We start from the raw sequence: 230,686 nt of genomic DNA on the forward strand, positions 1-230,686 counted from the left end.
ACGCCTCCCTGATTTCCACCAACAACGACGAGATCTTTTCCCTTATTTCGGATTAACCTATTATGAAATGAAACAAGATTTACAATTCTCAGTAGACACCTCAAAGTTTAATGTAGCAACCGCCTTATGGAGTAATTCCAATAAAAAGGACCGCACTTTTTTCAAGAAATGGGTAGATGCGGTGAAAAAGTCTGGCGGTACTATTATTCTAACTCTTGAAAATGGTACTTCACCTTTAGGCTACTATTATAACGCAGATATATTATGTATTGTGGAATGGCAAAACGAAAATGCCTTCCAAACTTTTACGGAAAAACATCCTTTGTCCTTTTATCAATCCTTACGTAATGTTCATCAATTTGTGATTCAGTAAATTGCGCCCAATGCAGACACTATTAAATCAATTCGTCTATTTTGGTTTCTTTCAAAGCCTCTTATTGCTATTTATATACGGGTTTTCACCTAAGAATAGAAAACGCATCAATGGGTATATGGCCTTTTTTATAGGTGTTGTATCCTTCGGCCTAATTGGTAAAGTGCTGTATACAGCTGGAGTTGGAAATTACAATTTTCGTTTGATTTCTTTATCCGAACTTTCTGCTTTGCTTTTTGGTCCGACCATATTTTTGTTCACCCGTTCTATTGTTAAGCGAAAATCGTTCTCAAAGCAAGACTTGGTACATTATCTACCTGCCTTGGTTTATATAATTTTTGTTACGGTCTATTTTGTGATTCCAGACGATACGGTAATCGTTGAACGGGCCAAAACAGGTGAATTGATGCGGGTCATTTACGCTTGTCATGCTGTAGGTTTGGTAGTGAATATATTCTATTGGATGAAAGGTTGGCAATTGCTCAAAGCTTTTGGGGCAGATGCTCAGAATGAGCTGTCTTACGAACCACAATCGAATTTTCTGAAAAATTTCCTAGTCATCACAGGAATTTGTTTAGCAGTGTGGTTAGGGTTATTGTTAACGAGTTTTTTGGGATTCGATATGCTTGAGCGCAATGCGCGTCCGTACATTTGGTTGCTTTTGGTTTTGATTATATTGTTTATCACGTATTACGGAATGATAGCTCCACAAGTCTTACAGTTATTACCAATGGGCAAACCAGGAGTCAAGAAGTATACTCAGTCAAAATTGAGTGCCTCTGATTTAGACCGTTTGAAAGAGCAGTTGGAAAGTTTAATGCTAGAGAAAAAACCCTATTTAAATAGCAAATTACTTAAAGCGGAATTGGCGGAGATGTTAGGCGTTAATGACCCCGAATTAGCACGTTTACTGAATGAAAATATCGGAATGAACTTTTTTGAATATGTGAACTATTACCGAATTAAGGAATTTGTTGCGCTGGCGAAAACAGAAAAAGCGCAGCAGTTAACTTTTTTTGGTTTAGCTCAAGAAGCAGGTTTTCATTCCAAAACTACATTTAACAAATCATTTAAAAAGCTGATGGGAACTTCGCCTTCGGCCTATTTCAATAAAAATTTATAACATGAAACAAATTATTTTGATTACGACCATTTTTATGGTCATGACCGTGCATGCACAATTGAGACTACCGGCGCAGAGTCCATCATCTAGCATAAAGCAGACTATAGGACTCACGGAAGTAGAAATATTTTATTCCAGACCTAGTGTTCGAGAGCGCACTATTTTCGGAGATTTACTACCCTATAATGAATTTTGGCGCGTAGGTGCTAATGCTGCTACCAAGATTACTTTTTCCAGAGATGTTTTAATCGATGGTAAAGTTTTAAAAAAAGGCAGTTATTCCCTCTTGGCAGTACCTAACGAATCTATTTGGAAACTGAACTGGTATGTACATACTTCAACGGATTGGAATGACTATGTAGAAGCTGACCCCGTTATAGAGTTAAATGTACCTCTAAAGAAAAGGGAGTTAGTTCTTGAAAGCTTGGAGCTCCATTTTCAGGATGTCACTATGGAAAGTGCTACGTTATTATTAGAGTGGGAGAGAAGTCGGTTAGAAATTCCAATTCTAGTAGATGAAAAAGAACAAATCTCAAAGGATATTATTCAAACTTTGGCAGGTCCGGATATCTTTGATTACTACGCTGCAGCCCTGTATTTACATGAAAATCAAACGGAGTTGGTGAGGGCCTTGGAATATATTCAAAAAGTTACACAATCTCCAAAAGCGATGTTTTTTGTTGTGACGCGTGAAGCTTTGATTTTGCAGGATTTAGGCAAAAATGAAGAAGCCAAAAAAATCGCGAAACGTGCTCTGGCCCTTTCACAAAAGGCCAACAACAAAGATTTTATTCGAATAAATCAAAAAATCATCAATCAGTAAACGAAGAGTTTACTACCATTGGCGCCTCGGAATTTAACATTCGAGGCGCTTTCAATTCCAACTTGAATTTGTTATTTTCAGGCACGTTAAAAAGAACAGAAGATATAATAAAAACCAGCTTTTTCAGTTATTTGGTGTAATAGACCAAATCAAACCAAAACCCAACTTAACCTAAAACGTCCCGTGCGAAGATTTAAAATCTTAAGTGGAATATCTGTATTAGTCCTTACCTATATACTGGCTACTGCCTCAAGCTTTACAGAAGCTAAGTCCGAAGTTGTTGTACATACTGGTAGTCCTGAGGAAATACTAGCCGAAAAGAAGAAAGCCGAAATTTATAAAAAGCGCCAACAGGAATTGCGTGATGCGCTTCGTGCCTATTTCAATAAAGCAATCCAAGCTGGCGATATTGTCGGCGCTGGAGTGAGTATTGTACAAGGAGACTCCATTCTGATTTCTGACGGATTTGGAAAACGAAACGTTAATGCAAAAGCAAAGGTCGATGGGGAAACCGTATTTCGATTGGGTTCTTTGTCCAAAGGTTTTGCGAGTGTGTTAGCTGCAGACCTAAAAGCTGAAGGAAAAATATCTTGGAACGATAAAATCACGGACTATATTCCTGAATTCCAGTTTGGGGATCGTGCAAACACCGATAAAATCAAATTAGCTCACATCTTATCACATACTTCCGGAACGCCCTATCACAGTTTCACAAACCTGGTAGAAGCGGGATTATCAATGGAGGCTATCGCTACACGCTTTGATGAAGTAAAGCCAATTAGTAAACCAGGACACCAATATAGTTATCAAAACGCTATGTTTTCGTTGAGTCAGGAAGTAATGAGAAAAGCAACGGGAAAAGATACTAAAACCTTATTACAAGATCGTTTCTTTAGGCCTTTAGGTATGTCAACTGTTTCCATGAGTCATAAAGATTTGACCGAAACAGAAAATGTTGCAATTCCACATTCCAAAAGACGCAGTGGATGGAGAACCTTACCCCTTCGTGATCGCTATTACAATGCTGTTGCCGCTGGAGGCATTAATGCAAGTTCTTTAGATATGGCCAAATGGATGCGATTTTTACTAGGACATAACCCCGAAGTAATGAAAGAAGAGGCCTTACAGGAAGTTTTCAATCCTTTCATTGCTGTGAACAACCATAGAAAATACTATCAGCGATGGCCTGGTCATCTACAATCATCTTATGGATATGGATGGCGCATTCACCAATTTCAGGAGACCGAAGCTAGTGAAGAATACACCATCTGGCACCATGGTGGAAGCGTCAACAACTACAGAAATGAGATTGCGGTCTATCCTGAATCGGATTTAGGTATCTGCGTGCTATTGAATGGCAATTCTAAAATCGCAAGAACGGTGATACCGGATTTGCATGAGATCGTTAAGAAGACCTACAATCAATACCGGTAATTTTTCTACTACAAACTATTCCCTTGGTTTATTCTTTCAAATAGGGATTGTTGGTAATTTGTTTCCGCAGTAAAATCCCTCTATATTTAGACTCTTACTAGATATAAAAGCATACTTCATGGTTAAAATCGCTTATATCGGGGCTGGTAGTTTACAATTCGGACCTATTATCGTACAAGATATTTTGATGAGCACAACATTGTGTCAAAATGGTTTGGAAATTCATTTGATGGATATTGAAAAAAACCATTTAAAGCATGTGGTCAAACATGGGGAGTATGTGAATGAGAAGCTGAACCGCCAGGCCAAAATTATTGCAACTACAGATAGGGATGAAGCCATTAAAGGTGCTGATTTCGTCATTTGCGCCCTCGAGAAAGACCGTAATGTCTATTGGGCGCAAGATTTTCATATCCCAAGAAAATACGGATTTAAGCAAGTATATGGAGAGAATGGAGGAGTAGGTTCTCTTTTTCACGCCCTGCGCAATATCAAGGTTATTATGGATTTAGCAAGGGCAATGGAAACCCTATGTCCCAAAGCATTGCTTTTGAATTTCTCCAATCCTGAACATAAAATTTGTGAAGCAGTAACACGCTTAACTTCTATCAAAGCTGTAGGCCTATGTCACGGCGTTTTTATGGGCAGGGAGCAATTGTCAGAATTGTTGGATGTCCCATTAAATGACTTGCAAACCAAAGCCTGTGGTATCAATCACTTTACTTGGTTTCAAGAAATCGCACAAAAATCCACTGGAGAAGACCTGTACCCAAAATTACGAGAGGTGGAGAAAAAAGGGGACTGGTTAGCTAAATGGCATGAATTGGCCTTGGGTAGAATTCTGTTCCGTCGCTTTGGGCAATGGCCTTCACCGGCTTCAAATCACTACGGAGAATATATCCGTTGGGCGGAAGAGTTTGTGATTCCGCAATTGCAGTTTTTCTATGACCCTACAGAGGGGCATCCTTGGGAAAATAATCAAATTCCTGAGGGCGTGTATACTGTTGATCGTGTGGATTATGAACGGGAATGGATAAAGGATTGGAGCAAGAAGTTATTGCCGGTGGGAAGCACTGAGGAAATACAATTGGAAAATGAAGATGGAAGTTTTAAAAGTTCCGGTGAAATAGCGACACAAATTATGGAATCGGTTGTCAGTAATGAAAAGCAGTGGCTTGAAGCAGTGAATGTGCCGAACAAAGGTGCTATTCCGAATTTACCAGATGATTTGGTAGTGGAACTTCCGGCCTATTGTGATGCTGAAGGAATTCAACCGATATCGATGGAACCTATTCCAGAAGGCATTGCAGCGACAATTCGCTTGCATGCCAGTATTCACCAACTCTTGGTAGAAGCCTATAACGAACAATCCAAGGACAAACTATTGCAGGCCATTTTGATTGAACCTACGGTAAACTCCTATCGAAACGCTGTAGATATGTGCAATGAAATGCTGACCTTACAAAAAGAGGTGCTGCCTCTGCTTAACTAAATGCAAATAAACCAACCACTTCAAAAACTACAGGCCTATGGGACTTGAATTCCTAGATTGGGTCGTCATCATAGCTTATCTGATCTTATCAATAGGCATCGCTTTTTTTGTCGCGAAACATAAATCAAAGAACATTACCGACTTTTTCGTCGCTGGGCGCAATTTACCCTGGTGGCTTTTGGGCACTTCGATTGCGGCCACTTGGTTCGCTACTGATGCTCCGTTAGCCGTCACCGCACTAGTACGTAGTAAAGGTATTTATGGCAATTGGCTCTGGTGGTACTTAGGAACGGGCATTATGATGATGGTCTTTTTCTATGCGAAATATTGGCGGAGGGCCGAAATACTGACCGACGCCGAAATGATTGAATTACGGTATAGTGGTAAATCGGCTTCGGTACTTCGAGGCTTTACAGCTGCTTTCTTCGGCATTTTCAAAAACTGTATTTCCATGGGATGGGTGATTCTAGCCATGCTCAAATTTTCGAATATCATGTTAGGATGGAGCGCTGAATTTGCTCTCGGAATAACCTTAGCTTTTGCACTTGTACATACCTTAACTTCAGGAATCAAAGGCGTAGTAATCTTAGATATGTTACATTTTTCTGCTGGAACTATTAGTACCATGATACTTGCTATTTTAGTTATGGTTCAGATTGGTGGACCATCTGAACTAGCCAACCAAATTGCTGCTAGAGCTGATGCGCCAGCAGGTGTGTTGGATATGCTTCCAGATTTATCTCATATTGGTGCTACTGAAATGATAGCTTTTGTTTGTCTTATCGGAGTCCTATGGCTGGGGCAGGCACAGGGTGATGGGTATATTGTGCAACGTCTGTTTTCTGCAAAAAACGAAAAGCATGCGATTAAGGCTTCATTGTGGTTTGCAGTTGCGGGAGTAGTTATTTTAACCTGGCCATGGATTGTGGTCGGACTTGGTTCCATAGTTATTCTACCTATTTCTGAAGCAACCCCGGCCTTGTTGGCAGACCCTGAGTTGGCTTATCCGATGATGATTCATGAGGTATTGCCAATAGGTTTGAAGGGACTCTTAGTAGCGGCCTTTATGGCGGCCTTTATGAGCACAATCGATACTCATTTGTGCTGGGGAGGTTCGTATATGGTCAATGATATTTACAAACGTTTTATCAATACGAAAGGGACTGATAGCCACTATTTATTGATTTCTCGCGTGAGCATTGCGCTGTTATTAGTGCTATCAGCATTTGCCGCCTGGCAGATGGATAGCATCGCAGGAGCATGGATCTACATCATTGAAATAATTTCTGGTATCGCGATCATAGTAATGCTTCGTTGGTTTTGGTGGCGTATCAATGCATGGTCAGAAATTGCAAGTATGCTATCAGCTTTGTTCTTGGCTAATGGTTTTCTATGGATTAAATGGATTCATAACTTCGGATGGGTCAATGATACCGTTTTGGCACAAGTGAATAGTTGGTACCAGGATGATGTTGCATTAATACGCGCAACAATAATTCTATTGCTGTGTACTGCCATAAGTCTGATAGTAACCTTCGCTACAAAACCCGTGGATAATGAAAAACTGGTTTCGTTTTATAAAAAAGTCCGCCCGAAAGGTTGGTGGGGACCCATAGCAGCCCAAGTTCCTGAATATGTTGATACGAGTAGTTTGCGAAATTCTTGGCTGGGCTTTGTTTTTGGGGTCATCTTTTTGAATAGCATTTTGTTTAGCGTAGGTCATTTAATATTAGGGAGTTACACTATTTCATTGATATTGATAGTTGTAGGTGTAATAACAGGTTGGTTGACGCTGAAATTAGTGGAAACAGCAAAAACACAAGAGGTCTCATGAACATCAATTATTTCTCGGATACAGAGACGATGAGTCAAAAGGCTGCGGAGAATGTACTTGAAGAAATTCGACAGAATCCGAAGTCATTGCTTTGTACTGCTACGGGAAGCTCACCAAAAAAACTCTACCAAAATTTAGCGCAACATGCTAAATTGTTCGAAAAGACACGTATCATTCCTTTAGATGAATGGATTGGTTTGTCTACTCCTGAAGGTTCTTGTCATGCCTATATCGAAGAATATGTTTTGAATCCACTACAAATTCCTGTAGCACATTATTTCGGATTTAATGCGGATGCATTACATCTAGAACAGGAATGTAATCGAATTCAAGAACTGTTGAAAAGAGAAGGTCCTATTGATATATGTATCCTAGGTCTGGGAAAGAATGGACATTTAGGTTTTAATGAGCCAGCTGAGGAATTACAAGCGCATTGCCATATCGCTAACTTGGCGGCACAATCGCAGGAACACAACATGATTGGGAGTAGCTCTTTAAAACCAACAAAAGGACTGACATTAGGAATGCAAGATATTCTAGCTGCAAAAAAAATAATACTGTTGGTTTCTGGTGAGGGTAAAGAACTAGCCAAAGAGCAATTGCTTTCAGGTACGATTACGACTGATTGTCCCGCGACATGGCTTTGGAAGCATGATAACACTGAATGCCTAATACTAAATTAAGGTTGGACGTTATCATTTTTCCAAAGGTCAGTTTATGAATTAGTCCGTATTAAGAACTCCTGGAAGCACATATTCCTCCATGATTTTGTCAACATTGGCGTGCGCTATCGGAGAACCATAAGCCGAAGCAGTAATGACCACAACAAACGGAATGTCTTTGAAAACAAAAATCTTGTTTCCACCATTTCCACTACAATAGGAGACTTCATATTCAGTGTTATCAATAGTATAGGTTTTGTTCCAAAATAAATAACCGTAATGTCCATTAGACTGTTTAACTTGTTTGGCCAAACTTTTTTCAACCCATTCTTTATTCAAAAGTCGTTTGCCATTCCAAACCCCTTTATTTTTATACAGTTGCCCGTATTTTGCGAAATCAACCGCCCTGAGCTGAATGCCACCAGCAGTATTGCCCACTTTTTGAGGGGTATATTGCCAGCGATAATTAGTAATACCTAAGGGTTTAATTATTTTTTTATCTGCGTAATCTACTAAGCCACCTGGGACGGATTTATGGATAATATCGCCTAAAACAACTATGCCAGCGGTAAAATATGAAAAGTCTTTCCCCATGGTTTTTTCCTTGTCCATGGGTAGGTCTAATGCAAATTTGACCCAATCATTTGTTGGATACATATTTTCTTCATTTCCCGGATTGCTGTAATCATCATCATTGCCAACAAAGCCAGAACTCATGCTTAACAAAGATTTGAGGGTTACCGCATCTTTTTCGGGACTGTAATTATCGAAGGTTTTTAAATCGTAAAAACCCTTTAGAATTGCCTCTTCACTTGAAATATGTTTTTCTTCTATCGCAACGCCTAGCATAGTGGAGGCAATGGTTTTACCCACAGATCGAGGATTATGCAAGCTATCACGGCCTGCTCCGTTAAAATATTCTTCCAATAGAAGTTGCCCTTCTTTTATAACCACGATACTATTGATATTTTCAAATCGTCCCTGCGCTATTTTTTTATTAAGTGCCTCTATTTTTTTGACATCGATTTTTTCATCTGAGATTTCCCAACCACTATTGGGGAGTACTTTCTGTAACGGCAGTAGACTTGGGTCCACAACAATTTTAGGTACTTCTACGTTGATATTTCCTTTGGCTAAGAGCTTCCCTATTTTTAAATCATTCCCTTGAACATAAGACCTAACCTCAATACTTAAGACATGTTCCCCTTCATCAAGTGCATCTTGCCCGCCGCCCAATTTGATAAATTTCATCCATAGAAACCATCCCCAATAGTCTAGTTGATTCGGGGCGACTAAACGAACGTTGTGCTGAAGTTGTTCTGTTTTAGAAGGTGCTAATCCAGCACCAGTGTTTAGATTCTCTACATAAACGGTTTTACCATCCACCAGAAACGAAAATTGAAAATTCCCTGCCGCTAATAATTCGGCTTCATTTAAACCGGGCGCGAGTGTTTGAAGGCTTTTTACGAGTGGCTCTTCTAGAGTAAATTGTACACTGAGATAGGGGTCCTCGTTTAGCGTAAAACTATCTGAAAAGCCCAGTTCATTGATGGTTTTCTTGGTAAAATCTTCTTTTGAAAAGCGTAAAGGATTTGCTTCCGCTATCGCAGAGTTTTTTGATGTTTGCGAATTACTGTTTTTACACGATGCTATGGCAAAGGTTAAAAGGACAACTAATTGAAATAATTTCATTTGAAAAGATTTGATTGATTTTGTGCAAGGTAGTATTCCTTTTTCGCGCAGAATTGTATAAAATTAACTTTTAGGAAATTCGTTTTAAGAATTTTGAGGGAGTGATACCATATGTTGATTTAAAACTATTTATAAAATGACTCTGGTCGTAAAACCCACAAGTATAGCAGATTTCAGTTAGGGAATGCTTCTTTGTGGTCATCAATAAAATAGCCTTGTTTAGTTTCAAGTGCCGTATGTATTGCCCAAAGGTTGTTCCGAAATATTTATGGAATTCCCTTGAAAGATGTACTGAGTGTATCCCAAGTATTTGACTTAATTCGGTTAGTGAATAATCCGTGTTGGTTTCTAAAAGAAGTGCATTTAAATTGCCGACCCACTTAGGTTTTTTTACAGCTGGAGTAATATTCTCTTGCTTTATGTTGTTCATAACTTCAATAAGCAATAGGTCAATACTTGTATGACTATGGGGGTCCGCTATTCGGCTTTCCAAAAAGATATTGTTCATCAGCTTTTTCAAGAGAGGATTTTTCAGCTGTAAGCTCCCTTCTAACTGAGTTGTAGACAAATCATGCTTTTCAAACCAACTTGAGTTCAATTCTACATGAAAACCTCGCGTGTACTCAGGTGCTTTTATATTTTGGTGGGCGTCTTGCCAATTATGAAATAGAAGTGTACCTGGTTCTAAGTAGTACTCTTCCTTTTTATTGGCCTCGTATAATTTACCTTGTAGTAGATACGTGAAATATGGATTCGCATGATAATGCCAATCTACGCGTTCATGTGTATATTCTGTATCTGTGATGAGGATATCTTCAAAATTGGACTTTTTATAATGCTGCCCGAAAAATTCCCCTTTCTTGAGTTCGTTCATGTTTTTGCTGCCTACTTAATTAGAGTTGCATTTTGAGAATAGGTTACACTGATTTGACTAAAAATGAAGAATGTTTTAATTTCCTGAAAAGGATGTTCCGAAAATGTGAAGGCTACCTTTTGCTTAAATTTAGGAATAGGACGATGAAAACAAGAACGACAAACCCTATTTTTTTCTTTTTTGACGCAAGTAGAGTTAACTTACAGAGGAAATAACAAAATAACACTAATGCTGAACAATTCTGAAAACAAAGTAGCTCTAATTACCGGGGCGGCATCAGGACTAGGCTTTGCAATAGCTCAAAAGTTGACCGAAAGCGGTGTAAAATTAGCTTTACTGGATATCGACAATGAACAACTTTCAAAAGTAAAATCTCTTTTGCATGGTGAAAATGAAGTTTATCCGGCCGATGTAACAGCAGAGCAGGAGGTCAAATCGGTTATTGAAGCCGTACAAAATAGATTCGGAACGATTCATATTTTAATCAATAGCGCCGGTATCGTAGGAAAAACCAATATTAAAAGTCATGATGCAGCAACGGAAAACATTAAAAAGGTCATGGACGTCAACTTTATGGGAAGCTTTTTGACCAGCAAATATTGTTTACCGCTCATGTTAGAACAAGACTACGGTCGCATTTTACATATTGCCTCCATCGCCGGCAAAGAAGGCAATGCGGGTATGCTTGCCTATTCAGCATCTAAAGCGGCTGTCATTGCCATGGCCAAAGTGCAAGGAAAGGAATATGCAGAAACGGGAATTACCATCAATGCATTAGCACCAGCTGTTATTAAAACAGCGATGGTAGAACAAATGCCAAATGAGCAAGTAAAATATATGACCGATAAAATTCCAAAGAAACGCTGTGGTACATTGGACGAATTTGCTAGTATGGCTGCTTTTATAGTTTCTGATGAAAACAGTTTCTCAACCGGATTTACCTTTGATTTATCGGGAGGAAGGGCAACATATTAAGAGAAATCCCCAATATGAATAAAAAGAAAATTGATATAGAAGAAATTACCATTGGGGTAGTGGGTCTGGGCTTGATGGGCTGCAGCATTAGTACATGTCTGTTGATGGCTGGCCATAGGGTAATTGCAGTTGCGCCAATCCCTGATGATTTAGTGCATGCTGAAGATAGGATAAAAGAACATTTGAGAAAATCAAAGGAAGAACACTTAATTGATGTAAAGCCATCGACCTATTTCAACGATTGTAGTATTACAGAAGATTATAGCCTGCTCAAAGACTGTTATTTGGTCATTGAATGTACCCTAGAGAATCTTGAGATTAAAAAATCGGTGTATCAAAAGATAGAAGCTGTAATTGATGATTCTTGTCTACTGGCTAGTAATACGTCAGCGATTCCTATTACCATTTTGCAAGAGCAAACGGCGCTTCCCAGTCGTTTTTTTGGATTGCATTGGGCAGAGCCTTCCCATATTTCACGCTTTTTGGAAATCATCTGTGGGGAGCAAAGTGATGTGCAATTAGGTGAATCACTATATGAATTGTCCCATCATTGGGGAAAAGAACCCACATTGGTACGGAAAGATATCAGGGGCTTTATTACCAACCGCTTGATGTATGCAATGTATCGGGAAGCCTTTAATTTAGTCGAAAACGGCTATGCCACTGTAGAAGACGTGGACAGGGCCTGTCGCAATAATGCTGGTCACTGGATGACTCTGGTAGGTGTTTTCCGTTGGATGGACCTTACCGGAGTACAAGCCTATCATACTGTAATGAAAGATTTGTTTCCGACACTTACGAATTCCACTGAAGTCCCAAAACTGATTGATGATATTGTCAAAGAAGGAGGGAAGGGCATTTCAAACGCCAAAGGATTTTACAACTACACCCCTGAAGAAGCTACATTATGGGAGGAAACTTTTATGGAGTTCAGTTATGAGATACGAAAATTGGCTGCTAAATACCCCGAAGATGTTGTGGAGAAAAAAATGAAGGCAAAATCAAAAGAGTAGTAGCACTATCTTGTTTCCAAAAAATTCTACTTATCGACCAATTTCATCTATCTCATTAATCGGCATATTTTTCTTCCAGGTTTTTTCAAAATATTTATAGAGTAGATAACAGGTTAAAACTCCAAATGGAAGCATTATGAGGCCCAACACGGTTTCATTTACCGTATCTATAGATCCTGGAGCGACAATTTCGGAAAGAATTCCTATGATAATACCAAAAAAAATGGTGCCGCCGTAATAAGAAATAATTCCTAAAATGGCATAGCCCCATTGACTTTTATCGTATTCCTCTGCCAATTTGTAAAAATACTTGCCTATCCAGTACAATAATAGTAATCCTAACATAGTTTTAGTCGGTTTGTTCAGTGCTGCTTTCTTCTTAAATGATTTCGAAGAAATACATACTAGACAACTCAAAATTGCTTAATAAATTGTTCGTTTTTGATAATTCGAAGGGATTTTTTCTTCTTTCCAATTATCGATATCCTTTGGTATAAACCGTACGATTGGTTGATGACAAGCCATCGAATAATCCTTCTCTGGTCGTCTCGATGATTAATGTGGCTTCCCAAGGAGTTCTGCTTGCTGGTTCTAACCATAGGGTTTGAGTGACTTTACTGGATAACCATTCGCCGGTTTTGGAATCTTGAAATGGATACAAGGAGTTAATGATCAGTCTGTTGTCCTTCCAATTACTTTTTGAAACTATGGGTTTCATGGTACGACCCATTTGTATGTTGTTTTCCGACTTTGAACCATCTAGAGCAAAACGATACCGGACCAATTGTTGAATTTCCCTGGGGATGAATACCACGCGTTCCAGTTCCAATTGATTGGGCGTATGTTGAATCGATATTTGATCGCCCCATCCACTTCCGAGTGTTGGTATTGGAGTTTCATCGGTCCGATTGATTACTGAAACACGATGTAGCACAGCAGTGGACCAAGCACCCGAAAAATCAGGATTTGCCATCGCCGCACTTCGTGGCCCAAGGGTTGTTCTATCTGTTCGTGTATACGTTTGAACAGCCTTACCGGAATTCATAGGTGGGGCTACATATGGATCTGCAGCATTGGCACTTGCACTCACTCTTGGATGTTTGATAAATGTCGCTTCATACTCCTTTACGATACTATCCATGATACCAATAACTCCAGGATAATAATCCTTTACATCGATTTCTTCCCTAGGATCAACTCGTAAATCAAATAAACGAACTAAGTTATCTGGCTCTGAATCTGGCATTTCGGTTTTGTAGACGTACCATAGTTTCCAATCACGCCATTTAACGGCCATGATTTGCCCAAAACGTTGCGTGAATATGGCACTTTCCCGGTTGGAATGGTTTTGTTTTCCTTCTAAAAATGGTAATTGATTGACTCCATCAATATTACGGTCCTTGGGCACGTTTTCCGGCGCACCTGCGGCATTGAGAATGGTTGTAAATAAATCCACTTCATGCACCATTTCATTTGAAACTTGTCCGGCTTTTATTCTATCGGGCCATCGTATCACGGCTGGAGTTCGAATACCCCCTTCCATGGCAGAATTGTAGTAGCCGCGCCAAGGGCCTGGTGAACCTCTCCACGGACGCCGCATCTCAGCGCCATTATCGGTACACCATATTACCAAGGTGTTGTCTTCGATACCCGAAGCTTTTAATTGGTCCAAAATCAATCCCACATTGTAATCGACATCGGCCATGGAATCACCCATATCTCCCGCACCTGTAGTACCTGCCTTATCAGGGTGGGGCAGTGCTGGAAAATGCAATTGGGTCATCGCATAATACAAAAAGAAAGGTGTTTCGTTCTCTGCATTGTTTTTAATAAACGCGACTCCTTTTTCAGCAGCTTGGCGGTCAAGGGTGCGCCTGGTTTCTGGGTTAAAGGGTTTTACTTTTTTAGATGGAGAACCTGTCGTTCCTTCCCAAATATATGGTGCAGGTTGTAAACTTGGGTCAAAGCCTTCCATCGTAGGAAACTGAGAGACATGTGTGGTACCCGGTATACCATACCACTCATCAAAACCCTGCTGGGTCGGCTCACGTTTACCATGCCAATTTTTGGCGCCCAAATCCCATTTGCCAAAAAGTGCTGTGTTATATCCTATGGATTTTAATCTTTCGGCAATGGTTTCTTCCCATAGTGTAGTTCCTGAATAATAGTCTTCGCCGGCTCGAACTGCATATCTTCCCGTCAGGATAGCAATACGGGAAGGCGTACATGAATATTCTACGTTAAAGTTGGTCAACCGTATACCTTCGGCACCTATTCTATCAATATTCGGTGTAGGCACGCCACGTGCACCACCGTAGGCGGCAACTTCACCAACCCCCAAGTTGTCTGGAAAAATTAAGATGACATTCGGTTTTTTTTGCGCAAAACTAAAACTTGTAGCAAGAAGAAAGAGTACCAAAGTAAAAGTCGGTTTAATTGTATGTAGTATTCTCATTAGTAAGAGGATGCATTTAAGATATCACAAGTAAGTTACTAAAAAGAGGGGTACAATTTTTTAATCAAGCGCGAAATGATTGTGGTCAATTTTCTACAAATCACGAATGAGGTTGACGAAAAACTGATCTATTGCGAAAATAACACCCATGACTATAACCACTAGCACGGTTCTTCTAAGAATTTGCCATTTATCTCGTACGCTACTTGATTCCAGAGAAGTAAATGATTTAAAGGCTTTAACCACTTTTTCTTTATTAAAATATAGGATATAAATCAGCATTAAAAAATAAATAAACGCATTCACTACGGCATCTTTTACGTCTAAAAAAATGATGTCAAAGACGATAATGTTTACTAGTATTGGGAATAGAATCGTTACGCCCAACAGTTTGGTTCTATTCCATAGTAGCAACCAAGCCCCGATAATTTGAGATAGTCCGACAAATAGAATGTATGAAAAAGAATATCCCATAAACGACCAAGCCAAATCATAAGCACTTGCTTGCTCAATAGTCGTTTTAGCAACCTCTAGCGGTAATTCACCTTTTCGGTAAAATTGCCCACCCATTATTTTTCCGATGCCATAAAAATTTAGAAAAACAAAAACATACCATCTGCAGACAATTTCAAATACCCTATTCCAATCGAATTTATTCATTATTGAAAAGTAAAATTTTCTGATTGGACGACAATTCTGTATATCAGGTTACACTTTTCAACTGCACTTTCTGTTCGGGTCAATTTATTTGTTTTCCTGAATTTTCTTCAGCATTTCCGTGGCATTGTTATTTTCAGGATTGAGCTTCAGGGATTTATTGTAATTTTCAACCGCCAAGTCCATTTGCCCCATTTTCATACAAGCCTCTGCATAACTGTCGTATACATTAAAACTATTGGGATAGAGCATCATGTTTACTTTCAAAATATCATGTGCTATCTTCATTTTATCATTGCCTAAAAATCGATATCCTAGCCCATTCAGATTATTTTCATTAACGGTAGGGTCTTTATCATCTTCCTTCAATAGTGCTTGATAGGCTTCTAGGGCTTGATTAAAATTACCTTCTACTAGTAATTCAATCGGCATTTTTATATCATCATCCATTCTAGCGAATGTTGAAAGTACAGTTCCATTATTGGCGTCACGGATTAAAAGGTCCATTTTACTTTCGGAATTTGGTTTAAACTGAAAGAGTCGTTCGCTATCCCTTCTAACATAAGTACTATCTGAAATTTGGACTATTTCGGTTGGTTCTTCGCCTAGTTCTTTGCCAAGGAGTTGATTATTTTCTTGATATACCTCTATCAATCTATTACCACCAATGCGGTACCTGCCACTAACTTCATCTGTAGCGGATATACCATCTTCTAATTTCTTATATACTGGCACATAATCATCCCATTTATAGGCAAGAGCCACAGAACGAATCAGTTCTGAGATAAAGGGTGGGTGATTGGAATTGGTTAAAACAATCACGCCATAACCTTTGTCCTTGTGTGCTAACATCTCGCTAGAAAAGCCCTCATTCCATCCGCCATGTTCAAAGTATATTTCATCTTTCTTTTTATTAATAAAAATTCCTAGTCCAATGAATTCTTCTATAAATGGGGTTAGCATTTCTGAGGTCATATCTTCGGATAGCCCTTTTACACTCTGACCTTTCAGCGTTTCTTGAATGTTGATGACAAACTTCGCAAGACCCTCAGCATTTGTCCATAAACCCGCCGGAGCCATTTCAGGATAAGTATGCCTTTTACCTTTGGTCATCGTTCCATCTGGTAGATAACCCGTTGCAGCAAAAGCTAATTGTTCACTTGTTAGCGGCTGATTATAGGTGCTGTTGTCCATTCCTAGGGGTTGTAACACTAGGTCGTTCATGAGCTCTGGGAAGGTTTTACCCTCCACATCTATCATCATTTGCTGTACGATATTATAGCCGCCGCCAGAGTATCGAAAACTTTCTTCAGGCACTTTATCTACTATACTAGGTCCGGAGTTAGCGGGAGGTGTTCCGTTTAAAACTTGAACCAGGGTTGGTACTGGTAAATCAGGACTATAGCCTAAAAACCCATGGACTGTTACTCCTGCCGTATGACTGAGAAGATTTTTTATGGTAACCTTCTTTTCTTCGGTAAATTCATTGTCCGGCAATTTCCAGGATTCCAAATAGGTATTAATGTCTTCTTCCAAAGCCACCTTTTTTTGTTCAACAAGCGTCAATGCTCCATAAGCAGTTACAGGCTTGCTAATTGAGGCAGCTTGAAAAAGTGTTTTTTCTGTAACAGGTAATTTACTCTCTCTATCCATTACACCATAAGCTTTCGTCCATTCAATTTTACCATTATGGATTATGGCGATACTCACACCAGGAACGCCATAATGTTCCATACGTTCTTCAATGGACCAGGTTGAATCGCCTTCGATGTATATCGGAGTTGTAAGACCTGTTTCTACCTTTTTAATCATATCGGCCGTGGCATCGACCTTAGGAGCTTCTGTACATGATTGAATAAGGATTATGACTAATAGCGTAAAAAGATAATTTTTCATTGTAGTGATTTTTTGATTGATGATTGCACTTATTCGCCAGCTGGCGCCTTTATAAAGATACGCAGACCATTGAATATAACCCACAGGTTCGTATTAAATGTGGTTTTGTAAAAATGATGAAAGTTATTATTAGACTTCTACTTCCTATAATCCAAGGCGGGTTTTCTGTCTCCTAGCAAAGCTTCATATTTAAAATCGGCACCTCTTCTTTCATTGAACTCGGCTTTAATGGCATCCAATAGTTTTGGGGATTTGTAAATGTCAATAGCAGTCAAGGCCATCGTCTTTGCTGCTACTAACATTCCTTTGGAACCTATAGATGTACCGCCGGCGGCTACCGCTTGCCAACTGTGAGGTGGAGTTCCCGGAACCCAGGTAGAAGCTCGTACTGCTGCCAAAGGTGCATTCCAACTCACATCGCCTGTGTCAGCGGAGGCTTTCCCATAGGTGAATTTCATATCCTGCACGATGTTTGCACTTTCAAGCGGTTTCATCACTTTCAAGGTCTTTTGGATCTCTTGTGCAAATTTTAGTTCTTCGGAATCATAATTCACGCCGCCCACTAGAGTCATGTTGCCGTGCATTAAGGTGGCTAGGGCTTCGTTGGGCAATCGGTCATAGGTGCCTCCGATAATCTCATAGCTCATAGTCGTTTCTGTACCAATGGCTGCACCTTCGGCTGCTTTGACGACTCGATTCCAAACTGCTTTGACTTCGTCTCTATTGGCATGACGGACAATATAATATACCTCCGCTTCCGCGGGAACAATATTTGGGGCATCGCCACCTTTGGTAATAGCATAATGTATGCGTGTAGATTCGGTGGTATGTTCTCTCAACATATTTACGAGGTCATTCATACCTTCAACGCCATCGAGTGCGGAACGGCCCAACTCCGGTGCTGCAGCAGCATGTGATGAATTTCCCTTAAATCGAAACTTTCCCGATATGGTTGCCAAGTTCGTACCGGGGTTGGAGGTATTGGAATCACCAGGATGCCAAGAAACAATCGCATCAATATCATCAAAGAGTCCGGCACGCACCATATATACTTTACCAGAACCTCCTTCTTCGGCCGGAGTGCCATAAAATCGAATCGTTCCTGATTTTCCATAACTTTTTAGCCAATCTTTTACTGCTATAGCTGCGGCCATAGACCCTGTTCCGAAGAGGTGGTGACCGCAAGCTTGACCTGGAGCTCCTGCAACTCTTGCCTTTTGATTAGGCTCTGCCGATTGTGACATTCCCGGTAAGGCATCATATTCTCCTAATATTCCAAGTACAGGACTTCCAGAACCATAAGTAGCGGTAAAGGCCGTTGGTATTCCGGCTACTCCTTTCTCAATAGTAAAGCCTTCTTTTTTCAATTCGTTTTGCAAAATGGCAGCACTTTTTTCTTCTAGGTATCCCAATTCAGGATTCTCCCAAAGCTCTTGGGCGATAGCGGAATATTGCCCGGTTTTGGCATCGATGCCACTGATTACTTTTTGCTTGTCTTTTTGGGCAAAGAACAGCCCAGTGTTCAACGCTAACAATAGCGTAAATAGCAGTTGCTTTTTCATATTTGATATATGGGTTGGTTATTTATACGTATTAATACATGGTATTTCCATTGGCAGATTCTTTGGGAATGAGTTGCATGGCATCCCAGTGCTCTACTATTTTTCCGTTTTCATCAAATCTGAAAAAGTCCATCGTTACGTATTCTTCGTCCCCAGGCCATTTTTGATGGGTGTGGAGTGCTACCAAGTTATCTTCTGCAATAGCTCGAACGAATTCAATGCTTTTATCTTGATATTCCTTTGACATTCTTTCGAAGTACGCTATGAATGGTTCAGGTCCATCACCAACTAACGGATTATGTTGAATGTACTCAGCACCAACATAAAGCTCTACGGCTTTTCGAGGATTACCGTCATATGCCATTTTGTAGAACTCGATGGCGTTCTTTTTATTCTCTTCTAAATTCTGACTCATTTTTCTTCTAATTTTCCAATATATATTTTTCTTTAAGGATAGCCATATGATGCCTTTCATGACCAATAATCGATTTAAGAAAGTCCTCGAGGGTAATCTCATGAGTTCTTGCCATGCCTTTGATGTTTAGCTGTTTATCGGACAATGTATCGATGAAACTTATGGATGCTTTTCTGACATTCGAAAAGTCGGCAATTAATTGTTCCGTACTCAAGGCATTAAACTTGGCATTTCTTACTAATGAATTCTGATCATAACCCCATAGTTCAACAGTTTCCTTCCTGCTAAGACGAAAAGCCCGAAACATCTTTATCTTTTCATGGTCCGTTATATGACCAATGACTTCTTTGATAGTCCATTTATTTGGAGCATAACGGTAGTTTCCTTTTTTCTCATCAATTGAATGCAGCAGGGTAAAGGTCGAAGAAGAAGCAGAAAAAAGGGCGTCTAAACTAGCGTCATTAGCCAAACTGTAATAGTAAGGAAATCCGTCCTCAGGTTTGTATTCCATAATTCTTAAATCTTATCCTGTTTGATATCAACCATAATTAGCCTAACTAATGCTCGACTGAACCAAAGGTTTGAATCCCCCATAAACCATACGCGCGGCGTCAAAGACCATTCTAGAGGGATTGGTCAAGGGAGCAATTAAATCGGTCATTCTTGGGTCGTTGACAACACGTTCATTTGCCAAGTCCCGCATCTCCTTGGAATCAAACACCACCCAACCAAATACAACGACTTCGTCTTCTTTTGCATCTACGACTTCACTGAAAGAACGTGTACCTTCCAATTTTAAATCCTCACCCACATATTCGAAGTAGGCGAGAGCACCATGTTCCTTCCAAATTTCCGCTACGGTTTCAGCCACTTTTCTATATTCGTCAAGGTTATTTTTAGGAATGGGAAGAACGAATCCGTCTATGTAGTCTGCCATATTTTTAAATTTAAATGAAACTGATTTTCTGCAATTAATTACTAAAAAATTGGATACAATACCATGCTGTTTTTATTGATTAATCACCCACTGGGATTACCGCAATTAAATCAACTTCCAGTTGGGCGGTGGCTTCGTATAATCTACTTACCTGTACCCAAGTAGCTGCTGGATAATCGCCTTTATAAAACTCTTTTCTCGCCTCATTGTATTTTTTCATTGCTTCTATGTCCGTCGTATAGAGGGTTTCTTTCACCACGTCTTTCGCGCTTGCTCCAAATGAATTCAAACATTCTTCCAAAGTGTTATATAATCTGGTTATGCCATCAGGACTTAAATCGTCTGAGGGTACACCTGAGATATAGATGGTATTGCCAGCCTTAACAACTTGTGCATATCCCGCATTCTTATTCTGTTTATCGGGATTGTCCCAGTGCCATTTTTCTTTGGCAATTACAATCTTTTCAGATTCGCTTTTCATTTCCCGTTTTGAGTCGGTATCGTTTTTACAACTATGATTTGCCAATAACATCAAAAAAAGACAAAAAAATAGCAGGTTTTTTTTCATAGTAGCGATATTGTTCTGAAGTGCACCTTGACAATTGTACTTCGTAACAAGTTACTATATTTTTCGTATCTTAGAAATATGGACTTACCAAAAGAATTTTTTGATATCACTATTGCAATCGGTCTTGTTGCTATAGGTTTGGCTATAGTCGCTTACCTAACTAGAAATAGTAGGAATTTCAGAAGCAGTAGAAACAGAAAAGCAAGGAAACAGCATCATTTTTAAGCGGCTAAATCTACAGACGAAAACCAGCAGGGAAATAGCTTTTCATTATTTGTATGGCACGTAATTCGACCATTCCCAAGGCGTAAATTTATCTGCAATACTATACTCCAAAAGTTCTTTATAGATACTTTCACCATTGTCGGAATTGGTCATGATTAAGATTCCTTTACCTGTTTCTGGGAATAGAATTGAATAATGTTGAAATCCGTCTCCGTGCCCACCTTTGGAAACTGCTTTTCCGTATGGTGTTTTCAAATAGACCCATCCCAACCCATAACTTAGATTGATGGCATCGTATTTATTCGTGGTTAATTTAGCATCGGGACCGAAATTCTTTACCGATTTAATTCGAATCTGCGGACTAAAGATTTCGTCATAAGATTCTTTGGTAAGAAGTTTTTGGTTGAGAACCCCCGTTAAAAATTTAATATAATCACTGGCCGTGGTTTCCAAAGTACTTCCACCTCTGGGTTCATTATCGGTATCTTTGTGATAGGTTTTCCCGGCCTTGGTATGTCCGAAAGCAAAATCATTTTGAAACCTTGATTGCCATTCGTATGAGGAGTTCTTCATTTGCAGGGGTTTAAAAATAATTTCCTGAGCAAGTTCTTCCAATCCTTTTCCAGTTATCTTTTCGAGAACCACTTGTAGATAAACAAACCCTTCACCGCTGTAGCTATATTTTGTTCCTGGAATATCATGGACTTTCAATTTTTTGTCCGGTTCAATAAATCTCCAGTTGGCAAACCCAGAAGTATGAGCCAAACACATTCTTGCCGTTATCTTATGGTATAGACTATCTTGTTTTAGGTCTGAATAATCATCATGCCAGCGTGTTTGTGGGGCGTACTCATACATTTTTTTTGGTAAGTACGATTCGAGAGGCGTATCCAAATCAATGATGTTATCCTCCACCAATTTCATGACCAGTATGCTGAATACCGCTTTACTAAGTGAAGCCCCATAAATATTTGTTGAATCGGTGAAAACCAATTTTTTCGTAAAATCTTTATAACCGCTGATATTTTGATATACAGGTTGATTAGAATTGAATACAGCAACTGCCATTCCTTGTACATTGGCGGCCTTTGTTAATTGTTTGATTTTTTCAGTCAACGAATCCTTTGAAACCATACTGCCGTCTAGTCGCTCTATGGTTTGTACTTCATTCGCAGAACAACTAAAAATCAATAAGAAGACAACTAAAAGACTGGCTTGCGAAGCCCTATTTGACTTCGCGCTTAAAAAAGGTATGGCCAATGGGTAATAGCATTTATCTTTTTGAATCACATAAACGATATTGAAGATTACGATGGCGACGCAAATAGGTACCGTCAGAATGAAAATAAAGAAGCCCCATTTCTCAATGGTCACCAAGCATATAAAAGATGCAATGGCAAGGAGCAAGGCTGTAATTTGAAAGTTAATTACTTTAACACCATGCTTATTATAAATGGGATTATCATCTCTTTTATGAATCCAAAGAAAAAGGGGAATCAGTACATTGCAAGGAGGTAGAAAAAGTCCTAAAATAGGGGTTGCATGTAGCAGGAGTAGCCATTTTTTCTTGATGGTTTCTTCCTTCGGGTTATTTAGGGGGAGTAATTGGTCAACCTCAATATCCAAGGCAACTGCTAGTAATTTTATAGTGTTTAGGTGTGGGTTGGCAACTTCTTCATTTTCTATCCGCTGTATGGTACGAACAGTGACGTTGGTTTCATGGGATAGCTTTTCTTGTGAAAAGCCTTTCAGTTTTCTATGATAAATTAGTCTTTCGGCAAGTGATTGATTGTCCACGGATTTCGTTTTTTATGTTTGAAACAAATGTATCCAATACCGCCTTCTTTTTACACGACATTTAGATGTCATGTTACTGTCATTGTCAATAAATCAAGTGTTTACAGTCAATAAAAGAGCTCTAGAGCCACTCCCACGTGGATATAGTTTTGGGCATAGGTTTTTGTTCAGACTATGCTACTATGTATGGCATTAGCAAGATGCCGTCGCCAGCTAGGGTCTAAGTTGCTGGTGAAACTAGTTTTCAACAGCAGAATAATTCTTTGAATTTTCTTCAATGGTTTTCTTAAGACTAGTAAGATTTGTTTCTTCTTGCGTTTTGAGAGCACTTGACATCAGAGCCATCATAGATTTTGAGACCATCCCATTTCCGATGGCCTTAGTACTTGAACTAATTTTTGTTTTTCCATCAACGGACTTCATGGCGAGTGTATAATCCATATCCATAAAGTCTGATGTAAATGTCATCGATACAGATTCGTCAGGTACGATTTCGGTAATAGTTTCTCGAATGGTCATCTCCTGCCCATCAGTAATAAAATATACATCTGATACCGCACCTACGGTATTGGGTGTACCACTTACATGTTCAAATTTTTGAAATCCTTCTAACCACTGCGATAGTTTTTCTTCATCTTGGCTAACCGCCCAAGATTCAGCTAATGGCTTGTCGACTAGTATTTCGCATTCATAAGACTGTTCTGATTTGATGACCCCTAAAAGGAAAAACCCGATAACCAAAATGGCTACAATGCCAAGGATGTATTTTAAAATTTTCATAAGTATAATCTTATAGGTTGTTGATCTTGCTGTTTCGATTCAAATGTAGGGGCTACTGTATTAAAATAACCACCTGCTAGATTCAATGGATTGAATAGCAACAAGTTACTAAATTTATCGAATAGTTGTGAGTAGCAAACTATGGATAGCTGTTTTTTGGTCACACGTCAAGTACTGGCGTAAGCGGGGGACTCTCTTTTTTTAATCAGAATTGATTGTAGCTTCGTTTTTTAATATTGCTTCGATTTCAGCTTGCAGTTCTTTCTCGGCATTAACGATATCCATAATGGTCATCATCAACATTTCTTTCTTTATACTATCCGTATTTTCGATGTTTTGAAGTAAAAAATCCATTTGTCTTTCTAGTCTCATATTCAGATTTTCTTTTCTTTCCTGAATATCAGCTAAAGCTGATAGTTTCTCGTAGGCCACCAGTTCAATCTTGGAATTGGCAATAGCATTCCACGAATTGGTTTTTATACTTGGTCCATGAACTCCATTAGATTTTGTAATGATATTGTAGATTGAAACTTCTTCATCGTTCAAATACCTTTGTATGCTATCAACAGATGTCAGTTGCTTTGGGATTACTCGCGCTATATCTGCAAGGCTTTCTTCCAATTCCTTTTCGATGGATGAAAATATTTGATTCAGATACGCCCTATCTTTTCTATCCTGATTCCAATTATTGATAAATAAGGCAATCAAAATTCCAATGATTACCGATATAATTTCCCTAATAAATTGCTTCATTCCTTAGTTTGTGTTGGGTTTTAGTCTGCTTCCAAGATAGTATATATTTTTCATGCTGACCAATGGCGCTAGTTGCTCTTGTCCACCTTTTTTATTGGAAACTAGCAGTGGCGAGGACTTGTTTTACTCCTCTAATTGTTTCAGTTTATCGATTGCATGCTGATTTTCAGGATTTAATTCCAATGACCTCTTGAAGTTAGCAATAGCATTTTCAAAATCCTGGTTGTAAAAATATGCCAGGGCTAAACTATCATATAGATTTGCAGATTTAGGGTAGAGATGTACAGCCAATAAAAAGACATTTATACCTTGCTCCATCTTTCCGGCATTAAAAGCTAGTCGAAGGCCAAGTCTGTTTAGCATAGCTTCTTCAAGCTCGAGTGTTGGATGTTTCGTTACTGTTTTTTCGTATAAGGAGATTAAATCTCGATGACCCTGATGTAGAGCCAAATCCTTGAAGTCTTTATAGTCAAACGCTGGCCTAAGTGCCTTTTTCATTTTTTTCGAAATCAGGTTTTCGGAAATATTGTTTCTATCGGGGCTGTTTTCAATGAATTGCTTTGCGCCCTCCTCATTTTTCAAAGTAGCATTTAAGAATTGTAAGGTGTATTCAGAAAGTAGCTTATAGGATGCCATAATTTCAGCATCACTTTTATCTTGTCTTTTATCCCTGTATGAAAATAAAACACCAACAGTACCAAAATGAGAATGTGTTAGGTCGTGAAATTTGTAACTGTAGGCATTAGTATAATTTAAAGAATCATACAGCTGGAATTTGTAATTTAACTCAGCAGGTATTTTATCATTCGTAAGTACTTCTTCAGGAATATCTTTTTGAGCAAAATGGATATAGGGAATATTCAACCAGTCTAAGTCAAAGTAAGGTGATTTCTCTAGTACTGTATAATTATATCTTTCAGTGCCATCTAAGCTTACTAGGGCACTTATGTTTTTGTTTTTCATAACCGTTATGGCATTGGAAAGTCCGCCAAAACTAAAGCCCATTAGCGCTATTCTATCGTAGTCTATGTATTGGTATTTATAAATCTCTTTTAAAAGAAATTCTACATCTCTAGATTGAGTTTCCATATCCTTTGTAGTTCCTCCTTCGAACCACCTTGTCTCTGTTCCTCTTGAAGGGCTTGATATCACTACAAAACCATTACTTGCCAAAAATTCGAATAAGGCAAAATTTTCAATTGATGAGGCTTGATAACTTGGTGCGTAGACTACGACTGGAAATTTCCCTTCTAAAAAATCGGCATCGGACAAAGCATTTACCTTTTCAGACAAATGGGCTCTGTTTTGCGGTGTATCACCTAAGTCAGGAAACCAATCTAACAATAACTCGTTTGGTAAGTTTTTCGATTCTTCTTCCTCCTTTAAAATTTCTAAATAGTCCAATACAGCTAATGGCGCAGGAGTACTGTTTTCAAGTTCAGCGGGATACCAAATACTAATAGGAATTGGCCTATGTACGAGTTTGTTATTAAAATCATTTTCAATTCGATAGCGTCTTGTGCTATCGATTGTAGTATAATGTTTAAAACCAACACTATACCCTCCGTTTTTTAGGTTTATTTCTTTTAATGAGGTCTGGCCATTTACTGAATATATTTGAAGAAATAGTAAAACTAGTAAAGTTCTTATTCGCATTATTTTAGATGTATGTGTTCAAATGTAAAGATTCATTGATTCAATACGCAACGTCTTTAATTTAAAGACGTTGAATGTTTTGAAAACGTTGCCTGAGTTTTAAGTTTTATTCGATTTTCAGTTTGTTGCTAATACAGCACCTAGTATCGAATTACCCTATTTCTTGAATCCATGTAACGGATATTAATGGCTTACTGTATCCGCCACTAGTTGCAAACTAGCTGTAGCGGGAGATTCGACCGGTGTCCATCAAAAGCAAGGATAACTTTTTTTCCATACGCTGTGCGAACGAATCGTCTAGAAAACTTTCGTATTTCATAATTCTGTGCTGTATTTCAGTACCGCCTTTGAACACTTCTACACGGCACATATACTTCTTATCTTCGAATGTGTCGTAAGCCTCAACTTTTATAAGCCCTAGGCCATACTTGCGAAATCGGTATTGCAGTAGTTTTTTTAGTAATATTTCTTGTCGGATCAGGTTCATTTGCTGTATGTTCTAATAAGGTATTTTATAACGTATCCAACCACATTCAGGTAGGTCATATTGGCTCACATCGATAATCGTTTCAACACCCTTTTGCGGATACTTGTATTTTAGGCTTGTAATACCTTCGTTCGTTTCTAAGAAGAACAGGTTGATTCTACGGGGTTTATGAAGTTTCCTTCGCCAACATTCGCGCTCTAGTTCTGGCTCTCCAATATCTAGGAGTAGTTTTTTGATGGCGTACCTGTCGTTGTTTCTATAAATGATCTTCATTTGGAAATATTCCTAAAAAATGGAAATATTCCAAATATAGGAATCCGTTTTGATATATTTTAAACTTTAACAATTTTCAGTAAATTGTCTCTATAGAAAGTGACATGTGTTATAGTACAAGAACAACAAAAAAAATAGGGGAGCTTGAAGATTATTATGAAGTTGAGCGCCTTTTAGGGGAAACTATAGATAGCGAAACCGAGCTTATTCATAATCATGCCAACGGTTGGGCCCACCCGAATATGTGGATTCTACCACAACAAAGAAAAGGCTTTGTGATACCCTCCAAATGGGGTATTATGCCCGCTACATCATTAGGTGCTGAGTTTAAAGACTATTTCGCAAAAAATAGAGGCGCCTTTGGTGGATTAAACCTGCGTTGCGAGGATATTTTTAAGAACTATATGTACGAGGATAACATCTATACAAAAAGATGTGTCATTCCAGTGGATGGATTTTTTGAACCGCATACGACAGCGGTAAAAGTTAAGGGAAAACCCTTCAAGGTTCCGTTTTATTTTAAAAGAGCTGATGATAAACCGATGAGCTTAGCGGGCATCTACAATGTGACCAATGACAAGATGGTGACCTTTAGCATCTTCACCAATAAAGCAACGCCCTTGTTTGAAGATATACACAACCAACCTAGTAACAAGCATGGTGATTTCCGAAGACCGGTAGTACTGCAAGAGGGAGATGTCGAATATTGGTTGGAAGACGGACTCGATAAAGAAGAAATCGTCGATATTATGGACAATGGCTTAGAGGATGCTTATTTCGACACTTGGCCCATTAGTAAAGACCTTCATAAACGAAATGGGGAAGGGGATAGACCTGATATTATCGATAAGGTGGAATACGAAGAAATTGAAATTAGGTACTAGACTCAGAAAAGTCTTCTTTAGCGACTAAATTCATCTGAAATTAAGATAGCGTAAAAATCACCTTGGAACTCCCGATGGTAATCGGGAGTTTGCCAAAGTGAGGGGGAACTAAGCCTGGGCCTCGTTGGTAAAATTTGGGTTTCTGATTGGTTCAATTTCATCTTTGAAAGCCCTAGCTTTCTTCGATTGAACATAGGTCACCAAAAGGATAACAATACAAACAACAGCAGAAGCTCCGTTTCCACTATTGACTGCCAAGTGCGCAAAGCAACCCAAAATAAAGTTCATGAAAAAACCTGCATAAACCCATTCTACTAAGAATTGATCTCTATTGAAAACAATTAGAATCAATCCGATGATTTGCGCTACACCTAATAGATGAATGAGATAAACAGGATAACCTAGTGATTGAAAAGTGGCAACCACAGTATCATAGTTGATAATTGAGTTTACAACTGAGCCAATAATGGCTGTGGCAAAAATAAAAAGACAAATACGGAAAATTAGTTTGTTAGATTTCATAATTGTAAGGGTTAAGTTGCAGCTAAACTACAACCGGTTTTGGATATTATGGAGCGTGCCTAGACCGATGACCGTTTTCTATAGGTGAATGAAAAGGAATTGCGGTTGAAGATTTTATGATAATGCACGCTGTAGGACTAACCTACTGTAAACTGGAAGTTTCGGGTGGGTAGCACGTGGCTTATAGTTTTGGGTCACCGGTCACAGAAAAGTGCTAGCGGGGGTGTGAGTTGAATGAGCACTAAAGTATAGAGGTTAAACAAAAAAGACAGCCTTAGCAGGGGCTGTCTTTTTATTGAATTAAGTACTTATCTAAAGTACCATGTGCGAATGTTAAAGATATTACGAATTATCTTGAACTGATGCTTTAGGAGCGTTCTTTTTTATCGAAGCTATTCCTTTCGACATTGCCGAAGTACTAGAATACATTTCACTACTGCCAATTACTTGACCGTTTGTAGCTTTTAAACTAAAATAAGGTGAACCATCCTTCGCCTTTTTTCTTTCGAACATTTTATCATCCTTGGAATTCTTTCTTACAGATTCGATTCCGTTCTCGCAGGCAGATTTTGTTGCATAACCTTGACTACTTAAGATAACTTGATGATTACCAGCTTTAAGATTAAACCTAAACTTTCCGGCTTTATCTTTATTAATTTCGAATTTACCCATATTGATTTATGTTTTATAGTTTTCTACTTAACTCATAATCAATAAACTTATTTCATTTAAGGTCATAAAAATACAGACCTAACGGGTGTTTTGCTCGCACAAGCCGGGTTTTCGCTACCGCCAGTTTGCTACTGGTGGCCAGCATGAGTGAGAACTGATAGTGTTTTAATTAAAAGAGGTGGCTTACTGTTGTGTTAGCTTCTTGCGGCTTACTGTTGCCGCCACTAGATGCAAACTAACGGTAGCAGGGGAAGCATCACTTAAATTTGTGGAGTAGTTTATCTTCGGTATCAAGGGTGCCATGCGCATCTGCGTCTGTCAGACAGCCATCCATTGCACTCACTCTTGTTATTTGCCTTCCCTGTCGAAATACCAATTTGAGACCATGCTCATCTTCCCAACCGCATCTACAATTAATTTCTAAGTAAATATCCTGGTCTCTGTGGGGTCTTCTCGAAAGATTTATACCACCATGCCGCATGGGTTTCACGTGCTTCCAAATTTCGTTTTGGTCTTTCATATCGATAAAAACTTGGTCTGAAGGGCGTAGTACAATCTGATTCAGAAAGTCCATACAGTTTTTATGTACGAGATGCGAAATGGACGCTCTATCTTCTATTGATTTTTGCAAGAAGGCTTTCACAGCTTGGTCTGCTTCTTCAATAAATTTCGGGTCTTCTTCAGGAAGAAACTCCCCATAATTTATTTGCATTTTTTTATGGTCAAAAAACGGAATTTCAATGGGTACACTTCCCCACCAACCGGCAATTTGCCCCTTTTGTTTTAATTCGCCGAGTATGTCGCTTTTTATGGTTCTCATTTTTTAGCTTTTTGGCAAGCCCGAAGCTTCTGGGGTAGATAGCAACAAGTTACTGTATTTCTTTAAAGGGTTGGTAGCTTACTGTTGCTTACTTACTGTTGCCGTCCCTAGTTGCAAAGCGGTAGCGTAGGGTTATTTTTTCAGCCCTTCTATAATTGCACTTTTAATTTCTTTATAATGATAGGTTACGAAATACGCCCCGCTAGTAACCAAGTAAATTTTGTTTTCGTCCCTCAACCACATAATTCCGCCTTTACTCACGCAGACCTGAATTCTATTATGTTGTAAACTATCTAGTGTGCTCATAAAATCAGTTGCACAACTTTCACTTTCAAATTCCCACTCCCGAAATTCAATTTGCCATTTACCCTCCCATTTTGAAGTAATTAAATCAGAGCACTTGACCTTTGTAATCAGGTCAAAATCCAATTCTGATAACCTTTCAAGCTTTTCGTAATCAGCACATTTTTCAAATTGTGTAACAAAATCTTGGTTGGGCTTATTGCTAGTAGTGTAAGAATCTGTTTTAGGTTGAAACTCTAATTCCAAATTCAAGGAAGCCAATGCATTCGCAAACGCATCTTGACCAAATGAAATAGAACAATTTCCGATTAGTATAAGTATCAGTAAACAGTTTCTCATAATGTATGGTAACGGTGAATGATAAGAGTAGTAGTCACGAAGGAGTTAATACTTCTTATCTATTGTTATCATCTTTTTCAATTTTACCTGAAGCAGTTACTTTATCGGTATATAAAATATGTGTGTACTGATTTTGTTCTTCAGGAAATTTCTCACACAAGAACATTTCGTGAGAAAGTGTGGTATTATAAATGTTTTCTTCTCTATCAATATCTCGAATTTTTATTCCTGTGCCGTCGTTATTGAACATACTACCTTCACTGAATGCATGGTGAATTGACATGATTTTTTTTGAATCGAAATTGGTGGTATCTTTTAACAAGTATCCTGCAATTCTTTCTTTATCAAAAAGAGGTGTAATTGAATTATGTACATTTCCTGTTAGCGTAACTATTTTGCTGTCAGGGTGTGTATTACGTATGTCACGTATTTCCATATACATAGATGAATCTCTGGGTGAGGATGGGTAATAATTATCAATGAATTTTAGAATGATTTTTTCATTTTGGATGCTATTGTAGATTAAATCAAGCATTGATACACCATTTCTACCATCAAAATTTTCTCTGCGAAAGAAATCCAATTCTTTTAATTGGGCAATTGACATCTCATTTGACAAGTTTTCCATCTGTGAAGCACGGATTTCTAAGGCTAAGACAACTTTTTTTTCAGATTCAGTTATAAGGTTACATAGACCATAGACAAATTCGGCGGGCTCTTTTGTCCCATGCATTTCTCCAACCATTATTATGTCGTAATCAGATATCTCCTTATAAACCTGCTGATTCAATTTTGAAATATCATTAATTGGAATTGCATTTTCTTTTAAAAAGTCAACTGGGGTAGTCACTTCTTTTTCTCCGCATGATATACACAATAAAAGTAATAAGTAATTCAGCTTTTTCATGTTTAATTCTTTCAAGGATGATAACAATTATAAATAGTAACAAGTTACTATATTTCTTTCTACACTTTTCTAGGGATACCGTTGTGCCCACTAATTGCAAACTACTGGTAGCGGGGGCGCCAGCGGGGTACTAAGAATTCTTTTTCTCAAGCATTTTCATTAGTGTCAGAACACTTTCTGCATTCATCGTGTTAAAAGTTTTACCCAATTCATCTAAGTCCTTTTGTTCCGCTTTCCGTATTCCGAGTTTTTCACAGACGTTATCAATTAAATCGATGTCATCTAAGTCCCAAAGGCAGTAATTTTCATAAATATTATCTTCAGGATACATTGTAAAGTTTTCAATTCCGATTATTTTTTTGGTCTCGTCATAATAGGCCTCTATATGTTTTTTTTCAAATCCCTTTTCAGCTAATTGTTCTATATATGCCTCTTTCTTTAATTGTGGCCTATTTTTATTGTGATCTAGTACTTTCTTTCGCTCTGTTTCATTTCGATTATTTAAATAGAGAAGGTATATAACTATGAATATTCCACCAAAGAAAATCGCTGCTTCCATAAATAGCTCAGTTCATGTATAACATAACAAGTTACTACATTTCTTTAAAGGGTTGGCAGCTTAATGTTACCGCCACTAGTTGCAAACTAGCGGTGGCGGGGGTAGATAGCAACAAGTTACTGTATTTCTTTAAAGGGTAGCTTACTGTTGCTTACTTACTGTTGCCGTCCCTAGTTGCAAAGCGGTAGCGGGGTATTTCTTATTTCATTTCACTTAATAGCTCATTAAAAGATTCGGATTCGATTTTTTCTATTAAATTTTCTACTTTAGTAGAATCAAGGTAAGTACTGCCTTTAAACTTTTGTACCATAACGGTGTCCATTTCTCTCAGCTGAAATTTCAAGGAGTTTATTTCGTCATAGAAATAAGATTTTTCTTCATTTATTTTTTTTAAAAAACCTTTGAAATTATTTATAGTTACAAATGATATGTAATTTAATTTTTCCTTAGTATAAAACGCTTTGCGTGCTTCTTGTTTCGACTCTATATATTCAGCTGTCATATTCCTACCTAATGCAATAGTAGATTCTTCTTTTAGAGGGTCTAAATAGATTCTATGATATTCAACATTTTTTTTATTCAAAAAGTTTAAATATGACAACTCGATTATTATTTCTCTCTCAAAGAATGATATTGCATTGGACTTTTGTAGCTCTTGATTTAGCATATAATTAAACAATTGAACTCTTTGTTCTTGAGTGGCAAAATAAATTGAATCATTAACATATGTTCCATGTTTAAAGCTTGGACTTTTTATTCTTGATTTATTTTCATCTGAGTAGATAGAACGAAATTGATCTTCAAGAAAAAATCTTTTGGTTGAAAGTTCTCTTTCTTCAATAACCTCATCTTTTTCATATTGACGTTTATATATGGATATATTTAGAAACATCTTTAAAGAAATGCTTAAATTTCTAGCAATACCTTTGTTTTTATTTTCGATAATTATTTCTAAATCATCATTAATCTCATTTTCCTGGGAACTTAATAAAGATTTGTAGATTTTATATTCAGGATGATAATTTGCATAATCCATCGAGATTTGTCGCTTATATAGATTATTTGAATTTGTTGCTAGAATTAACGCCATAACAGAGAGTAAAATTGATGCTACTGTAGTAAACCAAATCTCATTGTTTTGTAGAAATTTTTTGAACTTGTTTTTCTTTTTGCCCATTCAGATTCCAATTGTAATTTTTCTATAAACCTCTTTCTAAGGTTGATGCTACGAGCAAGATGCTCACGGTAGCGGGGAAAGCATGTTGTTTTATTTTTGTCCTGTTATTTTCTTTTGTAACAGAGATACTTTGTCGCCACTTAAGTTCGGAATTATACTACTTGTTTTATGCTCAGTAGTATATTTCAAGGCAAGTTCTTTGACTATTCCAATCTTAACCAAGTTTTCAACGAAATCTTTGTTATTAACCAATTTGGAATGTGCGATTGCTTTAATACTTTTAAGGTTAGCAATAAAAGATTGAAACAGATTAATTGGAATTTCTGGTGATTCTGCAGTGGCCTCCATATTAAAGGAAAGTGTCAAAGCTTCAATAAGGTCGTCGGTGGCATTTGGATATTCTCTTCTTGGATAGTAATTATTAAATGTTTGCTCAACGAAAGCAAGTTCTAATTCTTCATCGAATTTATTATTTCCTTGTAATGTTTTTAAAATGAAATCATGAAAGTGAGTGCTCTCTGTTTTACTATAAATTACGGAAAACACTTCTGTTGTCTTTTCTAATTCTTCACTCCAACCTATTTTTTTTAATAAATCATCGAAATCATTAATTATAAATGAATCTAGCTTATCTAATTGTTCGTTAGTTATCCCTGACTGACAGTAACTTTCTAAATTACTTAAGTAAGAATATAAACCGTCAGAATCTCGATAATTAATAATTGATTTTAAAGTATTTTCTGTGTTTATCGCCTTAAGGTTTTTATCAATGTTTTCAGGCTTTTTACCTTCCTGGCCGTAATAGCTATTAATCATAAACCCAATGGCAGCAAGACTTAGACCCGAAAATTGAACAATTGGTCCCCAAACATTCCAATTAATCTTACCGAACTTCCAAAGAAGTAAAAATATAATTGCTTGAATAAAAATAATTAGACCAAATGGTAAGATTAAACTATTCATTTTCATAGATTATTTAAATAAGGATTATCTCTAGCAATATAACTAAACAAAAGAAATAAAATCGTACAAATACCGACGAAAGCCTGTTATAAAAAGGTCAGTAACTAATAGAAGTTATAAGTGTTAAGTTTTAAGTAGGTGTGCAGAATTTACAATTGCGATTGCATCAACTTTTTTATATCGTTTGTTTTATAAAGCTGTGCCCGCATAAAAGTATAACAAGAGGTAAACCGCTCATTCTCAGAAAGCCCCCCAAACAAAGATTCTAGTTGAATAAAAGCTAATGAGTTATTGGCAGTTTCTTTCGCCGCATCATGCAGTTTACCTTGCATGGCGTCTATAATTTCTAAAGGCTGCCCGTTTTGGTTTACTTTTTTATCACTATAATAACACCAAGCGGCTAGAACCAGGGTGGCGAATTTGATGCTTCCGCCTGTGGCTAGATTTTCATGAATGGTAGCGATTAAAAACTTGGGCAATTTGGCCGAGCTTTCCGAACAAATACGGCTAACGCTGTCTTTGATATTGGGGTTGGCAAAACGTTCGATAAGGCCGTTTTTGTAGTCCGTCAAATTAATGCCTTTGATGTCTCCTAAAACTGGAGTGGCTTCTTCATCTAGAAAGGTGCGCAAGTAGTTGGCAAAAAGTTCATCTTCTACGCAGGCATTGATGGTCGGGTGCCCGTGAAGGGCGCCTAAAAGTCCCAATACCGAGTGCCCTGCATTCAATAAGCGCAATTTCATTTTTTCATAGGGCCCGACATCAGGTACGAATTGTACGCCTACTTTTTCGAAGTCCGGTCTGCCATTCGGGAATTTATCTTCGACCACCCATTGTATAAAAGGTTCGCAGGTGACGGGCCAGGCATCTTGTACACCAAAGTTTTGGGCTAGGGTTTCGATATCTGCGGGAGTGGTAACAGGCGTAATACGGTCGACCATACTATTGGGGAAGCTGACTTCTTTGGCTATCCAATTTGCCAATTCTTGGTCTTGTGCTTCGGCGAAGGTGAGTAGCATCTTGCGCGCCATGTCTCCGTTGTGTTCGATATTATCGCAGGACATGATGGTGAAGGCAGGGAGTCCTGCATCGCGGCGTCTTTGTAGGGCCGCGGCTAGAAATCCGTATACGGTAATCGGGTCATTCGGGTGACGGAGTTCGTGTTGTATATCTGGGTTGTCAAAATTGAATTCTCCCGTGGTAGGGTTGAAATTGTAGCCGCCTTCGGTAATGGTTAGCGATACTATCTTAGTATTGGCTTCTGCCATTTGGGCGATAACCGATTCGGAGTCCGTAGTGCCCATTTTGAAATCTACAATAGACCCTATGACTTCGGGTTCAATTTTTCCGTCTGGGTTTTTGACCATCAAAGTATAGAGGTGGTCTTGTGCTTTGAGCACCTCATGTATATTTTTATCCGCTTCGCGTAAACCAATTCCGATAATATTCCATTTGGTGGCAGTACCGCCTTGTTTTAATTGATGCAAGTAATAAGCGAGGTGCGCTCTATGAAATCCCCCAACACCAATATGAACGATGTTTGCTGTGCCTGTTGTCCGATTGTAGTTCGGTACGGGAATATGGTTTCCGATGGCTGCTAAGTTGTCCTGATTGAGTTGTAGTGTGTTCTCCATCCTTATGCTACCGTGTTTGTTTTCCCTCGTTAGAGTGCCCAATAGGCGAGTACGAAATAAATGATGGTACAAACGAATCCATAGGTATAAAAGAGTTCGCGGTTGGCAACATAATCGGCTTCCGTAGCACTTCCGAACATCACGTTACAAGCCAAGACCAAAGTGGCTGCCAAAGCGGAGATGGCGATGAATTTTAATCCCTTTGACAACATGGAGACATCCTTTGGAATAACGGTTTCCTCCTTTGCTTGCTGTTCTTGAAAACGTTCAATAGTTTCTTGTCTGACTTCCTCGGCTTTAGCTTCCTCCGCATAAGTCTCTTTCGCACCATATTTTGAAGCGAGCAGCGTATACACCGCGATGGTAAAAAACCAAGTCGGGATAAACAGGTAATAAAAGGAAATCACATCCAAGGCATTCAGTCCGAAACCGAAAACCAAGCCCAAGGCCCAAGACGCAACGGCAGGCATGCTAAAGGTCAGTTTGCGGTACGAAGACCAATAGCGCGTAAAGCCAATTCTCGGGAAAATCTGATGCTCTGCAAAGACAATCGCCCCAACGGGAACGACCAACAAACCTGCATAAGTTAGTAGCGGCAGTATTTGTGAAAATACAAAGGGGAAACAGGCGATAGCAACCGTCACTAGACCGACCACTATGGTGTTCTTCTTTCGGGAATGTTTATTAAAAATCGCTTGTGCGGCCAAGCCTGCTCTGTACAAATTCGTAATCGCAGTGGTCCAACCTGCCACAATAACAATGACAAAGCCCGACCAACCAAGGGCGTAATAAGCAACATCTCCTGGGTCGAGTTCAACAATCGATTTTCCTAAAATGACGGCGGCACCTGCACCCATGATTCCGGCAGCTATCCATGCGACATAGTGACCGAACATCATACCCGTACTGGTGGCATAGCCGTAGTTCTTCTTTTTGGCAAAACGCAAAAGGGCCATATCAATCAATCCGAAATGTGTAATGGTATTGGCGGCCCAACCGAAGCCGATGACTTCGACCAATCCGATTCCGGGCTCGCCGTCGCTGTTGATTCCGGTCCAGATGGATTGGTCACCAAGGGTCATAAAATCGGCCCATCCAGCAGGTAGAGTTTTATCCAACACATCCAAAGACAAAGCGGGGAGGAGCACCATAGCGCCACTCGTAAACATCACAAAAAGCCAAGGCGCACAGATGCCAGAAAATTCAGAAACCGCATTAAACCCGTAGAGCGCAATGGAAACCACAACGATGCCCACGGCCAAAACAATCAAAATAAACCAGGCATTGGTAGGGTACCAATTCAGTTGCGCAGGAATATCAAAGGCAAAACGAACCGCGGTCGAAGAGACTGTTATCATCGCCGCCGAAATCACCGAAAAGATGATGACATTGGCCCAGTTGTACAATTGGGTCATCGAATCGCCTGCAATCTTATTCAGATAGGTATAAAGGCTCAAGCGTGTATCAACGGCAATAGGGGAAGTTATAAAGCGCCAGCTTAATACGGCTAGAATGTTACCGATTAAGAGACCTAGGATAATGTCCATCGTCTTGGCACCAAGTGCGACGAAGGTGGCCCCGATGACAAACTCCGTCGCCGCTACGTGTTCGGCAGCGTAGAGTCCGGCGAAATGCGTCCAATCGTGTAATTTGTGCTTGGCTACTGGTAATTGTTCTTCTTCGAGGTTTTTGAGGTGGTCGAATTCGTTGGAGGTACTCATAGGGTCGGCTGGTTTATTAGCGATTGCCTAATATACTGATAATTTGATTTTTTAGAATTTTGGAATGTAAGTTTATGGATTTGTTTACCTCAATTGCCGAACGAATGTTACAAAATATTCATAAGAAGAAATACTTAGCCTTTCTTGTCCACCACAAATTTTGGCAAGAAATAGTTTAAGTAAACAATCATAGCTGCATAAGTGAACACTAGGGTAGGAACGTTTGAATTGAAACCTAGGTCAAATTCTGGTATCCCCAATAATTCTCTAAAAGATGTGGTTGCAATCGACAGCATAAAAATAATTCCGAATGCAAACAAGCCTATGATAGCTGCTTTATTCTTTGAAGTACGTTGCACCCCGTTTTCAGCATCTTGTTTGAAGAAATACCAAAGCATAACAATACAGAAAACAATCTCAATAGCTATAGCTAAATAAACATTTGTAGCATAAAGACCAAGTGCGATATTTTGTGTCTCTGCACCAAATATGTGGTGCGGATGGCCTGAAAAAATATCTAATATAAAATGGCTCGCCACTATTAAAACACCTGCAATACCAATTTTATTACTCATAAATACTGCTTTTCCTACGAGAAATATGATTACCAACCAAAGTATTTGCGGTAGTAAATCGTGGCTATACAACATGTCTACGGTCATATTGCTTAAGGTTGTATCAAACACGTCATTTGGCCCTGTATATTCTAATCCTAAAAAGTGTAGCATAAACCACAATAGATCTTGAAGCTGCGAAGCAATTAAGAAATATAATAAGGTTCCTTTAGGGAATTTTTGATATGCCACTAAGGCGGCGGTATAATGGCCTGCTAACATAATTTCGTTATTTTTACTTTACTTATTCAAGTGAAAATACATATTACTTTAATAAGTAAAGTAATTTTTAGTCAAAAGTTATCATGAAAAAATTTAGGTCTTCTTGCCTTATTGCCTCTTGTTTAGATTTAATAGGCGATAAATGGTCATTGCTTATCATTCGGGATATGCTTATGCATCATAAGAAAACTTTCAAAGAATTCGTAGCTTCTGACGAAGGGATAGCATCGAATCTATTATCCTCTCGCTTAAAAATGTTAGAATCACTTCATATAATCACCAAAAGAAAATTACCTGCCAATAAAAAGGAAAACATCTATTTGCTTACAGAGAAAGGCATGGATTTGGCACCGATGATTTTAGAAATTGTACGTTGGAGTGATAAACATGTGCGAGAGCAGCATCCTGATATGAATAGCTATGAACCTGGTTCTAACTCGATTTTGGCGGAACGTGTTCAAAAGGAATACAGCGTATTTGCAAGTCAAATTATGGATGGGTCTTAGTTATTCTGCAAACACTTCATAATGTATGACGCTTTCAGGAAATTGCGTCAGATAGTTTTTGTCTTCGGGATAATATTTGGCTTTTTCAAAGTCGTTTCTGGCAAAATTTTTAATAAGCTCAATATTTTTCCAAAACGTAATTAATTTGAAGTAGGCATACTTGGTATCTGTTCGCTTTAAAAAGGTAAGCTTTACAAATCCGTCTGCTTTATATTAGTCGGGTATTGCTCTTTCTTTCATGAAAGCTGTATATGCTGCTAAGTGTTCAATTTTTGTTCTTCCTTCCCAGATTCTTGCTATCTTTTTAATTTGAGGTTTAGGTGTTAACTGTTACCCAGTCTATTTTTCCTATAAAAATCGTAAAAAGAATACACGGCAATCGCCGCCCAAACAGCCCTGTAGGTCCAAATGTCAACTTCCATTCCGAAAATTGCGGCTTGAGTTTGGTTTACAATAAATCCGTAGATGAGATTAGCTACCGCTAAAATTCCGATGATTAGAGATATGTATTTATTCATGTGTTTCTGTTTGGTAGGACATTGGGTGAAGATAAGTAATTGCCTTATTTGTTATATTCAATCGCTACAATATGTCAAACCTAATCATAACGGTTTAGGAATGTATTTTTAGCCTTCGTGGTTTTGAGTTGACAATTAATGAATCAATCCGAAACACTTTCCGAAAGTTTTTTAGCCATCCTAAAATAGCGTGAAGCCTTTCTATTCTTTTGCAATGCCGTGTAGACATCTCCTAGTCCATTCAGAGGAATTTCAGAGCTCGGGTGTTTTTCGATTAAGAGCGTATATAGATTAATTGCTTTATCATATTGTTTGTTATCCAAGCAAAAGGCTGCAATTGAAGACGCCCTATTTAAGGTCAATCGGCTAATAAAACCCGTTTTTTCAAACTTAGTAAACATAAGGTCAAACTGCTCATAATCATTTGCCCGTATGGCATTCCTTGTTAAGCTAAACATGGTCCAATCAGATAATTCATTTGGAAATTCGAACCGCGTAGCTCTTTTTTTATAATAGTCATAGACATAGGATAAGCCCCCAGCTTTTGAGAATTCGGCCAGCGTATTGAATTGTAATTCGGGATAGTAGTCAAAATATGCGGTAATGCCATGATAAAGTGTTGTGAACGGCGTAGACCGATGTTCCTCTCCCTCCAATTCCTTATACGTCCAGTTAATGGTCTTTGGAGCCTTGTTGGTTAAAAGAGTATTAAGTTCAGCTGTTCCTTTCTTTACAACACCTTCATTTGTGCCTGATGTAAAATAGAGTAGTTTATCAAAATTGGGATTTTCTTTGAAAAGACTATCCACCTTATTGATTTTTTCTTCAACGGGAAAAGGACTCGCTGCTATATATACATCAAATAAATCGGGCTCTTTAGTCAAGGTTTCTATGACAAAGCCACCAGCATAGGCCCAACCAAATAACATTCGTGTTTTTGTTGTTCTGAAATCGGTATCGATATAATTGATTACTTCTTTTTTTAGGTGTTCTAAATATTGATGGGAATTAACACTGTAATTTCTATTTCTATCCGAAGGATTTTTTGAGACACCAACTATAATGAATTCAGATGTTTGTTTGAATTCAACAAACGATTTTTGAAGACTTACCCCGTGTAAAAAATAGCGTTGGCCATCCAAAATATAGAGCACAGGATATTCTATTTCTGAATCTGCATACCCATCTGGCAGAAAGATTTCAAGCGCTCTTTCATCATTTAGTATTTTAGAATGCATTGTGAGTGAAAGGCCAATAGCATTATCCTTCAAGATATTTTGCGCCTTGGATTTGATGCACAAAAAGCAAAGGAGAGCGAATATTAGTATTCTTGTATTCATTTCATACATAAATTGAAGCATTGATAACGGCGTACACCGGAATCATACAATTTATAAAATCTAAACATAACCCTAGAATCAGGGATGTTAATACAATGATAATTTTATAGTTTCGTAAGCGTTTTAATATACCACTATGAATCAAGCTCTTTTCTTTAAAACAATTCTTTTCTTCGGATTACTATGGATTTGTAGTAGCAGCGCAATAGCCCAAACTCCCGCTCCGGATTTAGATTCTATTACCGAAGATTCCTATCGACGTATGTTGGGCCGGCAGGAAGGGGAACAAGGCGATATGGTTTACCCAAACTTCGTAGCTCCCGATTACGATACTAGTTTGGAAATCTACACCGTTGCTGATGTGCCGAGTCCAAGAGGTACTGGAATCATAGGTTCAATTTCGGATCCAAAGGACATCATTGATTTTGCATCAGAGCAGCGTATCAATGAACTTTTGTATGAGCTTGAGCAAAAATCGTCGGTGGAAGTAGCGGTGGTTATGCTACCGAGCATAGGGCAGGATGTTCCGAAAAGTTTTGCGGTGGATTTGTTTAACGAATGGAAAATAGGGAAGGCCGATACGGACAATGGTCTCCTAATCTTAACCGTAATGGACCAACGCCGTACCGAATTCGAGGTAGGTTATGGACTTGAAGGTATTTTGACCGATGTCGTTTGTTATCGGATTGGAGTGAATGAAATTGTTCCCTATTTCAAACAAGGAAATTTTGGAGGCGGTATTGAAAGTGCGGTGCTTCGGGTCAAAGAATTTCTGGAGAATCCTGAAACCATTGATGAAGTATACGGCTATAGTGTAGTGCATGAAGAACAGGAGTTTGAGTGGCAATGGTATCATTTTTTGCTGATTTTATACGGGGCTATTTGCCTGATTATGGGATTCTGGTATTTTGGACAAGCCTTTGATATTCAACTTTCCAAAGATGATTATTATGACAAGTACCATCGACTACATAAGTTAAAATTCGGCTGTACAGATATACTTTTTCCGTTACCTATGTTATTCTTTGCCCGAATGGCTAAGAGCCGTTTAGAGAAATACCGATATGCGTCTCGTTTTAGTAAAAAGAATGGAAAGCCAATGACCTTATTGACCAATTATGATGAAATCGATTATTTAGAAGAAGTACAGTTACTGGAAGAAGAACTGAAATCGATTCTGTATGATGTGTGGATAACTGAGGATAGAAGCGATATCATGATTTTGGAGTATGAAGGTCCCAATGGACGTAAATATTCCGATTGCAAGGAATGCGGATATAAAACCTTTGGAAAAATCAACTCTTTAATATTGGTCTTTGCCACGTATGACCGCGGTGGTACTCGAATTGATAAATATGAGTGTCGGAATTGTAATTATAAAGAGGAAAAAGAAGTACAAACTCCGCAAAAATCCCGACCTAGTGAATCATCATCTTCTTCAGGGTCTTCTTTTTCTTCGTCATCGAGTAGTAGTTCCTCTTCCAGTTTTGGTGGAGGAAGTTCCGGTGGTGGGGGTGCAGGGGTTAGTTGGTAAAAATGATTCCTACGGAATGCAAATTCCATAAAATAAATTCCAATTGTACTGTCACATCGAGCGGAGTAGAGATGCTTCTTATCATGAAGCTCATTCTCACCTCGGCTTTAATTGAAAGTATTGTTTTAATCAATACCCTCTAGCCTTTTGAATAGGAGCATAAAGTTCTGGAAAGATTTCATCAAGCTTAAAATGCGTAGCTAATTCTGGAAATTTTGTTCTCAGTTCTCTCTCCCTTAGGATTGTAGAATCTTTAAGTTCATCAGCAATTCGCATGGCTCTAAATAATCGTAAAGTGAATTCTTTATATGATTCGGTAACCATAGGTTTACCGCAGCTTATAAATATGGCCTGATTTACTTTTTGTTCATATTTCAAAGCACAAAAATCCATGCTACTCTTTTGATGGGCAATCTTGGCATTTTGCCAATCTATCGCTTCTTTACTGTGGAGTATTTCTTGTTTCAGTTCCGCTAATCGCAGGGAGTCCAGTTGTTGCGGATACCCCATCAGACTTGTTACTAACAGAAAAAGAGAAATGCAGATTTTCATGGGTAGCTTTTGAAAATAGCATCAAAGTTTGTTCCAAGAAATGAGTGGTGCTGATAGGAATACTTTTTCTGTCACATAGAGCGGAGTCGAGATGTTTCCTACTAAGAGGTTCCTTCTCGACTCCGCTCGAACTGACAGTATTGGTTATTTATAGATTGGCTGCCAACCAATTCCCAACTTCTGAAGTTTTATAGGCTTTTCCACCTTCGGAAAGGTCTTCAGTAACAATACCTTCGGCCAAAGATTTATTAACTACATCACGAATTGCTTTAGCTTCGTCCGATAAATCCATATCCTCAAAAAGCATAGCCGCTGATAGAACCGTGGCTAAGGGATTTGCAATGTCCTTGCCAGCCGCTTGCGGATACGAACCGTGAATTGGCTCATAAAGCGAAACCTTGCTTCCTACAGACGAAGATGGCATCAAGCCCATAGAGCCCGAAATTACAGAAGCTTCATCCGTCAATATATCTCCGAAAAGGTTTGCCGTAATCATTACATCGTATGCGCTTGGCCATTGTACCAATCGCATGGCAACAGCATCTACGAACTCGTAGGATACTTCAACTTCTGGATAGTCTTTTTCCATCGCCTGAACTGTTTCTCTCCACAAACGTGAGGATTCCAATACATTGGCCTTGTCAACACAGCACAATTTCTTAGAACGCTTCATAGCCATTTTGAATCCTTTCTCAGCCAAGCGTTGAATTTCGTGACGCTCATAAGTCATGGTATCGTAGGCGGTATTGTCACCATCTTTTCTGCCTCTTTCACCAAAGTAAATACCTCCCGTGAGTTCACGAAGGATAATTAAGTCGGTACCTTCTATGCGCTCTCTTTTTAAGGGAGATTTATCGATTAATGAAGGAAATGTAAACGTAGGACGCACATTGGCAAATAAGCCCAATTTCTGACGCATTTTCAACAATCCCTGCTCCGGGCGAACTTTCGCCGAAGGGTCATTATCAAATCTGGGGTGACCGATTGCCCCGAAAAGCACGGCATCCGCATTTGCGCAAACTTCATGTGTAGAATCCGGATAAGGTTCTCCCACCGCATCAATGGCCGCAGCACCAGTTAAGGCAGGTTGCCATGTAATTTCATGATTGTATTTTTCGGCAATTGCATCAACGACTTTGACTGCTTGAGCAGTTACTTCTGGTCCGATTCCGTCTCCAGCTAAAAGGGCAATGTTTAGTTTCATATTTTTCGCTGCGCGAAAACGCAGTACGCTTATCGCTTATCGCAATTCGCTACTCGTATTTCGCATTATTAGTATTACATTTTAGTTATTACACTATTTAAACTTCTTCTTAACTTATCTACTTTATCATTTAGTACTGAGAAAAAGGCTTCTTCTAGGTATCCTAGTTCTTTCGCAAGGACTGTGAAATATTCTAATTCATATGCCGAACCTTGTGCTATTATAAGAAAACGTTTGAATTCTGCGTCAGATTCTCGACCACATATCCTTCCGCTATATTAGCTGGGACAGAACTGGCAGCTCTCCTCATTTGACTTACTAAACCATACATTTCGTTTTTTGGAAAATCTCGTGTCACTGTATAGATTTCCAAAGTTATTTCATGACCTAAATCCCAAACCTTATATTTTCTATAATCCCTCATTTTTCCTCAATCTAGCAATTGCGTAAAGCGAATAGCGATTTGCGATAAGCGTCTAGATAATATTCAACATCTTCTCTGTTGCCTTAATCGCACTTACCGTTTGGTCGGAATCCAATCCTCTTGAGATGAATTCTTTTCCATCCGCAGACTCCCATGTGATAATGGTTTCGCAAAGGGCATCGGAATTACTGCCCGGAGGAATACGTACTGCGTAATCCACCAACTGGGGCAATTCCAACTTTTGCGATTTATATATTTTATGCAAGGCATTCATAAAGGCATCGTACTGTCCGTCTCCTGAAGCATTTTCCTCATAAATCTTTCCTTTGATTTCCAGAGAAAGGGTAGTGGAAGGCTGCAAACCTTTGGCATGGGTTAGCACATAGGATTTTACAAATACTTTTTGTTGAAAATCCGTATCCAAGACATCAGATATAATATATGGTAAATCATCTTTGGTGACCCGCTCTTTTTTATCGCCAAGCTCTATAATTCTTGCTGTTACCTTCTCTAAATCTTCATCATTAAGTGTAAGTCCGAGTTCTTGTAAATTCTTTTGAATGTTTGCCTTTCCAGACATTTTTCCCAAAGCATATTTGCGTTTTCTCCCAAAACGTTCGGGCATTAAATCACTAAAGTAAAGATTCTTTTTACTATCTCCATCTGCGTGTATTCCAGCAGTTTGTGTAAAAACACTATCGCCAACAATGGGTTTGTTCGACGGAATACTTATTCCAGTAAAAGCGGAAACTAGTTTACTGACTTTAAAGAGTGATTTTTCGTTGACATTTATCTTTACCTCAGGAAGAAAATCATTAATAACGGCGATGGCACTTGCCATAGGTGCATTACCTGCACGTTCGCCCATTCCGTTTACGGTAAGATGTAATCCATGAACACCAGCTTTGACTGCTTCCATGATATTTGCAACCCCTAAATCATAATCATTATGACCGTGGAAATCAATATGCATATCAGGATATCTCGCTATAATTTCAGAAAGGAAATCATAAGTTTCGGAATAGGTTATAATTCCTAGAGTATCGGGCAACAAAACGCGTTTGACCGGTTGTGTCGATAGAAAATCCAAAAATTGAAAGACGTATTCTTTAGAGTTACGCATTCCGTTACTCCAGTCTTCTAAGTAAATATTATTGATGATTCCTTTTTTCTCTGCGGACTTGAAAATTTTCGCAATATCCTTGAAATGTTCTTCAGGGGTTTTCTTTAACTGATACTTCAAATGGTTTAGAGAACCTTTCGTCAAAAGGTTTTGGGACTTTGCCCCAGCTTTCTCCATCCATTTCAATGAAACCCCACCATCGGTGAAAGTCAACACTTCTACTTTGTCTAAATAGTTATTTTTCCCTGCCCATTCTGTAATTTGTTGTACTGCTTGTAGTTCCCCTTCGGACACCCTTGCAGAGGCTACTTCGATACGATCTACTTTGAGTTCATCTAGCAATAGTTTCGCCAAGGTTAATTTCTCTGAAGCAGAAAATGAGACACCAGAAGTTTGTTCGCCGTCGCGAAGCGTAGTGTCCATGATTTCCAAGTATCTTTTTGCCATGACGTTTTAGAAAGGTCTGGTCTTTGCAAACTCTTTAATCCCCTCTTTGATATTCAACAAATAGTCAATATCATCAAAGCCATTGGTCATATTGCCTTTCTTGTAATCGTTGATATCGAAGGATTCACTTTCTCCCGTTGTCACAATACTTACCGTTTGCTCTGGAAGACTTACTTTAAACTCCGTATTCGGGTCAGCTTCAATAGCAGCAAAAATCTTTTGCAAGAATTCTGGACTTACCTGAACGGGTAATACTCCTATATTCAAACAGTTTCCTCGAAATATATCGGCAAAGAAACTTGAAATCACGACGCGAAATCCGTAATCATAAACCGCCCATGCGGCGTGTTCGCGGGATGAGCCAGAGCCAAAATTTTTCCCTCCTACTAAAATCTTTCCGCTATACCTCGGATTGTTAAGTGCGAAATCCTCTTTTGGACTATTATCCGGATTGTATCGCCAGTCTCGGAACAAGTTATCTCCAAAGCCCTTACGTTCGGTAGCTTTTAAGAAACGTGCCGGTATAATTTGATCCGTATCCACATTCTCAATTGGAAGTGGAACCGCGGATGATATTAGTGTATTGAATTTATCGTATGCCATTTGTTTTGTCCTTAGTAATTAGTGGCTAGTCTTTAGGATGACGAGCCTAAATTTATGCTGTTTCCATTTCCATTAATTCCCGTGGGTCGGTAACTTTACCTGTAACAGCAGCTGCAGCAGCTACTAACGGACTCGCTAACAAGGTTCTTGATCCTGGGCCTTGTCTTCCTTCAAAATTTCTGTTTGAAGTACTAACCGCCAATTTACCAGGAGGGACTTTGTCATCGTTCATTGCCAAGCAAGCAGAACAACCCGGTTCTCTTAGTTCGAAACCTGCTTCAGTCAGAATATCAAGAATTCCTTCTTCTTTTATTGCAGATTCTACTTTATGACTTCCTGGTACTAACCAAGCGGTAACGTTATCGGCTTTTTGCCTCCCTTTTACAATGGATGCAAAAGCTCTGAAATCCTCGATTCTTCCGTTGGTACAACTTCCTAAGAACACAAAATCAATAGGTTTTCCTATCATGGAATCCCCTTCGTCGAACTTCATATATTGCAACGATTTCTTATAGGTAGCGGCACCTCCTTGAACAGCTTCTGCATTTGGAATATCATTTGAAATTCCCATGCCCATTCCCGGATTAGTTCCGTAGGTAATCATGGGTTCAATCTGCGAACCATCAAAAGTCAATTCTTTATGGAATTCAGCTCCTTCGTCTGTATATAGGGTTTGCCAGTAATCCATTGCAGTATCCCAAGCTTCTCCTTTAGGGGTAAATTCGCGTCCTTTCACATAATGAAAAGTAGTTTCGTCAGGCGCAATCATTCCGCCACGCGCTCCCATTTCGATACTTAGATTACAGACGGTCATACGACCTTCCATAGTCATATTTGTGAAAACATCACCAGCGTATTCTACGAAATATCCCGTTGCACCAGAGGTTGTCAATTGCGAAATAATGAATAGGGCAACATCCTTGGGAGTAACTCCAAACTGCAATTCTCCTGTAATATTGATACGCATACTCTTTGGTTTAGGCTGCATAATACATTGTGTGGCCAAAACCATTTCCACTTCCGAAGTGCCAATACCAAAGGCAATCGCACCGAACGCACCGTGCGTAGAAGTATGGGAATCACCACAGACAATAGTCGCGCCTGGAAGTGTAATTCCATATTCAGGACCGACAACATGAACAATTCCGTTTTTCTCATGACCTAATCCCCAATACGAAATACCATATTCATTGGCATTTTCTTCTAACATTTTCAATTGATTCGCTGACAGTGGGTCTTCAACCGGTAAATGTTGATTGATAGTAGGCGTATTATGATCCGCTGTTGCAAATGTTTTTTCAGGATGCAAAACCCTGATATTTCTATTTTTCAATCCTAAAAAAGCAACCGGACTTGTAACCTCATGTACCATGTGACGGTCGATGAACAATACATCGGGACCGTTTTCGATTTGGTGAACTACATGAGAGTCCCATACTTTGTCAAATAGTGTCTTCTTCGCACTCATAATCTTTGAATTCTAAGCTAGCAAATCTAAGCAAAGAAGGAATTCTTAGGAAATTATTGCCATTTAAAATTACGATGTCCAAAAAGTTAATGAAGTTAACTAGTAACGTCGATTGCCCCTTTTCAATGCGAGGTGTTCGGAGGCCAAGAGGGCAGTTCTTCTTGCTCCCTTTCTGTGAGCACTTTCCTTCTTCGGACATAAAATTTATAGCCGTATAAACTTGAGAGGCTTAGAATAACAAACAATAACAATCTACTAATGTAAAGGTCAAAAAATGAAATTTCGGCTTTCTCGGGTAATTGGATATTAGCACGAACTGCAATTTGCTCTAATTCTTTAGAGGTAAAGGGAGCGTACTTTTTCTGACTATTAAGATAGCCAACAAACTTAGGTTCTCCATAAGAATAGCCCAACCACAAGAACCTTTTTACAGTATACAGGCTGCCTATATCATAGTTACTTCCGTCTCGTATTCGAAATTCGAAGTTGTCAGGCAACTCTCTAATTTTGATAATTTTCTCTTCTGTTCCGAATGGAATCGGAAGTCCAATTTTTGAAGCAAAAAACTGTGAATTGAATATGAAGGCGAGTATAAAGGCGATTAGTGAAATTTTCATCTTGACTTATTTTTGATTGTTTGTACATTAATTACAATCGTAAAAGTCATTGAAATACTATAGGAATCTTAGCTGGTAAAAAGGGAAATTCAACTGGTGGTTTTCAGGGATATAAAAATTGATTCATAGTTTAACATAAGTACTTCTGAGTTTAACAAAACGGTAACTTTATAAACGGGATACTGTAGCTACCTTAAACCATTACAAACACACTTATTTAATCAATTTAAATCAATCAAAATGAAACAAGTTTACAAAAAGTCTTTAGTTGCCCTGTCATTGGCACTTCTGTTCTTTTCAACTCAAGTAATGGCGCAATTAGACCTTCCTTCCGGAAGTCAGAAAGCTAAGGTATCTCAACGCATAGGTATTACAGATGTTTCGATACACTATTCTAGACCTAGTGTCAATGGACGGGAAATTTGGGGAAAACTGGTTCCCTATGGCATGAACAATCTAGGTTTTGGTACCGCCAAAGAATCTCCATGGCGTGCAGGTGCTAACGAGAATACGGTTATCAAATTCACTGATGATGTCAAAATTGAAGGCCAACCAGTGGCAGCAGGAAAATATGGTCTTCATATGGTCATTCATGAAGGTGACAAAGCGACAATCATTTTTTCAAGAAGTAGTGATGCATGGGGAAGCTATTTTTATGACCCGACTGACGATGTACTTAAGGTCGATGTCACTACGAAGGAGGTTGCGCATACGGAACAACTTACTTTCGATTTTGTGGATGTGGATGCAACATCGGCGGTTGCAACCTTACGTTGGGAAAAGAAACAAATTCCTTTTAAAGTTGAAGTAAATGTGACCGAGGTTGTTTTGGCCGACATAAGAAAAAAACTTGAAAACTCACCAGGTTTCAATCGACAGACTTGGGAGCAAGCGGCTAATTTTTCTTTAAATAATGGTGGCGATTTGGATGAAGCTTTAGGTTGGATTAATGGTGCAATAGCAGGACAATTTTTTAGCCAAAAGAATTTCAATAATTTGAGTATTAAAGCTGGTATTTTGACCAAACAGGGAAAAAAGACCGAAGCAGATGCTGTAATGGACGAAGCTTTGGGTATGGCGACTGTTTTTGAAACCCATGGTTACGGACGGCAATTGATAGCTCAGGGAAATAAAGAAAGAGCCATGAAAGTATTTAAAATAAACGCTAAGAAGAACAAAGGCCAATGGCCTGTTGACTTTGGTTTAGCGAGGGCTCATGCCGCCATGGGTAATTATAAAACTGCCTTAAAGCATCTGAAAATTGCTGAAGGTCGAGCTCCCGACAAGCCAAACAAAGACGCTATAGCCAGTTTTCTCGTAAAACTGCAGAACAGTGAAGACATAAATTAACCGATAGTATGTATGACATGGTAAGGCCCGACTTCGGTTGGGCCTTTTTTAGCTTATATAATTCCATATGTTCCAGTATTTCACCAATTGTGAATAGGTTTGGCGAATGATATACCTTCCATTTTTTCATATTCCTCTTACACCTATCATCTATATTGTGGTAAAAGAATTGAAATTTTTCTAAAATCCACCCGTTATGCTTCATATCAAAATAACCCATTTTTAAACATTTTAATTGTCCCTTATGGTAAGAAGACTATTTTTTTATTTGATTTTGGCTGTAAGTCTATCCTGTGGAAAAGAAACTATAACACCGGAAACGGAAAGTGAAGTTGATGAAATAGTTATTGAAGAAAAAGAAGAAGAACAGTCAGAAGAGGACGAAGTAACGGGCGGAGATACGGATACCGAAGAATCCGCAATATCTTTTGACATTGCAATATTGACAAGAGATGTGAATTCCGACGAAAAATCATTAGTGGATTATTTGAAAGGTGAGGCGAATGGCGTTTTTAATATTGATGCTGCTTTAGGTTATAAGGTGTTTAATGATTTTGATACAAGGGGCAATGAACTTTTCTTTTGGCAAAGAACACCTCAAAGAGATGTTACCAAAATAAATCTTGAAACAAAAGAGTTTCAGAAGTACACCAATACCGATGGAGTACCTGATGAACAACTCTGGGAATATGACTATAGACTCTATCCACATCCAACTTCAAATCATATTGTGACTATGGATTCCCATAATCCGGCTGGAATAGGAAACGATACAATTTTCTACAATTCTTTACGGATATACGATTATTTGAATGATGAGTTAGAAGTTATGGATTTGCCTGACAATGACCGTATCGGTGTGGGTTTTACATCCAGTAAATCTAGTGGGGAGTTTTACATGTACCAAAATAGAGTTGAGAAAGAGGAAGCTCCTACCGTTGATGAATGGAAAGTTGTTGATTTAACAACGAAAGAAATAGTCGCACAATTTGATTTATTCAATGACGACAGGAATTTTGCTTGGTATGAACAAAAAATTTACTACCCAGATGGGAGAACCTTTGATATCTTGTCAAATGATTTTTCAGATGACTTGAATTTTCCCAATGATATAGGTTATGGAGATATGGTAAATTCTCAAATAAAGGGTAATGAAATTTTTTTCAAAGCAAATAGTGTAATAAAAAATGGAAGTATTTGGTCGGGCATAGTACTCTATAATTTTGAAACAAAAGAGAGTAAGAAGATTCTTGAAAATGAATTGTTAGAAGTTACCTTTAACAAATACGGATTTGAAGGTACAGGTGCCCAAAATATTACGCAGGCATATTATGATTTTGATTCAGGAGTAATAGCAATAACATGTGATACCCAATATCCAGAATTCGCTGTGATTTTTCTGGATTTTGATTTGACTATTTTAAAGGTTGATTTTCTAACTGATCTTCAGCCGCTGAAAATAATGTCGCTAGACTAGATTTTCACTAAGTCATATTAATTCAGCTAATATAGTTCCAAATATTCTTATACTTCACCAATTGCGCATAGGCATGTCGAATAACCAAATTCTCAGGTTTTTCTAATGTAGGATCAGTCTTTAGCAATTGAATCGCATGATACCGCGCAGTTTTCAGAATATCATTATCCTTTACGATATCAGCAATTTTTAGATTTAGCACCCCGCTTTGTTGCGTGCCCATAATGTCACCGGGACCACGCAGTCTGAGGTCTACTTCAGCAATTTCGAATCCATCATTGGTTCGCACCATGGTCTCTAAACGTGTTTTTGCTTCCGAGGAAAGTTTATGACTTGTCATGAGAATGCAAAAACTCTGATCCGCCCCACGGCCGACTCGACCTCTTAATTGATGCAATTGCGACAAGCCGAAGCGTTCTGCGCTTTCAATAATCATGACCGACGCATTCGGAACGTTTACCCCAACCTCTATAACCGTTGTGGCCACCATGATTTGTGTTTCACCGCGAACGAAGCGTTCCATTTCATAGTCTTTGTCTGCTGGTTTCATTTTACCATGAACAATGGAAATCTGGTAATCGGGTAGTGGGAAGTCGCGAGCAATGCTTTCATAACCGTCCATCAAATCCTTATAATCCAGAGCTTCAGATTCCTGAATTAAAGGATATACCACATAGATTTGCCTTCCCTTTTTAATTTCGTCGCGAATAAATTGAAAAACCTTCAATCGATTGGAATCAAAACGATGAACAGTTTTAATGGGTTTACGACCTGGAGGAAGTTCATCGATAACTGAGATGTCCAAATCCCCGTACAAACTCATAGCCAAAGTTCTGGGAATTGGAGTAGCAGTCATTACCAAAATATGGGGTGGAAACTGATTCTTATGCCAAAGCTTAGAACGTTGCGCTACACCAAAACGATGCTGTTCATCAATAATGGCGAGACCTAAGTTTTTGTATTTAACTTTGTCTTCTAAAAGTGCGTGCGTTCCGATAAGAATTTTGAGTTCGCCGCTTTCCAGCTGTTCATGAATCGGTCTCCTTGCAGATTGCTTTACAGAACCTGTAAGTAGGGCACAACTAATTCCGATTTTATCCAATAACGCTTTGATACCTACATAATGCTGATTGGCCAGAATTTCTGTAGGAGCCATTAAACAGGCTTGATATCCATTGTCAATGGCAAGAAGCATTGTCATTACAGCTACTATAGTCTTTCCTGAACCAACATCTCCTTGAAGTAAACGATTCATTTGTGCATTGCTTCCTAAATCATGGCGGATTTCCTTGATAACCCTTTTCTGAGCGCCTGTGAGTTCAAAAGGGAGGTGGTCCTTATAAAACTCATTGAACAACTCACCTACTTGGTCAAATGGAAAACCTTTTATTTTTTGCTTATGCAGCATGTTCTTGATAAGGAGCTGCATTTGTATATAAAACAGCTCCTCAAATTTCAAACGGAACTGCGCTTTTGCTAGTAACTCTTGATTCTTTGGAAAATGGATATTAAGTAATGAATCACTTTTATCGAGTAGTTTCAATACATGGATTAGACTTTCGGAAAGGGTTTCTGAAAAATTGCCCTTTGTTTCTAGAAACACCTGTTGAATCATTTTACTAAGTGTTCGATTGGTAATTCCTCGAGCACTTAATTTTTCAGTTGAAGGATAAATGGGCTGCATAAACACTTTGAGCCCCTTTTTATGTTCTTCGAGCAATTCCATTTCAGGGTGTGGCATCGAGAATACACCATTGAACCAATTGCATTTCCCAAAGATTACATAAGGCGTATTTAGTTTTAGGTTTTCGCGAATCCATTTTTGACCACGGAACCAAACGAGTTCCATTTTACCGGTTTCGTCAATAAAAGTTGCTACTAGTCGTTTGCCTTTCTTTTGCTCAACCGTTTTGATATGAGTGATTTTGCCCATAATCTGAACATCAGCACTGCTGCGTTGCAATTGGCCTACTTTGTAATATTGAGTTTTGTCTAAATAGCGATTCGGAAAGAGGTTGAGTAAATCTCGGTAGGTCTGAATGCCCAATTCTCCCTGCAAGGTTTCTGCCCGATTCGGACCGACACCTTTCAAATAGGTAACGGGAGTTTGAAGGAAATTGGCATTCATAAAACGAATTTAGGGGTTCACAACTATTGCGACAAACTAAAGTGGTAAATTTGGTTTGTCTTTTGCAGTAGTATCAATATGAACAGACTATTTCTTTTTCTTGTTTTCTTCGGATGGATGGCTAATGCTCAGCATCAGGATAAGGTCGATTTTATTCGGGGAGAAGCATTTATTAAGCCTTACGGTGGACTATATAAAATTACTGGAAGCATAACTTATGATTTCAAGGTTTTGGAATCTGTTGATTCCGTCTTTATAGATGCAAAAAACATGGATTTTCTTTTTATTAATTTGAACAAAAAGAACAAGAAATATGCTTACGATGGAAAAAAGCTAATAATAAAAAATAGATTTAAAAAAGGTTCTTCCCATCAACTCGCAATTCGATTTCAGGCGAATCCAACTCAGACTTTGTATCATGTGGGTTTTGACGATAAGATTAAGGGTAATGAACAGGTTTGGACTCAAGGGCAAGGCAAATATACTAGCCATTGGTTACCAAGCTTTGATGACATGGAGGAAAAGATAGAGTTTGACTTGACCTTAAATGGCGGCTCTACGCTGGATGTTGTTGCAAATGGAGAATTAATTGGAAAGAATTTTGGAGGGCATGAAACTTTTGATTGGAAATTCGATATGGAAAACCCCATGAGCAGCTACCTATTGGGCTTCGCCATTAGCAATTACGATAAACAAGAACTAAAATCAAAAAGCGGAATCCCCATCCAAAACTATTACTATCCACACGATAGCCTTAAAGTGGAACCTACTTATCGTCACACTAAAAAGATTTTTGATTTTATAGAACAAGAAATCGGTTATCCCTATCCATGGCAGAATTATAAGCAGGTCCCTGTTCGTGACTTTCTTTATGCGGGAATGGAAAATACAACGTGCACCATTTTTTCCGACCAGTATGTTATCGATTCTACTGCTTTTGTAGATAAGAACTATGTCAATGTCAATGCGCACGAACTGGCGCATCAATGGTTTGGTAATTTGGTAACGGAGAAGAATGGTAATCATCACTGGTTACATGAGGGTTTTGCTACGTATTATGCCCAACTTGCAGAAAAAGAGGTATTTGGAGATGACCATTATTACTGGAAGTTGTACAAGTCGTTAAAACAACTGGAAGATGTAATAAAGCGAGGAGAAGGACAAGCCTTGACCAACCCCGAAGCAAGTAGTTTGATTTTTTACGAAAAGGGCGCTTGGGCTTTGTATATGCTTCGCAAGCAAATTGGTGATATTGCTTTCCGAAAGGGAATTCAGAATTATTTGGAAAAATTTAAGTTCAAAAATGTTACCATTCCTGATTTTATAAAAGAAATGGAAACAACCTCCGATGAGGACCTATCTAGTTTTACCGATACGTGGTTAGAGAACGAAAGCCTTCCGTTTGAAGAGGCTAAGGCACAATTAAAAAAAGATTCTGAGTCACTCGCTACACTTTTTAAGATGGAGGATGAGTTTCAAAAGGCGCAAAGCGACGATATTGCTTATGTGGCCTACTGGGAAGCCAGCAATTCAATCCATCTTAAAAAACATATTTTAGAACAGTACCAGACTTCACTTCCTGAAGAAATTTATGAGCTTGCCTTTTCATCCGATACTATTCCTATTCGACAATCCCTTTTATCAGCAAGAGATTTGCCAAGTTATTTGGATAAAGAAAAATTGGAATCCCTTTTAGAAGATAAGAGTTATGTTACGAAGGAGAATGCGCTTTTTACCTTGTGGCGTAGCTATCCTAAAGAACGAACGAAATATTTGGATGCAACTAAAAATATTACAGGACTTCCCAATAAAAATGTACGTTTACTATGGTTGACTTTGGCCATGCTCTCTGAGAATTATAATAGCCCACAAACCAAGGCTTATTTTGACGAACTGAGTTTATACACGAATCCCCAATATGGTTTTGAAATACGCCAAAGCGCCTTTTTTTATTTAAAGGAAGCTTTCGGTCTAAATGATGAAAGTTTAACTAGTTTGGTAAAAGCAACTGAGCATCATGCTTGGCAGTTCAAAAAATTTGCAAGAGATTTGTTGAAGGAATTGCTTAAAGATTCTGAATATAAAACACGATTGGAAAAGCTTTCAACGGAGCTAAATTCCAAAGAATCCCGTTATTTAAAGATTGAACTTAACAAAACATGAGAGCATTAGTCATATCAGGGGGTGGAAGTAAGGGGGCCTTCGCCGGTGGTGTAGCACAGTTTCTTATTCAAGAATCAGGCAATAAATATGACCTGTTCGTAGGAACTTCTACGGGTAGCCTGTTGATATGCCATTTGGCTTTGGGTAAATTGGATAAGATTAAGGAAATCTACTCCAATGTAGATCAAAAAACTATTTTTAATAATTGTCCTTTTGTTATTAAGAAGAAACATGGCATCGATGAAATATCAATCAACCATTGGAATGTGGTTCGAAATTTTCTTCAAGGCAAGAAAACCTTTGGTGAGAGCGAGAATCTTCGAAATTTAATACGGGAAAGCCTTACAGTGGAAGAATATCAGGAACTAAGAGATGGACCCAATGATGTTGTGGTGACTGTTTCAAATCTTTCCTTGAATCAAGTAGAGTATAAGTCTATTATGGACTACAGCTATGATGAATTTTGTGATTGGATTTGGATTTCAGCCAATTACACACCATTTATGAGTTTGGTACGAAAAAACGGCTCTGAATATGCCGATGGAGGCTTGGGCAGTATTGTTCCAATTGAAGAAGCCATATTGCGCGGTGCTAAGGATATTGATGTGGTAGTTTTGCATACCGAAATCAATTATATGAATCGTATGCCTTCAAGGAATCCATTTGAACTTTTGACCACAATGTTGAGTTTTATATTGGATCGTATTGAAAACCACAATATCCGAATCGGGAAATTGGTCGCCAATCAAAAAGATGCCATTATCAATTTGTATTACACTCCCACCGTGTTAACCACTAACTCTTTGATTTTCAACAAAGAAAAGATGACCCGTTGGTGGAAACGAGGTTATTTATATGCCAAGAATAAGAATGAAGAGACCAATCCTATTCAGCCGAATGAGCATGAATAGTACACAGTTTTCAGTAAACAGTTGGCAGCAGAAGTAAATCTATTCTTTTAGGCCTTAAGATCTTACCAGAGTTCTGCAATCTCTTTTTTTACAAAAGCAAGGGCAGTAGCTGAAGGATTTTGCTTATCCATCGTTTCAGTCAAAACATCTTCACGAAGTTTATCTGCAGAATCCGTTTCACTCATTCCAGCTTTCCGGATCATTTGAATGGTTGCACTTTTGGCCGCTTTGATGACATTCCATAATTCGTCTGTCAAATAGATTTGTTGTGAAAGGTTATGTTCAAATTCATTCTCGATACTTTTGATCAATAAGTTCTCATATGCAGTTTTATCAGAGGAATTTGGTTTTACCCGCAATACTAAACTAGGAATTGAAATTCGCTCTAAAAACAACGCCATACGTTCATAGGCCTGCAATCTGATAGGAAGTGTACTGGCTTGAGAATCTTTGTGAAGTAAAAACCTTCTTCTACCTTCCTCATTGTTGGTGTGCATTCGAAAAAAGTAAAATGCAATGGCACCTGTTACAACAGATGGTAATAGATATGCAAAAAGTTGAAAAATTTGATCGCCCGTCATTTTTGGTTTTTGTTGTTGGTTACATGATTTAGAACGGCGTTTTTTTTGAAAAAGTATGTCCTTTTTTCAAGAAATTTTACACCTGTAAACTCATTCATTGTAGAATTCATTTAGGGTATTTATCTTTCTAATTGTTTTGTTATACAATACTATCTAGATAAAGCGTTCTTAAAAAATAGAAACTTATTCTACCTTCCATTCTTATGAAAAAAAACACCTTACTTATTTTGACTTTTTCTTGGTTAATGCTTTCTGGATGCTCTATCGATGGAGAATTAGACAGTCCCTTAAATACTGACGTCGAAATGGCGGTTGAGGATACTGATAATGATACCACAGGAGAAACTTCAGATGATTCCGAAGAATCCGGCGATACAGATAATTCGAATTCTGGGAATCCGATAACAACTGATCTGAGGACCTTTATTTTCGGACATAGCCTAATCGTACATGATCCACCACTAATTGCAACGCCCAGTAACGAAACAACAGTACCACATTGGATTGCCGAACTTTCGGTAGCTGCGGGATTTGATTATGCCGTTTCTGGTCAATATGGATTCCTACCACAACATGCCAACCTTCCACCAATAGCGCAATGGGGTTTTGATAGGGCAGAAGGTGCTTGGGATTCTGATAATCAAACTTTTGCAGATGCGAATTTCAATAGCATCTTATTTACGGCAGGAAATTTTATTCAATATCAATCAGCATTAACGCCATATGATGGTGATAATCCTGATAATGCAACTCCGATAAGTGCAACTTTAGAAATTTTAGATTGGGTTGAACAGCAAGAGCCAGGCACTGCTATCTACATTTATGAAAATTGGCCCGATATGGCAGGGTTTCTAAGTAATGGTGTACCGGCGACAACATCGGAATTTGAAAATTACAATCAGTATACACAAGGGGAGTTTCACGATTGGTGGATTGCCTATCACGAAGCAGTAATACAAGAGCGGCCTGATTTGAATGTGAAAATGATTCCCGTCGGTCCCATTATCGCTAAATTGATGAACGAAACGGATTTGTCTAATATTCCATTCTCTGAATTGTATGAGGACGATGCCCCTCATGGTAGACCAACCATTTACTTTTTGGCAAGCATGATTACGTATATGGGCATGTACGGTGTAGAAACCCCTTCTGATTTTCAAGTACCAGAAACCGTTCATGCAATTGCACGAGACAATTACGAAATGATAGTAGATTTTATTTGGAACGAATTAGAGAACTTCAATGATAATCAGGGCAACAGTTTGGTTTTTCCATAAAAAAGCTGCTTGAAAAATCAGCCCTTACCATTAAATTTGAAGAAAATTTAGTTCCCATTCTTCATATTTTCTTTTACCATCATATAAAATTCATCAAATTTAGGATGGATTTTTATAACAACTCCTTCTTTCAGGTTCCCATCTTTACCAACTGCGGTAATCCTTTCAGGAGCAATCTCAAGACGTTGCAAAGCACTACTGACAGCAGAGGCTTGTTGTGCTGGTAGGTTTAGATTCCCGGTCATACTCAGTCCTTCAATAGTAACTCCCATTTTCGGATTCACTTTTAAAATTTCACCGATTTTTTGTACCCAAGGCTCGGCTTCAGGAGCAATTGTTGATTCGGTATCACTACCAAAGAGTGAAGTCAAATCTGAAGATATAATGACCATACCATTTGAAACACCGATTTTGGCATTTTCTCCAAGAGTCTGTTTTGCGTTGGTTAGCACCACAAGAGCCGTAGAGTCATTAGAGGCAATGGCATCGTTTATAGCCTTTAGTTGGCGCTCCTTCACATTTAATGCTTCCATCGCCTTGTTCATGTTCGTTGAATTTTGACTTGATAACTGTGAAAAACTATTGAGGTTTTTCATCAAAGTCTTATTTGCATCACGAAGCTCGAGGGCTTGTGACTCAAAGGATTCGGCTTTCGCTAGACTTGCTTTTTCTTTGCGTTGTGCTTCTGCGACCTGGTTATTTACTGAGTCAAGTTGAGATTTTAAGGTGCTGATTTCGGCTATCAATTCACTCTTTTTTTGTGCTTGAGCAGTAGTGCCGATTGCTAGTATTAGACTTAGGGAAAGTAAAATTTTCTTCATAAATGAAATTCTTTTGGGGGTTCAATTAAGGTTAAACACAGCGCAAAAGTATAGCATTTCTAGATTTAATCGAAATTCTTTCCGCCTAGGTACTCGCAATCATAGAGTTCTTGAGTTCCCTGAAAAGGTACTAAAGTCTTGTTGTATCCATACGTAGTCCTTAGATTTCGTGTCAAATCAATATCATCGACATTTACCTGAATATCGTGCATGGTAAACTGACAAGGGTGCTCATAACCTGCTGCATGGGTTATTTCCACCAACTCTTTTCGGAAGGTTTTGAAATATTGTGCTAGACGGTCGGACTTTAAGGGAATGTTAATTCCATTCTGACGCCATTTGTTTTGGGTGGCGATTCCCGCAGGGCATTTATTGGTATGACATATTTGAGCCTGAATACAGCCAATACTCATCATGGCTTCACGGGCTACATTAATACAATCAACACCCATTGCAAAAGCCATTGCTGCTTTGGCAGGAAAACCCAATTTTCCACTTCCAATAAAAACAATGCGATTGGTTAGATTTCGGGTTTGGAAGACTTTGTACAATTCAGAAAAGCCATAAACCCAAGGCAAAGAAACGTGGTCAGCAAAAGAAGGAGGAGCAGCTCCTGTTCCACCTTCACCGCCATCTACTGCGATAAAATCAGGGCCTTTTCCTGTTTTTAACATGATTTCTGCTAACTCTTCCCATTGGTCTAATTTTCCGATGGCTCCTTTAATTCCAACAGGTAATCCTGTAGCATCGGCAATCATTTCAATCAATTGCATTAATTCCGTAACATTGCTAAATGCCTTGTGCGTAGCAGGGGAGAGGACATCCTTTCCAACTTCTACACCGCGTATCTCTGCGATTTCCTTTGAGATTTTCGCACCAGGTAGCACGCCTCCTTTTCCCGGTTTCGCACCTTGGGACAACTTGATTTCAATAGCCTTGATACAGGGATTATCTTCAACCAATTGCTTCATTTTTTCCAAGGAAAAATTCCCATCCGAAGAACGAACACCGAAATAACCTGTGCCGAAGTGAAAAACGACATCTCCACCTTTTTTGTGATAGGGGGAGAGTCCTCCTTCGCCTGTATTATGAAAGGCATGTGCTTTGGCAACTCCTTTGTTTAAAGCCTCAACTGCCGCTGCCGAAAGCGAACCAAAACTCATCGCAGAAACATTAATTACTGATGCAGGACGGTATGGTTTTCTTCTTTTATTATATTCTCCCATGACTTTCGCACAAGGAACAAAATCTTTGTGTTTGGTGTTTGTATGACCCTCGGGAGTCTTAAAAGCCATCATTTGGTTCTTTACAAAAATGTGCTGGTGAGCGTAAATATCACGGTCTGTTCCAAAACCTTCGTAATTGTTTTCTTTTTTTGCAGAGGCATAGATCCAACTACGTTCAATACGATTGAATGGAAGTTCTTCTCGATTGTTTGCCACAAAATACTGCCGCATTTCTGGACCAATACTCTCTAGCCAATATCGCAAATGCCCAACGACCGGGTAGTTATGCGAAATGGTATGTGCTTTTTGAAAAAAAATATCTCTGATGGCGACGATCCCAAGGAAACCTAGAACATATCCCCACCATGGTATAGTAGAAAGCGTATTTAAAAATACATCCATTTACAAATCGTAATTAAAATTTGGTCCAAAAGATGGACGTCTATTTTCCTTTTATTTTTTCTTCGAGCATTGGAGTCTGTTTGCTATTTAAGTAATCAAGACTCATCTCAGTTAATGTTTTAACACCTAAAATCAATCCACTATCATCAATTAAAAAGTCAGGAGTATGGTGAGGGAATGATTGGGTATTTCCCGGTGTCATTCCTCCAAGGAAAAAGAAGAATCCCGGTGCTTCTCTCTGAAAATACGAGAAATCCTCAGCTCCGGTAATTGCTTTTTGGGTTTGCACATTTTCAGCACCTGCAGTACGTAGCATGGTCGGTAACATTTGCTCTACCAATTCCGGGTGGTTATAGGTAATATCAGTAGCATCATTGATTTCACAGGTAGCAGTACCTCCATAAGCTTTGGCAATGGTTTCTACCATTTCTACCATTCGCTTGTTCAATTTATCTTTCATGTCATAATCGAGTGTACGAATGGTTCCAATCATTTCAGCACTTTCTGGAATAATATTAAAACGCACCCCGCTTTTTATTTTTCCAACTGTAATTACAGCTGCTTCATTGGTAAGATTTGTTTCGCGACTTATTATAGTCTGCAAACCATCAATAATTTTAGCACTGATTAAAATTGGGTCTACCCCAGACCAGGGTTGTGAGCCGTGACTTTGTTTTCCGTTTACTTTAATAGTAAAACTCTGGGCAGCTGCCATAGTTCCCCCAGATTTGTATTTGATAACGCCAACGGGAGTTTGGGAATTAATATGCAATCCGAAAATGGCATCAACTTTTGGGTTTTCCATAACGCCTTCTTTAACCATAAGTAGAGCGCCTCCCTCTTCACCTGGTGGTGGGCCTTCCTCTGAAGGCTGAAAAATGAACTTTACCGTTCCCTTAATCTTATCCTTGTTTTTAGACAAAACTTCTGCAACTCCCATTAAAATCGCCGTATGCGTATCGTGTCCACATGCGTGCATGACACCCACTTTTTCACCTAGAAATTCTGAAGTAACTGTTGATTTGTATGGAAGGTCATTCCGTTCAATTACGGGTAGTGCATCAATATCTGCTCTTAAGGCCACTACTTTTCCAGGTTGGTCACCTTTTAATAAACCAACAACCCCAGTATGCGCAACACCGGTTTGCACTTCAATGCCTAAAGCTTTTAGATGTTTTGCTATTTTTTCGGCAGTTTTGAATTCACGATTTCCTAATTCAGGATTTTGATGAATATCTCGACGCCATTCAACAACTTTGCCTTCTACTGCGTTATAGTCCTTTTGTAGTTTAGGACCTTGAGCTATCGCAAAGCATCCTGAGAATAGTATTACTGTTAATAGTAACTTCTTCATTTTGAGTGTATTTAAAATTTAATTAGTCTAAAATCTTCGTCTTGTAATTGTATTAAGGCAGTCATGGCTGATAACGACAGTTGAACCCCATCTATCAGGTCTTCCCTTGGAAAACCTCTTGATAAAGATGATTGACCACAGAAAATAATTTGTCCACCAGCATCTAGTAAAGCTGTAATAAGTTCTCGGTTCGGATTATTCGTCCCGTATTTTTTTTGATATGCTTCGTTCGTAATCACATCTTTAGAGGCTTTGTTGTGAACCACCAAAGCTACTTTTAGGTTTTCTGCAGGAACACCACTTTGTGCATGCATATTTAAAAATCGAGCGGCTGTTTCAATAGTCGCATTTATCGATTCATGACTTTCAGGACTATTCATGATATCAAAAACAGCCTTGTATTCTTTGGAAGTATCCACTTTGAAATCTGGATTATCAATGGCCCAGACTTTTCCGTAATCCTTTATGATGGGGCCAGTTTCCTTCGCTTGAGCGGATAGCGAAGTTTGGGAAAGAAGTCCGATTAATAAGGCAAAAAAATATATTCTTGTCATTCAAAGTAGTTCAGTCTCTAAATATATTCAAATTCGTTAAAACCCCTATAGCATTGTTCATAATTATTGAAATGAAGTTTTTAGAATAAGGGGTATTATGGCTAAATTCACCGTCCCATACACTAATCCTTTAAAGACACTTTTGGAGAATTTTATTGACCAGTTGAATGAAGCCCAGAGGGCACCTGTTTTGCACAAAGATGGCCCATTGATGGTAATTGCCGGTGCAGGTTCAGGCAAGACGCGGGTACTTACATTTCGCATTGCCCATTTGATGGCGCAAGGGGTGGATGCCTTTAATATTTTGGCATTGACCTTTACTAATAAGGCGGCACGTGAAATGAAAAAACGTATTGCTGATATTGCTGGTACAGCGGAAACCAAGAATTTGTGGATGGGGACTTTCCATTCGGTTTTCGCCAAACTTTTACGCTATGACGGGGATAAATTAGGATTCCCTAGTAATTTTACAATTTATGATACCCAGGATTCCCAAAGACTTATCGCTTCCATTATAAAAGAAATGGGCCTTGATAAAGATATTTACAAGTACAAACAGGTACAGAATCGGATATCTTCCTATAAAAATAGCTTGATAACCGTTAAGGCCTATTTTAACAACCCTGAATTGGTGGAAGCAGATGCGATGGCAAAGCGTCCTCGAATGGGTGATATTTATCATAATTATGTAGAACGTTGCTTTAAAGCAGGAGCAATGGATTTTGATGATTTGTTACTACGTACCAATGAGTTATTGAATCGTTTTCCTGATGTGTTAGCGAAGTATCAAGACCGTTTTCGATATATTTTGGTGGATGAGTATCAAGATACCAACCACTCGCAATACCTAATAGTAAAGGCGCTATCAGATAGATATCAGAACATTTGTGTTGTGGGCGACGATGCACAAAGTATTTATTCCTTTCGTGGAGCGAACATTAGTAATATTCTGAATTTTCAAAAGGACTATGATGACGTAGGTATGTATCGTTTGGAACAGAATTATCGTTCAACCAAAAATATTGTTCAGGCGGCAAATTCCATAATTGCCAATAACAAAGACCAACTGGAAAAGGTGGTTTGGACGGCGAATGATGATGGTCCGCCTATTATTATACATCGAAGCCCAACAGATGCTGAAGAAGGGCGTTATGTAGCGAATTCCATTTGGGAAAATCGCATGCAGCATCAAATGCCCAATGGTAATTTTGCAGTATTGTATCGCACGAATTCCCAATCACGATCCATTGAAGATGCCTTGCGAAAACGTGATATTCCGTATCGTATTTATGGGGGATTATCTTTCTACCAAAGAAAGGAAATTAAAGATGTTCTTTCTTATTTACGTTTAGTTGTCAACCCAAAAGATGAAGAGGCGTTAAAACGTGTTATTAATTTTCCCACTAGGGGCATAGGTCAAACCACAGTTGACAAACTTGTGGTTGCTGCGAACCATTATGGACGTTCGATTTTTGAAGTAATTGAAAACATTGACCGTATAGATTTAAAGATAAATGCGGGTACTAAACGAAAACTACAAGATTTCGTTACGATGATTCAGAGTTTTCAAATCATGAATGAAAGTGCAGATGCCTTTGTTCTTGCTGAGCATGTAGCCAAAAAAACTGGAATACTGTTGGAGTTTAAAAAGGATGGTACCCCCGAAGGCATTGCACGTATGGAGAATATCGAAGAACTTCTTAACGGAATTCAAGACTTCGTAGAAGGACAAAAAGAATTGGATGAAGCCACGGGAAGCATTTCAGAATTTTTAGAGGATGTTGCCTTGGCTACTGATTTAGACAAAGATACCGGCGATGATGACCGTGTTGCTTTAATGACCATTCACTTGGCGAAAGGGCTTGAATTTCCTTATGTATACATCGTTGGTATGGAAGAAGATTTATTCCCTTCTGGAATGAGTATGAATACCCGTAGTGAGCTGGAAGAGGAGCGCAGATTGTTTTATGTGGCTCTAACTAGAGCCGAGAAACAGGCGTATTTGACCTATACTCAAAACCGCTATCGTTGGGGAAAACTCATTGATGCGGAGCCTAGTCGTTTCTTAGAGGAAATCGATGAAAAATTCGTTGATAACCAAGTGCCTATTGATCGAGCCGCCTATCGCTACAAACCTTTGATAGATAATGATATTTTTGGGGAGGTTGATAAAAGCACGCTGAGACAAACCAAACCGAAAAATGGAACGCCTCCATTAGTAAACAAGCCCAATGAAAATCAACTTCGTAAGCTGCGGAAATTAAAACGGCAATTGGCTAGCCCGACAGCAAACACAAATACTATTGATCCAAATTTAACAGAAGGGTCTTTGGTAAATCATACGCGATTTGGTAGGGGTAAAGTGCTTAATATCGAAGGGGTAGGCAATGATAAAAAAGCGGAGATTCAGTTTGACAAAGGGGATATTAAAAAGCTATTGTTACGCTTCGCAAAGCTCGAAGTACTTTCCTAGTGACCTTAAATCAAATTACCTTAAATTTGAATAAAAAGCTGTTATGAAGAAGTTGGCCCTCCCTTTATTAATTTTTTGTATCATTTTCTTAGGATGCGGAAAGTCAGATTCCCCAGCACCTGAAATCGCACAAGAGCAAGAACCTGACCCTATAGATACTCCAGAAATTAAAGATCCAGATGATGTTGATTACTGGAATGATGCAGAACTAGTTTGGAGTGATGAATTTGATGGTACTTCTGTTTCTTCAGATAATTGGATTTTTGAAGATAGGGCAAGTGGTTGGGTAAACAATGAGCTACAAAATTATCAACCTCAAGGTAATACAGAGGTTAGTGACGGCACCTTAAAAATCACCGCTAAGAAAAATTCAGACAACTCCATTGAGGGAGCTTTTACTTCAGCCCGAATGAACAGTAAACAGTCATTCAAATACGGCCGCATGGAAATTCGCGCAAAAATGCCGGAACACAAAGGTAATGGTCTGTGGCCCGCACTTTGGATGCTTGGTAGCAATATTGAAACGGTTGGATGGCCTGCCTGCGGAGAAATAGATATCATGGAATACGTGAGTTTTAAACCAAATAAGACCCATTTTTCTATCCATAGTACTGCAAATAACCACACAAACAATACGGAAATCACCTCGGGAGCGGTAGACTTGGAGACAATTGAAGAAGAGTTTCATACTTTCGGACTGCTTTGGTCAGCAAAATACCTAAAGTTCTATCTTGATGATATAGACAATGTGCAGTTCGTTTTTAGAAGGCCTATTACATTTACAACAGACAGTTGGCCATTTCAAAACAACTTTTACTTTATAATGAATGTTGCTGTAGGTGGCGATTGGGGAGGTCTCGAGGGAGTGGATACTTCTATCTTTCCGGCAACAATGGAGGTTGATTATGTACGGGTTTATCAAGTAAAGTAATACCTTTCTACATGATAAAATAGATGACCAATTTGTTTTATTGAAACTATAGGTGATATTTTTTATCTTTAAAGAGAACATCTACAACTGTTTTCTATGAAATCCGATGCCCTACGCGCGGTTTATCAGCATGAGCTACTTTCCGACGAGGATCTAAAAGCGATTTGTGAAGCACATCATGAAATCACTTTCTCCAAAGGCCAACACATTCTTAAAACGGGCACAATTGCCGACGGATACATGATTTTGGCACGTGGATTGATCAGATCCTATGTGATTGATTTTAATGGAAAAGACATAACCACTGACTTTTTTATTCAAAATGGGCTTGTTATTGAGGTATCCTCACTTTTTCAACGTATTCCGTCTCAAGAGAATATTGAAGCCCTGACCGATTGTACGTGTTGGAAGATAGATTTTCAAGTTTTCCAAGAGTTATTTCATTCCATAGAAGGATTTCGAGAGTGGGGTAGGTCTTGGATGTCAAGTAGTTTATTTGAATTTAAGCAACGTTCTGTTTCAATGATTACTGACTCTGCCACTGAGCGTTATAATAAATTGATGGAAACCAAACCGGAGGTATTTCAATATTCCCCATTAAAGCACATTGCCTCGTATTTAGGAGTTACCAACACTTCTTTGAGTCGTATTCGAAAAGAAACAATGAAATGATACAATTCATTTATTGCCATATGGCAATAAATTTTACTACGGTATTATTTAGATTTGACCTTACTAATCTTATAAATTGTATTCAAATGTCAGATAACGAAAGAATTATGACCCTTCACCCTCAGGGCAAAACTGGTGTGAATATTTTAAAAAGGCGTTACGAAATCATCAAGGAGTTTATTTTAAAGACAATCAAAGAACACGGAGAGCTTACTTATCAAAACCTGAATAAATTAGCTGTTCAAAAACTAAAGAAAACCTTTGATGGGAAAATAGGCTGGTATGTTGTAAGCGTTAAGCTTGATTTAGAAGCAAGAAACCTTATCGAACGGATTCCGAATACAAGCCCACATAAGTTGAGACTAGCAAGTTAAACCAAAATCACATAGTTATGAGAATACTAAAAAAGGTTCTAATCGTTTTAGGAGTTTTAATCGCAATACCGTTAATTCTAGCTGCTTTTACCAAGAAAGAATATGCAGTTGAGAAAGAGGTAACTATCAACAAATCAAAGCAAGAAGTTTTTGATTATATCAAATCATTGAAGAATCAGGAGAAGTTTAGTAAATGGGCAGCAATGGACCCAGATATGGAAAGAACTTATTCCGGAACTGATGGCACCGTTGGTTTTGTTGCTGGTTGGAAAAGTGATAATCCCGATGTTGGGGTGGGAGAGCAAGAAATCATATCCATCAAAAATGGTGAGCGTATTGATTTTGAGTTGCGTTTTATGGAGCCTTTTGAAGCTTCTGATAAAGCCTATATGACTACAGAAGATGTTGGAAATAATCAAACCAAAGTCAAATGGGGTTTTAATGGCCGAATGGATTACCCTATGAACTTTATGATGGTTTTTATGGATATGGAAGAAATGATTGGAAACGATTTTGCCATAGGCTTAGAAAATTTAAAAGGAAATTTGGAATAACATAGGTTTTAGGTACCACGCAAATAGTCATTCTTAATTCTTCACTACTTATGCAAGACGTTCCTTTTTATGTGTCGTTGACCTTTATTTTGACAACGATACTGACGCTTTTTCTGTTTATAAGAGCGACAAATCCTCCGAAAGTGATTATTTTCGGTTTAATTCTTTGGTTAGCTCTTCAATGCTATTTGGCGTATTCCGGTTTTTACCTTGAGGTATCTACACAGCCGTTTCGATTCCTTTTGGCAGCGCCACCCGCTTTGTTGCTTATTCTAGGTGTATTTTTTTATAAAAGAGGAAGAGCTTGGATTAAAACCTTAAGTCTCAAAACCTTGACATTGCTTCATATAGTTAGAGTACCTGTCGAAATTGTTTTGTACTGGTTTTTTGTGTATAAAATGCTTCCAGAGTTAATGACATTTTCAGGACGGAATTTCGATATTCTGGCGGGCATTACCGCTCCCATTATTTACTATCTCGTTTTCTGGAGAAAGGTCTTAGATAAGAGGGGGTTGTTAGTTTGGAATATTGTCTGCCTATGCCTTTTGTTAAGCATTATTTTCAATGCAATTCTGTCAGTACCTATTCCCATTCAACAATTTGCCTTTAATCAGCCAAATGTAGCTATTCTTCATTTTCCCTTGGTATGGTTGCCCACTTTTGTTGTACCTGTGGTATTGTTTTCGCATTTTGTTGCTATCTATAGGTTATCGGTTCAAAAAATTCTTAAATAACGACTAACTTTGCAGTGAACACCCAGTTGCAAAATGTCCGAATACGTTAAAATATATGAAGAGAATCCGAATCCGAAAGAGATCAGGAGGGTTGTAGATATTTTGCGCAAGGGCGGATTGGTTATTTATCCGACAGACACAGTTTACGGACTTGGCTGCGATATTACTAATACAAAAGCTCTGGAAAGAATCGCGCGCATCAAAGGGATAAAACTTGAGAAAGCCAACTGGTCTTTTATTTGTGCTGATTTGAGTAATCTTTCTGACTATGTTCGACAAATAGATACAAGGACTTTTAAAATTTTAAAGCGTGCCCTTCCCGGCCCTTATACCTTCATACTTCCCGGAAATAGTAACCTTCCGAAGGTTTTTAAAAAGAAAAAAACTGTAGGTATTCGCGTTCCTGACAATTCAATCGCGAGGGCTTTGGTTGAAGAGCTTGGTAATCCCATAGTATCAACCTCGATTCGAGATGAAGATGAATTGTTGGAATACACTACGGACCCGAGTTTGATATTCGAGAAATGGGAAAAGCTTGTTGACATAGTAATTGACGGAGGGTATGGAGATAATACGGCCTCAACGGTTATTGAACTTTCGCAAGGAGAACCAGACGTGTTGCGTGAAGGAAAAGGTAGTTTAGATATTCTTTAAGAGACAAGAAAAAAGGCTGAATAAAAAATGCCATTGTAGTAAAGCAATGGCATTTTTATTTTCTTTTAAATTCTAACGTCTAATTATTAATCGCAGGATCTTTCATTCCCTCTTCAATCATGCTATAGAACTGATCGATTTTTGGAAGTACAACGATTCTTGTTCTTCTGTTCTTCGATTTCTCAGTAGTTGAAACAGGAACATATTCTGCTCTACCTGCTGCAGTCATACGTTTGGGATCTACATTGTAATCGTTTTGTAAAATACGAACTACTGCCGTGGCACGTTTTACACTTAAATCCCAGTTGTCTAAAATATTACCTTTTCTACCGTAAGGAACGTCATCCGTATGACCTTCTACCATAAATTCGAAATCTGGCTTGTTGTTGACTACTTGAGCAACTTTTCCTAATACTGTTTTCGCCTTGCTAGTGATGTTATAACTTCCACTACTAAATAACAATTTGTCAGAGATTGAAACGAAAACAACACCTTTTTCAACGCTAATTTCGATATCCTCATCATCCAAATTACCCAAAACACCTTTTAAACTCTGTACCAAAGAAAGGTTCACAGAATCTCTTCGCGTGATAGCATCATTTAATTTACGGATAGTAAGGTCTTTTTCTTGAAGACTCTCAAGGGATTTCTCCAAGTTTTCAGCACCTTTTGTTGTTAGGGTAGTTAGGTTACCCATGTTATTGATAAGCTCTTGGTTGTTCGCTTTTAAAAATGCGTTTTGATCTTCCAAAGTTTGCATTCTTGAAGTGGCTGTAGCTTTCTCCTCTAAACACGTATTTAACTTTACTGTAGCTGAGTTTAGCAAATCTTGAGCCTCTTTTGCTTTGGCCTCCATTTCAGCAAATTTCTTTTGTGATACACAAGAAGATAACAACAAGGTAACTCCCAATGCGCCTAAAATCAGTTTTTTCATAATGATGTTACTTAAATATTTATTAAAAATGTTATTTGTTTAAAAACGGTTTGTCCTAATTCAAAATTAGAGAAAATACTAGTACGATGTTTTTTTAATACCAGTTAATCTTTTTCTAAAACTTTAAAAACATTCTCTTGATGTACGAAGTGAGACCATACTATGGACTTCTTTGCATAATAATTTAATATAAAATTAGCTTTTTCTCTTTTACGGTACATCTTGGTGAAATGTTTATAAAAGCTTAGATGAGCTTTTACAATGGCGATGCAATGCTTAAACTTCAATTGAAAGATAAATCGGAATGCGGCTACCGCATCTAAAACCAAGCGAATGAAAATGATTAAGAATGCTTTTCTTCGAGGAAGGTTTTTTGTAATTGAGAACAGCGAATTCCTGAAATTAAGAAAGGTCTTTTTCGGATTCATATTGCTTAGGGTCGATCCGCCTAAATGATAGACTTTTGACGTCCCTATGTAATATACTTTATGTCCGGCATTTTTTGCTCGCCAGCATAAATCTACTTCTTCTTGATGTGCGAAATAATCTTCGTCAAATCCGCCTAACTCAAAGAAAACCTTACTTTTAATAAACATACATGCCCCCGTCGCCCAAAAAATTTCGCGTACATCATCATACTGTCCTTCATCTTTTTCGAGGGATTGAAAAATGCGCCCACGACAGAAAGGATAGCCGAGTTGGTCAATGAAACCTCCTGCTGCGCCAGCATATTCGAAATAATCCTTCCTTTTTAAGTCCAAGATTTTGGGTTGCAAAATGGAAGCATCGGGTAGTTCTTCAAAAGCTTTTCTAATGGGTTCTAACCAGTTCGGACTAACTTCCACATCTGAATTGAGAAGGCAATATACATCTGCATCAATATGTTTGAGGGCATCATTATAACCTTTTACAAAACCACCATTGACGGCATTCTGCACGACTTTGATAGTGGGATAATTTGCTTCTACAAAGGCTACTGAATCATCAGAAGATGCATTGTCCGCTACATATATTTCCGCTCCTTCTGAATATTGCGTAATAGAGGGAAGGTAACTTTCTAATAGTCCCTTTCCATTCCAGTTGAGTATGACGACAGCTATTCGCAAAACGATGGCAAATTAACGGTTAAAATCAGGAATATCCTTTAGAAACGTATACTTTTCTTTCTCGAAATCCATTTTACAATAAAAATGCTCTAATCCGTTAGTAACCATTAGATGATTGGCCTTTAAATTCATGTTGTATCGGGCAATCTGATTGAAAGTAGTTTGACTAATTGAAATTTTAGGGGCTTTGCATTCTACGAGAATTTCTATACTTCCGTCAGAATTAAAAACAACTATATCGTACCTCTTTTTTAAGCCGTTAATTTCCAATTGCTTTTCCACATTGATTAATGATTTGGGATATTTCTTTTCAAAAATCAGATAATGCACAAGGTGTTGACGTACCCATTCTTCAGGTTGTAGAACCACAAATTTTTTGCGAATGACATCGAAAATCTGGACTTTATTTTCGCTATTTTTGAAACGGAACTCATATGCTGGAAAATTCAGTTGAAGCATGTCGCAAATTTGATGATTTTTTTTGGATGGATGAAGTAAAACAGATAGTTAAGGACATCAAAGAGGGCAACATAAAGCCCATATACCTACTGACGGGCGAGGAGCCCTATTACATTGATCGCATTTCGGAATTCATTGAAAAGAATGTTCTTGCGGAAGAAGAACGCGGTTTTAATCAGATGGTGCTTTATGGAAAGGATGTTTCCGTAGAAGACATTGTAGCTAATGCAAAACGATTCCCTATGATGGCCGAAAGACAAGTGGTTATCGTTAAGGAAGCGCAACATTTATCTAGAACAATTGACAAGTTTAGTTCATATGCCGAAAACCCTCAACTAACCACTGTACTAGTACTTTGCTACAAATACAGCAAATTTGATAAGCGCAAAAAGGTATATAAGCAAATCAAGAAAACAGGAGTCGTATTCGAAAGTAAGAAGCTTTATGAGAATAAAGTCTCAGATTGGATTCGGAAAGTACTTCAGGGAAAAGGGTATCGCATTACCCCAAAAGCTGCCAGTTTGTTGGTAGAATTCTTAGGGACTGACTTGAGCAAAATAAACAATGAGCTGGAAAAATTACAATTGGTTCTCCCCAAGGAAAAAGAAATTACGCCTTTGGATATTGAAGAAAACATCGGTATTAGCAAGGACTATAATAATTTTGAGCTGAAGAAAGCCATTGGCGAACGCAATGTGATAAAAGCGACTCGTATTATGAACTACTTCGCCCAAAATCCGAAGGATAATCCATTTGTAGTTACGGTGACTTTACTAAATACCTTTTTTACACAGTTGCTTAAATATCATGGTATGAAAGACCATAACCCAAAAAATGTGGCTAGTATTTTAGGTATCAGCCCATATTTTGTTAGTGAGTATCAAGTGGCTGCAAAAAATTATCCTATGAAAAAAGTGAGTTCTATTGTGTCAAGTTTGAGGGAACTCGACCTAAAGGGAAAAGGGGTTGGTTCAGCAAACACTTCCCAAGCCGATTTGTTAAAAGAACTTCTTGTGAAGATTATCTGATTACTTTCTATCAATACTGTACTTACCAGGCCCCAAAAGGATTATGGCCACAAATATCACTAAGAATAATAATGCTTTTTCCTTTTTGCCAAACGGGTCGCTTAAATGAACCACAGCAGCGGCAACCAGCATAGTTAAGGCCGGAAGAATTGCCGCCCATCGTGTTTTGAATCCGAAAATTATTAGGATTGGACAGATAAATTCCGCTAGCACGGCAAGGAATAAAGTTGGTGCTGCACCAATACCAATAGGGTCTCCGAATTCAAAGTTGCCAGCAATCATTTTCTGGAATTTGGGAAAGCCATGTGTTAGCATAAATGCAGAAGGGGCAATTCTTAACAGTGCTAATCCAATATCATTTTTAAAAGACGAAGTCATTAAAAGTGAGGTTTGAGTTGCTATAAAAGTACTATTAAAATTTCAGCTCTTCAAAAATAGATAGAGTTGCTGTGAGATATGGAAAACGAGTTTATCTGCATCTAAGAGATTAAAAGATAAGGGTGGTTTAATCTTTAAAACATTGTCTTCAGGGCCGTCGGTGCTAATTAGGATATGACTTTCGCGAAGTCCGTTTTTAATACGGGCTGCCAATTGTGTGCTTGATACCTCATGTGTACTCCCCATTTCAATGCCTATAAAAAGGCCGCTTCCTCTAACATCCAAAATTTCAGGATATTCAATCTGTAAATCTTTTAATCTACCCAATAAATAATCTCCAACTTTTTTAGCGTGTTCTTGTAACCCTTCTTCTTCAATAACATCTAAAACGGCTTCTCCAACAGCACACGAAACAGGGTTCCCTCCGAAAGAACTAAAGAATTCCAACCCGTTGTCAAAACTTTCCGCAATTTCTGTAGTTGTGACCACTGCACCAATAGGGTGGCCATTAGCCATTGGCTTCCCTAAAATCACCATGTCCGGAATCACATCAAACATTTCATATCCCCAGAAATAGTCACCTAAACGTCCGAAACCAACTTGTACCTCATCACTTATACAAATTCCACCCTGGACTCTAATTGCTTGGTATACCTGTTGTAGATAACCATTTGCCAAAGGTACTTGGCCACCGCACCCAACAATTGGCTCGGCTATAAATGCGGCAATTTGATTTGTGTTGGCTTTGATTTGTTCTCGGGTCTGCTTGGCAAAGAAATCACCAGCAGTGCCATTATCTGGGTAACCGGATTCGAAGGCCTTTGGCATTGGGGTTGCCAGAATGTACTCTTGTTTACCGGTTCCACCTTCATGGTTGTATTTATAGTGGCTAATATCAATGCCTATTCGCGTGTTGCCATGGTAACCGTGTTCGAGAACCATAACTTTTTGTCTTTGGGAATGATTGGTCGCCATGCGGATAGCCAAATCGCTCGCTGCGCTTCCGGAATTCACAAAGAAAACCTTGTTCAGATTTTCCGGAAACTTAACCAGTAACTTCTCACTATATGAGAGCAACTCATTATAGAGATAACGAGTATTGGTGTTTAGCTTGGCCATAGATTTTTGACCCGCTCTTACTACCTTAGGATGACAATGACCCGCCAGCATGATATTATTGTATGCATCAAGATAGGTGTTCCCATCCGCATCATACATATATTGGAATGCAGATTTTTGCATTTGAATAGGATTGGAATAACTTAGCGAAAGTGCATTACTGAAGTTTTTCTTTCTTCTGTAGAGCTGTTGCGAATCTTCCTTTTTCCTAATAGGAGGAAATCCCGCAGCTTCACGAAAGAAGTCTTTTGCTTTTATGGGACTTATGGAAATCCATTTGTACAGTAATTCCCAAGCTGGTTTTTCACTTATTGTAATATATTCCGAATCTGGTTTTAAAGTTTTAGCGTGGGCGGAATTGCAAACGCTCGTACATAAGCGGGCTGCAACGAGGTAATATAAAATATCTAGTTCCTTTTCTTCAAAATGAAATATCGAATGGTATCCTTTAATTACATGAGAAGCAATTTCCAAGGGATTCTCTTTACCCATCATGACATAGGTGATGGCAATAGCAACTTCATTAATCAGCCATGAATGGCACATATCGCCAAAGTCTATGATTCCGGATATTTTATCATTTTTTGTCAGAACATTCCAATCGTTACCGTCATTGTGAATAATTCCTTTTCGCAACTTGTCCTTAACTGGATATACATGTTCATCAAATTGCAAAAAGAAATAATCAACTAGACTTCTATCTTTCGGATTTGTTATGTATTCTATGTATTGATAATTTGAACTGAACTCCTTTAAGTCCCATTGAGTTTCTTTACCAACAATAGCTGGGTGATATTTTTCATGTATTTGCATATCCATCTTTGCAAGAAACACACCGAAAGAATGGAGTAGGACAGGAGTATGGTCCACATCACCTAAAAACTCACCTTCAATGAAAGAAAGTAGCCTGAATATCTGTTTTTCTTCTACAATAACGGATTCATTTTTTAAAGATGGAATTGCGGTTGGAAAGTCATAACCGTCCAGAACTTGTAAGGTCTCAAAAAGCTGATTTTCCGATTGAAGTAATGCTAGGGTTTCTTCTGAAAATGCATTTTGTTTTAGGACGTAAGTCCCTTTTTTACTTTTGATTTTGTAGTTGATGCTGTCGTAACCTTCTAATTTGGTTATTGTCGCATCGGTAATCCCGAAGTAATCACTTAAGACTTCATAAATATTCATGAATTCAAAAATAGAAATACTTTTTAGAATTTATACTCAAGTATTAGAAAGGATAAACTAAGTTTTCAAGGTGTTGCATGAAGTTGTAGATGCAGTTATTATTTATGACCCTGTTCTAGTAAGCTACCTCGATGACCTAGTATACATAGCATCAAAATAAAATTGCTGCGGTAGGTAACAAGTTTTCGCAGCCTTGACAGAGTTCCCAAACATTGAAATCCCGTAAACCTTAACAGCCACATATTATTCTTCTGGATACTGCATGTGCTATTTCGTGCAATTCATGCATAACAAAAAGCAAGGACAGAAACGCGATACTATAACAAGTAGAGAGTATGAGCTTCATCAGTTTTCAATTACAAACCAAACTCCATCTCAAGATCAACTCTGCATTTTTTTGAACTTTCAACAGGAACCTTACCTTGAACTGTCCAATAATCATCTAACAAAGAGGAATAACAAATTTCAATTTTAAGTGATTTAATAGTTTTCTCAAGTTTCCTGGTTTCATCCGTCCATTGCAAGAAAATAAGATTCAAATCTTCATCAGGAGTAATAATTTCATCTTGAATTCCCCCAGAAGTCTTAATAATACTATAGTTTATATTTTTTGCTTCTGGAGCTAGTATTTGAACCACCTGCTCCCAATCTTTGAAGTACATGCTGTCATTATGAATCTTGTATGAATTGATTTTTGCAAGCCCGTTACCACTGTTTTTGAGACGAATCCCAAATCCATCAGAATTATATATTTTCCCTAATGTCAAATACGGAAACATCAGTGCTTTTTGTTGAGTTCGCATAATATGTACTTCTTGGATTGATATATATAAGGCACAAACACTTGTTAGTAGGGCGGTAAAAGCCACAATGATATTTATGTTGGCACTTTTTATCCAGTCTATGAATTGGTACCATTTTTTCATTAAATTATTTGTTATCAATAAGTTCTAACACCGCTTTCATCTCGGTATCCTCGCCGTTAATCAGGTCATTAACATTCTTCTGGATTGCGACATCTGGTTGAATACCCCCATCATAGGTATCAGGTGTATCTTTTAGAATGTTGATTCCGAAAACGGGAATGTCCAATTCTATCCGTGAATTAGGAAGCCTTAGGAAAAACATATAACCGCCATTTAGCCCCTTTTGATTACCGCCTGTTTCTTGTCCGACGAGAGTAGCCAATTTGTACTTTTTTGCGTAGGTAGACATAATATGGGTTGCCGAGCTGTTTTCCGCACTAGTTAACAGATATACCTTGCCTTGAAAATTGTTTTTTCTTGGTTTATAGGTTGCACTGGTAGGAACGAACATACTTTGCATTTCATATCTTCCATTACCCTTATATTCCAATTTATTACCCCAGTCATAGGGTCTTTTATCCCAAGTGCTTATGTACTTTTTTAAGTCTTCAGGTATTTTTCGATAACGTGTGGTCTGTGCTGGTATGTCAATTGTTATGGGTTCCGTGATGATTCGTTCCAAGATATATTCGGCAACTTCGGTATCACCCCCCTCATTCGCACGAATATCAATGATTAAGTTTTCGGTCTTTTCAGTATTTATCGTTTCAAATGCCTTGTCAAGAAAACCTGTCCAATCGAAATCGTTACTGAAAATAGTAAAGGCATCTATGCGCAATAAGGCTGTTTGCTTATTTAGTATTTTGAACTGCCAACCTTCCTCAAAAGTGTTTCCGAAATCAGGAAATCTTTCTCTTAAAACTTTGTTTCGATGTGTTTTTGAGATTGCCTCTAGTCTTGCATGGATGGTGTCTCCGCTTGCATGATCTTTTAGTTGTATTTGAAAAGCAGTTTTGCTACCAAACTCCAAAGGATAAAAGATATCGAATAGTTCAAATTTGGAGGCTCCACTCATGGTAAGACGTTGGAGGCGTTTTTCATAATTGTTGCCATCGGATGTTATATATGCGGCAAGGCGGGTCATGATTTCTTCTGATGGAATACTATCGATAGTTATAATTTCCATTCCTTTTTTGATGTTTTGATATTGGGATGCATTTTTGTCTACGAAGATTTGTTTGCTTATTCTATTGAATGTAAGGGGTAGCTTATCGGGTTGAAAAAAAATGCCTTTTTTAATGTCCGGCCCTTGGTTCCATGGATTGGTAAAGGTGTGGCTGCATTTTATTTTAGCTGCAAATTTTGAAACCTCACGATACACATCGATCATGTTTGATTTTTCAGCTAAAGTGTTTTGCAATTCGCTTAGGTCTTTTTGTAACGATACAGAATCGCGGTACTTATATAAATTTGGATGTATGACTTGAAGTGCGTTTCTAAGTACCTCAATATCTTCTTTTATTTGATTAGGTGAATAGGAAATCGTGTTTATCGTTTCAGAGCTATAGTAATTGTATTCGTCAAAAATGTGAGCGGTTATTATAGTTTCATTTGGTTTGAACCAAACAATTCTATTGTCGGCACCTTCCAACTCCAATTTTTCATTGTTCGTAAATTTAAATCTGAGATTGCGTTCTGAGGTTTTGAATTTGACGGTGGTCTCATATATTCCATCGCCATCTTCGTCGCTAAGTGGATAGTCCTTTTTCCAACTGAGAGGTTTTACATTGCCCCTTAGACCCAATTTTCTTTCCGCTTCTAGTTCATTTGCATCTAGTTTGAAGGTGATTTGGTATTCTTGTGCATTGCATGAAACAATAAAGAGCGTTAGAACTGGGAGAATGTATTTCATTTTCATAATAAAGGTTTATTTAAAAGTCTAGATAGATTTTTATGAATTCAATTTTAGTTTTTAATTCTTCAAGGGAAGTCCCAAATTGTGCCGTCTTTATCCCAAAAAGCAGTTTAGGGCTCAAACTTATTTCCGTCCATTCGATTTAAGAACTCTGATGGGGAAATACCGATTTTCAATTTGAAATGCCTGTAAAAGGTAGATTTAGAAGGGAATCCGGCTTCAAGTGCTAAGGCTATTATGGTCAATTTTTTGTGTTTTTGATTTTTGAAACGATAGAGAACCTCTTCCAATCTAAAATCATTAATGCACTCCGAAAATGATTTTCCATATAATTCCTGAATTAAAATTGAGGTTCTTCTTTTTGATGTTTCCAATTGTTTACTCAGTCCATCTAAATCAAGATCCGTATTCTGATAGTACTTTTCCTCCTCTAGAAGATTTTGTAGTCTCTTTAAAAACTCGTTGTTGGCATCTGCTGCTTCAATTTTAAAGGATTGTCTAAAATTTGTTTGTTTCATGTTGACCTTTTGATTCGTTTGAAAAGCTTTTATAAAAAAGATAGATTGGATGAATAATGAGACCACCAGAGCAATGAATAGAGGAAATAGATAATGTCCAATAGTCTCATTTTCTAAAAACTCTTTGAGCGTTTTGGTTTCAACAATCAAAACCAGATGTATTAAGCGACAGATGAAATAGGTAGCTAGGGTAATCAAAGTGGAACCGACCACGCCTATTGAGATTCTCTTATAAGGTTCTGTTTTTTCATTAAACTTTGCATTTATAAAATCAAAATAAGCGAGGTTTGCCAAAGTAATTGCAAAAGAATACAGGGCTGTAATCAGGTGAAGTTTCCAACTCAACAAACCATCCATCCCAAGATTTAAAAAGGCGAAGTCAACCAAAATAACTACTAGGGTAACTATTAGGAAAATACGTAGAACATATTTTTTATTCGTTAGAATGGGTGGTACCATAGGTAGAAAACTGATTTAAGTTTAGTTGTTAAATAACCTAACGATTTTGTCTTCATCCTTATCCATTATGGTTACCAGATGTTTACGAAGACCAATTCGGTTTACCTTGTAAATTTTAGTGCCAGTTGTCCATTTTTCTTTTCTCACCTTACCTGGCATCATGGGAAAACCGTAACTAAAGTTTCTCCCATCTGGTTTAGGGCCAATGACATAGAAATTATTTCGGTTTGAAGAGTTATTCTTGATTTTAAAATCAATATAGCGGATGCTTTCTACGCTAACTATACTGTTGTTTGCTAATGCCTTTTCAATATTTCCCCTTACCTTTTTGGGTTTGGATACCAGTTCTAGTTTTGAATCTTTGCTAAGTTTGGCATCTATAAATTCAAAAGCATTTACAATAGCTTTTCCATGTCCCCAAATATTTAAGAAGACCTCGTCTGCCTTAGTTTTAGATGCATCGACAATCCCATTTTCAGCACCAATTCCGAGGGAATTTACTTGACCTGAAATGACAATCTCGCCATTTAATGCCATTGCACTGAAGTTTTTCGAAGTAACATTTGTAATGCGAACAATGTCATTGGTACCCTGTTGAATTCGTTTCAGATTTGGCGCGCCAATTCTGATTTTAATTCTTTCCGAAGCTTGAATCCATTCTTTTTGGTCAAGTTTTAGCTTTCCATCGACCACTTCAGTATCTATTAAATCAAACAAGTTGCTATCTATCGTAATAACCATTTTCTCTGCTGCGGAATGATCTATGATAATATCGGCGTAGAAACCAATTTCAATATCGGTAAGATTTTCCGTAGTAAAAGTTCTAGTTTGAATGTCTTTGTTTCCCTTAACTTGTGCTAAACCTGTTGCTGCAACAAGTAGTAGCAGTAATATTAATTTTTTCATGTTTAAATTTTAGTGTAGGTATAGCGGTTTCTTACGAATCCTTCATCCGCATCATCATATTGGACCTTTTTCGTGATTGAGAACTCATTTTCACCGAGTAAATATGTTTTGTATAGTGTTGCCCGCTTGTTTGCGTCCTTGCCTTTGAATTGGGTAACGATTTTCTGGATTCCGTTTTCTGAAGTTGAATATTCGATAATTTCCTCATCTCCGAGATAGGTGCCATCATTCTTCAGTTTTGTACTGTTTTTGGAGTTGGCACTCGGTTCGTCTGTAAATTGGGTGTGCATGACAATTTTGTCTCCTTTGATTTCAACTTGCATTGTTGTTCGGAGAGTTACTTCTTTTCCATCTCCATAATTTATATACATTAAGTTGCCTGACCATGAAGTGTTATTAAGGAACTCTAGTTTAGAGATACTTACTTTGTTTTGTGCGTAAGCTGCAGAGGTTAGTAGTACAGTTAATAAAAGTGTGATTGCATTTTTCATAAGGATTGTTTTAAAGATTGAACAGGTCAAAATTGCAAATCAAGTCCTTGGTTTGCGCTTCAAATCGTACGGATGCGTCTCAAATACGATTTGAGACGTCCCAAAAGGTAACTTTCAATGAGGTTTACCCAATTGTTTTCAGGAATTCAGAAGGGGAGGAGCTGGTGAGTTTTTTAAAAACCCTATTGAATGTGGCTTTGCTATTAAAGCCACATTCATAAGCTATGCCTAGGATGGAGAGTTGTTTATGTTTATCCTCATGAAGCATGTTCTTAAAAGCCTCTATACGATAACTATTTACAAAATCATTAAAATTTTGCTTAAAGCCAGAATTAATGATTTCAGAAAGTTGAGCCCTGGTCATTTTGGCTTGTTTGGCCAAATCGGATAGGTTTAATTCTGGATTTAGATAGGGCTTTTCTTGCTCCATCAAGGTTTTTATTTTTTGAAGGGCTTCCTGTGGGATTTCCTTTTTTGAAGTAGTATCCCGTTCGGGAATGGCAGAACGATTAGGTGAAAAACTAAAATCCAGTTTTTTCAGTTTGGTGGTATCCGTAAAGAAACCTTTAATTCCGACGTAAATAATGATAAGTCCCGTGAAAAATACCATCCACCATTGTTGTCTGTAATTTAGGTCTATGAAAATTGTTCCGATAATCGTTTCTATCAAGTCATAAAGGAATAACAAAATATATAGCAGCAAGAAGTTTCTAATCCAGTTTAGTTCCAACTTAAAAGTATTAGAGAAATATTCATTTATCTTTTTTCTATAGTTGAAATACAATTGTACTGTAAAGGCGAGATAGAGGGTATTTTGTATGTAGCTGAAGATGCTATAAATCGGCAAGAAATAAGCTTCATCAAAATGAATTTTTAAATAACCATTTTGGGTTTCTGAAAAACCGGGTTGTAAAGCATCATAACTAAAAATCGCTATGCGATAAAAAACAACAATCAATGCTGGTAGAAAATGTAACCAATCTTTTTTTCGAAACATGAATGAAGACATAGTTATAGACCTTATATACAAATAGATAAGAGGGGCTATAACAATGGTTAATGTAATAAGTGCGTAATTGATTTTGGTGTTTCTGAAAGTGTCATACCAGCTCATAAAACCGAGAGTATAGCAGGTCTGATGATAACAGGTAACTATTAAAATAAGAAACAACAGCAAATCTGAAATGTTCTTTTTTTTCCTATATCTATTGAATATAAGTCCAGCAAAAACAAGCCCTTGCAGGGAAAGTAGTAATAGAGGAGTACTCCAAATATTGAAATCGGGAAAAGTAGGAACCATCAAAACAAATTGTTCCTAAATATAAAGAAAACCCAAAGTGGAAACTACAACTTAGCGCAAATTGGGATAATCTTCTGGATTTGACTCGTGTATAATAGCATACACTTTTTCAAAAATATCCTCAGCGTTCGGTTTTGAGAAGTAGTCCCCATCTGTGCCATAAGCTGGCCTATGGGCTTTGGCAGACAATGTTTGTGGAGCACTATCCAAATACTTGTATGCACCTTGCTTTTCTATGATTTCATTTAGTAGATATGCTGAACACCCACCAGGGACATCCTCGTCTATGACTAACAAACGATTTGTTTTTTGAACGCTTTTAACAACATCGTGTTGAATATCAAAGGGAAGTAAGGACTGTGCGTCAATAATTTCAGCGTCGATACCAACTTCTTGCAGTTCTTTAGCTGCTTGCTCAACAATTCTCAATGTAGAACCATACGATACTAAGGTAATATCTGAGCCAGATTTTATGGTCTCAACAATTCCGATTGGAGTGCAGAATCCTCCGAGATTATTTGGCATGCTTTCTTTAAGGCGATATCCATTTAGGCTTTCAATTACCAATGCTGGCTCATCACTCTTCATAAGTGTATTGTAGAAACCTGCTGCCTGCGTCATATTACGTGGTGAAAGAATATAAATCCCTCGTAAGGTATGTATCAACCCGCCCATGGGAGAACCAGAATGCCAAATACCTTCCAAACGGTGCCCTCTAGTTCTAATAATTAATGGTGCTTTTTGTTTGCCAACCGTGCGATACCGAATAGTAGCAACATCATCGGTTAAAGTTGGCATTGCATAAAAGATATAATCTAAATACTGTATTTCGGCAATCGGACGGAGTCCCCTAAGCGCCATACCTAAACCTTGACCAATAATCGTAGATTCCCGAATTCCCGTATCCGCGACTCGAAGTTTACCGTATTTGTCTTGTAAACCTTCTAGTCCTTGGTTTACGTCTCCAATCGTACCTGTATCTTCTCCAAAAATTAGAATCTCCGGGTATTTTTCAAGAAGTCTATCAAAATTTTCTCGTAGAATAACTCTGCCATCAACTTCCTCCGCATTGTTATCATATTCGGGTATTACTTCGGCGATATTAGTTGCTTTATTTGCGTTTTCGCTATATAAATGTTCGCTATAATTTGGTTGCTCCTTTTTAAGGAACTGATTCGTCCAAGTGAGAAGGGCCTCTTTTTCCGCTGTATTTTCTCCCAGAAGATATCTTAATGCTTTTCTAGCAGTAGCTGCTAAGTCTTTCTTTATCGGTTCTTCAATGGCAATAAGGTCATTTTTAAGCTTTGTTACAAATGCTTTATTTTGACTCTTGTCTGCAGCATTACCTAACAGTTTGATAAGAATTTTCTTTTGGCCCAAATGTGATGCCAAGTATTCTGCCCAGGCTTCTTTTTTCGCAGTTCGAACTGATTTTTTAAGGGATAATTCCATTGTATTCAGCTCTTCTTCAGAGGCTATTCCTGATTCAATTATCCATTCTTTAAAACGTTTGTTACAGTCATTTTCGCGTTCCCACTCGAGACGTTTTTCACTCTTGTACCTTTCATGAGATCCAGAAGTAGAGTGGCCTTGGGGCTGTGTGAGCTCGTCAACATGTATTATTACGGGTACATGCTCATCCCTTGCAATATCGGAAGCATTTTCATAGGCATGCATCAAAGCTGTATAATCCCATCCTTTTACTTTTAAGATTTCATAACCCTTTTGGTTATCGTCCCGTTGAAAACCTTTTAGCGCTTCGGAAATACTTTCTTTAGTAGTATGGTATTCTTGAGGTACAGAGATCCCATAGTTATCATCCCATATACTGACCACCATGGGAACTTGTAAAACACCACCAGCGTTAATCGTTTCGAAAAATAAACCTTCGCTTGTACTTGCGTTACCTATTGTTCCCCAAGCTATTTCGTTTCCATTATGCGAAAAGTTAGTTGCATCGATATCCTTTAGATTTCGGTATATTTTAGATGCTTGAGCTAAGCCTAGTAATCTTGGCATTTGTCCGGCCGTCGATGATACATCGGGTGCTGTGTTCTTCTGCTTGGTTAAATCTCGCCAAGTGCCGTCTTCGTTGAGACTATAAGTCAAATAATGCCCAATCATTTGCCTGCCGGCACTCATGGGCTCCTTTTCAATATCTGTCGTGGCATAAAGAGCATGAAATAAATTCTTGGGAGTAAGTAGGCCTAAAGCCATCATAAAAGTTTGGTCACGATAGTAACCACTTCTAAAATCACCGTTTTTAAAAGCTCGTGCCATTGCCAATTGTGGCAGCTCCTTACCATCACTAAAGATTCCGAATTTGGCCTTACCGGTTAAAACTTCTTTTCGCCCCATCAAGCTACAAATACGACTTAATACAGCAGTCTCATAATCCTTCAGAATTTGCGTTCTGAAGTCTTCAAAAGAAATGTCGTTACTGGTTTTAGGTGATATATCCATCTAAGGCTGAATGTTTCTGCAAAAGTACTTTATTGAATTGATTAATACAACCTCGTGTTAATCATATTTATTGTGGAATTACTAAAAAAATAGATATAAAAATGAATTTTTGTTAGAAAAATAACAAATCAGTCTCCCCATACTAAGAATTTGTTAAAAAATTAAAACCACTTTCTTGTAAATAGTCCAGTAAGGGTTTTAATGTCTACGGTAACAATAAATCGAATTTTTTCACCATAACTCGGCTGTGAGATTTCCCAGCCATTATTTGAATACAAGGGTAAGTAAAGCTCGAAATAATCAGTTACTAGATTTAAGCGAACACCCGAGTCATAGACAAGTTTTTGTTTTAACCCTCTATTTTTCACTAAGCCAATATCTCCGTATAGTTCAATCCATCTCCAAAGATTTACACTGGAGTTGGCGGTTAAGATCCAGTCGTTTGAAAAACGATAGCGCTCATCTAAAAAAGATTTAAATCCGCCTTCGGCTATTATGAGTTGCTGGCTGTACAATCCCGAATCTTCAGAACGCCCTAAATAACCGTAGTCAAATAGGTAATCAGTTGGCCTATCCAGTGCGAAACTGAAGAAATCAGAGTTGGTCTTGTTTCTTAAAAATTTTCCAGCGTATAGTCTTAAATTAAACTGTCTGTTATTATCAAACAACTTTCTATACTCGTATTCTGCAGATATTTTGGTGAACTTACTCGCTTGTTGGAAGTCCAAAAGCAGAGACGAATAATTTAAAATATTATTGTCAACTTTGGCGTACCGTACATTAAAAACACTATAATCAGGATTCTCAGAATCATTTCTTAAATCAGGAAGATTTTCATCAAGATCTCGGAAAATATTTACATATCGAAATGATAGAAACTGTCTTTTGTTTGAAATAAGATTTTCTGGTCGCCAGCCAAATCTAATTGAAGGAGTGAAAGTTGAATAACGTGAGTTAACGTTAAAATGTCGGGTACCTCCGCTTACACGGTAATTCGCAAAATATAGCCCTGTTTTACTTAGATACTTTAAATAAGAGAGGCTTCCACTGCCAACAAATGCTTTTTCGCGAAAAGAATATGAAGGTGAAACATCAATCTCAAAAGGACGCTTTAGCAGCGTTTTATTATGTAATCTCATTCCTGGCGTCCATCCATCATAAATATTAAACTCAAGTACCGGAGTATAGAAAATTTGATTGAAATATGGATTTTCAGAATCTTGTAGAAAGGTAAATTTTAATTTCTTGTTACCTGATAAAAAACCACCTAACGACTTCCAATTATCTCTTTGGTTGAATTCAGGTATTTTCTGGTCATAATTCAATACAAGTCTTTCCTCATTATTCCTTGGAATGGTTACTGTTCTTTCCTTTTCAATATTTGAAAACCAGTACTTTGATACGATCGAATCATTGCTTAGCCCGAACATGGAAATAGGTACAACGGTACCTTCCTTGTTTTTCAAAGTGATTTTGAGAGAATCTTCGGTTTTTTTGACCTTTTTGATTTTATAGTCTATTATTCGGTCAGAATAGACATAGTTGTTGAAAAACCAATCAATATCTTGGTCTGCAGAACGTTTTAAAATTGATTCAAAATCTAATACTCGTACCCGATTTAACTGATAGTACTGGTAAAAGGTCTTTATGCTTTCATCCACCTTTCCCTTACCTATATAACTTGCTAGATAGGACAATCCGAGACCTGCTTTGTACTTATTTCCAACCTTTTGATTGGCAACAATCAATGAATCATTCGGAGTGATTAGTGGTTGATCTAAATTTTTCCGTGCTAAGCCCAGATAGACAAATGGGTATTGTTCATTGAAGCCCATTTTTGCCAAATTAAAACTACGGATGCCCCAAATTTTAGAAAGCTTTCCTAGTAGTTTTTGGTCTGGATAAAACTCTTCCACATAGGCTATCATTAGATAATTGGCAATAGCGTCATTAAGCCATTGTTCTTTCCTTGGGTCAAGATAAAGTGTTTCCTCAAGTATATTAGTTAAGGCAGTCTTTAAAATTTTCATTTCGAACTGAAATCGCTCATCATATGGCCTGATAAACTTCGGTAACTGGTTCAGTCCATATAGTGGGTTTTTGCTATAATCGATATTACTCACCAAAAGCTGCGCATGCGGATATTTCCCTAAGTTCTTATATATAAATTCAGTAACCCTATCAATTGATAAGGCCTGAAGAACAGCGTCATATTTCGTTGCCGTAATATCCGTTCGAATGGTCATATGCGGAGTGACATGAGTAGTGAAAGTATTTAAAGGAGTAAAAATCAATTCGCAACTTTTATGACGTTTGCCCTCAAGTTGTGCTTGTTGACCACTTGGGAATTTTGAATTTCCTAAAACCCTGTAATTTGATGTCATATACAGGTTTTCCGGATAAATTAAGTTTAAAGTTGTTTCCGTTACACCAGTGTGAAGATCTTCAAGGTTTTTATTGGAGTATAAATGCCATTTACCATCAAAAACGGCCGGAGTTAAATACCAATCCTTAAGGTAGTATTCATTTCTGTTACTATATCCGTAAGGAGTATACTTGTTTGGTGGTAGCTTGACTGTATATGTTATAAATATCTTAGCGGTTTGGTTTGGTAAAAGTGGCTTGTTCAAGAATATTTTGATGATATCTTTCCCCGAAGAGCGTTCCCAAGTAATGCCCCGATAGTCATCATCTACTACAGTCAGAATATTTGTAAAACCCCTTTCATCATCTTTGGCTAAGTGGAGACTTCTCTTAAATTGCTCCGCAAAACTTTTGGCCAGGGCAGTATTTTTATCTGAATATGCATTTGCCCAGTCGTTAAAATATAGTGTTTCTAAAGTTTTTTTAGAATCGTTTAGATACGTAAACTCCTGCTGAATGTTAAGTTCTTTATTTTCATCATTCAACCTTACATTTAGAGTGTTTATATGCTGTGCCGATACTGAGAATAAACTCAATAAAAGCATCAAGACACCAATGATAATATTTGGTTGAATTTTGGACTCCAAGGAAAATATATTTAGAAATTGGGACTAAGGGCCCGACCTTTATAGAAGGCATCGATAATATCGACAACCTCTTCTTCTGTGTCTACTAAATGAATAAGGTCTAAATCTTCAGGACTAATATTTTTAGCATCTAACATGGTGGTTTTTATCCACTCCATTAAGCCTTTCCAGAAATCCGTACCTACAAGTATTATTGGGAATTTTTCAATTTTGTTGGTTTGGATTAAGGTAATGGCTTCAAAAAGCTCATCCAAAGTGCCAAACCCACCAGGCATTACAACAAAGCCTTGAGAATACTTGACAAACATTACTTTACGTACAAAGAAGTAGTCGAAATCAAGACTTTTATCACCATCTATATATGGATTATCGTGCTGCTCAAAAGGTAAGTCAATGTTTAACCCTACTGAAACCCCTCCTGCCAAGTTTGCACCTCGATTACCAGCTTCCATGATGCCAGGACCTCCACCAGTAATTACACCATAACCAGCTTCGGCTATACTTTTTGCAATATTTGTGGCTAACTTGTAATACTTCTGATTCTCTTTGGTTCGTGCCGAACCAAATATGGACACACATGGTCCAATAACACTCATTCGTTCAAAACCGTTTACAAATTCTCCCATAATTTTGAACAGGGCCCAGGAATCGTTTGTTTTTATTTCGTTCCAACCTTTATGATGTTGTTCTTTTCTCATAAGTAGCTAATTTATTTTCATTTCCCGAAGAGGGAAATCTTAATTATTCAGTTTCCGTATCTCGTAAACACCCTATAACTGTAATTCTTTCTTCAAAAACTTTGCCGTATAACTTTTCTTGTCTTTTGCGACCATTTCTGGGGTTCCTTTTGCAACAACCATCCCGCCACCACGACCACCTTCGTAGCCAATATCGATAATATAATCGGACATTTTAATGACGTCCATATTATGTTCAATTACCAAGATAGTATTTCCTTTGTCTACCAAACGGTTCAAAACTTCCATTAGTACGCGTATATCTTCAAAATGGAGTCCAGTTGTGGGCTCATCCAAGATATAAAAAGTATTACCCGTATCCCTTTTTGAAAGCTCTGTTGCCAGTTTAATACGCTGCGCTTCTCCGCCCGATAAGGTAGTCGATTGCTGACCCAAGGATATATACCCCAATCCAACATCTTGAATGGTCTTTAATTTTCTATGGATTTTCGGAATGAGCTCAAAGAAATCAACCGCCTCATTCATCGTCATTTCCAAGACATCGGAAATAGATTTTCCTTTATATCGAATTTCTAAGGTTTCCCTATTAAACCGTTTTCCATTGCAGGTTTCACATTCCACATAGACATCGGGTAAAAAGTTCATTTCTATTACACGAAGACCCCCGCCTTGACAAGTTTCACAACGACCGCCAGTAACATTAAAACTAAAACGACCGGGTTTATAACCACGGATAGCCGCTTCCGGTGTTTTTGCGAATAATGAACGAATTTCACTAAAAACTCCAGTATAGGTGGCCGGATTCGAACGTGGGGTTCTCCCAATCGGACTTTGATTGATATCAATTACTTTGTCAATATGCTCCAGTCCCGAAATTTTCTTGTAAGGCATTGGTTTTTTAACACCATTGAAATAATGAGCATTCATAATAGGGTAGAGGGTCTCGTTGATTAAGGTAGATTTTCCGCTACCAGAAACTCCTGTTACTCCTATCATTTTCCCTAAGGGAAGTTCTATAGAAACATTTTTCAGATTATTACCAGTACATCCTGTAAGGGTAATTTTTTTTCCATTCCCTTTTCTTCGTTTTTTGGGTGTGGCAATCTCTTTTTTACCAGTGATATAATCTGCTGTGAGTGTATTCTCTTTTTTTAAGTCTTTCGGCAGACCTTCAGAAATTATTTCCCCACCATGTCGCCCCGCTTTCGGACCAATATCAATAACATGGTCGGCGCGTTCAATCATATCACGATCGTGTTCTACAACGATAACGGAGTTACCAATATCACGTAGTGATTCCAGCGATTGAATCAAGCGGTCATTGTCCCGCTGGTGTAAACCAATGCTGGGTTCATCTAAAATATACAAGACACCCACCAATTGTGAACCGATTTGCGTAGCCAATCGAATGCGTTGCGCTTCACCACCAGACAAGGACTTTGAGCTACGATTTAAGGATAGGTAATCAAGGCCAACATCCAGTAAAAACTGGATTCTTGTTTTAATCTCTTTGATAATTTCTTCAGCAATTTTCAGCTGATTGCCCTCTAGGGTATTTTGTAATTCCTTAAAAAAGTCCGCAAGCTCGGCAATATCCAAATGTGCTAGTTCAGCAATATTTTTCTCATCAATTTTAAAATTCAATGACTCCTTTCGCAGACGTGAACCGTCACAAGTCGGGCAAATTACCTTGTCCATATACTCCTTGGCCCATCTTTTTATGGATGTTGAAGCGGCCTCATCAAACTGACTTTTAATGAAATTGGCAATTCCTTCATAATCAATCTTATACGAACGCTTAACGCCAAGGGTTTTTGAATTTACCTCAAAGCTTTCGCTTCCACCATTTAATAGGACATTCATCGCCTCTTCCGGAATTTTCGAAATAGGGTCCGTGAGCTCAAAACCGTAACGTTGCCCAATAGTTTCAATTTGTTTAAAGGCCCATGATTTTTTGTATTCCCCCAAGGGAGCTATTCCTCCTCCTTTAATGGATAATTTTTTATTCGGGAATATCTTTAACTCATTCACCTCATGAACATGGCCAAGTCCATTGCAATGTGAGCACATACCCTTTGGAGAATTAAATGAAAAGGTATTCGGCTCAGGACTAGGGTAGGAGATACCCGTTGTCGGACACATTAAGTCCCGACTAAAGTATCTTGCCTCTGAAGCACCTTCTTCAAGAATCATTAAAACATTATCGCCGCTGTACATTGCCGTATTAATGGATTCTGAAAGGCGCTTATCCATATCCTCTGTGTCGGTCACTTTCAAGCGGTCTATAACGATTTCAATATCGTGGACCTTGTATCGGTCCACTTTCATTCCTTTTATGATATCTTTTACCTCACCATCGACACGGACTTTTACAAAACCCTGTTTTCCAATTTGTTCAAAAAGCTCTCTATAGTGTCCTTTTCTTGATTTAATGATTGGGGCAAGTACATTTATCTTCTTTCCTTCATAATCCGTTTTGATAAGCTCTTTTATTTGCTCATCACTATAACTGACCATTTTTTCGCCGGTATTATAGCTGTAGGCATCACCAGCTCTTGCAAATAACAAACGAAGAAAATCGTATATCTCGGTAATGGTTCCTACGGTGGAACGGGGAGACTTTGAAGTTGTTTTTTGCTCTATAGCTATTACTGGAGAAAGGCCATCGATTTTATCTACATCTGGTCGTTCTAATCCTCCTAAAAACTGTCGTGCATATGCTGAGAAAGTTTCTATATACCGACGTTGACCTTCTGCATAAATGGTATCGAAAGCCAGTGAAGACTTTCCACTACCTGAAAGTCCCGTAATAACCACTAATTTCTCCCTGGGAATAGTAACATCAATGTTCTTCAAATTGTGAACGCGAGCTCCTTTAACTTCAATATTTTCCTCGTAATTTATCATACATTTAGGCAAAGTTGCAAAAGTACGATTTTGACTTCTAAAATGTTAATGAACCTTAATTCCTTTTTGTTATTTAATTGTTAGAATTTAACTTTGATTGTTGAACTCATCTTGGGTTCCTCTTTTACTTGCGATTTTCACATTTTGCGCTCTAATTTTGTCTTTTTATCGCACCTTAGCTATGGCTATGCTGCTCAAAAAAGCCCGCATTAGATTACAAAAGCCAAAAATCTCGGTTCCAAACAGAAATTCAAGATGAATTCATTAACATAAAAATACTACAGATGCAAATTTTAGGAATAGGCTCTCGCATCAATCATGATGAATACGGAAAAGGTGTTGTGACGAATGTAACTTCAAAGCACTATTGGGTAACTTTTATGGAGAATGGATTGGAAACTATTGAATTAGATTCAGAATTTGAAATTATAGAAGCTGTTGAAGATGAAGTAGATACCATAAGTTTTTCGGAAGTCGAACAATCGTTGATTTCAATTTTAAGGCGTTGGAGTGATGCTTCATCCATAAGCCCCATTGCCGATAAATGGAAGGGTGGAAAACTCATTTTGGAACCCGCTGGTGATTTGGCCAATAAAGAAATTCCCATTGATACTTTTTTTCATAAAATCGTAATGGTACGCGACCGTATTCGTGTTATGGAGCAAAAGATAAATGCAAGTAAAACCTTGGAGGACCAAGACAAGATTGATTTGCAACAGTACATAACGCGCATCTACGGAAGTTTGACCACCTTTAATGTGTTATTCAAAAACCAGAGTGATAATTTTGTTGGGGAGCGCTCAAAATAGGTTTAGGGCAAAATTGTATTTTTGGGAATTGATAAATTTCTAAAATCAAAATAAATGCTTAAACCATTCCAATTCTTCATATTTTTTATTTCTTTCCTATTTGCAGGTTCAATTATCGCTCAAGAAAAAAGGAAGGTTTTATTGGATGCGGATACGGCTAATGAAGTTGATGATGCTTTTGCCTTGAGTATCATTTTGATGAACCCTTCTATTGATGTAATTGCGTTGAATGCTACACAATGGCAGGCTAGTCATTGGTCAACACCAAATAGCATGGAAGATAGTCATCGCCTCAATCAAACTCTTTTGGGGATTATGGGCTTAAACGTAAAGACCAATAGGGGTGGAGTAGCTAGAATGTTTGATTGGGGCGACCAAGCACAGCACTCCGCAGCAACCTACGAAATAATTAATCAAGCTAAGAATTTAGAAGGAGACGAAAAACTGAACGTCATTGCCCTTGGGGCTTTGACGAATGTAGCTTCAGCAATTTTTATCGACCCTTCAATCTCAGAAAAAATCAGACTGTTTTGGCTGGGAAGTACTTATGATTTTGAAAATGAAGTCCTTGGTAGGAATGATTTCAATTGTATGATGGACCAGTTTGCTTTGAGCCATTTACTATTTTCTAAAGTAGAAATGCATATCATTCCTGTGAGTGTTGCCTCTAAAATGACTTTTGAATATGATGAGACCCGAAAAAAATTGGAAAACCATTTTCTCGGAGACTTTCTGCTAAAAATTTGGGATGACCATATAGATTCTGGTCGAGAAAAAAGAACCATTTGGGATTTGACAATTATAAACGCTTTTCTTCACCCAGATTGGATGGAAGAAGTTGAAGTAACTACCTCAAAAGACAACGGTAGTCGCAAGGTGTACTATTACAAAGACTTTGATGCCAATAAGATGCGTGAGGATTTTTTTGCTAAAATAAAAGCGTACAAGAAACCGTAGGTCTAAACTGCCTCTTTCTTCTCACTCATATATTTCCAATACCGCTTAGGTACATGCTGTGTATGTAATTTCATATTGATTCTTGATTTGATATTGGTGCTTTTAAAGTAATTGTTCCATAAATCTTGATAGTTGTATTCCTCACTCGTAAAGGCATTACTTTTTCGAATACTATTGGTATGGATTTCTTTTAAGTCCAAAGAAACTATCTCTACCGAGTTTAAATCATAGAACAATCCGTATTTGCGTTTGACATCATAAATTAACCATTGTTGGTCGGCATAGCGAGACCTAAAATGTTTTGAAATCAAGGGTAGCACATCAAAATCAGGCTCAATATTGGCAAAATAGACATTGTCTTGTGTTAACTGAAAACGAACAAAAGCCTCCATACGATGTTTTTCACGCCCTACAGACTTCACTAATTGGCTAATTTTCAAAACCGTATCATCCGAAAAGTTGAGATGTAGCATATCTGTTGTCGAAAACATATTGCGGATGTAGCGATAGAGCAGTAGCTCAATCCCTTTGGTTTCACTAAGAAAGGCGAAATACACATTTTTGATAGCGGAATTGCTTTTCTTCTGTATGCCATTCCACACCCGTTTTGCCTTATCCATTTGAGTGAAAACAGTTTCCGTTTCAGAAAATAATCCTCTTTGGGCCGCTGAATTCTTCTGTATATCTGCAACTTGAATTTGTTCGTCAAAGGCCTTAAAAACAGTGGTTAAGAACCCATTAAAGCTACCATCGTAAATTAAAACTTTTGAATTTTTCATGTTTAGGCATTTAAAATGAAATAATATAATCTTCTTTTAACTTGACTGCGGAGCGCAACAAAATTATAACCTAGCTTTAACATAGCTCGTCTGCTGCTTTCCGTTAGCTCAATTAAACCGTTGGTAAAGGAATTGTTCTGAGTACTTTGTATACTATTCATTTGAGTTATTTTTTAGTTAAACAATGATAATTGACCACTATAATTCTTTCTAAATTTTCCTTGGGAATTTTGTAAAATCAAACTCTTAATTTGATAGGCCTGTAAATCTCTTTTTTCCCATTGATGCGAATCGCAAATGATAAAATACTTAGCTCTATTTAGGGCAACGCCAATTTTCTTTAAATGTTCCCAATTCAGTTTTCGAAATTTCCGAGCTTTGAGAATCTTGCTTACCGAGTACATTCCTAATCCCGGTACTCTCGCAAGCATTCGTTTGTCCGCTGCATTAATATCTACCGGAAAATGATTTAGATTCCGTAAAGCCCAACTCAATTTGGGATCAACATCAATATCTAGATTAGGGTGTTTGTCATTCAAAATTTCATTTATGCTAAATCCGTAGAAACGGAGTAACCAATCTGTTTGATAGAGCCTATTTTCTCTTAACATAGGCACTTGAGAGCCTATTGCTGGTAAACGACTATCTTCTGCCACTGGAACATATCCAGAATAATACACCCGCTTCATGTTGTAGTTCGTGTAATAATGATTTGCAGAGTACATAATATCCTTGTCAGATTCGCCTGTAGCGCCAATAATCATTTGCGTACTTTGTCCTGCTGGAGCATATTTTGGTGTACTTTTTAGCACTTTTTTCTCTTCCTTATATTGAATAATTTCGTTCTTCACTTTGAGCATCGGCTTGGTAAAGTCTTCATGCTTTTTGTCAGGAGCCAACAGTTTTAAACCCGAAATAGTCGGGACCTCAATATTTACAGAGAGTCTATCGGCCCATAAACCGGCTTCACGCATTAGTTCGTCACTTGCACCTGGAATAGATTTTAAATGAATGTAGCCATTGAAATTTTCTTCAATTCGTAGTTTTTTGGCAACAGCTACCAAACGTTCCATGGTGAAATCAGGATTTTTGAAAATTCCTGAACTCAAGAAAAGCCCTTCTATATAGTTTCTGCGATAGAAATTAATGGTCAGATCAACAACCTCTTGAATTTTAAAAGCAGCGCGTTTGATATCATTGCTTTTACGTGTAACACAATAGGCACAATCAAAAATGCAGTGATTGGTCAAGAGTATCTTTAATAAGGAAACACAGCGCCCATCTTCGGTATAACTATGGCAAATGCCCATCCCTGAACTATCACCCAAACCTTTATTGGTATTGGTGCGTTTGCTTCCACTACTTGAGCATGATACGTCATACTTTGCAGCGTCTGCTAGTATATTTAATTTCTCTTTAATACGTTCGAAGGACATGTAAAATATGTAATTATTCCAAAAATATGGAAATAATCCTAATTATGGAAATATTCCATAAATATTTTTGGAAATATTCCAAATTGACTATATTTGAGAGTCCTAAAAGAACAAATTTTCGCCTAACTAAATTTTTAAGTTCCTGATAAATAGGAACTTATATTTTGTTGATTAAACCAGTACACCATATGGAAAATGAACTTACATTAAAACGTTTTATAGAAATTAGAAGAGATTTAGGCTATACTCAAGCTGAATTCGCTAAACTTTTAGGGATATCTAGTACAACAGCGGATATTGAAAGGGGCCGCACAAAACTCTCTGGAAAAGTAGTCGCAGAGCTATTAAAGCAGTTCAAGATTAATCCACTGTGGTTATTTGGTGAAAGTGAGAACAAGAACTTGGCCACGACTAATACAAGTGTTATTCCAAAAGTGGTTACGGTGGATTCTTCGGATCAAGAAAATATGGTTTTGGTAAACGCCAAAGCGGCTGCAGGATATCCACAAAATATTCAAGATACATCATGGTATAAAGAATTGCCTGCCTTTGACTTGCCTTTGCCCGAATTTAGAAATTCTACATATCGTGGTTTTCAAGTAGAAGGTGATAGTATGCTTCCAAATTTAAAACCAGGGGAGTGGGTACTGGCAAAGGCGATTGATAATATAGATGAAGTCAATCCGAATAAAATGTATGTTGTGGTTTTGGAGGATGCTGTTCTTGTTAAAAAGGTCATCCGTAAACCAAATTCAAATAATGTGACTTTGGTTTCTTTGAATGAGACCTATCCGCCTTATGAAATCAAACCTTTTCAGATTCAGGAAATCTGGCAGGTAAATAGTAAAATTACCTTTGGTGTTGATGCTACTACCGAAACCGGACTTCTAAAACAACTGCAAGAATCGATGGAAGAACTAAAAAGCCAGTTTAACAAACAGCAGGCAAGTTAGTTTAGACGAAGATTGTAGAGTCCACTTTTTCGCATTTCAAATCCTAAGCTTTTATATAGGGCTATTGCGGGACCTCTATGATGTCCGGTGAATAAGAGAATCTCATCTAACCCCATTTTTTTACCTTCTTCCAGAAGTCTTTCCATTAGTTTTCTACCAATGCCTTTTCCTCGTTGCGATGCATCTACAACCACATCATCTACCATTCCGCGATAACCAGAGATTACTTTGTATATTGAAAGTAGGGCAGTTCCAACAATGCTGTTATCCATCTTACAAATAATTACTAGAACATTGTTATCTGGTTGAAGGATTTCCTTTAAAGGTCTTTGGGCATTATGGGGATTTAACTGGCGATATAAATCCGCAACTTCACTTTGTATATCAGTGGTTATATCTGATGCCTTTAAAACTTCGATTTCCATTTAAAGTATTTTCTTTAAAGTTAGGAAAGTAGAACTGATTTAACACTTTTTCGAATTATCGTATATTTAGAAAAAATAGGCAATCAAACCATGAAGAAAACTTTTATCGCAATTGTTTTAAGTCTATTTAGCCTTTCCTTCTACGCACAAATCACACAAGATACTTTATTGGTTGGCTATACAACTGCCCCGCCATTTATAGTTCAGGAAGGAGAATTGTTGGAAGGTATCAACATTTGGCTATGGGAACGAACAGCGGCAGATTTGAACCTAAACTACAAGCTGGTTCCTATGGGTTTTCGCGAGATGTTGGATGCTTTGAAAAGTGGGGAAATAGATGTAAGTATCAATCCACTAACTGTGACTAGCGAGCGAAGTAAAGTTTTTGAATTCACCAATTCATATTATGCCGCTCACTCTACAATTGCTATTTCCGAAGCGACCACATTTGAGAAGTTGACAGGTTTTCTAAAGAATTTTTTTAATCAGGATTTTTTGAAGGGATTGGCCGTGCTCTTGTTCATTATTTTTTGGTTCGGATTACTAGGATGGTACTTTGAACGCAAACAAAACCCAGAACATTTTCGCAACAGCGGAAGCGGTATTTGGGATGGAATGTGGTGGTCTGCAGTTACCTTGACCACTGTAGGGTATGGGGATAAGGCTCCAAAAACAAAAATGGGAAAGATTACAGCTTTGGTCTTAATGTTTGGAGGATTGTTATTTATTTCGGGTTTAACGGCAAGCATAGCTTCGAGTTTAACAGTAAATCAATTGAGTAGTAGTCCGGAAGGTTTCATGGCTTTTAAGGAACGGAAAGTTGGTACCATAGATAATTCTGGAGCAATGGAATATCTGCACAAACACTTCTTCAAGGATATCAATGGATATTCGGGCGTCGTAGCTGGACTAAAAGATTTAAAGGATGGGAAGATTAATGCCTTTATGTATGATGAACCTATCTTGAAATATAGAATTCAAGAGGATAAAGAATTGATGAACCTGCAAGTACTTCCAGTGAAGTTTGATGTACAATTCTATGCCTTCGGAATATCTACTAAACGAGCAGAAATCGAAAAAGAAGTTTCGCAACAAATATTATCAATTACTGAAACACAAGAGTGGGAGGTGGTACTCAATGAATTTGGCTTAAAAGATATTTAGCCTTTCCGTCTTTCCAGCAAGACCATCATCATCAATCCAAGAATGATAATGTCGTCATCCAAACCATCTAGTTTTTTGATTTCGCTCACCTTGAAACGACGACCAACCAAAGACTTCTCTTTAGATAATCGCACTACAGTTTCATTTCTACTATTGATGACGATATAAGCAGGATTTAGAAAAAGGCCGGTGAATAAATTAAGTATCGGAATTTGTCCGACCAGTCCGTCAAGTACTTTTACCCAAGCATTTTCCTCGCGGATCGTAAATTTCAATTGTTGGTTTTTGTCAAAGATTTCGTAATGTGCTTTCCAAAGAGAAGCCCAGCCTTTTCGCCCAATTTTCCCTAGTTCTTTACCTTCCGGGTCGGAAAAAGAATAACAGGCGGAAAAATCAATCCATCTATCCGCTTTGATTTTATATAAAACTTTGGTTTTGTTTTCGTTTTCAAAAACACTTACATCTTCTTTGAACTTGAAAAGTTTTTGCTTGACGTAAGCAACAGTCTTTTGGTGTGCATCAACCGCCGTAAAATCATTTGACAGTGTTCCAATGTTGAAAGTAAAATCTAGGGGAAATTGAAATTCTTGCATTTTATTGTTTATGAGTAGGATATACTACATAACGTTTGGTGAGCATATTATTGTAAGGCAATTCACTTTAGTTGTATGCTTTAACAACTCCCATATCCATGGTTATAGACCCTATTCTGTGTGTTGCTGGTAGTGCTACTCCGCTTTCCATAATTTTCCAATCATCCCAGCTAGCTTCCAGTCCACCAATAGGAATTACTTTCACCCACATTTGATAACTTTGGGGAAAACCGTTAGGGAGTAATTTCCAGAGATAGGTGTCTCCAGGCGTGGTTCCTCCCGAGGAATATTTTACAAGTAAGGCTTCTGAGCTATCCGCTAAGGTAACAATACTCCGTTCAGTTCCCTTGTCCAGTACCTTAAATGGAGCAACGAGCCAAAAGGAATCATTATTGAAGTAATTGACGGCAGTTGTTACGAGGTCGGTTTTCGAATCATCAATTACGACAGCACCATTCTCTAAAACCTCGCTTTTTGACGGATTGTTTAAATTCAAATTTACTTCGTAATTATCCCATCTTACTTGAACTTTTCCGTTTTCTTTGTCCCAGTGATAACGATGTGTACCATCTAAGAACGACCATTCTATATGCCTCGTATTCTTATAGGCTTCATTATTAACGGCTTTCAGCATTTTTTCAGCTAAGGCATCAGCCGCTGGCCCTGATTTCCCTTCCGGAATAGGTTCGTTGTAAATTGCAAATAAAATTCCAAAACCAATGAGCCCCATTAGAAGTAGTACTCCAACTATTCTAAGAAGAATTTTCAGGAATTTTTTCATAGTATCATTTTTCTACAGCAATTAAGGTTTAATAGCCCACGGCCGTATCATCGCCTCTTTTATCAGCTCCGCCTTCTAATTTTCCATTAGGTAAAACACGAATGGCATCAACTTTTCCAATAATTGGGGTTCTTTCTTCATTAACGATATATCCTTTCTTGGAAAGTGTTTCTTTTAACTCTGCCGAAAATCCTTCAGGTTCGAAAATCACCATATCTGGTAGCCACTGGTGATGAAAACGTGGGGCATTCACGGCATCTTGCATGCTCATATTAAACTCATATCCATTTAGGATAGTTTGCGCTACCGCTGTTATAATAGTAGATCCGCCGGGTGTACCTACGACCATCCATAGTTTACCATCCTTTTCAACAATGGTTGGAGTCATGCTGCTTAACATTCTTTTCTCTGGGGCAATGCTATTCGCTTGTGCACCGATTAGTCCAAACATATTTGGAACGCCAGGCTTGGCACTAAAATCATCCATCTCATTATTCAGAAAAAATCCTAACTCGTCTGAATACAACTTAGAACCATAGGCTCCATTCAAAGTGGTTGTAACAGAAACTGCATTTCCTTCATCATCAACAATGGAGTAGTGGGTGGTTTCCATGCTTTCCACTATTTCAACATTGCCACGCTCTACCTCTGAGGACTTCGTAGCTTTATCCCATGAGAAATTGGCCATACGCTCTGTTAGATACCCGTCACTTAAAAGTACATCCAATGGAATATCAACAAAATCAGGATCCCCCAAATAATAGTTCCGATCCGCATAGGCTCGCCGAGAAGCCTCTGTGAATAATTGAACGGTTTTAGCAGAATTATGTCCGTAGGAAGCGACATCATGAGACTCCATCATTTTGAAAATTTGATTGATGGTAACGCCTCCGCTACTTGGCGGACTCATAGAAACAATGCGCAAATCTTTGTAGTTGAAAATGACAGGTTGACGCCATTTGGCTTCATATTTGGCTAGATCTTCTTCAGTAACGAATCCTCCATTTTCTTGAATGAATGTAGCTAATTTCTTGGCTACTTCACCTTTATAGAATCCGTCACGGCCATTTTTGGCAATACTCCGCATGGTCTTGGCAAGGGCTGGATATTTAATCATGTCACCCGCTTTGAATTCGGTTGCAAAGAAGGTGCTATCACCATTTATTTCAATGAATTTATCGCGTTGACTTGACAATCTTTTCTCCTGGTTTTCGGTTACAACGATGCCGTTTTCCGCTAGGGCGATTACTGGTTCAAAGATTTCCTCTAAGGATAACTTTCCAAATTTTTTATGGACTTCAATGATTCCGGCAACCGTACCGGGAACTCCAACCGCAGTAGCTCCTTGAGTACTCATTCCGGGAATCACATTCCCAAGGGAGTCTAAATACATGTCTTTATGGCCTGATAATGGCGCTTTTTCTCGGTAGTCTAATCCGCCAACATCGCCATCTGCTTTGCGATAGACCATAAAGCCACCGCCGCCTAAATTTCCTGCGAATGGATAGGCGACTACCAATGCCATTTCTGTGGCAACCATTGCGTCAAAGGCATTCCCGCCCTTTTTCATAATTTCTACTCCAATTTTTGAGGCCTCTTCCCGAGCTGATACCACCATTGCTTTTTCAGTCACTAATCCGGTTGGCGCAGCAGGTTGTTTTCTACAATTAATAAATAGAAGAATTGCGAATAGGGGGACAATAATTTTTTTCATTGATATCGTTTGTTTTACGTTGTATTAAATATCTTTACTAGGTCAAAGTGAACTAAATTTTTGCTTTGAATAGGCAGTCAATTCTTCAAAAAAAGAGGTGAATTCATTTTCAAATTTTTCATAATGCTCTTCTAAGTCAAGAATAGCAAAGTTCATTTTTGATTTGTTTTTGGTTCTACGGTTCATTCCATTTAGAACTTTCCCAATTCCTTCCATTTTGGCATAGTTTAGAATCCAATTGTCAGCAATCATATAGGGCATCATGCGATGCACCCCAGCAGGGAGAATTTCATAGTTGTCTTCTAATAAATCATAGAAATTATCCACAAAAATATCCAAAGGGGTATCTGAATATGACTTCCAATTTTTTGCCAAATAGTGGTCGTAAAAGATATCTACAATGATACCGCTATAATGACTGTAATTTTTATGCAAACGTTTGGTGCTTTTCCGCACCGTGGGATGCGCGTCGGTGAATGAATCTATGTGTCGGTGCAATTTAATTCCCTTTTGTACCCGTTCAGGCAAATGCTTGAATTTATTTCCTCGAATGCTATCAGCAATAAAATTCCCAATGGTAATTTCATCATCTTCGAAGGATAAATAAATATGTGCCAAAAAGTTCATAAATAGTGATGAAAAGTCTTAACCCCGAATTTACAAAGAAGCATAATAGGTTTAAAGTTGATACGTTTATATTTGCAAAAACTTTTTAAGACTTATGACATTAATAAAATCTATTTCAGGAATACGAGGAACGATTGGTGGCGCGCCAGGAGAAAATTTAACACCAATTGATGCTGTTAAATTTGCAGCTGCATATGGAGTTTGGTTAATAGGCTATTCCAAAAAAGAGAAACTAAAAGTTGTTATAGGTCGTGATGCCCGATTATCAGGCGCGATGATTCAAAACTTGGTAGTCAATACACTAATAGGACTTGGAATAGATGTCATAGACTTGGATCTCTCAACAACACCAACGGTTGAAATCGCCGTTCCTTTAGAGAAGGCTGATGGGGGAATTATTTTGACTGCAAGTCATAATCCAAAACAATGGAACGCCCTAAAGTTGTTGAATGAAAAAGGAGAGTTTTTGAATGCAGCCGAAGGAGCGTTGATATTAGAGATCGCCGAAAAGGATGATTTCAACTTTGCTGAAGTAGATGACTTAGGCAGTGTTACCAAAAATGACGCCTATATTGATATTCATATTGATGAAGTATTGAATTTGTCTCTAGTGGATGCGGATACCATTCGAAAGGCAAAATTCAAAGTGGTTGTAGACGGAGTGAACTCTACTGGAGGTATCGCTATTCCCGCACTCTTGGAACAATTAGGAGTAGAAGTCATCAAATTGTATTGCGAACCAACAGGACACTTTCCGCATAACCCTGAGCCATTGAAAGAACACCTCGGCGATATTTGCGATTTGGTGCTCAAAGAAAAAGCAGATTTCGGAATTGTTGTAGATCCTGATGTTGACCGCTTGGCATTTATCAGCAATGACGGAGAAATGTTCGGAGAAGAGTACACTTTAGTTGCCTGTGCAGATTATGTATTAGGTAAAACAAAAGGAAATACGGTTTCTAATCTATCTTCTTCAAGAGCGTTACGTGATATTTCAGAAAAGCATGGAGGAACATATGAAGCCGCGGCAGTAGGTGAGGTGAATGTGGTTACCAAGATGAAAGCCAATAATGCTGTGATTGGTGGAGAAGGAAACGGTGGTATTATCTATCCTGAAAGCCATTACGGACGTGATTCTCTGGTTGGTACAGCTTTGTTTTTGATGTTGATGGCCGAAAAGGGAGGAACTGTAGCCGAACTTCGCGCGAGTTATCCGTCTTATTTTATGAGCAAAAAGAAAATTCAATTAACTCCAGAATTGGATGTCGATGGAATTCTAAAAGCCATGGCAGGGAAATACCAGAACGAAGACATTTCAACTATTGATGGTGTGAAAATCGACTTTCCTGAAAACTGGGTGCACCTCCGTAAATCAAATACAGAACCTATTATTCGAATTTATACGGAAGCAAAAAGTCAATCGGAAGCTGACGAACTTGCAGATAGAATTATTGGGGAAATCAAAGAAGTTGCTGGAATTTAATTTTTGGAGTAATGAGCCAATATTATTGAAACTCTGACGGAACCTTATCACGATGTTTCCATCGCTTATGACTCCATAAGTAGTGTTCTGGTTTTTCATAAATCTGTTGCTCGGCTAGGTCAAGAAATTTTTTCGTTATTTCATTGGGTTCGGTATTCTTGCCCGAAAAGGTGATTGGAATGAACTCCGCCTCATAATAACCCCGCTTAACTTTTGATACTTTAAGAAAAACGACAGCCAAATCTAATTTTCGGGCAAGTACTTCCGTGCCGTTGTAAATAGGCACCGTTATGCCCATGAACTTATCCCAATAATGCGCGTGAATGACCATAGGCGATTGGTCGCTGACCATTCCGTAGATTGCTTTAGTACCACTCTTTTGGTTCCGCATTACCGTTTTTACAGTTTCGTGCGTAGTGATTAGCGTCGTATTCCATCGCGACCTAAAATCTTTAACCAATTTGTCAAAGTATTTATTTGCAACACGTTGGTAAACTGCATAACCCTTGCTTTTGACATAAAGATTTAAACTAACATTCCATTCCCAATTTGCATAATGGGAACAGGGCACCAAAATACTCTTCTCTTTTTCAATTTCCTGAATGAGCTCTACATTTTTGATATGGTATCTCTTTTTGACATCCTCTTTTGAAAGGTTCATGGTTTTTACCATTTCTAGAAACGTATCACACATATGTTGAAAGAAATCCCTTTGAATACGTTTGATTTCTTTTTCAGGTTTTTCTGGGAAAACCAGTTTCAGGTTATCATAGACTACTTTTTTTCGATAACCAACAACGCGAAAAACCAAAAAAAACACGAAATCAGAGAAAAAGTAAAATGCGCGGTAGGGAAGTATCGAAATCAACCAAAGTGCAGGGTAAACTAAAATAAAAACGAGTAACTGCATGCAAAAAATTAATGCCACAAATATAGCTATATTTGACTCCAAACCGAATAAGATATTTTAATGGGAGGAATTGACTTAGTGACTTTAATAATAATAGGGGCGAATGTTCTTATCTCTTTTAAAGGTTTTAATGACAATGTTTTTTTTGATCGTTATAAATTTCAGGTAGCACCTATAAATTCTGGACAAAAAGAGCGGATACTTAGTTCTGGATTTTTGCATGTTGATATGACGCATTTGCTTTTCAATATGCTTACACTTTATTTCTTTGCAGATGAAGTTATTAGAGGTTTTGGCCCCAGCAAATTTCTTATTATTTATTTTGTTAGCCTTATTGCTGGTAGTTTATTAGCACTTTTCTTTCATAAAGATGAACCGTATTATAGCGCAGTGGGTGCAAGTGGGGCTGTTACCGGAATATTATATTCGGCCATTTTATTAAGACCTGGAATGGAATTATTACTCTACTTCGCTATTCCTATTCCGGCATATGTTCTTGGTATAGGATATTTGTTGTATTCTATTTATGGAATGAAAAAACGTTTGGGCAATATTGGTCATACCGCACATTTTGGTGGTGCGGTAGGAGGCTATGCCGCGACCCTGTTGTTCGATACTGATTTAATATTTACGTCTACACTCATGGTTATTCTTCTAGCCATTCCAATTATCATATTATTCGTCATGGAAAAAATGGGGAAAATATAATCCAAATTTATACCTCCAATCTTTGGAATCCCTATAGAAAGACAGGGAAATCTGCATTTCATCGAAAATATTGTAGGAAAATATACACTTTTTTTAATTTTGTCGTTCAGTTAGTCCCAAATCTAATTGTATTAACCTATTTATCCAATGAAAAAAGTCTCCCTAACGGCTCTGGCCGTATTCTTTTTTGCTGTGTCATGTAGTGATGAAACTACGATTTACAGCGATCCTCAAAGCGATGTTTTATTAGAAAGTAGTCAAGCCGTACTCGAAAGTAGTATTGTTTATGATAATGCCGGTGTGATTGATATTACAGAAGAAGCCACACTTTCTGGAAGGTCTTCAAAGAATGATGAAGACCAACTTGCCGGTGATTACCCTTTAACTTTAGTTGCGCAAGTTGCAGCACCTTCACGTAGCGGTGCAGAAAACCTAACCGCAGCCCATGTAGACTTAGTTGATGATTATGCCTATGTGGCTTATAATACTGTCGAGGACGGTTACTCTGGTGCTATTGATATTATAAATGTCAGCGACCCAACTAATCCAAGAATCACAAGCCGTATATATTATACAAATGCTGATATCAATTCTGTTAAGTATGAGAACGGATATGTTTATGCAGTGGGTGGATTCGATTCTGAGAAATCTGCGACCATTGACTTTAACTCTTTCGTAGGAAAGATTCCCGTTTCTGGTGGAAGGTTTGACCTCAGTAACATTACCTATGGTTTTCAGGAAGGATTTAATGCGACGGATGTAAAAACAACGTCCAATTCAATCTTAGTTACCAGCGGTAAAGATGGTTTCCTTAAATCATATTCAAAAAATGATTTAAGCGCTATCAACGAGGCTCCATTTGCTGATTTAAGGTCTATAGCCATCAATGGAAGTACTATTGCCGTTTTGAATGCTGCCGAAGGTGTAAGCATCTTGGATAGTAATTTCAATACTACTAAGGAAATTTCTATAAGCTCTGATTTTGGAGACTTTAGTAAACGAACAATAGACTTCTCTGGAGAGAATATTGTAGTTGCCGAGGGCTCTCGAGGAGCAGGTATTTACAATATGAGTACAGGAAATTTAATTGAATATGTTCCCATTTTAATCAACCCTGAAGGGGTGGACCCGGCTAACGTTGTAACTAATGCCGTAGCTAAAAATGAAAATGTTCTTTTGATGGCGAATGGTGGTGCAGGACTTTGTTTATCGGAAGACCAAGGCGACAATACGGACTTAGTTGGAATTATCGAACTATCTGGTTCAACAAATTTTGTTGCGTCTAAAGGCGATTACATCTTTGCAGCCTCTGGTAAATCAGGCTTGCAAATTATAAAATTGAATAGACCAAGTGACAGTCTTGAGGCAAGTTGTGCTGATATACCAGTTTATAGTGGTCAACGAAACTTGAATGTCAATGAAGGTGAAAACCTGGCGTACAGAGGTTCGAAAAGATTCAATAGTGTAAATGTAAGCGGTGAACTACTTTTGTGTGGTTCATGGACCGTAAGCAATGACACAAATATTAACGATAATGCCTCTTTCTCTATGAACGGTACTTACGTAGTTGGTAGAAATAATAAGAGAAAAGATATTAAGGTTAATGAGAATGGTATTTTTCGAGTCGAAGGTAATTTAACGATTTACGGAGACTTAGTCTTGAACGACGGCGCTACTATTGAATTCTTAGGTAGTGACTCGGTTGTTAACATTTTTGGGGAAGTAAAAAAAGCTTCAACAGCTGAAGTTATCGGTACTTTTGACGATGTTCGAAATAAATTCTAAACCAAATCTCAGATATAAACAAAAAGCCCTGATGAATATTCATCAGGGCTTTACTTTTCTATTCACTTTTGCCTAATTGAGTAGTTCAGCAACCTTATCTTCCAAAGCTGATCCTCTTAAGTTTTTTGCCACGATAATACCGTTTTCATCTAAAAGAAATGCTGCCGGAATGGCATCTACATTATATAATTGGGCAATTGGGTCGTTGAAGTATTGTACATGCGAAACATGATTCCAATTGAGACCATCATCTGCAATGGCCTTCTTCCAATCTTCTGCTCTTCTATCCAAAGAAACCCCAACAATGTTCAATCCTTTGTCATGATATTTTTTATAAACCGCAACCACATTTGGGTTTTCTCTGCGACAAGGTTTGCACCACGCTGCCCAAAAATCAACCAAAGTTACTTTACCCAACATATCTTTAAGCGCAAGCTGCTCTCCATTTACTCCTGGTGCCGTAAACTCAGGAGCTTTTACACCGACTTTAGTTGACTTTGCCTTTTCAGCTTTCTTGTTTATTGCATCGAGCTGTTCAGCAATCCTTTTTGCAGCAGCTGTTTCCTTCATTTCTGGGGTGAAGGAATCGAAAATGCCTTGTACTTCTTCAGCCTCAATAGTTCTGCTGGCAATTGCATTATCCAATAGTAAAACGGAAATCAATGCGTTTGGATTTGCCTTAATGAAATCGCTCTCAAAGGTTTTTGCCTCTTCTTGAAAGTCATTCATTTCATCACGGAGCGAAGCCAAGGCGGTCTCATTTCCACTTGCGGCCTGCATATCTTTTTGAATAGCCATGGCCTGCTTTGACATGGACCGAGCTTTTTTCATATATGCAGTGAAAAAATCGTTCTGAAGAGTGCCCTTGACCTTCGCTAAGCCCAAGCTATCTTTTTGTCCGGTTATTTCAATTTCACCGTTCTCAATTACAACCGCTCTATAACCCTGTATCTTATCTATGAAGATGTAATTCACTTCTGGAATTCCGGCCTGACCGGTGAATACAAACTTACCATCTTGTATTTCTGTAGTATCCACGTCAACAGGTTGTCTGTTTTCCCCTTGTTTTTTAAGAAAGACTTTTGTGCCATTTTCCAACTCTCCTGCCAAAGTTCCTTCAATAGTATAACCGTCAGGATTTTGATTACAAGCAACCAAGGCAATCAAAATACTAAAGGATAAAATAATTTTTTTCATGGTTTTTCTTAATTTAAAAGCAAATGTAGGTATTAATACTAGGACAAAAAAAGCCCTTCATCTAAATTGGCGAAGGGCTTACTAAAGATTTTATTTACTCCTATTAGAACTGGTAGCGTATGCCAAGTCCAACATCAAAGTCGAATCTATCATCAAAGCTACCATATCCCAAGACTCCTATTTCAGGACGAATGTCTAGAGAAATCAAGAGGGGCAAATTGTCAAAATTAAATTCTACACCCACATCTCCTGACGCCAATACAAAGAGTCCGCCATCAGGTTGTATAATAATGTTTGAATTATTAGGGTCGGGTCCTGGTTCAAATTTTGCAGTACCAGCGCCTCCTCCAAATCCATAGTACCAGTTAAAACCGCCACTGATATTTCCAACCCATTGAAAAAGAGCAACAGCCTTGAAGGCGTCATACTCACGACTATCACGATATCCAAAATCGATTTCTGCACGGGTATACCTTCCAAGTGACTTTTGGTAAGAGAATTCGGCTCCGAATCCATCACTATCTCCTAGTCGAAGACCAAAGGCGTGATTTGAAATTTCTTGTGCGCTTAATGAAGTTGAAATTAGAAAAATGGCCAGGACAAATAATTTTGTGATTTTCATAATGTTCTTTGGATTAAGTTCTAGTTTTCAATTTGGCTCTTTATATCTTTGCTCTAAACTTGAAAACTTCAATAAGTACCCAAAAATTGTTCCGTATTGGATAAAATTTTGATAAAAGAGCTGGCAAATAACCTCGAGGGAGAGCTACAGGCGGATTCCTTAAGCAAAACACTATACGCCACTGATGCCTCTGTTTATCGTAAAATTCCGCTCGCAGTTGCCTTTCCGAAAACGGTTCTGGATATTCAAAAATTAATTCAATTCGCCACTAAGAATAAAATAGGTCTAATTCCGAGAACCGCAGGAACTTCGTTAGCAGGACAGTGCGTTGGAGATGGAATTGTCGTTGATATCTCGAAACACTTTACCGAAATTCTAGCTTTGGACAAGGAAAAGAAATTGGTTACTGTTCAACCGGGAGTTATTCGAGACGAACTCAATCAAGCATTAAAACAACATGGTTTATTTTTTGGCCCTAACACATCTACCTCAAATCGATGCATGATTGGAGGAATGGTTGGAAATAATTCTTCTGGGACAACTTCAATTCAATACGGGGTAACCCGTGACAAGGTTGTAGCGATGAAAACTGTTCTGTCGGATGGGAGTGAAGTGGTATTTAAATCGCTTTCCAAGAAAGAATTCGAAGCAAAACCACACGGAAATACCTTTGAAGCTTCACTTTATAGAGATATTATTAAAGAGCTGTCTAATAAAAGTATACAAGAAGAAATACTATCTGAATTTCCTAAAGAGAGTATACACAGAAGAAATACAGGTTATGCTGTCGATGAGCTCTTAAAAACAAATGTTTTCAAGGATTTTTCCGATGATTTTAATCTATGCAAACTCCTTAGCGGAAGTGAAGGAACATTGGCTTTCACAACAGCTATTACATTGCAATTGGATGATTTGCCGCCGAAACTTTCGGCAATGGTAGTAACCCACTACAAAACCTTGGAAGATTGCTTAAGCGATGTTGCCCCAACGATGCAGCACAGTTTGCACACTTGCGAGATGATGGACAAGGTTATTTTGGACTGTACCAAAAATAACAAACAACAATTAGCAAATCGATTTTTTGTTGAAGGAAACCCTGCAGCCCTGCTTATGCTTGAGATAAAGGCGGATTCGGAAGTGGATTTGGAAAAGCGGTTGTCGAAGTTGCAAGAAACGATTAAAGATTCCGGACTAAGTTATGCTAGTCCGGTGTTATATAATGATGATATCGGTAAGGCTATTGAATTGCGAAAAGCAGGACTCGGACTTCTGGGAAACATGGTGGGTGATCGTAAAGCAGTTGCTTGCATAGAGGATACGGCTGTTGCCTTGGAGGATTTGAAGGATTTTATTGGCGAGTTTTCTGAAATCATGAAGGACTATAACCAAGAAGCCGTGTATTATGCACATGCGGGGGCCGGAGAACTGCATTTGAGGCCTATTCTTAATCTTAAAAAGAAGGAAGATGTTTCGCTTTTCAGGGCAATTACTACCGATGTTGCTAAGCTGACCAAAAAATATAAGGGTTCTTTTAGCGGAGAACACGGTGATGGAATAGTCAGGGCTGAGTTTATTCCATTGATGATTGGAGAGAAGAACTATGAATTGCTCAAACGCATTAAGAATTACTTTGACCCTCAAAACATATTAAACCCAGGAAAGATTGTTGATGCCTTTCCGATGGATGAATCCTTGCGCTATGAGATTGACCGAACAGAACCTAAAGTGGAGACGCTAATGGACTTTTCGGATAGTGAGGGCATCTTAAAAGCCGCTGAAAAGTGTAATGGGAGTGGGGACTGTCGAAAGACGGAAAAAATGGCTGGAGCTATGTGCCCAAGTTATCATGCTACGCGAGACGAAAAGCATACTACGCGTGGTAGAGCGAATGCGCTTCGGGAGTTCTTAACGACTTCTGAAGAAAAGAACAAGTTCAATCAAAAGGAATTGAAAGAGGTTTTCGATTTGTGCCTGAGTTGTAAGGCCTGCGCCAGCGAATGCCCAAGTAATGTAGATGTGGCAACTTTAAAGGCCGAGTTTCAGTTTCAGTATCAAGAAGCAAATGGCTATCCATTGCGGAGCAAGTTGTTTGCGCATAACACCAAATTAAATAAACTAGGTGCTTCAGTTTCCGGACTTACGAATGCAATCTACGATTCTAAGTTTCTTAGCGGGATTGTGAAGAAATCTGTGGGAGTTGCGAAAGCACGGAGTTTACCAAAAGTTTATAGTTTTAATTTCAATAAACACCTTCAAATAATTAAAAAAGAATATGTTAAATCAAAAAACAATTTGATTTTATATATAGATGAATTTACGAATCACCTAGATGTTGAATTAGGCAAGGATGCTATCGAAGTATTGTCTCGTTTGGGTTATGAAGTGGAGTTGTTTTATGCCGAAAGTGGACGGACTTATTTGTCAAAAGGTTTTTTGAGACAAGCAAAGAAGCTCGCGCTTGCTAACATTCCCAAGTTAAAAGAATTTACGGATAAAGGGATTCCCGTTGTGGGATTGGAACCTTCCGCGATTTTGACTTTCCGTGATGAATACAAAAGACTATCTGAAGATAAAGCAGTAATAGATGCAATTGCAAAAAATGTTTTTCTCCTAGAGGAATTCCTATCCCAGGAAATTGAAAAAGGAAATATTACACAGGATCAGTTTACCAAAGAGACTAAAACCGTTAAAATTCATGGGCATTGCCATCAAAAAGCTTTGAGTAATCAAAAGGTGACTTTTGATGTATTAAACCTTCCTGAGAACTATAAGGTTTCTATTATTAGTTCTGGTTGCTGTGGCATGGCAGGTTCTTTTGGTTATGAAAAGGAACATTATGAAGTTAGTATGCAAATAGGGGAGTTAAAGCTATTTCCATCAATACGTAAATCTAAAGAGGATGTTATCATATCTGCCAATGGAACGAGTTGCAGGCACCAAATATACGATGGAACCGAACGAGTGGCAAAGCATCCAGTTACGATTTTAAAAGAAGCCCTTGTTTAAAGGCGCCTTGCCTTCTTTTTTATTTTCACTCTCTTTTTCTCTCTCCTTTTTGGTTGTTATTGATGCAACTAGTTCGTTGATATCCATTCCCTTTAATTCCTCATCTACAAAGAAAGGCAATAGTTTGTCTTGACTATAGCGGTATATTTTCCAACGTTTGAAGGAATATTCCAAAGCGGTCAAATTCTCCACCCAATCCCCAGAATTAAGATAAGTACACCTACCTTTCTTAGTTATTATAATTTCTTTTTTAGGTTGATGTATATGTCCGCAAACAACATAATCATAATCATTTTCAATGGCGATATCGACGGCGGACTTTTCAAAGTTGCTAATGTGTTTTAAAGCGCTTTTTACACTGTTCTTTATTTTTTTCGATAGCGAGTAACGCTCTTTTCCAAGTTTGTTGAGACACCAATTGATCCATTTATTCATTACAATTAGAAAGTCGTAGCCATACCCTCCTAATTTCGCTAACCACTTGGCATTCTTGATAGAGGCATCAAAAATATCACCATGGAAGAACCATGCCTTTTTTTCATCAAGTGTAAGTGTCAATTGGTCCAATACATAAAGATTGCCCATAGAAGTACCACTAAATTTTCGAAGTATTTCATCATGGTTTCCTGTAATATAAAAGACCTCAGTGCCTTTTGAGGCCATGCTAATAATCGTTCGCAGTACCTTCATATGTGATAAGGGGAAATACCGTTTGGTGAATTGCCAAATGTCAATAATATCCCCATTTAGAATAAGTTTTTTTGGTTGTATGCTATTTAAGTAGGCTACAAGCTCATCAGCATGGCAACCGTAGGTTCCTAAATGCACGTCTGAAATTACAACTACTTCAATTTTACGTTTTTTCAAACTAGAAAGGTTTATTACAAAATTAGGCGTAGTTAAATCGAAATGTGTTCTAATGCAAATCAAGAATAGATGTTCTTTCGGTTAAATTAAGTTTAATCATGGGTGTCAAATGTTATGAAAACATTACGCCTTCCCTTGTTTTGTTTGTCAATAATTTAAGATTTACCTTTGCCAATCATTTTTAATCTAACCAATGGCGGGAAATACCTTCGGAAACCTATTTAAACTTACAACTTTTGGAGAATCTCACGGAATAGCTATTGGCGGTGTTTTAGATGGATGCCCTGCAGGTTTGGAAATTGATCTCGATGCCATTCAAAAAGAGTTGGACCGGAGAAAACCAGGGCAATCGGCAATCGTTACCCAACGGAAAGAACCCGATACTGTTGAATTCTACTCTGGAATATTTGAAGGAAAAACTACAGGAACACCAATTGGCTTCGCGATTCACAATACCAATCAAAAATCACACGACTATTCGCATATCAAAGATTCCTATCGCCCATCACATGCCGATTATGTGTATGACCAGAAATACGGATTTAGGGATTATAGGGGTGGTGGACGTAGCTCAGCCAGAGAAACGGCAAGTAGGGTAGTAGCTGGAGCAATTGCCAAACAGATGCTTGCTGGAATAAAAATAAACGCCTTTGTTTCGCAGGTGGGTGACCTGCGACTGGAAAAAAGCTATCAAGATTTGGATTTAACACTTACAGAATCTAATGATGTGCGCTGTCCAGATTCAGACATGGCAGCCCAAATGGAGACCTATATCAAGGCAGTCCGAAAAGAAGGAGACACTATCGGTGGAATTATTAGCTGCGTTATTCAAAATGTCCCTGTTGGCTTAGGAGAACCAGTTTTTGATAAGCTTCATGCGGAATTGGGAAAAGCAATGCTCTCCATAAATGCCGTAAAAGGTTTTGAGTATGGAAGTGGTTTTGAAGGAGTGAAAATGAAGGGTAGTGCCCATAACGACCAGTACAATTCTGACGGCAGCACCAAAACCAATCATAGTGGAGGCGTGCAAGGCGGTATTAGCAATGGAATGGATATTTACTTCAATGTGGCTTTCAAACCAGTGGCAACTGTAATTCAAGGTTACGAGACAATCGACAAAGAAGGCAATAAGGTGCAGACCCAAGGAAAAGGCAGACATGACCCCTGTGTAGTGCCTCGGGCAGTTCCGATTGTTGAGGCGATGGCTGCCCTTGTTTTGGCGGATTATACCTTGCTAAATAGAACAATTCAATTATAGTTTTTCTTTTCTAGAAACTTTCCTTTCAAAATAGTATCTTACTCACCTAAACTAAACTTAGGTATGATGAAACTTGCGTTGCATTGGCAGATTCTAATCGGAATGGTACTGGGAATTCTGTTTGCGTTTATTCTTTTGATGACCGGATGGGGAAAAGAAGAGATTATTTTACAAATAATACCAGCAGGAGAAACTGTGCTTCACAAGATAATGGATGGCACAGTTGTTCACGAACAAGTACTTACTGAAGAAAAAATCATCACTTCAACAAAAGCCCGTGAGTTTGTCGGTAATTGGATTGCGCCTTTTGGCACCATTTTTATCAAATTACTTAAACTAATTGCGGTCCCCCTTATTTTGGCTTCCCTAATTAAAGGAATTTCCGATTTAAAGGATATCTCCAAATTCCGAAACATTGGTCTTCGTACAATTGGTATTTACATAGGCACAACCACTGTAGCTATTATTCTGGGCCTTGTATTGGTCAATATAATCGAACCAGGAAATGGTATTTCTGAAGAAACTATTGATAAACTCACATCTACTTACGCCAGTGATGAAGGTGTCACCGCAAAATTAGAAGAAGCCACACGGCAAAAAGAAAGTGGTCCCTTAAAGTTCTTAGAAGATATGGTACCCGACAACGCAGTAGCAGCTTTAGGTAATAACCAATTGATGTTACAGGTTATATTTTTTACCATTTTCATCGGAATTTCTATGCTATTGATTGGTGAAAAAAGGGCTCGGCCCTTAAAAGATTTCTTTGATTCCCTTAATGATGTCGTTTTAAAGATGGTTGACCTTATAATGCTTACTGCACCTTATGCTGTTTTCGCACTATTGGCAAATGTAGTCGTTTCTTCTAGCGACCCTGAAATTTTATTGGCCCTGCTCAAATATGCCGGAGTAGTTGTTCTTGGACTCTTTTTAATGATTGTTTTTTACAGCATTTTGGTTTCAGTATTTGCCAAGAAGAATCCCTTTTGGTTTTTGAAACAGTTGAGTCCGGCGCAGTTGCTAGCTTTTTCAACAAGCTCAAGTGCTGCGACATTGCCGGTTACAATGGAAAGAGTAGAAGAGCATATTGGAGTCGATAAGGAAGTCTCAAGTTTTGTACTTCCTGTAGGGGCCACCGTAAATATGGACGGAACAAGTCTCTATCAGGGAATTGCTGCCGTCTTTATTGCGCAAGCTCTTAGCTTTGACCTTCCATTGACTGCTCAACTTACTATTGTTTTAACAGCACTTTTAGCCTCTATTGGAACGGCTGCCGTGCCTGGAGCGGGAATGGTAATGTTGGTAATTGTTTTGGAATCCGTAGGGTTTCCTCCAGATAAATATGCCATTGGTTTAGCTTTGATATTTGCCGTGGATAGACCTTTAGATATGCTACGAACCGTTGTAAACATTACAGGAGACGCTACTGTAGCAACCATTGTTGCAAAATCGGTGGACAAGTTACACGATAATCCCAAAGCCAAAAATTGGGATGACCATTATGATGAAGTGAAGTAGAATATTAAACTGCGATAATATGAACATCTGTTTTCTAATGTATCCGTGGGAGGATATCGACCCAGAAAATGATACAAGTCTAGCATTAATTCATGAATGTGTAAAACGTAAACATGGAGTAGCTCTATGTACTCCCGCTAATTTGACCATTCGAAATAGTGTTACCAATGCCTTTTGTACGGTAATTAATAGAATGGATAAGGTTTCCGCTAGTTTGAAATCTTTTTATAAACAGGCTTCCTTGCGGGAAGAAATGCTTCCTTTGGCTGGATTTGATGTAATTTTCATGCGTGCCAATCCACCTTTAGATCCCATTATGTTGAATTTTTTAGATTCCGTAAAGGATGATGTATTTATCATGAACTCCCTCCAGGGTATTCGAGAGGCAAATAACAAACTCTATACGGCCGCTTTTGGTGATTCTCATAGCAATATCATTCCAGCAACACATGTATCTAAAAACAAACGTCATTTAATCCGTCAGATTAAAGAGTCTAAAGCGGATAAGATGATTTTAAAACCCTTAAATGGTTTTGGTGGTTCAGGCGTTATCTTGATTGAAAAATCTGCTATGAGTAGTATTCAGTCTTTACTAGATTTTTATATAACTAACTCTGATGGAACCTCTAACTATGTTATACTTCAAGAATACATTGAAGGTGCAGACCAAGGTGATGTACGAATTCTAATCTTAAATGGGGAGCCTATTGGAGCCATGAAGCGGGTACCTGGAACAGATGACCATCGTTCGAATGTTTCCGCAGGTGGTTCTGTTCAAAAACATTCCATGACCAAAGAGGAGAAAGCGCTTTGCAAGCAAATAGGTCCGAAACTTGTCAAAGACGGACTCTACTTTGTAGGGATTGATGTGATTGGCGGAAAACTTGTTGAGGTGAACGTGATGTCTCCTGGCGGAATAACCTACATGAACAAGGTGTATAAAACTAAGATTCAATCTAAGGTGATTGATTTTGTTGAAAGTAAAGTAATTGACCAATTACAAGCCTTCGATAGACGCTCAAGGCTTCGCAATGAAGTTGAGAATGCTTAAACTTTCTGTAGATTCCATAATTTCCAAGATCGAATCTGAAATTCCTTTTGAAGCGGTTTCAGAAGACTACTCTTTTACCTTAAAAATAAAAGAATACGCCCCATATATTTGTGGAGCAGTTCATGACGGACATCAATTTCGAAAATCGCTTTGGGAAAATTGTTTGCATACGGAATATGACCGTTGGTATGAAGAAGATCCTTGTACCAAGGAAATGATACAGTCACATCCGATTGTTATTGCCGGTTGTGACAGTCGCTTTGAATATGATTTAAACAGAGCTCCTGATACTGCCATTTATACAGATGCTTGGGGAAAACAGTTATGGAAAAAACCCTTAGCTGAAGAAGAAAGAAGCCTTAGCTTAGAAAAACACACTAATTTTTATAAGGTTGTGCATACTCTGGTGCATCAAATTGAATCAAAATATGGAAATGCCATCGTTTTTGATATGCATAGCTACAATTGGAAACGCTGGGATAGAGAAGTACCTACATGGAACCTAGGCACCGCTAACATTGACAACAACCGCTATGGCGAATTGGCCGAATCTTGGAGTCAGAGGTTAGGGGAGATGGAGCTTCCCAACGGAATCAAATCAACCTCAAAAATCAATGATACGTTCCAAGGGAATGGCTATTTCCTCAAATACATTACTCAAAACTTTGAGAATACTTTGGTTTTGGCAACGGAGATTGCCAAAGTGTACTGCGATGAGTATGAAGGTATACTTTATCCGGAAGTCGTTCGTTCTGTGGAAGAACAATTGAAAGAATCGATACCTTTGCAGTTGAAGGAATTTCAGGAACGAATATGATTCAATCCCCAAAGCTTAACGAATTACAGCGCGAATACGCCGATATCTTCGAAATCGATGCCAATTTAGATCGCTTGGTAAAGAAAATCGAACTATTAAGTTATGTGAACCCTCTGAACATTGAAAAGGAGAAGCATCAGTTTTTTGCTTCTAAATATTCGGTTGATCCTGAATTTCGGTATCCTAAGTTAAAGTTTAGTCCGTATAAACTCCATCGGATGTTCTTTTCACAACGTTTGGAGCGAATAGAAGATGAACAGATTCGTACGATGTACAAGGAAATCATCTACTACTATTCGAACATGGTACAATGTATCGAAACAATAGGGCAGAAGAAGAAGTTCCATTACAATTCACTTCGTGTCTACGGTTCGCCAACAGAAAAAGATGTTGAAAATGCCCGATTTATATTGCATTATGCTGACGAACCTGTTTCAGGAGAAATGGAAAAGATTTTCACCGCTGAAGAGGCTAAGGCCTATTTTGAGGATTTTGCAGAACAATATGATTTTCCGTTAAACATCAAATTTTCAACTCATATTGCTGCAGAAGCCATGGTAAGTAACGCTTCACAGTCGTTATTAATCAAACGAAACGTCAAATTCAGTAAAAATCAGTTGCACACTTTGGCCAATCATGAGATTGGCGTGCATCTAGTAACCACTTATAACGGACAACAACAGCCGCTAAAGATTTTCTCTAACGGATTTCCTAAAAACGTAGAAACACAAGAAGGACTTGCTGTTTTTAGTGAGTACATGAGTGGGGCACTGACTTTAAAGCGTCTAAAGGAACTGGCCTATCGCGTTTTAGCATCTGATAGTTTAATTAAGGGGTATACCTTTTCGGATACCTTCGATTTGATTCACGGTCAATACAAACTTAATCGTGATGATGCATTTACAATTACACTTCGTGCGCATAGAGGAGGGGGCTTTACTAAAGACCGTCTGTATTTAAGTGGTTTGAAAAAAATATATAAACGTTATCTACAAGAAGAATCGATGGAACCCTTATTATCGGGTAAAGTATCTTTAGATTATGAACAGCCCATTCAAAAGCTTCATAAATTAGGACTAGCCGAGAAAAATCAATTTACAAACTTGGCTTACCTTCAAAATCTTAATATGAATAAGACCTTGGACTTTATATTAAATAACTTGAAGTAATACCTAGGGTCACTTCGAGTGATTTTTAACGAGTGTAGCGTGGTTAAAAATTGTATCGAGAAGTTTTCATGGTGAAGTAGTTATAATTTGAATCTGTAGGGTTCTCGATACATTTTCTTTTTCGTGCCTCAAAAGAAAACATTCGAAGTGACAGTAAGCCAAAATTGTCACTTCGAGTGTTCTATTTAACAACTCTAAATCGAAATCCGCTTGTACTTCGGATATCTTACTTGAAATGAAAAGCTTTCTGTCTTCGTTTCTTGAGGAGACAGTTTTAAGTCCCAAGTCAACAAACCTTTTTTGTTTTCATAGTTTGCAGCATAGGTTTCGATATCATCGACTTTGATATCCTTGTTTTGAGAAATAGGAATTCGGTCCATCAGCTTCAGGTCAATCGCGACAGCTTTATTGTTCTTGATTTCTAAATTATATTTTCTATCTAAAATACGGTTACTTCCAGTAAACGATTTGCTTTTAAAATTTTTGTTCTGTTTTCTGGTAACCGTAATGTTTTGGTCTATTCCCAAGGAAACGGTCATTTCCTTCTGTGTGGTGTACGGATCTATTGTTGTCTTTCCGGCATAGGTTCCTTTAAAGTAAATACTTGCTTCCCCAGGCAATAAATTGTACTGCTCCCAATCTTTGAATGTACTTGTGAGAAATACGTTTTCGTTTACAATGGGTGCGGCAAAGTATTCGTATTTGGCATCCAATTTAAACGTATTAATTTCTATTGCTGTGATATCTCCATCTGACGCAATGGAGTATGGTTTTTTGATAACAAACTTTGTGGTTGTAATATCATCTTGTACCGTACTCTTTTTAGTAGTCATAATAATGACACCATTGCTTCCTCTTGTACCATAGAGCGATGTGGCTTTTAAATTTTTTAAAACACCAACTGATGCAATCATTTCTGGGTCTATTTCAGACATTTCATTTGAGGAAATGGGAATGCCATCCAGCACAAATAACGGGGTATTGTTCCCCTTTAACGAATTGATACCTCTTAGTTTTATATTGGAACCATTTGTGACCTGAACTCCAGCTGTTTTCCCTGATAAGAAATTTTCAACATTTACTGAACTAACAGCATTGGTAGTTTCCCGTCTCGTTTGACTTCCATAGCCAATAACAACTACTTCGTCTAATTGTGAAATGTCCTCATCTAATCGAACATTCATAACCGAAGAATATATGGGCAGTTCTGCACTATGGGAACCGATATACGATACCACCAATTCTTTTCCATTTTCAACATTAAGTGAAAAGTGCCCATCAAAGTCCGTTTGGGTTCCTCTTGTAGTTCCCTTGATCAATATATTAGCCCCTGGAATAGGCGAGCCAGATTCATCCACGACGGTCCCTGTTACTATTTTTACAGTAGGATTATAAACATATTTTTTCTTTTTGGCAGCACTAATATTTGTATTTCGATATCCATTGGTAAAGTCGAGGTATTTCGTACCTAAATTCGGCTTGGCAACATTAATATTAGGATTCCCTGTAGATAAAATGATATTTACATCATTCCAGTCATTTCCTGTTTTTTGATAGACGTGCGCTTTATAGCTTAAGGATAAAGGTGTATTAATATCCTTAGATTTAATATCGTAATTGGGAATCCATCCGGCATCCTGAACTTGATAGGCTATTTCTAAGTTTAGGATAGTGGCTATAGGTGCATCGAACTTTATCCTGATTTCCCCCTGTTCTTTTTCTGGGACATTGTTTAGTTCGGCCATCTGTTTTTGTATGGTTCGAGTCTCAGTATTCAATTGCTTTACTTTAAGATTCGCTTTAAAGATTTCATTCTTTATAGCTGTGATACGTTCGCGATAATATGTGCTGATTTCTTTTACTTTTTCTAGGCTTAAGGATTGAGTTCTGGCACTAACCGTGCGATTGGCATAGATGACCTGTTCTTCTTCTTGAAGTCCGGATATGTCGTTTTTAAGCATTGCGATTTCAGTCTCAATGGCATCTAGCCTTTCCGATAATGGCCTTGAAGCACTTTCATCTATTAGCAAAGGCATATAATTAATGTCATAAGTCATAGAAAGTATGGACACAGACTGCAACCCCGAAATCTGAATACTACTTTCGTCTATCTTAGTGGATAGTCCAGTTAGGGTAATTTCAGAAGTACCAGCATCTAGATTGCATTCAGCGGTTCGCGTAATGTTTGCACCGCTTAAGTATACGGTCACCTCCTTTATTTTAGAAGGAATTTTTTCATCATTTCCAAAAATCAAGAACGGACATAAAACGAGAAATAAAATCAGATTTTTCATAGTGGTTGTTGTTTAAAGTTTGGGTAAACTTAGGTCTTAGTTATTGCAACCAAAACCACAACTTAGTTAAGTGGTTACCTCAATGAGCGAACAAGTACTATTGACCGGTTTTCCCCGTTAGTACTATCTATCCAATTCAGATTTGATGTTAAAAACCCCCATTTTATTCTTCAGCTTTCTCTTTACGTTCTGGGTTTACTCCCAGCAGACTCCAGGATTCGGTGAAACTAATAGTCATGAGTTTTATGTCAGTCAATTGACGAATTCCAAAGACGAAAATTTTCAAGAAATCATAAAATTGTATGAGGCACATATTCATAGGAATCCTAATGATGTTGCCGCGCAAGTTGAACTTTGCAAGTTTATAGGCAATTCGTACTGGGATGAATATGAGGAGTATAATCTGAAGTATGAGGAAACGGAAGAATGCATTTCTAATCTAGCAGCAAAGCATCCCAAAAACCCGAAAGTATTGATATACCGCGCCGAGAATTTATATGGAGAGGATAAGCTTGAGGTTTTAAATAGTGCAAAAGGCCTAATAGAAACCAATCGAACCGAATGGTTAAGTCTCGAAGTTGCGGAAATAAATAGAATGTTGGGTGATTACCATCAAGAAAAGAAATGGCTCTCACTCATGCATTATAAGAAAGCTCAAAAACTGAATGACAGCCTAGATTTATCTTTGTCCATTGCCAAAATTTATGAAGCGCAGGGAAAGAAAGATTTGGCCAAAGAGGTTTTACTTCCAAATTTGGAAAAGGATACTACCCTTTGGAAAATGAATCAAAAGGCAAACCTATTGCTAAAATTGAACGAACCGCAGAAAGCCTTGGATTTGTTCGATGTTATCGGTAAAAGGGATTCGACTTTTATCGACAACGAAGAAATGGCGAAAGCCATGGCGGATTTGGGTGATTTCGCGACTGCAAGAGAGTTCTTAGTTAGGGACACGATTAAAGAATGGAACAAAATAAATGCCAAACAACTATTGTTCGCACATGATCTAGCGCAGTCGGAAGGTAAAGTTGCCTTGGAATCATATCGCAAACTTCAGGAAGAAAGCAGTTACGATGATTTTTTTGGTGTAAAACGATTTCGGGTTTTTCTCAAGAACCCGCTATTACGATGGAGTCCTTCGGAAGTGTTTCATCTGTTCTTACTCTATGGATTAATCCTAGTTGCTTTTGCTTTGCCCTATTTATGGGTAATGCCTGTCTATGGTCTAGGGTCACTCTTAAGAAAAAGTGGAATTTCTATTCGACCAAAACTGAATTCTCAATGGAACATTAAGCACTTTTGGCTAGTTAGCTTCTTTTATCTTTTGGCTTCAGTGCTGACAGTCATCATTTTTGAATATCAAGATACTCTGAACTATTATTTTGATTTGGGTAACACGTATTTCGAGGAGAGCACAGACAAAAGCCTTCTAGCCAACGAAATGATTCTATTTGTAGCTCTAATGGCAATTAGCACATTATTGGTCCTTGGGGGAAAGAAAATAAAGTTCGTATTCAAATCAAACCTAAGCATACGTCAAATGATTGGCTTGGGCATTCTATTTGTTGTCTTCAATCGCATATTCATAAAAATACTAAGTCTATTTGTTGATTTGGAGGATACAGTCGGATCTAACATCATACTCAATGCTAAAGAAGAAATTTTAGCCGTTATGGCCCAGAACGGATTTCTTGTAACAGTACTATTAGTCGCTGTAATAGTGCCTATATATGAGGAGGTAGTTTTTCGTGGAGTGATTTTAGGTTCTGTTGAGAGATATGTCGGATTTAAAGGGGCAAATGTGATTCAAGCGATTCTCTTCGCTTTAGTTCATGATGATTTAGCTCTTTTTCCGTTTTTCTTTGTGTTTGCCCTTGTTACTGGTTACTGGGTAAAAAAGAGTAAGGGACTACTTACGGGGATTTTCTTCCACGGTATTCACAATTTCACCATTCTCGTGGCTTTGTATTACTTATCTAAGATGACTTCCGTATTTGGGGAATCATTCTAAAAATTTGCCCTTCAATTCAGGCGTAGGAATCATGCACTGGTCTTTTTTACCGAACCAAGTATAGCGGTAGCGCGCGATTAAATCGTATATGATGTTTCGTAAACTACTGGGAATCAAATTCAATACCTTTGAAATCGTGCGATATCCTCTGATATGCCGACCAATCTGCAAGGCGGCGTCCGATTTAATGTAATATGCGACTCCAGGTTCGATGAGCACCACGGAATCTATCTTCGAAGTATCAATATTTCGTTCTGAAATTAGCTGCTGCCCGATTTCGCTTTGTAATGAAGCATATCGAAAAACATCTTTTTTGTCATGTTTGATTACAAACTGCACAAAGCCATTGCAAAGATTACAAACGCCATCGAAAAGAATGATTTTCTTATTTTCTTCCACAAAGCAAAGATACGCTAGGGTAGAAGTAACACCTAAATTTTATAAGGTATTTAAAAAACTGGTCAAATCAGTCTCCTTATCCAGATTTAGCTTCTTCTTTAACCGATACTTAGACTTCAAAATACTATCGGGTAAAACATTCAAGGTGGCCGCAATCTCTTTGGTTGTCAAATTCATTCGTAAAAAGGCTGCTAGGCGAATCTCCTTTTCAGAAATATCTGTGTAGAGTGTTTTTAGCTTTTGGTCAAAGTCATTGTGAACCTCGGCGAAGTAGGTTTTAAAGACTTCCCAGTCTTTGTCGGAGGCATTCTCTTTTTTAAGAAGCATAACAATGCGACGGAATTCCATTTTGAATTTTTCCGGAGAGTTCTTGATATTTTCAAGATTCTCCATCAGCTCTTGAATAAAGGTATTCTTTTGAACCAGATGCAATGTTTGGCTTGCCAATTCCTTCTTTTTGTGTTCGATTTCTTGCTTGTAGATTTCCTCTTGCTTTTCACGTTCGATCCTGTTCTTTTTCATTCGCTGCCTAAAACTGAAGAACAAAAGTCCGGAAACGGTTAAAAAAGTGAACATACCCCCGGCATAAAGCCCTTTAGTGAGTTTATCGACTTTTGCTTTTTCGTTGAGTGTATTGATTTCAAATTGTTGAAGGGCAATTTCCGACTCTTTTTTTTCGGTTTCGTAACTTGTCTGTAACTCATCAATTTGCTTGGCCTTTGCTAACGAAAATAGACTGTCTTTTACTTTTTGTGAGCGCTTTAGGTCACGCACTGAATTTTGAAGCTCTCCGTTCTTTTCGTAAGCCAAAGCACGATATTGAAGTGCGGCTTGAAGTTCATTGCCGACTTTTATGGAATCGGCAAGGTCAACGGCCGTGTTTAATTTGTCGAAACCATTATCGAAATCTCCTTTCAACGCGTAGGTATAACCTAATTCAGCAAGATAATTGGCTTTGTTGATTCCTGAATTTTCAGCATCTTTCATTTGAAGTGCCTGTTTTAGATGTTTAATGGCTTCATCGTACTTGCCTTGTTCTTTGTATATGCTGCCAAGGTTACCCAAACACAAGACCTTAATCGTAGGAAAATCGTATTTCTCGCTAATGGCCAGCCCTTTCTTGTAACTGTCAATGGCAAGATCATATTCCTTTTGGGAATCAAGAACATTTCCAATGTCAACCAAAGTGGTTGCTTGATAAAGATTATCGTCGGTGGCCATATAGACCTCCATGGCCATCTCAAAATATTTTAGGGCTTGGTCATAGCTTTTTTGGATACTGTGCAAGCTGCCTATATTTCCTAAAACATCCGCTTTGTGATAGGTCTTAATCTGAATGGTGTCCATTGTTTTAAGTGCGGCTTGGTACATTTCCATGGCTTTTGGATAGTTACCCATATCATAATAGTTTTTTCCGATTACATTCAGGGCCGAACCATAGCGCATAAAGTCACCCCATTCTTTTTGAATTGTGGCCGAGGAGTCCATCAAGCGTATTGCCTCTGGGTAATTACCAATGTGAGATTCGTAAATTGACAGGTTTTTCAAAACGGTGGCTAAAAAGGTGTCGTCGTCATCTTTTATAGAACGCTCTAGTGTTTTTCGGTAATATTCTGCACCAACATCCATTTGACCTAGGGTAGAGTAGTAGTGTCCCAATAAAAACTCTGCCCGCAGTATACCGTGCTTGTATTCGCCTTCTTTCGAGATCTTCAACATCTCGTCGACATAAACCTTGGCGCTATCTGGTTTTGTGTAGATATAGATTTCGTCAAGCTCGTCAAGTAAGTGAACTTTCTCTTCGATTGTAGTCTCGTTTTCGTAAAGCTTCAATAGGCTATCGACTCTTGTCTGATCTTGAGATTGTATTACAGCAAAGGAGAGCATAAAAAGAGGAAAACAAAAACGTTTTGATTTCATGAGGCAAGGTTGTTTTAGGTTATTCAAGGTACAAATTATAGTAATGCAGTCTTAAGGGGCGAAAAACCCGCAAAAACCCTTCGTCCATACTTTGTCCATGGTATTTAAAATATTTTGTCTATTTAAATTAATTTTAAATAATTGATTATCAAATATTTATATTAAAAATATGAAACTTCAATAAATCATTCGTCCATGTCTGATTCATCCTTGAAATGGCCTATTTGTCCATAGTTTGTCCATACTTTAATTTAGGTATGGGGTGTGCAACTGTCTAGTTTCGAACTGTTGAATCCTAAAAACTTTAATTATGAAAACAGTAACGATTGATTTGAAAAAGTTCCTCCAACTAGTATTGACGACAATACTTTTTACTTTATTATTTCTATCGTGTAGTAAAAACGAAATAAATGAAGGTCCAGCTCCCATTCCCGATGACTTGGCCAATTCTTTTAATACGTCGGTAGCCAACCTTTCTGGTTTTGTTCAACCAGAAGAGATCTCAGAACCTGAGGTAATCGACGAAAACGACCCGCAACGCGACACGGAAGATGCTGCTCTTGAATGTTCGGTAAAGACCTTTAAGGCCGCTCCTGGTTTTGACGAATTGCTTTCACTTGACCCTACTACCGATGTTATATATCCCGGGGCTCTTTTAAAGGGTGAGTCGATTCCTTCCGGCGAATATATTCCGATTACTGGAAGTAGGGCGCCGATAACACTTTCGGCATCTCTCACGAATATAAGCGGAAGTCCTGTAGTCGCTATTGAAGATCCAAAATTATCAACTGTAAGGGAAGGTATAAAGACTATTTTGGATCAAGAAGTTACTGGCGCCACTGCGGCGCGGGTAAGCTTTGAAATTACCCAAGTATATAGTGAACAACAATTAAATGTTGCTATAGGTGCAAATTACCGCTCCGCGGGTGTAAAAGTAAGTGCCGCAATCGATTTTAGTAATAATACGAAGCGAAACAAATTTGTACTCAAATATTTACAGACTTATTATACCATTGATATGGACCTGCCGAATAATCCCAGTGACCTTTTCAATTCATTGCCAGACCTTGCCTTATTAGGATCTACCGCTCCAGTTTTTGTCTCTTCCGTGGCTTATGGCCGAATGGTCATTTATACAATAGAAACAAATAGTTCGGAATCTGAGATAAACGCTGCTTTGAGTGCAACATTTGCATCAGGGGATGGTAGTGTCGAAGCGAACTATAAAGAAACAATCGACGAGTCTACGATAAAAGGATTGATAATTGGTGGTTCAGGAAGTGATGCGGCCCAAACGATAAATGGACCAGCAGAAGTCTATTCTTTTATTGCCGAAGGTGGAGATTACTCTAAAGATTCTCCGGGCGCTCCACTGGCGTACAAACTGCGTTTTATAAAACAGGGAACTCCTGTCGCGCGCATAGTTTTAAGTACCGAGTATCCTATTAGAACATGTGATTTGGCTTATCCGCGATTTAAGATAACCATTAACAATTTGCGCGTAGTCAATACCCCAGGCGGCTTTGAAGGTTCACACTTAGAATTGTTCGGAAACTTAAAGGGGAAGGTAAATACAGGTTCGAGTAGCGAAGTAAGTTGGAGTCGCAGTAAGTCTAATAACTTGAGAACTGAAGGTACGCATACCATCAATCAAAGTGTAGAAATTGAGCTTTATAGACCGAATTATGATTCAGATTACGTAGAATTATCTGGTAGCCTTACCGATGAGGATACTTCCTCTGATGACTTTCTTGGCTCAAGATCGGTTCGGGTCCAGTTAAGGGACATCCCAACAGCGGCTGCCCTTCCACGAGAACTTAGGTTCGATGAGAAGCCCCAACATGATGTACGCGCATCTTTCAGCGTACAAAGAATAAGATAAGCAAGCAGGGGGAATGCTTAATTCAGTCGGCGCCCTAAGTTGTGATTCAACAGCTTGGTGTCGGCTGTTATTTTATTGGATTCTTGGATTTTTAGCATGTTGGATTTTTGGAATTCTGTAATTTACCAGTTGGGGTAGCAGAAGAAATAGGCTGAAGTGCTGAATTGGAATCTTTTTCCATGACTATGTCACTTTATTTTCAATAGGAGGAATAGTTTAAAATCGTATACGATTTAGTTTAAGTATTTGATAATCAAATTAAATTGCATGTTATTTCTTGCTTCCTACTAACTCCAACTGATCTACGCTAACATTGGTCGTAAACATACCGTAATTGACCACAGCCTTGCCTTTTTCTAGGGTGTCAATAGAGCCCACAGCCTTGCCGTCTATCATTCGAACACGGTCTCCAACTTTAAAAACGGGCTTCGGTTGGTTTTTTTCATTTTGAACTGCTTTTTTCTTTTCGACTTTCTTTTTTTGACGAATGACCTTGACTTCTTTTTGAACTTCCTGAGCTACTTGAGCCTTTTTTGTCCGTTCGGCTTTATCCTGTTTGGCTGATTTCTTTTTTCGCTTGCTGTTTTCGGTTTCAACAATACGAATCAGTTCAGATACCATGACGCGCTTTTTCTTATCCTGAAAGTACTTGTTGGCTACTTTATCCACTTTGTTGCCCAAATGTACCATGCGCTGGTCGTGGTCGTATAATTCCTGATAATTTTCAAGTTTAGCTTTAATCTTGGCATTCAGTTTTTCCAATCGTGCAGCTTCTTCTCTTGCTTTGGACTCTTCTTCTTGCATTCTAGAGCCCGTTTTAGCCATTTTGCTGCGTTCTTTTTGCAATTTGGCTATTGTGGCATCAAAACGCACTTTGCCGCGTTCTATCTTCTTCTTTGACTTGTTGATAAGCGAGTAGGGGATGCCGTTCTTTTGTGCTACTTCAAAAGTGAAGGAACTACCAGCTTCACCCAGGACCAATTGAAAGGTCGGTTCCAATGTTTTACCGTCAAAAAGCATGTTGGCATTGGAGATATGAGGCAATTCGTTGGCAAGCAGTTTCAAATTGGCGTAATGGGTTGTTATTACGCCGTATGCCTCCCGCTCGTAAAATACTTCAAGAAAAGTTTCCGCCAAGGCACCGCCAAGTTCTGGGTCACTACCTGTACCGAACTCATCGATTAGGAACAGCGTATTGGCATTGCACTTCTTTAAAAAAGAGTTCATGTTTTTAAGCCGATAGCTGTACGTACTTAAATGATTTTCAATGGATTGATTGTCTCCTATATCCGTTAAAATTCTATCAAATAAACAAATCGAACTTCGTTCATGAACGGGAATAAGCAGTCCGCTTTGCAACATCACTTGCAGTAATCCAATGGTTTTTAGCGTGATACTTTTTCCACCAGCATTCGGGCCTGAAATAACAATAATTCGATTTTCTGGATGTAATTCTATGGTCTGCGGAAAGGTTTTCTCACCTCTTATTTTGTTATCTAAGAAAAGCAGTGGATGATATGCATCCCTTAAAAATAGACGCTTCTCCTCGTTTATCTTTGGAAGTAACGCATTCGTATCGGAGGCATATTTTGCTTTTGCCGCTGTGACATCAATTTGTGCAAGAAACTCTTGATAATCCGAAAGAATAGGGGCAAAGGGGCGTATTAGTGCCGTAAGTTGATTTAGGATTCTTTGAATTTCTTCCTTTTCATCAAATTCCAGGTTATTGAGCTCGCGACTGTACTTCAAAGTGGCTTCAGGTTCTATGTAAACAATACTTCCCGTTTTGGAATTACCCATAACCGAACCTTTTACTTTTCTACGGTACATGGCTTTAACCGCTAAAACACGACGGTTCTCGTAAACGGACTCCCGAATATCATCCAAATAATCCGAGCCGTTATACAAATTCAGGGCAGAAGCAAAGCTTTGGCTAATCTTTCCCTTGACCTGGTTCATCTGTCTACGAATAGAAAATAACTTGTCCGAAGCACGATCTTTAACTTCTCCGAATCGGTCAATAACCGAATCTATTTCTTTAGGAATCTCGGTGTTTAATGCAATTTCCTCGCTAGCTGCGAACAACAAAGGATAATACTCCTTAAATTTTTTAAAGAATTTCTTGTGCGTGGCAATAGTTGTACATATGGTCCCGATTTTCCGAAAACTTCCGACCTCCAAGGTTGTGTTTTCGATTTTTAGAAGACTCAATTCGGAATCAATACGGTCAAATCCATGATTGGGAATGCGATTTTCGCTAACCAACGAGGATAAATATTCCGAGGTTTGGCCTAAAACCAAGCGGATTGCTCCCTCATCTAACATGGGTTTGATTTCAAGAGCACGTTCCTTACCCAATTCTGTATTGCACCTTGCTGCAATTTGTTGCAGAACCGTTGGAAACTCTAGGTCTTGAAGTGTTTTAGTATGTATTGAAATCATAGTTGATAAAACCGAAGGCAAATGTATGGAATACGCTTTAGACTAAAAACATTCTCAAGTCCAAGAACAGGAAAGTCGGAGTGTGCATAACAAATCCGTGGTTTTTTCGACCAAATGCACACCCTTAATACAATATTTTAACCCTAATAGCTGTTTTAGTCAGAACCTACTTACGCGATAGCGTTTCTTACGCCTCGTATGTTATTCAAATTTATATGAAACATTTTTTCCAAGTCTTAGGTTTTTGTAGCGTTTTAGTGGCGCTTACGAGTTGTACTTCAACTAAGGAATTGACAATTAGTACTATAGAGCCTTCCCCTGTTGATTTTTCCAGTCAAATTAGAAAAATTGGTATCGTAAACAGCAGCCAGTCGTCATTTGTAAAGAGCTATTCCACCCGCTTGGAACAACTCATCGTAATGGAAGAAAGATGGCTTGCGGAAAAGGGGACGGAAGCTGCCCTGACTGGGCTTTTCGATGAATTGGCGCAAGATAAACGTTTTGATACCGTACGAATTTTGGAAAACCTTGATGGAGAAGTGACTGATTTTGGAACAAGACCAAGCAATGCTACCTGGGATAAAATAGCTGAAATCTGCCAGACTAATGGTGTTGATGCTATATTCTCCTTAGCCTCTCACGATACTGAAACACAATTCTCTTTAAAGAAAACAAAAATTGATCAACTAGACATGATGCGCGACAGAACACGTGTTTCCGCCCAAGAGATAACCTTAGAAACCCTTATCGAGAACGGATGGCGAGTTTATGACCCAAAACAAAGAATATTAGTTGACGAGTTTACCTCAAACGAACAAATTACCGCGTCGGCAAAAGGTATAAGTCCTGTTGATGCACTTCAGGCTATTGATAAACGCCGCGAAACTCTATTGGAACAAAGTAAAAGTGCTGGAAGCTCATATGCACAACGTATGCAACCCAAAAAGCTAGATGTTCAAAGGCATTACTACGTAATAGGTACAAGAAATTTTGAGTTAGCCGATGATAAAATTCAAGAAGGAGCCTATCATGAAGCGATAAAGCTGTGGGAGGAAGAAATTGCAAACCCTAAAGCAAAAATAAGTGGTCGGGCATGTTATAATCTTGCCGTCATAAATGAATTTAATGGCAACCTAAATGCCGCAATGAATTGGGCAAATAAGTCTTACGATTTGCACAAAGAGGATGCTACGCTAGATTACATAACTGCTTTGGAACGTCGACAAGCACAGAGTGATGTATTAAAAGTCCAACTGGCCAACACTTCATTTGAAGATTAAAAAAGACCCTCTCTTTGTGCAGAAGCCTATAGCATAAGTAGGCCAAAACATCTATTTTTACCCTTGGTAAAAAAGGAGAATTATATATGGATGTCAAAATACATGAAAGCTGGAAGGAGCACCTCAAACAGGAATTTCAACAACCTTACTTTCATTCCCTTATTGATTTTGTGAGAGGAGAGTACACCTCTGGTACTTGCTATCCCAAAGGAAAGGATATTTTTGCCGCCTTTGACCACTGTCATTTTATGGCCACAAAAGTAGTTATTATAGGGCAGGACCCGTATCATGGACCAAACCAAGCTAATGGACTTTGTTTCTCTGTCAAAGATGACATTCCTCATCCACCATCTTTAATCAACATATTTAAAGAAATTCAGAATGAATTGGGCGTTTCATATCCTGAAAGTGGTAACCTTGAACGCTGGGCGAAACAGGGAGTACTTTTACTAAATGCAACGCTTACAGTACGAGCGCATCAAGCCGGAAGCCATCAGAAAAAAGGCTGGGAACAGTTTACCGACGCCGTAATCAAGAAATTATCAGATGAAAGAGAAGACCTCATTTTTTTACTTTGGGGTGGATTTGCCAAAAAGAAATCTAGATTGATTGATTCAGACAAACACCAAGTTCTCACCTCAGGGCACCCTTCACCATTGAGTGCAAATCGTGGCTATTGGTTTGGAAACGGACATTTTAGTCAAGCAAATGAAATTTTGAACCTTTTAGAAAAAGAACCTATAAGTTGGTGAAAAAGTAAGGTTCGAGCTTTCATTTTTTGTTTAACATAAATAGCTGCTACTGTAGTTTAAATGGAATTTTGTTAAACAAAACACGAAAACCTAATCAATAAGAAATTCAATAGAAGGAAAATTACTACTTTAGTTAAAGCCAAACCACCTTTAATTTTATGAATTCCCCTAATTTGAATTCCATTCTTTTAGTCGACGATGACGAAATTAGTAATCTATTCAACAAAATTTTTATTGGAAAATTAAACCTCAACGTAGATGTCGACTTTGTCCTAAATGGGAGAGAAGCTTTAGATTTATTGATTCCATCTGAAGAATACACAACAGTCCTCATGCCATGTTTGTTGTTATTGGATATTAAAATGCCGCTCATGGATGGATGGCAGTTCTTAGAAGCTTACGAAGAACAGGTTAGTGCTGAGATTAAGGATGAAATCACCATTATTATGCTTACAACAAGCAAGAATGAAGGGGACAAAATAAAGGCGATGAAAAACCCAATTATAAAAGAGTTCATTCAAAAACCACTTTCAGAAAAGGCTCTCCGAACATTGGTGGCTAAGTACTTTCCAGCGAGTAAATAGTGAAGTGTAATTAAAATTAGGCCACTATATCTTGAAACGACAATAATTTTTCAATTCTACCTAATTCTTTAAGGGTACTACAGACTTTGTCGATGTCCTTTTTTTCAATTTGTTTCTGACTCCATCGCGTAAGCGAAAGCCATTCTTGTATATCAGGCAACTGCTGGCTGTATCTATTAGATAAGGTTTTATCGATACTTGGAATATTCTTGAATTCAGAAGTATGAATATTTATAATTTCCAAAATATGCTTTAAAGTTGACGGATGTTCGTCCATAAATCTATTCGTCGCGGCAACAACAAAACAGGGCCAAGGGGTAGGGCAGTCCCCTAATCTTCGAAAAGTGCCATTGTCCACAATTGGTTTTGTGGTAAAATGCTCCCAAAGGAAATAGTCTGCAGTACCTTCAGTTAGAGCTTCGACTGCTCCGTCGAGATTATTGATTACCTCAAACTGTAAATCATCAATGTTCCACCCTTCCCTTTGGGCATTTACATAAGCCATAAGATGACTTCCGCTGCCGAAGCGACTGATTGCTGCTTTTGTTGTTGAAAGCTCTTCTATGGTTTCGTATTTGCTCTTGGCGCCAACATGTATGCCCCATTGTAATGGAGTTGCAATGAATTCTTGAATAACCTTGGAAGGATTCCCCTCGGTAATACTTTTTACCAGGCCTTCGGTTAGAATAATTGCTAAGTCTGTTTCATGGTCTTGAAGCATTTGACACATTCTTCCTGTTCCTTCGGGAATATCTGTCCATGTTAGGTCAATGCCTCTTTCTGTAAAAGCACCTTCTTCAATAGCCATGTGCCATGGAAGGTTGAAATGCTCGGGTACACCAATAATATTTACTTTTTTCATAGGAATCAATTGCAAATCAAAACTACAAGTTGCCGACTTCTCATTTTAGTTGCTCATCAACTTTTCTAAAGTATATTGAATGAGGTCGTCAACTGCTTTTTGTGGATTTTTTGAGAACTCACCCGTAACACGATTGGCTAAAATACAGTTCATAGAAACTGCTCGATGAGCTAGCAGTTTTGAGAGCCCATAAATACCTGAAGTTTCCATTTCTAAGTTGGTTATTTTAAGGGAATCGTGTTCAAAAGAAGCGATTTTGTTATTCAAGGATACATCGGCTAGTTCTAAACGAAGTTTCCTGCCTTGCGGCCCATAGAACCCAATGTTTGTGGCTGTTAGTCCAAATCGTATACGATTTGAGGATAATTGAGCTGCTAGGCTCTTATCGCATTTGACTACGTAGGGTACCGATTTATCTGAAGACCAACCTGTGTGTTTTACAAAGGCTTCCGAAATTACCTTATGTTGAATGGTATCGCTCTTATAGGCATGTAAAAGTCCATCAAATCCCATGGCAAATTCACTTATCAAAAAGGAATCTACAGCTACATCCGATTGAATCGCACCTGAGGTTCCTATTCGGATAATATCCAGTTTCGTTTTATTGGATTTTACTATACGTTTCTCAAAATCTACATTGACTAAAGCGTCCAATTCATTGAAAACGATGTCGATATTATCTGTGCCAATTCCAGTAGAAATAACACTGATGCGTTTTTTGTTCAAAGTCCCCGTATGGGTTATAAACTCTCGTTTTCCTTTTTTGAATTCAATGGAATCGAAATGTTTGGATACATCAGAAACGCGGTCAGGGTCACCAACGGTAATTATGGTGGTTGCGATATCTTCAGGAAGTATATTAAGGTGGTAAATGCTGCCATCAGCATTTAGAATAAGCTCAGATGGCCCTAATTGCATTCTATAATTTTAGAATTCTATCCGTATTGGTGTTGTACAAGAAGTTATATTTTAAAGCACCCCCTAGATATACATCATTATCCTGAATACAGGAGTAGTAGCTTGTTTGGGCATCCAAAATTTCCTTGCCTTTTTGAGTAAGTTTGACCGGATTGAAAGAAGAAAACAAAGGTTTTAACCTAGAAATTGCTCTTTCATACTGACTGTCACCAAAACCTAAAGAACCTTGATTTTTAAGAATTGTGCCTAAAAGCTCTTTTTTGTTCTTGAGTTTTTGGTCTGCGCTAAGTTGTAGAATGTTGTTTTCCATGGCATTAAGTCCATTCCTAATAGAAGGAAAACGATGCAAGTGCGCTGTGATAGCATCTGATAGATAATCGAATTGGTAATTTTTGTAATCCGTAAGATTTTCTAAGCGCATCGGATTATCACTGCAATACAACTGCCATACATAATCCGCATATTCAATATCATCTTGTCTAAGGACAACTTTATTTTCGTAGAGTTTGAGCAATTGCTCATCGTTCAGCTCATTCAAGGCGTATAGCTTGTCAGTACTATCTTCTTTACCACTACAAACCAAAGATATTTCGGCATACTTACGATTTGATTTCAGCCAGCTGATAACGGCTAACATATTCACTTGGCAGAACAAATCATATTCAAACCATAGTACGATTTGGTCTTGCTGCTTGTGATTGCAAAGTGAACGATATTCTTTTAAGGTTTTCTCAATAAATGAAGATTTTGAGACCTTGTAATTCTTGTTTAGGAATTCAAAACGGGCTTTCCAAAAAGATTCGCTGCCTACATTGGTAAGTGTTTTGCCTTCACAAAGCATTTCGCGCCATGTGATAACATCACCTTTAAGCTTAAGGGAGTCTAGTCTTTGGGTAAAACTATCTCCATTTGTAATATGCAAAAGGGAACTCATAGAGTCAGTAGTTTAGGTTGTAGTGTTAAAAGTAACATTTATTTGAATCCGTCAAAATAAAATTAACACAAAATCAACTTTAAGTTTACTAAAACGCAGTACTGCAAGATTTAGTGCCATACTTATTGTCTTAATTATCCGCCCACACGTTTTACGCTAAAACCTTTGTTTTTAAGCATATCCATAATCTTATCTCTATAATCACCTTGAATAATGATTGTGCCGTTTTTAAAACCTCCTCCAACACTTAATTTGGTTTTAATTTCTTTTGCTAGCTTCTTAAAGTCTGAATCCGAACCGTTATAACCTTCTAAAATAGTAATCGGCTTTCCTTTTCGCTTTTCATATTTGCAAATGATAGGCTCTTCTTGCAGCCAGATATCACTTTTTTCAATCGCTTTCTCTTCCTTTTCAGGTGTATGGTCAGGAAAAAGATTTTTGAGTTGGTCTTGTAAATCCATCTTGTTATTTCTTGATTAGACCTAATTCAATCAAGCGCTCATGCAAGAACTCCCCAGCGGTAGTATCTTCAAATCCTTTAGGATTAGCTTCATCCACACAGTTTTCTAAGCAATTCAAAGACATTTCGCTTATAGGATGCATAAAAAACGGAATCGAATATCTCGAAGTGCCCCAAAGCTCTTTCGGAGGATTCACCACTTGATGTATCGTGGACTTTAGCTTGTTATTCGTGAGTCGTGAAAGCATATCACCAACATTAATCATGAGTTGGTCTGGTCGGGCAATGGCATCTACCCATTCCCCTTTGTGATTCATCACCTGTAGTCCTTTGCCGTGCGCACCCATTAGTAAGGTGATTAGATTAATGTCGCCATGCGCAGCTGCACGGACTGCGTTTTTAGGCTCTGAAGTAATAGGAGGGTAATGAATTGGTCTTAAGATGGAATTCCCATTCCTAATATATTCATCAAAATAGGTTTCTTCTAAGTCTAAATGTAAAGCTAAGGCCCGAAGCACATATTTAGCTGTCTTTTCAAGCATTTTATAGGTTTCTTTCCCAATGGCATTAAATTTTGGAAGCTCTTTTACAGTTACGTTATCCGGATATTCAGATTCTAGTTTGGGATTGTCCTCAACATACTGACCGAAATGCCAAAACTCTTTTAAATCACCTTCTTTTCTACCTTTGGCATGTTCTTTTCCAAAGGAAGTATACCCGCGCTGTCCGCCAATCCCGGCAATCTCATAGCTGTCTTTGGTCTCTTGCGGCAAACCGAAAAACTGCTTTATCTCAGAATACAAATCTTCAACCAATTCTTCAGAAAGAAAGTGTCCACTCAGCGCCACAAAACCAATTTCTTCAAAGGCTTTACCAATTTCCTTGATAAACTTTTCTTTTCGGACGGAATCACCAGAGGTGAAATCCGTTAAATCAACACTGGGTACGAGACTCATACAGATAAATTAAAAGGTTTCAATCAAAGTTAATAAATATTGATGCGGCTTCTCAAATCTTTTCAATGGTTTTGTGTTCTTTATTGTTAAATTTATCCCGTTTTTGAACCTGATTTCTTTAAAATATAACATGCAGTACCAAAACTCCAAAGTATCCAAAAAAACCCAAATTAGTCTTTATGAGCGAATGCTAAAACCTCGTATGATTGAGGAAAAGATGTTGATTTTGCTACGTCAGGGGAAGATTTCAAAGTGGTTTAGTGGCATTGGTCAAGAGGCGATTTCGGTGGGTGTGACCAGTGTGATGCAACCAGAGGAGTATATCCTTCCCATGCATAGAAATTTGGGGGTTTTTACGACTAGAGATATTCCTTTGTATCGGCTTTTTGCGCAGTGGCAGGGTAAAGCTAGCGGATTTACAAACGGACGGGACCGTAGTTTTCATTTCGGAACACAAGAATTCAATATTGTCGGAATGATTTCACACTTAGGTCCGCAATTAGGGGTCGCGGATGGCATTGCCTTGGCGGATGTTTTAAAGAAGAATAACCACGTAACGGCGGTATTTACTGGCGAAGGTGGAACAAGTGAAGGTGATTTTCATGAAGCTTTGAACGTGGCGGCCGTCTGGAATCTCCCAGTTTTGTTTTGTATTGAAAATAATGGTTACGGATTATCAACGCCTACTTCAGAGCAGTATAAATGTGAACATTTGGCAGATAAAGGAAAGGGCTATGGCATGGAATCCCATATTATAGACGGGAATAATATTCTTGAGGTCTATGCCACAGTTGACAAACTCTGTAAAAAGATGCGTAAAAATCCTGCCCCGATTCTTCTAGAGTTTAAAACGTTCCGGATGCGGGGTCACGAAGAGGCAAGTGGTACAAAATATGTTCCTAAGGAGTTGATGGAGAAGTGGGCACAAAAAGACCCTATCGCCAACTATGAAAAATTCTTGCTAGACGAGCAGATTATAGATACACAGAAAATCGATGCTATCAAAGCAAAGATTACCGCTGAAATCAATGAGAATCTAAAACTGGCTTTTGATGAAAATGAAGTTGAAATAAGTGAAACTAAAGAATTAAAAGATGTTTATAAATCATTTGAATATGAACATGTTAAAGAAGGTAGTGTTGTAGAAAACATTCGTTTGGTTGATGCTGTTTCGAACGGACTAAAACAATCCATGGAGAAGTATGATGATTTGGTTATTATGGGGCAAGATATTGCCGATTATGGAGGTGTTTTTAAAATTACCGACGGCTTTGTAGATGCCTTCGGGAAAGAACGAGTACGGAATACGCCCATTTGTGAATCTGCGATTGTTTCTGCAGCAATGGGACTTTCCATTAATGGTATGAAAGCCGTGATGGAAATGCAATTCGCTGATTTTGCAAGTTCAGGATTTAATCCTATTGTAAATTATCTGGCAAAATCACATTATCGATGGGGCGAAAAAGCAGATGTAGTTATCCGTATGCCGTGCGGCGGCGACGTAGGTGCGGGACCATTTCATTCACAGACCAACGAGGCATGGTTTACGAAGACTCCTGGATTAAAAGTGGTTTACCCTGCATTTCCTAAGGACGCCAAAGGTTTGTTGAATACCGCTATCAATGACCCAAATCCTGTACTGTTTTTTGAACATAAGGGTTTGTATCGAAGTGTCTATCAGAATGTACCTTCTGATTATTATACCATTCCATTAGGAAAAGCGGCCATTTTAAAAGAAGGCGGTGAAATTACTATTGTCTCCTATGGAGCCGGAGTACATTGGGCTTTGAAAACTTTAGAAATGCATCAAGAAGTTGAAGCGGACTTGATTGATTTAAGAACACTTGCGCCCTTAGATATTGAAGCCATATATGCATCCGTTAAGAAAACAGGAAAGCTAATCATTCTACAAGAAGACAGTCTTTTTGGAGGAATTGCGAGTGATATCTCCGCCCTAGTGATGGAAAACTGCTTTGAACATTTAGATGCTCCGGTAAAAAGAGTGGCAAGTATTGAAACACCAATACCATTTGCTAAAAACCTGGAAAATAACTACTTGCCTAAAGATAGATTTGCCGCTGAGTTACTTGATTTGTTGGCGTATTAAATGAATTTATATTTTGACGCTAATATTTATTGAACGATAAAAGCCCTGAGCTAGTTTAATTCTTTCTTACCATTCATCGAATAGAATCTTTTTAATACCATATTATTATATGTTTAACGTTTGAATAAAAACTGTTCGAACTATTCATACGTAAATAGAACAACCCTGAAAATCCATAATATGAAAAAAATCCTATTGCTTGTGGCTTTTGTCACACTCTATTCTTCTTGTTCAATTTCAAAAGCGGTGCGTGAAAAACGTAATATGTTGAGTGGCACTTGGACGCTCAATGACATAAGCTATGAAAACGGAACTGGTAATTTCAAATCGGTCCTATTCAGCGATGCAGATGACATCTGTTTCGAAGGAAGCGATTGGTATTTTCGAGATAACAATAGTACAGGACGCTATACTTTAGCATCATCATCCCTATGCCAAGGTGGTGATCGGTTTATGCGTTGGTCTGTAGTAGATAATTCGGAGAATTACTCTAGTCAATTGCAATTCAAACGTATTGATGAAAAGAATAAAGATATTTCTGGAAAAGGATATCGCCTTAATATCACTAAACTTACCTCAAGTGAGATGGTGCTGAAATCAAACGCAACTGTTGATGGAAAAGTGATAAATGTCGTTTACAAATTCAATAAAAAATCTTAAAAAAATTCCCCATGAAAACCTATTTAAAAAAAAGTATATTCCTTTCACTATCGGCAAGTCTGATTCTTAGCTGTAGTGCCGTAAAAAATGCAAATCACAAACAGAAAGGAGCTGTTGTAGGTGCCACTAGTGGTGCGGTCATAGGCGGAGTTCTTGGCAATAATGTAGGTAAAGGCAACACGGCCTTAGGTGCAATTATTGGTGCTGCCGTCGGAGGCGTTGCCGGAGGTTTTATTGGAGACCGAATGGATAGACAAGCCGAACGCATTGAAGAAGAAATTCCTGGAGCAGAAGTGACACGGGTTGGAGAAGGAATAAATGTAGTCTTTAACGAAGAAGCTGGTGTATATTTCGATACCAGTAAATCGAACATAAAAGGAACATCGGTAGAAACCTTGAACAGATTATCAGGAATATTTAAAGAATACCCCAAATCCTATATTTTGGTTGAAGGGCATACGGATAGCGCCGGTCCTGAGGACTACAATTTGAAGTTATCACAACAAAGAGCGCAATCGGTAACCAATTATCTTATTGCCCAAGGTATTGATAAAAGTCGTTTTACCACAAAGTGGTACGGAGAATTACAACCTAGAGCAGATAATTCAACAACTGAAGGTAAAAGCAAGAATCGTCGTGTGGAACTAGCCATCGTTGCGAGTCAGGAGCTAAAAGATGAAGCAAAAAACAAAACAAGTAGATAAGTACTTTTCGTTTTTTTGAAAAATAGTTTTAAGGAAGAGGTCTAAAAAGGCAATTTTTAAGCAACTGTCAAATCAAAAACTAAGAAATGACATAAAAATTGATTTTTGGACCTCTTTTTTAAGTGATAATGACGAATTTTACCAACACATGGTTCTATTCTTCACTTACTGATTTTAAGCGTTCCATTCCTCTGGCGTTCATTTTTTCCATATCCTTTTTTGCGCCAAAAAGCCACATAAAAAAGGAATCTACCAATCCAGATTTCAGATTGAAGTCTTGCGTTACTTTTATAAGATTGCCCTTTTTTGAAAAGGAATACTCAAAGGTAGGATTTGCCTTGAATGGTTTTTGAATATCGCATTCCATTTTTATGTATTCCAAAGGTTTAATCTCTGTTATCTCTTGAAAGCCCAAGTCTTTACCTTTGTTTCCGTCCCAATGAAATTGCGCACCTACTTGCCCATCATTTCCCTTAATAGTTGTTTTTTGATTGGGGTCTGCTTCATAAAAAGGAGACCATTTTGTAAAGTTTTTCAGAAAAACCACGTTGTCAAATGTGGTTTCAATATCTGATTGAATATTCACGGTTTTTTGAATGTGAATATGCTGTAACTTGTTAGCATTATAAAATCCTATTCCTAAGAATAAAAGCAACGCGCCGACGATTAGTATAAATATCATTTTTTTCATGTTTTAGTGTTTGTATTAATTTTCCATTGGAATAATAGAACGAACTTCAACTGTACCTCCCATTTTTAGTATGGGACTGTTTTTAGCCATTTCTACGGCCTCCTCTAAAGAATGTGCTTTAACAATCATGTTTCCGCTGATTATTTTGTTTTCAGAAATCAACATCCCATCAGATACTTTTAAATCTGTTGAAATCTGTTTTCCTTCAAAGCCTAATTGATAGGTGCTTTCCAGCTTTTCTTTAATCGCAATATTGCCAATAAAACTTCCCCAATCTTGACGCATCTGTGACATTTCTTCCGCTGTCGGTTTGTATTCAGGATTTGGAGTATACCTGAATAACATCATGAAATTTTGTTCTGTGTTCATACCTTCTAATTTTTAAGTGTTAAACAATACACCAAAACTAGAGGAGGGGTTAGAGAAAAAACTTTGCCTATGACAAGAAATGGGATTTAGCCCGTTTTTGTTGCAGATAGTTTCCGGAAAACCAAAAGATGGAGGAATATGATGGTTGGTGGCGCAAAGGCAGGAATAAAACAAAACGGAAATTCTGCTAAGAACTCAACGCCTTGAATACCATTATCAATGCTGATTTTAGTAAAGATAATAGCCAATGCTGAAGTAACTAAAATATCAAAAAGACCAAAGGTATTCCAAACATAAGTAAGCTTTCGAGCGCTATTTTTATTGTTCTCGATAGCCTTAGCGACAAAAATACTGGATAGAGCAGTCAATACATCCCCTATACCGGCGAATAAAGCAAAGACGGGTGGGAGTAAATCGTAAAGGAAGAGAATTATAAAAGTGCTGCCAATGAGTCGAAATATATGAATCTTGACTAAATCCTTTAAGCTCAAAACAGTATTTGCTGCTTTACATATCTTGGTGCCATATATTATGGTAACGAATATGGCCAAAGGAAGTGTTGTAGTCAGTACAATTTTAGGAGGTAACATCACATCATCAAAGAATCCGTTATGACTAGCAATAGCCACAACAGTTAAATAAGGAATGTAAAAACCTAGAACCCACCAAAATCCGTTTTTAACCTTTCCTTTTTTTGCCAATCCGGCTACCATTAGTACAGGAATCGTAAATGCTATTAAGAACAGAATTGAGAAAATAATCGGGACTTGAGTTGAAAACATGCGTTACTGTTATAAAGTGATTTCTTTTCTAATGCGACTTAGCGAAGTATCAGTTATTCCCAAAAAAGTGGCAATATGTTTTAAAGGAACATTTTGAACTATTGAAGGTTTTTCAGCAATCAGATTCAAATACCTATCCTTTGCTTGGTCTGCAATTACCGATATAGAATGATTTTTTAATTCAAAGTAGTTGTTTACCAATCTGGTTCTACCTACTTCTCTAAAAGCTTCAATACTAAATAATTTCATAAAGTCGTTAAAACTTATTTTCCAGCATTTTCCTTTGGTTACCGCTTGAATGGACTCTTTACAAGGTTTCTTTAAGAAATAGGAATGCCAGTCTATAACGATGTCATTTTGAGAAAAGAATTTGGTGGTGATATCATTTCTTTCGGTGTCAATAGTATAAGAGCGCAAAAAACCTGTTTCTAAAAAGTAATAGTAATTCGCAACTTTTCCTTTTTCAATCAAGTATTCATTTTTACCAAACTCCACTTCATCAAATTGTCTTAATATCAATTCTAACTCCTCTGGATTAAAATTTTCAGGCTTGAAAATGCCTTGTAAAAAATGTGATTGATTCATTAATTGAATGAAGTTCTGTTTTAAAAGGTAGCAATTCGTACCATAAGCAATTTAACAAAAAGTATTCATAACCTCATTTCAATAAATTAAACTTTTAAAATTGATAAGTTTCCAAAACTATCTCGACTGTAACCCTAGCAATAGATTTTAATTTTAAACGTATCTTTCCTTGGTGTATGACTATGATGTAATTATTGTTGGTGGTGGCCTTGCGGGCTTGACAGCGGCAATCCATTTATCCCAAGAAAAACATTCGGTTTTAGTGTTGGAAAAGAAGACCTATCCGCATCATAAGGTTTGTGGGGAGTATGTTTCTAATGAAATCATTCCGTATCTGAATGCTTTAGGAGTGCCGATGGACTCTTCGAAGGCCGTTCAGATAGATAACTTAACCTTAAGTACTGTTAGCGGGAAGTGGACGCAGACACAATTGCCCTTAGGTGGTATCGGTATTAGTCGTTACAGTTTTGACCATTTATTACATCAAAGGGCAGTTGCCAATGATGTCAAATTTGTATTTGAATCGGTAACGGAAATTGAATTTAAAGCTGATTTTTTTGAAGTTAGCACAGAAAATGATCAAACCTTTACTTCTAAGGTAACGATTGGAGCTTATGGTAAACGAAGTCCCATAGATAAACGTTTGAATCGAGATTTTATTAAACAAAAATCTGGCTGGTTAGGGGTGAAGTCGCATTATGAATTCGATGAATTTCCTGAGAATCAAGTGGCTTTGCATAATTTTAAAGGAGGGTACGGTGGTTTATCAAAAACCGAAACAGGGGCTGTTAACTTTTGTTATCTAGCTTCCTACTCGAGTTTCCAAAAACTAAAAAATGTTTCCGATTTCAATGAAAAGGTGGTTTCTAGAAATCCGTTCTTGAATGATTTCTTGGGAAAAGCAACTCCTATCTTCAATGAACCTTTGACGATTGCTCAAATATCCTTTCAGCAGAAGAAATCCATAGAAAACCATATTTTGATGTGTGGAGATACTGCGGGACTCATTCATCCACTTTGCGGTAATGGTATGGCGATGGCAATTCATTCCGCAAAGATTGCTTCAGAACAAGTGAATCACTTTCTAAAGGATACATCCAATAGAAAACAATTGGAAACAGCCTATGAAAAAGAATGGCAAAAAACCTTTAAAAAACGCTTGTGGATGGGTAGGCATTTACAATCTTTATTACTAAATGAAGAAATGTCAAATTTGGCATTGCGAGCTGTGACAACATCGCCCGCCTTACTTCGAAAATTAGTACGACAAACTCATGGAAAACCGATAGTATGTTAATAGATTTATCTGAAAGAAGTAATCAACCTGAGCTGATGGATGACTTTCGTGAGGGACTTAAAAGCCTACGTATCGTTTTCGATGATATCAATCGTGTGAACCGTATTTTAGGCGGTAGTAATATTACGGTTAATGCAGTTGCAGAATTGATGAAAGTCCATCCGCAAGAAAGCTATACGATTGTTGATATGGGCTGCGGTGATGGTAACATGCTCCGCGAAGTCGCGAAGTACTGTAAGAAGCGGAATATTAAAGTTCGGTTAATCGGTATTGATTTAAACACTGAAGCCTTGCAATTGGCAGAGGAGGCATCTGGAGATTACCCTGAAATTGAATACCAACACCGCGATATTTTAAAATTGAAAGTTGCTGATTTGAACTGCGATATTGTAATCAATACACTTACGATGCATCACTTTGTAAACAAAGACCTTTTGACTTTTCTTGAAAAGTTTAATCAATTAGCCAGTATCGGAGTTGTAATCAATGATTTACACAGAAGTCGCTGGGCATACTATCTATTTAAAGCCTTTAGCCTTATTTTTATAAAAACAAAAACGGCAAAAATTGATGGATTGATTTCCATTAGTAAAGGTTTTGTGAAATCTGATTTAATTCAATACGCGAAGAGCTTGCCCCATATCAAACACGATATCAAATGGAAATGGGCCTTTCGTTATGTATGGATTATGCAACCCAATCGACTTACTAAATAATCGAGAATTAAAAAACGAGGCTTGCCTCCAAATTAAATTTATTTCCTAATGAATTCTTCGGGGCCTTGCTTGCCTTGAGGTAGTTTAGATACATATGAACGAGACACGAATAGTTACGGTTGCCAAAGAACTGCCTGAATATTGCCGAAGTACCGAAGATATCATCCCTTTTGTTGAGTTATGGTTGGCTGATGAAGACGAACGTTTTCGAAGAAAAGTGGTAAAAATATTTGAAGGTGCCGCTGTTGATAAGCGCTACGGTATTATGAATATTGAAGAGGTTTTTACCGCCACTTCCTTTGAAGAAAAGAATGCGATTTATGTTCGGGAAGTTAAAAAGTTAGGTAAATCCGTTTTACAAAAAGCCCTGATGCAAAGTGGTTGGGAAGCAAATTCCCTTGATTATATAATTACCGTAAGTTGTACAGGTATTATGATTCCTTCGTTGGATGCGTATCTTATTAATGACTTAGGTTTGAAACAAGATGTGGTGCGTCTACCAGTCACAGAAATGGGCTGTGCAGCCGGGGTTTCAGGACTGATTTACGCACAGAACTTTCTAAAATCAAATCCAGATAAACGTATAGCTTTGGTTGCTGTTGAGAGTCCGACTGCGACATTTCAGCTTCATGACCATTCCATGGCAAATATGGTGAGTGCTGCTATTTTTGGCGACGGAGCTGCTTGCGTTTTATTGTCTTCAGAAGCAGATGCCAAAGGTCCTAAAATCGTAGGAGAGGAGATGTATCATTTTAAAGACGCCACTCAAATGATGGGTTTTGACATGACCAACCACGGATTAAAGATGATTCTTGACCCAGCAGTGCCAGAAACAATTGCGAATCATTTTCCAGATATTGTACACCCATTCTTAGAACGGAATGGAAGTTCTATTGAAAAGGTAGACCATTTGATTTTTCATCCTGGTGGACGAAAAATTGTACAGACAGTTGAAGAACTATTTGGTAAATTAGGAAAGAATATAGACGACACACGCGAAGTCTTACGAGAATATGGCAACATGAGCAGTGCTACAGTACTTTATGTCTTGGAGCGTTTTCTTGAAAAAGATATTCAAAAAGGCGAGCAAGGTTTGATTTTGAGCTTTGGCCCCGGCTTCTCTGCACAACGGGTTTTGTTGGAGTGGTAGATTGACTTAATTGTCATCCGGAGCGGAGTCGAATGGCTCCAAAGCAAAAAGTTCAATATTAAGTTCAAGTTCAAAATTGATTAGTAAAACAAACTATTTGAATTATAAAGAAATCATTCAAAAACTCCCTTACACCAAACCTTTTCTGTTTGTTGATGAACTCCTACATATAGATGAAAATGGGGCAGAGGGCTCGTATACTTTTGATGCCAATTCTGATTTTTATAAGGGCCATTTCAAAGATAATCCCGTTACACCAGGTGTAATTTTAACCGAGTGTTGCGCGCAAATAGGTGTTGTAGCATTGGGAATTTATCTTCTGAACAATGAGGAAGTTACGATGGGAGAAAATGTACAAATTGGCTTAAGTAGTTCTGAAATGGAATTCTTGGTACCTGTTTTTCCGAATGAAAAAGTAGTTGTTAGTTCCGAAAAAGAATATTTCCGTTTTCACAAGCTAAAATGTAAAATAAAAATGCACAATTCCGAAGGGAAGTTGGTTTGCAAAGGCACAATTTCTGGCATGCTTAAATCGAACAAAAATGGGTAAACGCGTTGTAATAACAGGACTTGGCGTATGTGCACCGAACGGAATAGGTTTAGATGATTTTACCAAAGCCCTGCAAGATGGTACGAGTGGAATTCGTTTTGATAAACAGCTTGAAGACTTAGAGTTTGCGTGTCAAATTGCAGGAGAACCGCAATTGAACGAAACGTTAATCAATCAATATTTTACACCCTTGCAGCTTCGCGGATTGAATGCCAGTGGCATTTTATACGGGGTCATCGCCGGAACGGATGCATGGAAAGATGCAGGATTATCTATTGCAGAAAAAGAAGCACCCGATTGGGATAGTGGCATCATCTTCGGTACAGGAATTCTAGGTGTGGACAAGTTTCGAGAATCCACGCATTTGGTAGATTCAAAGAATGTAAGACGCATAGGAAGCACTACGGTACTGCAGACCATGGCCAGCGGAATTAGCGCGTATTTAGGCGGAATCTTAGGATGTGGCAATCAAGTCACTACAAACTCTTCTGCTTGTACCACAGGTACAGAGGGTATTCTAATGGCCTATGACCGTATTGTTTCCGGAAAAGCAAAACGCATATTGACGGGAAGCTGTAGCGATAGTGGTCCGTATGTATGGGGTGGATTTGATGCCATGCGCATTTTACCTAGAAAGTACAATGACAATCCAACTAAAGGAAGTCGACCAATGAGTGCTAGTGCGGCTGGCTTTGTTCCAGGCAGTGGTGCGGGAGCTTTGATTCTAGAATCCTTGGAAAGTGCTCAAGAACGTGGTGCTAAAATCTATGCAGAAGTATTAGGAGGTGCGGTGAATAGTGGCGGACAGCGGGGGAAAGGAAGTATGACGGCTCCCAATAGCCATGCAGTGCAGCGATGTATACGAGAAGCAGTGGAAAGTGCAGACATTCAGAGTGCGGATGTAGATGCCATAAACGGACATCTTACCGCCACTTCGAAAGACCCGACTGAAATAAAGAATTGGGCAAAAGCTCTAAAGCGTGATGGAAAAGATTTTCCCTATGTAAATTCGTTTAAAGGACTTTTTGGGCATTGTTTAGCGGCATCCGGAAGTATTGAAAGTGTTGGTGCCGTGCTTCAGTTTAGGAAAGGTCAAGTTTTCGGTAATGTAAACTGCGACGACCTCCATACCGAGATATTAGAATTGGTTGACGAGGAGAAAATCCCTAGAAAAACGATTCTGCATTCCGCAAAAATAGTGGCAAAGGCAAGTTTTGGTTTTGGTGATGTAAATGCTTGTGTTATTTTTAAAGCTTTTAACGACTGAATTGAAAATATCACTTCAAATACACATTTAATGACGGGAACTGAGCATTATCAAAAACTACATGATATCATAAAAATCTATCTTCCTGAAGATGTTTCAGCGGAACATATTTCAGAGGAAAGTCATTTGATTAATGAATTGAATATTAATTCTGCTAACCTTGTTGATATTGTTCTTGATGTAGAGGATGCTTTTGATATCCGCTTGGAAAATGAAGACATGGACCAAATGGAAACCGTTAAAGATGCGCTACGAATAATAGATTCTAAACTTTCTGATAAATAGTATTTTCTTCGATGCCAGACTTTAAAAAACTTAAAAGAAAATGGTTGATAAAGGGAACTTTAGGCGCACTACTTTTCGGTTTTGGATTATGTTGCATGATTGAAAGTGGTTTTTTAAAGCATGGTGGTTCAATATGGTATGAGTGGGTTTTAGCAGGTACCATATCACTTTGTGTAACTATTTCAGGAGCAGTTTTCTTAATACAAGCAGGAATTTTAGGGCGAGAATTAAAAAAAAGAAGTTAACCTCATACAATCCAACAATCCAACAATCCAACAATCCAACAATCCAACAATCCAACAATCCAACAATCGAGAAAATGACTGAATTTATAGTATGGGCAAAGTCCAAGTTAAATGTAGATAAGCGCTTGATAGCTATTTATTGTATTGTCTATTTTTCTTGGGGAATGTTGATGGATTGGTTTGGTGCTCAAGTTGAAATCGCTCGATTTACCTATTGGTGGCAGGTGATTACTTGTTACATTGTTTACATGGTTCCGGTTTCCTTGTTGCTTCGCAAGCTTCCTTTTCATGCCCAATATGCCTACGGGTTGGTAGCGATGTGTCTTTTGGAATTTGGGGGCTATGCTTTTGAATCGTCCTATGCATATCCGAACAATTTGTTGGACCAGCTTTTCAACGAGCGCAATTTTGCATTAGGAATGGCATTATTTTTTGCCTTATACTTTCCAGTTGGAAATTGGGGTGTTCAAAAAATATATGATGCTCTTTTTGGGAAAAAAGAATCTGTCTAATCTGCGCTTGCTTCTTTCTCTGGAATTGTCAACGAAGCAATCACTCCACCAATCAAGGCTACTGAGATAACCGTTAACGAAACCCACTCCGGAAGGTGAATGTAATGTGAGAAAAGCATTTTTAGTCCTACAAAAGCTAAAATTACAACCAAACTATAATTGATAAAACGGAACTTCTCCAACATCCTAGAAATCAAGAAATACATAGAACGGAGCCCCATGATGGCTAAAATATTCGAACTAAAAACGATAAAGGGGTCCGCCGTGATGGCTAAAATTGCAGGAATACTATCCAAGGCAAAAAGGATGTCGGTAAGTTCAATTACAATTAAGGCTACAAATAGGGGGGTAGCGGCTTTGATTCCCATACGTTTCACAAAGAAGTTTTCGCCTTGAATACTTCCCGTTATTGGATATATCTTCTTTATCTGTCGAAATACAAATGACTTCTTAGGGTCAAATTCTTCCTCTTCACCTTTTAACATTTTAAATGCTGTCCAAAGCAGAAAAACACCAAAAACATAGATAATCCATTCGAACTTGGTAATTAGCGCAACTCCAAATAGAATCATCAAGGCTCTAAATACGATGGCACCGAGAATTCCCCAGAAAAGAACGCGATGCTGATAGAGTGCTGGTATTTTAAAAGAGGAGAAAATAACAGCAATAACAAAGACATTATCAACACTTAAAGAAAGCTCGATTAGATATCCTGTAATATATTTGAGAACCGCAGTGTTTGGGGTGAGCCCCGTAGGGTTATCAACCAATCCATTGGCAAATAACCAATAAATGACACCACTAAAACTAAGAGCAACAGTCACCCAAATGGCTGTCCAGATACTTGCCTCCTTGGTTTTTATGACATGATTTTCCTTATTGAAAACGCCTAGGTCAAGCGCAAGAAAAACTAAAATGAAGGCGATAAAAATAATCCAAATCCACATAGGTGCGATTTTAAGAGCACAAATGTAACAATCATTTTAGCTTTAAGTAGGGGAGGAACGAAAAAATGTTAAAGTGCAGGTGTCTATGGTTCAAATACCTATTTCAACTGAAATACTAGCTTGACCAAGACTTTATTTTTCTCTCGGTCACTTTTGATATTGATTCCATAATCAGAACTGTAGAGCGTAGTTTTTCCAACGAGTTGCTTATTATTTCTTTCAAAGCTGAATGTGATGTCTTTGGTAACATCTTTAATAGTTAGCTTGCCGTTTACGGTGATGATATCTCCTTCTTGCCGAACTGAAGAGCTTTCAAAATTTATTTTAGGGAAATTGTCAACATCGAAGTACTTTCCACGCCTTAAGGACCAATTACGAACGGAGTTCCCTGTGCTAATGGTTTCAACATTTACAGACCCCTTGAGCTTTGAGTTCTCGATTTGGTCAAAATCCAAAACCGACTCTGATGTAAACCCCTCGAGGGTTCCTTCTACATCGTTATTCACAAATACAAAACTAACGTCAGCAGATGAAATTTGAATATTGCTCTGCGCTTTCGCTAGGAAATTGGAAAAAATTAATAGGACTATTGCGATTTGAAATTTCATAGTATATAGGTATTCATCATTCGTGCCAAAGTTAAGCGATTTTTCCTATCGTTCAACTGACTCATTAAGCCGTTATCTGGTCGTATTCCTTACATAGTTGTGCAATTTTCAACGGTTTTTTATACCTTGTAAACAGAACTATTATATTTTTATTGATGAAAAAATCTACCCTATTATTTTTCTGCACTTTTTTCTGTTTGTTATTTGCCATACCCACTACTGCTCAAGAAACTACTAAAAAAGCAGAAGCACCAAAAGCTACGGAAGAAGAGGAAGGACCGCTCATGTTCAAATTTGAACCCAATTTTATCTCTAAAAATGAAAAGCGAAAGGAAGAGATTGCCCTCACAAGGAGTATTATCGATTCGTTGGATGTTTCAGAACGCAAGCGATTAAAACTGTTGAAAGACCTCTATAAGAATGGTGTTTCAAAACGTTTAAAAAAGGCACTTTTGGTTGAAAACAACTTTGAAGATGTTGATGAATAGCACTAAACAAACCCTTTAGTCTTTCCTTTTAAACCGCTAATGTTAAATTCATTGGCCTAAGAAATTATCGATAAAGAGTTTGTAATAGTCGATGTTATAGCCGCTTATTCCCATTTTATGGTAATTCCATACTTTTTTTGTATATTTAAGCGAGACCATTATATATCAAATCTTATGAAAACCTCGCGTATTTGGACTTTAAGTCTTTGTGCATTCTTTTTTGCATCTGCTTCCATTTATGGGCAGCAGTCTATCTCTGAACCAGCGACAGTTAAGAAAACAGTTTCCCTTAAAATTGATAAAAGCAATGTTAAGGTACAGCGTCATACAGTAATGTCCCGTTTTGAACCTGAAATCGCTAGCACAGAAGAAAAACGTTTGGAGAAACGACATAATAGAATCGCCGAAACAGAAAGAAAGCTTAGCATCATTGATACTCTTGACATTTCAAAGCGTAGAAAAAAAGCATTACTTCGCGATTTAGAGTATACTCCTTTTTCAGATCGGTTGAACAAGGCAACTCTTGTTGACACCAAATTCGAAGAGAGTACCGAAAATCAAGATAATTTATAGCGTACAGTTAAAAGGTCTTCATTTTTGCCTTGCGTCTGTGTAGTTGACGCTCAAGTTCTATCACAGATTCTGCAATAGAGGCTTCAAAATTCCCATTGCTTGATTCCGCAAAAAGCCGTGGCCCTGGAGTACTCAAACGTATACCACAAATCATACCCGTATCTGGCTGGCTTGTGTTTTCCGTTTTGAGAAAAACATCTGCGCGCACCACAAAATCATATTTATTTAAGAGTTTTTCCAATTTATCCGCAGCAAAAATTTCAAGTCGATTGCTGGCTTTCACAGAATGATATTCGAAGTTAATATTCATTGGATAAGATTTTTCTTTAAATTAAGAAGGATGCTCCTTAAAAACAAATAAAGAAGACCAAAAAGTTACCACAGTATCAAATAATTGTTAAAGTCTGATTTTAGGCATCTTACGGACAACTTTGTGTTGCATTTTTTCGTAACTTAAAGTACCCCTTCGTATTATGTACAATCTTTAAACCCTGCTGTAATGAAATCGGACCTCATAGAAGTTGAAAAAAGTGCGCTGGTCATGAGATTAGAGCGCAATCAAAATGATTTACGCCAATTAAAGAACAAACTCAATTCGTATATCTGCGAACCTAGAACCTATAGTTTGTTTGAACGTATCGAATCACTTAAAAGCGGACTCGAAACCCTTGATAATTCGAATACCCAAATAATTCGCTCTTTAAAGAGCCGTAAAAAATCGGTTGAGGAGTATGTTGATTCTGCTAAAGAACAACTAAATAAGTTCAGCCAACTGCAACAGCGAGTAGAAGACTATGTCGCAAGTGCACGAAATTGTTGAATAATGTCCCACACATGTTTCATTGGTATTTGACCAAAACTAGTAAAAAGCCGCATTTTTAAATGCGGCTTTTGTTTTTCTTCCAAGTACAGATTCGGTTATCTTTACCAAAGATTTAAATCCTTGCATTGAACCTAAAGAAAGCCATCTTGTTCATGGTGTTAAGCACCATCGCCTTTACCGGCATGAATGGACTCCTAAAATATCTCACGGCATATAGCGGACCTCAATTGGTGTTTTTTAGATCATTGGGTTCTTTGTTTTTTACCTTCGGATTTCTTTTGAGTAAAGGAATTCCCATTCTAGGCACAAATCGCAAACTTTTAATCATCAGGGGCGTCTTTGGCTCAACTTCGATGCTGTTATTTTTTATAGCGGTGCATTACATGCCTATTGGGTCTGCTGTGGCCTTACGATATATTGCCCCCATTTTTGCTGCCGTATTTGCTATTCTGATTTTGAAGGAACATGTTCGACCCATTCAATGGTTGTTTTTTGTGCTCTCTTTTATGGGGGTTTTAGTTTTAAAAGGATTTGATAACAGCATTCCCCTTATCGGTTTGGTACTTGTACTATTGGCATCTGTGTTTAGCGGATTGGTCTATGTTGTTATTCGAAAAATTGGTGCTAGTGAGCATCCGGTTGTTATTGTGAACTACTTTATGTGCATCGCTATGATTGTAGGCGGTGTGCTTTCTATTTTCGATTGGACAACTCCAAATCTTATTGATGTGTTGCTATTATTAAGTTTGGGGATTTTTGGCTACTTCGGACAAATTTTCATGACCAAAGCATTTCAAATGGGGGAAACCAATGTAATTGCTCCAATCAAATATGTAGAAGTTGTTTTTGCCATTCTCGTTGGAGTAGGTTTCTTGGGAGAAACTTACACCATTTGGAGTTTTGTCGGTATTGCTATGATTATTAGTGGACTACTTCTAAACCTGTTATTCAAACAGTGGCTGCTAAAACGCAAACAGAATTAAATTTGTGCAGACACCATCTTTTTCTCGGCTGCTCTCAAATAAACCAAGATTAACAAGGATAAGAAAGCACAAACCAGAAAACCGACGAACAAGGGAAGAACCGAATTATCTACATAACTGCCAATAAAGGTGCTAATTGGAACAGACATCAAAGTTGAGATGAACCCGGTAATGGCGGCTCCAATGCCTGCGATATGTCCTATGGGTTGCATTGCGGCAGACCTTAGGTTTCCAAAAAGGAAACTGATGGAAAAGAATTGTGCCGCTAAAAATAGTACCAGGACTTCAATCGAGGGATTTACTTTTCCGAAGAACAAAACAACATAAGTCAATGAAATCAGAAAGAAGGAAATCAAAAAGACAGTTATCAACTTCTTCATACCGAATCGTAGTACAAAGCTTCCGTTTAAAAACGTAGCGGCTCCGATAGAAATGGCCAATCCTGCAAAGATATACGGGAATTCATCCTTCAGTCCGTATTGTTCTTGGAAGACTTGTTGTGCAGTACTCAGATATACCAAAAATGAACCAACGATAAATCCTGAAATGAAAGTATACACCATGGTGGGTTTATGCCTAACGAGTTCTTTTAATCCATCCGAAAAAATAGAAGATGTAAATTTCACCGTGTTTTCCTCACGGAGGGTTTCCGGTTGACGTCGCCAAAACCAGAGACCGACTAGAATAGCGAAAACAATTTGGACAAAGAAAATTGCCTGCCAATTGTAGGCATCCAAAATTAACTTTCCAAGGGCAGGGGCAATAACAGGAATCAACAGAAAAACAACGGTGACGAATGACATGATTCGTGCCATGTGGTCTCCGCTGTACGTATCGCGTATGATAGCAATGCTAATGGTACGTGGGGCGGAAAGCGCTATACCCTGCAAAACGCGCCCAATAATCAAAACGGTGAAATTTTGTGCATAAACACACATAAAGCTCGAAATAATAAAAAGTCCAAATCCCATATAAACAACAGGTTTACGGCCTATACTATCTGAAATTGGACCAAAAATCAATGGACCAATACCGAGACCTAGAAAGATCATAATGATAATCTGCTGGTTGTCAGCAGCGGAAGTATTTCCCACTGAAAGCCCGATAATATCAAGTGCAGGTAATAGAGCGTCGATGGCCAATGCAACGGTCGCCATTAGGGAGGCCATTAGGGCAACAAATTCGACTTGTGGGATGTGTTTTTTAAACATCCGGCAAAAATAACATATAAAGATAGAAAGAGATGCAGCGTTTAAAATAATTTGTGCAAACCTAGCGTTCGGTATCTAGGTTTTATCAAAGAAGTGATTTTTCCAAATTCCTTTATATTTGGCACTTCTACAAACACCAACTAAACCCAATATTCTATGGAAGGTCTTTTCACTATCGATAACTTCATCACTTTAGCAATGCTTACACTCCTGCAAGCGGTTTTAGGCTTAGACAACCTCTTGTACATTTCATTGGAGTCAAAACGTGCTCCTGAGGAAAAGCAAAGTCGCGTGCGTACGATTGGTATCGGTATGGCCATTGTACTACGAATTGTTTTGTTATTTGTTCTCATACGCGTTATTGCATATTTCCAAGATCCTATTTTCGGTTTTGACTTTACTGATATTTTAGAGGGAGAATTTAATATCCATAGTATGATTGTATTGCTAGGGGGCATTTTTATTATGTATACTGCCGTTAAAGAAATCTGGCACATGTTGCGTTTGGAAGATGAGCATGCGGCTCATGATAGCAAACCAAAAAGTGTGAATATGATTATATTCTCCATTGTTATTATGAACATCGTGTTCTCTTTTGATTCCATTTTGAGCGCTATGGCTTTGACTAATGTGTTTTGGGTAATGGCTACGGCAATTGTAATTGGCGGGGTTTTAATGATTTGGCTATCTGGCAGGGTAACGACTTTTCTTAAGAAGAACAGAATGTACGAGGTTCTAGGACTCTTTATTCTATTTATTGTGGGTATCATGCTACTTTCGGAAGGCGGCCATTTGGCGCACTTGAAGCTTTTTGGGAATGAAGTAACGCCGATGAGTAAAACTACTTTCTACTTCGTTATTGTCGTATTGGTGGTCATCGATATCATCCAATCCAAATACCAAAAGAAGCTTTCCAAAAACCTTAAATAGTTCAAACATTGATTTGCAGGATTTCCTTCGGGAAGTAATCCAAATACTCGAATTTTTTGGTACTTTCGGTTTACGAAAACACCGAAGACTCATGAGATTCAGATTCACCGTCCTGACCCTTTGCTTCCTTCTTTGCAATGCTTGTGGAGAAACCCCCAAAGCTCCTGAACAGAAGGAAGCTCAAGCAACTACAGTACCCGAAGTTCAGGAGGTCAAGAGCACCTATGAAAGTTTGGACGGCCAGCCCATTGAACTTTCGGATTATAAGGGCAAAAGAATACTTTTAAATTATTGGGCGACCTGGTGTAAGCCTTGTATTGAGGAAATGCCATCAATGGTAGAAGCACAGACACTTTTAGAAAACGAAAACTATATCTTTCTTTTAGCCTCAGACCAATCGATGAAAAAAATCAAGGCTTTTCAAAAGAAAAAAAGCTTTGATCTCAACTTTGTGAAATATAATGGTTCGTTAGCTTCCGAAGAAATTACTGCGCTTCCCGCTACTTTTATCTACAATGTAGAAGGGGAGAAGGTGGAACGTATTGATGGTGCAACGGAATGGAATTCCCCTGAAATCATTCAAAAATTAAAGAACATTCAATAATGCGCATTGTCAGTATTCTGATTGTACTCTTTTTAGGATTTAGTTCTTGTAAGGATGTTGGAAAGAAGGAAATCGAGAAAAAGGAAACTCCCGTAGTCACTGCAATTACATCGCCGGTAGAAAAGAACAGCTCCCTTCCTTTTTTGTTTTCCGATGGAAAGAAAATACTTATGTCATGGGTCGAAAAAGAGAATGATAGCTTAACACAACTGCGCTATTCTGAATTTTTGGAAAGGGAGTGGCGACCCACACAAAACATTCTACGAGGAAACGACTGGTTCGTGAATTGGGCGGACTTTCCGGCAATTGCCGAAAATAATGGGAGCTTAATTTCCCATGTTTTGAAAAAATCATCTGCAGGAACCTACTCTTATGATATCAAACTAAATCTACTTCCTGAAGGAGAAAAGGAATGGAAAACCGACTTGCCCCTTCATACAGATGGTACACCTACAGAACATGGTTTTGTTAGCGCTCTGCCTTATAAAGAAGGTTTCTTTATTACTTGGTTGGATGGGAGAAACACCGAAGAGGATGAGAATGGAAATCGCGGCGCTATGACCCTTAGAGCGGCTGAAGTTTCGGTGACGGGTGACGTACGAAATGAAACGGAACTAGATGCCCGCATCTGCGACTGTTGTCAAACCACAGCTGTCATAACTGCAAACGGACCAGTAGTAATGTACAGAGATCGTTCGGAAGACGAAGTAAGGGATATGAGTATTGTACGGTGGGACGATGGAAGTTGGACAGCTCCCCAAACAGTATATTCGGATAACTGGCAGATAAAGGGTTGCCCGGTGAACGGACCTAAGGCATCTAATATTGGTAATGCTTTAGTGATGGCTTGGTTTACCGCAGCAGATAAGCCCAAAGTACAGATAATTTTTTCTTCAGATGGAGGACTTGGCTTTGATAGCCCCATTATCGTTTCAGAAGCAAACCCTCTAGGAAGAGTAGATGTCATATTGCTTAATGAACATGAGGCGATAGTGAGTTGGGTAGACCACGATGAAAAAGCCCAACTAAAAGCGATGAAAGTAAACCGAGACGGGAGTCAGGGAAAACAATATGTCATTTCGGACGTGATAACTTCACGCCAATCTGGATTTCCGCAAATGGAAAGGGTAGGGGGTGAATTACTTTTTGCATGGACATATGTTTCGAAAGAGCAAAGCAAAGTGAAAACTGCATTAGTTCCGCTTAAAAATTTCTAAGCAGGAATACAAACCCCTAAAAAACAATGCTTAGTTGTATTGAATAAACTCTGGTTGTGGCAAAAAGGTTTCTAGAAGAAATATTAAACTATCAGCAGATATTAGTGTAATTGAAATAAGAATGCTAACCAAAAGAATAGAAACAGCTAAATTATTTTGTTTCAATTGCTCTACTTCTTTGATGTGTTTGGTCATTGTTTTAACTAATAGAAAGGAGCTAATTTGAAGTATTGAAATTGCTAAAAATCCTACAAACAAACACATCGAAGAGTATTTTAAAACTTCTACAAACAAGTTTCCTTCCGAGTGAATTTTTATCAATTGTATTGCGTTGATTATGGAGGGTATAATACCACTTAATAAATAACCAATGCTAAAAATAATACCAGAAAAGAAGATACTTAGCGCAAGATTATCATTGTTAAATTCACTTTCTTCAAGTTTAAATATTTTTATTAAAATTTTATAGGAGATAAAAAATATAACGATCGACAAAACAATGGAGATAATTATTTGGATTAACGCGAGATAAAATAATTCCATCTTTATAAGTGTTTGTTATGAATTAAGGCAAATTTCCAATAGCTAATATTAGAAACATCATTAGGAAGATAGCCAATAGGACAGCCTCTTGCAGTGGTTTCAACAAAATAGTATTTTTTAGTATTATGGGTTTTGTATTTTCCTGTAGAAGGAATATTTAAACCTATTACGGAATGTAAGTATTTTTCACTATTTAGTATAGCAACGTCATAATTAAATCTTGAAAGTATGGTATAAATCAGTACCGTTCTGGTGTCGCAATCTGCTCTTAAACTTGAAACAAATTCAGCAGGCGCATAAACGCCTAACTTTATATTACCAAAACATGGTTTTATGTCTGTTTCCTTACATTCATCTGATAATATTAAATTATACGGTATATCTTGGATAGATGAAATAATGAGCTCAGCAAAATCTCTTCTACTCATGTTGCTTTCTTTCTGGTAGTTATAAAACGAAAGTGACAATGCTTCAATTAAAGGCGTATCATGATCTACTAAATGCTTATAAAAAATTCCCCAAGAAAACTCAGATGTTATTGCAAAAGAATTACGGTTTTTATGAGCTTTTAATACATCCATATAGTTAACCTTAAAAGGCAAACTGTGTTTCTTTCTATTGAAATCTTTCCAGGTTTGTTGGCTTAAATAGTATTTAGAAATACCAGTAGCTGTACTGTCTGTTATTAGTGTAATGGTTTCGTCTACTTTTTCAGTTTCGACTAAACTAAATGTGGTGCCAAATTGATTTTTTAAACCAAATGAAACTATAGAAAAGATGGCTATTACAATGCCTAATTTTAGTATTTCAAAAAAGAGGACAGATGAAGATATTTTTTGACCGGTTAATTTTTTTCTTCTTTTCCAAAAATAGCTAAATAGCATTATAATTAGTACCGTCAATAATAGTAATAGGTTTCTATTTAAACGCATATTAGTTAAGATGGTAATCAAAACGATACCTATTAATAAAATTGCAGAAACTAATAAGCAACTGGTAAATAATCTGTAAAGGACAAGAAGAAAACTATTAAAAACCTTTTTTACATCCACCAGTTAAAAGTACTAAAAACATTAGTCCTAAGTCAAGCAAATTGCTATTGGGGTTGGAAGAAAAGTTAGCGCAGCAGTTGAAGCGCAGTAAAAAAATCCTATCTTTTATTCCAACTAAAACGGATAGAATATGAATGGCAATACTTTTAAATATTACATCGTTATTTATAGTTTTACTTTTATCGGTGTATGCCTATGCATTTCATGTGAACAGAAACCCATACACGATAATAAAGAAAAGTGGCTTTCGTTATTCGATGGCTCAAATTATGATGACTGGACCCCTAAGTTCGCTGGATATGAATTAGGTGTAAATTACAACAAGCGTTTTGTCTACGAAGACAGTTTATTGAGTGTTCGTTATACCGAAAAGGATACGTTTAAGGGCAATTTTGGACATCTCTATTACAAACAAAAGTTCTCTTACTATAAATTAAGAGCGAAGTATCGCTTTGTAGGGGAACAAATGACAAACGGACCAGGTTGGGCCTTTCGGAATAATGGTTTGATGCTGCATTGTCAAGAACCAGCTACTATTGGACTTAACCAAGATTTTCCGATTTCCTTGGAGTTGCAACTTTTAGGAGGGGGCGGTACAGATGACCGAACAACCGCAAATTTATGCACGCCAGGCACGAATGTGGTAATAGGGGACACTTTGTTTCGACCACATTGTATTAGTTCCGACTCCAAAACCTATCATGGAGATCAGTGGGTTGAAGTAGAGGCTTTGGTGTTGGGAGACTCCCTCGTGCAACATATTATGGAAGACCAGGTGGTGATGGAGTTCAACAAACCTACCATTGGTGGTGGTAATATCAGTGGTTATTTAGAAAGTGCCTACGAAGAAGGGAAACCTTTGAAAGAAGGCTATATATCGATTCAGGCAGAGACACATCCAATAGATTTTAAATCCATCGAACTCCTCAATCTTTGTGGATGTATGGACAAGAATGCCAAGAACTATAAAGACTATTACGTTAAGGCTGACAACAGCACCTGCGAGTATTAAGAACGAATTCTAATCGAAAAGTTATGGTCAAAAAGATACATTGGGATGATGTTCCCACGGAACAGGTTGCCCCCAAAATGCAACGAAAATTGGTCTATGGTGAAAAAGTAATGATTGCACGTATGCAGTTTAAAGATGGTTTTCTCGTGCCATTACATCATCATGAAAATGAGCAGATAACCCAAGTTATTTCAGGGACCATCCGTTTTTGGTTTGGGGCGGATAAAGAACAACAGATGGATTTGAATGCAGGTGAATCTGTTGTGATTCCAGCACATGTGCCCCATGAAGCCTTAATGATCGGTGATGTAGAAGAAATCGATACGTGGGCACCCATTCGAAAAGACTGGTTAGATGGTACTGATGATTATCTAAGGAAGTAACTCATTATTCCAAATACAGGTTTAGTATTCCACAATTCAGTATCAAGATTCTACAGTTGGGTACTTTTTCTAAGCATCCTGTAGCATGAAGGAGCATCTTTGTGCCCAATTAATAACAATCATAAAACGACCATCATGAAATCGAAATTCCTCTTTAAAACCATCCTTTGTTCAACCGTACTTCTTTTTTTCTGTACTACAGCAGGCATCTCACAAGAAACATTAAGTGCCGAACAGTGGCAGGCAGATCTTAGATTCCTTCAAAAAACGATTCATAAGAAGTACCCATTCCTATTTAAGAAGGTAAAAGCGGCTGCATTTGATGCGGAGGTTGAAAAATTTCATGCCGCTATTCCTTCGATGGAAGCGCATGAGATTAAAGTGGGCCTAACGCGAATGGTTTCCTTTTTTGAATATGGACATACCCAAATTCCGTTTAGAACCTTGGCCAAAGATGCTGTTCTAGCTGTAAATCTATATCATTTTGAAGATGGAATATTTTTGGAAGGTGTTCAGAAAGGAAATGAAAAGGCCTTAGGGGCCAAATTGATAAAAGTGGGGGATATGCCCGTTGACAAAGCGCTAAAGGCAATTCGGCCTGTAGTCCCCGCGGAAAACGACCAATATTTTAAAGGATACGGATTGCGGTTTCTTACTGTACCTGCCGTTTTGCATGCTCAGGGAGTAATTCCGGAATATAGCGAAGAGATAGCTTTAACCTTAGAAAAAGACGGGAAGGTTTTTGAACATACATTCAAGTCTATTCCTTACTCCGAAGTATCGGAGGGATATGGATTTACCACTCCCAATGACAAATGGGTGAGTGCCCGTAACCAATCAGAAACTCCGCTATTTCTAAAACATTTAAAAGAGAAACTCTACTTTTTCGAATTTTTGGAAGATTCTAAAACCGTGTATGTACGACAGAGTTCGGTATTCAATGATGAAAAAGAAGGCTTAGCGGATTTTTACAAACGACTTTTTGAATTTATCGATAGCAATTCGGTTGAAAAGTTGGTATATGATGTTCGATTAAATGGGGGAGGTAACAATTACAACAATAAGCCCTTAATTAAAGGCATCATGGCACGCCCTGAAATTAATCAGCGTGGTAAGTTCTTTTATATCATAGGTAGAAATACTTTTTCAGCCTGCCAGAACCTGACCAATGAAATCGGAAACTACACAGAGGCGATAATAGTAGGCGAACCTACATCTGAGAATGAGAATTTTTACGGGGATGCCAGAAAAGTAACTTTGCCGAACTCTGCAATTAATGCCTATCTATCATACGCATGGTGGCAAGACAAATCGCAGTGGGATGGAAAAGAATGGACATTACCTCATATCGCAAAGGAAATGACCTTTGATGATTACAAAACCAATAAAGATGTGGTACTAGACGCGGCCATGAACTACACTGAAACAGGTTTCATTCTGAACCCTATGCAACATCTTACGGATTTGTTTACAGCTGGAAAATTTGATGAGGTAAAAAGAGCCGGCTTTCAAATTGCAAATGACCCTTCATACAAATACTATGATTTTAAGGAAGAGTTCAGTACTGCCGGGCATCGCTTACTAAACTATGGAAATCCAGAGGGAGGTATCTTTATATTAGAATTGGTGGCCGAGTTTTATCCGGAATCTGTTGGAGCTATGTACAACCTGGCGACTGCACAAGAACAACTAAAACAATTCGATAAGGCTAAGGAAAGCTATAAAAAGGTAATGGACTTAGATCCTGATGGAATGACAGGTCGTTCTGCAAAAAACAAACTCGAAAACTTGAATAAGCAATAGGCATTCGATATCTTTTGGCATGACCAAAATTGACCTAAGTAATACAACGATACTGCTCACCGGGGCTTCTGATGGAATAGGGAAGGGCTTAGCCTCCTACTTGTTGGAAATGGGCGCAAAGGTGGCGGTACATTATAATAGTAATAAGGTCTCCGCTGAAAGTTTCGTCGCCGAATATTCAGACAGGGCCAAAGCATTTCAAGCGGACTTATCCCAAGAAAAAGAAGTGTTTACGCTTTTTGAAAGGGTAGAGGCACATTTTGAAAAGATTGATACCATCATTTTAAATGCCGGGGTTTTTCTACCTCATTCCTCCCAGTCAGATACGAAAGATTGGTTGGCTGTTTGGAAGAAAACAATTTCCATCAATCTTGATGCTGTGGGATTGCTCACCAAATTAGGGCTCGACCATTTTTTGAAAATGGGAGAGGGGCGCTTTGTTTTTATGGGGAGTAGGGCCACTTTTCGCGGAGAAACGGAGGAATACCTGGCCCTATGCAGCCTCCAAAGGAGGATTGACCTCTTTGGCACGCAGTGTTGCCCGTTCTTTTGGGAAGCAAAACATCAAGTCCTTTGTTGTTTCTCCCGGATTTACAAGAACCCAAATGGCAGAACAGTTCATACAAACCTATGGCGAAGAACGGGTATTGAATGAGATTGCACTCAATGAACTTACCACTCCACAAGATTTAGCACCTTTAGTCGGACTCATGTGTAGTGGGGGAATGGACCACGCCACCGGGGCTACGATCGATGTGAATGCGGGAAGTCACATTCGATAGTTATAGCAAACTGGATACTTTTGACAAAAACCTGGACTAAGAATTTTTCTTGATTCCGTATATCGCTACTACTTTGGCACAAGGCTTGTTGTCTTTTTTGTATCTTATATACAAAATGATAACTATGAAAAGGTTTAGATATGTAGTACTGTTGGTCTTTATAGGTATATTTTTAGGTTGTGGAACTTCCAAAAAAGTTGTGGAGCCCAACATGAAACTGGACCAAATGATGGTGGAAAAAGCATTTGAAATCAAAGTCAAGTCCGCGGAACCAATGATTACCCAAGCTTTAGGTCAAGTAGCGAATAGTGGAATTTTGCCCCCTGGAAATACAATTGCGCGAATTGATGTCACCGGAAGCGGATATTTTATTAAAGTACAAGGTGACTCCGTTTCCGCTGATTTACCCTATTTTGGTGAACGGCAAATGGGCGGGGGCTATAATTCAGACTCAGGAATCAAATTTAACGGACTAGCAAAAGATATGGAAGTGACCAAGGATGAAACAAAACAGCGTTACACCCTAAACTTTACTATTGATTCTAGCTCAGAAAACTATTTTGTTTTGATCGAGATCGGTACAAACCTTTCCAGTACAACTTCAATTCGCAGTTCGCATCGCAATCGCATACGTTTTATTGGAGACGTTAATGAATTAGTGGCAGAGGACTATGCTGCCAACTAGTTTTAAAAAGGGCTGAGCTTGATATTATCAACTTACCGGACTTGGTTCAATCGAAATCTTAGGATTTCGATTTTTTTTTGAAATAATCATCATTACAAGTAACGAAAGGAGACGTATTGACGTCTAGTATAATAGAAGACAATTTTATCAATCAAAAAAAATCCAATCATGAAAAAAGTAAACTTACTTTTGGCTGCCATTTTATTGATGGTGGGCGCGGTTAACGCACAGTACAATAAAACCATCAAGGGGAAAACTTTCGACCGTATTAAATTAGATGGCAACATCAGGTTATACCTAGAGCAGGGACCCGAGGTAGAACTGGATATTAAAGCTAGAAAACCCCATTATGTAGACGATTACAGCATTGGTGTACGCAATAATGTACTTTATATACAAGTTCGAAATAACCATTCTGGAGCAACACCAAAACTTAAAATATTCCTGAAGCATCCACAGTTGAAAGGAGTGGATGTAGACGGATTGGTGCATGTAAATACAACAGGACCGATAAAGGGAGAAGAATTCAAACTGAAAGGCGATGGATTGATTAGAGGACATGTAGACCTAGATGTGGAATATTTAAAGGTCGATTTAGATGGAATGTGTTTTATGAGCATTTCAGGAAAAGCAGACCGATCAGTTCTTCAGTTGGATGGTCTTGGAAGAATCAATGCAGGAGATCTGGAAACTATAGAAGTCAGTAAGTCCGCTGAAGGTTTGGCTGGTATTCGATTACAATAATACAATTGCTAGTTTCAAGTGGTGCATAGTAGCATCCAGGATACTTAAAATGTTATTGTACCCAAGGTTTTTTTATAAAGTTTTAAGAAACTTTGGGTAAACCTTAAGAGTTTTGATATAAGAAATCGATGTAACTTGAAGTTGTATAGGTATCGTATGAAAAAACACCGCAACTTCATCGTTTTTTATAGTCTCTGGCTTGCAGGTATTTTTGGCATTTTTGTTTCCTTTGGGGATAATAGGCCAGAAGATGAATTCTTGGAAACAGATACTAAAGTTTGCACCGTAGCCAAGGATTTAGAGCAAAATTCCACAAAATCATTCGACAAAAAGAAATGCCAGCACAAAGAGCTCTAAAGCTTAGCGTATAAATTTACCCATAAGGTTTTTCGGAATATCCATATAAAGACATAAATTGGTGTATCCATACATTGCGCAATCTTTCTTGCTGACAAGGGGAGAGGTAGGCTGTTTTGAATTGATGGTTGGTTTATCTTCTGATGGTTTTAAAGGCACTAATTCCAGTATTCTAGCGTTAGGTACTATTCAAAACCTAACCAAATGACCTACCGTTTTCAGCCCATCAAAATTGTTTTATTCTTTGCAGTTGTATTGTTGTCTTTTTCCTGTGAAAAGGACGAAACAAATCCTCAAAGTACTGCTACACAAATACTTCCTATTAAAATTGTTAGTCCAACAGGGGCTTCCGGAAGTGGAGATTTAATCATCACGAACTCAAGAGGTCCTAAAACGCACAGTGCTCTAAATTATGGTGAAACTATAGAAATAGAATTGAATCTAACCGATGCAGGAAACTATACATTCGAAGTAGATGATCCTAATCTGGGAAGAATAAAATTATTCGCTACCAAAGAAGCTTTGCAAAATTATACTTCAGAGTCACCCTTTTTATTACAATTTGAGCATTATAAAAATCAAAAAATAGCAACTTTTAAGGTGAAATCCGAAATTGGTCCGAACTTGCGAAATAGAAGAATCGATTTGATTGTATTTCAAGGTTATGAGTCCCTATACCATATCGATTGGGGCGATGGGACGGAAGAAGTGGGCGAAGCTCCTGCTGAATATCGAACTGGATGGGACCCCGTTTCACATAACTATGCTGCTTCAGGAGAATATACAATAACGCTCCGCACCACAAAGGGAGAAGAGGTGACTGGCTTGGAATTGCAATATACTGGAAACGGTAAAGGAGATAGAATTCAGACACTTGAGTTGGAAAATCTGCCCAACTTGAATGCTCTAAGTTTAGGGGATAGTGATATGCCTTATGTCGATTCGATTATAGAACAATACCCAAACCTAAAGGAATTAAGCCTACGATTCGGTTCTTTGAACTCCATCGATTTATCCAAAAATGCCCAGTTGGAGTATTTAAATATTACTGGCAATTACAACACCATGGTTAAGGGCTTATCAACGCTGATAAATTTAAGAGCCCTTGGAATTACCGGTACTATTGAAAATCTAGACTTGGGCTTGTTCCCCGAATTGACCTCTTTGACCATAAGAGGGCATGATTTTACCAGCCTTGACTTGGCTACAAATCCAAAACTTACAACCTTAACCTTACAATTGAATAATTTGGAACAAGTAGATCTAAGCACAAATGTTAACTTGAAGAATCTATCCATAACCAACAATACGCTGACGGAACTCAATATCAGTAATAACCCTGAAATCGAGTATTTGAATCTCTACGCCAATTACATTGATGAATTGGATATAAGCCAACAAGACCAGCTAGAATACGTAAATCTATCTTCTGTTCACCTTAAACAAGTAGTGGCTCCTGAGAGTCTTGACAACATAAAATCAATTGATTTGGGCAATGCTCGTTTCTTAAATGAGGAGGAACTCCTAGATGCTGTTTTTAAGGGACAAGCAAACAATCCGAAAAGCAAAGGCGAGATTATATTTCATGATTTGGCGCATGTTATAGAAAGACAGATAGTTTTGTTGAATAATTTGGTTATGGAACATGACTGGAGAATAAATATACCTCAGTAAAATGAGCCGGATGATTGCTCAATGCATTATCATGTGATGATTAAGCAATAGGCAAGAAGAGTAGTAAATGCTTCGAATAGGTTAGGGTTGCAAAATATTCTATTTTACATACGCGAACTTTTGGATTATCCTGTGGATGATACAAAAGGCGGCGAGATGGGGCGTTGGCCTTAAAGGTAGAGGGGTTTTACTTATTCTATTTTACATACGCGAGCTTTATGAATTATCCTGTGGATGATTTATAAAGGCGGCGAGATGAAGCGTGAGCACTTAAAGTAGGGGTTTTGAAATATTCTATTTTACATAATATAAATTATGTTTCAAAAAAGAAACATAATTTGACGTTATATCAAATAGCGATAAGTTATAAGTAATTTCAGCGAATTCCTAGACTATGCTAAGGTTTTGCCCGAAAGCAATACGTTGACTTAGAACTCTCAGAATAAAAAGACCACTTGTAGTTTGCAAATAAAATCACGCGGTACAACATGTCCGCCCTTGGCGGATAATAATACAACGATTATATCTATACGATTATTCGTTTTTCTTACGCCATTTTTCCCAATTAGGAGATTCTTTTCGCCATAATGGACGCGCCTTTTGTTCTACATGATTATTTGGGTATAAGACATACCAGGCGGTAGATGAATATCTATCGGTGCCTCCTCCTACTATGGTATCTTTAAAGTAATCTGTCATTAAACCGGTTGAATATCCGTTTGTTCCTGCAATTTTAGTCCAATGGTTTTGAGTTCTAAACCTCATTTTAAGGGAATCACCATCGATTTGTGGGGCTTGCCCAATTATAGTATTGATCTGTGCAAAAACTTCTTCACCTTGAAAAATAGTTAAGAATTCAACGTTTGCAATGTGTTCAACGCTATTTCCTCCCCAACCAATTCTAACAGGATATCCTAATCTGACGGCGTCAACTAGTTTTGATTTATCTCCATAAATTGCTTGTCCGTTTGCATCATTATGAAAAACCATCTGCCATCCTACTTCACGCCCATCAGATGATTGGCAAGAACTGATTAGAATTAATATCACACCAAATACTAGTATCTTTTTATTCAGAATTTTTAGTTCAGCTATCATGACAAGAGTTTTTCGTTTATACTGTTTTTAAATGAAAATTATTCCACGGGTATTTGAATATCTTCACCAAAGATATATTTTCCAAACCATTGCCAATTATGCCATACTCCCGCCAATCGTACTTTGGGTTTATAAATTGTATGCCCCACTCCGTTATATACGATCAATTCCGTATCAACGTCTCGATCACGTAGCCCTTGCAATAATTCATAGGCATTTTCAATGGGAACTCTTTGGTCGTATTCACCATGTTGAATTAAAGTTGGGGTAGTCGCCTGATTGATATAGGTTATTGGCGAAGTCTTAGCATATATTTCGGGATTGTTCCATGGTGTTGCCTTTAAATATTGTCTGGTGAAAGGGTGCAGGTCAGTAGCAACATAATAAGTTGCCCAATTCGAAATTCCTGCGCCTACCGAAATGGCCTTGAATCGATTAGTTGTGGTCGCTAAAAGAGCAGAGATATATCCACCATGACTCCAACCCATACTACCCATTTTTTCGGTATTGATGATCCCCAAACTATCTAAATAATCTATACCAGACAGAATATCATCAACTGCCCCCAAGCCCATGTTCTCAACATTTAGGGACCTGAACTTTTCTCCATAACCGCCAGAGCCCCGATAATTAGGCCTTAGTACCAAAGCCCCTTTGTCAAGCCATTGCAGTACAGGATAGAAAACAGGAATAGGTGTCGGACGGTCCGCCGCGGTAGGTCCGCCATGTACATTTACCAATAATGGATATTTCTTAGTTGCATCATAATCTTTGGGTTTATGCAAGATTCCCTCGATCATAGTGCCATCTGAACTTTTCCAGCGTATCACTTCGCTTTGTGCTACCTTCCAATTTGAAATTCTAGCTGTGAAATCCGTAATCTTTCTTGGGGCATATTGGCTTAAAGCGGAAGTATATATTTCTTTTAAATTGTCTTTTGTGTTTCCAAGAAAGGCGATTGTAGATCCATCACGGGCAATTGAAAAACTATGTATGGTATTTGGGGAGCCCTTAAGCAATTTGATGGTTCCATCAGAAGGGTCTATTAAAAACAACTCAATCTTGGTCTTTTGGTACGCCATGGCATAAATACCATTTTTAGTCCAAACCAAGTCTTTCAACTCTTCGTCAAAGTCTTTCGCCAATTCCTGCTTGTTCTTTGAATCAAGATCGATAGTGTAAAAATGATTGTTTTTATAATTCGTACTGTTATTATTATCAAGTGCAGTTACGTAAACAATAGATTTGCCATCTGGTGACCAATCAATAAGGAAATCAAAACTTGAATTTTTTACCAATACATTCCAATTCTTTGTTTTTGCATCCAAAATGCCAATATCTGATTGTAAATAGGAATTGGTCAGGTTATTCGGTTGTTTGTCAAAAACAATTTTCGATCCATCGGGAGACCACTTAAAAGCACCAATTGAGAAATCAACACTATCTAACAAGGCAATAGGTTTTGGCCATTGAATACAATCATTTTCTTGGTTGCAAGGGTGTTGGATAGCATTGATATGTTCTGGTTTGAAATCAATGGTATATAACCATGAGTGCTTGGGGGTTTTATCATCTATTTCATAATCCCCAAAACGTTCATTCAACGCAATATCTTCCTTTGAATCTTTTTGGTTCATAGAAATAGTGAATTGTTGGCCGTTTGGAGACCATTCAAAACTATTTATCCCTCCGTCGATATTCGTTGCCGGAAATGACTCCCCGCCGCCTAAACGAATCACCTGTATTTGATTACCATTTCCCCTATTCGATATGAAAGCTATCCATTTTCCATCTGGAGACCACTTTGGAGAATGGCTACTCGATTCAGGATTATGGGTCAAGGGAAACGCCTTTTCACCATTTTTTGACAACCATATTTCAGTATCATATTTGTTGGCTTCCCAATCTGTAGTTCTTAGTTGAAAAAGTATATGCTCGCCTTTTGGAGAAATTTGTGGATTGCTAGGTACAGGCAAAGAAAGTACCTCTTCAAAACTTGGCACTTTCATTTCACTTTGAGGAAATATCAACTGCCCAAATAATACACCAACAACTAAGAATAGTTTTTTCATTTTTATAGCATTTAAGATTTAGTCTTCTGCTAAACTATTCTAATCGAGTAAAAAATGATACGAACTAAGCTGTAAAGAAGTTCAGATTTATAATTCTGGATTAAATATCAGGATTATATTGATTTTTTAAATTCTGCAGGGGTCATTGCCATATGCTTTTTAAACGCGGCATAAAATGAGGTATTTGATTTAAAACCACATGCGTTTCCGATACCCTTTATGGTTAAAAGGTCGTTTGATCGCAACATCTCCATAGCGGACTTAACCCTATAACCATTTACATAGTCCGAAAAGTTCTGACCCATGGTTTCATTTAGATATTGAGACAGGGTATGTCGTTTGGTTTGAAGTTGCTTGGCCACATCTGTCAATTTTAGATCTGAATTAAGATGTATCTCTTCTTGTATAAATAGGATGGGAAGCCTTTCGCGAAGCAGTTCTATTTCGGTATTGCTTATCTTTTTGTTTTGATATTTAAGTGATGATGAAAGAAAAGATAAACCATGCTGTCGTCGCTTAAAAAACCAAACCATGAGACTCACATAAAAGGTGAACGAAAAGGTCAGCGCTCCTACAATATAGGACGTGTATTTGTTGGTATTATAGGCCAACCAAATTAAAAAACAGCCTGAAAGAATATTTGTGATCCAATAATCAAGATTACTTGGTTTTTCAATCTTGGAAAATAATTTTAAAATAGAAAACCTAGCTTGATAAATGCTAATAAAAAGGTAAACGGTCCATTGGGAAAGTAGCATCCAGCCAAGGAACCCTCCCGATTTAAGCTGCCATAAATACCAATAATCAAGATAAGGATATAAAATTCCTGTCACAATCATAAAGAGGGTAACGGGCAGAATGTGAATTAGCCATTTCCATTTGCCAACACTCTTTGGTTTTGTTGCACTTCTAATGTAGAGGTATAGAAAAGGACCAATTAGGAAGCACGCGGTTAAGCCAACCTGAATAAAAAATGACGATGTTTCACTATAAAATGTGAGGAAAACAGATTTCATGACACGCACGCTGATGACGAACAGCAGAGCGGCCAAAAAGTAAGTAGCCTTACTTTTATTTTTTACTATAATAGCAAAATATATACTCAGAAAAAGACCATTAAAGACGCCTAAAGCACTAAAAAAGAATAATATCTGATTTTCAAAATTCAAATTTCAATTTTATTCGAAATATAAAACTTATTAGTCCAATATTCTAAAATGTTTATTAATAATCCCATTCCATGCACCTGCCTGTCTGCTGATATCAAATAGGAATAAGCTATAAGTAATCTGAACAAATTACAAATTAAAAAAGAGCCTGTAAAGCAACCTATCAATAGTTGCTACAAGCTCTTTTTTGTTACTTTTTAATACTTGAATGGGTTTTTTAACAATCAAGTAGTTTAGAACCTTTCTTATTTTTTCTTCTTCATATTTACGAAACCTACAGGCTGAAGTAATTCTTCCATACCAGCAATATGAAGACCTTCTTCGGAGTTTGAAGATTTAGCGGCTACACCAGGTGTTCCTTTAGGTAAATCATAAGATTCTCCAACCGAGGCTGAACCATAACCTAAATCTTTCATCGAACCTGCCGTGATTCTACTTAGAGGATTTTCACCCAAGTTCAAGAAACCTGTCATTAATTCATTATTTAAAGCTGCTTCATCCCAGTGACCAAATCTTGTTCCGGGACCAAAATCACCTTCAATGGGCAATTCTAGAGTACCGCCTTCGGCGTTCCAGAAAACATTTGCTTTTCTACCTGCAAAGTATGGTTGTTCAAAAGTACCAGCGAGGAGATTTCTTGAGAAATTAAAATCTGGAGCATTAATATTCCATAGTGTACCCACACCTAATACATGACCCATTTCATGAACAATTACTTCCTCGAATAAATCCAGCTCTTCTAAGAAGTCCAGGTCTGCGACATCAAAGAACATAATTCCAGACAATGTTAGAAAATCATCAGTTCGCACAAATCTTGGTCCTGCTTGACCGAGAATATTACCAGGACCATCAATCGGAGCCAATGCAACTTCAATAATAATGTCATCTACTACTCCTTCGTCCACTAAGGGAGGAAAGCCCTCAAAAGCTGAAGGAAGCGTACCAGTAAATGATGGTTCGTCTTTAATGATAATTCTTTCCCATCGCGCTGCCGCCGCTTCAAATACCTCTACCTGTCTTGGTGTTGGCGGTAATAAATAACTCAAAGTTATGTTGAACCGTCCACGGTCAACACCAGGTGCTTGGGTAGTTTTAAGTGCGTCTGTACCTAAATCATCAATTATAATTGGGTCTGGAGAAGGAGTTTTTAAGGCAATGGTAAGTTCTTGTGAACTAGGCACTGCAACAGTTTCGTCAGGCAAGGTCTCCTCGGAACAAGATGTTAAAAGCAAACTGCTGAAAACAAACCCATAACCAATTAGCCTTAGGGATCTTTTTAATGTGTTCTTCATAATAAATAAAGTGTTAATGGTTAAAAATTATAGCATTAGCTCCTTTCGAGCTGTTGTTAAATTTAAAACAACTAACAAACAATTGCAATAATTTTATAACGATTTATTGTATTTTAATCCATTCCACACACCAACCTGCCTGTCGGCAGGTATCAAATAACAATAAGTTATTTCTAATTTAGGTCAATTCCTAGCCTAAAAAGTGATTTATTGTCTCCTTACGAACATTACTCATTTTTTAAAAAACCCATTACAGTCTCTTTATAACTGGAGCCAATTGGTAATTCCCTATCGTTGATTTCTACATCTACTTTTGTAAATGCGGTCACTTTTTTGGTATTAACGATAAAGGAGCGATGTATGCGTAAAAATTCAGCAGGTAACTTCGCCGCAAAACTGGTGATAGCTTCTTTAGTTACTACACTCTTATTAGTAGCATGAATTTGGACATAATCTTTCATACTTTCCACATACGTGATATCGTCAAATTCAAGTTTTATAAACTTTTTATTGGCGTTTACGTAGATATGATTGTCACGAGGAATTTCTTCAGGATCATTGTTTGCTGTAATTGGTAGCTGCACCATAGTTTTATACTTGTTGATGGCTTTAAGGAAACGGCTGAATGCTATCGGCTTTAATAGATAATCAACAACATCTAATTCGTAACTTTCAATAGCATAGTTTCGATAGGCCGTTGTGAAAATTACCTTGGGCGCAAGGGCAATGTTCTTCACAAAGTCAATTCCTGATAATACGGGCATTTCAATATCTAAAAAAATGAGGTCTATTTTCTCGTTTCTTATGGTTTCCAAAGACTCCACAGGGTTGGCGAAGCTGCCGACTACATGCATTTCCGATAGTTGCGCAAGGTGCATTTTCAATACTTCTATAGCCAAAGGCTCATCATCGATGATAAGGCATCTAATCATTTAGTTCTGTATTTAAATTAACCGACAAACGTACGCAATAGCTTTTTTTTGTTTCCTCAATGTCCAAAGTATGATTATCCGGGTAGGCCAGTGCCAATTGACGTCTTAAATTAACCGTTCCAATACCCTTCCCCTCTTGTATTTTAGGAGCTACATTTGCCGTCTTGGTATTAAATATTTCAAAACTTAGCAGGTTTGAAGTTGCTTTTAAATCAATTTTTATACGTGCTTTTTCCATACTTCCACTTACGCCATGTTTAAAGGCATTTTCAACCAAGGGCAATAGCAGCAAAGGTGGTATTTGTATATCGGTATCGGGGGTATTGTAGGCAAAGTCAATAGTTATTTTGTCACCATAGCGAAGGGTTTCCAATTCAATAAACCCCTGTATTAATTCAATTTCCTTAGAAATAGGTATCGAAGATTGATTACTTTGATACAATATAAAATCTAATAAGTCCGATAGCTTTAGCACTACTACAGGAGCCAAATCTGACTTTGAAAGCGTTAGAGCATATAGATTATTCAAGGTATTGAATAAAAAATGGGGTTGTATTTGCCCCTTTAAAAACCTGAGTTCATTTTTTACCTTTTCCTGTTGAAGCAGTTCTACCCGTTGCTTTTCTTCAAAGCGCGTTTTTACCGCTTTTATCAACATCATAATGAATGCGCATATATAGGTAGAAGTGAAATAGACTGAAAACAAATAGCCCGTATCCGATAGAATTTCCGTTATCGATTCTTGAACAAAATCTGTTCGAATAAAGGGCTCTACGATATGTACAATACTTATTCTACCTAATGCAGAAAATACATAAATAGAAACTAATAACGATAGCCCGAAAAAAAGATACTTCTTTTTGTATAATAATTGGGGCAACTGGTAATAGTTGAACACATAGGCTGCCAGTATTTGGGCAGGTAAAAATGCCAAATTGGTAATAAGATGTGGTCTTATAGTACCTGTGTTTAAGGCAGCCATGACTGTGAATAAACAGCTAAGGCCTGCCCAAAACAGCAAATGTTGAAGCCATCTTTTTTGAAAGACCTTATCTAAGAGTGATTGTTTTTTCATACCCTATAAAAGTAAGTATTTAAGCTACTTGCATGAATAGAAATCTATGAACGCATGCTTCTCACACCTGGAAAAGGGTTTTCTAATGACCAAATGCTTGGTGGGACAGAATCAACTTTTTAGAGGTCGGTTTGGCGCCTTGGTCGATTTTTAAATAAAGGAGTTGAACCCCCTGTTACATTTGTCTCATAATCATAAAACGAACAATCATGAAAACTTTATTTGTAACAATCATCTCATTGCTAGCAGTTACTAGCAGCCTTCGGGCACAAAAATGCAAAGACCTCTTAGTAAGTGTACAAAACGAAAATTATGAGCAAGTGAAAAGCTTGCTTAAAACCGTAAACCCCAATTGCGCTTACGATGGTCAAATACAACCAAGAACACCACTGGGAATGGCCGCGTCAAACGGTAATTTGGAAATTGGAAAATTGCTATTTGAAAAAGGTGCAAAAGCTAGCTATCGCTATAAAAGGGATGCTAGTGCGCTAATGATTGCGGCACAACGGGGAGATTATAACTTCTCAAAATACCTCATAGAAAAAGGAGCAAAAGTGAATCGAAAAGTAGATGGAGATGGTACTCCCTTGATGTCAGCGGTTAGTGGAGGCAATAAAGCAATTATTGCATTGCTTTTGGAATTAGGTGCAGACCCTAATGCAGAAGTTGAGGGTGATGGAAATGCCATCATGATGGCAGGAAAATATGATCAGCTCGAGATTTTAAACCTGTTATTGGCCCATTCAGGGGATATCGATAAAGAAACCGTTGGTGACGGTACAGCCTTGATACACGCAGCTGCACGTGGTAATATGACGATGGTAAAAGCCTTAGTGTCCCTTGGTGCAGATGTCGAAAAGTCTAGCGATCGAGATGGAAATCCGCTCATCATGGCCGCTAAATATGGCCATTTGGATGTGGTACGTTTTCTTGTTGATTCCGGTGCCGATGTGAATGTACATGTGCCAGGAGATGAAACTCCTCTTATTGGGGCTGCATGGAATGGACATTTAGATGTGGTTACATTCCTTGTTGAAAAAGGGGCAGACATTAATAAAACCGTTCGAGATAGTTATTCCATTCTTTCCGAAAGGAGAAATGCAATTAAAATGGCCAAGAGTGCAGGTCATGAAGAAGTTGTAGGATATCTAATCAGTAAAGGAGCAAAATAACAATTGCATTATAAATGAATTACCATGTATTATAAAATAATAGTTCCACTAATTCTTTTGTTTTTTCAAGGCCGTTTGAATAGTACAGCGCAAGAGGTAAAACCTGATTCCAAACGGGCTGAGCTTGAAAAACTGGCCAAGGTATTTTTACAGCAAACAAAGGCACCCGGAATTTCCATTGCCGTACGTAAAGATGGAAAAACCATCTACGCCGAGGGATTTGGGTATGCCAATGTTGAGGAGCGAATACTGATGGAACCTAATATTCTACTAAGAACCGCATCAGTGGCCAAAGTAATAACCGCAACCGCATTGGGCATTTTAGCAACGGAAGGGAAGCTTGATTTTGATGCACCTATAAAAAAGTATGTTCCCTATATTCCCAAAATTTATGCTGATTTAACTACGCGCCAATTAGCTGGTCATACCTCTGGAATGAAGCATAGACCAAAGGGTGAACGATTTAAAAAGAAGCAATACAACAACTTGCAAGAAACGGTATTGTTAATGAAAGCCCCGCTCCTATTTGAACCAGACACGGAATACAAATATTCAACACATGCCTATAACCTGCTCGGTGCCGTTATAGAAGGAGCCTCAGGTATGACCTATTTTGATTACATGAATGAAGCCGTTTTTAAGCCTTTGGGGATGACTAATACTTTTGTCGAGCATATAAATTCTCTTACTAAAAAAGACGCCCAATTGTATGCAATCAAAAATGGAAAAGTAGGTATAGATAAGCTTACCAATGCCAGCTATAAAGTACCTGGGGCAGGATTTAGAACTACACCAACCGATTTGGTTACGATGATGGACGCGTATTTGAATGGTATGATTACGAAAGGTATCACTGAGGAAATGTTCAAAAGCAATCAGTTAAAAAATGGCTCAAAAACCAGAGTTGGCATATCTTGGCGTTCCTCCATAGACCCTTTTGATAATGTAGTAATTGAGCACGCAGGTAGCTGGCGTGGTGCTAGAACGGTACTTGTGTACTATCCCAAAGAGAATATGAGCATTAGTATAATGCTCAATGCAGATTGTCCTGTACTTATAGAGGAAACCGCTCATCTTTTTGCCCAGGCTATTCGAAATAACACCAAAGAAGCATCCGCTATCAATTTGGTTAATGAAAGGATAGTATTGACCTTAAACTCCTCAAAAAAACAAGAAACTTATGAGGGGACATTTAGCTTTAATTCTGAAATTGGGTTACTAAAAACCAATAGTACTGGATATTTACAGGATAATCCTATCTTGTATTTAGGAAGTGCAAATGATTATGCACTAGCGACCTCGTTTGGTCTTCTATATGTACACCTCACAAGTGAAAAGGTTTTAAAAGGGCGCATTTTTGGGTATTACAATAGGCTTAATAAGAGTCCTAAAGATGAAATTCCCCTGGCGACTTTTGAAAATTTATGATGGCGACGAATTACTTCCATTTCGCATATAGTACACTCCCCGTTGCCATCGGCTCACGTAATGAATAAACCCGATACAATTTCGGGTTTATTAATATTAGGGTTACTGTTTTTATAAGCATTACTGCTTAACAAACGCAGGTATAATAATTTCAGAAATTTTGTTCATTATTTTATCATCTTCGCCATCATGGCCAGAAATTACCATGGTTAAATCAAGTTCTTCTATCACGATGACGCGTTGTCCTCCACCACCCCAAGCGAATGCAGCATCATAGCTTTTATCATTAACTTTTACAGGTGTTTGATACCAAAAATAACCATAACGATAGTCTTTAGGCATCCAATCTTGAGTGGGTTTTACAATTCCACTAGTAGCCTTGGCAAGATATGCTGCGGAAATAAGCTGCTCTCCGTCTAGTTTACCTTTATTGAGTACCAGATTACCTAATTTGAGCATATCCCGAGACATTATACTTACGCGCCACCCCGCTTCCGGTAAGCCGCTAATATGATTTGACCATTCAAAATTTGTAATATCGAGTTTGTCAAGTAGCTCAGTTTTGATAAAGTCTTGAGCTGTTCCCGGGACAACGGCATCAATGACTGTCATCACAAGCATAGGATTGAAATTGCCATACAAATACGTTTGAGATTCATTTGTTATAGGCTCACTTTGTTCAAGAAGCGTCTGAACCAACCCTTGCCCCTTTAATCGAAGGGAATCCAACTCAATTTCTTTCCATTTATCACTATCTATAGTCAATCCGCCTTGCATGGTCAATGCTTTATGGAGTGTGATTTTTTCGGCGCCTTTGGTCAATTTTTCAGGATTAACATCTTTTAGAAAGCGAATCAAAGGTTTGTCTAAATCTTCAATGGAGAGGTAACCCATTTGAATCGCTCTACCCAAGACCAAGCTGGTATATGCTTTCACAGCTGATGCTTGGCCGTGAGGCAAGTTGACACGGCCTTTTTTATAATAGGATTCAAAAACTAATTTGTTTTTATGTGAAATGAGCAGGGCGTCATAGTTTCCATACTTCCCTCTAAATATCTCTTGGGAAAGGCTGAGGATTTCGTTTATATCATTGCTATCTACGGATAAAGTATCAACCAATATTCCATCTTTTCTATCTTCAGGTGTTGTGCTAATAAATGGTTTGTTCAGATGAGGAATATCCCAGAATGAGACCTCAGGGTTTTTACTTGAAATAGGACTCATCATGGATGATAACCAAGCGACACTTTGCACAGCAACTCTTGGGAAAGCGGTGTCGTGGTCACCTTCCAAGGTTTTATTTTGTACAGATAAGCTTAAATTTTTTCTACCATCGAATAATTTTAAAAATTCGTCGATAGGTTCTGCCGTATCTTTTTCTAAAGTGCCATGGGCAATAAATACGTTAGCATGCAATGGAATGTTTTTATGGGATTTGGAAGCCTCCAATTTGGAGTTAATTTCAGTCAAGTACGGGATGAGACCTTTGTCCAATGGACTACCTAGAATGTAACTATCAAAAGTATCAGGTTTTGTCAGTAAAATATAAGCACCAAATGCCCCACTTAAGGAGTAGCCAAAATAGCTATGGCTGTTTGGGTCAGTATGATAGTTTTTTTCCACATATTGCATGACTTCATTGCGAATAAAGGCCAAGTGATTTTTAGCTTGACCAAATTTCAATTTGGGATGATTCGGGTTGGATTTTTCCCAGAATGAATAATCGGTAAATCGGCTGGCGTGCGCTCCATATTGTTCGTTTAAATCTTCAGCTATGTCCTTCTGCCAAGAAATTCCAACTAAAATTACATCTTCAAGCATGTATTCTGCCGCGCCAGAAAGCATTTCAAGATGCCACATAGCATCTGTATAATAAAGGACAGGATAGGTTTTGTTTTCATCCTCGGAATAATCTTCGGGCAACTCTATATAAAGTTCATAGTTTCGTGCTGTCCTTGAATCTTTTATTGGGACGACCTGAATTTGTGGTAATACCAAGGGAGTTCCTTCTTCATTTGATGAAATTGCTTTTACGTCATTTTCCTGACCAAAGGAAGAATTTGTAAATAGAATCAGGGTTAGTAATACTAGTTTAATTGCTCTCATGCATTTTCTTTTAATAGTGTTGCTGTATTCTTGAAAATATAAAATCCTTTAGGGAATTAAATGATTCCTAAAAATAGTCCATAATTCACGTGTGATTTTTGAAATTGTATAAACACAAGAATTAAATGACAAAACCATTTCGTCATTGATAAAAGCCTTTTGTAAGAAATTCAGAAGATTTGTAGTTGTAGATCGTATCTTTATTAGCTATTCAAATAGTTCATGTTTAAAAAATCCTTAAAGAATACCATACTCCTTAATATAGGTGCCTTTTTATTGGTAGCCATGCTTGAAATATTAGGTGGGTGGATATCCAGAGATAAATATGATAGCGATTATGCCTTTTATGTATGGCAGTTAGGGTTTGCAATAAGTATTATGGCGGTTATATGGGCCAATCATTTTATCCTTATCCCACTTTTTTATGATAAAAAAAAGTACTTTTTATATGGTCTGCTCCTTATAGGTACCATATTGCTAACCTCTTATTTAAAAGGATATTCTCCAACAAGCTGGGTTGGTGTCTATAAAATGTTCTTTTTTCTTATTTATACCACCGGAACTGGAATGGCTGCTTTTTTTCTGAGAAGAAGTATCCTATTTCGAAGAAAAAATGACGAGAAGGAAAAATTACAAAAAGAGATGGAGCTTAACTATTTAAAAGAACAGGTGAATCCACATTTTTTATTCAATTCATTGAATAGTATTTATTCATTGTCGAGACAGCAATCGCCTGAAACTCCCGATCTTGTGATGCAGCTTTCTGAGCTCATGCGATATCAATTGGAAAGTGCCAAAAAAGATACAGTCCTTTTAAAAGAAGAGCTTGAATTCATAGAAAATTATTTGTTACTTGAAGAGAAAAGGCTAAGCGGCAGATGCAACATAGAATATTTAATTAAAGGAACTATTAAACCATTAAGAATTGCTCCCATGCTACTCATTCCTTTTGTTGAAAATGCCATTAAACATGGGGCACAAAGTACCAATGAACAAAGCAATATTGATATTTTCGCCTCCTTGAAAAATTCGACACTTCATTTTTTAGTGCGCAACTCAAAGCCTTTAGGAAGTGTATCCGCTTCAGAAAGAAAAGGAATGGGGCTTGAGAATGTAAAAAGACGCTTAAATCTATTGTATCCTGGTTCTCACGAATTGAAAATCAAGGAAGCAGAAACTGAATATGACGTAAACTTATCCATAGATTTAACCGTTTCGGCCGTAAAGAATAAGGAATGATTAAAGTTGGAATCGTAGATGACGAAATTTTAGCACGTAAGGTGCTGGAAGAGTATTGCTCTAAAATTGAAACTATGGAACTGGCCATCAGCACAGGTAATCCACTTGAGTTTATCAATTTTATGCAGCAAAGCCAAGTCGATCTCATATTTCTGGATATTGAGATGCCCGAGCTGAATGGAATGGAAATATTACGGTCTATGTTACACCCCCCCAAGGTTATTCTCACTACGGCGTATTCTGAATATGCCTTAGAAAGTTATGACTACGGCGTGGTCGATTATTTATTAAAACCTATTAAGATTGAACGTTTTCTCAAGGCCATCAACAAAGTTTCAACTTCAAAGCTAGCTACTTCTAAAAAGCAAAGCGGAAGTGAAGATCTGCAGATAAAGCATGACGGCATTCCTGTCAATATTTCATTCAAATCAATTCTATATATTCAGAGTTTTGGTAATTATTTGAAAATTTTTACGGATTCGAGAATGTATCTTATTTCTGATACCCTTATTAATATCAGCACATTATTATCTGAAAATTTCCAACGTACCCATAAATCATATATTACCAATTTAGAAAGAGTTACAAAAGCTACTAGAACACATTTACTCCTTGAAAACAAAAAAATTCCTGTGAGTGCCATGTATAAAATTATTGTTCTTGAAAAATTAGAACTTTTGGCAAAATTGTAAAACTGTTCGTGCCATTCTAAATACTCCTGCCCTATCAAAAGTCAGTAAAAGAGCTTTTATTAATCGCGAGTTGTTTGTTAGTAAATGTGCTCATGAAGCCGGCAAACAACTTCGTTGCATAACCTCGTGAGAAGACCCCCTTTTGAAATTACAAAGTCAATAAACGTATAAGGTATTTCTCAAAACTGCAACATTTGCACTTTTTTCATGTCTTTATTAAAACCGACCCTATGAAAAATTTAATTTTTATCGTATTTCTATTTATTCTTTCATGTTCAATTAAGACAAAAAAACCCTCTGAGGTAACTGTAATTGGCACGGTTCACTTTCCCACAGAATATGTAAATGCTGATTCTATTTATAAGGCCTTACAAAGAGTGAAGCCTGATATAATTGCCATGGAAGCTGATTCATCTGTCTTTAACACTGACTTCAGTTTTAAAAAAACCTATGACGAAAATGAGTATAATGCAGTCTTGAAGTATTTAGAGTCTAACCCCGAAACCATGATTCGGCCTATTGGTTTTGAAGGTAGAAACGATTATAGAAAAAAGATAGGCATTTATTCAGAAGCCGGATTTGTATATGAAGCAATGTACGACTTATTGGATGATGAAAAACTTTCTAATCCGCATTCAGATATGCTCTTGCATTATGAGAATCTTTGGGCTGTTACTGAAGTTTTTAAAAAAGAAACCCTGACCAATATCAATCATTCATTTGTTGACCGGCTTATCGATTCGGTCAATGCCTATCAATATGTAAAAACACGGGATATTGTAAAAACAAGGCCTGAGTTTGAAATCAAAATTATGGGCGCTGATGGGGATTCAGTATCCTTGAAAAGCTATTTTGAAAAATGGATTCGGTTTGAAGGTACACAACGAAATGAGGCACTGGCAAATAATCTCATCCATTTAGTTGAACTGTATCCACAAAAAAGAATTGTAGCGCTTACTGGTTTTAAGCATCGCTCTTATATAATTAATAGTTTAAAAAGAGTTCAAAAAGAACTCGGATTTAATTATCAGGAGTTTTACGAATTTGAACAATAATATATTTTTCAGCAAACTATTTTAAAAATTCCGAAACAAGAATCCCTTACTGATACAAGCATTTAATTCTCATTATCTATTTCTTCATTTAACACCGATTTTAAGCCATTTTTAAGTTCGTAAATAGACTTTACTTCATCGGCATCTAACGGTATATCAAGAACTGAGAGCTCATCAATAAAACCAATGTAGCCAAGGCCTAACATGATTTTTCCTTCCTCGGGATCCCAGGTAAAGGGATCATTAATATCTTTTATTTTACCTTGAAGCTTACCGTTTATATATAATTTAAATTCAGATTTTGTTTTTGTATTTACCTTGGAAAAAACCATTGCAACATGTGTCCACGTTTTAGACTGAAATGGTGACGGATTTACTGTAACTGTGCGCTTTTCCCAATCGGCTTCATCGCTGTCATTATTCGGGTCCCATACCGCCAAATCACCCATGGCTCCATATCTAAATTGCCTCGGATTATGATCTGTAAAATCTACCCACAAACCTGCATCACTCCATTTAGAATCTGTAATGCAAATAGGATCGCAATAATGGGGCGCTAGTTCTTTGTTGGGGTCTAATCGTAACCAAAAAGATATGGTTCCGCTCCATGATGTATTATTGTAGCCTACATTTTTATATGCCTTATAAAAAATAGCCGAAGTTTTCGCCTCTTTAAAGTGAATTGCATCGCCACTAAGTCCTTTTTCTTTCGCTAAAACAACATTAGAATCGTTCAAACCAATGGTAGCCTTAGCTGCCTCTTTATAATTTTCAGCTGTATAGATATTTGCATCTCCAACGGCAATATCTGCAGTTATTTTTCCGTCAAAAGAACTGTAAAAAAGGACATGGTCTTTTAAAGGGTTATTTTGCGAAAAAGTGAGATTGGTCATTAGTACAAAGAATAACCCAGCGGTGGACAAAAGCCTATTTATTTTCATGATTTTTTACCAAGTATAAAGTTCATAGTTAATTTTTCACGCTCCATTCACTAGCTTTATAAGCGTGAATTTTTCCAGTATCAAATATGGGAATGGGTGAATCTAATTCTGAAATTAGAATCGGCAATTCTGTACAGCCAAGAATAACACCTTCTGCGCCCTGAATTTGCAATTTATTAATAATCTCAACAATTTTTTGTTTTGAATCTTCTGTAAATTGTCCTTTTACTAATTCTTTATAAATAATTTCATGAACTACCTGTCTATCATTCGTTTCAGGAATCGGAACTTCAAGTCCGAAATCATTTATCAAGGTCTTTGTATAAAAATCTTTTTCCATAGTAAATTTTGTACCTAATAAGCCTACTTTTTTTAAACCTAAGTCGCGTATGGCTTCACCAGTAGTTGTAGCAATATGCAAAAAAGGAATATTTATGTTTTCAGAGATATAGTGACTTACTAAATGTATGGTGTTCGTACAAAGTAGAATAATATCTGCACCTGCCCTTTCTAGATTTTGCGCCGCTTGTTTCATAAGCTCTCCAATGGCCTTCCAATCACTTTTAAACGTTAACTTTTCAATTTCTGAAAAATCTACAGATACCATTACACATTTTGCCGAATGTGAGCCTCCTAATAAACCTTTTACATTGGTATTTAAAAACTCATAATACAGTTTTGAGGATTCCCAACTCATACCACCTATCAAACCTATTGTTTTCATACATGTCTTTTGTTCGAAATTATTGATATCATAAACACTTTAATGGAAAGTAGATTGAATACTTTTGGGGTCATAGTTGATATTTTTTCAACTACATAGATTATTCAGTCTTGTATCTTTGACATATGGAGTTAAAATATTTCAGATTGATAAAAACCATTACAGAGGAAGGTAGTATTGCCAATGCTACTGAGCGCCTCTTTTTAACGCAGTCAGCTTTAAGTCATCAGTTACGTGAGTTAGAAGATCGATTAGGTTTTAAGGTTTTTCATAGAACAAGGAATACATGGGAACTTACCCAAGAAGGTTCAGAACTGTATAAATTGGCTAATAAGCTATTCGCATCTATCGATGAAGGTTTTAGCATCATAAAACATATTAAAGAAGGTTCGAAAGGTTCCATTAAGTTAAGTGCTGAATGTCAATCCTTTTTTCATTCGATTCCGGCTTTTATTCAAAAAATGGCAATTCTTTATCCAGAAATTGACATAGATGTTTCCCTTGGGGCAACCCATCAAACCATATCACAAGTACTATCTGAGGATATAGACATTGCTATTGTGACATCAAAACCCGAATCAGACGACCTTTTAAGTTTACCCATATTCAAAGATGAAGTTCTTGCCATTATGCACCAAGAGCATCATTTAAATAAGCTAGAATATCTAGATGCAAGTCATTTTGAAAATGTGCATTTGTTGATTAATTCTTTCCCATTGGAAGGAGTTGCCGTTTATGAAAAATTTCTAAAACCCAATAAAATAAATCCTATTAAAATTTCCGCAATTCCGTTTACAGAAATCACCTTATCAATGATAAACGCCAACATGGGAATTATGTGTGCTCCACAATGGCAATTAGGTCCGTTTAAATTATCCAAAGAATTGGTATTTAAACGTATTGGAAAAAATGGTTTAAAACGAAAACATTACTTGGTTGTAAAAAAGGAACATCGTAATAAAAAGTATATACACGATTTCATATCTAGTTTTGAAGAAGATTTTTCAGTGGAATAACCATTTCCAAAGTACTGTCTTCCCTCCTATTATAGATACGTTTATAGGGCTACTTCTTAAAAATGAAAATTACATAAGAGTTTATGAAAACACTATTTTAGAGCATTAACCATTATTAAATGACCAATCATAATTTACAATCAAGTCATTTATTTTTGAGATGGTCTCGTTGGAGACTGCTGAAGTCCCCGGGTTATTTAAATAGTTAATATATCCGTTCATAATAGCATCAGATACTATTTGGTCGTACATCAGATTAACTATTTCATCAAGTTCAGTTTCATTAAATTGATTGTCCCCAATGTTTAAATGGGATATTTTGGTATTCAGTGAGATATCAAGATTGCTGAAATTATTGTTCTTAATATACAGTCGCTCTAAGTCAAGATTAGCAGATAAATCTATAGTGGTCAAACTATTCTCTTCTATATACAAATCTTTCAATTTTACATTTGTTGATAAATCAAGGGAGGTCAATTGATTCGTATACAAATCGACGCGAACGAGATTTGTGTTTTTTGATAAGTCTATGTTTTGAAGGTTATTTGCACCTAGGTTGATTTCCGTTAAGGCTAGATTTGGTGAAATATCAATAGTCGTTATTCCATTGTTTGCAACATCAAACCGTTCCAAATTCAAATTATTCGAAAAATCGATACTTGTTAGCCCATTGTCTCGTGCTAGAACATGCTTTAATTTGGAATTATTGGTAAGGTCTAGGGCTGAAATTTGATTACCATTAACCCAAAGGGTTTCCACATCAGGGTTCTCTGAGATGTCGATTTCCGTTAACTGATTGTAGCGTACCAAAACTGATTTTAAATTCGGATTGTTATTCAAATCTAAACTTGTAATCTGATTGTAACCAAGCCCTAAGGTTTCCAATGCCAAATTTTCAGACGTATTCAGGACTGTAAGGTTGCCCGAGTACAGCAGGCAAGATTTAAGTAATGTCAATTTTTCTATGGAAACGGAAGTGAGATGGCTTTGCCAATCGCTTTCCTGGTTACTGCCAAATTCCAGGAGTTCAATTGCCTCAATGGCCCCACTAATATTTATCATATATGTACCATTCTGCGAATACGTATGCGATATTTTGTTTTCAATACCAGAATCATTTATAGTAGATACATATTCTTCTATTACCCCATCTCCCCAGTCTACCAAGTATGTAGAACCGGTAATAGATTTTAAATTTAGGATTTTAGGAGTAAGTCCATTAGAATCATCTACTGTTAGGCTAAAGAAATCAGTACTTTGAGGAAAAGTCAAAGTTAGTCCTGTATACCCAAAATCAACTGAAGTATATCCAGCGGCATTAATATTTTCAGTAGGCACTTCTTTGATTTCATCTGCTGAAACAACAAAATTAAAAGGTAAGGGCTTAGTTGCGAATTGGGCTAAGGCAGAATCTACTTTCGGGGCCAACGAAATCACTACATCATTGGCATCGGTCACAATGAATTCCGTTACAGTATAGGTGCCGGATTCTAAAGTAATTTCAGGAGTCACATAGCTATCGCCATCTTGTATCAACGCTAACTTTTCCCTTGTAAGAATAGTATTTCCGTCAGAATCATTTACACTCAAGAGCACAAATGCTGGTTCTAAGTTATTTTGTTTACCCGTGGATGAGCTTATCGCTTTTAATTCCTTTACATCAATACGAAATACTTGTTTTCCTTCTGTTGCTACGGTTACCTTATCTACTGGCACAACGGGTTCTTCATTGTCTGAAGAACATGAAACAGCTAAAAAGACTATTAGTAGTATGAACACTATTCTTTTCATAGGAAAGTAAATTTAAAATTATGGAATACAAGTTTTTAACGTAAAACAACTGAGCAAAGTATAACACAAAAAAATAAGATGAACAATTCCATTATTAAGGCATGATGCTATATTGGCGGCACCTACATATTCATCAAAAACTGTTATAAAATAAACCACGGCGAAAGGGCCGTGGTTCATCTATGTTGAAACAAAGTTTAATGCTCGTGTCAGTTCCGTCTATCGTTTGACAACTTTAAAATTTCGTTGCACTCCCTTTTGCAACACTTTAACTGTGTAAATACCATCGGGATATCCTGTAAAATTCAACTCAGGATTTCCTTGGTCTGTTTTGAAAGTACTTATAACTCGACCCATAAAATCTATAACCATAATATCCATTTCTCCCTGCGGTATACCCGCTATGTTGAACCTGCCCAAAGTAGGGTTGGGATAGACATTCCATATTTGATCACTTTCCGCTCTTGTGGGCTCCAGTACTAAAGATTCCTGTAAATCTTCCTTTTCTATTTCAGAAGATTCGGTCTTCGCGGTTGAAGCAATCGCTGTTTTGCCTCCATTAGCTTTTTTAAATAGGGAAAGTACTTCTTCTTGAGTAAGAGCTTTATTGAATAAACGTACATCGTCCATAGCTCCTTTAAAGTACTCTTTACTCCATCCAGACCATCCAATCCAAGCGACACTTCTATCTCGCAAGCTTCCGGAAAAGGATTCCGTATGAACATTTATTCCATTTATGTACCACTGCATTGCACTACCGTCAAATGTACAGGTTACCATTTGCCAAACATTATTTTGGATACTTCCTTGGCTAAGTAGTTTACTTCCGTTCGCAGTGGTAGTGACTTTAAAGCCGAGTTTTCCTCTATGAATGAACATCATGAATCCACCGGCTGTGCTACTACCAACTAGACCTTGGTACCCACCTTCTGCATTGATGGGTCTGACCCATGAGGACACCGAAAAACCAGATTGCAAATTATCGTCGATATCGGGAAGTCGAATATAATCGTCAGACCCATCAAATATCAATGCACCTTCGATTTGACCAATTGTTTTGTCATTATTGAAGGTAATTCCTTTTTCAAGCTTGCCGTCACGGTCTTGTCCACTAGTATCTTTCGCATTTGTTCCATTTGTTTCATCCAGTGGCCAGTGACCAACCAAGCTATCTAATTCAAGTGGTTCACTTTCTTCTATCTCTTCAACTATATCTTCTTCTTCTTCTTCTTCTTCCACCTCTTCGCTAATTGGAGTCTCTACTATCTCAATGGCATTGATAATAGGATGCCTAGTACCTCCATCGGATGCCAAAGAAGAGAAATCTATGTCAAGTATTCCATCAGAAACATTTACCTTATACGTTCTTGTGAGAAGGGTTTCTGCCCCGACTTCTGCGAATACATCCAAATTGTCTTCCAAGAGCTCACCCTCAAAACGGATATCGAAAACACGTTTACCTGCTCCGCCGCTACCTCCACCGGTGGCACCGAACCAAAGCTCTGCGAAATGGAGCTCTACTGTATATTCTCCATCGTCTAATGGAATGTCATAATTCATCACCTGTGACCTACTATAGCGAAAAGTCTTGTAGGGATCTTCGAGACCCGTCTGGGGCCTATCTAATTCACGGCCGGTATCGAAATACGTGTCCGCCGAAAATGAATCGCCATCATGAAAAACCTCTTCTCCACCTGAATTGATTCGAAGGACAAAATCATTATTTGTCTCAATTTCTACAGCAGCATCTGATTGAATTCGATACGCCCAATTTTTTGTACGATCCTTGTTTGGTACCGTAGGTGTTTGCAGGGTACCCTTATCGTCTGTCTTAATATCGTCAGCAAAAATCCATTTTCCATTGGTCACATCCCACCATTCGAACGCATAGCTTTGCGACGCTATTAGGTTTGTAATCTTGGGAAGTACACTTGGACTAGATCTGGAATCAGCAGTAAAAAACCCTAAAGCAAACTTTTTGTCATCAGATATCGACAAGGTATGTATAAAGCCTTGACTATCGCTTAGATTCGTATGTGCTGCAGGTTTCAATTGCCGATAGTCGTGTCCTGCGTCTAATATAAAATTTCTTAAATGCCCCATGGACTGTGATTCGAAGGAGTTTAATGCGTTTTTCTGAGGATCATTATTAGGCACAATTGTACCCCCATCGGATTGTCTCCTTCCGGTTGCCGTCGCTGCTCCCGAATACCAAGCATCTCCCCACGCATGACCTGCCAAACCACCACTCAGCACAGAACCATACATTTGCATTTGCGCCATGGTGATATCAGTAAGCCCTTGATTAATCTCATTACTGGAATGTAAGCCCCAACCCGGGTAAAAAGGTTCTAAATTGAGGGCGGGTTTAGTCGATTTTTGGGAATTGTGTATGTTCCGAAGCCATTCGTGCATGGTTTCATCCCTTTCCGCATTACTTACATTTTGTACATCCAATGCATTCGGCATATCTTTCTCCCAATTGTTTAGCGTTGTATTGAAAGACATTGCCGTTCTAGGCTGTCCATAAGGCATTTGATTTCCAAGCTGTTTACTTAGTTTATTGTGTGCGTCTTTAACCAATTCACGCCAATTGGGATATATTGAACCTTGACTGTCATGGTGTACCCAACTAAAAATCATATTGTAACAACCATAACGCGCCCATAAATATCTGATGTAATTATAAAAAGCATCTTTTTCGTTCTGAGGACGAAACGGCCAGCGCTCATGTCGTCTTACGGATTCGAACAAAGTCACGAATCCCTGATCAGACAAAAATTGCATTCTTTTGTCTACAGCTTGCCAGTATTCTGGTATGATCTTTTTGTAGTCGACTTCTGGATAGGCATCAGTAACGGGCTGCCCTGGTACTTTCATTTGGAAAGGACTCTCTCCGCTAGGAGCTATTTTCTTGCCCCAGGTTGCACTTGCCCACAAACCTGATTTAGTACCTGGGCGGTCTAAGTTTCGTCCTTGTTGTTCTATATAGCTATCATCGGGAAAACTCGCAATTACGTTTAGTCCGTTAAATCCTTGATTTTTTCGAGTTAAAATGTAGTCTTTAAATGATATCCCGGTAATGTCATTTGCGTTATCAAAGCCAAATACTGCGGTCAATGCAGACCATGAAGTATCTGCCGTATAGAAAAATGGGGTGCCATCGGCGTATTGCAAAGTTCGGTTTGTAACTGGATCAACTTGTATAAACCCGCGGTTATTAGGGTTTGCACTTACATCTGCGGCATTCGCAGTAAACGAACCACTTTTGCCAAGAAAGCCCTGGTCTGCATTGCCGACGGTCTCATTGATTATATTCCAAGTCCAGTTTCCTGGGGAGGTAGCAACCAATCGGGCACGAAAAACGTTTCCGCCGTCCCAAAATATAGGGATTCGATATACCTGACTTGATTCAGATTTTTTTAATTCGACCCATACATCCACATCCATATAGGGGTTATTATACTGTTGTTGACTAATAAATTCGACTTCAACAACTTCCATGACGGCATGTGTTTTGGTCTGGGCGAAGGCAGCAATATTTGTATAGCTGCATAGCACTACGAGTAGAAAAAATCTGTAAATAGTAGAAATTCTTGATTCCATAGGGGGATTCATTTAATTAGGTTAATAAATAAAGTTCACTTGAAGAATTGGATATTGGGGTCCAAGGGTTTGGGGTACTAAAAATTATGGGTCGACAGGGCTAATGGGGTTTGGGGGTTATAAAATACAATGAGATAAGCTGGATATTGGAATCCAGGGTACTAGAAAAATGGAGTCATAGGTTGAGCGGGATTAGTGGGGTTCATGGGGTTTTGGAAGTTTTCCGATAGTACTTACGGTATAATAGACTGTTTTGGATGCCGCTTAACCGATTTTTCTCACATTTTAGCCGTTATATATCGATTCAAAAAGTGTTAGACCCTTATTTTCCCTATTGTATTGCGGTGATTTAATAAGGTTTCGTTTACCAACCAATTTTTTAAAAGATTGTCAATCATCATATTAAAATAGAATTAAGGGAGATACTAGCAGCGACGCACCATTTCTATTAGAGGCTTTATATTTGTAGAGCTGAAAAGCTTTTATTTTTCACTTCCATTATATATTCATTCATATATGCCCTTTAAAAAATTACATGCCCATATTCAGGAAAGAATGATATTTCAATCGATTGAAGAGCCCACTTCTTTTCAAAGTAAAAGTATTCCCGTAATTAAAAGTGGTGCGAATGTCTATTGTATAGCTCCAAAAGGCAGCGGGAAGACGACTACGCTTATCTTGACCATCTTGCAGAAATTGAAATGCGAAGCTATTGGAAATGCACCACGAGCGGTTGTTTTGGTTGAAAACAAGGAAAAGGCTTTGGCCCTGTACCGTACTTTTTTAGACTATACCAAACAAACCTCGCTACGGGTTTATGTGGGCTATGAACAATTGCATATCGATGTGCAAAAATCAGAAATCTTTGAAGGTATAGATATTCTTATTACTACTCCGAAGAGTATGAACAAACTGTTTTTATTAAATGGGGTAAGCACTTCGCAACTAAAACTATTGAGTATAGACGACGCTGAATTTCTCATTCAAAAGTCCGAATATGATGCTATCATGTCGATTACGCAAAGTATCCTGAAATGCCAGTATGTATTGTACACGGAAAAAATGCATCCCAGGCTGAAGCGTTTTGAAGAATATTTCATGGAACGTGCACGGCTTATTGAAATAAAAAAGTAATACGCTAAAGAAGATCTCTTTTATTTTTCAGGAAATGTATATCACTCCTTAACAAATACCATGCAATGCTGCCAAGGGAGGTTGTCAATGTTTTGTTTTAGCCTGAGTCCCGCTGCTTTCATTTCCTTGACTGCCTGAGCTTGGGTCATTTTATGAAGTAGCTTTATAGGAACAGTATCATCTTCACCCCGATACTCAATAAGAAAGAGTTTAGCGTCTTTTCGCATTGCTTTTTTAAGGGATGCGATTACCTCGACCGGATAACTGAGTTCGTGATACACATCGACAATAAGTATTTTATCTACGGAGTTCTCAGGCAGATTGACACTCTTCTCACTTCCCTTTATAATTTCAATATTCTTACTACTCCCCTTTTCCTTTTTACTTCGGAGCTCAGCCAACATTTCATCTTGGATGTCAACTGCATATATCAATCCGTTTTTCGCTTTGGGTGCCATTTTAAAAACATGATAACCTGAACCTGCTCCGATATCGGCAATTGTATCTTCGAATTGAATATCTAGATTTTTCAATAGAACAGAGGTGTTTTCCTCCTTTTCGCGTTCAGGTCGTTCAAGCCAACGCATTCCTTGAAATCCCATCACATGGGCAATTTCACGCCCCAAATACCATTTTCCAATTCCGTTTGGGTCACCAGACTTGTAGGTATATCTGTCTTGCACTGTAACCTCTTGGGCAAGAATGGCACCAGAGAATAGGGTAAGCGTAAAAATATAGAGGAATTTCGTCGTTTTTTTCATGCTAAGTGAAATCTGCAGGTGTACTAAAAGTCCGCCCATTGCGACAAGAATTTACAAATTTCTTAGCCAAAATCACAAAACGTTAAAAGATAAGTGAAACAAGAGCTTGAAAGAATTGGAACTGACTAGCGACTTCCCCGTTTGGTGGCTTCAACCAATTTGTCATCTTGCCATTGGCCACCAGTAACTATGGCACCATCTGTTCCGAAAAATTGACCTTCACCGCTGCGTTTATCGTCTTGCCATTCACCTTCATACTTTTCACCATTGGGCCAATAGTAAGTTCCGAAACCATTGCGTTTGTCACTATTGTAGGTTCCAACATAGTATTGTCCGTCCGACCAATAAAATGTGCCTTCACCATGACGACGATTGTTCTTCCATTCCCCTTCATAGCGACTTCCCGTATCTAAAAGAGCAATACCATAACCATTGGCTTTCCCATTTTTTACCTCACCAACATAATGCATTTGATTTCCCTTAAGGCTTTTGAATTGTAGGTATTCGCCAAAGGACTTTTTCTTCAACAAACCACGTAAACGTGCCAATTGTACTTTGGTCTTTTCCAAAGTAAAATTTAAGGAATCCATTTTTCTAATCTCTTGTGAAGTTGCAATCAGAGAAATAGCGAGACTATCGGTATCCTTTTCGATTTCCTTTTTCGCCTTGTTTCCTGCAGCTTCCACATGTAATAATTTTTCAGCTAAGGCTATTCGCACGGGAATACCCATTTTATTTTCATGATGGATTTTCAGTGTTTCGTTGTACGAACTCAAAGCTGTGTCATAATCTCCTTTTAAAAGCATAGAATCTATATGCACCAACTCTTCGTAGTCATGAAGCTCTTCAGTTAAATTGGACTGTTGTTCTTCAATTTGGTTCAATTGAAGCTTCAAGCTTTTCGTCTTGTAAAAGAAGAAGACGGCTGCTACGGTTGTAATTCCTAGGAGGAAAAGGACACTATATTTCTTAAAATTCATATCTCGGTTACAAAGTGAACACCTTACATACGAGTTAATCGTTCAAATGGATTTCGGGAAGTTTATTTTTTACTTTTCTAAAGTCTGGGGAATAGTAAAGGTGGATACGCCCGGTATAACTTTGCTTATAAATCCCTCCGTTTTTCAAGTCCTGACCCATCGAATACATAAAACCTGCAGCTACTGTTAATCGCGGTGTTAGTATGTATCCCAAGGTCGTTGTCAATCGTAGATCTTCTAATGGACTAGCCACTACCGTTTTTCCACTCTGCATAATCAATTCCGCTTCTGGAGAAATATACAGTGTTTTCGGTTTTAATTTATCGTGATTCAGAGGTACTTTAGCACGTAGCATATACCGCCATCTATTTCTATAGATGTATTCGCTATTTTCCTTAAAACTCTGGGTCCAACGATGCTCTATACGAATGCGATGATAAATCATGGCGCGATATACTTCTTGCGCGAACTGATATTGATGCCAAATTCGAAACTCAGGAACAACATTGCGATCTTCTGATTCGAAGTCTGTATTAAAGTTAATTCGCAGTACGCCACCTAAGCTGAAATTGACCTTTTTTGAATAAATATAACCTAAAGCATGACGGTTATAGATTTGGGCAATTTGCCCAATATGATTGACGCTACCGGTTTCGTCAAATCTGAAATGGGTCTGGGCATCCCAAAATAGACGCTTTGAAATCCTGATTTTACCATAGGTATTGAACCACATTTTTGTTACAGGTTCTTTGTACTTCGATTCTATGGGAATCACTTGTTCTTCCGTTTCCTGCGCCCTGCTGATAGTGCAAATAAAACAAAGAAATATAGCCGGCAAAACACTTTTATTCAACTTCTTCATAGCTTACTCTTCAGCTTTGATAGGTTGAACATTAAATAGTTGTATGATGGTCTTCGGATTTTCTTCACGCCGCAATTTGCGTTCTAATTTTTTTGTGTCCTCTTCACGCAACAGCAACATTTTTTGGTAGCTACCTTGTATTTCATTTTCTAATACAACGATGCTTTCGCAATTCAATTCTTGGGATGCCGTTTTCAAGAAATAAGGCACAAGTACCTTTTTATAGGCCGAGGTGAGACGTTTCTTCACATCTTCATCCATTAATACTGCCATAAATGGGTTCCAAACGGAATCTTGGTACAGGGAATCTATTTCTATTACTTGTGTCGGGAGTTCGGCGACCGAGCTTGATAAATTTGAAAGGTGTGTAAAACAATTATTTATAATGGTACCATACTGAAACTTTTCTTTTGAATCTTCAATAAGGGCATACTTGCTTAATGATTCGTCGGCAAGATTTTGGATGTTTTGTAGGGCTTTGGCATATTCTATTGGAAGAGTAGCTTTAACGGAATCTATTTGTTCCATCAGAGCTTCATTCTTTAGAATAAGACGTTCTTCTAAATCAATGAGTTCTTGCTCTTGCTCGGCATTAAACAGCTGTTCAGAGAGTTTATTCTTAATGGAATTTAAGCTAAGGTTGGCATAACTTACCAGCTGTTTTATCGTAGCGATATCATTACCCGTGAAATCTAAATCGGAAGCATTTGGTAATAGGAAAGACTTTTGCGTACCTATACTATCAATTGACACATTGATAACGGTAGATGGTCGTGTTTTAGACCATATCCTTGAAATATAGGTGTCCCTTTTTATAAACTGGAGTAAATCTCTACGTCCAAGGCGCACAAAGTCTTTTGTAGGATCTAAAAAGTCCTTTTGAATCTTAGCAATGCAATTATAATAAAACTGGGTGTTCTCATCAGAGCGTTTAAGAATGTTTAAATGACTGTTATTTAAAAGTGACTTACTGATTTCCTCTGCTTTCTTATATTCAGTAACTAGTATTTTGAGATTTGCCTGTTCCAGGGTGTCCAAGGGAAAAGAAGGCACTTGTACTTTAAACTTTGGTTTGAAGTCTGAAGTACCTAATTTGGATAGAATCCCATCAATTTTTTCATAGTAGCCAGCATTGGCAGCTAAAACATTGGGAAGACCTTCAGAGAAGCTTTCCGATATTTGACCAGGGCCTAGGCTAATTCGTAAAACTTCAATGAAATCTTTATCTAGATTGATGATTTCATAATCGTCTTCATTAATTCCGTAAACCGGAATATCTTTTTCTATACCATCTTCATCAATCTGTTGAATTTTCCGCAACAAACCTTCTTCAAAGAACCAACTTTCAGTGTTTTCGATGACATTTACATTGTAGGATGTCCATTCATCGTGTGCCAATCCATTTCTTAAAAAACGCCCTACTAGGATGACATCTTCGTTCTCAATTTGAAAATTACGTTGGGGCACTCCATTTTCGAAGGTAATATCACTTTTGAAGAGTCTTTTTTCTTTTTCTGAATCTTTGATTTGATTCACTTGGTAAGTCCATAATCCATCAGGTTTTCCGTTTTTCAGGTCACCACTTCCCTCCTCTTGCCTGCCGCTAATTAGTACCCGATATTCAAAGTTGACTACATTACTTTGGCTATCGGATTGAAATTCACCAAATTGAAAACGCCAAGCATCAGTTGCTACACCATCTGTAAACTTCCCTTTAAATAAAAAGGAAATGTCTTGTTTCTCTAATAGCGCTTGTAAACTGGAACGCTTCAACTGGAAGGGACCGTCAAGTAAGGTATCGTTTTCTACGATTTTATAGGAATATAGGGCATCACCAGTGTAGTTCTGAACTTGTAAAGGGCCTTGATATTCAAACCGCTCTTGGGCAGACACTAATGCCGTTATTCCCAGAAAGCAAGCTATTGAAAGTAATCGTAATTTGATTTCGGTCAGAATCATTTGGTAATAGAATGTGTTTTGTCCGTACGTAAAAGGTATTGTACGAAAAAGTTCCTGCTTTGGATTTTTAGAAAGACTAACTTTTGTATAATTGGCAAAAGAACCTCAACTTTTTGGCATTCCAGTACAGGATTTAATTGCTCGCCAGAAGTTTGTCGTCATAGGTCACTCGATAAATCGCATCTCCAAAATCATCGGAAATCAATAGCGAACCGTCTTCTAAAAATAAAAGGTCAACCGGTCTGCCAAACCGTTCTTGTTCCGCTTTGTCAAGCCATCCCTCTAAAAAGGTATCATAGGCAACGGACTTTCCATCTTCCAATTTCACTAGGGATATTTTGTAGCCCACTTTTTTAGAACGATTCCAAGAGCCGTGTTCAGCTATGAACGCATATTGCTTGTATTTCTCTGGAAACATATCCCCAGTATAAAATTTGACCCCTAAAGGAGCGACATGTGCACCCATAGCTTGCACGGGCGCTACAAAATCTTCGCAGGGACGATGGCCTCCGAATTCAGGGTCTTTCACTACTCCTCCGTGACAAAATGGATAACCGAAATGTTGCCCTGCTTCTGTTACACGATTCAATTCACAAGGTGGAATATCATCGCCCAGCATATCCCTTCCATTGTCGGTGAAATACATCTCTTTACTTTCCGGATGCCAAGTAAAACCGACTGTATTCCGAACACCATGTGCATAAATTTCGCGATTGCTTCCATCAGGGTCCATTCGGGTAATACTAGCAAAACGCTTGTCCGATACTGTAGAATCGCAAATATTACAGGGAGCACCAACCGGAACATATAGTTTATCGTCTGGTCCGAAAGCTATATATTTCCATCCATGGTGGAACTCAGTAGGGTAATCATCATATATAACTTCAGGTTTTGGTACACTATCTAACTGGGCTTCGATATTGTCATATCTTAGCAATCGACCGACCTCTGCAACATAAAGTGCTCCTTTCCTCAGGGCAATGCCATTTGGTGCCTGCAAGCCAGTGTCCAAAACGATAACATTGTCAGCTCTAAAATCTTTGTCGCGATCTTGAATGGCGTAGACCTTACCTTCATTTCGGGTTCCTACGAAAAGTGTTCCGTCATCACCCATTGCCATTGAACGCGCACCGTCAATACTATCGGCATAAACCTCGATTTTAAATCCTTCAGGAAGTTTTAGTTTTTCAATCGGAAGTACAGAAGCAGATTCTTCATATTGCACCAATGGTACGGCTTCTTGGGTCTTCTCCCCTTCTTTGCAGGAAGAGCATGTTATAAAAAGTACCGATAACAATAAATTTAGAATGGAATAGAGCGAAGTTTTCATAAGTGTTTCTTATTTGGCCTCTCAAAAATAGTATCTTCTGGTCAATTAGCAACGGTATTGACTATAAATCCCTTGGGTTAAAATCGTTTTGTACAGAAGGCAATATCAATTGCATTTTATTCCTATTTTAGCAGAGAACTAGTATTACGATAATGAAAAAAGCAATCCAAAGAGTATTTCAGGCTACATTAATTCTAACTTTTATAACAACGCACAACATTTTCGCACAAGATCAAACAGGCGGTTTGGCTCTTTATACGGTGCGCGATGATATGGGAACCAATGCTAAAGCAACCCTTCAGGCTGTGGCAGAAACAGGTTATAAAAATATTGAAGCTGCAGGATACAAGGATGGTTCGTACTACGGAATGTCCCCGAAAGACTTTAAAGCTTATGTAAAAAAATTAAACTTAAAAACGGTCAGTACGCATCAGTCCGCTGTGACTTTAGATAACATGAATGCCATGTTCGCAGATGCCAAAACTGCGGGATTTAAATATTTTGTAGTGCCTATTCCGCCGATGGGATGGTTCAAATATGATAATGCAACAGCAACGATGAGCATGAACTGTACTGTTGAAGAGCTTGCAAAAACTCTTGATGTTATGGGTGAAAACGCTCGAAAAGCTGGATTGAAACTATTATATCATAATCATGACTTTGAATTCATGAAAAATGATAAGGGTATTGTACCTATTGATTATCTCTTGGAAAATTGTAATCCCAAATATGTGAATTTTCAAATGGATCTTTTTTGGGTAACAAAAGCAGGTGCAGACCCACTAGCCTATTTTAAAAAATATCCAAAGCGTTTTAAAATGTGGCATGTGAAAGATATGGATGAGCAAGGTCGTTTCGCCCCAGTCGGTAAGGGAACCATTGATTTCAAAAAGATTCTTGCGCAAAAGAAATTATCGGGAATGAAATATTTTATGGTAGAACAAGACCAAACCTTTGATGACATGAAACCCCTTGACGCAATTAAAATTAGCCATCAGGGAATTAAAACAATTGGTTTTAAGTAAGCTTATAAGTACTTCTGTAAATTCTCTTTGAAATAGGCCGCACTATCTGCAATACTCTTCATTGAATTAACTGCGTAATTACCACCTTGCTCTATGTAGTAATATTGTAAGGCGTCCTTTTCTATATTGGATAGCATATCCACATAATCTATTGATCCGTTGCCCATTTCGGTATAGTCTCTGGTAACTTTATCCATATCCTTAACATGCCACATTACGTAACGCCCTGGGTTATCCGCAATAAGTTGTTTTGGACTTTTTTTCGAAGAATGTTCTACCCAATACATATCCATTTGGAGTTTTACCAACTCCGGGTCCGTATCATATAAAATGGTATCATAACCGTTTTCTCCATGATGGTCTGTAAATTCAAAATCATGGTTGTGATAAGCAAAACCCAATCCACCTTTATTTACTATCTCACCCATTTTGTTTAGCTTTTCAGACAATCGTTTGAAGCCATCCATATTTCTATATTCAGGTGCCAACCAGGGCCAGGTAATATATTTTGCTCCTATCAGATGAGAACCTTCAATACATTGCTCAAGATAGCCTTGTAGCTCCTCAAAAGGTTTCATGAAATAGCTTGAGAAATCATAATGGCCGCTAGTTACTGTAAAGTCCAAATCATCGATTACATTTTTAAATTCCTTAGCCTTCATACCATAATATGTGCCATTTTCACCATCATATCCAAACAGTTCCGAATCTTCGTAACCCAAGGCCCGAACTTTCTTTAAGGTGTCAATGGGGTCTTCTGCCATTGCGTCACGAATGGTGAAGAGTTGAAGCCCCATTTTAAATTTTGATTTACTTTCCATGGAAAAACTTGATATTGGTAACATTGCTGCAGAGAGCAACAAACCGGATTTTTTTACAAAATTTCTTCTGCTATTCGTTTTTAGACTGTTCATCTGAACCTTGTTGGATTAATTTGTTACGAAAGTCAAATATAATCTTAATTCTCTCTTATACCGTTTTGATTATTAAATCTAACTAATCCGTAAATTGTAGTAATGAATTTAAACGGTTCAAATGCTTACTGAGAAAGAAGTCGAAGCTTTAGATAGAGATGGATACCTTCCTCTAGGACAACTGTTACCAGACTCTGAAGTGCTAATGGTAAACAAACGAATTGATGAATTGATTGCCTTGGAAGGAGAAAATGCCGGATCAGAATTGTTCGACTCGAAATATATTCGTCATCCTAAGGAAGTAGGTGCCGATCGTTTGGCGAATTTGGTGAATAAGGGTTCAATTTTTGATATTTTCTACACGCAGCCAAAAGTTCTTGCTGCAATTGAAGCGGTTTTAGGAAATCAATTCAAGCTTTCGTCATTAAATTATAGAGCTGCAAAACCGGGCTTAGGACTTCAAAACTTGCACGTCGACTACGGAAACACCGTTCCAAATGGTGGCTACAAAGTCTGCAATACTATTTGGCTTTTAGATGATTTTACCAAAAACAATGGGGCTACGCGAATTGTACCGGGCACACATAAAGCGAAACAGCTACCTCAAGACGCAATTAGAGATCCCAGTCTTCCGCATCCTGATGAGATTTTGATTCAAGCCTCTGCAGGGTCGGTATTTGTTTTCAACTCACATGTTTGGCATGGCGGTACCACAAACAAAACAGATAAATATCGAAGAAGTATCCATAGTTATTTTTGTACTTCAGATCAACCACAACAGCTTGATCAAAAGCAATATATTAGCTCCGAGACACGTAATAGAATCGGTCAAAAGGCTCAGAAAATATTAGATGTTTAAATAAAAAATTCTTCTAAAGCTTTTTCACCATCTGCTTTTCTGAGGTAACTCCGGATGGTAATTCGATAAGTTTGAAATTACGGAATTGAATTTCTGCTCCTTCTGATTCCAAACATAGATAGCCCTTTTTTATAGTAGAATTTCGGATGCCATTAACGAACTTTCCGTTCACTGAAAGTTTGATTGTTCCATCCACGCAAACTACAGTATAGTTATTCCAAATTTCTTTGCCCTTCGCCCTATTTTCTATGGATTTACTACGTGTTCCTCTCGGATTATCAGGAATAGTCTCCACTCCGCCTACCCCAAAAAGTTCTCCGTGGACATAGGCTATAGGTGGTTTTTTACCGTCACGCAAATTCAAGTTGACCCAGTCCAATTCCAGCATCTGTACTTCCACTCCTCCAGGTAATCTTGACTCAGGATCCGGAGTAGCATCACTCCAAACGAAAACACCAGAATTCCCGCCAGCCTCCATATGCCTCCACTCTATCTTTAAAATAAAGTTTTCATATTGCTTTTCAGATCGCATCACGCCAATTGGAAGTCCTTTGCAAATAAGAAGATCCTCCTCTGTATGCCAGGTGTCATCATCCGTATTTACATTAATCCAATTGATAGGCTGTTTAACTACCTTGGTATTTGAGACTAGCGTATCCAATGGTATTTCGGTTCCAAAAATAATATCGGGTTCTTGTCCATAAAGGGTAAAACTGAGCCCTAGTAAACAAACAAAAGGAATGATAAGTATCTTCATGATGTGGTCTATATAAATTTCGTTTTACCGGGAACCGCTATTGGTGTCATAGCGTACTCATAGTTCCAATCGTAATCTTTGAAGTCCGGACCAAGTGATTCATTGGAATTGAGCGCTTCTTCCCAACCAATTTCCTGTCCTGTATAGCCTGCAGTCCGCGCAAGAATCGCCATCATGGTACTACCAGCCATTTTTTCTCCATCATTCACTGCCTCACCGCTTCGTATTGCTGCAAAAAGTTGATCGTGCTCCGCTTGAAACATATCATTCTTTTCCCCCCGATATTCCCAAGGATTTTTGCCCGTTAATTTGGCCTTCCCGTATAGGTTGAGTTGTGCGCTTCCATCGGAACCAAAAACTTCAAGTGTATTACGACCTTTCGTATTGGCCTGTTGCCTAGTAAATAGACATGCTTTTGAACCATTTGCATATTCGTATTCTATCGCGAAATGATCATAGATATTGCCGTATTTCTCATCTACCCTTACTTGTCTACCACCCGTGCCTACTGCTTTTATAGGCATTTCATCGCCCATCGACCAAGCAATCAAATCACAACTATGCACAGATTGCTCTACTATAAAATCTCCAGATAGCCAATTGTAATAATACCAATTGCGCATTTGATGGGTCATTTCTGTCCAGTTCGGTTGACGATCTTTGAACCAAAGCTCACCTCCGTGACGAAATGCGTTTACAGACCTTATTTCTCCAATCTCACCCTTATGGACTCGCTCTAAGGTTGCCTTGTTCATTAAGTCATGACGAAAGCAAAAGCCAGATACGACATTTAGATTTTTTACCTTGGCTTGTTTTGCAGCTCCAAGAACTTTTCGAATACCAGGCGCATCAACAGCTACTGGTTTTTCACAAAAAACATGTTTGTTTGCATTGATTGCAGCGACAAAATGGTCTGGTCTAAAAGCTGGAGGTGTTGTTAACAGTACAACATCAACGCCCGAATCAATAACTTTTTGATACGCATCAAAACCAATGAACTTATTCGCTTTGTCCATCTTGAGTTGATCTGGCTTAAGTTTTATAAGTTCTGCTAAGGAACTTTCAAGACGGTCTTCGAAAACATCTCCCATGGCCGTTAATACAACATTTGGATCGGCATGCAAAGCTTGGGAAGCCGCACCGGTTCCTCGACCTCCGCATCCAATAAGGCCTACTTTTATAATGGAATCCTTAAAGGTTGGTCTTGAGCCATAAATGGCTGAAGGATACGCTATTGAACTTCCAACTAGTACTATTCCTGATTTTTTAAGAAATTCTCTACGACCTGAATTGGAATCGTTTTTTTTGATTTTATCAGCCATATTCATAAGGTTTTGGAAATGTGCTGATTAAATATACTCAATATTCCATCTACGCCAAAAGATGTGCCGATTTGGTGTTGCTGAAGCAATCAAAAATAATCGTCGATGTCGCCGATGCAATTTCGGACTTTGTAGGATAAATTGAAATCAAATTCGCGAAGCAATTAAATTATTGGGAATATTTAACTGCTCTTCCGAAAGACCTACTGTTTTTAAAAAGCCGTTTGAGAATAACTTTTGCATGTCTTCTGATAAAAGCGCACTTCTAAAGGTCTTCCAAGTCGATGCATCGGCGCCATACATATGATCTACAAGTCCGTTGAAACCCCAATCCGAATTTTTACCCCAGTGCATGGTAAAAGGAATATTATTTCCCTTCAAGGCCTGAATCATCTTTTTTGAAATTTCCTTAAGACCAATTAGTTTTTTTGATTTCTTCCATAACACACCATCTATTTCAATCATGCATGTTATTGGAAATCGCGAAAAAGCCAGGGTTGCTTTTGATTTTTTTACGAATCGCATGGCAAATATGCCCGGAATGGGGCCATCGTTTTTGGTGACATCTGCAAGAATTTTCAAAGCTTTTGAGGAGTCCTTATGATCTACACCAAATGAAATAGCGAACGCCGGACCTTGATAAGGAGCATCCCAAAAGGTTTCTGCAAGTGTACCTATTGATACTTCATCGACATTTGGCAGGATAGCTTTTTCAAGACTTTTAATGAACAGTGGAATTGTTTTTGGAAATTGTCTACTAATCTGAATTATCAGGTTTATCAAATCTCCATACAAAGATGTTTTAATAACTGGAAACGGGTCCGGATAGGATTGCCTGTATGGCTTTTTGTACATGCATTCCACAACATATTTGCCATCATCTTTATATTGATTTATAAAAATTTTATAGTGATAGGGCGTTTTCCCTTTTCCATTAACATCGGTTTCTCCTTCGATTTTGAAAGTAGAGTTTTTAAAATTCATGGTCTCTGCCAATTTCAACGCAATCTTCTTATCTATCTTTCTGACATATCTTTTTAGCAAGAATAAATTTTGAGCTTCAATGACTACTCCATGAATAAAACCAAAGGCTCCTAATCCAACGAGCGCAGCATTGAAAAGCTCGTCATTTCGAATTATTCTTGCCTTCAATTTTTGACCAAAGACATCATTAAGGGCAGGTTTGGTATGTCGCTCTAAATAAACAATATCTCCAGGGTTGGGTCCAATAATCAAATTTAGTCCAACTACATAATCCTGTACAGAGCCTACGCCAAAGGCGGAACCATGGACTCCGGTTGATATACACCCCGCTATAGTCTGACCATTACTAGCGCCGGTGGTCTTTAGTGATTTTCCATGGCTAGCTAGTTTTCCTGACACCTCTTTTATGGTATTCCCACATTGAAACAAAAATAGATTTGAGGCATTATACGATGACATAGAATGCAGGTCTTGATCTGCAAATGTAAAATTCAAATTCATCGCACCATTGAAATGCATACGATCCTTTTGATGGGCAACATTATTCATTGACCATGCTGAGCCATAGGCACGAAAGCCCTCACTTTGATTTTTAGCCTCTGTTATAAGTCGCTGTATTTCTTTTGCTGCATCATTGTAGCGATCAAGTTTTGATGGCATTATACCAGAACCCTCTAATTTTGTTTTGTATAAAATTTTCAGAGGAAAAGGACCATTATTATGAAGCGTATCCCATTTGTTAAGCGGATGTTTTGTAGTTGTTGCCATTGTCGATTAATTAGGATTTTCTTTCATACAGACATATTTGATTTTCACCTTGCGCTTTCTTCCAAAGGTTACGGCGCTAAGAAGTACACTCCCAAATGTATTTCTGTATTCCACAGTGTGCAATTTCCCAGAAGGGCATAAATCACTCTTTTTGATAAGTAAAGTGAAATCTTTTGTGGTGGCATTGATGCTAATAGTAGTATCTAGCTCAATAACTGCCATTCCCCTATAATAGTCCTCACGTACTAATGGCACTTCGGGTTCGTAAGCTCCTTCAATACTTCTTAAACGAACTGAGTAGCACCCCTGAAGTAATAGGGATATACTAAAAAGGGTAAATACTAAAAAAAAGAAAGCTCTTGTAAGTTTCATGGCCGCCCCTTTATGTTCTCTACAAGCACATTAGAGTAGGTTGCAAGGGGAACCTAGAACTGGTTAGGTTAGCAATGTATTATTTTTCTTATGGTTTTATAAGAGGAATTGTATAGATGGATTGGGATTTTGTATGAATAGTATCCCTTTGGCTAAATTATAGAATTGAAAAAGCCCTACAAACCAGCATGGACCCTGAAATTGTAAAGCTCTTTCTACAAAAAGTGTTTGAGTATTAAATTTTTACGATAATAAATTCTGTTCTTCTGTTACGTGTATGTTCTTCTTCTTCACATTCGACATTGTCTACACAACGATTTAAGATGATGTTTTCACCTTGACCATCAAGGCGCAAACGATATTCAGATATTCCATTTCGCATTAAATAAGCGGCTGTTGCAAAAGAGCGGTCTTTTGAAAGACTTAGGTTATATGCATTTCTACCGCGACTATCCGCATGTGAGACTACTTTGACATGAACATTAGGATACCTTTTGAGATATGATACGACTTGGTCTAACTCGAGCTTATTGCGGTCTAAAGTCTCTGTTTTATTGAGTTTATAGAAAATGGGGTCAAGCCCTAAAATACTGATAACATCGCTGCCTATTTTTGGAGCAATGTTTCGCATCTTGATTTCAATTGATGGTTTGGTTTCATCCCATGAAGCCTTGAAATCTTGAGCTTTGGCCATGTAATCGGTTTTACTGACATTGATAGTATACAATACATCAGCACAGTCAAAATTAGAACTTATCATTCCATTGGCATCTGTCTTATTCGAAATTACAATATCTCCTTCCGGATTTTTAAACTCTACTAGTGAAGCTGCTAAAAGTTCATTGCTCTTATCGTCCTTTACAGTAAGTTGAAAGTTTCCAAAACAATTCCCTACCAGGGATTTGCTTTCAATAAACGTATATATGTCATCATCTCCTTTTCCCCCCTCACGGTTTGAAGCGAAGAATCCTTTTCCCGTAGACTCATCAATGATAAAAGTCATGTCGTCTGCCGGGCCATTTACTGGAGTCCCCAAGTTGATTACTTTGTTGTTCAGTACTTTTCCCGTCGCGAAAATATCTAGTCCGCCCAATCCCAAATGACCATCGGAGGCGAAGTATAAAACTCCTTTTTCAGTTACATGTGGAAAGGTTTCTCTTCCCTCAGTATTGATATTTGAACCCATATTTGCAGGAATACCAAAACTACCATCGGGATTAATATCTACCTTAAAGATGTCGGACATCCCTCTAGTACCGGGCATATCAGAAGCAAAATATAGTTTTGTTTCATCATGACTTAAGGCAGGATGGGCTACAGAGTAGCTATCATCATTAAAAGGCAACTCTTCAATATCACGCCAGTTTCCTTTCGCGTCCATCCGAGCACGGAATATCTTTAAGCGTACCTGACCTGTGGTATCGGTTTTGAATCCAATTCCCTCAACATTGTTCCTCGTAAAATAGACCGTACTTCCATCTTTTGTAAAAGTCGCTGTTGATTCATGCAATTGGGCGTCCAATTTTCTTGAAAAGACTTCAGGTTTATAGAGTTGGCCGTCTTCCATTATGGCTGCCTTTATTAAGGTTAGGTAAGATTGACCTGTCCATTTATTTTTTGTCTCGGTGCTATTACCATTTCCTCTAGCGGAGGAGAATACCAGTTCATTCTTATAAAAAGCAGGAGCAAAATCAGCCTGCGGGGAGTTTGCACCAATATTTGCTAAGGAATAACGCCCAGAGGTTGCGGTAATGTCACGAAGGTATTCTGGTAAAGCACTTAATTTCGCTGCTCTTGAATCATTTTCTTTGAGTTCGCGAAGTTCTTTCAATAATTTGTCTGCCCCTTCAAAATCATTACTATTTTTTAGGGCGGATGCCGTACGCGCATAGTATTCCGCAGGAACATTCTTACTCAGGGACAACATCTTCTGATACGATTTCAAAGCGTTTTTCAAATCGGAATTATAGTAGTAACTATCCCCAAGTTTTTGATACACATCGAAGTCAGCTTTACCAGCGTCGACGATTTGTTCATATAAACCAATAGCATCTTTATAAGCAAGGTTTTCGTAATGTTTGTCTGCCTTTTTAAGCAAACGTTTTTGTGCGATTACTGAGCCTACACCAAGAACTAGAAAAAAGAATAGAAGTGTGATTATTTTTTGCATGATTAAACTTTGAGGTTGTATTAAAAGAATCTGGGATATACTATTTTTCGTTTGTTGAACAATTCAACACGTAAGACGAGCTCGTATGAGCCTGCATTAAATTGGGTTGCTCCAAGAGAACTTGGTTCCCAATCATATGCAAAGCCTAATAAAAATGATTGTTTGATGCGATATGCCGCTTGTGCACTCACTCCTGAACCCCAACGATATGCAAGGCCTAAAGTCAGCTTTTCCTTAATTAAGAAATTGGTGGAAATATCTACTTGTAAAGGTGCTCCGGTAACTAATTTAACCAATCCTGCGGGCTTGAATTTTAAATTAGGGTTTAGCTGAAACACATAACCTGAAATCAAGTATAAATTGATACGTTCAGATGCTAAACTTGTAAACCCATTAGTGTCATCAGCCGATTTATCAAAATGTTTTGTTTCCAAAATGTTTGGCGCTGATAATCCTAAGTAAAAATTATTGGTGTAATAAAAGGCGCCTAACCCGAAATTGGGCGAGAACTTATTATCGATATTATCATCTATCAAAACATCATTACTGGAATATTCATTTAAGGTCTCGAAATCGATATTTAATAGATGCCCTCCTGCTTTCAATCCAAAAGCTAGTTTCCCTTTTTTAGAAATTAGCATGGTGTACGAGTAATCAATATCAAAATAGGTTTCTTGAATAGGTCCAATTTTGTCATTCACGATGGATACTCCTATCCCTGAATTGCTTAGATTTCCCAAGGGAGTGTCAAAGGTCAAGGTTTGTGTTTCAGGGGCGCCTCCCACGCCAATCCATTGATTTCTATACAAGGCCGTAAGGGTCAGCCCATCCCTTGAACCAGCATATGCAGGGTTAATACTTAGCGTATTATACATGTATTGCGTGTACTGCGCTTCTTGTTGCGTATACGATTGAAGACCTATTAGGAAAAACAGGATGAGAATATAATATTTAAAATGCGTTTTCATTAGGCACGATTTAATTGGGATGATACGTTGACATACCATCATTCTTTTTCTAGTTTGGGTTACCGGTTAATGTATAGGAAGTCTGATTGTTTTTTGATTTTTCCATCTGGAGTTTCATAGGAAAGGACATAGAAGTATACACCTTCGGGCAGTTGGTCACCTTTAGACACGGCAGTGACACTTGTGGATTCTCCACTGAAGAAGCGACCTCCTTTCCCATAGTCCTTTGTCTTGTAGACTATTCCGCCCCATCGGTTGAAAACTTCTAGCTCGTTCGCTATCATCTTGTCAAGACCGTTAATGATGAAGACATCATTTTCGCCATCGCCATTTGGTGTTAGCGCATTAAAAATCTCAATGCCATCTTCAGCATTTGGATCGCTGTTGTTTTCCTCTAGATAGTCAGGAATACCGTCGTTATCAATATCTCCCAATTCATCTAAAGTCAGCACACCATCCCCATCATCATCATCATCTAAATAATTGGGAATACCATCACCATCTGAATCGTCATTGGTTGGGTTTCCATCGCCATCAATATCTTCATCTATGGTATTTACTCCATCTCCGTCATCATCCATATCAAGATAATCGGGTATGCCATCTTCATCTGAATCGTCATTGGTTGGGTCTCCATCTCCATTTGTATCTTCATCTATGGTGGGTATTCCATCACCATCATCATCGATGTCTAAATAGTTGGGAAGCCCATCTGAATCAGTATCATCATTGGTAGGGTCTCCATCCATATTGACATCTTCGTCAATAGTATTTATAGTATCTCCATCATCATCTAAATCTAGATAATCAAGAATTCCATCGGAATCACTATCGTCATTTAAAGGGTTTCCATCTCCGTTTACATCTTCGATTTCAGTGATTACATGGTCGTTGTCATCGTCTATATCCTGAAAATCAGGAATACCGTCTTCATCACTATCTTGCAATGTGTAATTGATTGTCTGCGCATCTGGTTGACTTTGCACTTGATCCGGAATTCCGTCCGTACCAAATGGACCATCAAGAATACCATCATTGTTCGGGTCTTCCGCCCCACTTCCAGATTCCACTGCATCTAAAATCCCATCTCCATCGGCATCTAAGTCCATTCCATCTACTTCTCCGTCCATGTCAGTATCCCTATTCGGGTCACCTTCTTCTTCTAAGGCATCAGGAATACCATCGTTATCATCATCTAAATCATCCGCATCAGGTACACCATCTCCGTCAAAATCACGTACATTAATCATGATGTTGACCAATGCTGAATTTGAATCGCCATTACTGTCGTTTAAAGTGTATTGAAAAACATCAGCTCCGAAGAAATTTCGTTCGGGCACGTATTCAAAAACTCATCACTAATCTCTGTGACAGTGCCATTGGAAGGCTGTGAAGTAATATCGTAATTGTCGGTATCTCCGCCATCAAGGCCAATAAGGTCGTTAAGAGAAACATCAATTTGATTGTCAAGGCCTGCGGAACTATTCTGGTTAATTTCCAAAACATCATTCGAAGCGACAGGAATTGTATTGGAATCTCTATAATCTACATCGGCCCCAGGAGATTGTTTGTCTGGTAAAATCGTAGGGTCGTCTATATTTCCATTGACATCTGTATAGCCATTTGTAATATCTGTAACGGCATCTAATCCATCTTTATCTAAATCACTTTGAGTAAGTTGAAGTTCCGTTTCAAAAGTATCAGTTAAGGTGTCGTTATCACTGTCTACATCCAAGAAATCAGGGAATAAATCACCATCTTTGTTTACGGGATTCAATCCCCCTGGATAATTGATGTCAACACCTTCAGCATCAAAAATGGCAGCTGGTGATACATAGGAATTTGTTAGTTGGGCCTCTATATTATCAGGGATACCATCTCCGTCAGAATCAAGGTCATCTTGATTAATAATCCCATCTAAATCAATATCGAATTGGTCGCTGATGTTATCGTTATTAAAGTCAACAAAGCCTGAAAAATCGATATCCGCAAAATCAAAGATACCATCTCCGTCTTCATCTGCCATTGGAAAGAGACCCTGCTGTTCTACAGAATCAAGAATACCGTCATCATCGTCATCAAGATCGTCAAGATCAATAACCCCATCCCCATCGATATCTTGACAGCCATCAGAAATTCCATTTAAATCTGCATCAGGACCAACCTCTTGGAAATCAGGAACTCCATTTGTAAAAAGATCTCTCGGTGTGGTATACCCTTGATCCATTTCACCGCTGGTAACAGCACCAAACATATTTATAGTGACAGGAAAGGCTGAACCCAAATACCCATCTGGCATCGCCCCAGGAAGCGCATCTATAAAACCTGCTTCTGAGGTATCATAGCAACCATCTTTATCAGAATCTAGCTCTAATCTGTCTGGAGTGAAGTTATTATCGGTATCGGTTTCACTAAAACGGTACCTACCACTATTTTCTTCCCCTGGCCCTTGCAAGTTATCTATCATACCATCATCACTAACTGCACCTATGATTCGCCCATCTTTATCAATGGGTTGTCCATGGCCAGCTTCAATAGCGTCGTAGATTCCATCGTTATCGGAGTCAACATCCTGATAATCTTTTATACCATCACCATCAGTATCAGGTGCAAATTCAAATTGAAGATTGATATCTGGAGCATTAAAACTTGAAATCGAACATTCATCGAAAAAAAGCGAATATTGTCTTGCAAAAGCCTGCTCGGTGGTCTTAATCAACTGAAATGTAAAATCTACGCTTTCAACGTTATTGATTTGCCAGAAACCTTGATATAAAGGATTAGTTCCAATGGAATTTTGATTAGCTGTACCATCTGCAGCAAATTCAATTACTCCTCCACCCATATCGACAACGTCAATAGCAGTAGGGTTGTCAAGCGCATAAATACTTGGGCTATAGACTATATATGATTCCTTAACCACGTCTGAGGAATCAACGTCGTTAATTATCCCTCCAAAACTTTCTATCATTCTTGGGTTGTTGGTACCAGCGTCTACAAAACGAATATTGTATGTAATTCTTGGCTTTCCTATGCCGGAAAAAGTCATGTTGGGTTGAAATGCATCCACAAAACCTTCGTCAGTGTCATCAAGTTCATTAATAACCCCATCTACCATTTCAACTATGGTAAGCAAAGCGTCTGTTGCATCTATCGGGTTTACATCCGTAAAACGAAATACTTCACCCACCTCAAATAAACCATCACCATCACCAGACTCCTCTACAAAGTCAATGAATTTAAGTCTTGAGCCATTACACGTAAGAGGGTCGATTTGGACACCACCGACTTCTTCGTAATCTGATATTCCGTCATTGTCGTCATCTTGATCCTCTTCATCAGGAATACCGTCTCCATCAAAATCCATAAAGAATTCTTCCAGTAACATACTGGACTTTGATGCTATGTTACTTTCTATTACAAAATCACTATTTTTAGAAAAGAAGTTGGTTTCGAAAGTATCAGAAATTGATCCAAAAATTAAGCTTATTAGCGCTAAAGAAGTAAAAGTGCTTCTTAAATAATAAAAGTGCATTTTTAGTTGGGTTATGTGTTTAATCCATCTAAAAACGCCGATGTATTACAAATATTGTCGATGAACTACATAATTTGTAGTATTTTATTTACAATTTTTGATATGAAATAATGTATTGGTTTAAAGCCTATTGCCGTTTCTCTGTATTTTACTGATGAATAATTCCATTTAAGTTGACAGGAATTTTTGAATTTTACCTTTTAGTTACAAAAGCAAAAAAATGACCATAATTTCATATAAAAAATTAATGTCGGTATTTGAATCGATACTTTTAAAAACAGGATTATCAAATACCGATGCTACTCGCTGTGCAAAAATATTTGCGGATTCCACTGTGGATGGCTATCATTCCCATGGAATTAATCGTTTCCCTGTATTTCTTAAAACCATAACCGATGGTTATGTTAAGTTAGACGCTAAACCCAAACTTCAATTGTCACTTGGTAATTTCGAACGTTGGGATGGACGATTAGGTCCTGGGCCTTTAACGGCTCACTTTTGTATGAATCGAGCCATCGAACTGGCGAAAGAAAGTGGAATGGGCTGCGTTGCGCTTCAAAACGGTAGCCATTGGATGCGTGGAGGATCTTACGGGTGGCAAGCTGCGGAAGCGGGCTGCATAGCCATGTGTTTCACGAACACTATGCCCAATATGCCTTCATGGGGAGCTAAGGAGGCTAACACGGGTAACAATCCGTTGATTATGGCTGTACCAAATACCGAGGGGCACATAGTTTTGGATATGTCGCTATCACAGTTCTCTTATGGGAAAATGGAAAAGTATGCGATGGATGGAAAAGAACTTCCTTTTGATGGCGGATTTGATTCCGAAGGAGAACCTACTACGGACCCAAAGGCAATATTAAGAACTAAGCGCCTTTTACCAACAGGGTACTGGAAAGGTTCGGGAATGTCAATTCTGGTAGATTTAATGGTTACGCTACTTTCTTCAGGAAAATCAACGGCAAAAATTGGGGAACTCGAAGCGGAGTATGGACTTTCGCAGGTATTTATTTGCTTTGACACCGAACAAATGAATGATGGAGCTAGGCATAAGGAGTTAGTTGATGAAATTATTAATCACATCACCAATGCTATGTCTGAGCAAGAAGGAAAGTCTATCGAATATCCGGGTAGCCAAACCGTGAAAAGAAGAACTGAACATATGAAAAATGGTATTCCCGTAAATGACAAAGTTTGGGAAGAACTCCTCGCTTTACAAAATCAAACATAATGAAAAGAAAAATTAAGGCCGATAAGGTCAGATGGGGTATCCTTGGTGTTGGTGATGTTTGTGAAGTAAAAAGTGCTCCCGCCATGCAGAAAATAGCCAATTCCGATGTGGTTGCTGTTATGCGACGTAGCGGAGAAAAGGCTAAAGATTATGCGGAACGACATGGAGTGGGTACCTGGTATGATAATGCGGATGAATTAATCAATGATCCGAATGTAAATGCTATCTATATCGCAACGCCCCCAAATGCTCATAAAGATTTGGCAATTAAAGCGGCCAAATCTGGTAAGCCGATATATGTTGAGAAACCTATGGCCCGGACAACTGTTGAGTGCCAAGAAATGATAGATGTATGTAAACAGGCTAATGTCCCTTTATACATTGCCTATTACCGAAGGAAACTTCCCAACTTTGAAAAACTGAAATCGTTTTTGGATGACAATGCTATTGGTGATATCAGAATGGTAAATGTACAAATGTTCAAAACGCTCGACCCAGATATTGTTGCAAACATCACGTCTTCAATGCAGACGAATTGGCGTATAGACCCGAACGTTTCTGGTGGTGGTTACTTTTTTGATTTGGCAGCACATCAATTGGATTATTTGGATTATGTTTTGGGACCTGTTAAATCAGTGGCAGGTTTTGCAGGAAATCAAGCCAGAAAATATCATGCCGCTGACATTATCTCTTCGAGTTTTGTTTTTCAAAATGGAATCATTGGCTCTGGTTCTTGGTGTTTTACCGTTGACGACGTATCAGAAAAAGATCAAATGACCTTTATTGGTTCGAAGGGACAAATAACGATCTCATTCTTTGGAGAGCCGAAGATTTTTCTTGAAAAATCTGGTTATCCTTTGGAAACTTTTGAGTTTGAACTCCCCTATCACATCCAACAACCCTTAATACAGACCATTGTTGATGATTTGTTAGGATATGGAATATGCCCTAGTACGGGCGATTCGGCCATCAGAACCAATTGGGTTATGGAACAGATGACCAAGAATTATTACGCTAAATAATATATTTATGAAAATAGTATGGAAAGTTTTACAGGTCTTATTATCAATTTTCTTGATTTATGCAGGAATACAACATTTTTTAAAACCTGAATTCTACGAACCCTTTGTACCAACTTTTCTTCCAGCAAAGACAATGATGGTTTATGCATCGGGAATTGTTGAAATCGTATTGGGTGTTTTGATGTTTATTCCAAAGTACACTAAACTAGGTGCAACGGGAGTGATTTTATTGATGCTGATTTTCTTACCTATTCATATTTCAGATGTCTTTTCTGATATTCCAGCAATTGGAAACCATGATGCAGCTCTCATACGATTGCCCTTCCAGTTTTTGTTTATCGCCTGGGCTTATGCGGTTCGCAGGTTCGTATAAAAACAAAGAGGAATTTTTCATTTTTTAAAAGCAGTACGGACAATCGCTATATGCTGAACTGACAAAAATTGGTTTGGTGTATGGAGATTTTTTCTTTATGCCTACTTTTAATGCTGCAAAGAAAATTCTTTATGACTACAGTAATTGAACTAGAAGAAATCAAATCCCTTTTAAAAAATGTAGATGTGGTTACCGCTATGTCCGAAGGGTTTGTTCAGTATAGCAATGGGAATACAGTTGTGCCACCAGTTGGTGAGCTTTTATTTGATAATCCTCCAGGAGATGTTCATATAAAATATGGATATATTAAAAAAGACGATTTCTATGTCATTAAAATTGCTTCCGGTTTTTACGAAAATAAGAATTTAGGACTCCCATCTAGCCAGGGCATAATGTTGTTATTCAATCAAAAGACAGGACAAACCGTAGCCGTTTTGTTGGATGAAGGATACTTAACTGATGTACGAACTGCTGCTGCCGGAGCTGTTGCTGCCAAATATTTTGCACCAAAAAATATTGAAGGCATTGGTATTCTAGGAACGGGCATTCAAGCTAAAATGCAATTGCAGTACCTTCAGAAAACCAAACCATGTAAATCCGTTTGGGTTTGGGGAAGAACAGCTGAGAATGTGCTTCGGTTTAAAGAAGAAATGGGTGATAAATTCGACATTCATATTGCAGAATCAGCGCTCGACGTTACCCAAAATTGCAATTTGATTGTAACCACTACCCCATCTGAACTAGCCTTAATTACAGCTGATAATATTCGACCAGGCACTCATATTACTGCAGTGGGTTCCGATACATCAGAGAAACAAGAGTTGGACGGCTCTGTTCTTAAAAAAGCGAATATCGTTGTGGCCGACAGCATTCCACAAAGTAAAAGTAGAGGCGAGATTTACCAAGCAGTCTCTAATGGGTTTATTACCGAAGATAAAATCATGGAACTGGGGAATGCAATTCAAAATTCCGATTTACAACGGACTAGTGAAGAACAGATAACTGTTGTTGACTTAACCGGAGTTGCTGTTCAAGATATTATGATTACAACCGCTGTTTATGAAAAATATAAAGAAGAAAACGCCTAGATGATGCAATTTGTAAGCAATACAGGCGGAGGAATTCCAGTAGATTTGGAAACTGCTATTCTTGATGGTTTTGCTTCCGATGGCGGATTGTATGTCCCTTCAGAACTTCCTAAGATATCTTTGGAGCAACTAAAAAAATGGAGGGATTTAGCCTATGTAGATTTGGCCTTTGAAATTTTATCTCTTTTTATTAACCGCTCCGTCATTTCGGAGTTTGAATTAAAGAAATTGCTGAAGGATGCCTATACTCCTTTTGAGAAGCCTGAGGTAATTCCACTATACAAAATGGAGTCTCAAAAGGACATCCATATCATGGAATTGTTTTATGGCCCTACTATTTCTTTTAAGGATGTTGGTTTGGCCTTCCTTGTGAATTTGGTGGATTTCTTTTTGAAGAGGAAAAATGAATTTAAATCACTCATAGTCGCGACTACAGGCGATACAGGACCTGCAACGGCCTATTTTACCGCTGGGAAGTCAAATTTATCTGCCTGGGTATTATATCCAAAAGGATTGATTACTGAAGAACAAGAACGGCAGATGACTACTTTGACGCATTCAAATATTCATCCCGTAGGAGTATCGAATTGTCTTGATGGAGGAGATGACCTGGATTTGGTGATTGCAAATCTGTATGCGAATATTCAGTTTAAGGAGAAAGTCCATTTGTCTAGTGTAAACTCCATCAATTGGGGTCGTGTAATGATGCAAACAGTTCATTATTTCTACGGATACCTAAAAGTTGTGGAGACTATCGGAGAAGAAATCAATATGTCTGTACCTTCTGGAGCATTTGGGAATTTATGCGCAGGCGGATTAGCTCGTAAAATGGGATTACCCATAGATAAATATGTAATCGCAAATAACACGAATGCCTGTCTCCATCGGATATTTTCCGAAGGTGTGTTTTCAAAACAACCCATTTTTGAAACGCCTTCTTCAGCCATTGATATTCTGATACCCTATAACTTTTGGCGCTTTTTGTATTTCTGTGTAGATGAAGATGCAACCAAAATTAAAAAGTGGTCTGATGAATTTAAGACATTCGGGAAAGTTGAGTTTGATAAAGAAACCCTTGCGGCTTATTCTGAGGGATTCTTGACCGCAAGCATTTCGGATGAACGAACACTTGAGGTAATCAAGGAAGTATATACTACTGAAAACTATTTGCTTGATCCGCATGGAGCAGTGGCTCTAGCGGCCGTACATGACTTAAAAGATATACTTGGGGATAAAAAATTAGTATGTTTAGCTACTGCTCATCCTGCGAAATTTCCGCAGGTTATGAAAGATGCTTTGCAGGTAAAAACTATTTCTGAAAAGGGAAAACACCCTTCCATAGAAAAAGCCAAAACACTCCGTGAAAAAGTATATTTGATTGATTGTTACCATTTGGAAGAAGAACTCTTGTGCCGAATGAATGCCGACTGGGATTTAAAACATAATACACACAATTAGCATGTCCCAGTATTCTGTATTAAACCAACATAATATTGATGAAATTTGCGATTGGTACGACATCGAAAAGGTAACATCATTTTCAGTTTTAAGTGGGGGTTCAGAGAATACAAACTATCTCGTCACCGCCGAGAATCAACGCTATGTTCTAACTATTTGCGAACAAAAAACAAAACAAAGTGCTCAGGAGTTAGCCTATTTATTAGAGTACCTGGCGCAAAATACATTCAAAACTTCAAAACTATTACGGACAGTTACCGATGAACCTATTTCTAATTGGAAGGGCAAACCAGTAATGCTAAAGGTGTTCATTGACGGAGAGATTATCGAGAACCTTACCGCCACTTTGCTAGAGACTATTGGTACAGAGATAGGAAGATTACATAAAATAGAAGCTCCTAGTTATTTGCCAAAAGTGTTGGCCTATGGAAAAGAGTATTTCCGCGAAGTTAGCACCTACGCTGCCGGTTCAGCCTTTGAAGCGTGGTTAAAGGAAATCGAGGATTATATAGAACCCTACTTTTCAGAAAACTTACCCAAATGCCTTATCCATAGTGATATTTTCTTCAGCAATATTGTAATAAATCCAGCTGAAAATGATGTTTGTATTATGGATTTTGAAGAGGCTGCAAATTACTTTCGCATTTTTGATATCGGTATGACTTTAGTCGGACTCTGTTCTGATGAAGAAACCTTGAACCTAAATAAAGCCAATAATCTTCTTAATGGCTATCAGAAAGAAATCGAATTAAATGAATTAGAAAGGTTTTCACTACAAGCATTCACTGTTTACGCTGCTGCTTCAATGACTTTTTGGAGACATCGAAATTTTAATCATGTCAATCCTGACCCGAAAATGTATGACCATTATTTAGGATTAAAAGTTATCGCAGACGCTGTGAAGGATATTCCAAGGAACAATTTTTCAGGAATTTTCTACTGATTGTCATTATCAGTTTTAGAAGACACCTTGCCAAATCTTGAAAAAAGGGTCAATTTCTTCTTCGTATTTATGAAATAAACTCCTGTTAACAATACTGCCGCTGCAATAATCGACTGTAAGGTAATTTGTTCGTTTAGAAAATACCATCCCAATAGTAAAGCAATAATAGGATTCACATAAGTTGAAGTAGCTACCTTCTCGGGAGAAACTTGCCGTAATAGATAGTTAAAAGATGTGAAGGCTATAATGCTTCCAAAAACAATCAATAGCAGCATTGTATAGATTACCTTTGGGCTCCATTCTATAGGAAAAGACCAAGGTTCACTGAAGGCAAGACTGAACCCAACGAGCATAATTCCACCTGTAAACATTTGATAACCTGTGTTGACCAAATAGTTTTTTGGTAAGTCCGCTTTACCGACAAAAAGACTTCCATATCCCCAGCTAATCATGCAGAAAAGAATCATTACCATGCCTAAAATGGAGTTCTCTTGGTTTAAAATCTGCTTCTGACTTACCAAAAGATAAATCCCGACGATTCCTAAAAACACCCCTACCATTGACATGAGTTGAATCCTTTTACCCTGAAAAATCAACATCAGTATAAGTACGACTAGGGGTTGTGCAGATATTTCAAGCGCTGCCAAACCTGTGTCTACATATTTCAAGGCCCATACGACTACCCCGTTTCCGAAGCTCAGAAATAGGAAACCAGCTATCACGGTATTTAAAAGCTGTTTTCTGGTAATGGCGATTGAAACTCCAACAAATTTACAAATCACAAAAATCAAGAGTCCTGCAGTGATAAAACGGACCGCAGCCAACATAAAGGGAGGCAATTCCGTTACTGCTATTTTATTCAATAGATAGGTAGACCCCCAAATGACATAAATGGAGAAAAAAGCGAGAACAACTAAAAGGGTATTTTTGGATTTCTTCATTCGGCAAGTAGCAATTCCATCATGGCGCGAGCTGATTCTCTTCCTTTGGTAGCAATAAAATCCCTTGGCGTGTCATCGCCAATTTCGTAGGTGATACCGGTAGCTCCAAATTGCCGATTGAACCAAGCGCTTGAGGTAGGTCTTTCATTCATACCTGGACTTTCATTAATATCTTCTAATCCTACGGCAACTCTAATCTTTTCGAGCCAAGCTTTCGTAAATTCAGGTATCTTTCTTTCAATGCTCTGGTCTGGGGTATAGTACACATCCCGATAGGTAGAGTGAAAATCAAGTCCGAGCACCACATCATTCTTGTTGCTTACGGTTTCGCCAACCATATGACTTGTAACCTGCGCTATTTCTGGTTGATGATATTGACTCCAATCCCTATTTAAGTCAACTCCCCCTGTATTATGACGATAGTGTCCCAAATCAACTCCATCAGGATTCATTAATGGGTATACCATCACACGATACTTTTCTAAAAATCCATTGTCAGCTCCTTCTTCGATTATAGTTTCTACAAACGATTTCATACATAAAAAACCAGTAACTTCAGGTGGGTGTTGTCTGCTAATAATCAAAACAGTCGGCTTTTTCTCATAAGTACCTTTTGTTAAATTCAAATGGTATAAGTCTCTACCCAAAGCACTCTTGCCTGCTGATTTTTGAGTTACCGAAGTGTTCTGTGCCATTTTCTTCACCCATTCTCCTACCCTTCTATGGTCTTGTATTTCTTGGGCTGCTACCCATAAAGTATCTTTTCCGACTTTCAACTTCAATTGGGCGTTAGTACTATCTACATTTCGTTGCACCAATGTTGAATCAAGTAGAGTCCAGTTTTCTCCGTCTTTACTAAGTTTTGGCGAATACCGATGTTTTGCTCCGTTCGAATATTCCAGATTAAGGTAGACATCACGCTCCGTTTCCGAACATAGTTTAAAGGCAAACCAAGGACTTGGGTTTATGGGAAAGTTCTCAGGCCAGATGTTTACAGTATAGGTGGAATCATTGTCTTGAGTCATGCTATTTAGTCTTGCTGCTGGAAAGTCGTTGCGGGCGCTTAGTCCGTCAAAATGATAAATCTTTTTCTTTTGATAAGAAATAGGCCGTTTGGTCGTGTCAACAGGTCTCGCATATTCATGCTTTGAGGCTGTTAAAGAAGATGTGCTTTTGCAGCCAAGGCTCAGCACGAATAGCAATAGCAGTATTTTTTTCATGGATGGTTTTAAAGCAAAACTAAAGTAGGGAAATTTATCAAGTTAAAAGCTACCTTTACTGTCAACTTTCTACCTATGCACCCCAGTAATATTCACAATACTCCTTATGATTTTGAGGCCCTTTCAGGAAAGCATCCTGAGCTTAGTTCTTACGTTTTTAGGAACTCCAATGATGCTCAAACTATAGATTTTGCGAATCCGAGTGCAGTTTTAGCTTTAAACAAGGCCATTTTGAAGCATTCTTACGGATTGGTAGACTGGAATATTCCAGAAGGCTATCTATGTCCACCAATTCCTGGTCGAGCAGACTACATACATCATATCTCCTCTATTTTGAAAGAAGAAGGGATTGATGGGACAAGTAAAGGCTTGGATATTGGTGTGGGCGCCAATTGTATTTATCCCATTTTAGGGGCTCAAATATATAATTGGCAAATGGTTGGAAGTGATATAGACGAGAAGGCCGTACTAGCTGCAAGGTCGAATGTAGAAAGCAATCCTCAAATATCTAAATCCATAGAAATAAGACATCAGAAGGATAATGCGAATATATTTAAGGGTGTCATTGAACCTGATGAATATTTTCATTTTACACTATGCAATCCACCTTTCTACAAGTCTAAAGAACATGCGGAAAAAGAAACGATAAAAAAGCAGAAGAATCTGGGTTATTCCGAAGAAACCAAACGTAATTTTGGCGGACAGGCCAATGAACTTTGGTGTAATGGTGGTGAAGCTCTCTTTTTAAAGCGGATGATAAAGCAAAGTGTGCATTTTAAAAAGCAAGTAGGTGTCTTTACGTGTTTGGTTTCGAAATCTGAGCATTTACCAAAAATTAAAAAACAATTAAAGAAACTCGCGGCAGAATATTACACTGTTGAAATAGAACATGGGAATAAAAAAAGCAGAATTATAGTCTGGAAATTTAATTAATGTTTAGAATTATATGAATTAGTATAATTAATTTAATTTTAACTATTTACGTTTATTTCTTTTGTTGTAGTTCTTATCACCTTTGGTCTTTCGTTTTTTATATTTTTTCTCGATGATTCGTTTGTAAGAACCGCCTTGGTTGATACGCTTATTTTTGTCCTTTTTCTCATGAAAACTAGCGCCGCGCTCATCATCCTTCGATGATTTCCCCGGATTATCACGCTCCTTTATTTTCGAAGTTTCGGCAGGAGTTAATCTTGTGGCGATTTCAACAGCTTCTGGAAGTTTGAGTTGTGGTATCTCATGCTTCATTAAATCTTCAATTGCTTCTTTGGCCGGTTTCTCCTTTTCTGTAAAGAATAAAAGAGAAGCGCCTTTTTCTTCCGCCCTTCCAGTTCTGCCTATTCGGTGCATATAGTTTTCAGGGAATATGGGCGTATCAAAGTTGATAACATGTGAGATTCGGTCTAAATCCAGTCCGCGCGCCATGACATCAGTTGTAATCAATATTCTGTTCTCTCCTTCTTCAAATTGTTTGATAGAACGGAGTCGATAGTTTTGTGTTTTGTTGGAATGTACGATGCAGGCTTCACTTCCGAAGAATTCATCAATTTCCGTGAATAATCTATCTGCCGTTTTTTTGTTTAAGGTAAATACTAAAACTTTGCTAAAGAGATTTTTATCCTTAAACAATTCAACTAATAAATTAACCTTAGTGTAAAAGTTGGGCACTGCATAACAATGCTGTGAAATGTTGTCTAATGGAGTTCCACTAACAGCAATTGTAATCTTTCTTGGGGCTTTGAAATAGTCATTGATAAGTTTGTCTACCTCTTGCGTCATGGTCGCAGAAAACATGATGTTCTGACGGCGTTGCGGCAGTAGGTCCATAATATTGGTCAATTGAAACCGAAAACCTAAATCAAGCATGACATCTACTTCGTCAATCACCACTTTTTTGATGGACTTTGTTCGCAATGATCCACTAAGCATCAAATCATATAATCTTCCAGGAGTGGCAACAATAATATCTGCACCTTCTGCTAAGGCCTCTTTCTGGCTGTTAATGTTGGTTCCGCCATAAACACCTAGGGTAGTAAGTGAGGTGTACTTTCCAAATTTCTCGATTTCCTCGACTACTTGTACTACTAATTCCCGCGTAGGCACTAAAACCAAAGCCCTTGGATGTTTTTCCTTAGAAAAAGGAAGCATTTGCAGAATAGGAAGCATGTAGGCGAAAGTTTTCCCAGTACCGGTTTGCGCAATACCCACCATGTCATTCCCTGAAAGAATGACCGGAAATGATTTGGTCTGTATAGGTCTCGGATGTTCGAAGCCTAAATCAGCAATGGTCTTTCGTAAGGGAGTGGAAATTTTAAAATCGTCGAATGAAGACATGTATTATTGTTTTGAAAATCAAAGTATTTCAAAACAAAGGTACAACGCTTTATAAGTAAATACGACTAGTCTAATGGAGGATGCCCATGAATCTTTTCAAAGACTTCATCAAAGTTCTGACGTAAATAGGCATTTAACTTCTTCTTGTAGTCATCTTTTAACCAAATAATGAAGTTACCCGTACTGCGGCTAATACACTTCGCGTAGGTCTGTATACGCTGGTCAATATCGTCCTTTAACATTTTCGCTAAACCGAGGGCATCATAGACATCTTCACTGTTTTCGATACAAATTTTTGCATGTTGTTCTATGGACCGCTCCAAAACGACCTTAGAAGATTCTCCCTTGCTTGTCGCATCTACATATACCTGCTTGATATCGAAGTATACATCTTCAGATTTTGAAAACTCCTCACGCAACTCATCTGGCATTTCATGTTTAAATCTACCTTCAATAGTTTCGTCATCTGCAATGCGGTCCATATAGAAATTGGGCGATTTGAAAATGGTCTGCCAATCTAAATCAGCACCCCACGGCCCAAAACGATACATGTTGTTTCCTAAGTCAATCACCGTAAACTTCGATTTATTATTCAAAATACGAGAACCACGACCAATCATTTGATAATACAAAGTCAATGATTTGGTGGCACGATTTAGAATTATCGTATCAATTGTTGGCTCATCAAAACCTGTGGTAAGGATACTCACTGAGGTTAAAATGGCATCGGGAGTTTCTTTAAACCATTTCAGAATCTGTGCACGTTGCTTTTTGGTAGCCGTATTATCTAAGTGCATAATGGGCAATCCAGCGGCGTTAAATGTATGATACACGTTGATGGAGGTATTAATTCCATTATTAAATATCAAGGTTTTCTTTCCTTTTGAATGCTTTTCATATGCTTTGAGAAGCTTTTCGAGCATTGCCGGACTAGAATATAAATCCTCAGAAGATTTCACTGTGTAGTCTCCATTGGAACCTATCTCAAGGGAAGTCAGCCCCATATCATATTGGAAAACTTCAGCTCGCGCCAGGAAATCGTTCTCGATAAGTGATTCAATCGTTTCACCAACAATAAGTTCATCGTAGTTACCTTTCATTGGTAACTCCTTATTTGAGCTCAAAGGCGTTGCTGTAACACCCAGAATAAAGGATTTCTCAAAAAACTTGAATAGCTTTGTGAAGGAATTGTAGTGCGCTTCATCAATAATCACCAAACCGACGTCAGAAATATCTAATTTATCATCATTTAGACGATTATTTAAGGTCTCGACCATGGCGACATAGCAGCTATATTCCGCTTGGTCATCCAAATCAGCCTTGCTATCAACTACCTTATTTGTTACACCAAAACCTGTAAGCATCTCAGAGGTTTGGCGGCATAATTCAACCCGGTGTGTCATGACTAGCACCTTCTTGTTATGCTTTTTCAGATATTGCCGCACCATTTCAGAGAAAATAACTGTTTTTCCTCCTCCTGTTGGTAATTGATATAGTAGATGATGGTCTTCGGGTGCAGTTTCGAACTTATCGAAAATCTGGCTAATAGCACCTTGTTGGTATTCGTAAAGTTCTTTGTCGGTTTTTTTATTCTGTACTGCTGTTGCAATTTCCGCCATATTGTCCTTTTCTTTTTCCGGACTGCAAAAATACAGCTTTATAAGGGTTTACGGAATTATTACGTCGAAACTATCAAAGTAATCGCTATCGGATATATGCAATACATCGAAAAAACTAAAATTTATTCGGTCAGTTGCGAAATTGGAGTAAGCACTACTTTTCTGAATTCAACTTCAGCCCCCTCGGCTTGAAGGGCAATTTGACCTTTATTGGCCGTGGCATTATACCCATGGTTGACCAAATCTCCATTTACCCAAACTTTTAATTCGTTATTTAAGCATTCTATGGACATGCTATTCCATTCCCCTAAAGGTTTTTCAGAACCATCGGTCAAATTCAATATTCTTCGTTTCTTGCCTTCTGTAATACCCCATTCCGATTTTGGTCCACGGCGTTCTAGCATATTATCGGTCGTAATGTCTTCGACGATACACCAAAAGTCTCCAGCATTTTCATGCATCATTTGTACTTCAATAGATTTTGGAAACATCTTGTACAAAGACCTAGGAGTGGATGCAAATACTAAAACACCACAATTACCCGGTTGTCCGGCAAAACGATATTCGACTTCCAATCTAAAATCTTTGTAGACGTCGTCTGTAATAATATGCCCTTGTGGCGTACCCAGACTCACAAGCATTCCATCTCGGACTATAAAAGGATTACGAGCGTCTGGTATACTATCCATTTTGGGAACATCAATGTGCCAGCCGGTCAAGTCTTTTCCATTGAAAAGGCTTTTGGAGTTTTGCGAAGAACATGATACAAGTATACTTAGTGTGAATAAGATGATTGGATTTTTCATAATTGGAAAAATATTGAGCTATGTTGGTTAAATTCTACTAGCCAGTTGGAGTTTGTTCGGCAACAACTATCCACATTTGTTTTTCTTCATTCTCTTGCCAATCACCAAAATCCTTGACTTCTTTGGTGACAGTAAACCCCGCTTGCTTAAGTTCTTCTTTTACATACTTTGATGATAGGGTATGTCCTCTTGCCTGTTCTTCCCTACTTTTTCCTCGCTTTTGTTCTTTTAGTTTTTCAAGAATAAGCACTTTTCCACTAGGTTTCAATGCTTTTTTGATATGACCTAAGACTTCCATGTAACCATCTATTTCGTGATAAGTATCCATCACAATAACCACATCTAGACTTCCTTTGGGTAATTTTGGATTGTCATAATCGCCTAAAATCACTTCTATGTTCCGTACTTTCCGCACTTTTGCATATTGCTTAAGCTTTTCCAACCGATATCCTTCAACATCAACAGCGAAAACCTTTCCTGACTCCCCTACTCTTTTTGATAAATGAAAACTTAGATATCCCTCATGACATCCTATGTCAGCAACTTGATTCCCTTTTTCTATCCCTGCAAAATCAAAGATTTCAGAAACATTCATCCATGTATCCCTATCCTCCCAATCTTCTTGTGAATATTGGGCAGCAGCATTACTCAAACAAAACAAAAGAATATTTGCAAAAAGAAACTTCAGTGACATTTCTCTAAGATATTATATAAAGGTGTATATCGCTATTAAATTTCTCTTAAAGACCGTCTTTTAATCGTAGAAGATGAGCAGTTGATTGAATTTAACTATCCATATCTATTAGAATCCTTATATTTCGCTTTCGAGAAAAATTACGCTATGAAATTGAAATTACTCCTATTGCTACTTTTTTTTGTAGTAAAAACAAATGCTCAGGATACATCACTTCGAGTTGAAACCAAAGATATTCCGAATCGTTTGGCATTTTATGCTGTCAATGAAAATGAACAGGATTTTGATGTTCAAATAAAAATATCGGGCACAAACTTTAGGCAAAGTCAAGGCCGCCCTAGATGGATACGTGTTCCAGCAGCATCTAAAGTACACCTTAAGACAATCGTTTTGACCAGAGGGAAAAAACCAAATTACACCTATGATTTATTGGTTAATGACAGTCTCTCGAGGCGAGCTTTGAAAAAAGAATTTGAACGGATTAAAATAAAGCCAAAGAAACCGATTACGCTTTATATAACAGACGCATGCCTTACTTGTGACAGTATTGTGAATCCATTGGATGCAAGCAATTATAAGTATATCAAACACCTGCTAAGCGAAAAGCCTGAAATTGTAGATCAGTTGAAAAGCTACTTACCGGCCCCAATTGATTCTATCAAAGCACCTATCCTCAATATAGGAGGACGTTTGTTCACACAAATTGAGACTTATGACAAGTTACTGGAGGAATTAAATAAAGAATAGGTACTTTATTTAATGTTCCCTTGTGTTACCGTAAAATCAAAAGTTGCCTTCTCTTTTGTGGCCAACCAGAAGTTCTTTGTACTTCCCCAAGAGGCGTCCGGAGCAGCTTGTCTTGAGAAATTATCAAGATTTGAGGTGACTTCATCCATCTTCTCTTGTGATATGGCTTCTGTGGAAATAACAATAGTGAGTGCTTTGAATACTTTTTGAGAATCAGCTGTTGAGGGTACTCGTGCGCCATGTTCGTTGATAAGGTCCTGTGCGGTATAGATTCCTATGGCATCCGCCGTAAACTGACCATAAGCCTGTGTGCCTTCGGGATTTACCGCCACCTGAATAGGTTCAAGTTCATCAGCTCCTATTAATCCCATTGCATAAAGTTCTAAGTCGCCATAGATAACGGAATTTCCTCCATTAGCAAAAGCACCGAATCCATTTTGTCCGTTGAGTTTTCCTTGATAGGTGTTGTTGCCAAGGTCTTCGATTTCGTCAAAGCCACCCAGTTGTCCTGCAACGCTGGCATAGCCCCAATGACCACCTACGGTTGTCGGAATAATTCCTTTATTACCCCAAGAATGTGCTATTTCGTGCAAAAAGGGTCCACTTTTAATATATTCTGTTCTTGGCATATAAATGATGCTTTTCAATTTCCCTTCGGAACCATAAGTCGCAGAATTATCATAGGTATTTGACCCAAGCCCCTGTACTTGATTTTGAACCAAGGTAGATCTGCCGAAAAACAAGTCCGGCGGTTTTACAGCTTCTACAGATAGAATAATGATATAATCAAAATCATCTTTAAAATACTGATATGCTTTTTCGGAAACCTGCTTCAAATTCCCTTCTCCTTCAAGAAATAGATTGTAGTCTGATTGTGGTAAAACATAATTGGCAACCGACCTAGTGGCATCAAGAGTAAAGTCTTGATTAAATACAACGGCACCTGTTGGGGGTATATCCATGGTGTCAGAAGAGTTATCATTTGAAGTGTCGTCGTTTGAGCTGTCATCATTCATTTCTTCAGTATCCTCAGAAACTGCATCCTCCTGTTCAGTAAGTATACTTGCATCTTTACTGCATGACGTGATATAAAATAGAAATGCGAAAACAAATAGATAAGGTAGTGTAAACGAAATACGATGTGGGCCAATAGTTTTCATTGTTGGGACATTTGGAATAGGTCCTTATATAACCCCTTTTCTTCTTATTTATTTCCTTGGGAAAATAATACTCGATAAAGTGCAATTGATAAAAGCCCTACCCTATTTTGATTGCTTTTACTAAAGCCCGTTTGTTTGATTTCCATGTATTTTTATAATATCCTAAATTTTAACAGAAGAGTTGCTTTCGCAGATATTCAGTTTAAAATATTGGTAATCAATGTTTTAAATATTAATGGCTTATCGTTATAAATCAAATACTGTTAAATATTCCATAAAATGGTACCTTTTTATGCATAGTACTGTAACAAAAATATTTGCGACTCGTCTATTAGGTGTAAGTCAATTGGAAACAACCAAAAAACAATTCATCATTTCAATTCGACAGTTCAGAAACATCAATTAGAAAGAACGATAAAAAAACAACAATTTTACACCATCAATAAAAAACAACAGTATTATGAAAACTTTACATCCACATCAATTAAGACCAAAAGTATATTTCACATTAGGCTTTGGCTGGAATACAGATAGACTGTATGACCAAAGAATAAAAGGCAAGAATATTCAATCGTAATCGAACCATTAGTTAATAATCAATCATTTAAAAACAAACATCATGGAAATTTTAAACAAACAATACAAGCTTGGAAAGGAAATCACCAAAAGTAACACTTGGAACAACAGAAGAAGATTTAGATAAATCTATTTACAATCAAAATTCATCATCAATCACTTAAAAACAAACATCATGGAAAATTTAAACAAACATTACGTAGTAAAATCATCAGAAACATCAAAAAGCGACATCTGGAACAATAAACGCCGTTACAGATAGTCGAGGGTATAACCCTTTAAGACTAGAAATCATGAAAACAATCATCAATCAATCATCGATAGTATCAACAACCTCAGTATTTTTCTCAGAGTCTAATCATCTCGATAGAATTCGTTGGACAGATTTAAAATGTTAACTCCGCTCATCACGGAATTTGAACCTATCAAAGTAAAGGCCCGTACTTCATCAAGTACGGGCCTTTATATTTTTGTATTAGCTTACCTCTACCCTAATGGGTACATTTCAGGTATATTTCAATTCTAGTCTTTCAAAGATATTTCTTCGTCTGTTCCATCAGGATATGTGAGGGTTGCGATATCATCGCAAGTTCCGTCTCCGAAATCAACATCCACTTTGAGTCCGTTTTTATTCAACTGCATAATTCCTTTTCCGACATAATCACAGGCTCCGGTAATTTCAAGGGCAGTGGTAATATTGACAACGTAAGTATTACCATCAGCCTTTACGGTCCAATCACCAGCTATGGTTAATCCGCTATTTTCCAGATTATTAAAATCAAAAACGAATCCTAGAGTTTTAGATCCTGTTTCCTCAATTATAGAACCATCTTTAAGCTTAATGCTCATATCACTTGTCACCGAGAATGAAAGTCCGCTTTGACCATCACCACTAATTATGAAGCCTCGGGTTCCATTGATTTCATAATCACCAACCATCAAATCCGTATAGGTTGCTGAAAAAGAGTTTTCTTGCCCCTCAGTATAGGCTATGCTTATACTACCGGTAATCATTTCTCCACCTTCGTAGCTACAGTTATCGAAAGTAACGGTAAATCCAGTATCTGTGAATTCGGTTACATGACAATCTTCTAATCGAGATGATTTACCTGATATTCCACTATTGAAAACATCTGCGATAATATTATCGGCAGCTCCAGATATATCGTCAGTATTTAAAATTGTTTTCACTTCAGTTGAAGACACTTGTTGGTCTTCCACCTGCGGGTTATAATCATCTTCGCTACAGCTAAAAACAACTAGAGCAAGACCACTGAAAAGAAGAAACTTGGTTGCTGATTTAAATAAGGTTTGCATTCTATTATAGATTTAAAGGGTTACATCTATAATTCTGAACGGAACAACATAAACTTTAGTGTTTTTTAGGACTAACAAACGACGAATGACACAAAATATTAACAAAATTTATGTTTATCTTAAAACTTAAAGATTTTCGAAAGTATATTTATACTTCAAACCGATAATATGCTGATTATCAGAATTTTCATTATTGATGTCACTTTCACGACGATAGTATACTCCCAAATCCCCAGCTTTTTTAAAGCTATACGATGTACCTAGGGTGATACGATATTTATCAAGCTCGGTGTCTTCGTTTTTTTCGAATCTACTGAATAGTTCCACAGCCAATTCAGGATCAAGTGGCCAGTTTTTGATTTTGTATTCAACCCCAGTTTTAAAACGAAGTCTATTTATGGGAAAGTTATCTTGGTCGTCTGATACTCCAAGTTCTCTTTTATTTTGATAACGCAATCGATACCCCAATCTAATATCACCAAGCTTATGTTTGTAATCCGCATCAATGTGAAACCTGAAATGGTTCTCATACCCCTGAATTCTTCCTATATTATCATTTTCACGAATATACCTCAGTGCTAGTGCTATCCTAAACCCTTTCAATAACTTCCGTCTGACAAAAAATTCGGAGAAGTATTCATCTACTACAGAAATATTAGATTTCAGTCGAAACTGACCTTCCAACCCCAAATCCCAATTATCATCCAAATCGTAACCAAGCTGTAGCGATGTCCATGAAGCTAAATCATTTTCTTTTTGCGCAAAAACAGAGGTGAATGTCAAGATAAGCACAAGTGCGGGGTACAAAACTTTAGTAAACTTCATAGTTATGCAACTTTAATACTTATGAAATAGTATACCAAAACAAATAATAAATTGATTTGCTACGATAATCTATCGTTTCAATAGAAAATAGCCTTTAATCGCAGGAGCGTTTACCAGTTCGACAGAATACCAATATGAAGCGGCTGGAAGATTTTTTCCGTTTAGTGTGCCATCCCAGCCTTGCCCCTCTCCTAGTTGCCTTAACAGCTTACCGTAACGATCATAAACAAAGATTTTATTTACACTAATGTTCTCTGTTGAATTAATGGTCCATAAATCATTGAATCCATCATTGTTAGGAGTAAAAAACTTTGGAATTTCATTTTCCAAATTCATGGGATCAGGGCCTTCAATCCTAAATGAAATAATTGGGCAAGTTTCAGAAATTTCATCCCCTTTGTAAGTATCAACCTTTACATATATGGTGGCTCCTATGGGAAGGTCATCTGATAATTCATATGTGGTGCTATTTCCTACATCTTCCATACTTAAAATATCGGTGCCATTCAAAGAGGTTCCAATTGATAGTATAAACCCATCAGTATTCGGTACTTCGCTCCATTCAAATGTGGTATTCGGACTCACCCCAGACGAACGGTTGACAGGAAAAACCCATTCGGAACAATCTGGCAATGGTAAAGGGTCTCCAGTTGTAAAGGTGATAGCTTCACAACCCACAGCATTGCCTTGAGCGTTATATGGAATCATTGTAACAAAATATCTAGTGCGCGGTTTAAAATTTGGTGGTTTAAAATTAGTGCCATTTCCAACATCTTCTTCCCTGAGAATGAATTCCCCATCAGCTTCATCCTCCCTAATGGTCATAAGATAACCCGTGGCGGTGAAGTCTCGAATCCAAGTTATATTCGCATTTACAGGAACCAGTTCCGTACCGTCTTGAGGATTTATAATTTGGGTACATCTAGGCACCGTTGCACTTGTGGTGGTAAATCGAAGCTCAGAACAGGATGTATTGCTTCCGGAAGCATTGTACGGTGTAATTACAATAAAAACCGCGGTGAGAACTGCGAATCCGCCTGGGTATTGGTATGAGTTAGTATTACCAACATCTAAATCATCAATGATGTCATTACTTCCTGAGGAGCTTCCTATTGTAATACGATAGCCTGTGGCGTTGGTAGAAGTTGTCCATTCGATTGCAGTATCCAAAGGCACATCGACAGCTCCTTCTATAGGTACGACTAAGCCAACGCAATCAGGAACCTGAGTAGTCGTAGTCGTAAAACTTACTTCCGCGCAATTGATATTTTGCCCATCAGTATTTTCAGGAATGATTTTGACAAAAATGGTCTGTCCAAGGGGTAGGTTATTGGGTAAATCATATTCGGTAACATTACCGACATTTACATTATCTAAAATATCGGTTGCCCCCGAAGAAGTGCCAGCAACTAAAACATAACTTTCAGCTCTAGCGGATGCAACCCATTCAAAATTGATATCCAAGGCAACATTGGTGCCGCCATTTGAAGGAATGCTCAAGGCAGCACAAGCGGGAGTTTGGCTAAAACCATTCCAGGACCAGCAAACAAGTGCTATTAAAAAAACAGTCTTGGAGGAAAAAGGAATTCCCATTTTCATAGTACACTTTCTTCTTGCGAGCGGATGAGATCGTGTTCTTTTGAACTAAAATAAAAGTACATATACTATATAACCGCCGCTCAACCTATTTTCTTTTTTAGGCAAACAACTAATATAGAAAAAATATGTTACGGGAATATCACGACTATTATTCTGAGGCCCATAATAACATCAAAACCCAATGAATATGTATATATCAGGATATAAGGTCGTGAATAAATTTAATGAAGTTTAGGTTTTCTTTACACGAACTGCATTCATGCCTTTCATACCTCTTTCAAGCTCAAAGGAAACTTTGTCATTCTCAGCTATTTCGTCAATCAAACCGCTAACATGCACAAAATATTTCTCGTTATTTTCAGAATCAATGATAAAACCAAAGCCTTTGGAAGTATCAAAGAAAGATACTTTTCCATTTCTGATGGGGTCTTCCTCTTCTTGTTCTTCTTTTTTTGGAATACCTAAAACTATACTTTCAGCATCAACTTTAACCTTTTTTGTCGGATCTGGGGGAGTGTCCGTGAAGTGTCCGTTTTCATCGACGTATATCAGTTGATCTTCGAAGGAAGCCCCAACCTTAGAATTTGCCTGACGCTCTGCTTTTTTCTTCGCTTTTTCCTCTCGTTTTTTTAATCGTTTTTTCTCACGTTCTTTTTTACCGTAAGTTTCTTGTGCTCTAGCCATAGTTTATCTTCTGTGTAGTTTTAAATTTTCAATAGCCAAATAGCGACGATTGAACAAAGGTTTAACTGCCTTTCAGGACTTTTTCAAATATAGCCCCGTAGATAGAGCTTAGCAAGAACTTTGCCAAATACTTGTTAACTATATGCCGTTTTTAGGTGAATTGACCACTTGTACCTGATGAAATACAACATAAATTTTATAAAATCGTATACGATATACTATATTTAGTGCATGTTAGTAAAGACTAGTTTTCGAGATCAGGTACGTGAATTTCTTCTTAATGAGATGAAACAAGGCAACCTGCATGAGGGACAAACCATAAATTTAGCGGCTCTAGCGCGTAAGCTTGATGTTAGTGTTACCCCTATTCGTGAGGCTCTTACCCAATTACAACAATCTCGTATTATAACGGCAGTCCCCAATCGTGGTTTCATTATTTCAGAACTGAGTCTAAAGGAAGCAAAAGATCTTTATGAATTAGTTGCCGATTTAGAGGTATTGGCTATCGAGAATTCTGAATTCGATACTGAATCAATTGAGCAACTCAAAACCCAACAATTGGTATTTAAAAATGCTGAAGATACGGTTGCTCGAATCAATGCAAAATTAGGCTTCCATAAGTTGCTTACTCAAAAGTACGGCAATAGCCTTGCCCAACATATTCTTGACGACCTAAAGATTCGCATTTTCTTTTACGAGCGAGAGTTTATGGCCGATGACCTATTGTATTCAAAGTCTGACAATCAACATGACGCTATAATCTCTGCTATTGAAGATGATAATGTACCTACTGCGGCTTTGGTGCTAAAAATGAATTGGATGCTTATTTTGGATTATATACAACGACAATTGTGGGAAGTTTTATAAGAACATTTCTATTTTATGGATCGAACAAAAGTAAAACTTCTTAATAATTATCAACTTATTCAATTAGCTCAGAACAACATATTGGATAAGGAAACTCTAATTCTTGTAAGGAAAGAAATAACTTCAAGGAATATTTCCACAATAGAGCTTAAAGAATTACAAAGACGCCATGATTCATCGCTAGATGGAGCACAGGCCCAGCTTAATGAGAATAACTGGCATCCTTTTTATACTGCCTTTTCCTGGAAGCGACACTTTAAACATATTGCCCTTTTAAAGGCATTCGGCAGAAATAAGGATGCAAAGGTTTATCAGCTTAATTTTTATGTTGGAATGGGAATGTATATGCTAATTTTTGTTCTCTTAATTTTTCTCATCGCTAAATAGCACCTACCAAAACTTAGGAATTAATTTCGGCACTCTTTTCTTGTAAGCCCCATACTTCGGTTTACGTTCAAGCATTCGGTCTTCTTTCAAGGGAATGGATATTACAATGAACAAGCATAACATCATGATTGAACCAACAATAGTAATTGCTGAGGTGCCGAATGAATATCCGATTAAGAAAATTCCAAACCAAAATATAATCTCTCCCAAATAATTCGGATTTCTTGATCGTCCCCAGATCCCAGCATCCAGTAGGTCTTCGGGTTTCGGGTCTTTTCTTTTT

Annotated in this window: 214 protein-coding genes and 1 pseudogene (2 of these 215 running past the window's edge); 89 read left to right on the forward strand and 126 right to left on the reverse strand. The window is 38.0% G+C overall.

Going from position 1 to position 230,686, the window contains the following annotated elements; translation table 11 throughout:
• From FEE95_RS11640 to FEE95_RS11670, 7 genes are all read left to right on the forward strand, one after another.
• Positions 1-373, forward strand: the 3' portion of a protein-coding gene (locus FEE95_RS11640) for a hypothetical protein (protein ID WP_138658117.1). The gene continues 320 nt to the left of window position 1, outside the view; only the last 373 of its 693 coding nucleotides appear in the window; its start codon lies beyond the left edge, outside the window; the stop codon is at positions 371-373.
• A 10-nt stretch (positions 374-383) separates the two neighbouring features.
• Positions 384-1,496 carry a helix-turn-helix domain-containing protein gene (locus tag FEE95_RS11645; RefSeq protein ID WP_138658118.1) on the forward strand — a complete coding sequence of 371 codons (1,113 nt, stop codon included), beginning with the start codon at positions 384-386 and terminating at the stop codon, positions 1,494-1,496.
• A 1-nt stretch (position 1,497) separates the two neighbouring features.
• Entirely contained in the window at positions 1,498-2,319 is an 822-nt protein-coding gene (locus tag FEE95_RS11650; RefSeq protein ID WP_138658119.1) for a DUF2911 domain-containing protein, read from the forward strand.
• A gap of 183 nt (positions 2,320-2,502) precedes the next feature.
• Positions 2,503-3,753: a serine hydrolase domain-containing protein gene (locus tag FEE95_RS11655; protein WP_138658120.1), complete on the forward strand. Its 1,251-nt coding sequence runs from the start codon at positions 2,503-2,505 to the stop codon at positions 3,751-3,753.
• A 118-nt stretch (positions 3,754-3,871) separates the two neighbouring features.
• The gene (locus FEE95_RS11660; RefSeq protein ID WP_138658121.1) at positions 3,872-5,245 is read left to right on the forward strand and encodes a family 4 glycosyl hydrolase; all 1,374 of its coding nucleotides are present in this window, start codon (positions 3,872-3,874) and stop codon (positions 5,243-5,245) included.
• 37 nt (positions 5,246-5,282) lie between these two features.
• On the forward strand, positions 5,283-7,079 hold the full coding sequence (locus FEE95_RS11665; RefSeq protein WP_138658122.1) for a sodium:solute symporter family protein: 1,797 nt from the start codon (positions 5,283-5,285) through the stop codon (positions 7,077-7,079).
• Positions 7,076-7,762 carry a galactosamine-6-phosphate isomerase gene (locus FEE95_RS11670; protein ID WP_138658123.1) on the forward strand — a complete coding sequence of 229 codons (687 nt, stop codon included), beginning with the start codon at positions 7,076-7,078 and terminating at the stop codon, positions 7,760-7,762. The genes FEE95_RS11665 and FEE95_RS11670 overlap by 4 nt, the downstream gene beginning before the upstream one ends.
• A gap of 39 nt (positions 7,763-7,801) precedes the next feature.
• On the opposite strand, the gene FEE95_RS11675 is transcribed toward FEE95_RS11670, so the two are convergent.
• On the reverse strand, positions 7,802-9,433 hold the full coding sequence (locus tag FEE95_RS11675; protein ID WP_138658124.1) for a serine hydrolase domain-containing protein: 1,632 nt from the start codon (positions 9,431-9,433) through the stop codon (positions 7,802-7,804).
• A gap of 70 nt (positions 9,434-9,503) precedes the next feature.
• Positions 9,504-10,307: a helix-turn-helix domain-containing protein gene (locus tag FEE95_RS11680; RefSeq protein ID WP_138658125.1), complete on the reverse strand. Its 804-nt coding sequence runs from the start codon at positions 10,305-10,307 to the stop codon at positions 9,504-9,506.
• A 228-nt stretch (positions 10,308-10,535) separates the two neighbouring features.
• Here FEE95_RS11680 and FEE95_RS11685 point away from each other — a divergent pair, with 228 nt between their 5' ends.
• Together FEE95_RS11685 and FEE95_RS11690 are read left to right on the forward strand one after the other, a co-directional pair.
• On the forward strand, positions 10,536-11,282 hold the full coding sequence (locus FEE95_RS11685) for an SDR family NAD(P)-dependent oxidoreductase (RefSeq protein WP_138658126.1): 747 nt from the start codon (positions 10,536-10,538) through the stop codon (positions 11,280-11,282).
• 14 nt (positions 11,283-11,296) lie between these two features.
• Entirely contained in the window at positions 11,297-12,295 is a 999-nt protein-coding gene (locus FEE95_RS11690) for a 3-hydroxyacyl-CoA dehydrogenase family protein (protein ID WP_138658127.1), read from the forward strand.
• A gap of 30 nt (positions 12,296-12,325) precedes the next feature.
• On the opposite strand, the gene FEE95_RS11695 is transcribed toward FEE95_RS11690, so the two are convergent.
• The 15 genes from FEE95_RS11695 to FEE95_RS11765 all read right to left on the reverse strand — a co-directional run bounded on the left by FEE95_RS11695 (position 12,326) and on the right by FEE95_RS11765 (position 26,756).
• Positions 12,326-12,640 carry a hypothetical protein gene (locus FEE95_RS11695; protein ID WP_138658128.1) on the reverse strand — a complete coding sequence of 105 codons (315 nt, stop codon included), beginning with the start codon at positions 12,638-12,640 and terminating at the stop codon, positions 12,326-12,328.
• Positions 12,641-12,770: 130 nt separating this feature from the next.
• Positions 12,771-14,750, reverse strand: coding sequence for a sulfatase-like hydrolase/transferase (locus FEE95_RS11700; protein WP_138658129.1), 1,980 nt, complete (start codon positions 14,748-14,750; stop codon positions 12,771-12,773).
• Between the two features lie 93 nt (positions 14,751-14,843).
• Positions 14,844-15,410, reverse strand: a complete 567-nt coding sequence (locus FEE95_RS11705; RefSeq protein ID WP_138658130.1) for a hypothetical protein — start codon at positions 15,408-15,410, stop codon at positions 14,844-14,846.
• A gap of 84 nt (positions 15,411-15,494) precedes the next feature.
• Complete coding sequence (locus tag FEE95_RS11710; RefSeq protein ID WP_138658131.1) at positions 15,495-17,303, reverse strand: serine hydrolase; 1,809 nt, start codon at positions 17,301-17,303, stop codon at positions 15,495-15,497.
• A gap of 137 nt (positions 17,304-17,440) precedes the next feature.
• Positions 17,441-18,865 carry an amidohydrolase gene (locus FEE95_RS11715; protein ID WP_138658132.1) on the reverse strand — a complete coding sequence of 475 codons (1,425 nt, stop codon included), beginning with the start codon at positions 18,863-18,865 and terminating at the stop codon, positions 17,441-17,443.
• A gap of 31 nt (positions 18,866-18,896) precedes the next feature.
• Positions 18,897-19,280, reverse strand: a complete 384-nt coding sequence (locus tag FEE95_RS11720) for a nuclear transport factor 2 family protein (RefSeq protein WP_138658133.1) — start codon at positions 19,278-19,280, stop codon at positions 18,897-18,899.
• Between the two features lie 7 nt (positions 19,281-19,287).
• Entirely contained in the window at positions 19,288-19,791 is a 504-nt protein-coding gene (locus FEE95_RS11725; protein ID WP_138658134.1) for a DinB family protein, read from the reverse strand.
• Positions 19,792-19,833: 42 nt separating this feature from the next.
• Positions 19,834-20,217, reverse strand: a complete 384-nt coding sequence (locus FEE95_RS11730) for a DUF1428 domain-containing protein (protein WP_138658135.1) — start codon at positions 20,215-20,217, stop codon at positions 19,834-19,836.
• Positions 20,218-20,296: 79 nt separating this feature from the next.
• Entirely contained in the window at positions 20,297-20,698 is a 402-nt protein-coding gene (locus FEE95_RS11735) for a RidA family protein (RefSeq protein ID WP_238474564.1), read from the reverse strand.
• A gap of 357 nt (positions 20,699-21,055) precedes the next feature.
• Complete coding sequence (locus FEE95_RS11740) at positions 21,056-22,807, reverse strand: serine hydrolase (protein ID WP_138658137.1); 1,752 nt, start codon at positions 22,805-22,807, stop codon at positions 21,056-21,058.
• 237 nt (positions 22,808-23,044) lie between these two features.
• Positions 23,045-23,587, reverse strand: coding sequence for an SRPBCC family protein (locus FEE95_RS11745; RefSeq protein WP_138658138.1), 543 nt, complete (start codon positions 23,585-23,587; stop codon positions 23,045-23,047).
• 201 nt (positions 23,588-23,788) lie between these two features.
• Positions 23,789-24,340, reverse strand: a complete 552-nt coding sequence (locus tag FEE95_RS11750) for a hypothetical protein (RefSeq protein WP_138658139.1) — start codon at positions 24,338-24,340, stop codon at positions 23,789-23,791.
• A 123-nt stretch (positions 24,341-24,463) separates the two neighbouring features.
• Positions 24,464-25,996, reverse strand: coding sequence for a tetratricopeptide repeat protein (locus FEE95_RS11755; RefSeq protein ID WP_138658140.1), 1,533 nt, complete (start codon positions 25,994-25,996; stop codon positions 24,464-24,466).
• A 217-nt stretch (positions 25,997-26,213) separates the two neighbouring features.
• Complete coding sequence (locus FEE95_RS11760; protein WP_138658141.1) at positions 26,214-26,483, reverse strand: hypothetical protein; 270 nt, start codon at positions 26,481-26,483, stop codon at positions 26,214-26,216.
• Positions 26,484-26,495: 12 nt separating this feature from the next.
• Entirely contained in the window at positions 26,496-26,756 is a 261-nt protein-coding gene (locus tag FEE95_RS11765) for a hypothetical protein (protein ID WP_138658142.1), read from the reverse strand.
• A gap of 104 nt (positions 26,757-26,860) precedes the next feature.
• On the opposite strand from FEE95_RS11765, the gene FEE95_RS11770 reads away from it, so the two are divergent.
• Complete coding sequence (locus FEE95_RS11770; protein WP_138658143.1) at positions 26,861-27,640, forward strand: SOS response-associated peptidase; 780 nt, start codon at positions 26,861-26,863, stop codon at positions 27,638-27,640.
• 108 nt (positions 27,641-27,748) lie between these two features.
• Here FEE95_RS11770 and FEE95_RS11775 read toward each other — a convergent pair whose 3' ends face one another.
• The 11 genes from FEE95_RS11775 to FEE95_RS11825 form a co-directional block, all read right to left on the reverse strand.
• A complete protein-coding gene (locus FEE95_RS11775; RefSeq protein ID WP_138658144.1) occupies positions 27,749-28,162 on the reverse strand; it encodes a DoxX family protein in 414 nt (137 codons plus the stop codon).
• A 342-nt stretch (positions 28,163-28,504) separates the two neighbouring features.
• Positions 28,505-28,834 (reverse strand): YegP family protein, encoded by a 330-nt coding sequence (locus FEE95_RS11780; protein WP_138658145.1) that lies wholly within the window; start codon positions 28,832-28,834, stop codon positions 28,505-28,507.
• 256 nt (positions 28,835-29,090) lie between these two features.
• The gene (locus FEE95_RS11785; protein WP_238474565.1) at positions 29,091-29,654 is read right to left on the reverse strand and encodes a DUF6985 domain-containing protein; all 564 of its coding nucleotides are present in this window, start codon (positions 29,652-29,654) and stop codon (positions 29,091-29,093) included.
• Between the two features lie 132 nt (positions 29,655-29,786).
• Positions 29,787-30,296 carry a hypothetical protein gene (locus FEE95_RS11790; RefSeq protein ID WP_138658146.1) on the reverse strand — a complete coding sequence of 170 codons (510 nt, stop codon included), beginning with the start codon at positions 30,294-30,296 and terminating at the stop codon, positions 29,787-29,789.
• 55 nt (positions 30,297-30,351) lie between these two features.
• Positions 30,352-31,203 (reverse strand): hypothetical protein, encoded by an 852-nt coding sequence (locus FEE95_RS11795; protein WP_138658147.1) that lies wholly within the window; start codon positions 31,201-31,203, stop codon positions 30,352-30,354.
• A gap of 130 nt (positions 31,204-31,333) precedes the next feature.
• Positions 31,334-31,762 carry a hypothetical protein gene (locus FEE95_RS11800; protein WP_138658148.1) on the reverse strand — a complete coding sequence of 143 codons (429 nt, stop codon included), beginning with the start codon at positions 31,760-31,762 and terminating at the stop codon, positions 31,334-31,336.
• A 199-nt stretch (positions 31,763-31,961) separates the two neighbouring features.
• Positions 31,962-32,939, reverse strand: a complete 978-nt coding sequence (locus tag FEE95_RS11805; protein WP_138658149.1) for a hypothetical protein — start codon at positions 32,937-32,939, stop codon at positions 31,962-31,964.
• Positions 32,940-33,029: 90 nt separating this feature from the next.
• Positions 33,030-33,902 carry a hypothetical protein gene (locus FEE95_RS11810; RefSeq protein WP_138658150.1) on the reverse strand — a complete coding sequence of 291 codons (873 nt, stop codon included), beginning with the start codon at positions 33,900-33,902 and terminating at the stop codon, positions 33,030-33,032.
• Between the two features lie 149 nt (positions 33,903-34,051).
• Positions 34,052-35,536, reverse strand: a complete 1,485-nt coding sequence (locus tag FEE95_RS11815; protein WP_138658151.1) for a mannitol dehydrogenase family protein — start codon at positions 35,534-35,536, stop codon at positions 34,052-34,054.
• Positions 35,537-35,565: 29 nt separating this feature from the next.
• Positions 35,566-37,083 (reverse strand): purine-cytosine permease family protein, encoded by a 1,518-nt coding sequence (locus FEE95_RS11820; protein ID WP_212748431.1) that lies wholly within the window; start codon positions 37,081-37,083, stop codon positions 35,566-35,568.
• Positions 37,084-37,391: 308 nt separating this feature from the next.
• Complete coding sequence (locus FEE95_RS11825) at positions 37,392-38,093, reverse strand: hypothetical protein (protein ID WP_138658153.1); 702 nt, start codon at positions 38,091-38,093, stop codon at positions 37,392-37,394.
• Between the two features lie 83 nt (positions 38,094-38,176).
• Between FEE95_RS11825 and FEE95_RS11830 the strand changes: the two genes are divergently transcribed.
• Complete coding sequence (locus FEE95_RS11830) at positions 38,177-38,599, forward strand: winged helix-turn-helix transcriptional regulator (RefSeq protein WP_238474566.1); 423 nt, start codon at positions 38,177-38,179, stop codon at positions 38,597-38,599.
• Between the two features lie 323 nt (positions 38,600-38,922).
• On the opposite strand, the gene FEE95_RS11835 is transcribed toward FEE95_RS11830, so the two are convergent.
• Both FEE95_RS11835 and FEE95_RS11840 read right to left on the reverse strand, forming a co-directional pair.
• The gene (locus FEE95_RS11835) at positions 38,923-39,117 is read right to left on the reverse strand and encodes a hypothetical protein (RefSeq protein ID WP_138658155.1); all 195 of its coding nucleotides are present in this window, start codon (positions 39,115-39,117) and stop codon (positions 38,923-38,925) included.
• A 143-nt stretch (positions 39,118-39,260) separates the two neighbouring features.
• Complete coding sequence (locus FEE95_RS11840; protein WP_171037037.1) at positions 39,261-40,457, reverse strand: alpha/beta hydrolase-fold protein; 1,197 nt, start codon at positions 40,455-40,457, stop codon at positions 39,261-39,263.
• 136 nt (positions 40,458-40,593) lie between these two features.
• Here FEE95_RS11840 and FEE95_RS11845 point away from each other — a divergent pair, with 136 nt between their 5' ends.
• Complete coding sequence (locus tag FEE95_RS11845; protein WP_138658157.1) at positions 40,594-41,991, forward strand: TPM domain-containing protein; 1,398 nt, start codon at positions 40,594-40,596, stop codon at positions 41,989-41,991.
• A gap of 129 nt (positions 41,992-42,120) precedes the next feature.
• On the opposite strand, the gene FEE95_RS11850 is transcribed toward FEE95_RS11845, so the two are convergent.
• The 8 genes from FEE95_RS11850 to FEE95_RS11880 all read right to left on the reverse strand — a co-directional run bounded on the left by FEE95_RS11850 (position 42,121) and on the right by FEE95_RS11880 (position 48,429).
• Positions 42,121-42,543, reverse strand: a complete 423-nt coding sequence (locus tag FEE95_RS11850; protein WP_138658158.1) for a hypothetical protein — start codon at positions 42,541-42,543, stop codon at positions 42,121-42,123.
• 148 nt (positions 42,544-42,691) lie between these two features.
• Positions 42,692-43,747, reverse strand: coding sequence for a 3-isopropylmalate dehydrogenase (gene leuB / locus FEE95_RS11855; protein WP_138658159.1), 1,056 nt, complete (start codon positions 43,745-43,747; stop codon positions 42,692-42,694).
• Positions 43,748-43,821: 74 nt separating this feature from the next.
• Complete coding sequence (locus FEE95_RS22470) at positions 43,822-44,013, reverse strand: four helix bundle protein (RefSeq protein ID WP_317129253.1); 192 nt, start codon at positions 44,011-44,013, stop codon at positions 43,822-43,824.
• Complete coding sequence (locus FEE95_RS22475) at positions 43,968-44,171, reverse strand: four helix bundle protein (protein WP_317129250.1); 204 nt, start codon at positions 44,169-44,171, stop codon at positions 43,968-43,970. The genes FEE95_RS22470 and FEE95_RS22475 overlap by 46 nt, the downstream gene beginning before the upstream one ends.
• Positions 44,172-44,223: 52 nt before the next feature.
• Positions 44,224-45,741 (reverse strand): alpha-isopropylmalate synthase regulatory domain-containing protein, encoded by a 1,518-nt coding sequence (locus tag FEE95_RS11865; protein ID WP_138658160.1) that lies wholly within the window; start codon positions 45,739-45,741, stop codon positions 44,224-44,226.
• A gap of 6 nt (positions 45,742-45,747) precedes the next feature.
• Complete coding sequence (leuD, locus tag FEE95_RS11870) at positions 45,748-46,344, reverse strand: 3-isopropylmalate dehydratase small subunit (RefSeq protein ID WP_138658161.1); 597 nt, start codon at positions 46,342-46,344, stop codon at positions 45,748-45,750.
• Between the two features lie 52 nt (positions 46,345-46,396).
• Positions 46,397-47,812: a 3-isopropylmalate dehydratase large subunit gene (gene leuC / locus FEE95_RS11875; RefSeq protein ID WP_138658162.1), complete on the reverse strand. Its 1,416-nt coding sequence runs from the start codon at positions 47,810-47,812 to the stop codon at positions 46,397-46,399.
• 122 nt (positions 47,813-47,934) lie between these two features.
• Positions 47,935-48,429, reverse strand: a complete 495-nt coding sequence (locus tag FEE95_RS11880; protein ID WP_138658163.1) for a hypothetical protein — start codon at positions 48,427-48,429, stop codon at positions 47,935-47,937.
• 240 nt (positions 48,430-48,669) lie between these two features.
• Between FEE95_RS11880 and FEE95_RS11885 the strand changes: the two genes are divergently transcribed.
• Positions 48,670-49,779: a DUF2911 domain-containing protein gene (locus FEE95_RS11885; RefSeq protein ID WP_138658164.1), complete on the forward strand. Its 1,110-nt coding sequence runs from the start codon at positions 48,670-48,672 to the stop codon at positions 49,777-49,779.
• Between the two features lie 244 nt (positions 49,780-50,023).
• Entirely contained in the window at positions 50,024-51,256 is a 1,233-nt protein-coding gene (locus tag FEE95_RS11890; RefSeq protein WP_138658165.1) for a hypothetical protein, read from the forward strand.
• A 22-nt stretch (positions 51,257-51,278) separates the two neighbouring features.
• Here FEE95_RS11890 and recG read toward each other — a convergent pair whose 3' ends face one another.
• The gene (gene recG, locus FEE95_RS11895) at positions 51,279-53,384 is read right to left on the reverse strand and encodes an ATP-dependent DNA helicase RecG (RefSeq protein ID WP_138658166.1); all 2,106 of its coding nucleotides are present in this window, start codon (positions 53,382-53,384) and stop codon (positions 51,279-51,281) included.
• A gap of 78 nt (positions 53,385-53,462) precedes the next feature.
• Between recG and FEE95_RS11900 the strand changes: the two genes are divergently transcribed.
• The gene (locus FEE95_RS11900) at positions 53,463-55,547 is read left to right on the forward strand and encodes a M1 family metallopeptidase (RefSeq protein WP_138658167.1); all 2,085 of its coding nucleotides are present in this window, start codon (positions 53,463-53,465) and stop codon (positions 55,545-55,547) included.
• Entirely contained in the window at positions 55,544-56,458 is a 915-nt protein-coding gene (locus FEE95_RS11905) for a patatin-like phospholipase family protein (RefSeq protein WP_138658168.1), read from the forward strand. Before FEE95_RS11900 ends, FEE95_RS11905 begins: the two co-directional genes overlap by 4 nt.
• A gap of 62 nt (positions 56,459-56,520) precedes the next feature.
• On the opposite strand, the gene FEE95_RS11910 is transcribed toward FEE95_RS11905, so the two are convergent.
• Entirely contained in the window at positions 56,521-57,039 is a 519-nt protein-coding gene (locus tag FEE95_RS11910; protein ID WP_138658169.1) for a DUF7935 family protein, read from the reverse strand.
• 203 nt (positions 57,040-57,242) lie between these two features.
• Here FEE95_RS11910 and FEE95_RS11915 point away from each other — a divergent pair, with 203 nt between their 5' ends.
• Positions 57,243-58,316: a T9SS C-terminal target domain-containing protein gene (locus FEE95_RS11915; RefSeq protein WP_138658170.1), complete on the forward strand. Its 1,074-nt coding sequence runs from the start codon at positions 57,243-57,245 to the stop codon at positions 58,314-58,316.
• A gap of 47 nt (positions 58,317-58,363) precedes the next feature.
• On the opposite strand, the gene FEE95_RS11920 is transcribed toward FEE95_RS11915, so the two are convergent.
• The 4 genes from FEE95_RS11920 to FEE95_RS11935 form a co-directional block, all read right to left on the reverse strand.
• Complete coding sequence (locus FEE95_RS11920) at positions 58,364-59,137, reverse strand: OmpA family protein (RefSeq protein WP_138658171.1); 774 nt, start codon at positions 59,135-59,137, stop codon at positions 58,364-58,366.
• Between the two features lie 65 nt (positions 59,138-59,202).
• Entirely contained in the window at positions 59,203-60,765 is a 1,563-nt protein-coding gene (locus FEE95_RS11925; RefSeq protein WP_138658172.1) for an FMN-binding glutamate synthase family protein, read from the reverse strand.
• A gap of 40 nt (positions 60,766-60,805) precedes the next feature.
• A complete protein-coding gene (locus tag FEE95_RS11930; RefSeq protein ID WP_138658173.1) occupies positions 60,806-62,119 on the reverse strand; it encodes an amidohydrolase in 1,314 nt (437 codons plus the stop codon).
• A gap of 11 nt (positions 62,120-62,130) precedes the next feature.
• Positions 62,131-62,673: a DsrE family protein gene (locus FEE95_RS11935; protein ID WP_138658174.1), complete on the reverse strand. Its 543-nt coding sequence runs from the start codon at positions 62,671-62,673 to the stop codon at positions 62,131-62,133.
• Between the two features lie 97 nt (positions 62,674-62,770).
• Between FEE95_RS11935 and FEE95_RS11940 the strand changes: the two genes are divergently transcribed.
• From FEE95_RS11940 to FEE95_RS11970, 7 genes are all read left to right on the forward strand, one after another.
• Positions 62,771-65,146, forward strand: coding sequence for an ATP-dependent helicase (locus FEE95_RS11940; RefSeq protein ID WP_238474567.1), 2,376 nt, complete (start codon positions 62,771-62,773; stop codon positions 65,144-65,146).
• Between the two features lie 43 nt (positions 65,147-65,189).
• A complete protein-coding gene (locus FEE95_RS11945; protein ID WP_138658175.1) occupies positions 65,190-66,077 on the forward strand; it encodes a glycoside hydrolase family 16 protein in 888 nt (295 codons plus the stop codon).
• Between the two features lie 96 nt (positions 66,078-66,173).
• Positions 66,174-66,749 (forward strand): Crp/Fnr family transcriptional regulator, encoded by a 576-nt coding sequence (locus FEE95_RS11950; RefSeq protein ID WP_138658176.1) that lies wholly within the window; start codon positions 66,174-66,176, stop codon positions 66,747-66,749.
• A gap of 86 nt (positions 66,750-66,835) precedes the next feature.
• Positions 66,836-67,123: a DUF6958 family protein gene (locus FEE95_RS11955; RefSeq protein WP_138658177.1), complete on the forward strand. Its 288-nt coding sequence runs from the start codon at positions 66,836-66,838 to the stop codon at positions 67,121-67,123.
• A 17-nt stretch (positions 67,124-67,140) separates the two neighbouring features.
• Entirely contained in the window at positions 67,141-67,677 is a 537-nt protein-coding gene (locus FEE95_RS11960; protein WP_138658178.1) for an SRPBCC family protein, read from the forward strand.
• A 50-nt stretch (positions 67,678-67,727) separates the two neighbouring features.
• Complete coding sequence (locus tag FEE95_RS11965) at positions 67,728-68,411, forward strand: hypothetical protein (RefSeq protein ID WP_138658179.1); 684 nt, start codon at positions 67,728-67,730, stop codon at positions 68,409-68,411.
• Positions 68,412-68,444: 33 nt separating this feature from the next.
• Entirely contained in the window at positions 68,445-69,065 is a 621-nt protein-coding gene (locus tag FEE95_RS11970; protein WP_138658180.1) for an L-threonylcarbamoyladenylate synthase, read from the forward strand.
• A 79-nt stretch (positions 69,066-69,144) separates the two neighbouring features.
• On the opposite strand, the gene FEE95_RS11975 is transcribed toward FEE95_RS11970, so the two are convergent.
• The 3 genes from FEE95_RS11975 to FEE95_RS11985 form a co-directional block, all read right to left on the reverse strand.
• Positions 69,145-69,999: an OmpA/MotB family protein gene (locus tag FEE95_RS11975; protein WP_138658181.1), complete on the reverse strand. Its 855-nt coding sequence runs from the start codon at positions 69,997-69,999 to the stop codon at positions 69,145-69,147.
• Between the two features lie 104 nt (positions 70,000-70,103).
• Positions 70,104-71,105: a glycosyltransferase family 2 protein gene (locus FEE95_RS11980; RefSeq protein WP_138658182.1), complete on the reverse strand. Its 1,002-nt coding sequence runs from the start codon at positions 71,103-71,105 to the stop codon at positions 70,104-70,106.
• A 12-nt stretch (positions 71,106-71,117) separates the two neighbouring features.
• Positions 71,118-71,564, reverse strand: coding sequence for a type I restriction enzyme HsdR N-terminal domain-containing protein (locus tag FEE95_RS11985; protein WP_138658183.1), 447 nt, complete (start codon positions 71,562-71,564; stop codon positions 71,118-71,120).
• 26 nt (positions 71,565-71,590) lie between these two features.
• On the opposite strand from FEE95_RS11985, the gene holA reads away from it, so the two are divergent.
• The gene (holA, locus tag FEE95_RS11990) at positions 71,591-72,592 is read left to right on the forward strand and encodes a DNA polymerase III subunit delta (protein WP_138658599.1); all 1,002 of its coding nucleotides are present in this window, start codon (positions 71,591-71,593) and stop codon (positions 72,590-72,592) included.
• Here holA and FEE95_RS11995 read toward each other — a convergent pair whose 3' ends face one another.
• The 12 genes from FEE95_RS11995 to uvrA all read right to left on the reverse strand — a co-directional run bounded on the left by FEE95_RS11995 (position 72,593) and on the right by uvrA (position 90,745).
• Positions 72,593-72,970, reverse strand: a complete 378-nt coding sequence (locus FEE95_RS11995; protein WP_138658184.1) for a DoxX family protein — start codon at positions 72,968-72,970, stop codon at positions 72,593-72,595.
• 42 nt (positions 72,971-73,012) lie between these two features.
• Positions 73,013-75,271, reverse strand: coding sequence for an aminotransferase class III-fold pyridoxal phosphate-dependent enzyme (locus FEE95_RS12000; RefSeq protein ID WP_138658185.1), 2,259 nt, complete (start codon positions 75,269-75,271; stop codon positions 73,013-73,015).
• Between the two features lie 356 nt (positions 75,272-75,627).
• The gene (locus tag FEE95_RS12005; protein WP_138658186.1) at positions 75,628-76,197 is read right to left on the reverse strand and encodes a hypothetical protein; all 570 of its coding nucleotides are present in this window, start codon (positions 76,195-76,197) and stop codon (positions 75,628-75,630) included.
• A 4-nt stretch (positions 76,198-76,201) separates the two neighbouring features.
• Complete coding sequence (locus FEE95_RS12010) at positions 76,202-77,995, reverse strand: S41 family peptidase (protein WP_138658187.1); 1,794 nt, start codon at positions 77,993-77,995, stop codon at positions 76,202-76,204.
• 107 nt (positions 77,996-78,102) lie between these two features.
• Complete coding sequence (locus FEE95_RS12015) at positions 78,103-78,969, reverse strand: AraC family transcriptional regulator (protein WP_138658188.1); 867 nt, start codon at positions 78,967-78,969, stop codon at positions 78,103-78,105.
• Positions 78,970-78,990: 21 nt separating this feature from the next.
• Positions 78,991-79,875: a GIN domain-containing protein gene (locus FEE95_RS12020; protein WP_138658189.1), complete on the reverse strand. Its 885-nt coding sequence runs from the start codon at positions 79,873-79,875 to the stop codon at positions 78,991-78,993.
• Positions 79,876-79,877: 2 nt separating this feature from the next.
• Entirely contained in the window at positions 79,878-80,366 is a 489-nt protein-coding gene (locus tag FEE95_RS12025; RefSeq protein ID WP_138658190.1) for a hypothetical protein, read from the reverse strand.
• 124 nt (positions 80,367-80,490) lie between these two features.
• The gene (locus FEE95_RS12030) at positions 80,491-81,480 is read right to left on the reverse strand and encodes a helix-turn-helix domain-containing protein (protein ID WP_138658191.1); all 990 of its coding nucleotides are present in this window, start codon (positions 81,478-81,480) and stop codon (positions 80,491-80,493) included.
• A gap of 237 nt (positions 81,481-81,717) precedes the next feature.
• Entirely contained in the window at positions 81,718-84,129 is a 2,412-nt protein-coding gene (locus FEE95_RS12035; RefSeq protein WP_138658192.1) for an alpha-ketoacid dehydrogenase subunit alpha/beta, read from the reverse strand.
• A 161-nt stretch (positions 84,130-84,290) separates the two neighbouring features.
• Complete coding sequence (locus FEE95_RS12040) at positions 84,291-87,140, reverse strand: gluzincin family metallopeptidase (RefSeq protein ID WP_317129251.1); 2,850 nt, start codon at positions 87,138-87,140, stop codon at positions 84,291-84,293.
• Between the two features lie 11 nt (positions 87,141-87,151).
• Entirely contained in the window at positions 87,152-87,838 is a 687-nt protein-coding gene (locus FEE95_RS12045; RefSeq protein WP_138658193.1) for an LOG family protein, read from the reverse strand.
• A 72-nt stretch (positions 87,839-87,910) separates the two neighbouring features.
• Positions 87,911-90,745: an excinuclease ABC subunit UvrA gene (gene uvrA / locus FEE95_RS12050; protein WP_138658194.1), complete on the reverse strand. Its 2,835-nt coding sequence runs from the start codon at positions 90,743-90,745 to the stop codon at positions 87,911-87,913.
• Between the two features lie 284 nt (positions 90,746-91,029).
• Between uvrA and FEE95_RS12055 the strand changes: the two genes are divergently transcribed.
• Both FEE95_RS12055 and FEE95_RS12060 read left to right on the forward strand, forming a co-directional pair.
• Positions 91,030-91,554 (forward strand): hypothetical protein, encoded by a 525-nt coding sequence (locus tag FEE95_RS12055; protein WP_138658195.1) that lies wholly within the window; start codon positions 91,030-91,032, stop codon positions 91,552-91,554.
• A gap of 54 nt (positions 91,555-91,608) precedes the next feature.
• Complete coding sequence (locus FEE95_RS12060; RefSeq protein WP_138658196.1) at positions 91,609-92,511, forward strand: nucleoside hydrolase; 903 nt, start codon at positions 91,609-91,611, stop codon at positions 92,509-92,511.
• A gap of 2 nt (positions 92,512-92,513) precedes the next feature.
• Here FEE95_RS12060 and FEE95_RS12065 read toward each other — a convergent pair whose 3' ends face one another.
• Both FEE95_RS12065 and FEE95_RS12070 read right to left on the reverse strand, forming a co-directional pair.
• The gene (locus tag FEE95_RS12065; RefSeq protein ID WP_138658197.1) at positions 92,514-93,290 is read right to left on the reverse strand and encodes a TIGR03915 family putative DNA repair protein; all 777 of its coding nucleotides are present in this window, start codon (positions 93,288-93,290) and stop codon (positions 92,514-92,516) included.
• Between the two features lie 173 nt (positions 93,291-93,463).
• Positions 93,464-94,726, reverse strand: coding sequence for a putative DNA modification/repair radical SAM protein (locus FEE95_RS12070; protein ID WP_138658198.1), 1,263 nt, complete (start codon positions 94,724-94,726; stop codon positions 93,464-93,466).
• Between the two features lie 188 nt (positions 94,727-94,914).
• Here FEE95_RS12070 and FEE95_RS12075 point away from each other — a divergent pair, with 188 nt between their 5' ends.
• Positions 94,915-95,679 carry an XRE family transcriptional regulator gene (locus FEE95_RS12075; RefSeq protein ID WP_138658199.1) on the forward strand — a complete coding sequence of 255 codons (765 nt, stop codon included), beginning with the start codon at positions 94,915-94,917 and terminating at the stop codon, positions 95,677-95,679.
• Here FEE95_RS12075 and FEE95_RS12080 read toward each other — a convergent pair.
• Positions 95,676-96,104, reverse strand: a complete 429-nt coding sequence (locus FEE95_RS12080) for a GNAT family N-acetyltransferase (RefSeq protein ID WP_138658200.1) — start codon at positions 96,102-96,104, stop codon at positions 95,676-95,678. The genes FEE95_RS12075 and FEE95_RS12080 overlap by 4 nt on opposite strands.
• Before the next feature lie 90 nt (positions 96,105-96,194).
• Between FEE95_RS12080 and FEE95_RS12085 the strand changes: the two genes are divergently transcribed.
• The gene (locus FEE95_RS12085) at positions 96,195-97,268 is read left to right on the forward strand and encodes a transporter substrate-binding domain-containing protein (protein WP_138658201.1); all 1,074 of its coding nucleotides are present in this window, start codon (positions 96,195-96,197) and stop codon (positions 97,266-97,268) included.
• Here the strand turns inward: FEE95_RS12085 and FEE95_RS12090 are convergent.
• From FEE95_RS12090 to FEE95_RS12105, 4 genes are all read right to left on the reverse strand, one after another.
• Positions 97,265-97,861 carry an LURP-one-related/scramblase family protein gene (locus FEE95_RS12090; RefSeq protein ID WP_138658202.1) on the reverse strand — a complete coding sequence of 199 codons (597 nt, stop codon included), beginning with the start codon at positions 97,859-97,861 and terminating at the stop codon, positions 97,265-97,267. The two genes, FEE95_RS12085 and FEE95_RS12090, sit on opposite strands and share 4 nt — an antisense overlap.
• A gap of 67 nt (positions 97,862-97,928) precedes the next feature.
• Positions 97,929-98,642 carry a hypothetical protein gene (locus tag FEE95_RS12095; protein WP_138658203.1) on the reverse strand — a complete coding sequence of 238 codons (714 nt, stop codon included), beginning with the start codon at positions 98,640-98,642 and terminating at the stop codon, positions 97,929-97,931.
• Between the two features lie 28 nt (positions 98,643-98,670).
• Positions 98,671-100,356: a gamma-glutamyltransferase gene (ggt, locus tag FEE95_RS12100; RefSeq protein ID WP_138658204.1), complete on the reverse strand. Its 1,686-nt coding sequence runs from the start codon at positions 100,354-100,356 to the stop codon at positions 98,671-98,673.
• 42 nt (positions 100,357-100,398) lie between these two features.
• Positions 100,399-100,983 carry an acyl carrier protein phosphodiesterase gene (locus tag FEE95_RS12105; RefSeq protein WP_138658205.1) on the reverse strand — a complete coding sequence of 195 codons (585 nt, stop codon included), beginning with the start codon at positions 100,981-100,983 and terminating at the stop codon, positions 100,399-100,401.
• A gap of 94 nt (positions 100,984-101,077) precedes the next feature.
• On the opposite strand from FEE95_RS12105, the gene glmM reads away from it, so the two are divergent.
• Positions 101,078-102,466: a phosphoglucosamine mutase gene (gene glmM / locus FEE95_RS12110; protein WP_138658206.1), complete on the forward strand. Its 1,389-nt coding sequence runs from the start codon at positions 101,078-101,080 to the stop codon at positions 102,464-102,466.
• A 22-nt stretch (positions 102,467-102,488) separates the two neighbouring features.
• On the opposite strand, the gene FEE95_RS12115 is transcribed toward glmM, so the two are convergent.
• Positions 102,489-103,376, reverse strand: coding sequence for a lysophospholipid acyltransferase family protein (locus FEE95_RS12115; protein ID WP_138658207.1), 888 nt, complete (start codon positions 103,374-103,376; stop codon positions 102,489-102,491).
• Positions 103,377-103,436: 60 nt separating this feature from the next.
• Here FEE95_RS12115 and FEE95_RS12120 point away from each other — a divergent pair, with 60 nt between their 5' ends.
• Together FEE95_RS12120 and FEE95_RS12125 are read left to right on the forward strand one after the other, a co-directional pair.
• A complete protein-coding gene (locus FEE95_RS12120) occupies positions 103,437-104,084 on the forward strand; it encodes a rhomboid family intramembrane serine protease (protein WP_138658208.1) in 648 nt (215 codons plus the stop codon).
• Between the two features lie 147 nt (positions 104,085-104,231).
• Entirely contained in the window at positions 104,232-105,869 is a 1,638-nt protein-coding gene (locus FEE95_RS12125; RefSeq protein WP_138658209.1) for an LVIVD repeat-containing protein, read from the forward strand.
• 72 nt (positions 105,870-105,941) lie between these two features.
• Here FEE95_RS12125 and FEE95_RS12130 read toward each other — a convergent pair whose 3' ends face one another.
• Both FEE95_RS12130 and FEE95_RS12135 read right to left on the reverse strand, forming a co-directional pair.
• Positions 105,942-107,066, reverse strand: coding sequence for a TlpA disulfide reductase family protein (locus FEE95_RS12130; protein ID WP_138658210.1), 1,125 nt, complete (start codon positions 107,064-107,066; stop codon positions 105,942-105,944).
• 103 nt (positions 107,067-107,169) lie between these two features.
• Positions 107,170-107,688: a hypothetical protein gene (locus FEE95_RS12135; protein WP_138658211.1), complete on the reverse strand. Its 519-nt coding sequence runs from the start codon at positions 107,686-107,688 to the stop codon at positions 107,170-107,172.
• Between the two features lie 96 nt (positions 107,689-107,784).
• Between FEE95_RS12135 and FEE95_RS12140 the strand changes: the two genes are divergently transcribed.
• The gene (locus tag FEE95_RS12140; RefSeq protein ID WP_138658212.1) at positions 107,785-110,694 is read left to right on the forward strand and encodes an FAD-binding and (Fe-S)-binding domain-containing protein; all 2,910 of its coding nucleotides are present in this window, start codon (positions 107,785-107,787) and stop codon (positions 110,692-110,694) included.
• Here FEE95_RS12140 and FEE95_RS12145 read toward each other — a convergent pair.
• A complete protein-coding gene (locus FEE95_RS12145) occupies positions 110,674-111,561 on the reverse strand; it encodes a UDP-2,3-diacylglucosamine diphosphatase (protein ID WP_138658213.1) in 888 nt (295 codons plus the stop codon). The genes FEE95_RS12140 and FEE95_RS12145 overlap by 21 nt on opposite strands.
• A 193-nt stretch (positions 111,562-111,754) precedes the next feature.
• On the opposite strand from FEE95_RS12145, the gene aroC reads away from it, so the two are divergent.
• From aroC to FEE95_RS12170, 5 genes are all read left to right on the forward strand, one after another.
• Positions 111,755-112,819 carry a chorismate synthase gene (gene aroC, locus FEE95_RS12150; protein WP_138658214.1) on the forward strand — a complete coding sequence of 355 codons (1,065 nt, stop codon included), beginning with the start codon at positions 111,755-111,757 and terminating at the stop codon, positions 112,817-112,819.
• Positions 112,820-112,882: 63 nt separating this feature from the next.
• Positions 112,883-114,334 carry a dicarboxylate/amino acid:cation symporter gene (locus FEE95_RS12155; protein WP_138658215.1) on the forward strand — a complete coding sequence of 484 codons (1,452 nt, stop codon included), beginning with the start codon at positions 112,883-112,885 and terminating at the stop codon, positions 114,332-114,334.
• 19 nt (positions 114,335-114,353) lie between these two features.
• Positions 114,354-115,385, forward strand: a complete 1,032-nt coding sequence (gene gshB, locus FEE95_RS12160; protein WP_138658216.1) for a glutathione synthase — start codon at positions 114,354-114,356, stop codon at positions 115,383-115,385.
• Entirely contained in the window at positions 115,378-116,202 is an 825-nt protein-coding gene (locus FEE95_RS12165; RefSeq protein WP_138658217.1) for an N-formylglutamate amidohydrolase, read from the forward strand. Before gshB ends, FEE95_RS12165 begins: the two co-directional genes overlap by 8 nt.
• Entirely contained in the window at positions 116,199-117,371 is a 1,173-nt protein-coding gene (locus tag FEE95_RS12170) for a flavohemoglobin expression-modulating QEGLA motif protein (protein WP_138658218.1), read from the forward strand. Before FEE95_RS12165 ends, FEE95_RS12170 begins: the two co-directional genes overlap by 4 nt.
• Before the next feature lie 194 nt (positions 117,372-117,565).
• Here the strand turns inward: FEE95_RS12170 and FEE95_RS12175 are convergent, their stop codons facing one another.
• Positions 117,566-119,665: a DUF4139 domain-containing protein gene (locus FEE95_RS12175; RefSeq protein ID WP_138658219.1), complete on the reverse strand. Its 2,100-nt coding sequence runs from the start codon at positions 119,663-119,665 to the stop codon at positions 117,566-117,568.
• Between the two features lie 145 nt (positions 119,666-119,810).
• Between FEE95_RS12175 and FEE95_RS12180 the strand changes: the two genes are divergently transcribed.
• Positions 119,811-121,676, forward strand: coding sequence for a type II CAAX endopeptidase family protein (locus tag FEE95_RS12180; protein WP_138658220.1), 1,866 nt, complete (start codon positions 119,811-119,813; stop codon positions 121,674-121,676).
• On the opposite strand, the gene FEE95_RS12185 is transcribed toward FEE95_RS12180, so the two are convergent.
• Both FEE95_RS12185 and FEE95_RS12190 read right to left on the reverse strand, forming a co-directional pair.
• Complete coding sequence (locus FEE95_RS12185; protein ID WP_138658221.1) at positions 121,668-122,075, reverse strand: thiol-disulfide oxidoreductase DCC family protein; 408 nt, start codon at positions 122,073-122,075, stop codon at positions 121,668-121,670. The genes FEE95_RS12180 and FEE95_RS12185 overlap by 9 nt on opposite strands.
• Positions 122,076-122,114: 39 nt before the next feature.
• Positions 122,115-123,995 (reverse strand): tetratricopeptide repeat protein, encoded by a 1,881-nt coding sequence (locus FEE95_RS12190; protein ID WP_138658222.1) that lies wholly within the window; start codon positions 123,993-123,995, stop codon positions 122,115-122,117.
• 310 nt (positions 123,996-124,305) lie between these two features.
• Between FEE95_RS12190 and FEE95_RS12195 the strand changes: the two genes are divergently transcribed.
• Positions 124,306-125,877, forward strand: coding sequence for a thiol-activated cytolysin family protein (locus tag FEE95_RS12195; protein WP_138658223.1), 1,572 nt, complete (start codon positions 124,306-124,308; stop codon positions 125,875-125,877).
• A gap of 270 nt (positions 125,878-126,147) precedes the next feature.
• Here the strand turns inward: FEE95_RS12195 and FEE95_RS12200 are convergent, their stop codons facing one another.
• Complete coding sequence (locus FEE95_RS12200) at positions 126,148-128,319, reverse strand: endonuclease MutS2 (RefSeq protein ID WP_138658224.1); 2,172 nt, start codon at positions 128,317-128,319, stop codon at positions 126,148-126,150.
• Positions 128,320-128,534: 215 nt separating this feature from the next.
• Between FEE95_RS12200 and FEE95_RS12205 the strand changes: the two genes are divergently transcribed.
• The 3 genes from FEE95_RS12205 to FEE95_RS12215 all read left to right on the forward strand — a co-directional run bounded on the left by FEE95_RS12205 (position 128,535) and on the right by FEE95_RS12215 (position 130,935).
• Positions 128,535-129,599 (forward strand): DUF6340 family protein, encoded by a 1,065-nt coding sequence (locus tag FEE95_RS12205; protein WP_138658225.1) that lies wholly within the window; start codon positions 128,535-128,537, stop codon positions 129,597-129,599.
• A gap of 86 nt (positions 129,600-129,685) precedes the next feature.
• Entirely contained in the window at positions 129,686-130,351 is a 666-nt protein-coding gene (ung, locus tag FEE95_RS12210; RefSeq protein WP_138658226.1) for a uracil-DNA glycosylase, read from the forward strand.
• Positions 130,352-130,509: 158 nt separating this feature from the next.
• Entirely contained in the window at positions 130,510-130,935 is a 426-nt protein-coding gene (locus FEE95_RS12215; RefSeq protein WP_138658227.1) for a response regulator, read from the forward strand.
• Positions 130,936-130,951: 16 nt separating this feature from the next.
• Here the strand turns inward: FEE95_RS12215 and FEE95_RS12220 are convergent, their stop codons facing one another.
• The 5 genes from FEE95_RS12220 to FEE95_RS12240 form a co-directional block, all read right to left on the reverse strand.
• Positions 130,952-131,797 (reverse strand): substrate-binding domain-containing protein, encoded by an 846-nt coding sequence (locus tag FEE95_RS12220; protein WP_138658228.1) that lies wholly within the window; start codon positions 131,795-131,797, stop codon positions 130,952-130,954.
• A gap of 45 nt (positions 131,798-131,842) precedes the next feature.
• Entirely contained in the window at positions 131,843-132,715 is an 873-nt protein-coding gene (locus FEE95_RS12225) for a nucleoside phosphorylase (protein ID WP_138658229.1), read from the reverse strand.
• 1 nt (position 132,716) lies between these two features.
• Positions 132,717-133,649: a DUF1835 domain-containing protein gene (locus FEE95_RS12230; protein ID WP_138658230.1), complete on the reverse strand. Its 933-nt coding sequence runs from the start codon at positions 133,647-133,649 to the stop codon at positions 132,717-132,719.
• Between the two features lie 134 nt (positions 133,650-133,783).
• Positions 133,784-134,110: a translation initiation factor gene (locus FEE95_RS12235; RefSeq protein ID WP_138658231.1), complete on the reverse strand. Its 327-nt coding sequence runs from the start codon at positions 134,108-134,110 to the stop codon at positions 133,784-133,786.
• Positions 134,111-134,114: 4 nt separating this feature from the next.
• Positions 134,115-135,065 (reverse strand): isopenicillin N synthase family dioxygenase, encoded by a 951-nt coding sequence (locus FEE95_RS12240; RefSeq protein WP_138658232.1) that lies wholly within the window; start codon positions 135,063-135,065, stop codon positions 134,115-134,117.
• Between the two features lie 130 nt (positions 135,066-135,195).
• On the opposite strand from FEE95_RS12240, the gene FEE95_RS12245 reads away from it, so the two are divergent.
• The 3 genes from FEE95_RS12245 to FEE95_RS12255 all read left to right on the forward strand — a co-directional run bounded on the left by FEE95_RS12245 (position 135,196) and on the right by FEE95_RS12255 (position 138,536).
• Positions 135,196-137,172 carry an alpha-ketoacid dehydrogenase subunit alpha/beta gene (locus tag FEE95_RS12245; RefSeq protein ID WP_138658233.1) on the forward strand — a complete coding sequence of 659 codons (1,977 nt, stop codon included), beginning with the start codon at positions 135,196-135,198 and terminating at the stop codon, positions 137,170-137,172.
• A 180-nt stretch (positions 137,173-137,352) separates the two neighbouring features.
• Positions 137,353-137,832, forward strand: coding sequence for a lipocalin family protein (locus FEE95_RS12250; RefSeq protein WP_138658234.1), 480 nt, complete (start codon positions 137,353-137,355; stop codon positions 137,830-137,832).
• A gap of 11 nt (positions 137,833-137,843) precedes the next feature.
• Positions 137,844-138,536, forward strand: coding sequence for a YiaD family glycine zipper/OmpA-like lipoprotein (locus tag FEE95_RS12255; RefSeq protein ID WP_138658235.1), 693 nt, complete (start codon positions 137,844-137,846; stop codon positions 138,534-138,536).
• A 154-nt stretch (positions 138,537-138,690) separates the two neighbouring features.
• Here FEE95_RS12255 and FEE95_RS12260 read toward each other — a convergent pair whose 3' ends face one another.
• The 4 genes from FEE95_RS12260 to FEE95_RS12275 all read right to left on the reverse strand — a co-directional run bounded on the left by FEE95_RS12260 (position 138,691) and on the right by FEE95_RS12275 (position 140,963).
• The gene (locus FEE95_RS12260) at positions 138,691-139,218 is read right to left on the reverse strand and encodes an SRPBCC family protein (protein ID WP_138658236.1); all 528 of its coding nucleotides are present in this window, start codon (positions 139,216-139,218) and stop codon (positions 138,691-138,693) included.
• A 24-nt stretch (positions 139,219-139,242) separates the two neighbouring features.
• Entirely contained in the window at positions 139,243-139,596 is a 354-nt protein-coding gene (locus tag FEE95_RS12265) for a YciI family protein (RefSeq protein ID WP_212748432.1), read from the reverse strand.
• A gap of 86 nt (positions 139,597-139,682) precedes the next feature.
• Positions 139,683-140,378 carry a hypothetical protein gene (locus tag FEE95_RS12270; RefSeq protein WP_138658237.1) on the reverse strand — a complete coding sequence of 232 codons (696 nt, stop codon included), beginning with the start codon at positions 140,376-140,378 and terminating at the stop codon, positions 139,683-139,685.
• A gap of 9 nt (positions 140,379-140,387) precedes the next feature.
• Complete coding sequence (locus tag FEE95_RS12275; RefSeq protein WP_138658238.1) at positions 140,388-140,963, reverse strand: Crp/Fnr family transcriptional regulator; 576 nt, start codon at positions 140,961-140,963, stop codon at positions 140,388-140,390.
• Between the two features lie 172 nt (positions 140,964-141,135).
• On the opposite strand from FEE95_RS12275, the gene FEE95_RS12280 reads away from it, so the two are divergent.
• The 8 genes from FEE95_RS12280 to FEE95_RS12315 all read left to right on the forward strand — a co-directional run bounded on the left by FEE95_RS12280 (position 141,136) and on the right by FEE95_RS12315 (position 146,985).
• Complete coding sequence (locus FEE95_RS12280; RefSeq protein ID WP_138658602.1) at positions 141,136-142,260, forward strand: NAD(P)/FAD-dependent oxidoreductase; 1,125 nt, start codon at positions 141,136-141,138, stop codon at positions 142,258-142,260.
• Positions 142,254-142,976 carry a methyltransferase domain-containing protein gene (locus tag FEE95_RS12285; protein ID WP_138658239.1) on the forward strand — a complete coding sequence of 241 codons (723 nt, stop codon included), beginning with the start codon at positions 142,254-142,256 and terminating at the stop codon, positions 142,974-142,976. Before FEE95_RS12280 ends, FEE95_RS12285 begins: the two co-directional genes overlap by 7 nt.
• Before the next feature lie 94 nt (positions 142,977-143,070).
• Positions 143,071-144,126 carry a type III polyketide synthase gene (locus tag FEE95_RS12290; protein WP_138658240.1) on the forward strand — a complete coding sequence of 352 codons (1,056 nt, stop codon included), beginning with the start codon at positions 143,071-143,073 and terminating at the stop codon, positions 144,124-144,126.
• A gap of 97 nt (positions 144,127-144,223) precedes the next feature.
• Positions 144,224-144,676, forward strand: a complete 453-nt coding sequence (locus tag FEE95_RS12295; RefSeq protein WP_138658241.1) for a 3-hydroxyacyl-ACP dehydratase FabZ family protein — start codon at positions 144,224-144,226, stop codon at positions 144,674-144,676.
• The gene (locus FEE95_RS12300; RefSeq protein WP_138658242.1) at positions 144,669-145,943 is read left to right on the forward strand and encodes a beta-ketoacyl-[acyl-carrier-protein] synthase family protein; all 1,275 of its coding nucleotides are present in this window, start codon (positions 144,669-144,671) and stop codon (positions 145,941-145,943) included. Before FEE95_RS12295 ends, FEE95_RS12300 begins: the two co-directional genes overlap by 8 nt.
• Positions 145,944-145,973: 30 nt before the next feature.
• On the forward strand, positions 145,974-146,228 hold the full coding sequence (locus FEE95_RS12305) for an acyl carrier protein (protein WP_138658243.1): 255 nt from the start codon (positions 145,974-145,976) through the stop codon (positions 146,226-146,228).
• Positions 146,229-146,239: 11 nt separating this feature from the next.
• Positions 146,240-146,473 carry a hypothetical protein gene (locus FEE95_RS12310; protein ID WP_138658244.1) on the forward strand — a complete coding sequence of 78 codons (234 nt, stop codon included), beginning with the start codon at positions 146,240-146,242 and terminating at the stop codon, positions 146,471-146,473.
• Between the two features lie 74 nt (positions 146,474-146,547).
• Entirely contained in the window at positions 146,548-146,985 is a 438-nt protein-coding gene (locus FEE95_RS12315; protein WP_138658245.1) for a hypothetical protein, read from the forward strand.
• Here FEE95_RS12315 and FEE95_RS12320 read toward each other — a convergent pair.
• Together FEE95_RS12320 and FEE95_RS12325 are read right to left on the reverse strand one after the other, a co-directional pair.
• Positions 146,982-147,932: a TerC family protein gene (locus FEE95_RS12320; protein ID WP_138658246.1), complete on the reverse strand. Its 951-nt coding sequence runs from the start codon at positions 147,930-147,932 to the stop codon at positions 146,982-146,984. The two genes, FEE95_RS12315 and FEE95_RS12320, sit on opposite strands and share 4 nt — an antisense overlap.
• A 98-nt stretch (positions 147,933-148,030) precedes the next feature.
• Entirely contained in the window at positions 148,031-148,540 is a 510-nt protein-coding gene (locus tag FEE95_RS12325) for a YceI family protein (protein WP_138658247.1), read from the reverse strand.
• A gap of 155 nt (positions 148,541-148,695) precedes the next feature.
• Here FEE95_RS12325 and FEE95_RS12330 point away from each other — a divergent pair, with 155 nt between their 5' ends.
• Together FEE95_RS12330 and FEE95_RS12335 are read left to right on the forward strand one after the other, a co-directional pair.
• Positions 148,696-149,028, forward strand: coding sequence for a hypothetical protein (locus FEE95_RS12330; protein WP_138658248.1), 333 nt, complete (start codon positions 148,696-148,698; stop codon positions 149,026-149,028).
• Positions 149,029-149,202: 174 nt separating this feature from the next.
• A complete protein-coding gene (locus FEE95_RS12335; protein WP_138658249.1) occupies positions 149,203-149,601 on the forward strand; it encodes a hypothetical protein in 399 nt (132 codons plus the stop codon).
• 7 nt (positions 149,602-149,608) lie between these two features.
• On the opposite strand, the gene FEE95_RS12340 is transcribed toward FEE95_RS12335, so the two are convergent.
• Entirely contained in the window at positions 149,609-149,911 is a 303-nt protein-coding gene (locus FEE95_RS12340; RefSeq protein ID WP_138658250.1) for an HPF/RaiA family ribosome-associated protein, read from the reverse strand.
• 189 nt (positions 149,912-150,100) lie between these two features.
• On the opposite strand from FEE95_RS12340, the gene FEE95_RS12345 reads away from it, so the two are divergent.
• Positions 150,101-150,421 carry a hypothetical protein gene (locus FEE95_RS12345; RefSeq protein ID WP_138658251.1) on the forward strand — a complete coding sequence of 107 codons (321 nt, stop codon included), beginning with the start codon at positions 150,101-150,103 and terminating at the stop codon, positions 150,419-150,421.
• A gap of 128 nt (positions 150,422-150,549) precedes the next feature.
• Positions 150,550-151,407, forward strand: a complete 858-nt coding sequence (locus tag FEE95_RS12350) for a DMT family transporter (RefSeq protein ID WP_138658252.1) — start codon at positions 150,550-150,552, stop codon at positions 151,405-151,407.
• Here the strand turns inward: FEE95_RS12350 and FEE95_RS12355 are convergent.
• On the reverse strand, positions 151,404-152,618 hold the full coding sequence (locus FEE95_RS12355; RefSeq protein WP_138658253.1) for a multidrug effflux MFS transporter: 1,215 nt from the start codon (positions 152,616-152,618) through the stop codon (positions 151,404-151,406). The genes FEE95_RS12350 and FEE95_RS12355 overlap by 4 nt on opposite strands.
• 156 nt (positions 152,619-152,774) lie before the next feature.
• Between FEE95_RS12355 and FEE95_RS12360 the strand changes: the two genes are divergently transcribed.
• The 3 genes from FEE95_RS12360 (at position 152,775) to FEE95_RS12370 (ending at position 155,369) form a co-directional block, all read left to right on the forward strand.
• Entirely contained in the window at positions 152,775-153,548 is a 774-nt protein-coding gene (locus FEE95_RS12360) for a TerC family protein (RefSeq protein ID WP_138658254.1), read from the forward strand.
• A 91-nt stretch (positions 153,549-153,639) separates the two neighbouring features.
• The gene (locus tag FEE95_RS12365) at positions 153,640-154,152 is read left to right on the forward strand and encodes a TlpA family protein disulfide reductase (protein WP_138658255.1); all 513 of its coding nucleotides are present in this window, start codon (positions 153,640-153,642) and stop codon (positions 154,150-154,152) included.
• Entirely contained in the window at positions 154,152-155,369 is a 1,218-nt protein-coding gene (locus tag FEE95_RS12370; protein WP_138658256.1) for a hypothetical protein, read from the forward strand. The genes FEE95_RS12365 and FEE95_RS12370 overlap by 1 nt, the downstream gene beginning before the upstream one ends.
• Positions 155,370-155,399: 30 nt before the next feature.
• Here FEE95_RS12370 and FEE95_RS12375 read toward each other — a convergent pair whose 3' ends face one another.
• Together FEE95_RS12375 and FEE95_RS12380 are read right to left on the reverse strand one after the other, a co-directional pair.
• Positions 155,400-155,912, reverse strand: a complete 513-nt coding sequence (locus tag FEE95_RS12375; RefSeq protein WP_138658257.1) for a DUF350 domain-containing protein — start codon at positions 155,910-155,912, stop codon at positions 155,400-155,402.
• Positions 155,913-155,914: 2 nt separating this feature from the next.
• The gene (locus FEE95_RS12380) at positions 155,915-156,865 is read right to left on the reverse strand and encodes a hypothetical protein (protein WP_138658258.1); all 951 of its coding nucleotides are present in this window, start codon (positions 156,863-156,865) and stop codon (positions 155,915-155,917) included.
• Between the two features lie 229 nt (positions 156,866-157,094).
• On the opposite strand from FEE95_RS12380, the gene FEE95_RS12385 reads away from it, so the two are divergent.
• The 9 genes and pseudogenes from FEE95_RS12385 to FEE95_RS12420 all read left to right on the forward strand — a co-directional run bounded on the left by FEE95_RS12385 (position 157,095) and on the right by FEE95_RS12420 (position 164,404).
• Complete coding sequence (locus tag FEE95_RS12385) at positions 157,095-157,976, forward strand: 3-keto-disaccharide hydrolase (protein ID WP_138658259.1); 882 nt, start codon at positions 157,095-157,097, stop codon at positions 157,974-157,976.
• A 23-nt stretch (positions 157,977-157,999) separates the two neighbouring features.
• Positions 158,000-158,359 (forward strand): cupin domain-containing protein, encoded by a 360-nt coding sequence (locus FEE95_RS12390; RefSeq protein WP_138658260.1) that lies wholly within the window; start codon positions 158,000-158,002, stop codon positions 158,357-158,359.
• Between the two features lie 135 nt (positions 158,360-158,494).
• Complete coding sequence (locus FEE95_RS12395; RefSeq protein ID WP_138658261.1) at positions 158,495-160,162, forward strand: tetratricopeptide repeat protein; 1,668 nt, start codon at positions 158,495-158,497, stop codon at positions 160,160-160,162.
• A gap of 19 nt (positions 160,163-160,181) precedes the next feature.
• Positions 160,182-160,574 (forward strand): annotated as a pseudogene (locus FEE95_RS22430) (SDR family oxidoreductase); the annotation flags it as partial.
• 112 nt (positions 160,575-160,686) lie between these two features.
• Positions 160,687-160,944, forward strand: a complete 258-nt coding sequence (locus FEE95_RS22435; RefSeq protein ID WP_262710897.1) for an SDR family oxidoreductase — start codon at positions 160,687-160,689, stop codon at positions 160,942-160,944.
• Positions 160,945-161,068: 124 nt separating this feature from the next.
• Complete coding sequence (locus FEE95_RS12405) at positions 161,069-161,629, forward strand: DUF4251 domain-containing protein (RefSeq protein ID WP_171037038.1); 561 nt, start codon at positions 161,069-161,071, stop codon at positions 161,627-161,629.
• Positions 161,630-161,797: 168 nt separating this feature from the next.
• Complete coding sequence (locus FEE95_RS12410; RefSeq protein ID WP_138658263.1) at positions 161,798-162,373, forward strand: GIN domain-containing protein; 576 nt, start codon at positions 161,798-161,800, stop codon at positions 162,371-162,373.
• 156 nt (positions 162,374-162,529) lie between these two features.
• On the forward strand, positions 162,530-162,730 hold the full coding sequence (locus tag FEE95_RS12415) for a hypothetical protein (RefSeq protein WP_138658264.1): 201 nt from the start codon (positions 162,530-162,532) through the stop codon (positions 162,728-162,730).
• 204 nt (positions 162,731-162,934) lie between these two features.
• Positions 162,935-164,404, forward strand: coding sequence for a hypothetical protein (locus FEE95_RS12420; RefSeq protein WP_138658265.1), 1,470 nt, complete (start codon positions 162,935-162,937; stop codon positions 164,402-164,404).
• A gap of 534 nt (positions 164,405-164,938) precedes the next feature.
• Here the strand turns inward: FEE95_RS12420 and FEE95_RS12425 are convergent.
• From FEE95_RS12425 to FEE95_RS12450, 6 genes are all read right to left on the reverse strand, one after another.
• A complete protein-coding gene (locus FEE95_RS12425; RefSeq protein WP_138658266.1) occupies positions 164,939-165,502 on the reverse strand; it encodes a hypothetical protein in 564 nt (187 codons plus the stop codon).
• Between the two features lie 38 nt (positions 165,503-165,540).
• Positions 165,541-167,574, reverse strand: a complete 2,034-nt coding sequence (locus FEE95_RS12430; RefSeq protein WP_138658267.1) for a S9 family peptidase — start codon at positions 167,572-167,574, stop codon at positions 165,541-165,543.
• A 113-nt stretch (positions 167,575-167,687) separates the two neighbouring features.
• A complete protein-coding gene (locus FEE95_RS12435; RefSeq protein WP_138658268.1) occupies positions 167,688-168,590 on the reverse strand; it encodes a helix-turn-helix domain-containing protein in 903 nt (300 codons plus the stop codon).
• A 398-nt stretch (positions 168,591-168,988) separates the two neighbouring features.
• On the reverse strand, positions 168,989-170,035 hold the full coding sequence (locus tag FEE95_RS12440; RefSeq protein ID WP_138658269.1) for a leishmanolysin-related zinc metalloendopeptidase: 1,047 nt from the start codon (positions 170,033-170,035) through the stop codon (positions 168,989-168,991).
• Positions 170,036-170,262: 227 nt separating this feature from the next.
• A complete protein-coding gene (locus FEE95_RS12445) occupies positions 170,263-170,967 on the reverse strand; it encodes a LytR/AlgR family response regulator transcription factor (protein ID WP_138658270.1) in 705 nt (234 codons plus the stop codon).
• On the reverse strand, positions 170,960-172,042 hold the full coding sequence (locus FEE95_RS12450) for a sensor histidine kinase (RefSeq protein WP_138658271.1): 1,083 nt from the start codon (positions 172,040-172,042) through the stop codon (positions 170,960-170,962). Before FEE95_RS12450 ends, FEE95_RS12445 begins: the two co-directional genes overlap by 8 nt.
• Positions 172,043-172,251: 209 nt before the next feature.
• Between FEE95_RS12450 and FEE95_RS12455 the strand changes: the two genes are divergently transcribed.
• On the forward strand, positions 172,252-173,214 hold the full coding sequence (locus FEE95_RS12455; protein ID WP_138658272.1) for an ankyrin repeat domain-containing protein: 963 nt from the start codon (positions 172,252-172,254) through the stop codon (positions 173,212-173,214).
• A gap of 24 nt (positions 173,215-173,238) precedes the next feature.
• Positions 173,239-174,642, forward strand: a complete 1,404-nt coding sequence (locus FEE95_RS12460) for a serine hydrolase domain-containing protein (protein ID WP_138658273.1) — start codon at positions 173,239-173,241, stop codon at positions 174,640-174,642.
• 120 nt (positions 174,643-174,762) lie between these two features.
• Here FEE95_RS12460 and FEE95_RS12465 read toward each other — a convergent pair whose 3' ends face one another.
• Positions 174,763-176,748 (reverse strand): serine hydrolase, encoded by a 1,986-nt coding sequence (locus tag FEE95_RS12465; RefSeq protein ID WP_138658274.1) that lies wholly within the window; start codon positions 176,746-176,748, stop codon positions 174,763-174,765.
• A gap of 222 nt (positions 176,749-176,970) precedes the next feature.
• On the opposite strand from FEE95_RS12465, the gene FEE95_RS12470 reads away from it, so the two are divergent.
• The 3 genes from FEE95_RS12470 (at position 176,971) to FEE95_RS12480 (ending at position 179,734) form a co-directional block, all read left to right on the forward strand.
• Positions 176,971-177,987, forward strand: coding sequence for a sensor histidine kinase (locus tag FEE95_RS12470; protein ID WP_138658275.1), 1,017 nt, complete (start codon positions 176,971-176,973; stop codon positions 177,985-177,987).
• Positions 177,984-178,679 carry a LytR/AlgR family response regulator transcription factor gene (locus FEE95_RS12475; RefSeq protein WP_138658276.1) on the forward strand — a complete coding sequence of 232 codons (696 nt, stop codon included), beginning with the start codon at positions 177,984-177,986 and terminating at the stop codon, positions 178,677-178,679. Before FEE95_RS12470 ends, FEE95_RS12475 begins: the two co-directional genes overlap by 4 nt.
• Positions 178,680-178,909: 230 nt before the next feature.
• A complete protein-coding gene (locus tag FEE95_RS12480) occupies positions 178,910-179,734 on the forward strand; it encodes a hypothetical protein (protein ID WP_138658277.1) in 825 nt (274 codons plus the stop codon).
• A 62-nt stretch (positions 179,735-179,796) separates the two neighbouring features.
• Here the strand turns inward: FEE95_RS12480 and FEE95_RS12485 are convergent, their stop codons facing one another.
• Together FEE95_RS12485 and FEE95_RS12490 are read right to left on the reverse strand one after the other, a co-directional pair.
• Complete coding sequence (locus tag FEE95_RS12485; protein WP_138658278.1) at positions 179,797-180,675, reverse strand: LamG-like jellyroll fold domain-containing protein; 879 nt, start codon at positions 180,673-180,675, stop codon at positions 179,797-179,799.
• 28 nt (positions 180,676-180,703) lie between these two features.
• Positions 180,704-181,399, reverse strand: a complete 696-nt coding sequence (locus FEE95_RS12490; RefSeq protein WP_138658279.1) for an aspartate/glutamate racemase family protein — start codon at positions 181,397-181,399, stop codon at positions 180,704-180,706.
• Between the two features lie 146 nt (positions 181,400-181,545).
• Between FEE95_RS12490 and FEE95_RS12495 the strand changes: the two genes are divergently transcribed.
• Complete coding sequence (locus FEE95_RS12495; RefSeq protein ID WP_238474568.1) at positions 181,546-182,415, forward strand: LysR family transcriptional regulator; 870 nt, start codon at positions 181,546-181,548, stop codon at positions 182,413-182,415.
• 105 nt (positions 182,416-182,520) lie between these two features.
• On the opposite strand, the gene FEE95_RS12500 is transcribed toward FEE95_RS12495, so the two are convergent.
• Complete coding sequence (locus FEE95_RS12500; protein ID WP_138658281.1) at positions 182,521-184,206, reverse strand: leucine-rich repeat domain-containing protein; 1,686 nt, start codon at positions 184,204-184,206, stop codon at positions 182,521-182,523.
• Between the two features lie 219 nt (positions 184,207-184,425).
• Complete coding sequence (locus FEE95_RS12505) at positions 184,426-187,812, reverse strand: LamG-like jellyroll fold domain-containing protein (protein WP_171037039.1); 3,387 nt, start codon at positions 187,810-187,812, stop codon at positions 184,426-184,428.
• Positions 187,813-188,328: 516 nt separating this feature from the next.
• Between FEE95_RS12505 and FEE95_RS12510 the strand changes: the two genes are divergently transcribed.
• Positions 188,329-188,946 carry a DEAD/DEAH box helicase gene (locus FEE95_RS12510; RefSeq protein WP_138658283.1) on the forward strand — a complete coding sequence of 206 codons (618 nt, stop codon included), beginning with the start codon at positions 188,329-188,331 and terminating at the stop codon, positions 188,944-188,946.
• A 41-nt stretch (positions 188,947-188,987) separates the two neighbouring features.
• On the opposite strand, the gene FEE95_RS12515 is transcribed toward FEE95_RS12510, so the two are convergent.
• The 5 genes from FEE95_RS12515 to FEE95_RS12535 all read right to left on the reverse strand — a co-directional run bounded on the left by FEE95_RS12515 (position 188,988) and on the right by FEE95_RS12535 (position 194,838).
• Entirely contained in the window at positions 188,988-189,746 is a 759-nt protein-coding gene (locus FEE95_RS12515) for a class I SAM-dependent methyltransferase (protein WP_238474569.1), read from the reverse strand.
• A gap of 86 nt (positions 189,747-189,832) precedes the next feature.
• Positions 189,833-190,687, reverse strand: coding sequence for an MORN repeat-containing protein (locus tag FEE95_RS12520; protein ID WP_138658284.1), 855 nt, complete (start codon positions 190,685-190,687; stop codon positions 189,833-189,835).
• Between the two features lie 34 nt (positions 190,688-190,721).
• A complete protein-coding gene (locus FEE95_RS12525; RefSeq protein ID WP_138658285.1) occupies positions 190,722-191,549 on the reverse strand; it encodes a DUF2490 domain-containing protein in 828 nt (275 codons plus the stop codon).
• Between the two features lie 3 nt (positions 191,550-191,552).
• A complete protein-coding gene (locus FEE95_RS12530) occupies positions 191,553-193,508 on the reverse strand; it encodes a hypothetical protein (RefSeq protein ID WP_138658286.1) in 1,956 nt (651 codons plus the stop codon).
• Positions 193,509-193,641: 133 nt separating this feature from the next.
• The gene (locus FEE95_RS12535) at positions 193,642-194,838 is read right to left on the reverse strand and encodes a PQQ-dependent sugar dehydrogenase (RefSeq protein WP_138658287.1); all 1,197 of its coding nucleotides are present in this window, start codon (positions 194,836-194,838) and stop codon (positions 193,642-193,644) included.
• A gap of 152 nt (positions 194,839-194,990) precedes the next feature.
• Here FEE95_RS12535 and FEE95_RS12540 point away from each other — a divergent pair, with 152 nt between their 5' ends.
• Positions 194,991-195,863, forward strand: coding sequence for a sugar phosphate isomerase/epimerase family protein (locus FEE95_RS12540; protein WP_138658288.1), 873 nt, complete (start codon positions 194,991-194,993; stop codon positions 195,861-195,863).
• 2 nt (positions 195,864-195,865) lie between these two features.
• Here FEE95_RS12540 and FEE95_RS12545 read toward each other — a convergent pair whose 3' ends face one another.
• On the reverse strand, positions 195,866-196,777 hold the full coding sequence (locus FEE95_RS12545; protein ID WP_212748433.1) for a sugar phosphate isomerase/epimerase family protein: 912 nt from the start codon (positions 196,775-196,777) through the stop codon (positions 195,866-195,868).
• A gap of 121 nt (positions 196,778-196,898) precedes the next feature.
• Between FEE95_RS12545 and FEE95_RS12550 the strand changes: the two genes are divergently transcribed.
• Positions 196,899-197,636, forward strand: coding sequence for a phytanoyl-CoA dioxygenase family protein (locus tag FEE95_RS12550; RefSeq protein WP_138658289.1), 738 nt, complete (start codon positions 196,899-196,901; stop codon positions 197,634-197,636).
• 13 nt (positions 197,637-197,649) lie between these two features.
• Here the strand turns inward: FEE95_RS12550 and FEE95_RS12555 are convergent, their stop codons facing one another.
• The 8 genes from FEE95_RS12555 to FEE95_RS12590 form a co-directional block, all read right to left on the reverse strand.
• Positions 197,650-198,393, reverse strand: coding sequence for a 3-keto-disaccharide hydrolase (locus FEE95_RS12555; RefSeq protein ID WP_138658290.1), 744 nt, complete (start codon positions 198,391-198,393; stop codon positions 197,650-197,652).
• An 8-nt stretch (positions 198,394-198,401) separates the two neighbouring features.
• Entirely contained in the window at positions 198,402-199,715 is a 1,314-nt protein-coding gene (locus FEE95_RS12560) for a Gfo/Idh/MocA family protein (RefSeq protein ID WP_138658291.1), read from the reverse strand.
• Between the two features lie 147 nt (positions 199,716-199,862).
• On the reverse strand, positions 199,863-201,467 hold the full coding sequence (locus FEE95_RS12565; protein WP_138658292.1) for an FAD-binding protein: 1,605 nt from the start codon (positions 201,465-201,467) through the stop codon (positions 199,863-199,865).
• A 6-nt stretch (positions 201,468-201,473) separates the two neighbouring features.
• The gene (locus tag FEE95_RS12570) at positions 201,474-201,839 is read right to left on the reverse strand and encodes a hypothetical protein (protein ID WP_138658293.1); all 366 of its coding nucleotides are present in this window, start codon (positions 201,837-201,839) and stop codon (positions 201,474-201,476) included.
• 235 nt (positions 201,840-202,074) lie between these two features.
• On the reverse strand, positions 202,075-204,009 hold the full coding sequence (locus FEE95_RS12575) for an OmpA family protein (RefSeq protein WP_138658294.1): 1,935 nt from the start codon (positions 204,007-204,009) through the stop codon (positions 202,075-202,077).
• A 20-nt stretch (positions 204,010-204,029) separates the two neighbouring features.
• Positions 204,030-204,977, reverse strand: coding sequence for a PorP/SprF family type IX secretion system membrane protein (locus FEE95_RS12580; protein WP_138658295.1), 948 nt, complete (start codon positions 204,975-204,977; stop codon positions 204,030-204,032).
• A gap of 59 nt (positions 204,978-205,036) precedes the next feature.
• Positions 205,037-206,317 (reverse strand): gliding motility-associated C-terminal domain-containing protein, encoded by a 1,281-nt coding sequence (locus FEE95_RS12585; protein WP_138658296.1) that lies wholly within the window; start codon positions 206,315-206,317, stop codon positions 205,037-205,039.
• Positions 206,269-208,512: a hypothetical protein gene (locus FEE95_RS12590; RefSeq protein ID WP_138658297.1), complete on the reverse strand. Its 2,244-nt coding sequence runs from the start codon at positions 208,510-208,512 to the stop codon at positions 206,269-206,271. Before FEE95_RS12590 ends, FEE95_RS12585 begins: the two co-directional genes overlap by 49 nt.
• A 220-nt stretch (positions 208,513-208,732) precedes the next feature.
• Here FEE95_RS12590 and yiaK point away from each other — a divergent pair, with 220 nt between their 5' ends.
• From yiaK to FEE95_RS12620, 6 genes are all read left to right on the forward strand, one after another.
• Positions 208,733-209,746: a 3-dehydro-L-gulonate 2-dehydrogenase gene (gene yiaK / locus FEE95_RS12595; RefSeq protein WP_138658298.1), complete on the forward strand. Its 1,014-nt coding sequence runs from the start codon at positions 208,733-208,735 to the stop codon at positions 209,744-209,746.
• The gene (locus FEE95_RS12600; RefSeq protein WP_138658299.1) at positions 209,746-210,768 is read left to right on the forward strand and encodes a Gfo/Idh/MocA family protein; all 1,023 of its coding nucleotides are present in this window, start codon (positions 209,746-209,748) and stop codon (positions 210,766-210,768) included. Before yiaK ends, FEE95_RS12600 begins: the two co-directional genes overlap by 1 nt.
• A 7-nt stretch (positions 210,769-210,775) precedes the next feature.
• Positions 210,776-211,141 carry a DoxX family protein gene (locus FEE95_RS12605; RefSeq protein WP_138658300.1) on the forward strand — a complete coding sequence of 122 codons (366 nt, stop codon included), beginning with the start codon at positions 210,776-210,778 and terminating at the stop codon, positions 211,139-211,141.
• Positions 211,142-211,272: 131 nt separating this feature from the next.
• The gene (locus tag FEE95_RS12610) at positions 211,273-212,229 is read left to right on the forward strand and encodes a Rossmann-fold NAD(P)-binding domain-containing protein (RefSeq protein ID WP_138658301.1); all 957 of its coding nucleotides are present in this window, start codon (positions 211,273-211,275) and stop codon (positions 212,227-212,229) included.
• Positions 212,230-213,687 carry a threonine synthase gene (gene thrC, locus FEE95_RS12615; RefSeq protein ID WP_138658302.1) on the forward strand — a complete coding sequence of 486 codons (1,458 nt, stop codon included), beginning with the start codon at positions 212,230-212,232 and terminating at the stop codon, positions 213,685-213,687.
• Between the two features lies 1 nt (position 213,688).
• Positions 213,689-214,630 (forward strand): phosphotransferase, encoded by a 942-nt coding sequence (locus FEE95_RS12620; protein ID WP_138658303.1) that lies wholly within the window; start codon positions 213,689-213,691, stop codon positions 214,628-214,630.
• Here FEE95_RS12620 and FEE95_RS12625 read toward each other — a convergent pair.
• Both FEE95_RS12625 and FEE95_RS12630 read right to left on the reverse strand, forming a co-directional pair.
• Positions 214,624-215,571 carry an EamA family transporter gene (locus FEE95_RS12625; protein WP_138658304.1) on the reverse strand — a complete coding sequence of 316 codons (948 nt, stop codon included), beginning with the start codon at positions 215,569-215,571 and terminating at the stop codon, positions 214,624-214,626. The two genes, FEE95_RS12620 and FEE95_RS12625, sit on opposite strands and share 7 nt — an antisense overlap.
• Complete coding sequence (locus FEE95_RS12630) at positions 215,568-216,791, reverse strand: M14 family metallopeptidase (RefSeq protein ID WP_138658305.1); 1,224 nt, start codon at positions 216,789-216,791, stop codon at positions 215,568-215,570. The genes FEE95_RS12625 and FEE95_RS12630 overlap by 4 nt, the downstream gene beginning before the upstream one ends.
• A 75-nt stretch (positions 216,792-216,866) precedes the next feature.
• On the opposite strand from FEE95_RS12630, the gene rlmF reads away from it, so the two are divergent.
• Positions 216,867-217,724 carry a 23S rRNA (adenine(1618)-N(6))-methyltransferase RlmF gene (gene rlmF / locus FEE95_RS12635; RefSeq protein WP_138658306.1) on the forward strand — a complete coding sequence of 286 codons (858 nt, stop codon included), beginning with the start codon at positions 216,867-216,869 and terminating at the stop codon, positions 217,722-217,724.
• A gap of 42 nt (positions 217,725-217,766) precedes the next feature.
• On the opposite strand, the gene FEE95_RS12640 is transcribed toward rlmF, so the two are convergent.
• The 4 genes from FEE95_RS12640 to FEE95_RS12655 form a co-directional block, all read right to left on the reverse strand.
• Positions 217,767-219,122, reverse strand: coding sequence for a DEAD/DEAH box helicase (locus FEE95_RS12640; RefSeq protein WP_138658307.1), 1,356 nt, complete (start codon positions 219,120-219,122; stop codon positions 217,767-217,769).
• A gap of 65 nt (positions 219,123-219,187) precedes the next feature.
• Entirely contained in the window at positions 219,188-220,741 is a 1,554-nt protein-coding gene (locus FEE95_RS12645; protein ID WP_138658308.1) for a DEAD/DEAH box helicase, read from the reverse strand.
• Positions 220,742-220,863: 122 nt separating this feature from the next.
• Positions 220,864-221,547: a 3-keto-disaccharide hydrolase gene (locus FEE95_RS12650; RefSeq protein WP_138658309.1), complete on the reverse strand. Its 684-nt coding sequence runs from the start codon at positions 221,545-221,547 to the stop codon at positions 220,864-220,866.
• Positions 221,548-221,584: 37 nt separating this feature from the next.
• Positions 221,585-222,241, reverse strand: coding sequence for a class I SAM-dependent methyltransferase (locus tag FEE95_RS12655; RefSeq protein WP_238474570.1), 657 nt, complete (start codon positions 222,239-222,241; stop codon positions 221,585-221,587).
• A 147-nt stretch (positions 222,242-222,388) separates the two neighbouring features.
• On the opposite strand from FEE95_RS12655, the gene FEE95_RS12660 reads away from it, so the two are divergent.
• Positions 222,389-222,988 carry a hypothetical protein gene (locus FEE95_RS12660; protein ID WP_138658310.1) on the forward strand — a complete coding sequence of 200 codons (600 nt, stop codon included), beginning with the start codon at positions 222,389-222,391 and terminating at the stop codon, positions 222,986-222,988.
• Between the two features lie 5 nt (positions 222,989-222,993).
• Here the strand turns inward: FEE95_RS12660 and FEE95_RS12665 are convergent, their stop codons facing one another.
• From FEE95_RS12665 to FEE95_RS12685, 5 genes are all read right to left on the reverse strand, one after another.
• On the reverse strand, positions 222,994-224,148 hold the full coding sequence (locus FEE95_RS12665) for a hypothetical protein (RefSeq protein ID WP_138658311.1): 1,155 nt from the start codon (positions 224,146-224,148) through the stop codon (positions 222,994-222,996).
• A 1,098-nt stretch (positions 224,149-225,246) separates the two neighbouring features.
• Entirely contained in the window at positions 225,247-226,041 is a 795-nt protein-coding gene (locus tag FEE95_RS12670) for a hypothetical protein (protein WP_138658312.1), read from the reverse strand.
• 126 nt (positions 226,042-226,167) lie between these two features.
• Positions 226,168-226,866, reverse strand: coding sequence for a DUF2490 domain-containing protein (locus FEE95_RS12675; RefSeq protein ID WP_138658313.1), 699 nt, complete (start codon positions 226,864-226,866; stop codon positions 226,168-226,170).
• A 69-nt stretch (positions 226,867-226,935) separates the two neighbouring features.
• Positions 226,936-228,465 carry a T9SS type B sorting domain-containing protein gene (locus FEE95_RS12680; RefSeq protein WP_138658314.1) on the reverse strand — a complete coding sequence of 510 codons (1,530 nt, stop codon included), beginning with the start codon at positions 228,463-228,465 and terminating at the stop codon, positions 226,936-226,938.
• Between the two features lie 231 nt (positions 228,466-228,696).
• Positions 228,697-229,149 (reverse strand): cold shock domain-containing protein, encoded by a 453-nt coding sequence (locus FEE95_RS12685; protein ID WP_138658315.1) that lies wholly within the window; start codon positions 229,147-229,149, stop codon positions 228,697-228,699.
• A 231-nt stretch (positions 229,150-229,380) separates the two neighbouring features.
• Between FEE95_RS12685 and FEE95_RS12690 the strand changes: the two genes are divergently transcribed.
• Both FEE95_RS12690 and FEE95_RS12695 read left to right on the forward strand, forming a co-directional pair.
• Complete coding sequence (locus tag FEE95_RS12690; RefSeq protein ID WP_138658316.1) at positions 229,381-230,016, forward strand: GntR family transcriptional regulator; 636 nt, start codon at positions 229,381-229,383, stop codon at positions 230,014-230,016.
• A 15-nt stretch (positions 230,017-230,031) separates the two neighbouring features.
• Positions 230,032-230,403: a hypothetical protein gene (locus tag FEE95_RS12695; protein ID WP_138658317.1), complete on the forward strand. Its 372-nt coding sequence runs from the start codon at positions 230,032-230,034 to the stop codon at positions 230,401-230,403.
• A gap of 3 nt (positions 230,404-230,406) precedes the next feature.
• On the opposite strand, the gene FEE95_RS12700 is transcribed toward FEE95_RS12695, so the two are convergent.
• Positions 230,407-230,686: the end of a DUF1295 domain-containing protein gene (locus tag FEE95_RS12700; protein ID WP_138658318.1), read on the reverse strand. It continues 581 nt past the right edge of the window; only the last 280 of its 861 coding nucleotides appear in the window; its start codon lies off the right edge, out of view; the stop codon is at positions 230,407-230,409.

The organism is Maribacter algarum (ex Zhang et al. 2020), assembly GCF_005885635.1.
GTDB classification, from domain to species: Bacteria; Bacteroidota; Bacteroidia; order Flavobacteriales; family Flavobacteriaceae; genus Maribacter_C; species Maribacter_C algarum.

What these genes read in the sequence shown, in the direction of transcription:
- FEE95_RS11645 (WP_138658118.1), top strand. Translation starts at nt 384, where the DNA reads ATGCAGACACTATTAAATCAATTCGTCTATTTTGGTTTCTTTCAAAGC.
- FEE95_RS11650 (WP_138658119.1), top strand. Translation starts at nt 1,498, where the DNA reads ATGAAACAAATTATTTTGATTACGACCATTTTTATGGTCATGACCGTG.
- FEE95_RS11660 (WP_138658121.1), top strand. Translation starts at nt 3,872, where the DNA reads ATGGTTAAAATCGCTTATATCGGGGCTGGTAGTTTACAATTCGGACCT.
- FEE95_RS11665 (WP_138658122.1), top strand. Translation starts at nt 5,283, where the DNA reads ATGGGACTTGAATTCCTAGATTGGGTCGTCATCATAGCTTATCTGATC.
- FEE95_RS11670 (WP_138658123.1), top strand. Translation starts at nt 7,076, where the DNA reads ATGAACATCAATTATTTCTCGGATACAGAGACGATGAGTCAAAAGGCT.
- FEE95_RS11675 (WP_138658124.1), bottom strand. Translation starts at nt 9,433, where the DNA reads ATGAAATTATTTCAATTAGTTGTCCTTTTAACCTTTGCCATAGCATCG.
- FEE95_RS11680 (WP_138658125.1), bottom strand. Translation starts at nt 10,307, where the DNA reads ATGAACGAACTCAAGAAAGGGGAATTTTTCGGGCAGCATTATAAAAAG.
- FEE95_RS11685 (WP_138658126.1), top strand. Translation starts at nt 10,536, where the DNA reads ATGCTGAACAATTCTGAAAACAAAGTAGCTCTAATTACCGGGGCGGCA.
- FEE95_RS11690 (WP_138658127.1), top strand. Translation starts at nt 11,297, where the DNA reads ATGAATAAAAAGAAAATTGATATAGAAGAAATTACCATTGGGGTAGTG.
- FEE95_RS11695 (WP_138658128.1), bottom strand. Translation starts at nt 12,640, where the DNA reads ATGTTAGGATTACTATTATTGTACTGGATAGGCAAGTATTTTTACAAA.
- FEE95_RS11700 (WP_138658129.1), bottom strand. Translation starts at nt 14,750, where the DNA reads ATGAGAATACTACATACAATTAAACCGACTTTTACTTTGGTACTCTTT.
- FEE95_RS11705 (WP_138658130.1), bottom strand. Translation starts at nt 15,410, where the DNA reads ATGAATAAATTCGATTGGAATAGGGTATTTGAAATTGTCTGCAGATGG.
- FEE95_RS11710 (WP_138658131.1), bottom strand. Translation starts at nt 17,303, where the DNA reads ATGAAAAATTATCTTTTTACGCTATTAGTCATAATCCTTATTCAATCA.
- FEE95_RS11715 (WP_138658132.1), bottom strand. Translation starts at nt 18,865, where the DNA reads ATGAAAAAGCAACTGCTATTTACGCTATTGTTAGCGTTGAACACTGGG.
- FEE95_RS11720 (WP_138658133.1), bottom strand. Translation starts at nt 19,280, where the DNA reads ATGAGTCAGAATTTAGAAGAGAATAAAAAGAACGCCATCGAGTTCTAC.
- FEE95_RS11725 (WP_138658134.1), bottom strand. Translation starts at nt 19,791, where the DNA reads ATGGAATACAAACCTGAGGACGGATTTCCTTACTATTACAGTTTGGCT.
- FEE95_RS11730 (WP_138658135.1), bottom strand. Translation starts at nt 20,217, where the DNA reads ATGGCAGACTACATAGACGGATTCGTTCTTCCCATTCCTAAAAATAAC.
- FEE95_RS11735 (WP_238474564.1), bottom strand. Translation starts at nt 20,698, where the DNA reads ATGAAAAGCGAATCTGAAAAGATTGTAATTGCCAAAGAAAAATGGCAC.
- FEE95_RS11745 (WP_138658138.1), bottom strand. Translation starts at nt 23,587, where the DNA reads ATGAAAATTTTAAAATACATCCTTGGCATTGTAGCCATTTTGGTTATC.
- FEE95_RS11750 (WP_138658139.1), bottom strand. Translation starts at nt 24,340, where the DNA reads ATGAAGCAATTTATTAGGGAAATTATATCGGTAATCATTGGAATTTTG.
- FEE95_RS11755 (WP_138658140.1), bottom strand. Translation starts at nt 25,996, where the DNA reads ATGCGAATAAGAACTTTACTAGTTTTACTATTTCTTCAAATATATTCA.
- FEE95_RS11760 (WP_138658141.1), bottom strand. Translation starts at nt 26,483, where the DNA reads ATGAACCTGATCCGACAAGAAATATTACTAAAAAAACTACTGCAATAC.
- FEE95_RS11765 (WP_138658142.1), bottom strand. Translation starts at nt 26,756, where the DNA reads ATGAAGATCATTTATAGAAACAACGACAGGTACGCCATCAAAAAACTA.
- FEE95_RS11770 (WP_138658143.1), top strand. Translation starts at nt 26,861, where the DNA reads ATGTGTTATAGTACAAGAACAACAAAAAAAATAGGGGAGCTTGAAGAT.
- FEE95_RS11775 (WP_138658144.1), bottom strand. Translation starts at nt 28,162, where the DNA reads ATGAAATCTAACAAACTAATTTTCCGTATTTGTCTTTTTATTTTTGCC.
- FEE95_RS11780 (WP_138658145.1), bottom strand. Translation starts at nt 28,834, where the DNA reads ATGGGTAAATTCGAAATTAATAAAGATAAAGCCGGAAAGTTTAGGTTT.
- FEE95_RS11785 (WP_238474565.1), bottom strand. Translation starts at nt 29,654, where the DNA reads ATGAGAACCATAAAAAGCGACATACTCGGCGAATTAAAACAAAAGGGG.
- FEE95_RS11790 (WP_138658146.1), bottom strand. Translation starts at nt 30,296, where the DNA reads ATGAGAAACTGTTTACTGATACTTATACTAATCGGAAATTGTTCTATT.
- FEE95_RS11795 (WP_138658147.1), bottom strand. Translation starts at nt 31,203, where the DNA reads ATGAAAAAGCTGAATTACTTATTACTTTTATTGTGTATATCATGCGGA.
- FEE95_RS11800 (WP_138658148.1), bottom strand. Translation starts at nt 31,762, where the DNA reads ATGGAAGCAGCGATTTTCTTTGGTGGAATATTCATAGTTATATACCTT.
- FEE95_RS11805 (WP_138658149.1), bottom strand. Translation starts at nt 32,939, where the DNA reads ATGGGCAAAAAGAAAAACAAGTTCAAAAAATTTCTACAAAACAATGAG.
- FEE95_RS11810 (WP_138658150.1), bottom strand. Translation starts at nt 33,902, where the DNA reads ATGAATAGTTTAATCTTACCATTTGGTCTAATTATTTTTATTCAAGCA.
- FEE95_RS11815 (WP_138658151.1), bottom strand. Translation starts at nt 35,536, where the DNA reads ATGGAGAACACACTACAACTCAATCAGGACAACTTAGCAGCCATCGGA.
- FEE95_RS11820 (WP_212748431.1), bottom strand. Translation starts at nt 37,083, where the DNA reads ATGGACATTATCCTAGGTCTCTTAATCGGTAACATTCTAGCCGTATTA.
- FEE95_RS11825 (WP_138658153.1), bottom strand. Translation starts at nt 38,093, where the DNA reads ATGTTAGCAGGCCATTATACCGCCGCCTTAGTGGCATATCAAAAATTC.
- FEE95_RS11830 (WP_238474566.1), top strand. Translation starts at nt 38,177, where the DNA reads ATGAAAAAATTTAGGTCTTCTTGCCTTATTGCCTCTTGTTTAGATTTA.
- FEE95_RS11835 (WP_138658155.1), bottom strand. Translation starts at nt 39,117, where the DNA reads ATGAATAAATACATATCTCTAATCATCGGAATTTTAGCGGTAGCTAAT.
- FEE95_RS11840 (WP_171037037.1), bottom strand. Translation starts at nt 40,457, where the DNA reads ATGAATACAAGAATACTAATATTCGCTCTCCTTTGCTTTTTGTGCATC.
- FEE95_RS11845 (WP_138658157.1), top strand. Translation starts at nt 40,594, where the DNA reads ATGAATCAAGCTCTTTTCTTTAAAACAATTCTTTTCTTCGGATTACTA.
- FEE95_RS11850 (WP_138658158.1), bottom strand. Translation starts at nt 42,543, where the DNA reads ATGAAAATCTGCATTTCTCTTTTTCTGTTAGTAACAAGTCTGATGGGG.
- leuB (WP_138658159.1), bottom strand. Translation starts at nt 43,747, where the DNA reads ATGAAACTAAACATTGCCCTTTTAGCTGGAGACGGAATCGGACCAGAA.
- FEE95_RS22475 (WP_317129250.1), bottom strand. Translation starts at nt 44,171, where the DNA reads ATGAGGGATTATAGAAAATATAAGGTTTGGGATTTAGGTCATGAAATA.
- FEE95_RS11865 (WP_138658160.1), bottom strand. Translation starts at nt 45,741, where the DNA reads ATGGCAAAAAGATACTTGGAAATCATGGACACTACGCTTCGCGACGGC.
- leuD (WP_138658161.1), bottom strand. Translation starts at nt 46,344, where the DNA reads ATGGCATACGATAAATTCAATACACTAATATCATCCGCGGTTCCACTT.
- leuC (WP_138658162.1), bottom strand. Translation starts at nt 47,812, where the DNA reads ATGAGTGCGAAGAAGACACTATTTGACAAAGTATGGGACTCTCATGTA.
- FEE95_RS11880 (WP_138658163.1), bottom strand. Translation starts at nt 48,429, where the DNA reads ATGAAAATTTCACTAATCGCCTTTATACTCGCCTTCATATTCAATTCA.
- FEE95_RS11885 (WP_138658164.1), top strand. Translation starts at nt 48,670, where the DNA reads ATGAAACAAGTTTACAAAAAGTCTTTAGTTGCCCTGTCATTGGCACTT.
- FEE95_RS11890 (WP_138658165.1), top strand. Translation starts at nt 50,024, where the DNA reads ATGGTAAGAAGACTATTTTTTTATTTGATTTTGGCTGTAAGTCTATCC.
- recG (WP_138658166.1), bottom strand. Translation starts at nt 53,384, where the DNA reads ATGAATGCCAATTTCCTTCAAACTCCCGTTACCTATTTGAAAGGTGTC.
- FEE95_RS11900 (WP_138658167.1), top strand. Translation starts at nt 53,463, where the DNA reads ATGAACAGACTATTTCTTTTTCTTGTTTTCTTCGGATGGATGGCTAAT.
- FEE95_RS11905 (WP_138658168.1), top strand. Translation starts at nt 55,544, where the DNA reads ATGAGAGCATTAGTCATATCAGGGGGTGGAAGTAAGGGGGCCTTCGCC.
- FEE95_RS11910 (WP_138658169.1), bottom strand. Translation starts at nt 57,039, where the DNA reads ATGACGGGCGATCAAATTTTTCAACTTTTTGCATATCTATTACCATCT.
- FEE95_RS11915 (WP_138658170.1), top strand. Translation starts at nt 57,243, where the DNA reads ATGAAAAAAAACACCTTACTTATTTTGACTTTTTCTTGGTTAATGCTT.
- FEE95_RS11920 (WP_138658171.1), bottom strand. Translation starts at nt 59,137, where the DNA reads ATGAAGAAAATTTTACTTTCCCTAAGTCTAATACTAGCAATCGGCACT.
- FEE95_RS11925 (WP_138658172.1), bottom strand. Translation starts at nt 60,765, where the DNA reads ATGGATGTATTTTTAAATACGCTTTCTACTATACCATGGTGGGGATAT.
- FEE95_RS11930 (WP_138658173.1), bottom strand. Translation starts at nt 62,119, where the DNA reads ATGAAGAAGTTACTATTAACAGTAATACTATTCTCAGGATGCTTTGCG.
- FEE95_RS11935 (WP_138658174.1), bottom strand. Translation starts at nt 62,673, where the DNA reads ATGACAAGAATATATTTTTTTGCCTTATTAATCGGACTTCTTTCCCAA.
- FEE95_RS11940 (WP_238474567.1), top strand. Translation starts at nt 62,771, where the DNA reads ATGGCTAAATTCACCGTCCCATACACTAATCCTTTAAAGACACTTTTG.
- FEE95_RS11945 (WP_138658175.1), top strand. Translation starts at nt 65,190, where the DNA reads ATGAAGAAGTTGGCCCTCCCTTTATTAATTTTTTGTATCATTTTCTTA.
- FEE95_RS11950 (WP_138658176.1), top strand. Translation starts at nt 66,174, where the DNA reads ATGAAATCCGATGCCCTACGCGCGGTTTATCAGCATGAGCTACTTTCC.
- FEE95_RS11955 (WP_138658177.1), top strand. Translation starts at nt 66,836, where the DNA reads ATGTCAGATAACGAAAGAATTATGACCCTTCACCCTCAGGGCAAAACT.
- FEE95_RS11960 (WP_138658178.1), top strand. Translation starts at nt 67,141, where the DNA reads ATGAGAATACTAAAAAAGGTTCTAATCGTTTTAGGAGTTTTAATCGCA.
- FEE95_RS11965 (WP_138658179.1), top strand. Translation starts at nt 67,728, where the DNA reads ATGCAAGACGTTCCTTTTTATGTGTCGTTGACCTTTATTTTGACAACG.
- FEE95_RS11970 (WP_138658180.1), top strand. Translation starts at nt 68,445, where the DNA reads ATGTCCGAATACGTTAAAATATATGAAGAGAATCCGAATCCGAAAGAG.
- FEE95_RS11975 (WP_138658181.1), bottom strand. Translation starts at nt 69,999, where the DNA reads ATGAAAAAACTGATTTTAGGCGCATTGGGAGTTACCTTGTTGTTATCT.
- FEE95_RS11985 (WP_138658183.1), bottom strand. Translation starts at nt 71,564, where the DNA reads ATGCTTCAACTGAATTTTCCAGCATATGAGTTCCGTTTCAAAAATAGC.
- holA (WP_138658599.1), top strand. Translation starts at nt 71,591, where the DNA reads ATGGATGAAGTAAAACAGATAGTTAAGGACATCAAAGAGGGCAACATA.
- FEE95_RS11995 (WP_138658184.1), bottom strand. Translation starts at nt 72,970, where the DNA reads ATGACTTCGTCTTTTAAAAATGATATTGGATTAGCACTGTTAAGAATT.
- FEE95_RS12000 (WP_138658185.1), bottom strand. Translation starts at nt 75,271, where the DNA reads ATGAATATTTATGAAGTCTTAAGTGATTACTTCGGGATTACCGATGCG.
- FEE95_RS12005 (WP_138658186.1), bottom strand. Translation starts at nt 76,197, where the DNA reads ATGAAAAAATGGTACCAATTCATAGACTGGATAAAAAGTGCCAACATA.
- FEE95_RS12010 (WP_138658187.1), bottom strand. Translation starts at nt 77,995, where the DNA reads ATGAAAATGAAATACATTCTCCCAGTTCTAACGCTCTTTATTGTTTCA.
- FEE95_RS12015 (WP_138658188.1), bottom strand. Translation starts at nt 78,969, where the DNA reads ATGGTACCACCCATTCTAACGAATAAAAAATATGTTCTACGTATTTTC.
- FEE95_RS12020 (WP_138658189.1), bottom strand. Translation starts at nt 79,875, where the DNA reads ATGAAAAAATTAATATTACTGCTACTACTTGTTGCAGCAACAGGTTTA.
- FEE95_RS12025 (WP_138658190.1), bottom strand. Translation starts at nt 80,366, where the DNA reads ATGAAAAATGCAATCACACTTTTATTAACTGTACTACTAACCTCTGCA.
- FEE95_RS12030 (WP_138658191.1), bottom strand. Translation starts at nt 81,480, where the DNA reads ATGAGCTGGTATGACACTTTCAGAAACACCAAAATCAATTACGCACTT.
- FEE95_RS12035 (WP_138658192.1), bottom strand. Translation starts at nt 84,129, where the DNA reads ATGGATATATCACCTAAAACCAGTAACGACATTTCTTTTGAAGACTTC.
- FEE95_RS12045 (WP_138658193.1), bottom strand. Translation starts at nt 87,838, where the DNA reads ATGAGAAAAGAACAACATCATAAAGGTTGGAACGAAATAAAAACAAAC.
- uvrA (WP_138658194.1), bottom strand. Translation starts at nt 90,745, where the DNA reads ATGATAAATTACGAGGAAAATATTGAAGTTAAAGGAGCTCGCGTTCAC.
- FEE95_RS12055 (WP_138658195.1), top strand. Translation starts at nt 91,030, where the DNA reads ATGCAAATTTTAGGAATAGGCTCTCGCATCAATCATGATGAATACGGA.
- FEE95_RS12060 (WP_138658196.1), top strand. Translation starts at nt 91,609, where the DNA reads ATGCTTAAACCATTCCAATTCTTCATATTTTTTATTTCTTTCCTATTT.
- FEE95_RS12065 (WP_138658197.1), bottom strand. Translation starts at nt 93,290, where the DNA reads ATGAAAAATTCAAAAGTTTTAATTTACGATGGTAGCTTTAATGGGTTC.
- FEE95_RS12070 (WP_138658198.1), bottom strand. Translation starts at nt 94,726, where the DNA reads ATGTCCTTCGAACGTATTAAAGAGAAATTAAATATACTAGCAGACGCT.
- FEE95_RS12075 (WP_138658199.1), top strand. Translation starts at nt 94,915, where the DNA reads ATGGAAAATGAACTTACATTAAAACGTTTTATAGAAATTAGAAGAGAT.
- FEE95_RS12080 (WP_138658200.1), bottom strand. Translation starts at nt 96,104, where the DNA reads ATGGAAATCGAAGTTTTAAAGGCATCAGATATAACCACTGATATACAA.
- FEE95_RS12085 (WP_138658201.1), top strand. Translation starts at nt 96,195, where the DNA reads ATGAAGAAAACTTTTATCGCAATTGTTTTAAGTCTATTTAGCCTTTCC.
- FEE95_RS12090 (WP_138658202.1), bottom strand. Translation starts at nt 97,861, where the DNA reads ATGCAAGAATTTCAATTTCCCCTAGATTTTACTTTCAACATTGGAACA.
- FEE95_RS12095 (WP_138658203.1), bottom strand. Translation starts at nt 98,642, where the DNA reads ATGAAAAAATTCCTGAAAATTCTTCTTAGAATAGTTGGAGTACTACTT.
- ggt (WP_138658204.1), bottom strand. Translation starts at nt 100,356, where the DNA reads ATGAAAAAAATTATTGTCCCCCTATTCGCAATTCTTCTATTTATTAAT.
- FEE95_RS12105 (WP_138658205.1), bottom strand. Translation starts at nt 100,983, where the DNA reads ATGAACTTTTTGGCACATATTTATTTATCCTTCGAAGATGATGAAATT.
- glmM (WP_138658206.1), top strand. Translation starts at nt 101,078, where the DNA reads ATGACATTAATAAAATCTATTTCAGGAATACGAGGAACGATTGGTGGC.
- FEE95_RS12115 (WP_138658207.1), bottom strand. Translation starts at nt 103,376, where the DNA reads ATGCAGTTACTCGTTTTTATTTTAGTTTACCCTGCACTTTGGTTGATT.
- FEE95_RS12120 (WP_138658208.1), top strand. Translation starts at nt 103,437, where the DNA reads ATGGGAGGAATTGACTTAGTGACTTTAATAATAATAGGGGCGAATGTT.
- FEE95_RS12125 (WP_138658209.1), top strand. Translation starts at nt 104,232, where the DNA reads ATGAAAAAAGTCTCCCTAACGGCTCTGGCCGTATTCTTTTTTGCTGTG.
- FEE95_RS12130 (WP_138658210.1), bottom strand. Translation starts at nt 107,066, where the DNA reads ATGAAAAAAATTATTTTATCCTTTAGTATTTTGATTGCCTTGGTTGCT.
- FEE95_RS12135 (WP_138658211.1), bottom strand. Translation starts at nt 107,688, where the DNA reads ATGAAAATCACAAAATTATTTGTCCTGGCCATTTTTCTAATTTCAACT.
- aroC (WP_138658214.1), top strand. Translation starts at nt 111,755, where the DNA reads ATGGCGGGAAATACCTTCGGAAACCTATTTAAACTTACAACTTTTGGA.
- FEE95_RS12155 (WP_138658215.1), top strand. Translation starts at nt 112,883, where the DNA reads ATGATGAAACTTGCGTTGCATTGGCAGATTCTAATCGGAATGGTACTG.
- gshB (WP_138658216.1), top strand. Translation starts at nt 114,354, where the DNA reads ATGAACATCTGTTTTCTAATGTATCCGTGGGAGGATATCGACCCAGAA.
- FEE95_RS12165 (WP_138658217.1), top strand. Translation starts at nt 115,378, where the DNA reads ATGCTTAAACTTTCTGTAGATTCCATAATTTCCAAGATCGAATCTGAA.
- FEE95_RS12170 (WP_138658218.1), top strand. Translation starts at nt 116,199, where the DNA reads ATGATTCAATCCCCAAAGCTTAACGAATTACAGCGCGAATACGCCGAT.
- FEE95_RS12175 (WP_138658219.1), bottom strand. Translation starts at nt 119,665, where the DNA reads ATGAAAAATCTGATTTTATTTCTCGTTTTATGTCCGTTCTTGATTTTT.
- FEE95_RS12180 (WP_138658220.1), top strand. Translation starts at nt 119,811, where the DNA reads ATGTTAAAAACCCCCATTTTATTCTTCAGCTTTCTCTTTACGTTCTGG.
- FEE95_RS12190 (WP_138658222.1), bottom strand. Translation starts at nt 123,995, where the DNA reads ATGAAATCAAAACGTTTTTGTTTTCCTCTTTTTATGCTCTCCTTTGCT.
- FEE95_RS12195 (WP_138658223.1), top strand. Translation starts at nt 124,306, where the DNA reads ATGAAAACAGTAACGATTGATTTGAAAAAGTTCCTCCAACTAGTATTG.
- FEE95_RS12200 (WP_138658224.1), bottom strand. Translation starts at nt 128,319, where the DNA reads ATGATTTCAATACATACTAAAACACTTCAAGACCTAGAGTTTCCAACG.
- FEE95_RS12205 (WP_138658225.1), top strand. Translation starts at nt 128,535, where the DNA reads ATGAAACATTTTTTCCAAGTCTTAGGTTTTTGTAGCGTTTTAGTGGCG.
- ung (WP_138658226.1), top strand. Translation starts at nt 129,686, where the DNA reads ATGGATGTCAAAATACATGAAAGCTGGAAGGAGCACCTCAAACAGGAA.
- FEE95_RS12215 (WP_138658227.1), top strand. Translation starts at nt 130,510, where the DNA reads ATGAATTCCCCTAATTTGAATTCCATTCTTTTAGTCGACGATGACGAA.
- FEE95_RS12220 (WP_138658228.1), bottom strand. Translation starts at nt 131,797, where the DNA reads ATGAAAAAAGTAAATATTATTGGTGTACCCGAGCATTTCAACCTTCCA.
- FEE95_RS12225 (WP_138658229.1), bottom strand. Translation starts at nt 132,715, where the DNA reads ATGCAATTAGGGCCATCTGAGCTTATTCTAAATGCTGATGGCAGCATT.
- FEE95_RS12230 (WP_138658230.1), bottom strand. Translation starts at nt 133,649, where the DNA reads ATGAGTTCCCTTTTGCATATTACAAATGGAGATAGTTTTACCCAAAGA.
- FEE95_RS12235 (WP_138658231.1), bottom strand. Translation starts at nt 134,110, where the DNA reads ATGGATTTACAAGACCAACTCAAAAATCTTTTTCCTGACCATACACCT.
- FEE95_RS12240 (WP_138658232.1), bottom strand. Translation starts at nt 135,065, where the DNA reads ATGAGTCTCGTACCCAGTGTTGATTTAACGGATTTCACCTCTGGTGAT.
- FEE95_RS12245 (WP_138658233.1), top strand. Translation starts at nt 135,196, where the DNA reads ATGCAGTACCAAAACTCCAAAGTATCCAAAAAAACCCAAATTAGTCTT.
- FEE95_RS12250 (WP_138658234.1), top strand. Translation starts at nt 137,353, where the DNA reads ATGAAAAAAATCCTATTGCTTGTGGCTTTTGTCACACTCTATTCTTCT.
- FEE95_RS12255 (WP_138658235.1), top strand. Translation starts at nt 137,844, where the DNA reads ATGAAAACCTATTTAAAAAAAAGTATATTCCTTTCACTATCGGCAAGT.
- FEE95_RS12260 (WP_138658236.1), bottom strand. Translation starts at nt 139,218, where the DNA reads ATGATATTTATACTAATCGTCGGCGCGTTGCTTTTATTCTTAGGAATA.
- FEE95_RS12265 (WP_212748432.1), bottom strand. Translation starts at nt 139,596, where the DNA reads ATGAACACAGAACAAAATTTCATGATGTTATTCAGGTATACTCCAAAT.
- FEE95_RS12270 (WP_138658237.1), bottom strand. Translation starts at nt 140,378, where the DNA reads ATGTTTTCAACTCAAGTCCCGATTATTTTCTCAATTCTGTTCTTAATA.
- FEE95_RS12275 (WP_138658238.1), bottom strand. Translation starts at nt 140,963, where the DNA reads ATGAATCAATCACATTTTTTACAAGGCATTTTCAAGCCTGAAAATTTT.
- FEE95_RS12285 (WP_138658239.1), top strand. Translation starts at nt 142,254, where the DNA reads ATGTTAATAGATTTATCTGAAAGAAGTAATCAACCTGAGCTGATGGAT.
- FEE95_RS12290 (WP_138658240.1), top strand. Translation starts at nt 143,071, where the DNA reads ATGAACGAGACACGAATAGTTACGGTTGCCAAAGAACTGCCTGAATAT.
- FEE95_RS12300 (WP_138658242.1), top strand. Translation starts at nt 144,669, where the DNA reads ATGGGTAAACGCGTTGTAATAACAGGACTTGGCGTATGTGCACCGAAC.
- FEE95_RS12305 (WP_138658243.1), top strand. Translation starts at nt 145,974, where the DNA reads ATGACGGGAACTGAGCATTATCAAAAACTACATGATATCATAAAAATC.
- FEE95_RS12310 (WP_138658244.1), top strand. Translation starts at nt 146,240, where the DNA reads ATGCCAGACTTTAAAAAACTTAAAAGAAAATGGTTGATAAAGGGAACT.
- FEE95_RS12315 (WP_138658245.1), top strand. Translation starts at nt 146,548, where the DNA reads ATGACTGAATTTATAGTATGGGCAAAGTCCAAGTTAAATGTAGATAAG.
- FEE95_RS12320 (WP_138658246.1), bottom strand. Translation starts at nt 147,932, where the DNA reads ATGTGGATTTGGATTATTTTTATCGCCTTCATTTTAGTTTTTCTTGCG.
- FEE95_RS12325 (WP_138658247.1), bottom strand. Translation starts at nt 148,540, where the DNA reads ATGAAATTTCAAATCGCAATAGTCCTATTAATTTTTTCCAATTTCCTA.
- FEE95_RS12330 (WP_138658248.1), top strand. Translation starts at nt 148,696, where the DNA reads ATGAAAAAATCTACCCTATTATTTTTCTGCACTTTTTTCTGTTTGTTA.
- FEE95_RS12335 (WP_138658249.1), top strand. Translation starts at nt 149,203, where the DNA reads ATGAAAACCTCGCGTATTTGGACTTTAAGTCTTTGTGCATTCTTTTTT.
- FEE95_RS12340 (WP_138658250.1), bottom strand. Translation starts at nt 149,911, where the DNA reads ATGAATATTAACTTCGAATATCATTCTGTGAAAGCCAGCAATCGACTT.
- FEE95_RS12345 (WP_138658251.1), top strand. Translation starts at nt 150,101, where the DNA reads ATGAAATCGGACCTCATAGAAGTTGAAAAAAGTGCGCTGGTCATGAGA.
- FEE95_RS12355 (WP_138658253.1), bottom strand. Translation starts at nt 152,618, where the DNA reads ATGTTTAAAAAACACATCCCACAAGTCGAATTTGTTGCCCTAATGGCC.
- FEE95_RS12360 (WP_138658254.1), top strand. Translation starts at nt 152,775, where the DNA reads ATGGAAGGTCTTTTCACTATCGATAACTTCATCACTTTAGCAATGCTT.
- FEE95_RS12365 (WP_138658255.1), top strand. Translation starts at nt 153,640, where the DNA reads ATGAGATTCAGATTCACCGTCCTGACCCTTTGCTTCCTTCTTTGCAAT.
- FEE95_RS12370 (WP_138658256.1), top strand. Translation starts at nt 154,152, where the DNA reads ATGCGCATTGTCAGTATTCTGATTGTACTCTTTTTAGGATTTAGTTCT.
- FEE95_RS12375 (WP_138658257.1), bottom strand. Translation starts at nt 155,912, where the DNA reads ATGGAATTATTTTATCTCGCGTTAATCCAAATAATTATCTCCATTGTT.
- FEE95_RS12385 (WP_138658259.1), top strand. Translation starts at nt 157,095, where the DNA reads ATGAATGGCAATACTTTTAAATATTACATCGTTATTTATAGTTTTACT.
- FEE95_RS12390 (WP_138658260.1), top strand. Translation starts at nt 158,000, where the DNA reads ATGGTCAAAAAGATACATTGGGATGATGTTCCCACGGAACAGGTTGCC.
- FEE95_RS12395 (WP_138658261.1), top strand. Translation starts at nt 158,495, where the DNA reads ATGAAATCGAAATTCCTCTTTAAAACCATCCTTTGTTCAACCGTACTT.
- FEE95_RS12405 (WP_171037038.1), top strand. Translation starts at nt 161,069, where the DNA reads ATGAAAAGGTTTAGATATGTAGTACTGTTGGTCTTTATAGGTATATTT.
- FEE95_RS12410 (WP_138658263.1), top strand. Translation starts at nt 161,798, where the DNA reads ATGAAAAAAGTAAACTTACTTTTGGCTGCCATTTTATTGATGGTGGGC.
- FEE95_RS12415 (WP_138658264.1), top strand. Translation starts at nt 162,530, where the DNA reads ATGAAAAAACACCGCAACTTCATCGTTTTTTATAGTCTCTGGCTTGCA.
- FEE95_RS12420 (WP_138658265.1), top strand. Translation starts at nt 162,935, where the DNA reads ATGACCTACCGTTTTCAGCCCATCAAAATTGTTTTATTCTTTGCAGTT.
- FEE95_RS12425 (WP_138658266.1), bottom strand. Translation starts at nt 165,502, where the DNA reads ATGATAGCTGAACTAAAAATTCTGAATAAAAAGATACTAGTATTTGGT.
- FEE95_RS12430 (WP_138658267.1), bottom strand. Translation starts at nt 167,574, where the DNA reads ATGAAAAAACTATTCTTAGTTGTTGGTGTATTATTTGGGCAGTTGATA.
- FEE95_RS12435 (WP_138658268.1), bottom strand. Translation starts at nt 168,590, where the DNA reads ATGAAATCTGTTTTCCTCACATTTTATAGTGAAACATCGTCATTTTTT.
- FEE95_RS12440 (WP_138658269.1), bottom strand. Translation starts at nt 170,035, where the DNA reads ATGAAGAACACATTAAAAAGATCCCTAAGGCTAATTGGTTATGGGTTT.
- FEE95_RS12445 (WP_138658270.1), bottom strand. Translation starts at nt 170,967, where the DNA reads ATGATTAGATGCCTTATCATCGATGATGAGCCTTTGGCTATAGAAGTA.
- FEE95_RS12450 (WP_138658271.1), bottom strand. Translation starts at nt 172,042, where the DNA reads ATGAAAAAACAATCACTCTTAGATAAGGTCTTTCAAAAAAGATGGCTT.
- FEE95_RS12455 (WP_138658272.1), top strand. Translation starts at nt 172,252, where the DNA reads ATGAAAACTTTATTTGTAACAATCATCTCATTGCTAGCAGTTACTAGC.
- FEE95_RS12460 (WP_138658273.1), top strand. Translation starts at nt 173,239, where the DNA reads ATGTATTATAAAATAATAGTTCCACTAATTCTTTTGTTTTTTCAAGGC.
- FEE95_RS12465 (WP_138658274.1), bottom strand. Translation starts at nt 176,748, where the DNA reads ATGAGAGCAATTAAACTAGTATTACTAACCCTGATTCTATTTACAAAT.
- FEE95_RS12470 (WP_138658275.1), top strand. Translation starts at nt 176,971, where the DNA reads ATGTTTAAAAAATCCTTAAAGAATACCATACTCCTTAATATAGGTGCC.
- FEE95_RS12475 (WP_138658276.1), top strand. Translation starts at nt 177,984, where the DNA reads ATGATTAAAGTTGGAATCGTAGATGACGAAATTTTAGCACGTAAGGTG.
- FEE95_RS12480 (WP_138658277.1), top strand. Translation starts at nt 178,910, where the DNA reads ATGAAAAATTTAATTTTTATCGTATTTCTATTTATTCTTTCATGTTCA.
- FEE95_RS12485 (WP_138658278.1), bottom strand. Translation starts at nt 180,675, where the DNA reads ATGAAAATAAATAGGCTTTTGTCCACCGCTGGGTTATTCTTTGTACTA.
- FEE95_RS12490 (WP_138658279.1), bottom strand. Translation starts at nt 181,399, where the DNA reads ATGAAAACAATAGGTTTGATAGGTGGTATGAGTTGGGAATCCTCAAAA.
- FEE95_RS12500 (WP_138658281.1), bottom strand. Translation starts at nt 184,206, where the DNA reads ATGAAAAGAATAGTGTTCATACTACTAATAGTCTTTTTAGCTGTTTCA.
- FEE95_RS12505 (WP_171037039.1), bottom strand. Translation starts at nt 187,812, where the DNA reads ATGGAATCAAGAATTTCTACTATTTACAGATTTTTTCTACTCGTAGTG.
- FEE95_RS12510 (WP_138658283.1), top strand. Translation starts at nt 188,329, where the DNA reads ATGCCCTTTAAAAAATTACATGCCCATATTCAGGAAAGAATGATATTT.
- FEE95_RS12515 (WP_238474569.1), bottom strand. Translation starts at nt 189,746, where the DNA reads ATGGGCGGACTTTTAGTACACCTGCAGATTTCACTTAGCATGAAAAAA.
- FEE95_RS12520 (WP_138658284.1), bottom strand. Translation starts at nt 190,687, where the DNA reads ATGAATTTTAAGAAATATAGTGTCCTTTTCCTCCTAGGAATTACAACC.
- FEE95_RS12525 (WP_138658285.1), bottom strand. Translation starts at nt 191,549, where the DNA reads ATGAAGAAGTTGAATAAAAGTGTTTTGCCGGCTATATTTCTTTGTTTT.
- FEE95_RS12530 (WP_138658286.1), bottom strand. Translation starts at nt 193,508, where the DNA reads ATGATTCTGACCGAAATCAAATTACGATTACTTTCAATAGCTTGCTTT.
- FEE95_RS12535 (WP_138658287.1), bottom strand. Translation starts at nt 194,838, where the DNA reads ATGAAAACTTCGCTCTATTCCATTCTAAATTTATTGTTATCGGTACTT.
- FEE95_RS12540 (WP_138658288.1), top strand. Translation starts at nt 194,991, where the DNA reads ATGAAAAAAGCAATCCAAAGAGTATTTCAGGCTACATTAATTCTAACT.
- FEE95_RS12545 (WP_212748433.1), bottom strand. Translation starts at nt 196,777, where the DNA reads ATGAACAGTCTAAAAACGAATAGCAGAAGAAATTTTGTAAAAAAATCC.
- FEE95_RS12550 (WP_138658289.1), top strand. Translation starts at nt 196,899, where the DNA reads ATGCTTACTGAGAAAGAAGTCGAAGCTTTAGATAGAGATGGATACCTT.
- FEE95_RS12555 (WP_138658290.1), bottom strand. Translation starts at nt 198,393, where the DNA reads ATGAAGATACTTATCATTCCTTTTGTTTGTTTACTAGGGCTCAGTTTT.
- FEE95_RS12560 (WP_138658291.1), bottom strand. Translation starts at nt 199,715, where the DNA reads ATGGCTGATAAAATCAAAAAAAACGATTCCAATTCAGGTCGTAGAGAA.
- FEE95_RS12565 (WP_138658292.1), bottom strand. Translation starts at nt 201,467, where the DNA reads ATGGCAACAACTACAAAACATCCGCTTAACAAATGGGATACGCTTCAT.
- FEE95_RS12570 (WP_138658293.1), bottom strand. Translation starts at nt 201,839, where the DNA reads ATGAAACTTACAAGAGCTTTCTTTTTTTTAGTATTTACCCTTTTTAGT.
- FEE95_RS12575 (WP_138658294.1), bottom strand. Translation starts at nt 204,009, where the DNA reads ATGCAAAAAATAATCACACTTCTATTCTTTTTTCTAGTTCTTGGTGTA.
- FEE95_RS12580 (WP_138658295.1), bottom strand. Translation starts at nt 204,977, where the DNA reads ATGAAAACGCATTTTAAATATTATATTCTCATCCTGTTTTTCCTAATA.
- FEE95_RS12590 (WP_138658297.1), bottom strand. Translation starts at nt 208,512, where the DNA reads ATGCACTTTTATTATTTAAGAAGCACTTTTACTTCTTTAGCGCTAATA.
- yiaK (WP_138658298.1), top strand. Translation starts at nt 208,733, where the DNA reads ATGACCATAATTTCATATAAAAAATTAATGTCGGTATTTGAATCGATA.
- FEE95_RS12600 (WP_138658299.1), top strand. Translation starts at nt 209,746, where the DNA reads ATGAAAAGAAAAATTAAGGCCGATAAGGTCAGATGGGGTATCCTTGGT.
- FEE95_RS12605 (WP_138658300.1), top strand. Translation starts at nt 210,776, where the DNA reads ATGAAAATAGTATGGAAAGTTTTACAGGTCTTATTATCAATTTTCTTG.
- FEE95_RS12610 (WP_138658301.1), top strand. Translation starts at nt 211,273, where the DNA reads ATGACTACAGTAATTGAACTAGAAGAAATCAAATCCCTTTTAAAAAAT.
- thrC (WP_138658302.1), top strand. Translation starts at nt 212,230, where the DNA reads ATGATGCAATTTGTAAGCAATACAGGCGGAGGAATTCCAGTAGATTTG.
- FEE95_RS12620 (WP_138658303.1), top strand. Translation starts at nt 213,689, where the DNA reads ATGTCCCAGTATTCTGTATTAAACCAACATAATATTGATGAAATTTGC.
- FEE95_RS12625 (WP_138658304.1), bottom strand. Translation starts at nt 215,571, where the DNA reads ATGAAGAAATCCAAAAATACCCTTTTAGTTGTTCTCGCTTTTTTCTCC.
- FEE95_RS12630 (WP_138658305.1), bottom strand. Translation starts at nt 216,791, where the DNA reads ATGAAAAAAATACTGCTATTGCTATTCGTGCTGAGCCTTGGCTGCAAA.
- rlmF (WP_138658306.1), top strand. Translation starts at nt 216,867, where the DNA reads ATGCACCCCAGTAATATTCACAATACTCCTTATGATTTTGAGGCCCTT.
- FEE95_RS12640 (WP_138658307.1), bottom strand. Translation starts at nt 219,122, where the DNA reads ATGTCTTCATTCGACGATTTTAAAATTTCCACTCCCTTACGAAAGACC.
- FEE95_RS12645 (WP_138658308.1), bottom strand. Translation starts at nt 220,741, where the DNA reads ATGGCGGAAATTGCAACAGCAGTACAGAATAAAAAAACCGACAAAGAA.
- FEE95_RS12650 (WP_138658309.1), bottom strand. Translation starts at nt 221,547, where the DNA reads ATGAAAAATCCAATCATCTTATTCACACTAAGTATACTTGTATCATGT.
- FEE95_RS12655 (WP_238474570.1), bottom strand. Translation starts at nt 222,241, where the DNA reads ATGTCACTGAAGTTTCTTTTTGCAAATATTCTTTTGTTTTGTTTGAGT.
- FEE95_RS12660 (WP_138658310.1), top strand. Translation starts at nt 222,389, where the DNA reads ATGAAATTGAAATTACTCCTATTGCTACTTTTTTTTGTAGTAAAAACA.
- FEE95_RS12665 (WP_138658311.1), bottom strand. Translation starts at nt 224,148, where the DNA reads ATGAAAACTATTGGCCCACATCGTATTTCGTTTACACTACCTTATCTA.
- FEE95_RS12670 (WP_138658312.1), bottom strand. Translation starts at nt 226,041, where the DNA reads ATGCAAACCTTATTTAAATCAGCAACCAAGTTTCTTCTTTTCAGTGGT.
- FEE95_RS12675 (WP_138658313.1), bottom strand. Translation starts at nt 226,866, where the DNA reads ATGAAGTTTACTAAAGTTTTGTACCCCGCACTTGTGCTTATCTTGACA.
- FEE95_RS12680 (WP_138658314.1), bottom strand. Translation starts at nt 228,465, where the DNA reads ATGAAAATGGGAATTCCTTTTTCCTCCAAGACTGTTTTTTTAATAGCA.
- FEE95_RS12685 (WP_138658315.1), bottom strand. Translation starts at nt 229,149, where the DNA reads ATGGCTAGAGCACAAGAAACTTACGGTAAAAAAGAACGTGAGAAAAAA.
- FEE95_RS12690 (WP_138658316.1), top strand. Translation starts at nt 229,381, where the DNA reads ATGTTAGTAAAGACTAGTTTTCGAGATCAGGTACGTGAATTTCTTCTT.
- FEE95_RS12695 (WP_138658317.1), top strand. Translation starts at nt 230,032, where the DNA reads ATGGATCGAACAAAAGTAAAACTTCTTAATAATTATCAACTTATTCAA.